Genomic DNA, 230686 nt, shown 5'->3' with positions numbered 1-230686 from the left:
CATTTTTTATTAGTTGGTTTTGGATCTTCACCTTTTTTGAAGGTAGGTGCCTTTTGAGCAATTATCGAACTAGTTATAAGAAGTAAAACTAGCATTGCAAACTGTTTAAAAATATTCATTATTGAATTTTTTATTTCTGAAACAAAAAACTAATTAACTAACTTCCAAGAGCGCACCCAATCGTATTTTGTTGTTCTTTCTTCTTTTGTTTTATTCATTCCTCCATCTGCAGGAACTGGGTTCCAGTCGTATGTTTCAACAACCATTCTTAAATGCATTGGAATACTAAAATCTGCAGGTGGCGTTACTTTTTTCACCAATTTTCCATCTAAAAAGAACAATACTTCATCTTTACTTTTCCACCAAACACCATATACGTGATAATCATCATACACTTTTCCTCCAAGTGCTCCACCACCTTTACTAGTTCCTTTTTTAAAATCGCAACCTTCAGGAATATTTCTACTATGCGTGTTTGAGTTCATTTTTTGATCAAATTCCTTCATCCATTTGGCATCGTTTACAATTTGCCCAACACATTCTTGAATATCTAGTTCAGTTGTTCTTTTATCGCAACCTTGCACTCCTCTACTTTCGTTAATTAACCAAAATGTTGAAGACATAAATGTTTTATTTGCTTTCATTGAACATTCGTAGTATCCATATTTCATACCATTTCTTGAACCAACATAACCTCCACCATGTGTAAATTCTTTTTTATTTTTTACAACAGTTTTATCCATTTTAGTAGTTGTAATTTGTAAACTTCCGTCAGCTACTTTTACATTTTCTGCTAAAAACAATCCTGGAGCTCTACCAATCCAACCCTGCCCAGATGATTGCCATTTTGCTTGATTTAACTTTTTTCCATTAAACTCATCAGACATATTTTTAATTAGTTTCCATTTTTTGTTACTTGGCTTTGGATCTTCACCTTTTAAAAAAGTTGGCGCTTTTTGAGCGAACATTGTACTAGCAATTAATAACATTATTAACACTGAAATTTGTTGAGATATTTTTATTGTTGATTTCATACTGAAAATTATATTTCTATTTATTTAATATTAACTTTCACTAAGTTAAAACCATTATCACTTATATTAAAGAAAAAAACCATTTGTACCTTAAAATCGTTCGAAATTGTTCTAATCCGATGTGTTGTATAGAAAAAGCTTACTGTTTCAGTAAGCTTTTTCTAGAATTTCATATTAAAAAATGGCTTAAATTACTTATTTATATCACGTATTAAAATTGCATCGGCAACACGATGAAACGGATTTACAATATGCTTTCCTTGGTATTGTACCTCTTCGGAAAATTCTCCAGTAAATGTATTAAACCACCTATATGTTCCTTGTGGTAATCCAACGCCTTTATTAGAATATATAGAAAGTTGATAGTTTTCTTTTTCCATATAGTACAAGTAAACACCTTTATCACTTTTTAAGCAATGACCAATCTTTCGTTCATTCCAAACAGGATAAAAATCTTGATAATTATAAGTTGTAAAAAAGTTCTCTAAATATTTATAATACTCAAAATCTGGTTTTATAAAATTTTCATCTTGCTCATATGGATTATAAACCATTACGTTCCAAGCCAAAGCTTGCCAATAATAATTAGTATATACACCTGCAAAATAACATTGATAATTACGTTTTAAACATTCTTCGGAAATAATAAAATCACACGGAAAAACCATATAACTAGCCTCTGAATATCCTGCGTTTTCAATATTCACAACAGGTTTCTTGTGCTTTTCATATTCAGCAATCATTTTGGTATAAAGTGTACTCCAACCACCTTGGTATGATATAAAATCAATTGGCGCTTCTTCTGCCTTTCTAAAATCGTGAATAGTAACCAAACGATTATATGCATCTAACTTTTTAGCTCTTTCTATACGCTCAGACATATACGGAATAGATTGTCTAAATGCTTCTTTTGAAATATTCCAAACCACATTTGGAAATGCTTGATAACGCTTTAACACATAATCAAAAAATCGATCATCTTCTAGTGAGCCGGCTTTTGGCCATTTCACTTTTTTATTCCATACATAAATCATTAAATTAGCAACAATATCTTTATTGTGCATTGAACTAATTACACGATCAAATTTTTTAAAAAACGCTATATTTAATGAAGAATGATCTGGCTTGCTGTTACTTCCTAAAAACGGAAAAATATCTTCTCTTGATCCAAATTCGTGTTCTGGATGTAGTTTTAATTTTTCATCCTTTTCCCATCTCACATCGTAAGAGTACAATGTAGTTACTACTTGATTAAAACCATTTTCTTTTATTAAGCTTAATAAATGTTCTGTTTTAGGAATTGCTTTATCATTATCATAGTCCAAAGCAAATAACCAATCAATCTCAAACGCTTGTAAAAAGTAAGGCGCGCCATCTTCATAAGCGAATTTTTTTGGATTATTTTTATCAATTACAATTGCTCCATGTTTAATTACTTCCGAAGTAGAAATGTTAAACTTTCCTTTTTTATTATCTAGTTCTTTTAAAGAAGAAAATGTAATGTATGTCCATTCTCCAATTTCATTTGCTGAAAAACGCAGTAACCATTCTTTAGCATCATTATAAAAACCTAAAACCTTTAGCTTTTCACCATTTGGTTTGGTAAAAATTGCACCAAAATTAACTTCAAAAGGTTGTTTCACTATTTTTTTAGCAAAAAAGGACACATCTACTACTTGATACTTCTTTAATTGCACACTTTTCCTATTATATATAACCTCTTTCTTTTGTCCAATACTGTTAATTGAAATCAATAAAAAAGTTACTAAAAGCACTATTCTTAGTTGCATAATTTTAATATTTTGAAATTTTAAGAAATTTAATTATTATTTTCCCTCTTTACTAAAGGAGTTGAAGAAAAATATTAAGCTAATTAAATTAACTTTTAAAGTTAATACCTCAATAAACTTTTCATCATTTCTTTTTTCCTTCCCATTCTTTTAGTCCATTTTTAATTAGACACACACCTATACATCAAAAACTTACAGTAACTTTTCTTTTTCTAGGGTTCCCTTAAGTTTTTTATGTTTTTCCCAAAATTTCATTTCAATATTCTCAATAGTTTCATTGTATTTTGGGTGGTTTTGCAATTGCTTAAATAAAGGATCTTCCTTAATAAATAAAAGTACCCAATATTGGAAATCATCTTGTAAACTAAATTTATTATAAGCTTCTATAGCTTTGTCTGGCTCATTTTCATAAAGATAAAGCATTGCTAAAATTGCCTCTTTGTAAATTGATTCATCTTTTTCTAAAAACGCCTTATATTTATTTAAGTATTCCTCAGCTTTACTAGAAAATCCCATTTTATAATAAGTATATGCAATTTTTATATTCTCTGCAGGGTACAAATCTATTTTATTGATAGTAAGTATGTTAATGTATTTTTTATAATAAAACAATGCATTCTCAAAATCTTCTTGAAAATAATACATCTTCGCTAATTCTTGTGTAATATCAGTTCGTGTAGTGTCTTTTTTCCACTCCAGAAGCATTTTATTTGTTAAAGATTTTAAATCTCTGTCATTAGCATAATCTATAAAGTTTTTTAAATAAGAAGCGTAAGGATTACTAGGATTATATTTTAAAGATTCTTCAATGTATTCAGAGGCTTTTTTTGCAAATCCGTTTTGCACTAAGGCATTGCTCAGGTGCAAATAGGTAAAACTCTTAGATACAGAATCATTAGCTTCAATATTCAATTTAATTCCTTTTAATGCATAAGTAAGGTATTTACTTGTATCTGGAACAATTCGAGCATATAAATCGGATAAAATTAATACCGCAGATGAAGCATTGGGATTGTATTCTAGTGCTTTTTCCAAGTAAGGTATTGCTAACTTAAACTCGTTTACATTTATATAATAAAGTGCTTTTGCTATCAGAGGTAATTCAGAAGTAGCATCATACAACAGAGAATTGTCGGCATATTCATTTAACTTATCTAAATATTTCTTTTCAATTTTATTTAGATCTAGATAATAGTAACAAATAGCAATCTGAGCATAAGCGTTAGCGTATTTAGAATCCTCTCCTATTGCTTTTTCAAAATTCAAGATTGCCTTATTTAATCCTGCTTCGCTTTGTTCTTTCTGATTTTCTAATCCTTTTAAATAAAAATCATAAGCAGTGATATTTTCTGTAGGTTGTTTATCAATAAGCTCCAATTCTTTTGGTGTTACATTGGCTTCTATTGCAATTGCAATTTTTTTTGCTATAGTATTTTGAAGCTCAAAAACATTATCGAGTTGATATTTGTATTGTTCAGACCAAATAGGACTATCTTCAATAGCATCTATCAATTGAATGCTTATAAGTACTTCATTTCCTATTTTTTGTCCGCTACCTTCAATCAAATAATTTACTTGTAATTCATCGGCAATTTCAGAAACGGTTTTAGGATTACTTCTATACTTTTCTGTAGAAGTTCTACTAATTACTCGTAAATCTTTAATTTTTTGAAGATTATTAAGTGAAGATTCCATAACTCCATTAATAAAATATAAATTAGAATTATCTTCACTCAAATTTTTAAAAGGTAAAAATGCAACCGACTTTTCTTTAGTAGCTTTAGATTCAAAAGAAGTGAATTGATCCTTAAACAAATAAACAATAGCTATTATTGCAATAGTACTTATCGCTATAATATATTTATTAACGTTTGTTTTTTTTATGATTATTTCTTTTGCTTCGTCTTCATTATTTTCCTCTTCATTTAATTCTTCTTCTTTTTTTGTTTTTGTTTCACTAGGAGGATAACCATAATATTCACGGTAACATTTTGTAAAATAAGACGGATTGCTAAACCCAACTTCAAATGAAATTTCTGAAGCAGTAAGCTCCGTTTCTTGTAACATTTTTGCTGCTTCTTGTAAACGTATTTCACGCATAAACTGACTGGCAGATAAATTGGTTTGCTTTTTAATTTTTCTCAGCAAACTAGATCGGCTCATACTCATTTCATCAGCCAATTCAGAAACCCCAAATTGCTCGTTAGAAATATTATCTAAAAGAACAGATTTAGCTTCTGTTAAAAATGAATTTGAAGTAGAATTTGAAGTCATTCAGTTTTTAATTTAAACGAATATAAGTAAATTTTGAAAACTGACTTTATACAAAGATTTTTTTAACAAAAACATAAAATGCGCCATAATTTATAGCCTTGCGTCATAAATTATAGTCTTGCGTTAAACTTCATAACACTTGAATCATAGCTGTTTACTGTTGCATCACAGTTGATCGCATCTTTGTATCAACAAAATGAAACAATAATTTTTAAAATTTAAAACCATGATAAAATTAATCAAATTTCAAGTAATATGTATAGCAATTGTAAGTGCAATTATAATTTCTCTTACATCATGTTCACAAAAAAAAGAAACTAAAAATACTTCAAACATTTCAAAAAAGGAAATAAACAAACCAAGTATAGATATTCATGGTGCTGTATTAACCGGGAATTTGGAAGCGGTTAAGCAACATATTGAAGCTGGGACAGATATTAATCAAAAAGAAGCTATGTCTGGATCTACACCTTTAATGTCTGCAGTCACATTTAATAAACCAGAAATTGCTAAAGTACTTATTAATGCAAATGCAGATTTATCTGTAAAAAACAATGATGGAGGAACAGCTCTACACACGGCAGCATTTTTTGGTCGTATCGAAATTGTACAATTACTTATAGATGCAAAAACAGATAAAACCATTCGTAATAATTATGGAGCCACAGCGAGGGAAACAGCAATGGTAGATTTTGCACAAATGAAGCCTATTTATGAGATGTTAATTTTACAATTACAACCTATGGGTTTCACCTTAGATCTTAAAGAATTAGAAAAAGCGAGACCTGTTGTAGCTATGATGTTACAATAAATTAAATGCCTATAAATTGGTTATAGGTTATCTGTACAAAGAATTAATACTAAAATAAATCATCTAAAATTCCATATTATGTATATTGAAAGGCGTTACGATATCGATTGGCTACGAGTAATTGCTATAACACTTTTATTAATTTATCACATTTCTATTGTGTTTCAACCTTGGGCAATGTTTATAGCCTTTATAAGAAGTGATGAAATTTCTACTGCAATATGGCAACCAATGACACTATTAAATATATGGAGAATACCAATACTTTTCTATGTGTCTGGTATGGGTGTTTATTTTGCCTTGAGAAAACGTAATAATATAGAATTACTTATAGAACGCTCAAAAAGAATATTACTTCCATTTTTGTTTGGAGTTGTGGCTATAAGTCCTTTACATATGTTTGTTTTTCAAGATTATTATAATTTGGGATTAAATTACTATCCGCAAATGGGACATCTTTGGTTTTTAGGAAATATTTTTATTTATGTACTACTTGGACTTCCTATTTTTTATGGAATAAAAAAAGGTATGTTTTTAAAACTACTATCTTTTTCAACGCGATTATTTAATAATCCACTTGGTTTATTAGCTGTAAATGTATTTTTTGTTGCAGAGGTTTTAATATTTCAACCAAAACCTTTTGCATTGTATGCTCAAACTTGGCATGGTTTTGCAATTGGTTTGTTGGCTTTCTTTTTCGGCTTCCTTTTTATGCAAACAGGAAAAGTATTTTGGAATACCGTAAAACAATGGAAATGGTTATTTTTGGGATTAGCTGCTATTTTATATACCGTAAGATATGTAGTCTTCGCTACTGAAGGTCCATTATACTTAATTTCTATTGAAAGCAATTGTTGGATATTCTCAATATTTGGATTCTGCTACCAATACCTTAACAAACCAAGTAAAGCTTTATCATATTTAAGTAAGGCTGCATATCCAGTATATATCATACATATGGTTGTATTGTATCTAGCTGCGAAATTTATATTGCCTTTTCACTTACCTGCACTTATTGCATTCATTCTAATAATACTTATCACATTTGTTGGATGCTATTTACTGTATGAATTTATAATACGAAGAATTTCAATTTTAAGGCCATTATTTGGTTTAGACTGGAAATTTAAAAATGTAATACAGAAACAACTAAAACGTATATAGAACCAATCCAATAACCAGCGTATCAATTCGATAAACCACTAAATTATGATTAAAATATTTAGAAAAAATAGACGAAAAATACTGGCTAAAAATAAATTTACAAATTATTTTGCTTATGCTGCTGGAGAAATTATTCTTGTTATTGTAGGAATTCTTATCGCATTAACAATTAATGAACATTCAAATAGCAAGAAGAAATTAGAGTTACGAAATTCTTACATTATTCAGTTACATGATGAAGCAGAGCGCAACCTAAAAAAGTTAACTCTTCTTGATGATGAGGCATTGCAAATGCTTAAAGAGTTAGATACAGTATTCAAAATTTTATTATACAAAGATTATGATAACCCAAGGTTATCGACAAAATCATTCTATTTAATCATGTCTAAAAAATTTTATCCAATTATGATAACCTATGAAAATTTAAAATTTTCTGGTGATTTAAAATTATTTGATGATTTAAACTTACGCAATGCTATCTCTGAAACATATGAAACATTCAACCCAATAGAAAAACTTGAATCTTCAGAACAAAAGACAATTGAAGCGTATTACGAAAATTTTTTGATGAGAAACGTAAAATTTAGGAATATGGGAACCTCATCTAAAAATTATGGCAAAGACATCTATTTTGAAAATATGGTTTTAACAAGAATGACTACGATTGCACAAAATCGAGAGGCTTATGGTAATGCCATTGAATCATTACAGAAACTAAAAGTTACCTATACTGAACTTCAGAATAAAAATTAATGGAATTAAAAAACTATCAAATTATGAAACAAAATAAATCAAAAAAGAAATCTCATCCATTTTGGAGCTTTTTTTGGCTAACTTTTCTTGTTGTATCTCTTTGGTATGCTTGGTATTCATTCTATGTACCTACTAACAATGTAGTTTGGAGTAATGATATAGTAGCATCAAAAGAACTAGCAAAAAATTCAAACAAAAATGTACTGATATTCTTTACAGGAAAATGGTGCTCACCTTGTAGAATTATGAAACGTGAAGTTTTTGCTGATACTAAAATTATGAAAGCAATTCAATATAAAGTTATTCCGGTTGAGGTTGATATGGATGACCCAAATTTTGAAAAGCTCATAAAGCAATATAATATTAGCACCACACCAACAACAATTATTATTGACCCAAATGGAAAAGTAATTAATTACGCAGTTGGTAAAGTTGGGAAAACAAAATTCCTAGAAATGGTTTTAAATAAATAACCTTACTACTAATAATTAATAAACATGTATTAAAACACATAATCAATTGACCTTAAAATAGTTAATGAAATTTTAAGCACATAAAAAGTTACATCTTAAGTATAAAAACGTCTTTAAACAAGAAACTAAATTGACTTAAACCTTACGTTTAATAATTGTAAAACTTTTACAATTATTAAGTAATTATTAATACGCATAAGTTAGTTCAAGCCTCTAAATATGAACGTTTAAAACTTAAACTTTTCACCAACTTTATTGTAATAAATAACAATTATGAAAGCAGCAATTTATAAAACATACGGTTCTCCAAAAGTTATTCAGGTTATCGATACTGAAATACCAACACCTAAACCTAATGAGGTTTTAATAAAAATAAAAGCTTCATCTTCAACAAGAGCAGATACTATGATGAGGCAAGGTTCACCAAAATTTAGAAGATTGTTTTTAGGCTTTTTTAAGCCTAAGAATACGTCACTAGGCACAGGATTTTCAGGTGTAATTGAGTTTATAGGTGATGAAGTTTCAAAATTTAATATTGGTGATGCCGTATTTGGTGAAAAACTATTTAGTAATGGTTGTAATGCAGATTATATATGTATTGCTGAAGATATGATAGTTGAACATAAACCAATTACTATTTCACATCAAGAAGCAGCTCCAATTTGCGATGGTTTTTTAACCTCTTATAACTTCTTAAAAGACATTGCAAATATAAAAAAAGGGCAACATATTTTAGTAAATGGAGCTTCTGGTAGTTTGGGAACTGCTGCAGTTCAACTGGCAAAACTTATGGGTGCAAAAGTAACAGGAGTTTGCAGTACTAAAAACGTAAATTTTGTAAAATCTATAGGAGCTGATGAAGTTATTGATTATAAAAATGAAGATTTTACAAATTCTCAAAATAAATATGATATCATTTATGATTCTGTTGGAACTTTAAATTTTAAAGACTGTGAGAATGTTTTAACCAATAAAGGAATTTTTATGACTCCTGTTTTAAGTTTTGGAACACTATGGCATTCAATAATAAATTCTAAAAAAGTAAAATTTGCTGCTACAGGTCTTAAAAAAACAGAGGAATTAAAACAATTATTTAAAGAATTAGTTTCTCTTTTTAAAGACGAAAAACTTCACACCAATATTGATAAAGCCTACAAATTGTCAGAAATAAAGCTAGCCCATGAATATCTTGAAACTGGTCGAAAAGTAGGGAATATAGTTATCATCAATCAATAATAATTAATTAAAAAACGAACAGTATATGTTTTTCAAAACTAAAAAAGGAAAAGAAAAATGGAACGATTAATCAAATTTATAGAAAGGAATATTTCAGGAAAAAAAGTTCTAGGACTTTTTTTCTTGACAAATGTTGTGTACACCTTTATGCTGACTGTTACAATTCCCAAAACAATGGAATTCTCTAACGGAATGAGATTATTGGATATGATGCCTACAGGATATGATTTGGATTATGTAAGTAAATTATTCAATTTACTTGGAGAAAATGGACGTTCGACTTATCTAAACAACCAAATACCTGTGGATATGATTTACCCACTATTATTCGGACTCACTTACTGTTTACTTTTGGGATATTTCTTAAAAAAATTGAACAAATTAAATTCCCCTTATATCTTTCTTAGTCTATTACCAATAATTGCCGGAGTTGCAGATTATTTGGAGAATTTAGGGATTATTACAATGCTTAAAAATTATCCCAAATTGAAAGAGACTACAGTTTATGCAACTAATATATTTTCGGTTATAAAAAGCATTTCAACAAGTATATTTTTTATTGCATTGATAGTAGTATTAATAGCACTTGGAATTAAAGTATTAAAAAGAAAAACAAGTGCTGACAATGTATAAAAACAAAAAGTATTCTTAACACCACTTACAATAATAGCTGCGGAAAAAGATCTTATGTTTCCAGGTAAAAAAAGCAAAACAAATTTTTCCATCATTAAAGGAAATAATCTTATTACAAGATTCAAAACATGTTCCAGACAATAAAAATTTTAAAATAATAGAAGATTTAGTCTTAAAAAATTAATCAATTCAAAAAAAGAACAATTATAAATTCAATTAAAATTAAAACAATCAAAAACAGAACAATTATGAAAACAATTAAAATGAGAACAATCAAAAAGCAAATTTTATTAAGAATGACTTGTGTAGCCTTTGCATTAGTATCTAGTATAACATACGCACAAAACAAAAACTCAGAAACAACACAAAGAGATGGTTTCATCTTTGAATTTGTCGTAGGTGGTGGTATTATCAGTTTAGAAGATAGCGCTAGTATTCAAACTTTCGACGAATCTCAAGGAACATTCGTTTTTCCAGATTTAAAGTTTGGTTATATGTTAAATGAAAAACTTGCCATTACTGTTTCTTTGCCAGGAAATATATACGAGTATCAAGATAATGACAGACACTTTGGAGGTTTTATTCCATCGGTACAATTTTGGGTAAAAGATCGTTGGTGGGTTCATGGTGGAATTGGTTTAGCTATAGATTCACCAGCACTATATGATATTAAAGATGATGTAAATGATGATTGGAACTTTGGTTGTGCTGTTATGGCAAGTACAGGTTATGAATTTTATAAAAAGAATAACTTTGCACTTAACCTACAATCAAAACTTGTACTTGGTCGTGCTTCGTTAGATGAAGATGCACATAGAGATGCAGTAATTTTTAATGTAGGATTAGGATTTAGCTGGTTATAAGCTTTAATAATAAACACCATATATCATCATTTAATAATGAATTTTATTTATTATTAAATGATGATATTAAAAAAGGTTTTAAAAATGAAATATATTCTAGTAATAAGTTTACTATTAACATTAAGTTGCTCTAGTAAAATCAAATCAGAAAAAAAATCGACAACAACTGTTAATCAAGTAAATTTGATTGCTGTTCTAGACACTATTTGGAATGCCGAACAGCGACCAATTACATTAAGAGATTCACTTATGAAAATATATGGTGCTGAATCAGATTTAGTTAAAGAACAACAAGCAATCTACAGGAAAAACCATAGTATTAATGAAAGAAAGGTAAAGAATATTCTAGATAAATATGGTTGGCCTACAAAAGAAATGTCAGGTGAACGTGGTAATTGGACTATTTGTAATGTAATTCAACATTCAGACAATGAAGTTCGAATAGAATATCTTCCAATGATGAGACAAGCCGTAAAAGAGAAAAAATTAGAGCCTCGATTTTTAGTTAGAGCTGAAGATAGAATTGCTACAGAAAGAGGTGATTTACAAATTTATGGTGGACAAATGAAATACTACTCAAAAACTAAAAGTTTTAATTTATGGCCAGTTTTTGACCCTGTAAATATAGACAATAGAAGAACTGAAATTGGGCTTGACTCCATTGCAATATTTCTAAAAAATAGATTCAATTTTGAATGGAATCTCGAAGAACAACTAAAGAGAACAAAAGAATTTGAATTAGCAAAACAAAAAAAGCTGACTAAAAATTCAAATTAATAAAAACCTTATGTTTTATTTGTAAATAACCTAGAATCATTTAGATATATTTACTGAAAAACTCTTGAGGTGAAGAAGTAAGCAACTGCACATTTTCTGTGATTTTAGAAAGCTCCCAATCCCACCATTTTAAATGGAGTAGTTTTTCAATTGTGTTTTCTTCAAAACGCTTTCTAATTGGTTTAGCAGGATTTCCACCAACAATTGTATAAGGTTCAACATTCTTAGTTACAACAGAATTTGAAGCAATTATAGCGCCATCTCCAATAGTTACACCAGGCATAATAGTTGCGTTATGACCAATCCAAACGTCATTGCCTACAATTGTGTCTCCTTTTGTCGGGTAAGTTTTTCCATCCATAGCATTTTTCCAATTTCGTCCAAAAATTGCGAAAGGATATGCTGATGTTGCCTCAGTTAAATGATTACCTCCATTCATAATAAAAGACACACCTGAAGCAATCATACAAAACTTGCCAATGATTAATTTATCACCAATAAAATCGAAATGATATTTTACATTTTTTTCAAAATTATTTACATCTTCAAAATCATCATAATAGGTAAAATCACCAACTACAATATTTGGATTCTTTATAATGTTTTTCAAAAAACATAATTTTTCGTAGCCTTCAATAGGAAACAAATTATCTGGGTTTGGTGCTTGCATTTTCTATTTATTTTGAAGTGAATACGCTTGTGATTTCATTAATCTAAAGGTATAAAAGTTAAACTTATAAAAATTGTATTGGTAAACATATGAATAATTAAAGGATATTGAAAACCAAAAGCTACTCTAGTATAACCAGCTATTGTGGCACTAAATAATTGAGGCAGTGTTATTATTGGAAGCAATACTAAATTTAAAATTGAGAGTTCAAAATTAAATATATGTAACCAAGCAAAAAGTATGCAAGAAGTATAATAAATAAACCTAAAATTACGATTCCAGTAGTTATTTAACCTTTTTTTTATTGAATTGAAATTCAACACTATTAGGCTCAAAACTCCAATGCCAATCGAATACAATATTCTTAAATAAAAACTATCATCTACTAAACTTAAATTTGTTTTAAAAACAGCTTTTGTAAGTATATAATACGTTATTGTTGTTATAGATAAACTTGCATAACAAACGTTAAATTTTAACGAAAGCCTAAAGGTAATTTCTTCAAAAGCAGGTAAAACAAACCCTCCAACTAATACAAAAATTAATGGCGTAAATCTTTCAGCCATTTTAGAATCTGTAATGTTTGTTGGCTCGTAAAACAATCCTAAAACAATAGCAATTGTAATTGTTGCCATCATTTTAATTACAAACAGCCCAATAGTTTCTATAACTTTTGTTTTTACGGTTTTAGTATCATTAATTTCTAATTTAGGTTGTTTGATAAACCCTATTAACTCTCTAAATAGCTGTATATAAAATTTTGGTTTAATTAATTGAAGTTTCATATTACAGTTGACTTTGTATAATTGTTAAAATTTCAGTTATTAAAGCTATTGTATTTCGTGATTCTTCCATTTGGTTTAATGTTCCAGAGATATATGTGTTTAATTTGGGACAATAGAACATAAAAGATCCTGTACTACCTGAATGACCAATAATTTCTAGGTTTGGCCAACCGGTACTTAGCTCATTCAAATTTATTTTTCTTAGCCCAAAACCATATTCCATTCCTAAAGTTTCTGGAATCCATTGTTGCACTTCCTTTAAAGTATTTTTACTAATAATTTCACCTTCAAATAAGGCTTTTTGAAATTTTAATAAATCTGAATTGGTAGAAACTAAGCCTCCTCCTGCCCAATCAGCACTTAAGCTATTAAAACTTGAAACTTCATAAGCACTTGCATAAAAATTTGCCATTTTTTTAGTTTCAGAAATTGGTTTAGACCTTAAATTTAGAAATGTATTGTTCATTTTTAAAGGTTTAAAAATATGCTCTTTGTAAAATTTATGTAATTCTAAACCACTTACTTTTTCAATAATTAAGCCAAGTAAAACATATTCAGTATCTGTGTAATGATAGCCTTTTCCTGGAGGGAAAATTGGCTTCATTTTATCTTTATAAAATTGAATTAATTCAATTGGATTATAAATTTTAGAAGGATTTAGCAACAACTGATCAATTAGTCTTGGAGTTCCATCCATAGTTTTATCTGAAAAATAATCGCTTAAACCAGAAGTATGTTGCAATAAATGAGCTATTGTTATTTCATTAGAATAATCTACATCATCAATTATATGAAGGTTTTTTATAATGTCTTTCGATAAATATTTAGATATTCTATCATTAAATGAAATTTGTCCGTTTTCCTTTAAAATAGCTACAGAAACAGCAGTAAATGTTTTGGCAATACTAGCAAGATAAAATGGCGTATTTTCAGTTATGGAATCTCCTCCAAAAAACTCAACATCTATCTTATTTTTACCAGAATAAACCTTTAAAAAAGCATTGTGAACGTTCTCTTTAGACAATTCTTTATTAAATACTTGCTGAAATTTATTTTCAATAGTCTCTTGTCCAATTAATGAACAAGAAACTATAAATGTTGCTATAAATAATACTTTTTTCATAATTTAAAATGAATAACCTATAGAAAACTCACCATAAAAAGGATCTATAAAATCATATGCTTTTCTATAATCCTTTATCACATCATTCACTTCTACAGTATCTGGATTGCTATCCCAATCTTCGTTAGAAAATCCGTACCCCAAAGCAAAAGTCATTGTAAACCCACTATTCCAAACCCATTTTTTTCCTGCATTAATACCAAAACTTACATCTGGCATATTAAAATCGAATGCAGTTTCGTTTATCATTCCATCTCCATTAAACTCTCTATATCTTGCATAAGCACCAACAAAACAAGAATTCATTTTTTTATCTATATGATATCTGTAATTTAATAAAACAGAACAACCATTGGATTCTATATTCGCATCGGTATATGTTTTTGGAATAGCTTCATAGTCGAACCGTGCTACAAAACCGTGCTTTTGATTGTGTAAGTATTCATAATTAATTGAATAAATACCAAAAGCAACTGCCACAGGGCAAGCACTTATGGAGTGTTTAAATTCTTTTGTTTGATAAGATTTTTCTTTTTGTTCTTGAGCATAAGTTGAAAAACTTAGACTAAGTATAAAAATTGCTATAATTAATTTTAATTGTGTTTTCATTTCTTTAGTTTTTAGTAGTAATTGTTTGATGCAAATATTTATAAAACAGCTACACCAATCGTTTTGAATTATAATTTAGAACTCTTTTCAAAAAAGTTTTTAAGCTTCTGTTTTCCATAACTTGGGGCAATATTATCTTCAGCCATTAAGGTTAAGAAAAACTCAATAGGACCGTATGTTTTAACGCTTGTAAAAGTTCTTAAAAACCAAATTATAAATTTTCTAATCCAATCTGGTAAATGGTATATTTTAATAGGTTTATCTAAAGCTTCTAATGCGAGTTCACTAATATCATCCAAACTTAAAATATCGGGTCCTCCAATACTTATTTCTTCAATATCCTCTGAAATTAAATCAACTATTTTATTTGCTAAATCTTCTCCGTGAATTGGATTTAATAATTGCTTACCACTTCCAAAAAGATATACTTTGCCTAATTTTGCCATATTTAAAAAATCTTTCATATCAGAAAAAAAACCGTTTGGTCTTACCACTGTATAATTTAAACCTGAAGCTTTTAATGCATCTACAAACTTTTCTTTTGCTTCAAAAATTTTAAGGTTTCTATGTTTATCTCCATTAATTGCAGATACATAAATAAACCGCTTTACTTTTTGTTTTTTAGCTTCTTCAAGTAAATTTAAATTTGCCTGATAATCTACATCCATATAGGTTAAACCATCCTTTTGCCTTGTTATTCCAACAGTAGAAATTACCACGTCAATTCCTTTACAAACATCTTTTAATGTTTTTGGCTTTGTTACTTCAGCTTGTTTAATTTCTACATAGTTTTCATTCGTGTTTTTTAATTTATCAGGATTACGAACAATTGCTACAACTTGCTTTTGATTCTTTTCTAATGCTTTTAACAAATAACTACCTAAATATCCTGTAGCACCTGCTAATAATACGTTGGTATGTTTCATTATTTATAATTTAGTTTAATCTTCTTTTAAAAATATATCGTGTAATAAAAATTCCATTGTCATCTTTTACGCCTGCATCACTTTCTACTGCACTTGTTACAAACAATAAATCCCAACCTTCAGAAAGCATCGCAGTTAATTTTGAAGAAATTAAAGCGTCATTTGATGCTATATTTTGAAATCGTATGCCTGCAATATTGTAAAAGTTCAATAATTTGGTTTCCTCAAAACCTTTTGTTCTAATATCTTTTCTTTTAGACTTATTACGAGTATTATTTTCTGCTGTTTGACTAGATGTAAATTGTTTATAATCTATTTCGTTATTTGATGAAATTATACGAGATCTTCCTAATCCGCTAGGAACAATAGATTCTACACTTGTAATAACTTTAATCTCAAACTCTTGTTTTGGTTTTTCCTGAGCAAAAATAGTTGTGACTAATAATGTAAATAAAGTGATTGTAGCTACTAATTTTTTCATTTTCTAAATGTTTTTAATTTGTTTTCTTAGTTAAATTCGTTTGGTAACAATTGCTCAATAATGGTATTTCGTTGCGTTCCTGTATCATCTTGTTGATTACTTAATAATACAATTGTTGCATTGTATTCTGGAATAAAACCAATCATACTCCAATAACCATTAATATCGCCTCCGTGCCAATACATTGTAGTATTACCTTCTTGTGTTGTAAACCATCCTAAACCAAAATCTACATAACCACTTGGAACATTTTGAGCAAAAATTTCATCTTTTTCAGCTTCAGTAAACCAGTTTGTTCTTACTGCGTTTGTCCAAACTTCCATATCTTTTGGAGTACTACTAAAGTCACCTGCTCCAAATGCAATTGGCATTGGATACGTACTATTAATGTTACCGTTATTATAACCTTCAGCGTGCGTATCAGTATTAATTACATTTAAACCTTTACTTGTGTTAGCCATACTTAAAGGTGATAATATTTTTTGCTGAAGATATTCGTGGTAAGACATTTGAGACATTTCCTGAACTAACATTGCTGCAATAAGAAAGTTTGAATTACTATATTGTTTTCCTGAACCTGGTGTAAAATTTAAACCGTCTTCTGACACCATCTCTGTAATTACTTCATAAATACCTTCTTCATCAAAGGTTTCACCTTGTTTGTAAGATTCTTCAACTACAAATTGATAGTCTGGAATACCTGATTGATGCGATAATAAATGTGCAATTGTAATTTGATTTCCATTTGGGAATTCAGCATCAAATTCATCTAAAGTTTGATTAAAACTACTGATGTAGCCATCTCTTTTTAGTTGAACAATTGCCGAAGCTGTTAATGTTTTACTTACTGAACCTATTCTATATTCAAGTTCAAAATCTTGTGCTAATCCTGTGGATTCATTTGCCAATCCAAAACCTTGACGTACTAAATCATTTCCGTTCTTAGTTACAATTGCAAAACCTTGAAAATCAACTTCAGTTAATAAATCTTCAACAGTTGTATAGCTATTGATTGGTGGATTAACATCATTGTCATCGCTTGAGCAAGACGTTAATAATCCTGTTATTAATAATGCTAAGATTACTGAGATTTTACATAGTGTTTTCATAATATTATAATTTGTGTTTTTTTTAGTTATTTATAAAGTTTGCTAATATGTTGTTGAAGTTTATATCTTGAGTTGTTTTTCCTAAAGGAAAACCTACATTAAAAGAATCTGTTCCTGGCCAAGTGTGACCACCATTTTCAATTAGAATTTCAGTTACAGAATCGTAATTTTTAATGGTTACTGAAGTTTCATCTTCAACAGTATTAATAGTTTCAATTTTGGCTTTGTCAGTTGCATTATTTCTTTTTTTCCAATAATCTATACATTCAGAATGTGATACATATGCATTCTCTTTACCATCCATTTTTACAATATAATCTGCAGTTCCGTGAACAAACATTGCTTTAACAGGCTCGTTAGATTGCATTCTGTTTTTAACTTCAACTGGCATTGGAGCTCCAACAGCTACAAAACCTTTTATTTGGTTAGGTAATTCAGCAACCAATCTTTGAATAAAAAAACCTCCTCTTGAAAGTCCTGTTGCATAAATTCTATTTTTATCGATAGAATAATTTTTTACTAACTTTTCAATTAAAACTTTTATAAATTCAACATCTTTTGTTCCTGTATCATAATCTTGTTCAAAACCAACATTCCAATCGTTGTTTATTCCTTGTGGATAGGCCACAACAATTTCAATATCTTCTGCTAGGGTATTTGTATTGGTATAAAACATTTGCTCTAAAGCCGTCATACCTGATCCGTGAAAATTTAATAAAAGTGGTACCTTTTTAGTTGAGTCAATTTTATTGGGTTTATACACCGTAAATTGTCTAATTGTATCATTTACTTTTACAAATCTTGTTTGTGCATTAACGCTTAATGCTAAAATGCATATGGTTAAGCTTAAAATTAATTTTGTCTTCATTTTTTGTTTTTTTAGTTATTATTAATTGTTGAAATCAACACTGCAAATTTGACCAATAGTTTCCTTCAAATCGTTCGAGATTATAATTTCAAACGTTCGGAATATTATTAAAAAATTGATGTGATATTCTAGTTCAAAAAAGTATGATTGAACCTGGTTTTTAGTGTAGTATTGAATTAAATATTATTGATTATTTTCTTCAAATGTTTTTATATCATCTAAAAAAACTATAGCATCATTAACCTGACTTCCATTTCCCATTAATAACCAGTTTAGCCATTTTTTATTTATGTTTTTAGGCTTTAAAGCTCTCAATACTACTAATGAAATAATTTCAAGGACAACTGTACTAATTCCGAAGGAAACCAGCATTTTAAAGTCTAATACTTCCATTAAATCTATATTTAAAATTGCTTTGAATAAAAACAACGCTATAAATGGTCCAAAGGGCAATAAATAGCTTGCAATTCGTAAGTTTTTAACTACTGCTATTTTAATTTTAGATAAGTCTTCCTGAATCGTTAAAATTTCATTTTTGTAGTCTACTAAAAGTATCAATTTCAGTTGTTTGATAGATGAAATCACAAACCAAATTGAAAAAAAGGAAATCATTAATCCTGAAAATACAAAATACCAAAATTCATAATTTAAAACGGTAAAACACAATGCATATGAAGCAACTAAAGTGTTGAATAGTAATGTGCTTATTGGTAAAAAAAGTAAATTCTTTAATGATGATTTTGCTTTGTCAATTTTAACTTCTTTTAGTAGTTCTATATTAAATTTTCTATTTTGTTCAAGAATCATTTCGTTCTGTCTCCAAATATCTTGTATATCTATATGTTCCATACTATTATTTTTTAAACTTTTTTTGTAATTGTTTTTTTATTCTACCTATTTTGGTGCCTACATTACTCACGGAAATTCCAACAACTTTTGAAATTTCGGTATGGCTATTACCATCTAAATACATAATTAAAATTGCTTTGTTTAACGGATCAAATTCTTGAATAAACTGTCTTAACATCTTCACTTTCTCATCCATTTCGTGATTGTAAGTTTCTTCAATAGTTACCACTTTAGATGGCATTTCTGCAAAATATTTTTTACGATTGTTTGTTTTACGGTAATGAGAGATAGCAACATTAAAAGCAATTTTATACATCCAAGTAGTTGTTTTTACTTTATGGTCGAAATTCTGGTAACTATTAATGATTTGAAAAATAATTTCTTGAATTAAATCTTCTTGCTCATTAACATCTGTACAATAACTATTAACCACCTTGTAAATTAATCGCCTATTTTCTTCAATAAGAGTTGCTATTTCTATATTCTTATTTGAATATTTCATTTTTAATTATAATTTCAAATACTTGTTTACTTCATTAATCGTTCTTCAGAAAAAAAATCACACATTTTTTTAATTTTCTTTCAAAATTTTTTCAAACTTATATAAAATGGAATGGTAAATAGTACTGAATTACATTTCAGAACGCTTTTACAATAAGCACTTAACAAACAAAGAGAAGTGTAATTAAAGTTTTAAAGAGACTGATTTTTAACCCACTGACTTGGAGTAATACCTTCTACCTTTTTGAAATATGTATTAAATACACTTTTAGAATTGAAACCACTATCGTACGCCAAACCAAGAATAGTTATATGGCTGTTTTTAGGGTCTATAACAAGTTTTTTAAAATGATTTATTCTAAATGAATTGATATAATCATTAAAATTTTGATGATATGCTGTGTTTAATAACCAAGATAACTTATTTGGGTGTAATTCAATGTTTTCAGCCAAACCTTTAAGTGTTAAATCAGACTTTAAATAATTAGCATCTTCATTTATAGTTTGAGCTATTTTAGTTTTAAAATGTGCAATTTCATCTTCACTCAAAAGCAGTTGCCTTGGCTTCGACTTTTTAACTTCATTTTTAATTGGCAAAACATCGTTATAAAAAACTTTATCTTGTAACGCTTTAAACTTAGGTTCTTTTCTTAGTATTTTTAAAAATGGATCGTTATTGAAATTTACAAATTGTCCAGGTTTTGTATTAATTATGTACTCCAATTTTTGAAAATTTGTTTCTAAATTTTCTTCTTGAATAGCTAAATAGAAATCCCAATCTATTAGTGAGCTTTGTTTAGTTTCAGAATTTGAATTTAATAGCTTATTTAAAGATGCATTTGGAAGCTCTTTTTTATTTATACTACAAAATAATTTATGAAGTACTAATTTTAAATCCTTCAAAACATCATTACTTTCAATAAAATTAACAAATGATTTCCAATTATTTAACCATATAAAACAAGCTAACTTTGTTTGAATTGCCAATGAAAACTCTGAATCTATTTCAATAGCTTTTTCTAAATATTTTAAAGCAGTATTGTAATCTTTATTTAAATAATAAATAACTCCTTTGGTATAAAAATGATTGGGAGATAGCGGATTTAAATCCAATGCTTTATCTACATATTTAATTGCTTCTTTCCAATAACCTATAGCTGTAAAAATTTCTGCTTTGGCTTCAAAAACATCGGAATATCCTGGATTAATCTCAATGCTCTTATTTAAAAATTCGAGTCCTTTTTTATAATTCCAATCTCTCCAAAAACTATTGGTAGATTGGGCAAAATACAGCTTAAACGAATTGGGGTTTAACTCTTTACCTTTATTTAGAAAAAATTCACTTAACGAAAATCCTTCCTCTTGATCCATAAAACCCCAACTAGCCAAAATTCCATAGCACCAACCAATTGCAATATAAGCATCAGAGTAGTTCTCATCAATTTCAATACATTTTTTGTATTGCTTAATAGCTTTGTAAATATCTTCTAAATTCCAATTTAACTGAAGTGCTCTAGCTTTTAAATATGCTTGATAGGCTTCTACATTTTTGGTATCAATTAACACTAAATGTTCATTGATATTTAAATGCCCAAAATTCTCTCTAATTCTATCTGCGATCAACAAACTAATTTCGTCTTGAAGTTGAAAAATATCATCTAATTCTCTGTCAAAATTTTCTGACCAATAATGTAAACCAGTTTCCGATTCTATTAATTGAGCAGTAATCCGAACTCTATTTTGTGATTTTCTTACACTTCCTTCTAAAATAGTTTTTACACTTAACTTTTCTCCTATAGTTCTAATGTCAATATTTTTTCCTTTAAACGAAAAGGATGAAGTTCTGGCAATTACTTTTAAACCTTCTATTTTGGTAAGTGCATTGATAATTTCTTCAGTAATACCATCGCTAAAATACTCATTGTTAACATCATTACTCATATTAACAAAAGGAAGTACTGCTATAGATTTTGAAGAATCTGCCATTTAACAAATATAAAATTTTATACTAAAAATTCTAAAACCTATAACGATTAGAAGCTAAAATTGTAACATCAATTGATTTGCGTTTATTTTTTTAAATAATATAAAACCTAAAATAACATTACTAAGAAAAGAAGTTTATAACCTTTCTTATAAGTATAATTTCCTGTAAAGTTTATACTTTCTCATTATTTTCTAGTTAATCATTTGGATTTACAATATTCTCCCAATTCGTATATAAAACACGTTCTTTTGCATTTCTACCTCCTATAATCGAAGGTGCTGGTGGCGCTAAATCAAGAACTTTTTGAAGACTTTTTTTTGCTTTTTTGGCTGCTTTATTGTTTGAAACCTGCATTAAATTATGCTTCTCATGAATATCATTTGGAACATCATACAACTCACCAGTTTTATACAGCTTATAAGATTGATTTCGAACAAATTGAACTCCTTTAAATTTTCCCCAATACGGTTGATATTGCCAAAACACCCAATCGCGAGGCTTGCCCGTTTTACCTTGTAATTGAGGTAAAAAACTTCTTCCATCAATTGGATCATCAGCAGCATGTTTAATATTAGCAGCATCAGCAATGGTTGTATAGAAATCAGTAAAATCAATTAAATCATTACTTTTTACACCTTGTGGAGTGTGTCCTTTCCAATAAGCTACTAATGGTACGTGAGTTCCCATATCTACAGTTTTACCTTTGGCTCCAGTAATGTTTTTTCCTTTCCACTTAGAGGTAATTGAAGCTGTTCCGTTATCTGAAGTAAACAAAATAATTGTATTATCGAGCTGTCCGATTGATTCAACTTTGTCAACAATTTTACCAACCAATTTATCTAAATAATTAACCATTGCAACATAATTTGCTTTCTTTAAATCTTTGTCTTTTGGTGTTTTATTAGCATCCTGAGTTCTAGGTTTATCACCAATTGTATCAGGTGTTGGAACAAATGGACTATGAACTAAAACAGTTGGATAATACACAAAAAATGGTTCATCTTTATTCTTTTCAATAAAGTCACAAACAAAATCAGACATAATATCTGGTCCATATTTGTCTTTATTATCTTCAACAGTTAAAAATTCTCCATTTTGAAGCAACGGCGGACTCCAAAAACGCTCCCCACCATTTTCACCAGTTTTACGTGTAGTAACTTGCCACAAACACGACTCATCAAAACCAGCTTTTTGAGGTCTTGATTTATCTAAAGAGCCAGGTAAATTATTGTACAATCCGTTCAATTGCCACTTACCTGCAATGGCAGTTTTATAACCTGCATTTTTCATTAAATGTCCGAATGTTTTATCCTTTGGGTTTAGGTAACCAAAATGTGTATAATTCCTAAAATTATATTGACCAGTCATAATTTTTACACGTGATGGTGTACAAATAGGCATAGAATAACAATGATTAAATTGAACTCCCTTTGAAGCCAAAGCATCAATATTTGGCGTTTTATAGTCTTGTGCTCCATAAGTACCAAAACAATTCCAGCTAACATCATCTGCCATTATTAAAATGATGTTTGGTTTTTTCTGCGCTGTTAATTGTATTGCAATTAGTAAAACTACTATTAAAACTATATTTTTTCTATTTAAATCCATCTCACTCTATTCTTTTCAACTTACAAAGTTCTTCAACATTTAGTATTACCCAACATATCTTTGCTTATTTAATGCTTCATTGATTTATATTACGGGCACATAATTAAATAAGCTATATATTAATGATTTCCTAAATAAACATTAGATTTAATAGTTTCTTTATACTTCTTTAACAATGAAGCTACTTTGTCTTGATAAGCAGGGTTATTGATATAATCTTTGGATTGTTCTTCAATTTGGTTATCATTCAAATTAAATAATCCAATAGGAGTTGCGTCTAAATAATCTTTCGTTTTTTTATTGACTTGAAGAATTAATTTCCAACCTTTATCATTTATAATATATTCTTTATCTGCACCACCTTGAACCATTAAAAAATCATGTGTTTTGGCTCCTTTAACATTTTTAAGAACTGGCATTAAGTTATGAGAATCTTGCGCAACAGATTTTCCAATAGTTTGATTTGTAATTCCTGCCAATGTTGCCATAATATCCATACCAATTATTGGCTGACTAGATTGCTGTTGTTTCTTTATATTATGAGGCCATGACACTATAAAAGGCACACGATGTCCGCCTTCATATGGTAAATTTTTAGAGCCTCGATATATGCTACTTGGTTGATGACCTGAAGAATAACTATCTGGAACAATATCTGGTCCCAATCCTCCATTATCAGAAGTGAAAATTATTACCGTATTATCATAAACTCCTTGTTTTTTTAGTTCGTTAATTAACATACCTACTTGTTGATCCAACTCTTTAACCATATCTAAATGTTTTGATGGAGTTGTTCCTTTGATTTTAACACCATTAATTTCAGTTGGTGGAGCGTGTGGTGTATGAACAGCTTGTGAACAGTAATACATAAAAAACGGTGCTGTTTTATTTGCATTTTCAGCAATATAATCAACGGCTTTACTTGCTAAAAGAGGCCCCATTTCGCTTGGATTCCAATTAGAATCTCCCCAACCCGGCTTATTAAAATGATCTACACCTAAACGTTTATAATCTTCTTGATTAATAACTTTTATTGTTGAATTTTCTTTTAGCTTTAACCATTTATGGTTCTCATAAATAGCATACGGCGTGTTTTGTATACCAGCAGGTAATGAAAGACTATAATCAAAACCAAACTGTTTTGGACCATATAATATTTTAGTAATATCTACTGGTACACGTGGATTCTTCTTTTCTTGTCTATTTGAAATAAATAACACTTCGGAATTATCTTTTCTTCCGAAACCAGTACCAATATGCCATTTACCAAAAAATGCAGTGTTATAATTGGCTTGTTTCATTAAACGACCCAAGGTTAATTGTTCCTCTTTAATCACTGGTTTTGAATATCCTCCCCAAACACCCCAACCTTCTGCACTTCGGTAACAGCTATTACCTGTCATAATAGCGTAACGTGATGTTGCACACAAAGCTGCTGGCGAATGTGCGTTTGTAAAAATCATTCCTTCATTAGCAAGTTTATCTAAGTTAGGTGTTTCCAAAACAATTTTATTACTGTGTAATTTTCTATAATATGAAACATCACCTGTTCCTAAATCATCTGCTAATACAACAATAACATTTGGTCTGCTGTTTTTTTGCGCAAACATTTCAACACTAAACACCGTTAGTAAAGTTATAAGTGCAACTACTATTTTTATTTTAAATACTTTCATTTTTGAATTTATTTCCACTTTAATATTTCATTCATTTCTCTCAATAAGAAAATTATATTTTATCTACTCTTATTCATGAGATTTCACTTATTCACTAAATCTTTTCTTAGGTTACTTCAATCAGTAAAAATCCCAAAAATCAACTATAGTGTCCTTATACTTTTTTGTATCACCTAATTCTATTGCTTTTTCTCTCATTTCTTTTTTCATCATTATTTTAGTTTACATCATCAAATACAATCTCTTTACGCTGATCATCATCAAGTAGCGTAAATTTTATATTGTCAGTTTTAAGATTATTAATATGTCGGGCATAAATACCATAAGCTGGAGACACTCCAAAAAAGCTAAACTCAGGATATCGTTTTTCATCCTCTGCAACCACTATTTTTGAGTGTTCTTCATTACCTCCTCCAGGTAGTGTAATTTTTATATTATTTAAACTCACCTTGCCTATTTTATGATTGGAAGTACCTGTTATAAAAATTCCAGATGGTGGTGAAACACGAGATTCCTCAATGCTTCGGGAAATTGCAGAAATATTGCTGATACTTATGTTGTTAATGCTTCCTACCTTTTGTTTAGGAGCATAACGATATGTTCTTAAACGCTCTCCAAGACGAACAAAAATTGGCATATCAACATTTTTCATTGTAAGACTATCTAGAACTATATCACTTATGTTAGCACCATCAACACTTAGCACTTTTATTCCTCCTCCTTTGGTATTATGTAGGTAGCAATTCTTCACCGTAATATTTTTAAAGTCTCCCATACTTTCCGTTCCAAATTTTACGGCTCCCCAATTACTTTTTAAACGACAATTTTCCACTAATATATTTTGAGTAGGAACTGGACTTGTTGTTTTAAAACAAATAGCATCATCGGCTGTGTCTATATTGCAATTTTTAATCACAGCATCAGAACTCGAATCCATATCAATACCATCGGTATTATGATTATTATGGTTATAAATATCAATTCCATCCACATTAATTTTATTGGACTGAAAAAAATGTAAAGCCCAAGCCGCTGCAGAACGAAGATGAACATCTTTAACCGTAATATTTGATGACTTTACGAATCGAACTAAAAAAGGACGGTTTGATTGATACTTTCTAACTTTAGATTTTTCAAACCCAAATTTATCAGCATTCAGCAATAGGTTTTCTCTTAAAAAATGTTTCCCCATTCCATCTATTGTTCCGTTTCCAATAATTCCAATATTAGAAACGTCTTCAGCGCCAACTAAACACTTACCTCTAAGTTGCCCAACGGCATCTGTAAAAGGGTCAATACTTTTATAATCTAATGGATTTTTACTTCCTATTAGTTTTGCTCCTTCATCAATTTTAAGGATAACATTATTCTTCAACAAAATTGTTCCAGTAATATAATTACCTTCTTTCATTATCACCATTCCACCTCCTGCTTCACTACAAGCATCAATGGCATTTTGAATGGCTACTGTATTAATTGTGGTGCTATCAGCAACAGCTCCAAACTCTCTAATATCCCAAGAAGATTTTGATTGGCAAGAACTTATTAAAATGAAGATTCCAACGAAAAAAACAAGTCGGTATTTTTGTATAATTTGCATTTATAATGAATTTATTGTTTTACCATCGTTTACTGCACCGTAGTCACTAATGTTGTATTCCTTAACCTGTAATGATAGGTTTACAAACATGAATACAAAAAAGCAGATAGAATATTTAGTTATATCATTTATTTTCATTGAATTGTTGTATTTGAATGGTTAAACTATTTTGTGGTTCTCAACTTTTATTATTTCCATTTTAATATTTCATTCATTTCTAAGAAAAAGAACAATGCCCAATCTTGGTCATTTGCCCATTCATCGTAAAATTCTGCTTTTACACCGTTCACTTTTTCTGGATAAATATATACTGCTGCTCCAGTACCATTGTCTCTAATATTACAAAGGTTGTTTTCTAAACATATTTTTCCTCTACGTAAGTATTCTTCATTTCCTGTAGCTGCGTAATACTGAATATATGCTCTACCTGTTAATGCAGACCAATAATGCGGCATAGTATCTCCCCACGATTGTCTTTTTCCAAACCAATATCCATCCCAATGACGAATACCTACTTCATTTAAATGATAATCTGGTTGTTGGCCATTAAAAGCTTCCAATATTTTAAGATGTTTTTCACCTTCTTCTAAATAATGTTTGTCTTTGGTAATGTGATATAATTCCAAATAGAAATTAACAGCTGGCGAAACAATAGACTGCTCAAAAACAACTTCGTGACTAGGATAATTAATTCCGTTTTTATCATATTCTTTAGCCACCATTTTATAATCATTCAACAAAATTTCAGCTTCTTTATTAAACCCAGCTTCACGTAAATAATCGATACTTTTTTTAATAGGTACACAAATAGCATAGAAATCGTAACCAAACTCTTTATACCATTTACGCATTGTGTGGTAACAATCTTTAATGTAAACTGGATTTTTAGTTTGTTTGTATAATTCTGCATAAAAAGCAGCAACCCAAGGATAATTATAACCTCTGTGTCGTTTTGTATGATCTACTGTTGAATAAACCTTATACTCTGGCGTTTGTAATTTATAGCGTACAAACTGGTAATATTCTTCTAAAGACTCTTTATATTTCTTTTTTGAATTTGGAAATTGCTGCAACCAATTTGCAATGGCAACACCCATTCCTAAACGTTCTGCACCTTCATCGTGATCTACTTTAAATGGAATGTTTTGATAAATCTCATTTTCTTCATTATCATACACCATATAAGCACCAAAACGTGGATCTGATTTATCTTTCATTTGTTGCTTATCAATAATAAAATCGACCCTTTTTTTCAATAACTTTTTTGTTGGAAGCGAAAAATATAGGTTGATTACCGTTTTTTTACCATTATAATTTAAGGTTACAACTTTATCTCCTATTTTTTTTGCTTTGAATTCTGCTGTTATTACATTACCTGTTTGCTTGAAACTAATTGGAGTTCCTTCCACCGAACAACTCACATTCTCTAATTTTTTGTTCGATTTAAAACGCATTTTAGCAGTTTCACCCAATGGAATAAAATACTTATCAGCCTCTGCAATTACGGTTCCGTTTGCTAATGCTTTTGCATAAAAATCTTCATAACCATTATGCCAAAATACTTTCCACGTTAATCCATAAGTACTATTTGGTTTTATAGTTTTTGGCTCTACTTTTAATGTAATTCCACCACGTAGATTTGAACCTGCTACTTTTCTTGGCATTGTACTCGTGTTTACAAGTTCGTAATGACGAATACTTCCATCAGTTACCACCAAACCTAAATGAGGTGCTTCTGTTCCCATTCTAATAGCATTTAAGTACGATGAATTGTATCCTCCTGCCCAAACATGTACATTACAACGGCTTGTCATACAAACTTCTGCTCCACCAGCATACCAATCTTTTAACGGTGTGTAAATACCCATATCAACAACTTTTAAATCTTTTGAACTGGTGTTTTCAACATTAAAATTCTCAATTAATTCTCCTTCATTGTTGAATGATCTTGTGATATTCATATTAAAATCTGGAAAGTTATACGTGTAAGTTGTTTTTCCATCTTTTACTGAAATATTAGAAATTGAATTCCATTTAAAGGTTTCTTTTTTTCCTGCTTTTTCTATGGTTATAAAACCTAAACCCCAACCAAATTCAGGAGTAAACCATTCTAACTCACTTCCATCTGCAGCAAAAATCCAATTCATATTATGCTTATCATTCTTATGCATAATCTTCTGAATTCCTCCAGTCTGCATATCCGTATGAATAATAAAATCTGTTTCTTGTGATTGCGCGTTTCCTATCCCTATTGAAAATGCAAATAGAAATAATATCTGTTTAATAAGTTGTTTCATCTCTGAATTTTAAATTTTTGATTTTATATTTGTATAACTGTAAACTTTGGGCTTGCCTTTACCTCTAGCTTTTTTAATTTCAATTTTCCAAGCTTGTCTTAATTCTTCAAGAATTGCTTTGTGCTTCGATTCGTTTACTAAATTGTGAACCTCGTTTGGATCTTTCTTTAAATGATATAACTCTTCATAAACAGGTTGTTCTCCGTTTATAGGTCCTTCAACAAAACTTCTATAAACCGCCATTTGACTTGGGTGCACTTCATACAACATTACTCGCAAAGGAATTTTATATTCTTTGGCTAGTTCTACTCTCTTTTGAGCTGAAATATTGTTGTTTTTATAATATCTAATGTATTTCCAATCTTTTGTTTGAACAGCTTCACATCTAGGATTCCCAAAGGTTGTAGACCATAAATTTTCGGTGTATAAATAATCTCTAACTTTTGGTCTTTCTCCATTTATAAAATTGGAAAGATCTTTTCCTTGCATTGAATTTGGAATCTCAGCACCTGCTAATGATAATAATGTTGGAGCAACATCAATAGTTTGTACTAAAGCATCACTTTTAAAACCTTTTTTCTGTTTTGGGTTGTACATAAACATAGGTACGTGTGTTGTTTTTTCATAACACAACGATTTTCCTCCTAAGCCAAATTCTCCCATAAATAATCCGTGATCTGAAGTAAAAATGATAATGGTATTTTTATCTAATTTTAGTTCTTTTAATTTTTCACGAAGTTTACCTACCAACCTATCAACTCCAGTTATACATTGCAATTGACGAATATAACGTTCACGAAATCCTTCAGGAGTATCCACATAATCATAACCTGTTTGTCTATCATCTGCATGATGAATTTCTGCAGGAAGCTTGGGCGTTTTAATATCTGCTCTTGCAATATAGTTTTCTGGCAATGGAATTTCTAAATCTCTGTAAAGCGTTTTGTAAATAGCATCATCCGTTTCTTTTTGACGCATAGAGCTAGTTGTTGCTCCATGTGGAATATTGAAATTTAAATTCAATAAAAAAGGTTGATCTTTAGGTCTGCTATCTAAAAAACTAATGGCTCCTTTTAGTCTTCTTGCATTTGGATCTAAAAACTGTTCTACTCCTTCTTGTAAAATTTCAACCTGCGTATCTGCAATAGCATCTTGAAAAATTTCACGTTTTTCCTTTGGATAAAAATAAACACCTCCATGACTTGCATACCAATAATCAAAGCTTTTCTCTAACAAACCACTTTCATAACCTCCTTTTCCAATTGGTGAATGATTTTTACCAATATAACCTGTATAATAACCAGCTTTACGCATTAAAACTGGATACGATTCTGACCAAGCTTCATTTGAAACAGTTGTAGCTGAATTAAAATTTACCCCGTGTTTACGTTCATACTGTCCTAACAAAATAGAAACCCTACTTGGTGTACAAATAGCACTACTTACGTGTGCATTTGTAAACAAAACACTTTCACCAGCCAACTTATCTAAATTAGGAGTTTGTATAATTTTATTTCCTGTACACCCCATCATTCCATAGGATTGATCGTCGGTTAAAATGAAAATGATATTTGGACGCTTATTATTCTGCGAGTAGCCTGAAATAACATACAACCCTAATATTACAACCAAAACAAGTTGTTTAAAATTTACTTTCTTATACATTTTTAATATTTTATTTAGTTTCAATCCATTCTAATTTATCAATACTCACTCCCATATCTGGGTAAACCACACTAGAAATATACCACTGTCCGTCTTCTCCTTGAAAAATTTCAGGAGCGTGCGCATTTAGTATTGTTATTTCTTTTTCGCTATCTGTTCCGAAATTTGAAATATCATCTGATGCATATACGTGCGCATTATGTGTGTATGCTCCCATTAAGCTAACCCTATCCCATTGTCCTTTTTTCCACGAACACACAAAAAGATAAAAAGTATTGTTATGAAAAATAACCGATGGAGATTCAGGGTCAAACTCATTGGTTGTTAGTACCGTTTTAGCCTCGCTCCATTCAATTAAATCTTTTGAAGTTCTCATACGAACACATTTTTCTGAACAATATGTCATATAATAGATTCCATTATGTAGTATTAAATTTGGATCACGTGCTCCTTTTTCTTCTTCAAACAGTGTACCTCTTGGGGTCCATTTATACAAATCTGGCGAGGTTGCTAAACGTATTGGACTATGACCATACACCATATAATACAAACCACCTTTCTTCACAATATAAGGAGCGTGATTCGCAGGAATTTCTCCTGGACGTTCTTTAGGAGTTAATACTTTTTTTAAATCTTTATAATGATGTTCTTTAACCGTTTTTTTGAAATTTGATTTTGATGAAACAGCATGAAAAGAAGCATATTCACCTTGATGAATATTACCCAATTTAGGATCGGTATATGGGTGTGTAATTCCAAATATATGCCATAAACCATCTTCTGCTTTTACAAAACAATGATCGTTTGGGATCCAGCGGTCGTACCATTCTCCTTCTTTTAATTCCTTAGTATTTGGTCCAAAAAAATAATCTCCTGCTGGTTGATAAATTTCAACATAATTGTTGGCTTGTTTTGGCACTAACACCTTATTTGTTTGCGCATTTACTTGGTTAAACACCAATACAGACAGTACAATAAAAACGATTTTAAGTTTCATATTACATTTATTTAATGCTCAGCTGCTTTAATCTTTTTTTGAATTAGGATACTTATAACGTTTCTGCGCTAAAACTTTTCCTTCGGAAGGAATTTGCCACTTATCCGTTCTAAAACAAGCAACTGGCAATCCATTTCTATCTATTAAATTTGAAACAGGCTTGTTAGACCAAGCGTATCTTACTGCCTCTGGGTTTTTAATTCCAACTGAACTCACCTCAACTTTATTTTTACCAATAATTTTAGCATCTGCCCAAACAAATTTTTGATTTTCTCCAGCAATTGAAAACCCCTTCACAATACTAGAATTAAAGGCATACAAACCTTGATCTATATTATCAAATTGGATAGTTATTTTGTTTCCTTGAATCTCCATTGATTTATATCTAGGACTTCTACCTTCAATTTTAAAATTATAAGTATCGTCTAAAGCTAAACGGGCAAGACGATTACCCATTTCTTGCTTGTTTCTATAATGAATATCATTTCCTTCACCTACATCCATAGAAATTACTTCTCCTGTGTTTGGTAACGATAATGTTTTTGACATTCCTTCACGCAATTCGGCCCAAGAACTATTTTCAGGCTCTAAATCAGGTTCTTTCATACTTGCAATTTGAATCCAATAAAAAGGAAAATCGCCATTTTTCCAACGTTCTCTCCACGAATTAATCATTATTGGAAATAACTCACTGTATTGATCACCTCGTCCAAGATTACTTTCACCTTGACACCAAATTGAACCTCTAATACCATAGCCAATTACTGGGTGAATTACTCCATTATATGCATTTGCAGGTCTATTTTGTCCAATTCTAATATCTCTAGGAGGACGTTTTTTTTGCCCAGGTTTACCTGCCTTTTCCCAAGCTTCATATTTTTTGGTATAATCAATTAACATTTGATCTGTAAATTGATTAATTCTCCAATCCCAATCTTCTAAAAACTCTTTATGCTTGTACTTTTTTTCGATAGCATCTCTTGGAATCCAAGATTCTAAGGAAGATGCTCCCCAAGAAGCATTTATCAATCCTACAGGAACATCTAAAATTTGATGTAGTCTTCTTCCAAAAAAATAACCTGCAGCTGAAAACTTTGGAATTGTTTCTGAACTACAAGCTACCCAATTTGCTTCCTTTATATCTGTTTGAGGTTCTGAGACTCCAACTAAAGGAATACTGATAAGTCGTATTTTAGGATAGTTTGCTGAAAGCATTTCAAGCTCAGCATGATTAGAATTTTCTACACTCCATTGCATATTAGATTGTCCTGTACATATCCACACTTCACCAATAAGAATATCTTCAAAAACAATTTTATTCTCTCCTTCAACAATCATTTTATAAGGTCCACCAGCTTTCATAGCATCTAATTGAATTCGCCATTCTCCTTTGCGATTGGCAACCGTTTTATGCAACTGGCCAGCAATTGACACTGTTATTTTCTCCCCAACATTCGCAGTTCCCCAAATTGGATTTTGTTGATGACGTTGTAACACCATGTGGCTACCAAAAACATTGGCTACCTTAACTTCTGCATGAAGCACAATAGTACTGATACAAAAAAGAAATACGAATATTAATTGTTTTTTCATTACTTAAAATTTTGTTTATTATTATTCGCCTATAAAGTCATTAATGTCTGGCACCCAAGTACGGTTATACTTTTTTACTGTTTTGAATTCAAAATATTCAGCCTTTGAATTAGAATCTAACTTTTTGGCTAATCTGTTAAGCTCTTTAGGCTTTGTATTTGGCCAAACTCCTTTTTCTATTCGTTGCTTCACCGTTTCAATAGCTGCCAGCCATTCCCCAACAGAAAATGTGCAATGTCCCCAACGATTTACATAAGCACTGCGAAAAAGTTTTGAATATCCATTTTTAACCACTAAATCTTCATAACCTTTAACCATTGCTGGATATACTAAACCATCTCCACTAGTACTCAATCGTAAAAATGGAATTTTAGGTTCTCCAATATGTGTACGTCCAGGTTTACTCCACCATTTTTTTGCTGAAGCATCAGCTTTAATCCTAGGAAAGTTATTCACCTTTTTAATATCGCTTTTTAGGCTAATTCCAGCTTTCTTGTATAAATCTTCAACAGTTTTTTTATACAACTCATTACCGTTTTCATAAAATTCTCTATAATCTACATCTGTATTTCCTTTTATTTGTCCTGGTGCAGCAAGTTCAATCATTGTAGTTCCAAAAGTTCCTCTATTTGGTAAAAGACGAACCAAACTTTCATACATGCTATTTTGTAATTCTATAGTATTATTCAAATTTGGGTTAGGAACAGGTGCTTCTCCTTTTCCTCCCCAAGCTTGCCATTGTCCAATTGTTATTGCCAGAGCGATTCTAGCACGACCTTCTGGAGTTTTTTGCGCAGCTTTCACCACGTTTTCCCAATCTTTTGCGATACTTTGCATTTCAGCACCTTTAAGAGGAATTTCTAAAATAGGAAGTTCAGGTGCCAAAAGTGCCTTTAAAACAAATAATGCATCTAAATGCGTATTTGCCATCCAAGGACTTGTTGCTCCACACAATGCAATTGCACCATCTATTCTATCAGGATGAATTTCAGCCATGGCAATAGTAATTGTGCCTCCACCTGAGCAACCTAATTGAATAGTTTTTGAAGGTTTTCCAAAATTGGCTTCAAATATATCTAATACAGAAATTATATCATGTATTTCATGAGCAGGATCGTATGCTTTCATTCTACCTGGGCGCCTTTTTGTTCCTGATAAAGCATATCCCATTTCTAAGAGTTTTACATTGCGTTGAGAATCTGCAGATTTATAATAATCTAAATCACTAAGTAAAATTCCATTCCAATTTTTAGGTACTCGGATTCTATATAAAGTTCCTCGAATTGGAATTGAGTCGGCCAACTCTACAAAAATTCCCTTAGGGTGAGATTTAAACTTTTCAGACAAATCAGGTAGATGCCAATTTTGGTCTTCACCTTGAGCCGAAACTACTGTAAAAAACAGTAAATTACTCACCAATAAAACAAGAAACATTAAACTATTTCCCTTAATTGAATATCTATTATTTAGCTTCATATTTATTTTTTTACAACTTTTACTCTCTTCCCCCATTCAAACCATCTCGCTTTCATTTCTGAAAGTCTTTTTGGATATTTTACTGCTACATCAATTTGTTCTGTTGGGTCTTTTTTTAAATTAAAAAGCTCCCATTTTTTTCCATCTTTATCTTTAGACCAAGCAACTTTCCAGTTTCCTTTTCGGTATGCTTTATTGCTTCCGTGTTCCATAAACCATTCATCTCTATTTAAGTTTTCACCTTTAAATACAGGCATTAGACTTAACCCTTCCATTGGTTGAATTTTATTTCCGTTATATGAAAGTGGATAACTAGTATTTGATATATCAACAATGGTTGGCAATACATCTATAATACTAGCTACATCTTTTTTTAGAACATTCTTTTTTTTAAGCTTTTTAGGCCAATGCATAATAAATGGTGTTGCTACACCACCTTCATGACCTGATTTCTTAAATTTTCGATAAGGTGTATTACTTAAATTAGCCCAAGATTCGCCATAACTCATATACGTAGTAGCTGGTCCAGACATAAGATTTGAGACATTTCCTGGAGTAACTTTTTTTCCTTTTAAAGTAACAGTAACTTCTTTTTCGCTCACCCATTTTTCAACACCTTGTAGTGTTTCAGCACAGCCTCCATTATCCGATAAAAATATAATTAGTGTATTTTCAAACTCGCCTTCCTTTTTTAACTTGTCAATAATTCTTCCAATTCCTTGGTCCATATTATCAATTTGAGCTGCATAAGTTTTCATACGTTGAATTTCCCATTCTTTGTTTTCAACAGAATTCCATTCTGTAGCTCTAAAGTCTCGCTGACTAAGTTTGGTGTTTTTTGGAATAATTCCCATTTTTTTCATTCTTACCAAACGTTCTTCTCTTAAAACATCCCAACCTTTATCAAAAACACCTTCATATTTTGCAATGTCTTTTTCTAAAGCATGCAAAGGCCAATGTGGAGCAGTATAAGCCACATAAAAGAAAAATGGTTTATTTGCTTTTTGTTTAAAATGTTTATCGAGAAAAGTTACTGTAGAATCGGATATAGCATCGGTGTAATAAAATTTATCATCTGGTTTTAGCTTAACATTTTCATTATTATTTGTTAATGTATAAGGATCAAAATAGCTTCCTACACCTTTTATAGTACCGTAAAATTTATCAAAACCACGTTGAATTGGCCAGTTATGAATATCATCGTTAGTATTAGAATCTGCCACATGCCATTTACCTGTCATGTACGTGGCATAGCCATTTGTTTTTAATGCTTCTGCAATTGTTACACATTTATTATTCAAATCTCCATAACCGTGACCAACCATACCGCCAACTCCTACTTGATGTGGATACAAACCAGTTAACAATGCCGCACGCGTTGGGCAACACCTAGCATTATTGTAAAATTGAGTAAACCGGACTCCATTTTCAGCTAGTTTGTCTAAGTTTGGCGTTTTAATTTCACCACCGTAACAACCAATATCTGAAAAACCCATATCATCTGCCATTATTAAAACAATATTGGGTTGTTTCTGAGCAAATAATTGAACTGCTAACAGTAGTAATAAAATATTCAGCTTACGCTTCATAATGTGAGTCTTAAAATTTTACTTTGTTAAAATGTCTTTTTCTAATTCTGCATCAAAACGTTGCATTTTTTTCAACAGTTTTTTTGCTTGTTTAGCATTTAAGTCTATTACATTTTTAGATTCAGACTTGTCTTCTTTTAAATTGAACAGCTTAATTTTAGTATCTTCTTCAGTAAGCTTTCGCCAAGAAGCTTTTCTATAACCTTCAATTAAATATTTCCAATCACTTAAACGAACACCATCAATTTTAGTGGAATTAGAACCATAGAAATACATTTCTTTTCGAGGTGATTTTTTAGATTTCCCTTCTAAATATTTTGAAAGATTATAACCGTCAAAAACTCTATCTTTTGGCATAGAAATTCCTGCATATTTTGCTATTGTTGGAAAAATATCTAACGAAGAAACAATCTCATCACTTACAACGCCAGCTTTTACTTTATTTGGTGCCCAGAAAATTGCAGGTACTCTTTGTCCGCCTTCATAAGTATCAAACTTTCTTCCTTTTAATGGCTTTGCTGAACCGTGACTATTTGGACCATTGTCTGAAGTAAAAATAACGATGGTATTTTCATCCAATCCGTTTTCTTTTAAAGCTTTGAAAACTTCACCAACACTCCAATCAATTTCCTGAACAGCATCGTAAAACGGTGTTGTTCCGCTTGAACCTTTAAACTTATCACCAACAAAAATTGGTACGTGTGGAAATGAATGGGCTACATATAAAAAGAATGGTTTTTCTTTATTTTTATTAATAAATGAAACGGCTTCGTTTGTGTATCGCTCGGTTAACGTAGTTTGATTGGTTGGATATTCAACTATTTCATTTCCTCGCATTAAAGGTGGCTTGTTTTTTAAACTCTTTTTAGCATCTTTGTTTCCAGAAGCATCCACCAATTGCATATCTGAATGCATTTTCTCCAATGTATAACCATCATTTAAAACAATATTTGGAGAAATATCAATACCTGATGCAATTGACATATTATTGCTATAAGGAATCCCAAAATAAGAATCAAACCCTTGATTTAAAGGTGAATACTTCTTATCGTGACCTAAATGCCATTTACCCACCAAAGCTGTAGCATAATTTTTCTCTTTCAACAATTCTGCAATTGTAATTTCTTCTGTTGGTAATCCTTTTTCATTTTTCTTCGGAAATAAAACTCTTGGAATACCAACTCTTTTTGGCATTCTACCAGTTAACAGAGCTGCTCTTGAAGGCGAACAAACTGAAGAAGCTACATAAAAACTTGTCAATTTTACACCTTCATCAGCCATTTTATCAATGTTTGGTGTCTTTAATTTATTTGAGCCAAAACAACTTAAATCTTCATAACCTTGATCATCTGTAAAAATGATGATGAAATTTGGTTGCTTTTGAGCATTTATACGCTTTGACCCTAGAAAACAGCAAAGAATAATAATTATAATTCTAAACTTCATAATAAACTATTTCAGTTTAATTTTATAAACTATAGCAGCATCACCTTCAGCAGGTTTATTTTTTGGTGAAGTAACTACCAATCCTTTTGAAGTTTTTTTCCACTTAATTCTTTCTTTTGAACCTAGAACAGAAATAGATCTAATTTTTAAATCCTTTGCTTTTCCTGCAAAAGTTTTTAGTGTAATTTCTTTTTTAGAACCTGGCCAACCTAATTGAATTGCATATACATTTTTACCATTTTTTGTATAACGAACATCTTGACTATTTAAGCTATTTAAACCTGCTTTAATAGAACCATAAGCATTCCAATTATCATTAGGATTTCTCTTTAATTCCGTTGGCCCTTGTCCAAATTCAACAAAAGGTCTTGTGTTGTATATAGATTCTCCATATAAATTTAACCAAGCACCTATACCTTCCATTGCTTGTGCTTGTTCAATTGGAATTACACCTTCTGCCATTGGAGCTGCGGCTAAAATCATAACTCCATTTTTACTTACAACTTCAGCAAGAATTCTAATTGCTTTTTTAGGATCTAAAGCGGTACGTTTGTCTTTGTTATATCCCCAAGAGCTTCCTAATTGAAAATCCGTTACCCAAACAAATGGTGTAATATCTACCATTGTAGCTCGCTCTACATTAACAACAGCTACATCGGTAGGGAAAAAGTCTCCTTTTGTATTTACTACAACTTCTTTGTTTAATTCTTGTGCTTTATTAAAATAATTAGCCAAAAATTGCTGACGATAATTTTCTTGCACATACCCTTGAGCAAAATCCATCCAAATATAATCTGGACAATATTCTTCTATTACTTCATCTAATTTTCCTAACCAAATATCACATTCTTCTTTATAAGACATTGTTCCATAAAGTGCACGATACTTTGGATCTTGTGGAACTTCAGGGTTTTTATAAACCGCGTTATGCTCACTTAACGGACGAAGTGCACTGTTTTCCTTTTTTGGAAAAAACATCATATGAAAACCGTGATGAAAAGTTGTCATAAATTTTAAATCACGACTTTTTACTTCTTTAGCAATTTGTTTTACAACATCAATTTTAGGCCCTTTATCTTTTGAATTCCAAGGGTTCACTTTACTTTCCCATAATGAAAAACCATCGTGATGTTCGGCAATGGTTCCAATAAATTTGGCTCCCATATTTTCGAACATATCTACCCAACGTTTTGCTGAAAATTTTTCAGCCTTCCATTGCGGAATAAAATCGTGGTAATGCACATCTCTTCCATATGTTTTTGTGTGGTAATCGTAAATGTCTTTTCCCCAAGTTTTTCTACGGTCTTTCTCGTACATAAATCTACCGTACCATTCATTTCCATTTGCTGGAACATTGTAAACTCCCCAGTGAAAATAAACTCCCAATTTAGCATCGGCAAACCACTCTGGTGTTACTTTATGTTTTTTTAAACTCTCCCACTCTGGCTTAAATTTTTCTTGTGCGTTGGTTAAAGTAACTGTAGCAATAATTGCTACTATTAATGTTATTACTCTATTTTTCATATTATAGTCTTAATTTTATATTCTGATTAGTATATTCTTGTTGTTTTTTCTTGATTTTTCTGATAATCAACATCACGTTTTCCAATAGGCAACAAATGTTTTTTATCCAAGCCATTGAAGTAATACGGATAGTTATCCCAAGGTGCTTTACCTTCCATTCTAGGATCTCCCGTTTCTTTTAGGTATTGAAAAAGTTCTGCTTTTAGCTCTTTACATAATTCTGCATATTTTTCATTTGAAGCCAGATTATGTAAGTTATATGGATCTTCTTTTACGTTGTATAATTCTATTTTAGGGCGTTTTGCAAACTGTAAATCGAAATAATATTTAGTTGGCTCACTATCCTTATTTTCAATTAAATGTGTGCGTGAAGGACTAGCATCAACCTCTCCGTAAAATCCTTGATGAGGCGAGAAAAAATCTGGATCACCACCTGGATATCTACTTGGTTCAAAATTTACCATATATAAAAAATCTCCTTTTCGAATGGTACGCACTGGATAAGTCAATCCTTCTGGCCTACAATATGCGTGACGTTCTAAAGCTGTAAAAACTCTATCTCTTTTTTTATCTACTTGTCCGCTTTTTTCAGAAAATAAAACATCTAAAAAGCTTTTCCCTGTTGTTCCTTTAGGAATTTCTAATCCAACTGCTTCTAATAATGTTGGAGCAAAATCTGTAAAACTTATAAAGTCATCTACTGTAGCTCCTCCTTTAATTTTATTTCCCCAACAAATTGCTAATGGCATATGTGTTCCATAATCATAACAACTAGCTTTTGCACGAGGAAATGGCATTCCATTATCTGCAGTTACAATAATTATGGTATTTTCTAGTTCTCCAGCTTCTTCCAAAGTTTTAATCATTCTTCCTAAATGAGAATCAAACCATTCAATTTCATAATAATAATCTGCAATATCACTTCTCACCAAATCATTATCAGGTAAAAACCCAGGTACTTTAATTTTAGAAATGTCCTTCCCTGATTTTACTCCAATTCCAGGATTGTATTTTCTGTGTGCTTCGTGAGATCCATACCAGAAAAAGAAAGGAGCATCTTTGTCTTTTTTAGACAAAAATTCATCAAAATTCCCAGCATAATCTTTATTAGACATAAACTGCGGAACTTTATTTCTTATCTTATTGTACTCAGGAGCCAAAGGTTGTGCTTGATATGGTTCTTTGTGACTTGCCGGCATATAGCCTTTACCACTGTAGCCAGTAGCATAACCTATATTTTTTAATGCCGTTGAAAATGTAGGGTATTCTTTTTTCAGGCCACCAAATAATAAACCTCCTTCTTCTAGCTCCCAAATGTTTTTTCCTGTTAAAATTGAAGCTCTTGATGGCGCACAAGATGAAACATTACAATAGGCATTGTTAAATAAAACACCACTATTTGCAACTCTATCAAAATTTGGTGTACTTAATTCTGCAGTTCCATTTATTGAAGTATGAATAAAACTTACATCATCAGCAATACAAAATAGAAGGTTTGGTTTTTTTTCAACCTTTTTAGATTGACAACTAGTATTTAGTGCTATTACACTTAACAGAAGTAAAATGATTTTACTTTTATACATTTGTTTTAAGTATTATAATTATTACTTAGGATCTACTGGATGCAAATTTTTAACAGCATCTGAAGGAAGATCAATTGGTCTAATAAACGGATTTCTTAATGGTGGCATTTCATTTCTATGCGCTATAAAAGCCCCAAATAAATCTTGCATCGCTTCAGGATTTTCTCGACTTACATTTGTAGTTTCAGATACATCATTTTCTAAATCGAATAAATAATGCTTGTTATCTTCAATGTATAATTTCCATTTTCCACTTCTTACTGCACCCATTCGATTTGCATACCAAAATAAATAATCGTGTGGTTCTTCATTCGCATAACCTCCTTGTAAATAAGGTAAAATATTTACGCCATCTAAATGCGTGTTTTCAGGCAACTTTACATTTGCTGCAGAACATAAAGTTGGATATAAATCTAACGTGCTTACCGTTTTTTCATACGTAGTATTTTGCTGTAAATGCCCTGGCCAACTCATTATATAAGGAATACGGATACCTGCTTCTCTAAAAATTCCTTTGTAGCCTGAAAGTCCACCTCGTTGTCCCATAATATGATATGGTGAATTGTCTGGCCACCAATCAGGTTCTTGAAAATGAATAGGATTCATAGGTCCATTATCACTTAAAAATACTACAATTGTATTTTCACGCAATCCTTCTTTATCTAAATAATCTAAAATTTTCCCAACATTATCATCAATTGCCAACACCATTGCAGCATACAATTTCATTGATTCAGATTTGATATGTTTAACACGTTTTCTATCAACCTTTTTAGCTTGCAGTGGTGTATGTGGTGCGTTAAAAGCTAAATAGAAAAAGAACGGATTCTCTTTATTTTTATTAGCTTCAATAAATTCAATAGTTTGTCTTCCACATCTGTCTGTTATATATTCCTCGCCCTTTCTATCTGGCCCCCATTGTGTCATAGTCCAACCTCCTTTTGGTTTTGGATGACCATCAACTCCTCCATAGTTTCCTGTTTCATCAGGAAAATAGTTACATCCTGCTGAAGTTAAAGAAAACTCGTGATCAAAAGTAGTTTTTGGATAGGTTGGAATACCAATTTTACCAGCCATTGCAGTTACATAACCAGCTTCGGAAAATGCTTGGTTGATATAACGATGCTCACTTGGAATTAATGATTTACGTTTTTTATCTTTTTGACCAGGCAAGCCATATGTATCGTGATTCCATTGTACTCCAAAACGTGTTTGATATGCACCTGTTAATAATCCGTGACGACTTGGTGAACACACCGATGACGATACATAACCATTCGTGAATTTGATTCCTTCTTTTGCAAGACGATCAATGTTTTTGGTTTCAAATAATTTTCCGCCATAACAACTTGGGTCTCCATAACCTAAATCATCAGCATTAATTATAATTATATTTGGACGTTTTGTTACTTTATTTTGAGCTGAAATAAATTCAACCGAAATAACAACCACTAAAACGAATAACTTAAATACTTTAAAATTCATTATATTTTATTTAAAATTAACTCCAATTTTTTCACTTAACTTTTGAATATTTTTCTCTTTTAAATCCATTGGATTGTAATTCAATTCCAATTCCAACGGTAAATAATAAGCTAATGAAGACCATCCAAAAAATGGATTCATACCTAAACCTTCACCAGTCTCAGCATTAAAAAACTCACGTGTACTTTTATTATTTAATACCAGATTATAGGTTTTGTGAGCAATCTCTTTTGCTAAATCTTTATAACCATAATCGGTTAATCCGTGGCAAATCATATAATTTGTAGGTATCCAAGTTGAACCTTTCCAATTACATCCTTTTTGCCCTTGATAATTTTGACGGTAATCTGGTTCTGTTAAGGCATAACCAGGAACAGGAAACTTTGTCCAAAACTCTTTCGGGTTTTTTAAATGTTCCTCAACCATACGTTTTACTTGTTCTTTTGAAGCAACTCCTGCCCATATTGGTGTAAAACACGAAACTGACTTTACATAAGTTGTTTTTCCGTTTTCCTCATTTCTATCATAATAAAAACCTGATTTTTCATCCCAAAGGTGCTCATTAATCAGGTTTTTCAATTTTTCAGCGTGTTCTAAATATCCTTTAACATCTTTCTTCTTCCCTATTTTTTTGGCAATTACAGCCATTGCTTCTAATTCACGAACCAAGTAACAGTTTAAATCTACTCCTTCACTTAAACCTAACGTTCGTGTGTTTTGGTTATCCATTCCACTATGGTCTGCTGCTCCAGACCAACTTCCTTTTTGTTGTCCAGACCAATATGCTAATCCATTTTTATCAGTATCGTATTCAAACCAATGTTTTAAATACAATTGTGTTTTTTCGTAGTATTTTTTTGCCCATTCCCAATTTCCAGTTTGACGAGAACCCAACACAATTATTTGTGCAATAAAAGGCTTAAAATGGTGGTCGGCTCCAAAGTTTTTTGAACCAAATGAACGTTTTATAAAACCATCAGGATGTTGTATTGCAAAAAAGCCTTCTAAATTATCGAAGTTGTATTTTGAAATTCCATAATAAGACATGTAGATATTCTCGAAATATAAATCCCAATCGTAAAATTGCTCGTATCTATATCCAGTTAACAATTTTTTATTTGTAATAACAGTATCTAATAAAATTCCGTAAGATTCAATATCTTTATTTAGTTCCCTTAATCTTGTTTTTAAGATGATAGAATTGGTATCAAATTTTTTGTTAATTGGAATTTCTACTGACTGCTTTTTTTGTGCATTTACATTTCCGAAAAAGAATATTACTGCTAATGCAAAAATTATTGAAAACTTGTATTTCATATTTATTTGGTTTTTGTGCTTCTACAATTTAGGTTCATTTTTTAGTACAAAAAATTAAGTACCCATATGTGGCAAATAATTAATCAAATGTTCTATTTTTCAATCTATCTAGATAAAATTCAACAAGAACAATTCTTATTAAAATATTTAGACTGATTTAAAGGCATTACACCTACTATCTCTAGCTAAATTAACTATATAAGCACAAAAAAACAGGGGTGAAAATTGTATAAAAGGCAGGGGTATTCTATTTTAGACTAGTTTAAAGCCTATAAACGCTATTGAAAACAGAAATTACTGAATAGCTTTCTTTTTATATTCTGAAGGTGAAACTGAGAACTCATTTTTAAAGCAGTTTCTAAAATATTTTAAATCGGTAAAGCCAACTTCGTAGGTTACATCACTTACAGAATATCTTCCTGTTGAAAGTAATTTTGCGGCTCTTTTTAATCGGATGGATCTAATAAAAGCAGCGGAAGTTTTACCTGTTAATGCTTTTAATTTTTTATTTAATACAGTTTGTGTCATTCCACATTCTGAAGCAATAAATTGTACGGTTAATACTTCATCTGTAATTTTAGACTCAACAATTTCAAGAATTTTAGTCAATAACTTATCATCAACTTTTGTTGTAGAAAATTCAGAAGGCTCTATCTCTAAAGTACTTTTAAATTTTTGCTGAAGCAATTCTTTATTTTTAATTAAAGTTTCTATTTGAGCTTTTAAAACTTCTAAATTAAATGGTTTTTCTACATAAGCATTTGCGCCTAAACTATAACCTTTTACTTTATTATCTGAACTTGTTTTTGCTGTTAATAGTATGATAGGAATGTGACTTAAATCTATAGTGGTTTTAATAGTTTTACACATTTCAAAACCATCCATTTTGGGCATCATAACATCACTAATAATTAAATCTGGAAAATGTTTTGTACATTGTTCAATACCTTCTTCTCCATTTTCAGCTTCAAAAATTGTATACCTACTACTTAAGCTATTCACTACAAACTTTCGCAATTCAATATTATCTTCAACAATAAGTAATGTTTGCTTATTAATGTTATTTTCATTTTCTGCTTCACTTATAAAGCTTACTTCTTCTTTTTCAACCTCTACAGGAACATTGAACTGAGAATAATTTTCTTTTACTAATAACTCTTTATCGCTAAAATGCTCTTTCCCTTTTAATAAAGTTACAATAAATTTGGTTCCTTTTCGCTCTTCGCTAATTAACTGAATTGTACCGTGATGCATTTCAACCAAACCTTTGGAATAGGACAAACCAATTCCGGTTCCTTCAACTTTATCATCAATTTTATCTGCTTGAAAAAACCTATTGAATACAAACTCCTGTTTTTCTTTTGAAATACCAATTCCATTATCTTCTACAGAAATAAAAACATTATTTTTTTCTTCTTCAACTTTTAGTGTAATACTTCCGTTTCTGTTTGTAAATTTAAATGCATTGGATAATAAATTCATCAATACTTTTTCAAGTTTATTGGCATCAAACCATAATGGTAAATTATGTGATAGGTGCTTAAATGTAAATTCAATTTCTTTTTGTTCAGCTATAAAATTGAATGAAGTCATAACTTTTTGAATAAACCCAATTAGATTTCCTTCACTTGCTTTTATATTTATTTTACCTTGTTCAAATTTTCTAAAATCCATTAATTGATTTACCAACCTTTGCAAACTAATGGCATTTCTATTAATAATCTCATAATTTTCTTCAACCTTTTCAATGGGCATTGACTCTTTTTCTTTCAGCAATTTAGCTATGGGACCAATAATTAATGTTAATGGCGTTCTAAACTCGTGTGAAATATTTGTAAAAAATTGAAGTTTCATTTGTGAAAGTTTTTGAATTTTTTCTTTCTCAAAACTTTCCATTTCCAATTTACTTTTGCGCTGTACTCCAATTATTGTAAAACGCCTAAAAAACCACAATGCCAGTGCAAATAACAATACATAAATAGCTATTGCAAAACCCGAGAAATACCACGGTGATTTTACAATTATTGTAATTGATTTCGGGTTAGTATTCCAATGTCCATCACTATTTGAAGCAATTACATTTAAGGTATATTTTCCTGAATTTAAATTCGTGTATTTCGCAAATCGAGTATTCGAATTTACCGAAACCCAAGCATCATCAAAACCTTCTAGTTTGTATTTGTATTGATTTTTACTTGGCGAAGCATAATGCAAACCTGAAAAATAAATGGTAAAACTGTTTTCTTGGTACTTGAGTTCTAATTCATCTAAACTATTAATTGATTGGTTTAAAATAACTCTGCCTTTATACTCATCGCCTACACCAATTGGTTGATTTAGAATTTCAAGATCTGTAAAAACAACTTTATTAATAGTTGTATCGAGCGATATTTTATTCGGAAAAAATGTATTGAATCCGTTAACTCCACCAAAAATCATTTCTCCAGATGCACGCTTGTAACAAGCAAAATCTCTAAACTCAAAATCTTGTAAGCCATCGCTTACACCAAAATTTCGAATGCTTTTATTTTCTGGATTAAAGCGGCTGATTCCTTTATTTGTAGAAATCCATAAATTTCCTTTTTCATCTTCTAAAATGCCTTTTATTGCATTGTTTGGTAAACCATTATTTGTTGTTATTGTTTCAAAATAATGAGTTCCATTTTCGCCTTCACATAATTTATTTAAACCACCACCCAAAGTACCAATCCATAAGTCTCCTGTTGAAGTTTCAAATAAGGGTAAAATATAATTATGGCTTATGCTTTTAGGGTTATTAATATCATTTTTATAAACTTCAAAACTGAGTTTATTCTTTAACTTATCTTCAAACTTAATTTTGTTTAAACCTGCTGAAGTTCCAACCCAAATATTACCGTTTTTATCTTCTAAAATACTTCTTACAATATTTGCAGACAATGAATTATTTTTTCCTTCAGCAATAAATCTAGTTTTTAAATAGTTTCCATTTTTGTCCAATTTTAATCGCCACAACCCTTTGCCGTAGGTTCCTATCCAAACAACACCAGTACTATCAATTAATATTGAAAAAACAGCGTTTATTCCATTAAAACTATTCTTAGGTAAAGAAATTTCTTCGCCTGTTTTAGCACTAAATATTTTAATTCCAGCTGGTAAACCTACCCAAACTCTATCATTTTTTTTATCAAGGCTTAACACCGTAACAAAGCTATGGTTGGGTAAAATTGAAATAAAACCTTTATTATAATTATTTTTATGTTCTTTTGGAAGGAAATTCAACCCTCCATTTTCAGTTCCAACCCATAAATTCTGATAATTATCTTCTAAAACCGATCTAACTGTTTTATGAGATAAACTACCTTTATTTTTTGTTGCTGTATAATGTTTAAAAAATTGACCTTTTGGATTGTAAACTTCAACACCTCCACCACTTGTACCTATCCAAATTAATCCTGAATTATCTTTTAATAAGGATGAAACATTATAGTTCATAAAATCATTCTTTCTCGAATTCCATTTTATACTATTTGAACTAGCCGAAATTGTATTTTCTTTAGATAAATTGTAAACAAAAATTCCCTTTTTAAAAGAAGCTACCCACAAATTATTATCATCTACAAAGATTGATTTTCCACCAATAACATTTGGTATTTTATGTGCGCTACTCTCTTTTTCTTTAAATTGATAAACGCCATCATTATTGGAAAAAAATAAGTTATTACCCCATTGTGAAATATAAATTACAGATGTTTCCAACTTAAACTCCTTTTCTAATTCAAATGTTTTTGGGTTCAATTTTAAAAGTCCATTCGAGGTACCAATCCATACAATACCGCTTTTATCTTCAAAAAATGTTTGTGGAGAATTTACAAGGTTTTTATTTTGAATAACACTCTCAATCTTATTGTTTTTAGAATTAATAATTTCAATTCCATTATTGGTTAGCACCCAAATATTCCCTCTACTATCGGCCATCAATTTTAAACTTCCGTTTGAAGCAAAAATTTCGGGATTATTACCCTTATTAATAATGGATGTAAATTTATTTGTTGAAATATTGTATTTACTAACACCGTTATCTAGTGAACCTACCCATAAATTCCCTTGTTTATCTTCAACTATTGAATTTATAATATTACTACGTAATCCTCCTTGTTCTCTAGGCTCTTTTCTAAATACTTTAAAATTATATCCATCATATCTATTCAATCCGTCATTAGTACCAATCCAAATAAAACCTCTACTATCCTGAAAAATATAATTAACATCGTTTTGAGAAAGCCCATCTAAAGTTGTCAATTTATGAAACTCCGTTGCACTCAACCCAAAAGTTAATAGATAAAAAAGAAATATAAAAGCATATTTTTTCATTAGGGTAAATTTCGTGTTTTTTGTTGAATCTAAAGAAAATAAATTTAGAGAAATACCTAATTAAATTTAATAGCTTAACATTATAAAAAAACAAAACCCAACTAAAAATTCAGTTGGGTTAGTATTTATTTAAATTTTTTTCTAATCTTTAATTTACTAAAACAACTTAAACATAAAACTAAACTCATACGTTTCTACTGGAAGTAAATACTGTTTTAATGGCACTGGGCCACAACTAGCGTTACCTAAACCTAAAATTTTAGCATCTAAATTTAAAATCGTTTCCTTTCTGCTTTTTAAAAACGCAGGTCTACTTGCCTTGTCCAAATCGCTTGCATCATAATGTAATGCTGAAAAAACAAATGGTGTATCAGCTTCAATTTTTAAAGCAGATTTCTTATTATTTTTGAAAGCTAACGCTAACCAACGAGCATCTGATCGCGCTCCATTTTCTTGCGGAACTAAATACGGTGTAAATAAATCTGTGGCAGTTGAATTGTAAATTCCAAGATGTGCAGACTCGTTTCTATCAGGGTAATTTTCCTGTGGACCTTTTCCGTACCATTCAACATTTTCTAAGCCTGAAACCAGCCCTAATTTAACACCAACTCTTGGTAAAGTTACCATATCGTCAAAGCCTGTTGGTATTACTTTATTATTCATTTTAACACTTCCGTTTCCTGAAATTTCATAAACACTTTCGTGCTTAAAACTTCCCTTTTCAGATTTATAATCGATAACAACCTCAACGGAAAACAATGAAGAATTTACTTGTTTTGATTTTATTGAAACTAGGTTTTGTTCCAAACTCTTCAACTTTGCTTCAGCCCAACTTTTCTTGAATTTACTATCATTCTCAATCGGTGAACGATACACGTTTAATTTTGGTCCTTTCACTGCTCCGCTTTGAGCAATCAGTTCTTTTTTATTCTTTTGAATTGATGAAATAATCCCTGTATTTTTATCAAAAATCACTTTAAAATTTTTCCCAACAACATCAATTTCATTTACAGTTTCTTTAACTAAAACTTTACCCAAAGCCTTTAATTCTGAAGGTTTCCATTTTTGAAGTATTACTTCTTCTTTCGCTACTTCGTGACCTACTTCAGCCCAAATAGTTGCATTTTTTAAACGATAACTAAATTGAAGTACATACTCTGCATTTTGTTTGAACTGAGGTAGTTTAACTTCAAACTTTCCTGTTTTTTGTGGAGCAATATTTAATTCTGAAATAGTTCCTTCTTTAACTTTTTCTCCATTTTTAAGCAGCGTCCAGCTTCCAACAAAATAATCTAGATTTGTAAAGTAATATTTGTTTTTTATATGAAATACCTGCTTCGAATTTTCGTCTGCAGTTATTTCAATAAATTGTTGTGCTTTTTTAACTTCTAAAATTGTTGGTTTTATAGTTCTATCAGCAAAAATAATTCCTTTGGCACATTCATTTTTTAATTTCAGTACATTAGAAAAATCGCCGTTAACAGGAAGACTATCTATTGGATGATAATCCAATCTATGACTTTCTCTTTTACTTCCATCAGGCATTTTTTCATAATACGTTTGGTTTACCCAATCCCAAATATAACCGCCTACAAACGATTTATTTCTATCTACCACACGCCAATATTCAGCAAAATTCCCTAACGAATTTCCTTGAGCGTGTGCATATTCAATCATTATATATGGTTTTTCGTATTTTGGTTCAGCCCAAAAACTCAATAGTTTCCAATGTTTCTGTTTTTCATCGTCTTCAATAAATGGATACATTGAACTATTCATATCAAAATAATCCTTTTCAGACCAACAATCTGTTTCTCTTCCATCATATGAAATTGGTCTTGTTGGATCAAAACGACGAATATAATCGCTCATCAATGCAAAATTTTGTCCCCAACCGGATTCATTTCCTAAAGACCAAAATATTATTGAAGGATGGTTTTTGGCACGTTCAACCATCGCCACAGTTCGGTCTAAAGCAGTTGCTAACCAACCAATATCACTACCTGGCAAACCATTTCCTCTAATAAAATAATCTGGAGATTCTAAGGCTTCATCCATTACATACAATCCGTATTTATCGCATAAACCATACCATCTAGGATCGTTTGGATGATGGCTAGAACGAACCGCATTTATATTATGTCGCTTCATTAATAAAATATCTTGAATCATTGATTCTTCAGATAAAGTTTTACCAGTTTCAGGATGTGTTTCTCCACGGTTTACCCCTTTAATTTTAATTGGTTGTCCGTTAATACATACTTGTAAATCTTTAATTTTAACTTCTCTAAAACCAAAAGGACTTTGCGTTACCTCAACTGTTTTTCCATCTTTATCAATCAAACTCAATACTACTGTGTACAAGTTAGGAAATTCAGCAGACCACAACTTCGGACTTTCAATTTTGGCTGAATAACTTAAAATAGTCTCTGCTCCTAAATTCCCCATTCGCCAACCCAATGTTGGACTTTTATCTTTAGATTCAGAAATTATTTTTCCATTTTCATCATAAACTGCAATATTTACTTTGTAAGCTTTGGCTACTTCTTCACTATTATTCTGAATTTTAATTTTAGCCTTAAAAACTGCATCTTTATAAGCTTCGTCTAAACTTGAAGTCAAATAAAAATCTTTGATTTGCACCGGAGGTTTACTTTGCAAATAAACATCTCTAAAAATTCCGCTGAATGTCCATGTATCTCCAGATTCTAAATAACTTCCTGTTGTCCAACGGTATACTTGAACAGCCATTGTATTTGTTCCTTCTTTTAAATATGAAGAAATATTAAATACCGAACTTGTCATAGAATCTTCATCATAACCAACCAATTCTCCGTTTATCCATAAGTAAAACGCACTTGAAACTCCATTAAAATGAAGTAATGTTTGACGCTCTTTCCAATTTTCAGGAACTTCAAAAGTGGTTCTGTAACTCCCTACCGGATTTTCATCTGGTACACTTGGAATTTTAATTTTTTCATCTCTTACCAAAGCTCCAAGTCCTCGATGTGAAGGCACACCATAACCTTGACGCTCCCAACAAGAAGGCACAGGAATAGTTTTCCAATTACTATCATCAAATAATGGTTTATAAAAATCTGTTGGTTTATCTGCTGGTTTTGCTACCCAATTAAACTTCCAATCTCCCGATAAATCTTTATAATATGTAGATTCTTTATAATTTCCTTCTAAAGCCGAAGCAACATCTGGAAATACATAATGCGTTGCCGAATGTGGTTCAGTTCCAACGGTATATACTTGTTTATCTTTCCAAAATTCTTGTGCGTTGATAACAATTGTTGGTGTTAGCAAAAACAACAACAAAAATGGTTTCAATAATTTGTTAATCATAATTCTATGGCTATTTACTCGTTAATTCAATGGTTAAAATGATAATGTGCTTACGTGATGCTTATAAAATTCTTTTATTTCTTGAAAATTATTTCGTTCATCAGTCAATGTTTCTAAATATTTTTGGTAATCTAAATTTTTATTAAAAATGTTTGGTATAACTTGTTTATTGTACCGCTCTTTTAATTCTGTAATCTTTTCCCAATATGCAATTGATACATCCAAATGCTGTTTAATTTGTTCTTCTTCAAGATTTTTATCCAATAAAATATGTTCGGCTAACAATAAGGTTGCATTAATTCTTTCTGCAAAAAACTTTTGTAAATAGGCTAATGTTTCCAAATCTGTTAATTCGATTTCTAGCTCTTGATTTGTAGATGCTTTTCTATATTTTTCAAGGTCATTAAGAATTCTTTTAGCATTTTTATTCAAAACATCAACTAATTCCGGCGGAGTTATAATTTCTTCGGAAACAGAATCTTTTCCCAATACATAATCCTGAATATTTATAAATTTTGAAGTATCCAACACCGGACGATTTCCTAACGCTTGCATTGTAATAATGTCAAATTTATTTTTCTTATCAACATTTGAGCCGCGCATAATTGAAGAAAATCCTTCGGAATACAATGCTGCATCCCAAGAACCAATATAAAATGACGAAAATAAATGGTAATAGTCACTTGCTGTTTTCCAAGTTTCTAACAGCTCATTTCCGTATTCAACACCAAACTTTTTATTTAATTGCTGTGCAAATAATTCGTCATCTGTTTGTGTATCATATAGCAATCTACCCCAAATGGAATACCACAACCATTGGCGCTCATACGCATATTTAAATTGATTTTTTGCAGCATTATTTGAAAAATAATCTTTAGCAGGTATATAACATTCGGAACCTATTATGCAACCAGACATATACGATTGTGAGACATTATTTTTAATAAAACGTCTCACAAAATCAGGTTGTGCCCAACGGTGAACAAAAAAGTCTTCGTTTCGAACAGTCCAAAGAACCGAGTAATTTTTTGGTGCAGGGTTCCAATACGTATCTGATAATTTTCCTCCGTGAACTATAAATAATTTGTCTGATGAATGTCCGTGCGACCAATTGTATTTAAAACTTATAATTGTTTCAGAAGGAATACTTAAAGTATCTAACGTTTCGCGAGTTAGTACTTCGGTTATTTTATCGGTGTCACCTGTACTTGCTGTTGAGGCAGATAAAGGAGCTCGATATAGCAGTTTTGCCTTTCGGTTTGCCATTTGCATTCCTTCAATAATGGCTCTGTTTGCCCAATCTCTGCGCTCAGTAGATGTCATTCCTCCCATTCCTTCACCAAGCGTAAGACCAATTCCTGTTAAATCTGGATATTCATTAATTACCTGTTTTATACATTCTCGCGTATAGTCTTCAATTAATTCTGAAGTATAACCTTGCCCCCAATGTTTATCAGTCATTTTATAATCTGAGAGATTATGAGCAGCTACAAATTCATCAGGCAAAAATATATTCCAATTAACAATATATGTTTGAATACCACGCTCTTTGGCCATTTGCAACACTGTTTTCCAGAATTGTTTACGTTCTGCTAGTTCAGAATCACTTAACGAAGAAGCTTCAGGATACTTTTCAGGCTTGATCATATCTGTAAACGGATGCAAATTCCATAACGACAATACATTTAACCTATTTGTAGCCATCATATCTAAAAACGATTTCCAATAAAGCGTATCTCTACAAGTTTCTTCGTGTTGAGAAATTACTTCTCCTTTTCGATATGGACTCCAAGGTAAATTAAATTTTACAAATCGATTTTTCAATGATGGATTAATTGTCTTTTCTTTAAGGTTTTGAAAATTCTTACCAAAAGATAGTTGTTCAGCAACATCAAAAATCCCATACATAGCACCATTGGTATCTTTACCGACTATTTCTAGTTTTCCTTCGGAATTTCTTGTTAAAATGAATCCTTCTGGCTTTAAATTTTCAGCTTCATTTACAGATACAATGATATCGGCTTCCTGCTTTTCAAAAACTCGTTGTAGAATATCAGTATCAAACAACTTTCCTGCGTTAGAAACTGCATATTCGGTTTGAGCATTTTCTGATTCAATAAAAACATTAATATTATGTTGTTTTTTGTTACACGAATTAATTATGATAATTAAAAATAAAAGTTTTATGTATTTCATTTTAGTTGATATTTTAATTCTATGGCTTAATGTTTTCAAAATGCAGCTACTCGTATTCTATACTATTTTGGTAATTTCAACTTAAAATCATGCGAACCTGGAGCAAAATTACTATGAAATACTTTTGTACCGCTTCCCCATTTTTCCCATTCCACTTCAACTCTGTTATCTCCCAAAACAATATTCAGCAATTTTTCTTTCATAGCTTTGGCAATAGATTTGTACTTTTTATCAAACGCTACATTGTTAATTTCTTGTGGATCTTTAGTAATATGATATAAAGCTGGGTCCAAATCTTTATAATTTGCATTTAAAGCCCATTTCATATTTTCGCCGTGTTTAGTGTTAGGACGAGTTTGTATTGAAAACACATATTCGTTAGTACGAATAAATGCACGTGGACCTGTAACTGCATGACTTTCACCAATAACATAATCACGAACTGGTGCTTTCCCTTGTACAATCTTTGCTAAATCTAAACCATCTAAATAACTAAATTCTTCATTTTTTAATTTAGCTCCGGCAGCAGCCAATGCGGTTGGAGCAATATCTACAAACTCTGTAAAATCACTAACAACCTTTCCTGCTGGAAATTTATTTTTATCAGAAGATACCACTACAATTGGGTTATGACTATCAATATCCCACGGAGTAAATTTAGAAATAGCACCATGCTCATTCAATTTCCAACCGTGATCTCCATGAACATAAATAACCATCCATTCTTGTTTTTTCGACTCGCTATATTTTATAAAAGTATCTACAGCATCACCTATTAATTTGTCTCCATAAGCACAAAAAGCAAAATAATCTTGGATCATAGTTTGTTTGTCTTTATCACTATAATTATTAGTGAAATTCCTGTCAACTACTTTTTTCATTTGCTTTGCCATTGCGGTATATTCTTCATCGCTAAGCTCTGGAACTTTATATTTATGTTGTTTAAAACGCTCTCTATAATCGGCAGGTGGAAGCACTGGTGTATGCGGAAAATCATACCCAATATGACAAAATACAGGTTTAGAAGAATTAATTCCATTGTAAGTTAAAGAACCAACTGAAAAAGGTTTGTCTGCATTATTTAAATAATCTTGAAATACAGAAGTATAATAACCATCACGAGTTTTCCCAGCCTTGCGTGCACTTACACCGCCAATAATCATTCCCATATCAAAAGTAGTTTTCTTTTTACCTTTAATTTTACGCAACAAATCGTACTTTTTCACAGTAGCCTCCGCAGTTCCTTTCTTTTGAAAACCCATATCTTCAATTTCAGTAGAAATGTACTCGCGTTCACCATTATCATTAACTATGAAAGAATAATTTTTTGGTTTCTCTAACTTATGTCCATTCACTTCTCTTAGCCAATCACTTCCCCACGCAGTTAAATTTTCTCTTGCTAAAGTTCTAAAGTCTATATCTGTTTGATAAATAGCGTATGGCTTGGTTTTTCCATCTTTTAATGTTTTAATACGTACACCAAGTTTACCTACATGAAAAGTTTGATAACCTAATTTTGCCATTTGCTCTGGCAATGTAGGTTTTGAATGTTCTAATGTATTATTGTGATATTCAAACTCGTAAATTCCAGATCGAAAAGGGTATCGCCCGTAATGCATAGAAGCACGAGATGGCGCACAACCCTGAGCCTGACAATAGGTATTAATAAAAGTAGTTCCCATTTCAGCCAACTTGTCAATTTCCGGAGATTCAACATACCCCAATTCACTCATTTCATTTCCAGTTATCATTTTATTGAATGAACGCACTACATCATAACGATGATCGTCTGTTAAAATATAAAGTACGTTTGGTTGCTGAGCAATAGCTTTTCCTACAAATAGGAAGCTTAGGATTATTAATGTTGTTTTTATTGTTTTCATATATATCTTTAATTTTTTAAAATATTATCATTTACTATTGCAGAATTCTCTAACAATATTACTAGTTATTCTTAACTAAAAGTTGTTCTAATTTTTTAATTGAAGTAATAAATGGTTTATTTCCTTGGCAATGGGTTGCTTCATAATCTACATACAATGTTGGACAACAAGAATTGTTTTTCTTTAAAGCTCTCCACTCGTTCCATTTTTGATCGTAGGTATCTAAAATTAATTTTGCTTCTTCTTTATTGAATGGCTTTCCTTTTTCTAGTTGAGCAAACATAATTTGTGTTCGGAAAATCAATTCTATTAACTCGTATTTTATTCTTCCATAGGTAGTTGAAACTTTTATAAATTGTTCATCTTCTTTATTTGGTAATGAAATACTATTAGCAATGTCTTCCATTTTATACCATTGTTTCAGGTTTTCTTTTTTCTCTTTTAGTACTTTATTTGCAATTCCTTTTTTTACATAAATAGACATATCCTGCGCTGAGAAAAAGTGATCTCTAATCCACCAAGGTTGCATATACTGCATACTTGTTGCCTGACCTTTAAACACTGCATTTACAGATAACAAACACAATTCACGCAGTTTTTTAATGTTTTCTGAAGACATTTTTAAAACCTCTTGAGCATATTCATTAAAAAGTTCTTCTTCTGTTTTTAATGGATTTTTGGCAAATTCTCTGATAATGTATTCATTTAAATCCATCCAGAATTCATTTCCAAAATATGGTCCGTACCAACCGTCTCCCCAAGTCCACGTCCAGATTCCTTTTACCTGCTGATTTTCGTATAAATCACGTAAACCTTTCTTTTCTTTCATTTCCGGCCAACCTTCGGTTACGCCTTTTCCTATGTAATAAGGGTGTGCATTTCTGCCATACATTCCCGCCTGATTGATTGAAACTTCTACAATTTGCTGATGTTTTCCTATGCCAATGGTTTTATTAAACGGAAGGTCTCTCAGAAAATCCCCGTTTACGTGTTTAATGGAGAAATACAAATTTGGATGTGGTTCCACGGCATTTGTAATTTCCAAATACACATCCGGTCTCAAATGAAATTTCTTTTTGATTTTTCCCCAATCCCACGTTCTGTAAAACAACTTTTTGTTTCTTTTTACACAAACTTCTTCTCTTAATAAATTAAGAATTTCTTTATGGTCTTCTGCTCCATAAACCGGTCTGTTTCCGGTATGAAAAGGCGTATCGTGTAAATAGGTTTCTCCAAAACGAATGGTTAATCCACCTAATTCTGGAAATTTTTTAAATATTTCAGCAATTTGAGCCTTTAAAATTTCCTGTGTTCGCGGTTTGTGAATGGACAATCTTCCGTCTTCTTTCATCTCATCACCGTACTTTTCCATTACCGATTTTGGCACTACCAACACATCAGTAAACGGATAAATCGGCATTCCTGTACGTTTGGCATTTTCCAACATTATTCGTACATCGTGAGCTTTTCGCTCAATCCACAATTTTTCAGGTGTATTATCTGGCACTAAATTGGCTTCATAATCATCATAAGTTACCGCACACTGAATTTCAAACTTTGGTACTTGCCCGTTGTAGCCTAACTTTTTAATATATGCCGGTTCGGTATATTTTGTATTGAATCGTGGCTCTCCCGGATTGTGATGCACCATATTCATTAATACTGGATATCGTGGATTGTTTTCCTTTTTTTCTTCGGAATTAGTACAATTTATAAGTGTTAAACTTAAAAGTAATAGAATTAAATATGATGATTTTAATGGTTTCATTTTTTATAATAATTAATTAGTATTAATTAATACAGTTGCTCCTTTTAAACCTTTTGATTTCGCTTTCAGTTTTATGGTTCCGGTTTCACCTTCATTTGAATTTAAAATAGCCAATGCTAAACCGTTAAATACTTTTCGTTTTGAAGCCTGAAAGGATTCTGTTGAAATTTGACTTCCGTTATCAACTCCTACTAACTTTCCTGTTCCTGAAACTTCAAAATACACCTGATTATCGGCTAATGGACAGAAATTTCCGTTTTTATCTAAAATTTCAACGGTTACATATGCTAAATCCTTTCCGTCGGCATCAATTACATTTCTATCTACTGAAAGTTTTATTTGTTTCGGTTTTCCAGCTGTTTTAATTTCCTTATCGTTTATCTTTTTTCCGTTTTTATAGCCTACAACTTTAATTGCTCCAGGTTGATAAGGCACATCCCAACTTAATAAATAAGGTGAATCAAAATGCTTTGGATCGTAACGAAGAAAATCAACTATACGTCTGGTTAAATCTTTTCCTTTTACCTTTTTACCCATTGATTTTCCGTTTACAAACAACTCTGCTTCATCGCAATTGGTGTAACAATAAACAGGAACGGTTTCTCCAATCAGTTCCTTTCCTAAATTCCAGTGTGGCATTAAGTGAATCATTGGTTTGGTGGTCCATTGACTTTGGTATTGGTAAAATCTATCTTTTGGAAATCCCGCTAAATCTACAGCTCCAAAATATGAGCTTCGTGAAGGATAATCTGAATTCCAATGACCATCATTATCTATATTATCCAATCCGCCATAAGGGCTTGTTTCTCCTAAATAATCAAAACCTGTCCAGATAAATTCTCCTAAAATATGCGGATTCTCCTTCTGAAAATGAAATTCAATATCCGGTGGAAATACCCAAACCGGCCCTACAATATCGTAACTTGTAACGTGTAAGGACTTGTGCTTTTTATACTTTTCAACTGGAAAATGATATACGCCTCTACTACTTGCCACACCAGAAGTTTCAGAACCATACAATGCCAATTCAGGGAAATTCTCTTTTAATTCTCCGTATTTTACAGCTTTGTAATTTGCTCCTGCAATATCCACTTGTTGTGCCATATTGTTCATATAAGCCGTTGGATAAGAATTAAATCCTGCTGTTGTAGGGCGTGATGTATCAAAGTTTTTACAAATAGCATTCAATCTTTTCGCTACTTTCCAACCAATAGTTGGTTGCCATTGTTCTTTAATTTCGTTACCAATACTCCACATAATTACAGATGGATGACTTCTATCTCGTAAAATCATATCTTGTAAATCACGCTCTCCCCATTCTTTAAACATTACATTGTAACCGTTTTTAATCTTCGGAATTTCCCAGCAGTCATAAGATTCATCAATTACTAAAATTCCCATTTCATCACAAACCTCTAAAAATTCTCGTGATGGTGGATTATGACTACAACGAATGGCATTTACGCCCATATCTTTCATAATTTCAAGTTTACGTTCATCTGCTCTTTTGTAAACTGCTGCTCCCAAAGCACCATTATCGTGATGTAAGTTTACACCATTAAATTTTACTTGCTTTCTGTTGATAAAGAAACCATCAGAAGTATAGGTAATATTTCTAATTCCGAAGGTGGTATTGTACGTATCCAAGACTTTTTCGCCTTCTGAAATAGTTGTAATTACTGAATATAAATTTGGTTGATACACATTCCACAATTTCGGGTTTAAAATATTGGTAAATGTTCCTGACCACGTTTTTTCTCCTGCTTTTGCAATAATTTCTTCTGAATTTTTGGCAACTTCCTTTCCTTCAGCATTAAAATAAGTATGTAAAACCTTTACTTTTTTATCTTCTGAAGATTTATTTACTATGGTTGTTTCGTGTTGAACTACTCCTTTGGCTTCCGTTGCTGTTGGCGTAGTAATATAGGTTCCCCACATAGCAATATGAACAGGCTCATCAACTCTCAACCAAACCGAACGGTAAATTCCAGCACCCGGATACCAACGCGAAGAATAATCTTCAGGTGTTAAACGAACAGCCACAACATTTTCTGAACCATCATATTTTAAATACTTACTAATATCAAACTCAAAACCAATATATCCATAAGGTCTGTGTCCAACCTTATTTCCGTTTACCCAAACGTGGGTATTGTACATGGCGCCTTCGAACTCTATTCTAACAACTTTTCCTTTTGATGAAGCTGGCATTGCAAAATGTTTACGATACCAACCTGTACCGTGAACAGGTAATGCTCCCATACGACAATCGTATTTACTATCAAAAGGTCCTTCAATTGCCCAATCGTGTGGTAAATTTAGCTTTCGCCAATCAGTATCATTAAACTTTGGTTGTTCTGCTCCTTCAGCAATATCATTATAGAAAAGCCAATTTTTATTAAAGTTTTCTTCAGAAGAATATTGAGAGTATACGCTAAAGGCGAATACTAAAGTGAATATGCTTAAAAATATATGTTTCATATCTTGATTTCTATTTTTAAATGATCTTTGTTTTTTTTCCTACAATTCGGTATTTATTAAGTTCCTAGATAGAAAAAGATGCCTCTATTCTGCTATCTTTGTCTTATTTGTTATTTATATCCCCAATCGTACATTTCTATTGTATAACCTGCTTCTTTCTTTTTTTGAAGGAGAAGCTTATTAAGTCGTTTCTTAATCTCTGCATATTTAGGATTCTCTGCTAGGTTTTTAAATTCACCAGGATCACTTTTTAAATCATACATTTCAAATCCTCCATCTCCATGTTTCCAATGGGTAAATCTCCAGTTATCGGTTCTTATAGTTGCACCTCCAGCATTACATGTGGTAAAAGCAATGTCTTTTTTCCACTTCTTAGATTTAGTGTTTCTTAATAAAGGAACTAGACTTTTACCTTGTAATTCTTTAGGAGCATTAACTTCAGTCAATTCTGTTAGGGTAGGATACAAATCTATAAGCTCAGTAATTTTATGAGTTGATTTCCCTCTTTGAGATTTCATCCATGGAACATGAATCATAAACGGTACACGAATGGCTTCTTCAAATAGGTGTGGTTTTTGAAATTTATGATGTTCACCTAATAAATAACCATGGTCACTACAAAAAACTACAATAGTATTTCTATCAAGATCCAACTTTTCTAATGTATCTAATATTCGTCCTACTTGTGCATCCATATAGGAAATACTTGCGTAATAAGCCTCTAAAAGACCTTTATGACCTTCAGGTGTAACGCCCCATTTTTTATTGGTATTTCTGTTTCGATAAATTTCAGGCAGGTCATCTAAATCATCTTTGGGTACAACAGGTAGAATCATTTCATCACGATTATATAAATCAAAATACTTTTTGGGAGCTACCAACGGAACATGAGGACGTATCATTCCTACTGCTAAGAAAAAAGGACGATTTTTTAATTTATGAAGCATTTCAATAGCTTTATCGGCGGCCATTCCATCAACATGGTCCGAATCATCCCCTTCGGCTATCAAACCATTAAATTTTTGATGTCCATCGTGTTTAGGAGACCAATTTGTTAATTGTCCTTTTGCATTGTGTTCTAGTGCTTTAAAATTATATGTTTCATCCCATGATTTAGGATCGTCCGCTCCTGAAGTTCCTTGTAAAATATCATAAGGAATTCCCATATGAAATATCTTACTAACACGTGCAACATAATATCCATCATTTTTAAAAGCTTGAGAAAGTGTAACAATGTTCGGCTTCTGCTTTCTATTGATACCTGAATTTTTAAGAACTCCTGTAGAATAAGTATAAAGTCCTGACATAATAGAAGCTCTAGAAGGCCCGCAGAGAGGATGTTGACAATGCATATTTTTAAAAACAACACTCCGTTCAGCTAGCTTATCTAGTTGAGGTGTTTTGCATTGTGGGTGTCCATAACCACTCAATGCTGTATTTAAATCATCAGCTATGATAAAAAGCACATTGGATTTCTTTTCATCTTGAGCATTACTAAAAAAGCTAATAAATACTGTAAAAAAAATAAGGATATATGATTTCATTATTTAGTGTTCCTTTTTAAAATTCTAAAATTATTAGGGTTATTATTTTTTCTATAATTAATTATTCCAAAAATATTTTACAATTTTTAGAGTTTCAGGATAGTTTATATCCTTCTGATTTAATTCTATTTTTTAATGGTCCGTATCTTTAAAATCCTTCGGATACAACTCAATTCGATTTGGTTCCTTAGAAGGAATTATATGCCTGTACTCCTTTTGAATTCCAGCAGATTTCATTATTTGTTTGGCTTCAGCAGAAAAATCTCTTCTAATAAACGATTCCGTATTTTCAACAGTACAATTTGTACCGTTGTTTTTAACATTATTATCTTTTACAAAATTGTCTTTGGCAACAATATCGTGGCAAACATCGGTCCACGTATGCAACCAGAAAATTCCTTTTACCCACGGAATTCTGTTATCAACAACATTGCTCTTAATAGTCCAATATGCCGACCCGTCATCTGGGTAAATACAACGCTGACCTCGGTATAAATAATTGCCTTCCATAACACTGTTTGGCTGTTCTCCCAATGCGTATAAAATTCCTCCATCTTTTAACGCTCTATGCGTGTCTCCAGCTTTGTTAAAACTCATTGAATTGTTTTTTGCCGTTTTTGAAGGTGGAATTCCAGAATTTCCCCACCACCAACCCATAGTGATAGCTCCGTAAGGTGTTCCTGCAATATCATTATGGTTAATATTTACATCGGCGACAAAAAAGGCTGTAATTCCTTCTAACTGACGGAAATCCAGACAGGCATTTCGTATGTAATTATTGGTGATATTGATATGCTCGCAAACCCCTTCCTCCCCTGAAGAAAAATAAGACCCCTCGTCAATTACATAGTGTTGCGGATGTCCTACATTAACAGCATTTCCTAATAAATCGTGAAAATAATTACCGTTTACATTGCTGTTTTTTACATCGTTTACCATATTGATTCCTATAGCTGAACTCAACCCTTCAAAACGATTGTTTTTAAACGAAATATTCTCTGCATTTTTTACTTCAATACTTCCACGCGGAACACCAACACAATTATATTCCGTTGGGTGCCAATTACCATCAGCAACAAATTGAATTGCCATTCCTGTACTCTGTATACCAGCAAAAGCGTGAGAACCTTCTAGTTCCATTAGCTGCCAATGATCGTGAGAAAATTTAATGCCTTCAAAGTGAATATTTTTTACTCTTGAACTGGTTGATGAACCTTCAATACGAAGTAAACCATCGGAAATTGGTGCAATTACTTCCCCAGTAGCCATATCTTCTCCTGAACTGAAATAATACAGGGTTTGAGCTTGCTTATCGAAATAAAATTCTCCTGGAGCATCTAAAAATTCATAGGCGTTTCGGATAACAAATTCATCGTTGTATTTAATCTTTCCTGCCCACGCCATACTGGTGGCAATGATACCGTAAGGTTGTTGTAATTTTAAAATAGTGGTATCTGCCACTTGCTGAACATCTCTAATGCATAAAATCTTTTCAGTCCATACATTATTTTGTACCAATTCAACATCTTCGGGATTTTTGTAGTTACGTACATCTTCGGTTTTAAATAAAATTCCATCAATGCCTGTACCTGCGTCAAATGCCCATTTTTCAGTTCCTTTTACTTCGTGTTTACCCCAAGAACCCGCGCCTTTTACCGGAACTTCCGTTCCTGCCATCCGCATTCTTTTTCCGTTTACAAAAAGGGTTCTCAACTTGGTAGTTCTGTTAAGTTTTGCCTTGTAAATATTTCCGCTTACTTTTTCCCATCCGGAAACCTTTACGCCTCCACTAATTAGCGGAGCTTCTTTTTTATAGGCTTTATACGAAATTGTATGTCCGTTGGTTCCTGAATCTTTTTCTCCAAATACAATTGGATTTGCTATTTGATAAGTTCCACCGTGAAGGTAAACAACAATGTCTTCCTTCATATTTTTATTCATTTTCGCCACTTTTTTCTTCGCTGATGCTATTGAATTAAAAGGAGTATTAAGCGATCCATTACCATTTTTCGCAGCATTAGGATCTACGTGAAATTCTACTTGAGCACAAATAGCTACGCTTAGTAATAACAATATTGAGGTTAAAAACTTTTTAATAGTCATAATTATCACATTTTATTTTTTAATCATTCCAATGCTTTTCAACAATAGCCTCAATTTTTGGATAATCCTTATCCGTTTCGTTTAATTCTTTTCGCTGCTTTTTAAGTTCTTCTTTTAATTCAGCAATAATTTTTTGATATGCAGGATCATTATAACGGTTATGCGTTTCTTGAGGGTCATTTTTTAAATCGTAAAATTCCCAAGTATGAGGTGTTTCTTTCTCTTCACCGTGATACGTTTTCGCCCAATAATGTTTTTTGTGTTCTTCTTCAGGCAAATAGTGTTTTCCGTAGAAAAACATTAGTTTATAATCTTTTGAACGAACTCCAAAATGAGCAGGTACATAATGATGCACAATGTGCATCCAATAACGATAATAAGTAGCCGTTCTCCATTTTTTTTCAGTTTTACCTTTAATTGTATTAATAAAACTATGGCCTTGCATATATTTTGGAGTTTTACCACCAGCTAACTCAATTATTGTTGGAGCAAAATCGGTATTGTTAATTAGCAATTCTGAAATAGTTCCAGCTTTAATCATTTTTGGATAATACATTATAAATGGCATTCGCATAGATTCTTCATACATCCAACGTTTATCCTGAAAATCGTGTTCTCCTAACATCATTCCTTGATCGGAAGTGTAAATAATAATGGTATTTTCCAACAAATTTTCTTTTTTCAGAAAATCAATTAAACGTCCAATATTATCGTCAATCCCTTTTACGCAACGTAGATAATCTTTCATATAACGTTGATAACTTAAATGTGCAGATTTTGGACCGTTCAATGAATCATTAAAAAAATGTTTATAATAGTTACTATACTTATGTCTTCCTGAAATAGAAGTTCCTATATAATTTCTTAAAGAATCGTTTTTACCTCTAGTTCCTTCAGAACCCCAATTTGGTTGGTAATACATACTTGCAGGTTCAGGAATTTCGGTGTTTGCTAAATAATTTTCATACCTAGGCGCATATTCAAAATAACCATGAGGCGCTTTAAAATGATGCATTAAAAAGAAAGGCTTCGATTTATCTCTATTTTTAATATATTCAATTGCCGAATTAGTTATTACATCACTTGAATGCCCTGCACTTTTTACAATATTCTTTGGCCAATTACCTTTGCCTTTTTCATTAAACGTTGGGTTAAAATATTTTCCTTGACTTGGTAAGGTTTTGTAATAATCAAAATTTACAGGTTCATTTTTCAAATGCCATTTACCTATAACCGCAGTTTTGTAACCCAATTTTTTAAGTTCTATAGGTAGAAATTGCTTTTCGGTATCTAATTTATGATCTAAATCCAACACATTATTTGTTTGTGGATATTGACCTGTTATAATTGAAGCTCTACTTGGTGTACAAATTGAATTGTTGCAAAAAACATTTTTAAAAAGCATTCCTTCGGAAGCCAATTTATCTAACTTAGGAGTCATGTTTAAATTTTCTAAACGACCTCCATAAGCTCCAATGGCGTGTGATGCGTGATCGTCAGACATTATGTAAATAATATTGGGTTGCTTACTTTGTGCTTTTACACCAATTACTGAAAATATAACAGACAAAAATACAATGACTGTTAACAATTTTTTAATCAAATTAATATTACTCACCATTTAGATATTTCGCCGTTATTAAGTTATTGGAAAGATTAACTACATTTCGTCTCAACACAAATTTAATGGTATAAACAGCATCTATTGACTTCAATTGGTTTAAAAACGGAAAATTAACCGAAAAATTAACGGTTAATTTTGTTGGTATTCTTAAGAAAGAATTTCATATTTTTACAGCTATGAGCAACCATCTTAACACAGATAAGATAAAGGAGTACTTACAGAAAATTTGTTCTTCTCCTGAATTTGTAAAATCTACTCGCTACACCCAATTGTTGAAATTTTTAACCGAACAAGCTCTTAAAAATATTCATGTAAAAGAGCAAACTATTGGAATGGATTTGTTTAAAAAAAATTACAATCCAATTAAAGATGATGGTAAAGTTCGTGTGTACATGTTTAACCTACGTAAGAAATTAAAAACCTATTATTCTGAAATTGGTAAAGAAGACACTATTGTTTTTGTGCTTAAAAAAGGCTCATACGACATTGAATTTACGGACCAAAAAACAAACCTTGAACAAAACCCTAAAACAGATAAAAAAACCTCTGTAATTCAGCAAAAAAGAAATTTTTACAAACCTCTAAGCTTCGCACTAGCTTCAGTTTTGGCATTTATTTTTATAGCTCTTGCTTATCAATTGTTCAACACAAAAGAAATCTATTGCTGGGAACCTTTTGTAGCTAAAAATACAACAAACACTGTTGTACTTGCTGACCAAGTAATTATGAATAAGCCTAAAGAACCAAATGGCAAACTTTATACAAACTTTGAAGTTAACAGCGCTACTGATTTTATTAACTTCAACAAAAAACATCCTGAAGATTCCTTAGCGCTTTCAAATTACACATTTTTCACAAAAGCAATTCCTTATTCTTTAATTGGCTTAACTCAATTCTTTTCTGAATATAACACTTCATTAACACCTCAAAACGAAAGTGAATTAAAATATGATGTTGTTAAAAGAGGAAATATTATTTATTTAGGGCAGCCAAAAACTATGAGTTTATCCAAAGAAATTTTCCTTAAAAACAGTAACATTTTTGAATGTAATCCTAATTATTTTACAAGTTCTAAAAATGGAAAGCTAACAACTTACAAACCTAAATACGGCGATAATATTCGTATGGAATATGCAATGGTATCGTATTTTCAATTAAACAGTGGTCATAAAGCTCTTTATTTCGCTTCTAATCATGACATTGGTGTAATGGCAACAGTTGCACATTTTACAAACCTAGATTTACTTGAAAAATTTTACAAAAAACTCCCTTCAAAAGATTCATATTTTAATGCTTTATTTAAAGTTGAAGGTTTAAACCGTTTAGATACTAATTGTGAATTGGTTGAGCTAGAGATTATTGAATAATCATCTAAACGTATTATTTCTTTTTATCCAATAATACAAATTCCATATCATAAGATTTTCGTTTCCATCCAGTAACTTTAAATAACGCGATAAAATCTTGGTTCTTTTGGATTTGATGACGCTTATAAAATGCTTGTACCGAATCTTTTTGCGTAAAATAATCCAATGCGCTTATAGCTCCACAATCTTGATCAGATAAAAAGAATCGCATTTCATTTCCTGAGGGCATTGCAATTTTTGCAACAATGGTATAATCTATAATTTTCTCATTGTGAGAAACTATATCTCCGTACACCGTTTTTTGTTTTGTTTCAGGGTCAATCCGCTCCAGACGCTGACTCTTAAAGGTATATTGAGGAAACTTTTCAACTAAAATATTTTTTAAAACACCCATAGATTTTGATTGTCCAAAATACACCAAATTATCTTTTTCAAGTTGAGAAACACTCCATTCAGAAACTTGAGTTATATCAAAATCATAATCGTGTTTCCCAAAAAACTCTGAAACAGTTCTACTACAATACGGAGCCATCCAATTGAAATAATGATGTTTACTAGGTGTTAATTTCCCTGATTGCTCAGGATGTTTTTCAATATATTTTTTTAATTCTTCTTCTGAATTGATTTCGTAATCTCTTATAATTCCTTTTTCACTAGTAGAAATTGGGCCTTCAATGGTAAAATAATCACCAAAAATTACAGTGGTTTGAAAACCATTTTTTATTAATGATTTCCAAAAGTTATCAATTGATTTTGTATAAGTTAAAGCTATTATAACAGTAGCAAGTATCAAAAACAAAATGGCAGACAACCGCTTTCTATTAAACTTTTTACCTGAAGTTTCTTTCTTCTGAAATTCTTCAAAGCGAACTTTATACTGACCTTTAGCTATGGTAAAAACAATTTCTTCTGAAGTTGCAATATTTTTATAGTACTCAGCTAATTTCTTCCGAAGATGATAAATATAAACCCGAACTTTATTGTCTGATTTAATCGGGTCGTATTTTTTTCCGAAAAACTCCGTTCCAATAGTGGTTTCTTTAATGTCTTTATCTTCTATAGAAGATTCTACTAAAAACCGCAACAACCTAACATTTATTTTCGATCTTGAAAATAACTTATCTGAAAGAATTTTTTCAAGTTGGACGTGTATTTGGTCTTTTTTAAACTTCATATTACAGGTAAAACATTCAAAAATACTGAACAATTTTCACTTTTCCGAATTAAAACACCCACAAAAACAAAAACCCATAAAACACTACTAAACAATAAGATACACTCACTTTTAAACGGTTAAAAAACGTAATTTCAAACGTTTAAAACCACTAAGCCAATTTCGATTTTATAAATTTGACTTAATACCTGAAAATAAATCATCTTATGAAAAAATTCTCACCAATTTTCCAAATCTTATTTGCTTTAATAACAATTAGTTGTTCTTCTGAAAAAGAAAACAGCTTTACAATGTTTAAAAGCAAAACTGCTGCAACTATTTATGTTGCCAACAATGAAGCTCCTCAAATATTACGTGCGGTAAATGATCTTCAGAATGATATAAAAATGGTAACCGGTGTAAAGCCTGAAATTGTTCATTCTTTAGAAAATTCTGAAGGAAACGTTATTATTGTTGGAACTTCTAAAAATCCTGATATTCAAAAACTTCAGAATGAAGGAAAACTGGAAGAATTTAAAGGAAGTGAAAAATTATCGCAGTCATTTTTACTGAAATCGGTTCAAAATCCAACTTCAACTATAAAAAATGCTTTGATAATTGAAGGAAGTGATGCGTTGGGAACTGTTTACGGAATTTATGAAATTTCTGAAAGAATAGGTGTTTCGCCTTTGTATTGGTGGTGCGATGTGACTCCAAAAAAACAGGATAAAATTGTATTAGACAATGTTTTAACCTTACCTAAAGAACCATCTGTAAAACATCGTGGAATTTTTATTAACGATGAGGAAGCCTTAATTCAGTGGAGTGAAAAAACTACTTCTGACAAACACAATACTCACATAAGTCCGGAGGTTTACGAACGTGTTTTTGAACTTTTACTTCGTTTAAAAGCGAATTCAATCTGGCCCGGAATGATGCAAGCAGGTAGCTACTTTTTTGAAGCTAAGGACGAAAACGGAGTTCCAATTAATCCAAAAAATGCTAAGGAATACGGAATTTATGTAGGTTCATCTCATTGCGAAAATATGGCGCGTAATAATTATGCCGAATGGTACAATTGGGCTGAAGAACATAAAAATATGTACGATGCAAAAGGGGTTCCGGTTTGGGATTATACTGTAAATCCAAAAACTATTGAAGCTTATTGGCAACAGCGTTTAAATGAATCGAAGGATTTTAATATGATTTACACTTTAGGTATTCGCGGTGTACACGATTCTCCGTTTGAATACGCAAATCTTAAAAATCCGACATTAGAAAATAAAGTAAAACTGCTACAAAAAGTTATAGACCGACAGCGTGAAATGATTAAGGAAACTTTCGGCTCTGAAGATGCGGTAACTCAAATTTTTGTTCCGTATGAAGAAACAGGAGAACTTTACAACGGTGAAAGCAAAGATGGAAAAGAGCATTGCGAAGGTTTAAAACTTCCTGAAGATGTGATAATGGTTTGGACGGAAGATAATTTTGGTTATGCACGTCAGCTACCAAGACCTCACGAACAAAAACGTGCCGGAGGAAACGGATTGTATTATCATTTAGCATATCAGGGTGGAGCAACTTATGATTGGTTATATACTACCCCACTTCCTCTAATTCAGGAGGAATTACGAAAAGTGTATGATGAAAATGTACGTGATTTCTGGATTGTAAATGTTGGTGATATTAAACCTGCCGAAATGGGACTTCAATTTTATATGTCTTTGGCGTATGACATTGATTCGTATCCGAAAAATACAACAAAAGATTTTATACAAAAAAGTGCAAAACAGCAATTTGGAGTAAATGATAACGACGCAAAAGAGGTTGCAGATTTACTAACCGATTTCCACAATCTTTACCGTCCTAAAAAACCGGAACACTTATTCCCTTTCTGGGATTGGAAATACGAGAATAATTGGAGATATAGATTCTACAGTATGTTTGATTTTGGCGACGAAACAAGTCGTCAGGTACAAACTGCAAACGAGTTGGAGCAAAAAGCAAAAAAACTTTACGATAAACTGGATGAATCCGCAAAAAATCCTTTCTGGCACTTGGTGTATTATCCGGTTCGCTCAGCGAGATTAATGCTAGAAAAAACACAGTATTATCGTAAAAATGTTGCCTATGCCAAACAGGGTCGCTATGCAAGTTTAAATGCTTATAAAACCTTATCAGAAAAGGCTGAAGAAGCCATTCAGGCAGATTTGGAAATCTACAAAACAATGGAAAACGGTAAGTGGAACGGCATTGTGGATCCTTACGCGCTTTACAATTTTAAAGAACGAATTTTTGATGTAGCAAACATTCCAAACAACCTTGTTTACAATGAAAGTTACCTTGAAGAAGCTGTAAAAGGCATCGGTTCGGTTTGTGAAGGACAAGCTATTGGCAACGAAAAAGTTGAACTTCGCTTTTCTTCTTTTGAAGATAATATTCGATTTATCGATGTCTTCAATAAAGAAGTTGAAGCAAACAACTGGACTATTGAAAGTGATGTGGATTGGATTAATTTCTCTAAAAAATCAGGAAGTGTTTCCATAGAAGAACGCTTGTATGTGAGTATTAATTGGGATAAGACAAAAACAGGAGAAAATAAAGCTACAATTACCGTAAAAGATACTCACGGATTTTCAAAATCTTATACGGTAAAGGCTACAAAATATGATTTAAAACTGAAGGAAAAATCTTACATTGAAGGTAATAATTTCATTGCAATAGAAGCTGAAAATTACACTTCAAAACAAGACGGAAAAGAAGCTAAATGGGAACAATTTGAAAACTTTGGTTATCACGGTTCTTCAATATTTATTAAAGGAGGAAATAAAGTTGAAAAAGAGATTGAAAGTAATTCTGCTCGTTTGGAATATTCTGTTTATTTTGAAAACACAGGTACTTTTTTCGGACAATTATATCGAATACCAACTTTAAACGAAGGAAAAGGAAAAACCTGTGAAATTGCAGTTGGGTTGGATAACGAAAAACCACAAATTCTAACAGGAGTTAGAAAAAAAGGTCAGCGAATGTCTAAAAAACTAACCGGTGGTTCAGAAAATTGGAGCTGGGAAAACAACATTTTATCAGGAATGGAAAAAATACCATTTGAAATAACTGTTGACAAAGCAGGTTACCACACTATCAAAATTTATCAGGTAAATTCAGGAATTGGTATTGACCGTTTGGTAATTTGTACTGATGACCAAGCAAAAATGACTCAAAAAAGAGGATTAATCGGTGCTCCGGAAAGCTATAATAATATCACTGAATATACGCCTTCAAAAAAAACAGCAACACCAATAATTTCAGAAGATATAGCTGAAATAAAAAGTTACCCAAAACCGGAAGCTTTAACCAAAATAAAGTTAAACTTTGCCTTGTATTCAATGATTGACGCTTTGGGTTACACTCCTGTAAATCAGCGCCATATTTTTAATGAAAATAAAAATCAGTTTGGTTGGAGATCTCAAGATGTAGATAATATTTGGTACCATCATAACGAAGCTTCAGAGCATGTGATATTTTGGCAGAGAGACGGACTTACTGGTAAAAAAGAAGCAAAATTTTATGTAAGACTGAAAGAAGGCAAATACAATATAAAATATTATATGGGAGATGCCAGAGTTAAAGCTGAAATGATTTACTTTAAAGGTGCAACATTTGATATGTCCTTTGCCATTAACGGAAAAACTTTAATGAAAAACGAAAAAGTGGTTTCTGGAAAACAAAAAATCGAAACTATTGAAGTGGAAATCGGTAATGATGAATTACTGGAACTTACACTTGATGGTAAGTGGATTATTAATGCTTTGGAGATTAAACCTGTACAATAAAACTAACAATGCTTATTTCTGTAATCATTAGGAGTTTGCCCAACATATTTCTTAAACATTTTACAGAAATAAGCATTACTTTTAAAACCACAAGATGAAGCAATTTCTATACAAGATTTTGTAGTGGTATTTAATAATAACTGAGCCTTTTCGAGGCGTTGTTTATTAATATATTCAATTGGCGTAAATTGTGTTAACTCTTTAAATTTTTTGGAAAAATAACCAGAAGATAAACAAGCTGTTTCCGATAATTTAGAAACTGTTAATTCATTATTTAAATTAGACTGAATATAATTAATTGCAGTTAAAACACTATTTGCCGCCTCTTTTTCAACACTTACTTTAGTTGCTCCAATAAACTTAGAAACTAACAAATATAACAACCCCGAAGAAATTAAACTTTGTTGTGCATCTTCAATAGACACATTCCAGTATTTGCTATTAATTCGCTGATAAATTTTTGGATCTTTTGCGGGTAATTCCTTGTACGGATTTAATTCATTTAACTTCTTGACGTACTCAATAATTTCATCATTGGCTTCAACTTCATACTTAAAATTGAATAACTGATATATATTCAAATCGTTTGGAAGCTGAATAGTAAACGTTGCATAATAATGCGTCATTTCATTATTACAAACATAACTACAATGCGTAAAACTCGGTATTAAATAGAGGTTGCCTTTTTTTAAATGAACCTTTTTATCTCCAATAGATACAAATGCTTCACCTTCTGTAATTAATAATAGTCTTGAAAATGAACTAATAACATCTTTGTAATTCCATTCTGTACCAACCGAACTATATGAAACAGCTGAAAGGTTAAAAGCTAGATTTTTTAAAAGTTCTGTGTTATTCATTTTTAAAGACTGCATTTACGCAATAACGTAAATGTACAACAACTAAACCGTTTTGTTATATATTTATACTCTTTTACAAACTAATTTTGTTTTCAAGTTTAACCACCAACATATATTTAACATATTATGCCTGAAAATACACCTTTATCTGATCACAAAAATATTCCATTATATAATACCGAAACTTGGTTATATGAAGATTTTGAGATAGGTAGAAAAGATAGATCTATTAGCAGAACTATTTCTGAAGGAGAAGCAATGATGTTCAATGGTTTAGTTCTTGATATGCATCCATATGTTGGAGATCAACAATTTGCAGAAACTGAAGGACTTTTTGGAAAAAGGTTAGTTGCCGGAGCAATGGTATTTAGTTTAGGCTTAGGTTTAATGGCAAATAACAATGTAAATACATTTAGTTATGGTTATGATAAACTTCGTTTTATAAAACCTGTTTTTATAGGTGATACCATTTATACTGTTCGTACACATTTAAACAAAACACCAAAATATAACGAAATGGGGTTAATTACCGTAAGTTATGAAGTATACAAACAACCTGGAGAACTAGTTTTATACTGCGAACATTTACAAACTGTAAAATATAGAAACCCAGAAAATTTCAACAATAAATAGTAGTTAACAATATTTAAATAAGAAAAATGAAATCAATAAGAACAGCTCTTTTGCTTTTAGCAATGCTAATTTCAGTTCAGGCTATTTATAGTCAGAAAAAGTATAAACCAACTTGGGAATCGCTTCAAAATTATGAAGTCCCAAAATGGTTTCAAGATGTAAAATTTGGTATATTCATTCACTGGGGGCCAACAACTGTTCCTGCGTATGGTGGTGCTGAATGGTACGGTTTTCATATGTGGAATGAAGGAACTGTAGATGCCTTAGGTAACCCAACAAAAAAAGCTTCAAGTGCTTATAAATACCACGTTGAAAACTTCGGAAAACCTGAAAATTATGGATACACAAAATTTATTCCTCAATTTAAAGCTGAAAACTTTAATGCGAAAGAATGGGTAGATTTATTTGAAGAAGCTGGCGCAAAATATATAGTACCAGTAGGTGAGCATTGTGATGGTTTTGCCATGTACGACTCTAAAATTACACGTTGGAAAGCAACCGAAATGGGACCAAAAAAGAATATTGTAGGTGAAATTTTTAAAGAAGCACGTTCACGTAATATTAAAGTTGGTGTTTCTTCTCACTTTGCCTATGGATGGCATTGGTGGACTTACAAAGACAAGTATGAGACAATGGACCCAAAATTGCGAGATTTTTATTGGGACAAGCACGAACGTTGGGAACCTGCTTCAAAAGAATATATTAAATATTTCTACAAAAGAACAATGGATATGATGACCCAATTAAAACCTGATCTATTTTGGTTTGATTTAGGGTTTACTGAGCCTGCTTATGAAGATACTCGAAAAGAAATTTTTGCAAACTATTATAATCAAGGATTAAAAAACGACCAAGAAGTTGTTTTAAACTATAAAAACATAAGATATTTAGGTGCGCCAGATGGAACTGCGGTATTAGATATTGAAAGTGGAAAGTTAGACCGAATTAGAGAAATGCCTTGGCAAACCGATATGTCTCTTGGAGGTTGGAAATGGGGTTATACCAAAGATTATAAAATGCGTGAAGCTGGTGCTTACATTAACGATTTAATTGATATTGTAAGTAAAAATGGTTGTTTATTATTAAACGTTGCACCAAATAAACACGGAGAAATTCCACAAGATCAGCAAGCAATTTTAAAAGAAATTGGTGCTTGGTTAAAAATTAACGGAGAAGGAATTTACGAATCAAGACCTTTTGATGTTTTTGGACAAGGACCAACCAATGCAAAAATGAAACTACACGGAAACAATCACGATACTGGGTTTACTGCTGATGATTTCCGTTACACAAAAAATGACCAAAATGTTTATGCCTTTTGGTTAAAAAATGACGATAGAAAAACCATTTCTTTAGATGCCTTAGGCTCAGAAGATAGAATTTTAAATGATGCTGTAAAAAACGTTAGTATTCTTGGTCAAAACACTGATATTAAATGGATTCAACAAAAAAATGAATTGGTAATTGAGCTACCAAAAGAATTAAAACTTAAAAATGCTATTTGTTTTAAAATTGAATTAGAAGAAAAACCAAGTGCCATATTAGGAAATCAAAAATCTAAAAAGGATTTTTAATTAAGTTTAGCTTCTAAAAAAGGGTACAAAAGAAACAACAATTCTTTTGTACCCTTTTTTAATTATTTAAGCTTATTTCTATTAAAAATTAAACTGCTAAGAAGTAAATTAAAATTGTTTAGAGAAAACTCTTCTAAAGTTGTCCTCTTACGAAACTACGTTGCGTTTAACCTAAAAAATAATAAGATTAAAAGCATAAATATTCATTAGGGTAAATCTCTTAAAATTTAATAAAATTACTTCTTATAAACTAAAAAGCAATTTTATTGCCATTTTTACATCTCCATTTTTCAAGTTTAGTTTTACCTTTTTATGAATAAGTTCCATCTTTTCATCTTCATCTAAACCAATTAACATTTCAGCTATTTCTGGTAAACTCTTAAATTTTTCAATTTCCTCTTCTGAAGGAACTTTTTCAAAATTCCCTAATCTTCCAATATTGTTTCCAGACAAAATATCGGTTTTAAAAATATGTTTTGGTAAACTATCAACACCAATACCTTTTGTTGAAATTGGCTTCGGTATTTCAAACAAAGATTCTTCCGTAATTCTTGTATACCAACTTCCGCCAAGTCTAGCAACTAAATCCAGCTTTTTAGTATCTAAATTGTTCTCTTCGTCTAAATATTCATTATTTATATGAATGTAAACTACTTTACAAATCACCAAATTCCCTGCTCCTCCTTCATTTCCTAAAGAAATAATATTATCAACCTTACACTCAAACGAAACTGGTGATTCTAGAACTCTTGGCGGTTTCACTTTTACTGAATTCCCTTCTGTTAATCCGGCTTTTTTAAACTCGTTAACGCCTTCTTCATACTCAGTACTTGTTAAAGACATTTGCTCAACAATTGGGTAATTTACAATGTTAATCACAACCTCTTTTACCGCCTCAACATTTTGTAAAGTATGCTTTGTAGTGTTATCTCTAACTCTACGTGCTGGTGAAAAAATTAACGTTGGAGGATTAGAACTAAACACGTTAAAAAAACTAAACGGACTTAAATTTACTTCACCTTTTATATTTATAGTACTTGCAAATGCAATTGGTCTAGGTGCAATTGCCGTTAATAAAATACTGTGTAATTCTTTAGTAGAAATTGAATTTGGATCTATGGAAGTAACTTGTTTCATAATATTTATTTTGAAGGTAATATTTGAGCTTTTACTTCACCAAAACCAACTCTTATTTCATCTTTTTTACAATAGCCACGCATAATTACAGTATCATAATCTTCTATAAATTTACGTTCTTCTCCATTGTTCAATTTTACTGGATTTTTACCTGCCCAAGACAACTCTAACATAGAACCGTAACTATCTTTACTCTTTCCACTTATAGTTCCAGAAGCCAACATATCGCCAACATTAACATTGCAGCCATTACTTGTATGATGCGCTAATTGTTGCGACATATTCCAATACATATATTTAAAATTCGACTTGCTAACAATAGTTTCATCTGTATTATTTGGAGTAATAGACACTTCTAAATTGATATCAAAATTTTTAAAGCCATTGTATTCTAAATGTGGTAAAACTTTTGGGGTTTGCTCTGGACCAGCAATTCTAAAAGGCTCCAAAGCTTCTAGTGTTACCACCCAAGGCGAAATTGAAGAAGCAAAATTCTTTGCTAAAAAAGGTCCTAATGGAACGTATTCCCATTTTTGAATATCTCTTGCAGACCAATCATTAAACAACACTTTTCCAAAAATATAATCTTCTGCTTTTTTTGTTGAAATTGAATCTCCAACTTCAGTTTGCCCACCAATTATAAAACCCATTTCCAATTCAAAATCCACTCTTGTAGATGGTTCAAAAACTGGTAAAGTTTCACTTGGTTTTAAAACTTGCCCTTTTGGCCTGTGAATATTTTTTCCGCTCACCATAATTGACGAAGCTCTACCGTGATAGCCAACAGGAATGTGTTTCCAGTTTGGTAACAAGGCATTTTCAGGATCTCTAAACATCATTCCAACATTTGTGGCGTGCTCTATACTCGAATAAAAATCGGTATAATCACCAACTTGAACTGGCAAATGCATTTCGGCTTCATTTTGAAGAATAAAAGCTTCTTTTGATGTTTTTAAAACAGAATTCTCGTTACATAATTCTTCTTGAATAATTATTCTAACTTTATTGGTAATAGATTTTCCTAATGAAATAAAATCATTTAAAAAATTAGCTTCAAAAACCGATTTTGGAAAATTTAATCTTTTAAAAATTCCTAAATCATAAGCAACTGCTAGATCTAAAATAGACTCACCAATTGCAATTCCAATTCTCTTTTTTGAAGTTGGAGTTGAAAAAATTCCAAATGGAATATTATATATCGTAAAATCTGAATTATCAGATATTTTAAACCACGTTTTCATTGTATTTTTTTCTTTTTAAGACAGCAGATTTATACCATCTTCAATTAATTTCTTGTATTTATTTTCTTGCTTTAACTCTTCTAATTGTTTTAAAACAACTTCTGAAAAACTGCCTTCATTTTTATAAGTTAGCTCGTACATTTCTAAAAACAACAACCATTCATTATTAAAATTAGTTACAACTTCATTAAAAATAATTTCAATTCTAGCTAACTCTATTTTTTCGGTTTCTCTCATTTTTCTTATTTCATTGTAATAAGAATGCAGCTTCAACTCTTTTTCGGAATATGTAATTTTGTGTGTTTTTTCTGAAGGAACTTCGTAAATATCTTCAAAAGATTCACTTGAAGCAGGTCCAGAAAAAGCGGAAACAACATCTTTACCTACCGCCATATCATAAATTCCCCATTCTGGCTTGAAAAGAACTTCATCGCCATAAGTAACCATACAATTTTTAAAAGAAATCAGCATTATTTTTCCTTGTAAATCTCTAACTCCTGTAATTATTTGTCCACACACTTTAACTCCTCCTTCAAAAAATAATTCAGTATTTAAACCTTCGTAAATTCCATACACCTCCAAATCTTTTGGCGACATATCTTCAATTGCCAAGTTAATTCCTTCCAACTTTCCAATAGGACTTCCAAAACCTTCTTTATGATAATTTACACCGTGGCCAATTAGCTCTTTATCTCTAGAAGCTAATGCTGTTTCTCCAGTAGTTTGAATATAAATTGGTTTATTTTCATTACTAATTACATTGGTAAAAACTCCTGAAATTTGTAATCCAGTACTTAACTCAATAGTTCCAATATTTTTTGAAGCAATCAACTTCTGAATTCCTTTTAAACCGCCTTTTCTAACCGCCATTGTGTTTGCAAACTTCTCCAAAACATAACTTAAATGCGCAAAATTTGGAGTTACAAATAATTGAGGTTGTGGTTTAGTAATATCAAAATTTTGTTGCGCAGCTTTCATAGAATATGGAATCTTTTTAACCGCTTCTTTTAAACAAGATTTACTCTCTCCAATTGAAGAAAGCAAACCAGCTCCGTATATTTTTGGATTTTCTAGCTCTCCAATTAATCCATACTCAACTGTCCACCAATGCAAATTTCTAATTTGAGCCATTTCAGACAATTCACCCATATTATTTTGAAGATTATTAACTACTTCAGTAGCTTTTTCAATTTCATTTTCTGAAGTATTTGGATCTTCTTTTATAATTGATAAATGCCTAACAGCCTCGTACATTTCATAATCTTTATCAGACGAAATTGCTTTGCTTCCAATCTCTCCAAAACGTCTTAAATATTCAGCATATTCAGGGTTTGCAATTATTGGTGCGTGCCCAGCCGCTTCGTGAATAATATCTGGTGCCGGCGTATACTCAATATGTTCCAATGTTCTAATATCCGATGCGATTACCAACACATTGTACGCCTGAAATTCCATAAAAGCATTTGGAGGAATAAATCCATCAACCGCAACTGCTGCCCAGCCAATTTCTTTCAAAATTCTGTTCATTCCTTCCATTTTAGGAATGCTATCTATGGAAATTCCTGTTTTTTCAATTCCATCTAAATAATAACTGTGTGCTGTATTTTTTAGGTAATCAATATTCAATCGCATAACATAGCGCCACACAGCTTGATTTTGAGCTGTATATTCCTCATAAGGTTGCTTTACAATGAATTTAAGCAAATGCTTTGGCAACCTTTTTGTTACGCTATTTAATTCTATTTTATTTTTAGAATTCACTACCTATTTTTTAAAGTGTCCCTCTATTTTCTTGTTCTCTTTCAATAGCTTCAAACAATGCTTTAAAGTTTCCTTTTCCAAAAGATTGTGCGCCTTTTCTTTGAATAATTTCAAAAAACATTGTTGGTCTGTCTACCACAGGTTTTGTAAACAATTGCAGTAAATAACCTTCATCGTCTCGGTCTATCAAGATACCGTGTTTTTTTAAAACCTCAATATCCTCATCAATTTCTCCAACACGCTCTAACAAATCATCGTAATAATTTTCAGGAACATATAAAAACTCAACACCTCTATCTCTCATTGCTGAAACTGTTGAAACAATATCATTAGTTGCTACTGCAATATGCTGAACTCCTGGTCCGTTATAAAAATCTATATACTCTTCAATTTGAGATTTCTTCTTCCCTTCTGCAGGTTCATTTATAGGGAATTTAATTCGCCCATTTCCGTTAGACATTACTTTACTCATTAAAGCTGTAAAATCTGTTGAAATATCTTTATCATCAAATGAAATTATTTGCGCAAACCCCATTACTTTTGCATAAAACTCGCACCATTTATTCATTTCATCCCAGCCAACATTACCAACCATATGATCAATAAATTTTAAACCTACTGGCTTTGGATTGTAATGAGATTCCCATTTTTTATAATTTGGTAAAAACACACCTTTATAGTTTTTTCTTTCCACAAAAACGTGAACGGTGTCTCCGTATGTATGAATTCCAGAACGAACTACATAACCATTTTCACCATCGTCTTCTCGTGTAGGTTCCATATATGATTTTGCACCTCTTTTAGTGGTTTCTTCCCAAGATTTTGTTGCATCTTCAACCCAAAGAGCGACTACTTTTACACCATCTCCGTGCTTGTCTATATGCTCATTTATTTCGCCACCTTCTTCTAATGAAGTTGTTAAAACCAAACGAATTTTATCTTGCTTTAACACATACGAAACTCGGTCTTTCATACCAGTTTCTAATCCTGCGTAAGCTTCAGATTGAAAACCAAAAGCTGTTTTATAATAATTTGCCGATTGCTTGGCGTTACCTACGTATAATTCTACATAATCTGTTCCTAATAATGGAAGAAAATCTTCTGCATCAGAGAACAATTTCTTTAGCGAGTATTCTGTATTTTGTAAATCTTTTAAATTTTTAATTTCTGCTGACATTTTTATTTTTTTAGTTTGTTTTCCAAGATTTATAATAATCTTCGACTTGTAGTTTTAATGCTTTTTCAGTAATAGATAATGGTCTAAAAGGATCTATCATTACCGCTAATTCTTCTGTAAATTTCTTACCGACACTTCTTTCAATAGCTCCTGGATGCGGTCCGTGTGGAATTCCACCTGGATGCAATGTTAATTGTCCTTTTTCAATGTTGTTTCTACTCATAAAATCACCATCAACGTAATACAACAATTCATCAGAATCTATGTTTGAATGGTGGTACGGTGCAGGAATAGATTTTGGGTGATAATCGTACATTCTAGGTACAAAACTACACACCACAAAACCTGCCGACTCCCAAGTTTGATGAACTGGTGGCGGTTGATGAATTCTTCCTGTTATTGGTTCAAAATCGTGAATTGAAAATGCAAACGGATAATGAAATCCGTCCCAGCCAACCACATCAAAAGGATGATTTCCATAGGTGTATTCCCACATATTTCCTTGCTTTTTTACCTTCACCTTAAAATCACCTTTTAAATCAAGAGTTTTTAAGTTTTCAGGCAATCTAAAATCGCGCTCACAAAATGGTGAATGTTCTAATAATTGCCCGAAATTATTTCGATATCTTTTTGGTGTAAAAATTGGCTCAAAAGATTCTACATATAAAATTCTATTATCTTCTGAATCAAATTCAATCTGATAAATAATTCCCTTGGGAATAATTACATAATCTCCATATTTAAAAGAAATTGAACCGTGACAAGTATTTAATTTTCCTGAACCTTTATGAATAAATAACATTTCATCGGCATCGGCATTTTTATAAAAATACGTTTTTGAAAAACCTTTGGGAGCAGCCAAACCAATGTGTAAATCGTTATTTACAAACAATGTTTTTCTGCTCTCCAAAAAGTCTTCTTCCGATTGAATTGAAAAACCTTTAAAGCTCAATGCTTTCATATTTTTTTCTATCCCAATTTTTGGTGCAACCGAACCTAAATCTTTAACTTCATTTACAACTGTTGGCGGATAAATATGGTATAAAAGCGATGATATTCCTGAAAAACCAGCAGTACCAAAAAGTTCTTCTTGGTATAAACCTCCTTCAGTTTTTTCAAAGGTAGTATGACGCTTTCTAGGAATGCTCCCTAAAGTGTGATAACGTGCCATTATGTGATTTTTTTAGTTTAGTATTTTCTATAAGCAATTAATTAAGTGAAATTAATTTCAACTTATTTAATGCTTTAATCAAAGCTATATTTGCTTCTCGTATTCCAATTGTAATTCTAACTTTCCCTGTTGCCCCAAAATTATCTACCGGCCTTACTGCTATCCCTTCTTCAGCTAAAAACTGCACAAATTCATTCGATGGAATTGGTGGTGTTATTAAGTAAAAGTTAGCTTGTGTTGGGTAAAATTGAATTCCTAACTTATTAAATTCTTCTTTTAAAAATTTCTTTTCTGAATGAATTGTTTCAACCGTTTTTTGAATAAAAACTTCATCTTTTAATGATGCAATTGCACCTTCTAAAGACAGCTTTGTAATTAAAAAAGGCTTACAAATTTGACGTAAATAAGCTGCTACTTCTTCATTCATATACGCATAGCCAACTCTTACCGAAGCCAAACCATATGTTTTTGAAAAACTATTGATTGCAATTAGGTTTACAAACCTAGAAATATATGATTGTGCCGTAGTGTAATCTTCTGCTTCAGCAAAATGCCAATAAACCTCATCAAAAACAACTACAATATTAGTCGGTAATTGCACCATTAAACTTTCAAAAATTTCTTTAGAAATATATGAGCCCGTTGGATTATTTGGACTTGTTAGAAATACAATTCTCGTTTTTTCGGTAACTACGTTTAATATTCCTTCAATATTTAAGCTATAATTGTTTTCTAATAATGGAACATCAATAACGTTTGCTCCAGACCAGCGTGAAAACATTTTGTAAGGCACAAAACAAGGAGTTGAGACTATTACTTCATCACCTTCTTTTACAAAGGCTCTAATTGTTAAATCTATTATTTCCGAACCACTTGCAGCGCAAATAAATTGGTCTTTAGTTAATTCTCTATTGTAATAAACTTCCAAAGCTTCACGCAAACGAAAATCAGTTGTATCTGGATATAAATGCAAATCTTTTGTTGCTTCTTTAATTGCATTAATTGCTAATGATGATGTGCCCAAAGGATTTTCATTAGAAGATAATTTATATGTTTTTTGACCTTCTTTTTTAATTACTCCTTTTCCTCCTTTGTAACTATCCTTTACAGTTAAATAGGACTTAAAAAGAGATTTTAATGTTTTAGATTCGGTTTTCATTTAGTTTTTTAGTGTAAGTAGCGTAAACCAAATATAACACTACAAGAAGCTAATTTGTTTTTTAAATCTAATCAAACTACCTAATTAAGTGTTTTCCACTACAAAAAAAGTTATTTATAGTGTTTTTAACTATTTAATTTTAATCTTTATATCTTTAGCCAAATAAATATCTTTATGAAAGCAAAACTGGACAAAACAGATTTAAAAATATTAGAAATTTTACAAACAGATTGTAGAATTACCACAAAAAAACTAGCTAAGAAACTAAACTTATCTCCAACTCCTGTTTTTGAACGAATAAAAAAATTAGAAAAAGAAGGTTATATTGATAAGTACGTAGCACTATTAAATGAACGGAAAATAGGCCTTAAACAAACCATTTTTATTGGAGTAAAATTAAAAGGACACACGAGAAGTTATCTTCAAAATTTTTTAAAACAAGTGAATAGTTTTAATGAAGTTACTGAATGCTATCAAGTATCCGGAAATTTTGATTTTCTAGTTAAAATTGTTTTAGAAGATATAGATGCTTATGAAACTTTTGTACAAACTAAATTATCCTTAATTTCTGAAATTGGTAACGTGCATAGTTATATTGCAATCAAAAAAGGTAAAAACACTACAAATTTGGACTTAAGTTCTCTTAAAGAGGACTCTTTATAGAAAATTTAAATATTTTCTTATCGCATTTATTACAATATTATAAAAGTTATGCTATTTCCTTTAATTGAAAAATTATAATGAAAGTCTTTATCTTAGTATTTTCGTATAAATCAAATAATACAACTACTAAAAATCTATTAATATTACTTTAATAACAAAGGATACGTAAAAAAAAAATTAAACCTATAAAATAAAAAGAGTTTGTATTAAATTACTTCAATACAAACTCTTTTTGAATATTTAGAACATTATTTTTATTTCTTATTAATATACTCCAACCTTCTTAATACTAATGGTTCTTCAAGTGTTATTTTATTAATTTTATCTTGTTTAATGTTGAATTTGTACTTGTGAGCTCCATCCTTCATTAATACAATAGAGTTTAACATTAATACAGCCTCAGCACCATCTTTTGTATCATACAATGCTTTTGTCATAACATTAACAGGATTTTGTTTACCTACTAAACCTAAAAACTCTGCTGCTTTAACTTTATTAATTAACACTGAATCTGATTTTGCAATTTCTTTAGCAACACTAACAAACTCATTAGCTTCTTTACCAAAACTACTACAAGTATTTAATGCCCAGTAACGTTTCCAAGCATCATCTGATTTTAAGTTTTCATCGATTTTAACTTTAGCATCTTCAAACTTTAAAATATTTAAATTAGCTACTTCAAGATATGCCTCAATATCTTTTTTGTGTTGCTGACCAAATTCAACCGGATTAGAAAATGCTACTTTCTTTAAATAAAATTCTGGATAGACAGATAAATCTGGCATAGACTTCATTCTATTATTTAAATTAGCTCTTAATTCTTTAACGGTTTCAATATACTCTGGTTTATCTGCTAAATTATTTGTTTCAAATGGATCAGCTTCAACATCATACAATTCTTCAGCATGTTTTGGCTCAAAAAACTGTGATTGAATTTCATTCAATTTACCTGCTTCATACAATTCTAACCACTCTTGGTAAGCTAATTGCTTGTAACGGTAGTTATTCATTAAACCATTAAAATTAAATGGTTGAAAATTTCTAGTATATTTGAATTTACCTTTTCTTACCGCACGAACCATATCGTACTTTTCATCAAAACGATCGGCATAACTAAATGTCTCATCGCGCTTTGCAACTTCTTTTCCAGAAACTCCTTTTCCTAAAAATGGTTTCCCATCTATTCCTTTAGGTAACTCAACGCCTGCTAAATTTAAAACAGTTGCACCAAAATCAATAAAACTTACAAAACCATCAACTTTCGTTCCTGGAGTTTCATCAACTAAATGCTTATACTTTGAAGGAATATGAACTACTAATGGCACATGAACTCCCATTTCATTAATATAACCTTTACTTCCAGGTAACACACCACCGTGATCTCCATAATAAAATATAAATGTACTATCGTACAAGCCGTCTTCTTTTAACTTTGCAATTACCTCACCAACTTCAGTATCCATTTGCTGAATTTTGTCGTGGTAATATGCATTTGTAAATTTAAACAACTCTGTTTGTGGATGATTTGGTTGTACAAAAACAGAATTTACATCCGTTTTTGTTCCTTTTTTCATATCCTCTCTAGTAAAATGCAATCTACTTTCGTGAGTTGTTCCAATATTAAATACGTGATAAAAAGGTTGACCTTCTTTGCGATCTCTCCAAGTAGCTTTTTTTGAAGACATATCCCAAACATTATCTGCTTTGAATAAATTGTAATCTTCTTTCGCATTGTTTGTTGTATGATAACCAGCTCTTTTTAAATAAGCAGGAAACATTTCAACACCTTCAGGCAATGGAACTTGTTCCATTTTTCTATGATAATGAGTTGCTAAACGAGGACCATAAGATGCAGAAATCAAAGTTGACCTTGCAGCACTACATACAGCAGCATTGGAAAATGCATGTGTATACGTTAATCCATCTGCGGCCAAACTTTCAATATTTGGAGCGGTAGCACCATGTTCATCAAACATTTTTAAATAATGTTTTGAATTGTCTTCTGATACAATCCAAACAATATTAGGACGTTCAACCTCAACAGGTTTCGTTTTTTGACTACAAGCTGTAAAAACTTGCAATGCAATTAAACAAATTACTAGTGATAATTTAAATTTCATATTGTTTTATTGATTTTGTGTATAAACTCTATTTAGTCTACATGCGTATCAACATCCCCACCAATATTATTTTCAGTATATCCTTCTAATGTAATTTTATACGCATGTGCATATTGCGAAGGTACAGATTTTGGTGCTTTTATAACCAATCCTCTACTATCTCTTTCCCAAGAAATTTTCTCATTGCTACCTAATAATTCAATATTTAAAATTTTTGAATTTAATACACCAATATCAGTACTTAATGTTTTTAAAATTGTTTCGCCTTTTGGAGCATCCATTACAATGGCATAAAACTCTTTATCAGATTTTTTTGTGTAACGTATATCAGAGTTTTTATACTCAATTTTAAGTTTTTCTATTTTATGCCCTCCTTCTGGTAAACGAGTTGGTCCTTCACCAAAAACTGTCCAAGGTCTTGTTTTAAAAATAGCATCTCCATTTATTTTTAACCAAGCTCCCATTTCTTTTAATAAAGAAGCCATTTCTTCTGGAATTGAACCATCTGGGTTTGGTGGCACATTTAATAACATTGATCCATTTTTAGCAACAATATCAATTAAAATATCAATTAATTCGTTAGGTGTTTTAAACTTAGCTCCCGGACGGTAAAACCATTGACCTGGTGAAGTATCCGTTAACCAAACTTGTTCTTTTGGTTGATTTGGACGCCCTCTTTCGTAATCTTTAATTGCAGTTTCTTCTGGAAAAGTACTTTCTTTATAACATACCACTACATCTTTATTCCACTCAATTCCTTTATTATAATAATATGCTAAAAATTCTTGTCTACATTCATCTGTCATATTTTCTAACCACCAGTCAAACCAAATTACATCTGGCTCATATACATCGATAAACTCTTTCAATTTAGCCCACCATTGATCATAAAAATCTTTATCTGGCGTTTCAGAATCTAAACTATGTGGATTTGTATATAAATCATAATCTTTTGGGTTTACACCTCCATATTTATGAGCTGGTGCAAAATATTGCCAAGTAAATGCATGGTGAAAAGATCCCATAAATTTCATTCCTCTAGCTTCAATTTCTTTTTTCAAAGCTGCTGAAGGGTCAATTCCTCCGTAATTCATAGAATTCCAACGCGTAGATTTTGCATCCCACATTGCAAAATTATCATGGTGCATTGCTACTGGTCCAGCAAACTTAGCTCCTGATGCTTCAAATAATTCTGCCCAAACTTTTGCATCAAAACCAGTTGGTTTAAACTCCTCAATTATTTCAGTATATCCATGTCTTTTAGGATCTCCATACTTCTTTTTATGATGAATATAATTAGTTGTTGGCTTACCATTTTTAGTAGGAACTTTTTTACCATCAACATACATTTTCATTCCGTGCCATCCTGCATACCAAGTATCAGGATCTGCACCAACAAATGCATTTGAGACTGGGCCCCAATGGGCATAAATTCCAAATTTTGCATCTCTAAACCATTCTGGTTGCTCATTAACTTTACTCAATGACTCCCAATTTTTCTTAAATTTTTCTTGAGCTTTAGTATTTGTAACACCTACAATACTAACAACTACTACCATTAAAACAAGTTTCCTAAGAAAACTAAATTGCATATCTTTTATTTTTGAATTTTTCATTTTTATTTACTATTAATAATCAAGCATTTAACTGCTTTTTAACATCTATTTTTCAGACTGCTAAATAATAAAATCTTAAGTGGATATATAACCACTATTGTTGTAAAACAAGTAACAAATGGTTTTTTAACTACTTTTTTGTGATATATAGGTAAAAAGAAGCTAAATCCTCATTTTTATCATTGGTAAAATATGCTTGCATTTGCTGCCTTCCTTTAGATAGAAAAGCTTTAAACTTCACAGATTTTTTAGACATATCAACCTCTTGCTCTTGTAATATTCCTTCTATTTTTAGAGTTGCTTTTTTAAAATTAAGCTGAATTCCCACAGGACGAATATCTGTCCATTTTGTTCTAATTCCTTGCTGAGGAACTGTTGCATTCATAGCTAAGTTGGCTTCTTTTGGCCATCTTCTTAATTCAATTTCATACTCTCCTCGTTGTTGAACATCAATCATCCAATAACCTTGTGGTATTGCTGGTTTTTTCTTGTAATATGGATCACGTATATATGACTGATTCCAAGCAAGTGGAGATTCAGAATGTAAATCGTGATTAGTAAGCGTAGTTTCTTTTATATGAGAAACTCCAATTTTATAGGCTTCATAACGTCCAAAATCTTGCGAAACATACTTCCACCATTTTTCATAAGCTGTTTTCATTTCTTCAAACTTCTTAGGAAACTTTTTTGCAACATTTATTTTTTGACCTACATCATTCTTAATATTATACAATTCTTTTCCATCAATTAAACGCCAATCATCATCCATAACAGCAGATTTATACCATTTTTTTGGGTGTTGTTTTTTATTGCTATCGGTAAATGTATATCTATGTGGCCAAGAATTAACTTCTTTAGTTAGCAATGGTTTTAAGCTTACTCCATCAAATGCAGGCCCATCAATTTTAGACAACGAGCATAAATCTATTAAAGTGGGCAAAACATCATAATTCATAGTAATATTTCGAATATCAACACCTCCATTTACACCTCCATTATTCCAACGAATAAAAAATGGCACTCGATGTCCACCATCGTATTGAGACGCTTTATGACCTCGCATACCGGCATTAAAACCATAAGTTTCACCTTTTATAACAGTATGCCCAGTTGCTGTACCATTATCAGTCATAAAAATTAAAATAGTATCATCTTGAATACCTAATTGCTTTAATTTTTTTTCTAAAATTCCAATATTATCATCAATATTGGTAATCATTCCATAAAATGCTTTTTGAGCATCGGTAATAGATTTTTCATTTTTATATAAATCGTAATAATCTTTAGGAAGATTCAATGGTCCGTGCGGTGCATTTGTAGATATATATGCAAAAAATGGCTGATCCTTTTTCTTTTCAATAAACTTAATTGCTTCTTCAAAAAACACATCCGTACAGTACCCTTTAAATTTTTCGGGTGTTCCATTTCTAAAATAAGTATCATCAAAATAATCGTTTAACCAATAATCTGGCGTTTGCCCAATTCCTCCAGCTCCATGATATACTGTTTCATCAAAACCTCTGTCTTCCGGTAAATAAGGATATGCATCTCCTAAATGCCATTTTCCAAACATACCAGTTGCATACCCGTTTTCTTTAAAAACCTGTGGCATTGCAACAAACTTTTCACGTAAAATACTACAGCCTCCTATAGTATGCCAAACACCTGCCCTGTTTCCATAAGCACCACTCATTAAACCAGAACGACTTGGAGCGCAAGTTGGACCTGTATGGTAATTTGTTAATCGAACTGATTGATTATGAAGGTTGTCTAAATTTGGTGTTTTTATTACTTTATTGCCGTGTGCAGCTATATCTCCGTAACCTTGATCATCAGTAAGAATAAAAATTACATTCGGCTGTTTTGGTCGCTGTTGTGCTTTCAACTTAAAGCAAACTATTGAAACCAAAAGGAAAACTGTATAAATAAATTTATTTTTCATCGTATTTTCTTATTTCTTTTTTTTCTTACTTGCTTTTCTCTTTTCGGCTTGCATAATTTTTTGCAACCTTAATACTTCTTGGTAATCTCCTGTTAGGTATTCTTTTTTATCTGAAGCTTTGGCACTTCTATCAAATAGAATTCCGTATTTCTTATAATCGTTATAATTCAAAGCACTACTTTCTATATGTTGTAATTGCTTATCATATAGCTTTCTCATTCTATTCAGTTGCTTATTATAAGTTGAATTATTAGCGACATTATTCATTTCTAAACGATCATTCCCAATATTAAAAAGTTCTTCAACAGGTTGCATTTTTTCGTTTGCGTATTGCCAATAAATATATTTCCAATCTTTTGAAACTACCGACATTGCTTGAATTTCATCATTACCCCACATATTTGTTAAAGCAACTGTTTCACGGTTGATTCCTTTTGATTTATTAATTAATGGAATCAAGTTTTCACCATCCATATTTTCAGGAATATTAACACCTGCATAGGTTAAAATTGTTGGTGCCATATCTATATTTGCAGTAACAATTTCACGTTTTTGACCTCTTTTATTTTTAGGCACTCTTGGGTCGTAAATAATTAAAGGTGATTTCGAAGCTTCTTCATAAGGCAATACTTTACCTCCAAAATTATGTGCTCCACAGCTATAACCGTTGTCGCTGGTAAAAATTATAATAGTATTTTTATCAACACCTTGTTCTTTTAACGATTTACGAATCATTCCTAACACATAATCAACTCCGTGAATTAACTGATTGTATTTTGAAATTGCTTCTTGATAGTTTTCTTCGGAATCTCGCCAAAAATTATAACTATTGTATTGACGCCCAGATTTTGCTTGTGGTGATAAATGCTGAGCATTTTCTGCACCATAATTAGCTGGTTTTTTGTACTTCTTATTTTCATACACATAATCGAAATACTTATCTGGTGTAAATGGTAAATGAGGTGCTTTAAAGCTAATAGACATACAAAATGGTTTACCAGACTTTTTTGCTTCAGAAATAAAATCATTTGCCCAAGCACCATATGCTCTTGTACTATGCGGATATTCTTTAGCGTACTTTGCTATTGAAGGATTTTTTGCTGTTGCATATTGAGTTTGTCCTGGACCACCACCCCACATATCAAATTCATCTGCAGGAATTACTTTCATATTTTTATCATCCCAACCCTCTTCATCAGAAACTGGAAACCCAAATTTACCCGCAAAACCTGTAAAATAACCTGCTTGCCTTAAAATTACTGGATACGATTTTTGAAATTTCTCTTTACGTAACGATCCGTGCATAAAATTACAACCTGTTTTATACTCATACATACCTGTCATAATACTAGCTCTACTTGCCATGCAAATTGAAGTAGTGTTGTAATGGTTTGCAAATAGAATTCCGTCTGCAGCTAAATTATCCATATTTGGAGTAACTACTTGATCGTTTCCGTAGCAACCAGTAGCTATGCTAGTTTGATCATCAGATAATAAAAAAATGATATTTGGACGCTCATCTTGTTTTTCTTCTTTCTCTTTTTGAGCACAAGAAACCAATGAGATTAAACCTATGGCGATTAAAAACTTTAAATTTTTCATAATTTATTTCAATAATTAATATCCTACACTTTAGTAAAACAAAGTTAGAAATAAGCTTATCACTGAAATAAACATATGATTTTGTTTATAGTAGATATGTTTTTTAAAATTTACTTAAACTATAATTAACTATTTTTTAAGCTTTAGAAAAAAAGATTATAAACCGCTGAAAACCAGAATAAAAAGCATTTACACACTTTAACAAAAACAGTTAAAGTATATAGTTTGTATACTTATAAAGCCATATTTTACTTGTGCTTTTCTATGTCAACTTTTGAAAATACAAACCAAGCAGCTAACACTAATGAAACTAGTATTCCTACTGAATATGACAACGTATAATTTAATTGAAATCCTTCTGGAGCAACCAATATATAAGTGGTTACTACTGCAGTCATAAAAGCTGCAGGAATTAAAATAAACCAGGCTTTTTTACCTTGAGTTTTCATATATACTGCTGCTGCCCAAAGTACAATGGTTGCTAACATTTGATTAGACCATCCAAAATACCTCCAAATAATAGCAAAGTTGATTTGAGTTAATGCTAAACCTATTAAAAATATAGGAATGGTAACCATTAATCTTTTTACTAAACTACCTTGATTGATATTAAAAGAATCTGCAATAGTTAAACGCGCACTTCTAAAAGCTGTATCTCCTGAAGTAATTGGAGCTGCAACCACTCCAAAAATTGCTAAAATTCCGCCTATTTTACCAAGCATTGTGTTACAAATAATGTTTACAGCCCAAGCCGCATTATGACCTTCTTCTGCCATTGTTGCGCCTAACTCTCTAACGCCTCCAAAAAATGCCATTGCAACAGCCGCCCAAATTAAAGCTACAATACCTTCTGTAATCATTGCTCCAAAAAATATTTTTTTACCATGAGCCTCGTTCGAAATACAACGCGCCATTAATGGGGATTGTGTTGCGTGAAACCCAGAAATTGCACCACAAGCAATGGTAATAAACAACATTGGAAATATTGGATATTTATCTGGATTGCTATGCATATTAATTAAATTCTCTGGAGTTAATTCGGGAATTGTATAACCTTGAAACATTACAGCAATAAATAACCCAACTGCCATTATTAATAATGATAATCCAAAAATTGGATATATTTTACCTATCAATTTATCAATAGGTATCATTGTAGCTAATAAATAGTAAACAAAAATAACTGCTACTAAAATGGTTACACTTACCCCTGTTAGTTCTTGTAAAATTGTTGCCGGGCCTTTAACAAAAACCACTCCAACTAAAATAAGTAATACTACTGCAAAAATTCGCATAAAATGTTTAACTCCATTTCCTAAATAGGTACCTACAATTTCTGGAATACTTTCACCATCGTGTCTAATTGACAACATTCCTGAAAAATAATCGTGTACTGAACCTGCAAAAATGCACCCAAAAACAATCCAAATAAAAGCAACTGGTCCCCAAAGTGCTCCAGCTATGGCTCCAAATATTGGTCCTAGCCCTGCAATGTTTAAAAATTGAATTAAAAATATTTTTCGAAGTTTTAATGGCACATAATCTACTCCATCTTCTTTAGTAATTGCTGGAGTTTTTCTGTTTATATCTATTTCAAATTTACGTTCTACATAGGTTCCATATATAAAATAGCCTGCAATTAGCACTCCTATACAAATTAAAAAAGTAATCATAATTCAGTTAGTTTAGTTTATAGTTGATTCTTGTTTTTAGAATAAAACACAGCTAGTTTTTTTTGTTGTTTATCGGATAAATTTTTATCTTTTAAAAACCAATAAACACTTCTGGCAATTAATAAATCTTTGTCTAATAATGGAATGGTATGTTTTATTACTTCTTGAGAATTAGAATTTTTAGCTTTCATTAATCTCAAAAAAATAGAAATTTCTTGGTATGTTTTTAATGATAAAACCTCTTTACTTAAACCATCTAAATATTTTGAAGAAACACTTCTTTTGCTATTTAAAAGAGAATTTAAAGCTATTATTTTTTGTTTTTCATTTCCTTTTAAAAACAGTTTTTCAATAGCCTGAAAGTATTTTTTATCAGAAGCGTTGTTAATATATTTGAAAGTACTTCTTAATAAATTATCATTTTTTGAAGTTTCGTTAATAACCGCATCAACAAGGTTCTTTTTGTAGTTTTTTGTTTCTAACAATTGCTCAATTGCAAACAATTGTTCATTCTCTTTTATTGAAGTTAAATAGTTTTTAAAAACTTGTTTTTTTAATGATTTACCTGTAAAATTTCTAATAATAGTTTCAATATCACCGTGTGCCCAATGCCAAAGTGTAAAACAAGTTAAAGCAGCGCCAGGCACTGTATCTTCTTCATCTAACTCCAATGCTGTGGCACCAGAAACCGCATCAACATCATTATGCGTTTCATCTGCAACAGTTAAAATTTCATCAATTCTTACATTTTTAAATGGCGAATCTAAATTTGAAAGTATGCTATGTAATTTTACATAATCTTGCTTTTCAAAAAGATCAGCTTCGTACTTTTCTAATGTTACACCTTTATCTAACTCATACTTTTGATATTCACCAAGATTGTTCCAAAAAATACGAACAGGCACAACTTTACAAACACTTTTTACACAAATAACAGATTCTACATTCATATAGAATTCAACCGCCATTCCTTTTTTATTTCTAACCTCAACAAGTGTCGATTGCTCCAATCCGTTATCCTCATTTCCTGGATGAGCTACCGTTATTTCGTGTTCTATTTTTTTAAATTCTGAAGAATAACTACTCTCTCCACTTTGGAAAAACACCCAAACTGGAAAGAATAGCACTATAAGAATTTTATTGAAATTCATATATTAATTAGTAACAACGTATTTCAAACATTTTTATACTTTCTGCTCCGTGAGTATCTTTTAATTTAACACGTACTGCGGTAGTTTTAACTTCATTGAAATTAACTTTTACCAATCGTGTTTTATTATAATCTACCTTTCCAACTTCAACCCAATCTCCTTTAACTCTAGCTTCAACACTTAAATTTTTAATTAATTCAGGTGGAATTCCAATAACTTGTCCTTTGTTTTTAGCTGGATTTTTATGCATCATCATTTTACGTTGCAAGTTTGTATCAAACTTCATTTCAACGCTTGTTAATTTTTGAGGCTTATTCCATTCTAATTGTAACTCTTCATTTAAACCTTCAGATTGCCAATGGTGAATTTTCTCAATCTCATCACGCGACACACCATCTAGCAATAATTTAGCATCTCCAGATGCTGTTGAAGAAGCAAAAATAGTTGCTACTTTTTTAGCTTTATCTTTTGGATCATTTGCTGGTCGATTAGGAAAATAAGAATCATCACGCAATAATTGCTCTTGCAATTCATTCATATTATTTTGATATAATCCTCTTGGATTTACACCTTTTTCAGCACACATTGCCGCAGCAGTTCCTGCAGCTTGTCCCATCATAGAGCAAGTACCGATAATTCTTGTTGAAGACAACGCCATATGCGTAACGCTTACATTTCTTCCGGCAAACAATAAATTTGAAATATTTTTAGAATATAAACATCTAAAAGGCACTTGATACACTTCTTTAAATCTTGAATGAAAATAACTTGCTGGTTCTTTTAAGTTTTCAATACCTCCTGGACAATGTTCGTCTAAACTCCAACCTCCAAAGGCAATTGCATCATCAAATTGAGTGTTCCCCAATAAATCACCTTCTTTTAAAATGTAATCCCCCATAAATCTGCGAGATTCTCTACGTCCTGGAATAGAACCAATCCAATCTAACGCAATATTTTCTGCTTCAGGGAAATTACCTGAATTTTTAATATGATCCCAAACTCCATAAAAATGAGCCATTAATCTATGACGAATTTCATCTCTCTCACCAATAATATCAACATCGCTACTTAATTCAACCCACCAAAAACCTTCTTTTACTTGCTTCACTTTTCTGTGTTTGTCTTTAAAAGCGGTTTCAGCATCAAACGGAATGGCATATTCTGGAGGATAAAAAGGTACAGGTTTTCCCATATCTTTGGTTATCATCATAAAACAATCTCCCATTACCCAACCATCTGGTTCGTCTGGAGCATATTTCTCGTTAAATTCGGCTTTTCCTTCACGTCCCATTCTAAATTCAGCTCCTGCTGAAGCAGCCATAAATCCGTCTCCAGAACAATCGCAAAACATAGCTGCGTTTATGGTAAAATCTGTTTCAGTTGTTAATTGTCTACAAACAACAGACTTTATTTTATCATCATTCATTTCAACACTTATTGCCGAAGTGTTTAATAACAATGTTAAATTCTTTTCACGAACCACGTAGTTATACAAAACGTGATCCCAAACTGGATAAGACTCTTGTGGATTGTAATGCCAATTCTCGATTAAAAGTTCTTCAACAATACCTGTTTCACGTTCAACTTTGTGTTTATTACTTAAACTTTGAACACCATTAACCGTAACCCTCATTTCACTAGATGCGTTACCACCTAAAACAGGCCTGTCTTGTACCAAAACAACTTTCGCTCCATTTCTAGCGGCAGAAACAGCTGCAGAAATACCAGACATTCCACCACCAATTACAGCAACATCTACATTTAATGTTTTTCTTCTAACTGGATCTCCTTTAATTCCTTCTACACCTTCATTCCAATTAAATAATCTTTTATCTGAACTACTTGAAGTTTGTGCAGTAATATCTCCCATAATTGGAAATAATCCTGCCGCTAATGCTCCTTTTGCTCCTGTTTTAAAAAAGTTTCTACGTTTCATTTTTAGGTTTATTTTTCGAATGATATAAAAATCATCAATTAAGATATAACAATTGAATGCATAAGTAAATTGATTGTACCTGTCAGTTCAAATATCGATTTTTTAATGAACTAAACCCAGAACAAACACCTTACAAAAACTTAACAAACACGTCTAAACGCCTGCTATAACAACTAATACTAAATTTATAGTTAAATAACAGTCCTTAAAACTAAAACTATTTTTCACAAAAAATTAATGATTTTCATCAAACTCAATTTGCTCTTTTTCTTCTTGTTTTAATTTTAAATCGATTAGTTTTTTTTGAAGTTCTTTATTCTGTTTCATTAAACTTTCAATCGATAATTCTGTTTGTGATTTAATTGTGGTTGTTTTTGTTTTTTCTGAACCAACTTCTGTAAATAAGAATTTGTTTTCTGAAGGAACACTTTCTATAATCAACTCACCAGATAACGGTGTGCTTTTTCCTTCATTCAATAATGAAGCTTTAATTTTAATTTTTCCAGATTTATTAGTTGATCTTACCAATAATGGAGCAGTTCCCCAATCTAATCTTTTTGGATTTGCTGAAATTGATGCATCTCCAATAATTGCACCTTCTCCTTCTACTTCAAATTTCACGGTATTTTCATTCAAATGTTTTACAACACCATCTTGATCTATCATTGAAGCCACAACTAGCACAAAATCTGATCCATTTGCAATTAAAGGCAATCCACTATTCTGCACCTTTAATTGTAATCTTGTTGGTTTTTTAGCAGCTACTTTTCTTTCAGAAACTACAACTTTCCCATCCATTAATCCTTCAACTAAAATACTTGATTTACTTTTCCCTCCGCCTCTATGCAAATACTTTGTATCCATAAAATCGAACACGTTTTCAAATGTTACAATAGGGTGCGGAATCTTTTTGATTGGTTTAATAATTCTTAATTTAGGCTGCCCTCTTTTAATCAGTTTTAATTCTGTTTCTGTTTTATGTGCCTTTTTCTGATATACTGCTAATCCTTGGTGCAAAGTTAGTCGAACTTCATCACAATTTGTATACACGCTAACATCTGCTCCAGAAAACGGAGTCATTTCGTGCGCAACAAAAATAAATGGCTCATTGTTTTCTGAAATATCTCGCTGACTTTTAAACAGTTGATACGAATATTTTGGCTGACGAAAAACATCTGCTAAACCACCATAAAACGGATCGCAATGATACCCTCTTTGATGATCAAAACCAGCCCAAAGCGTACCACCAACATGTTGCGCTGGCATTGCGTGTAAAGATTCTAATGTTGTATGTACATAATCTACATCGGCATAATATTGTGCTTGTACAATTTGTGGCTGTTCTCCCCAAGCTCTCGCTACTCTACTTGGTGAATTTTGAGAGTTAAAATCGTCTACATTATCACCAAATTCACGTGTAAACGTACAACGTTTTTCTGTTAAAAAATCTACATTATAATCGTGAGCATATACTACATCAAAATGTTCTTGTCCGTCTGCTTTTTTATCACAAACTGTATAAGCTCCTTGCATTGGATATTCCTCGTGAACTACATTGTGCGCTTTTTCAGCAAAATAGGATGGATAACGAGATTCGTTTAAAATGGGCTCCCACATTATTACAGAAGCATAATTTCGATCTCTTCGTACCATATTTCGAATATCTTGGTACACTCGTTTTTCAAAAATTGGATTTTCTTCGTTCCAAAATTGCCAACCAGGTGTTGCTTCAATATAAAACAACCCTAATTCATCACAAGCATCCATAAATGCAGGATCTGCCGGATAATGTGCGGCTCTAATTATGTCTGAACCACCTTCTTTAAATATTTTAGCATCTCGCCATTGTCCGTTATTTGGAATCGCATTTCCAACATAACCGTGATCTTGATGGCGGTTTACACCAATTAATTTTCCAGGATATGGTTTATTGTTAAGGTAAAATCCATCCTTACCTTTAAATTCTATTTTTCTAATTCCAATTCTTGAAGCAACTCCATCTAATCTGGTTCCTTTATCATCTTTTAAAATAACTTCTAATCTATAAAGATCTGGAGACCAAGGCGACCATAGTTTAGGGTTTTCAACAGAAAAAGTGTGTTTTATTTTTGTTGATTTATTGGCTTTAATTGTTACTTTTTTTAAAGCTTTTGAAACAACTTCACCTTCAGAATCTATTAAAATTAAATCTGCTTTTATTTTATTGCTTTTCAATCCATCATTTTGAATTTCAATACTTGCAGAAACTACAGATTTATTCTCTGAAATGGATTCAATATGTGTAAAAATCCCACCTCCTGCAACTTTATCAACAGCATTTGGGTTGGTTACATAAACTGTTCCTGTTTCAACCATCCAAACATCACGATAAATTCCTCCAAAATAAGAAAAATCTAATCTTGTTTGTGGTTTTCCTGGTGGATATAATGGATCATCGCTATTATCAGCCATAACAACCACTACATTGTCTTTTTCAAAATTCAGCTTGTTAGTTAAGTCAATTTCAAAAGGTAAATAACCTCCATAATGCTCGCCTAATAATTCACCATTCAACCAAACTTTACATTTTCCCATTACAGCTTCAAAATGAAGCTTAACAATTTTATTTTTTGAAGTTGAAGAAGGTGTAAAATGTTTTCTATACCAAGCAACACCTTGGTAATTTACACTTCCGCTAACTTCACTGGAATTGTATTCCAATCCGTTTGGACAGTTTACAATATCCCAACTTGAATCATCAAAATTTTGCTGAAAAGCTTGTTCATTTTCACCTAAATAAAAACGCCAGCCTAAATTGAAATTGTAAACAGTTCTTCCGCTATTTTCTACTTCCCAAAAACCAGCTTTTGAAAACTCTGGTTCTTCTTGTGAAGAAACTGGTTGAAATGAAACTAATACTACTGCTAGACAACAAAAATATTTAAATAAATTAAAGTTCATTTGACTGGGTTTTATCAATGTTTTTTAGATGCTCTTTTTCTTAATTCTTTTTCTGAAGGAATGGTAATAAATGGTCTTAACACTTTTTCATCTGCCTTACGCATTACATACGGTTCCCATTTTTTACGCGCAACTTCCCAAGCTTCCAAATCTCTTGTTGGAAACCATTTTGGCCAACCAACAACATTAAAATCATAATTTTCAGCATTTGTTTTCACCCACTCATCTACCGTAGTATTTGGGCATTCTTCAGGAAAAACAGTTGCTCCTCTAAACTCGTTAGTAACACCTTTATCTTTAATTACATTTGTTCTCCAATTTTCTAATTCAGCCAATAATTCTTTTTTAACTGAAGCGTATTTTGGGTTATCAGCAACATTATTAATTTCAAAAGGATCTTTTTGCAAATCAAACAATTCAATTTCTGGTTTTGTTGAAGCAAATAAAGCTGCTTGTGCAGGCGTTAGTTTTCCTTTCATATTTAAAATATTCATCTCCGCCAACATTGGATATGCGCCTTCTTTGTATTTATTGTATTGCAAATACGGACGCTCAGGCATTAAATTTAAAATTAATTTATAATCTTTTGATCTAATTGCACGCATTGCATCATGAGTTTCATCCATTTTATCACGCGCTGCAAACACATATTTTCTATTTTTTACAGCATTACTAAACAAACTTTTACCGTGTAAAGCAACTGGTTCTTTAACTCCTGCAGCTTCTAAAATTGTTGCACAAATATCAATAGACATTACCATATTATCGCTTACAGCATTTGGCTTTACCTTTCCTGGCCAACGCATAATCATTGGTATTTGAATTCCGCCATCATACAAAAATTGTTTACCACGTATATGACAACGTCCGTGATCTCCAATAAAAAACACAATGGTATTTTCAGCCAAACCTTCATCTTCTAAACGTTTTAACAAAGCTCCAATTTCACGATCTACCAATTGCATTTGCTCTAAACCATTTGCCCAATCTCTGCGGTTAAACTCCGTATCGGCATAATATGGCGGTAACTCAATGTCTGAAGTTGCAATAGGGTTTTGAGGATCACGATTCCAAGAACGGTGTGTTCCTCCAAAAGTAATTCTTGCAAAAAATGGTTGCCCAGGTTTGCGTTCTTTCCAGTCTTCACCTTCAAACAACTCATTTCTTTTATTAGGAATAAAATTACAGTCCGTTTTCCAACTCATTAAGGCAGTAAAATAACCAGCCTCTTTCATAATATGAGGTATTGGTTTTATGCCATAAGGTAATGGTTGTTTGTTATGTTCTCTATGTTGATTTGCGCCAATATAGTTTTGATAAAACCCAGTCATCATAGCTGAACGTGATGTTGAACAAACTGGCGAAGTAGTAAATGCTTTTTTATATAAAATTCCTTCGGAAGCTAATTTATCAACATTTGGAGTCGAAATTCCTTTGGTTCCGTAACAAGATAAATCTGGTGACCAATCTTCTATTGTTATCCATAAAATATTTGGCCTTTTGTCTTGTGCTTTAGCAGTTACAAAAGCAAATAAACACGCAATTACAATTAGTTTTGAGAACTTATAATGCATCGTTTTTAACGTTTTTTAAATGAAAAACTATTTTTTGAATTCAATTTTAAAAGCAAAAGCAGCCTCACAAGGTTGTTCTCCTTCAACCTTTATTTGAAGCCCTTTTTCCAATTGTTTCCAATCTATTTTATTGTTTCCACTAATAAATTTTATAGAAGCTATTTCTCTAGTTTCATATTCATTCCCTTTAGCTAAAGATTTTATTGTGAAAACGCCATCTTTTGGCCAACCCAAAGAAGTTGCATATAAAATATCTCCTTTTGTGGTGAAACGAATGTCTTCAAAACCAGACTCTTTATTGTTTTTTTCTGAATGATGACCTTTACTCACTTTTGTTGGTCCTTCACCAAATATTTTCCAAGGGCGTGTGTTAAAAATGGCTTCATCATTAACTGTTAACCAACTTCCCATTTCTTCTAAAATGGTTTTTGCTTCATCAGGTATTGTCCCGTCAGCTTTTGGTCCAATATTCAATAATAAACATCCGTTTTTACTAACAATATCGATCAATTCATCTAACAAATAATTAGATGTTTTATATTCTTCATCTTTAATATAACCCCAAGAAATTTTTCCAATTGAAGTATCTGTTTGCCAAGGATATTTATAAATTCCATCCATTCTACCACGTTCAATATCTAACGTAATTAAATCTTCCGGAAAAGATTTACCCTTCATATTTTTATCTTGAAAAACAACACCTTTATCCCAATCTAACCCTTTGTTATAATAGTATGCAAGTATTTTTTTATGCATTGGTTCAAAACCTGGTTTGTCTAAACCGAAATCGAACCATAATAAATCTGGCTCATAATTATCTATAATATCCGTTGTTCTGTTCCACCATAAATCTAAAAACTCTTTAGATGGCAATGAATTTCTTTCAATTTTTTTCCAATATAAATCTTGATATTGAGGATCATTTACATCCCAACTTGGGTCAGCGTGATTGTAATACTGACGGTTTAAAGCAAAATGTGAAGAAACTCCAAATTTCATTCCTTCCGTTTTACAAGCATCTGACAACATTTGCATTACATCTTTTTTAGGCCCCATATTTACAACATTCCAACGTGTTACGTTAGATTTATACATAGCAAACCCATCATGATGTTCAGCAACAGGAACAACATAACGCGCTCCAGATTTTTTAAATAAAGAAGCCCATTCTTTAGCATCAAAATTTTCAGCTTTAAACTTTGGAATTAAATCTTTATACCCAAATACTGAAGGGTCTCCGTGGTGTTCTCTGTGATGCGACCAAGGATTCATTCCTCCTTTATTCCAACTTTTTTGATAAATTCCTTTTGGATATTTTTCACTACTATAGGCAGGTACAGCATATGGACCCCAATGTAAAAATATTCCAAACTTAGCATCTTTAAACCATTCTGGAACTTTGTAGCCACTTCTAATAGATTCCCAATCTTCTTGATACCTAAACGCTGTTTCTACTTCTTTTTTTTGTTCCTTTTTTTCTGCGCAAGAATTAAATCCTACAACAGCAATAATTGCCAATGCTAAAAACTTTTTCATTTTTTATATGTGGTTTACTTTTTTGAAAGCCCTTTGTTCTTTTTAACTACAATACTTGTTGAATTTTCTGACTTCTCAACCTTTAAAGGCCATGAAAAATTGCGAAATTCATTTTTCTGAATTGAAACGTTTTCACAATAATCTAAAGAAACTGTTGGCAATTTTGAACCTGTTGGGTATTTAGTACTTAGTTCAACTTCATTACCTTCAACTTTTAGCCCTATTACGTTAAAAGCGTGGACTAGCAATCCATTATAACTTTTAATTTTATTGTTTGAAAAAGTAATATTATGGTGGTATTTTTCTGCCCCAATATGCTGATTTGGTAAAAATAACGGCGCAGCAAATAATGGGTAATGTTCTCCTGAACCATATCCTATATTATCAAACGTATTGTTTATTATTGTAATATCTCTAACTCCACCAGACTCGTACCAAGCTTTATTATCACCTTCAATTAAAATACCGTGCATTTGTGAAGAAAAGAAATTGTTTTCTATCAATACATTTCCTTTAGTAGTAATTAAAGCTGCTCTAGCTCGGTTATCTCTAATGGTATTATTTCGCATAATTAAATCTGGATTCCAAGTAATATTTTCAAAAGAAAGTGGACCCGTTGGCATTTTAGCAGGCACATCTGAAACTGTAATTAAAACTCGTTTTTCATTTAATATTTTAGCCTTTGTAACAGTAGTTTCATAAATTGGCAATACCGTTTCTCTTGAAGTTAACATTATTTTGTCTCCAGGTTCAGCAAAAACCAATCCCCATTGCTGTTTATGACTTATTTCACATAAAAATGTTTTTTCACCTAAATACTTTTCAACTTTTATATAGGCGCCGTGTACATTAATTCCATCATCCATCATATGTTCTAACAAGCAATTTTCAACTTTAATTAAACCTTTACATCCTAAAAAATGAGTTGCATCTGCTCTTGTTGCAAAGTTTCTATCGCTTCTTGAAGTGACTATAAATTTATTTAACGTAATATTTTCACAACGTTCAGCAATAACACCCATACCTCCTGCTGCAAATACCGTAACATTTTCGATAAAATTATCTTTAGATTGATCTAAATGAATTGCTTGTGCAAATCTGTTTCCACCTGGACTTGGCCCATACGTTGCGAAAACTGTACCTACTGGCGGTGTTACTTTTGTAATATTTGTGAATTTTGCTTTTACATTATCTAGTTTTACAACTTTTGCTTTTCCCTTACCATTTAAGGCATAATTTCTTGTTTGCCAAATTGGAGCTTTTGTTTTTGGGTCAAATGCTATATTTTGCCCTATTACATCTTCCCAATCATAGTGTTGAAATAAAATTTGATTGTTTTCAACTCTAAAATCAAATTTCCCTGAATTTATTTCAGCAACAAAAGAATTTTCTTCAACATTGTTCTCTATAACTTTCATTTCATTTACAAAAGAATGTTCCCAATCTATAGTAAAGTTTTTCAACACCGTATTTGTAGATCCTTTAACAGTAATAGGACAAATTTTACCATGAAACATAAACGTTGATCCATTACCATCTAAGGTGAAATTTTCAAAGTTAAAAATTGGAATTGCCAATCGTTTTAAACTGTTATCGTGGTTTGTAACTGCACGATACATTTCAATAGCATTTTCAGGATAAAACTCATATTGTCCTTTTGGAAAAAACAAGGTTACATCTTTCTTTCCTTTTAAAGATTCTATTAATTGATTCACCTCTAAGGTTACATCTTTTCCTGGCTCAATTCCGTAATCGGCAACATTAATTTTTTGAGCGTTCGAAGTATACACAACGCTTAAAAAAAGGATTACTACAATTTTCAATAATTTCATTTAATTAGTCTTTTAATTTTCTTCTATAATTACACCTGCAATATCGTTATCATATTTTAGGATAATGTATTCCTTAATTCAAAATACGTATGTATGTGTAAAGAATAACGTTGCAAACAGTTAAAATACTAGAACAAATACTCTTTTACTACTTTAACTTGTGGCCATTTAACCGTTGCATCATTTAGATCTGTTGGTTGTTTTTTTCCAGAAGTACTACGACCATCTTTTATAACTTGAGCCAATTTCTTTTTTAATTTTTCAACAATTTCTGGGTATTTTGAAGCTAAATTTACATTTTCAACAGCGTCATTTCCCATATCAAACAATAGTAACTCGGCAGTGTTTTGTATTGGTTCATCTTTTCTAGGATCTCCTCTTTTTGAACCTCCATAATTATCAAACATTAATTTCCATTTTCCATAACGAACAGAAAAGATTCCAACATCTGAATGATGAATTACAGCTCTATCTTTTAAGACTGGAATCGTTTTATCTTTTAAAGCAGGCAAAAAACTTACACTATCTTCACCTTCATTATCATTTAAATTAATATTTAAAACTTCAGCACAAGTAGCCATTAAATCTGTTGTGCAAATTAACTGGTTTGAAACTTGATTTTTTTCAACCTTATTAGGCCAACGCACTACAAAAGGAACTCTATGTCCACCTTCCCAGTTTGTACCTTTCATTCCTCTATAAACCCAACTAGAATGATGCCCTTTTTTTGCCATAACAGGAAAACCTGCTTTAGGCGAAGTTCCATTATCTGCAGTAAATATTACAATAGTATTATCTGCAATTCCTTGTTCATCCAATGTTTTTAGAATTTCTCCAACTGCCCAATCAGTTTCCATACAAAAATCTCCGTGATCGTTTAAACCACTTTTACCTATAAAATCTTTACTAGGAACAATTGGTGAATGTGGTGCATTTAAAGGCATATACACAAAAAATGGTTCGTTTGAGTTCTCTTTGATCCAATCACATGTTTTTTTAGTAAATGTTGACAACACTTCATCTTGCTCAAACTCTTTAGCAGACCAACCTGGTTTTGCTCCAATATAACCTCTGTTTTTTAAGGCTTCTTGATCTTTTAAATATTCAAAAGTTCCTAGTGCTTTATCGTTTTCAATAAACACATGTGGGTTCATATTTAACGATGCAGAAATTCCAAAATAATAATCAAAACCATTTGCATTAGGCCCGTTTTTAATTGGAACATTCATCTCTACATTGTTCGGTTTTACCCTTGACGATGTAGTTGGATTTATCAGTTTCCAATCCATACCTAAGTGCCATTTTCCAACACAAGCAGTTTTATATCCTTGTTTTTTCAACATACTTGCAACGGTTTCTCTTTCAACATTAATTAAATGCTTACTATGCCCGCCTAATACTCCTTTTTTTAACGTTGAAGTTCTCCAAGAATATTGACCTGTTAAAATTCCATAACGAGTAGGTGTACAAACACCAGAACTCGTATGAGCATCCATAAATTTAACACCTTCTTTGGCTAAGCGATCTATATTTGGAGTTGAAATTTTAGAATCTTTATTATACGCCTTTACATCTCCTGGGCCCATATCATCTGCAAGTATGTAAATAATGTTTGGCTTTTTAATGCTTTGTTGAGCATTCATAAAAAATGCAGAGAACATAAAAACTCCTAATAAAATTATATTGTTTTTCATTTGATAAAAATTAAGTTTATTTTAATTTATAAGGATCTCATCAATATAAACACCTGAATTACCAACAGAAACTAACTTTACCGTATTTGCTCCTCTTTTTAATTGAATAGACTGTTTTGCTTTGTTCCATCTACCTCCTTGATTTCTTGTATTTCTTAAAAACAATTTATCATTTACAACCTCATCATTAACAATTACTTTAATGTAAGTTCCTCCTTTACCATCAACTTTGCTGCTATAACGAATGTATAAATCCGCCTCGCCAGCACCACCATCGTTTTCTTGATACCATTCAATAGAAGCTCCTATTTTTTTGTCAAATTTTACAAACCCTTTTCCGTTGAATTTTGCTCCTTTTTTTGAAATTTGAGCATCCATTAATTTTGCATCTTCGGCTTGTTCTCCTGCAATTATATATTCATTCTGAATTTCATTCCAAACAAAACCTTCTATTTTAGCAAACTTTTCTTCTAATTGCTGAACTTCTTTTCCGTTTAAAACAACCAGCGCTTTTACCGTAGTTCCTAATTCAACTGAAAACGATTGACTATATTTTTTTGATTTTATTGTTGGAGTTGAACCATCAACAGTATAAAAAACTTCAATTTTAGTCTTTGGAAGTTTTCCTCTTAAAGCCAGTAATTGTGTATCTATACTAACTTTGTTTGATGTTATTTGTTTCTTTTCACCCAAAATACAACTTGCCAATAAAGTTACCGGCTCATTACCTTCAAAAGATTCAATATAAGCACGAGTTAAACCATAAAAAGCAATTCGGTTTTCAGCTTCAAAATGTTTTTCAACATCAACTGGGCTTCCATTATCTAAGGCTTTAATTTTTCCTGCTCCTAGCACTTTAAAATATGTTCTATTTTCGCCATAAGGATACATTTCTCCATCCTTATCAGTAGTTGTAACTCTAACCTGAACAATATCTTTTCCTTTTGAATTTAAAGGCTCACCATCTACAGTTAATTTTATTTTTGAAGGAGCATTGGCAGTTCTAATTATTTTTTCTGAAACAGCTTTTCCATTTTTATAACCAACAGCTTTTAATTCTCCTGGTTTCCACGGTATCATCCATTGGCATTGCATTTTATCCCAAGCTAAACCTGGTTTTTGTTTCCCTAATGAAGTTCCATTAAAAAATAATTCAACTTTATCGCAATTTGAATATACCCAAACCGGAATATTGGTTCCCAACTCAACTTTTGGATGTGTCCAATGCGGTAAAATATGCACCATTGGTTTTGTTGTCCACTGACTTTGGTATAAATAGAACAAATCTTTTTCAAAATTAGCTATATCTATTGCTCCACCCATAAACGATTTAAATGGCCAACCACCGTGAACATAACTTGCTTCACCAATATAATCGTAACCCGTCCAACGAAAAGAACCTGCATATTTCGGAATGTCTCTTAACTGCTCAATATTTAATCTTGATGAAACTCGGACCATTGCATTATCATAACTAGAATTAAATATTTGCTTAGGATTTTGCCTGTTTAAATTGGTAGTCCAATCGTGTGAAAACACTTCTTTTTCAGTTAAATCTGGCAGTGGATATGGTCTTTGTTTTTTACTTGGAAATCCATCTCTAAACCACGTTTTTGTTCTGTAAAATCCTCGTACTTGCCAAGTATGCGTATTTTCTGTACCAATAAAAAATGGTCCTTTTTCATCCAATTCATCAAAAAAGCCCATTTTTTCACTGTGACCGTTTACTCCATAAACATCCATATATTCCGAGCTTGAATGTCCAGAAGTTACCAAACGCGTATTGTCTAATTTATGACAAGTTTCAACTAAATCCTTCCCAATTTCTCCGTGTGTTTCGTTACCTACACTATAAATTATAATTGAAGGGTGATTTCTATCTCTTTTAATCCAATCGGTAACATCGCGTTTCCACCATTCATTAAAGCTATGTGCTCCATAATCGTTGGCTGCTTTTTTTAACCAGCCATCAAAAATTTCGTCCATTACCATCATACCCAACTCATCGCATAAGTCGTAAAAAATTGGTGTTTGTGGATTGTGAGAAGTTCTTATGGCATTCACCCCCATATCTTTTAATTGCTTTATTCTAAAACGAAGAATTCTATCTGGAACTGCCGCTCCCAAAGCTCCTGCATCTTGATGATTACAAACACCTTGCAACTTTACATTTTTTCCGTTTAGCCACATTCCTGTTTCAACCTTCCACTCAATATCTCGAACTCCAAATTTTGTTTTTTCAGTATGAAGAACCGTTTTTCCAACTTTAACTTCACTTAAAACCATATACAAATCGGGAGCTTCAACAGACCATAATTTAGGATTGTCAATTTCTAATTCTTGCGTTAAAATATCTTTATTTTGAAGTTTTACTTTTTTTGAAGTTTTAGCAACAACTTTACCTTCATTATTTATAATTGAAGTAGCTAATTGTACTTTTTTAGCTTTTGAAAATTTGCTATTCAATTCAGTTTCGATAGTAACTTTATTTCCCTTTGTTTTAATGAAAATTCCATCTTTTGGAATGTGAATATTGTTTTTAACTTCAATCCACGTATGAGCATAAATTCCGCTACCTGTATACCAACGAGCCGCTGGTTGTTTGTTATTATCTACACGAACTGCAAATGTTATTTTGTTTGAATTAGTTACTTCTTCAGTAATATCATAATTAAAAGAAATCCAACCATAAGGTCGCGTTCCTAATTCTCTACCATTAGCCCAAACGGTGCTATTCATAAAAACTCCATCAAACGAAATTTCTACGTGTTTTCCTTTCCATTCTTTTGGAACATCAATGGTTTTACGGTACCAACCAAATCCGGCAGGTAAATAACCACATTGTCCGCCCATTGGGTTTTCTTCACTATACTCTCCTTCAATACTCCAATCGTGTGGCACATCTAACGTTCTCCAAGAACTATCATTCCAATTTACTTGTTCAGCTCCTTTTACATCTTGTTGAATAAATTTCCAATCTTTATCAAAATTTAACCGCTGTTGTGCAGCCAACGACATTGAAAACAGCACTAGAAAAACACTTATTTTAACCTTCATACTACTTTTGCTTTAACTTAAATGGAAACAATTCAGATTCTACGTGAGCAGTTTTCATAATTTGGGCAATTTCAGCTAAAATTTCTGGATGTTTATCAGCTATATTGTTGCTTTCTGAAGGATCTTCAGCCAAATTGTACAATTCAATTTTTGCTTTTTTATTTTTAAGCACATTATAAACAACTCCTTTCCAATCTCCTTTTCTTACTGCTTGTTTTCCACCTTTATGGTTAAACTCCCAATACAAATATTCGTGTTGCTTCTGATCTGGCTTCTGCAATAAACTTGGTAGCAATGAAATTCCATCGGTAGTTGAAGGTTTTTCTACACCAACTATTTCTGCAAATGTTGGCATCATATCCCAAAATGCAGAAACATGATTTGAAACAGTTCCTGCTTTTACCTTTGTTGGCCAAGAAACAATAAAAGGCGCTCTAACACCACCTTCATATAAATCTCTTTTCATTCCTTTTAAACCACCTGCACTATTAAAATATTCTGGATTTGCACCACCAGCAGCGTGCGGACCATTATCACTTGTAAAAATTATAATGGTATTGTCTTCAATACCTAACTCTTTTACTTTATCCATAATTTGACCAACATATACATCGGTTCTATCAATCATAGAAGCAAATACTGCTTTTGGCTCTTTTTGAGTACAATACTTATTTTTTTGAATATCTGGGCCATAATCTGAAGCATAAGGCTGCGTATATGGAACCTCTTTAAATTTACCTTGATACTTTTTTAAAATTGAATCTTGTGGTGAAATTAATTCTGCGTGAGGCAAAACAATTGGTACATAAGCAAAAAATGGTTCGTCTTTATTGTCTTCAATAAATTCTAACGTTGCATCTTGAATTTTATCTGGAGCATAGGTTATTGTGTTTGTCCAATCGTTTCCTTCTAAAATAACTTTTTCATCATTTTTCCATAAGTAAGGTGGATAATATCTATGTGCCATTCGTTGGCAATTGTAGCCATAAAACTCATCAAAACCTTGATTTATAGCATCGCCTTCAGAACCAATAAAACCCAATCCCCATTTACCAAAAGCACCTGTTGTATAACCAGCTTCTTTTAACATTTCAGCAATAGTATAAGAACTCGCCGGCATTGGTGTTTGCCCTTCTCTATTTTTTAACTCTTTGTTTCCTCTAATTGGTGTGTGACCTGTATGTTGACCAGTCATTAACGAAGAACGAGAAGGAGCACAAACAGTAGAGCCACTGTAATGTTGTGTAAATTTCATTCCATTATCAGCTAACTTATCAATGTTTGGGGTTTGAAAATTTACTTGTCCGTAACAACTTAAATCTCCATAGCCTAAATCATCGGCCAAAATGTATATTATGTTTGGTTTAGATTTATTATTTTGACTTTGACCTAAAAAACTTGATACAAGTAACAGTGCAACCGTTAAAAATTGAGCTATTCTTTTATTCTGAAACATTCTTAATTGTTTTTTTGATTTTCTTTTTTATTATCTATTTGTCATTCCTGCGAAGTCAGGAATGACAGTCAATTTCAAATTTCAATTGCCTACGGCAGCATGAGATTCTTCACTTTAGCCTGTCTTAAGCGGCAGTCGAAAGATTCAGAATGACAAAAGACATTTATTTTTTATAAAATTCTGAAATTATTTTTCGTTCTCCTTTGGCATAATCCCATAAGTAATCTCCTGTTTCATCTACACATTTTTGACTTATATGATGTGGTAACACAGAAACCAAAGGATAACCTGTTTTACCTTTATACATCTCTAAATGTTTTAAATAATTCTTTTCGGTTAATGCCTTTTCAGAAGTATCATTCCCTCCTATATGATCTAAATTAATTGCTCTTCCAGGTGAAGATCTAAAAGCAACTTCATAATGGGTTTTTACACGTGCTGGCCAATCATATTTATCATTTAACCAAACATCATTTGTTCTAGTTACATCGGTAAATTTTGTAAAAAATATGTCTGGAACATGAAATTCCATTTCAATTGTTGGATCTATCAATTTAGCTGCTCGGTATAACTCTTTATGAATGTGTAACATATCAGATTTCGTATTGTAAGACATGTCTATTTTGAATTTTCGCACACCAATTGAGTAAAATCTATTAATTACTTCGGAAGCATATTCAAAAATATCTGCTTTAGGATTTAACCAGCGTTCATCTTTTTCTTTATTTATTTTTCCGCTAGCTTTCCAATTACCCAACATATCAGGATATTTTTGAGCAATAGAACTTGCATGGTGAATTTTAGGAAAAGCAATCCACAAACCAGGAGTAAACCCTTTATTTTGAATCATATCCATTGTTTTTCTAAAATTTGGAAACTTTTTAGGATCTACGTGCCAAGTTCCAAATCCAGAATTTATGCTTCCATCAGGAAATTGTCCCCATCCGTGATCTAATGTCATTTTCCCTTTCGGATAACCGTAATCAATTATTTTATCTAAATAAGTCTCAACAAAATCGTGTGTTAATAAATTGAAATGCCCTCTTCTTACTTTAGACTGAATTTTCTGCTCAACCCAAGTACAATACTCAACATCTCCCCAAAATTTTGGAATTGAAGTGTAAGGTTTAAAATTCAATCTCTTCATCATAATTGAATTGTATTGCATCCAAGCTTCGTCTCCGTTTTCTTTTTCATCAATAAATAATTCTTGACCTTCAGAAACAGAAATTGTTAATGTTTCAACACCATCAAAACTAAAGGTTGAATTTTCAAACCCAAAAGAAGTCATAAAACCAACAAACTTACCTTTAGCATCAACAATTACCGGAGAACCCGACATTCCTGAAGCTGGTATTGTAAATGGATTATGTTCAAAAGATTCACTTTTATAATAATGTGCACCACCTCCCTTTTCTGCTACAGTTGATAAACTGTGATAAGGCAAAAACAATGGAGTTGTTACTTTTAATGCAACTTTATCAATAGCTCTATCTCCTTTGACAACGGTTCCAGAAGTATAACCATCCTCAGATTTTTCAACATTTATTGGTGAATTTCCACAACCTATTAAACCAACACCGGCAATTCCTAACCCCGCTTTTTTTATAAAACTTCTTCTATTACTCATAATTATGTTGTTAGTTTAATTTATCTAAGTTTCTTGTTTTTTTAATTGAAGGATCTGCATCAACATCAACATAGTTTTTCATTTTATCGAAATGAATTTTACTTGGTGTTTGACGCTTTTTAGGCACTGATTTTTTTAATTCATCTGCAATAGATCTGTATTTAGCATTTGAAATTAAATTTTCCCATTCCATAGGGTCATTTTCAATATTGTACAATTGTTCTGTTCCGTTTAAACCTAACAAATAATGCCATTTTCCTTTTAACACTGAAGTTCCACTAGCTGTGATAGTAACTCCTGGGTGCTCCCATTTTGAATTTGATTTTTTCAATATTTTAGAAAAATCATGTCCATCTAAGTTATTTTTTTCAGGCAATCCACACAATGAAACTAATGTTGGGTATAAATCAATTAAGCTAACGTTTTGATCAACTACCTCAGCTTTTTTCATTCCAGGAAGTCGCACAAACAACGGAGTTTTAACAGCTTCTAACCATGTAGTATTTTTAAGATAACGTTGTTTTTCACCTAAATGCCAACCGTGATCTCCCCAAATAACAACAATAGTATTGTCTGCATGTCCGCTTTTTTCTAATGCATCCATTACAACACCTAAACAAGCATCTACATATGAAATATTTGCCAAATAAGCTCTTGTTGCTTCTTTTTCTAAACCATGTTTTTTAATCCATTTATATTCACCTGAAGGTTGAAATGCTTTTTGCCCATTTGGTTTTAAAATATCATCCAAATCATTTTCAGGAACAATTGGCGCTTCAATTTTATTAACATCATACATATCAAAAAATTCTTGAGGAACAACCCAAGGTAAGTGTGGTTTTATAAAACCAACTCCCATAAAAAATGGCTTATCAAAATCTTTTTGTAATTGTTTTGTTGCCCATTCGGCAACTTTATAATCTACAGTTTCTTCAAAAGAATCGGTAGTTGGGCCCCAGCTTAATTTACTTTTCTTGCTTTTAAACTCAGGGTTTTTAACTCCATTAATAATTCCTGCTTTAGAAGCTGTGTACTTTTTTTTGTTCACAGGATCTTTTTCATATCTACGAGCACGCGCAAATTCATCCCAAGCCCAATGACCAAAATCGGTTCCAAATTCAGCTCCGTGTTTATGAAAAATTTTCCCGTTAGCCATTGTATGATAACCATTTTTTGAAAAATATTCTGGAAGTGTTGCATTCTTTTTAACCAATTCAGAATAAATCATATTCTGAGCATTTCCGTATACACCGCTTCTATTTGGCATAAAACCAGAAAGAATTGCAGAACGTGATGGTCCACAAATAGGCGCTGCACAAACTGCATTTTTAAACACCATTGCTCCTTCATTGGTAAACTTATCCATATTGGGAGTAATAGCTTGTTTGTTTCCATCTAAAGGTCCAACCCAATCGTTTATATCATCAATGGCTATAAAAACTACATTTGGTTGTTTTTGTGCTGAAACTTGAAATATTCCAAGTGTTAGCATTGCTAAAAGAATTAATTTCTTCATTATTTTTTATTTAGTGCTATTAGTTTATTTGCAAAAGCTGTTCCTAATCGTTTTTGTCCTTCTGTGTTGTAATGTAAATTATCAGAATGTTTAGGAAAATCATTCCATTTTTTTATTAAAGAAAGTTCGGTTTTTACAATTTCAACTTTGTTATCTAACCTTGCTACTTCTTCCATTCCATTTCTTACCAAACCAGGTCCTTTTTTAAACTTTCTTGGTAACGGATTTACTTGACCTATAACAAATGGTAAACTTTCAATTTTTAACTGTTTTCTATAACCATTTATTAATTGCTGAAGATTTTTTTGGTAGCTTGAAGCTGTAATTTCTTTGTTGGTATCGCTTTCGCCCTGCATCCAAGCTAAACCAATTATTTTATAAGTTTTGCCTTCCTTTTTTAACCGTGTTAAATTGGCATTAATATTTTGAAGATGTGCGTTGTACAATTTTAGTTTTTTACGAACACCGCGTTCTGCTAATTCATTTTTTTCGGCAGACCAATCTGTGCTCCACGCTCCATACAATGACGTTCCTCCAACTGCTTTTTTTATTAATAAATATTCTTGCTTTGGATTTGCTTCAGCTAATGTTAAACCAATAAATAATTCAGGCCCAAAATGTTTATTGAAATTATATTTTTCAATTTCAGTTGTATAATATGATAATGGTCTAGGAGCTATTTTCGGATTATCGGAAGTGCTTAACAAAACTCTATCAGCAACTTTTTCTAATCGTTTTTTTAAAGATGCATCTAAGGTTTCGTAATTTCCGTGACCAGCCATATTACTTTGCCCTGCCAACAAAATAATATGTACGTCTTTTTTTTGAGCGCAACTTGTAATACTGAAAAGTAGTGCAATTGCAAAAACTATTTTTTTAAGCATCATTATTTAACCAGTTCTTTCAATTCTTTTCTAAACTTTTTTAGAATCTCTTTATTTTTTGGATCCTTGGCTATATTATTCCATTCCATTGGATCCTTTTTTTCATTGTATAGTTCCTCAAAACCATCGGTATAAACAATGTATCTATAGTTTTCATCTCTTAACGTGTGGTTTCCTAAGCCTTTTGTTGTTAAAGCTGAATGATTCCACTTACCTTTTGGATTTTCAACTAAATGCTCAAAACTGTTCCCATCTAAGTCTTTCTTCTTTGGCAAATCGCATAAATCAATTAATGTTGGGTACACATCTATTAATGAAACTGTTCTTAAACTTACTCCACTTTTACCATTTCTTGGATCGAAAATAATTAATGGTGTTTTTGCAGATTCTTCCCATAATGTTTGCTTAGACCAATGTTCTTTTTCGCCTAAATGCCAACCGTGATCTCCCATTAAAACAACAATTGTATTTTCTTTGTAATTGCTTTTTTCTAAATTATCTAACACATGACCAACACAAGCATCTGCAAAAGCTAAACTTGCCAAATAACCTTTTACGGCTGATTTCCATTTATTGTTTCTTAAAATTTCAGCATGTAATCTTTCTCCTGCCCAATTTTTTCCAACTCTTCCAACATCTTTTAAATCGTTTTCCAACACTTTTGGAAGCTGAATTTCTTCCTCATTAAATAAATCGAAATATTTTTTAGGAGCATATAAAGGTAAATGTGGTCTAAAAATTCCGCAGGCTAAAAAGAATGGCTTATCGTGTTCTTTTTCAAGAAATTTAACAGTATAATCTGCCGTTTTCCAATCGTTTGTTTTTTCATCAGCAACGTTAACTGCTCCCCAATCAAATGATCTTGTTTTACTACCTTTTACACCAGCTCTTTTAAAATCTATTCCGTGCGTAAATCTTTTTTCTGGATATGGAGTTCCTAATCCTACTTTATTTTCTATTTGAAATGAACCCGGATCACTTCCTTCTTTTGGCTCTTTTGCTGTACCTCTTGGGCTATGAAATATTTTTCCTGAAGCCACAGTTTTATAACCGTTTTGTGCAAAGTACTGAGGTAATGTAACAGTATTTTCAAAACCTTCCATTTCTCTAAAAACTTCTTTATTACCATAAACTCCAGTTCTAAATGGCTGATAACCGGTAAGCATACTTGTTCTAGAAGGGTTACATAATGCCGCTGAACAATATGCGTTTTTAAACACTGTACTCTTTTTAGCTAATTTATCCATATTTGGAGTAATTGCTTGTGGATGTCCTCCAAAAGCTCCAACCCAATCATTCATATCATCAACCATAATTAACAATACGTTTGGTTGTTGCTGAGCGTACATAAAAATTCCGTTTAATAAAACTAGCGCAGTTATTATTCTTTTAATCATTTCGAACTATTTTAAGTTTACTTAACAAATATCTACAACTAATATAAAAATGTGTATGAATTGGTAAATGAATTGTAGCTATGTGTATATAAATTGGTTTACCAAGAAATACAAAAAAGAAAAGACCTTGAATAACAACAAACAAGGTCTTTTCACAATCAATCAAAATAAAACTCAATATTTAATTAATGTTTTCTATTCTTTTTTTCTGGGTTATTCACATATATATTAGACTGCACTGTTTTTAAATATTCATGTGATATTTTTATAGCTTTCTGTTTTGCAGCATCATCATAATCCCAATATTCATCAATTACTTTATTAAAAGGAAATTTAGGATTGTCCTCTCCATACTCTTTTCTAAGTTGTTTCAACTGCTTTTTAAAATCTGAAATTACAGTCTTGTAAACCGGATTATCATATATATTATTATCTTCAGAAGGGTCATTTTTTAAATCATAAAACTCCCAACCTGGAGGTGTTTGTGGTTTATCTTCGTTCATTTTAGTTCCATAGAACTGAATTAACTTATATTGTTTAGTTCTAATGGCAATATGCCCTGGATTGTCATGACTTGCCATATGCATCCAATAATGGTAATAAGCTGCTTTTTTTGAATTTTCAGATTCTTTTCCTGTTTCTAAAATTGACTTAAAACTTTTACCATGCATATAGTTAGGTGTTGCAACTCCTGCAAAATCTAGCATTGTAGGTGCATAATCTATATTTTCAACTATTGCATCAATTTCACCTGGTTTAATAGTTTTAGGATAACGAACAATAAATGGCATTTTCATAGACTCTTCATAAGCCCATCTTTTATCCATATAATCATGTTCTCCTAAATAAAATCCTTGATCACCAGTATAAATAATTACTGTATTATCATACAAATCATTTTCTTTTAAATAATCTATCACTCTTTTTAAATTATCATCAACTCCTTTTACACAACGTAAATAAGCTTTCATATAACCTTGGTAAGCATCTCCATGTATTTCAGCATCGCTTTTAGAAAAATCTAACTTTTTAGACCAAGCTCCAGAATTTGTATAGTTTCTTCTAGGGTTTCTTTTTCCAATTGAAGTTCCAATATATTGTTCTAATTCATTATTATAACCTCTTGTTGCAATAGAACCATTCTTTTTTCTATCTCGCATATTTGCAGGTTCTGGAATATCAACATCGGCTAAATAAGTTTCATATCTAGGTGCGTAATCAAATAAATCGTGTGGCGCCTTAAAATGAAGTTTTAAAAAGAAAGGTTCGTTTGGATTTCTTTTTTCTTGAAACCATTCAAGTGCGGAATCTGCAATACAGTCGGAAGAATGTCCTTTCATTCTTGAACCTTTTTCAATGGTATATTTTCTCCATTTAATACTCTCTTTACCATCAATATCATAAAACACAGGATTAAAATATGCTCCTTGTCCAGGCAACACTTTGTAATAATCAAATGTTTCAGGAAGTTCATGTAAATGCCATTTCCCAATAACGGCAGTTTGATAGCCCGCTTTTTTCATTTCTAAGGCTAAATATTGTTTATCCTTTGGAAGGTGTTCTGCTAATGTAGGACAACCATTAACGGCGCTACTTTGCCCTGTCATAATAGAAGCTCTACTTGGTGTACAAATAGCATTTTGGCAAGAAGCATTAGTCATTACAACTCCTTCAGTAGCAAGGGCATCAATAGTTGGAGTTGGGTTTAATTTTGCCAACCTACTTCCATAAGCTCCAATTGCTTGAGATGTATGATCGTCGGACATTACGAACAAAATATTCGGCTTTTTTACAACTTGATTTTTCTCATTTGATTTACAAGAAACTAGACCACAAACGGCACAAATAAATATTAAGAAAAAATTAGAGGTTTTTTTTATGGATAAATTATTTTTCATGATGATATTAATTTTTATTGGTCTTGTTTTTATTTGATTTATTTTTCAACTTTCCACCTCTAGAATTAATCCAATTTAAATCTAATATTACTGGTTCCCATTTTTCAACAGGCTTAAAACTTGAATCATTATAATCTAGCCCCGAATGACTTTTTTCAATACTTTTAAACGTATCTAATAACTCTTTTTCCAGTTGTAGAGCTTTTTTAGGCATTTGAAAAACTAAATTATTTTCTTCGGAATAATCTTTTGATATATTATACAACTCTTTACTTGGTAATAAATATTTTAAATTTCCTTTTACAATTGAAGTTGTTCCTGCACCATAACGAAATACTATAGACTTAGTTCGCTCATTAGTTTCGCCTTTAAGAATTGGCAAAATATCCTGTCCATCAATAGGGCGATTATCAGGCATTTTATAATTCACTATATTTTTAATCGTAGGAAGGTAGTCTAAGGTTGATAAAACTGCATTTGATGTTGTACCTTTTTTGATTACACCTGGCCAAACTGCAAACGCAGGAACTCTAACCCCACCATCGTATAAAGAACGCTTTCTTCCTCTTAATCCATTTGTAGTTCCGGCTACTCTTCCTGATGGTTTTCTTCCTTCTGGTCCATTATCTGAACAGAAAAATATAATTGAATTATTTAGCTGCCCTGTTTTCTTTAAAGTTTCCACAATCCTTCCAACTTGTTCATCTAATTCCGTTATACACCCATAAAAATGCGCAGCTTCTTTATGCTCTTTATACATTTTTAAATATTTTGGACCTGCTTCAATATCTTTATGTGGCGCGTGAAACCAAATAACCGATAAAAATGGATTATTATCATCCACAGCCTTTTCAATAAAAGGTATTACTCTATCTACAACAACTCTAGCTGCTCCTCCCATTAAACTTACATTTCCTTCACCTTTTAAAGCCTCTCCATTTTCATAAAACGGATTGTTTTTTGCTCTAACTCCTATTCCTGGATTCCAGGTTGTAACTGCTGATTCTGTAACAAAAGAAACATCATAATCTCGTAACCAAGGTGGTGCAAAATTTAATGCTGGCTTTCTAGAAGCTCCTTTAGATGATACCGTTTTACTTAAGGTTCCTAAATGCCATTTTCCAAAATGCCCGGTTGTATACCCTTTTGATTTCAATAATTTTGCAATTGTAATTTCTTGTTTTGGTAAATGACCTTTATTGGCTGTGTAAATGCCCATACGATCGTGATGTCTTCCTGTAAGCAGGGTTGCTCTAGTTGGAGAACATACAGAATTACCAGAATAAAAATGAGTTAACAACATTCCCTCACCTGCCAATGCATCTAAATTTGGAGTTTTAATTATTTTATTTCCGTTAAAACCAGTATCTCCATAACCTAAATCATCGGCCATTATTAAGATAAAATTTGGCTTTTTAGATTGAGCATTTATACTATTAAAATTACCAGCTACAAATACTGTAAATACTACTAAACAAAGTTTATTAAAATATTGTTTTTTCATTCTATATTTAATTCTCATTAAATTAGTTTTTAGCTGTTTTTTTCTTTTTTTTAGAACTAAAACTTTTAACTAAATCACGTTTCTCTTCCCAAGAAATATTTGGATTAAATATTGTTGGAAAATTCTCATAACCATTTCCTTTTATAAGCTTATTCTCTAAAAGTTTTAATTCTTTTGAATAATAACTTTTCATTTTATTTAAAGACTCAACATCTTCATTTGCAATATTTTTCATTTCAAAAGGATCTTTCTCTAAATTGAATAACTCTTCAGTCGATTTCATGTTATTATTTCCTGAATTCCAATAAACATATTTCAATTCTGGAGTTACTACAGCCATTGAATGTGCTTCAGATACTCCCCAAAAATTAAATAATGGTAAAAATTCACGAACTTTTGAAGTTGGCTTTTTCAACAATGGAATTAAACTTTTTCCATCCATATTTTTAGAAACTGGTAATCCTGAAATATCAAAAATGGTTGCTGCTATATCAATATTTCCAGTTAAGGCATTACTAACCTTACCTTGGTGTTTTTTAGGTAAGCGTGGGTCGTAAATTATTAAAGGGGATTTTGAACCTTCTTCATATGGCAATACTTTACCTGCAAAACCGTGAGCTCCACAATTGTAACCATTGTCTGAAGTAAAAATAACAATAGTATTTTTATCTAAACCTTCTTCTTTAAGTGTTTCTAATATCATACCAACAGCCGCATCAACTCCTGTAATTAGCGCATAATACTCTCTAATTGATTTGTTATAATCTGTTATCCAATAGCGATATTGGTTAGCTGCCCTAGATGTGTGCGATTGTTTAGATAAGTGCTCTCCATTTTCAACCCCAAAATTAATAGGTTTTGAAAATGTTTTAATAGACTCATATTTTTTCAAATCTATTGGGTCTGGTGAAACCGGTCTATGGGGCGCTTTAAAACTAACACTTAAGCAAAAAGGCTTTCCTGTTTTAGTTGCATTTTTTATAAAATTTTTAGACCAAGCTCCATTTGCTCTTGTTGCATGTGGGTATTTATTAGCATACTTAACTAATTTCTTGTTTTTAGATGTTTCATAAGATGTTTGCCCAGGGCCGCCAGCAAATTCATCAAAATCATTATCAAATTGAATAAAATTTTGTCCTTTAATATTAAAACCCATTTTACCTACAAACCCTGTATAATATCCTGCTTTTTTTAATTTAACTGGGTAGGATTCATCAAATAATTTACGATCTAAATCTCCGTGACCAAAATTTGTTCCGTGTCTATACTCATATAAACCAGTTAGTACACTTACTCTGCTTGCCATACAAATTGAAGTAGTGTTATAATGGTTTGTAAACATTACTCCTTTATTTGCCAATTTATCTAAATTGGGAGTAATAATTTCTTTATTTCCGTATGCTCCTACAGTATTAATGGTTTGATCATCTGAAAAAAGAAAAATGATATTTGGACGTTCTTGCCCAGTTATCAAAGTGAGTTTCAATAAAAAACAAACTACAATTATGATTTCTTTAAATTTCATATCTAACTTATTTAATCAATACTAGCAGGTGTCCATTTAGGTATACCTCTTTCAGCTTTTTGAGTTTCATAAAGCTTTTCAAAAGGCGCTTTAGAATCTGTCCATACATTATTTTGATTAATCATATATGGAATCATTGATTCATACCAATCAAAGTGTTTTTTTGAAAGTTTTGTTACAACTTCTGGATAATCTAACGCAACATCTTTTTGCTCGTACGGATCCTTTTTAATATCATATAGTTCTTTGCCAACCAATCTCCAACGATCAGTTCGAACCGACCACATTTTATTAGCTGATTTTCTTGGGTCTGGTCCTAAATTACCTCTATGAGTATGCAATACGCGAGGATTCCAAGTTGCTTTATTAGAGTTTTCTAGCAACGGAATTAAACTTCTCCCTTCTAATTCTTGTTTTACTTTGGAAGTATCTGCTCCTGTTAGTTCACAAAAAGTTTTATATAAATCTACATGAGCAGTAAGCGCATTAATTTTTACATTTTCTTTCAGTTTCCCCTTCCAATACCAAAATGCAGGTACGTGAACTCCACCTTCATAAGGTGTACCTTTACCTGTTTTATGACCTTGAATAAAATTTGGATCAGAACCTGGAGCTCCATTATCTGAAGTAAATATAACAAGAGTGTTATCTAACATATTCCATTGCTTTAATTTACGCATAAGTACACCAAAATTGTCATCAATATTTTCAATCATAGCTAATCGAGGATACGGTTTTTCAACTCCTCTATCCTTCATTCTCTTTAAATCTTCTGGCTTAGCAATTAATGGTGAATGCGGAGCATTTGTAGAAATGTACGCAAAAAATGGTTTTTCTTTAGTATTCTGTTCTTTTATCCAAGCCAAAGCAGCATTGAAAAAAATATCGGTACAATACCCTTCCGTCTGCACAATAGTATTGTTATGTAATAAAACAGGATTAAAATATTTAGCATTTTTTCTTTCACCTTGATTTGGAGGGAAATCTGCATAACTAGTAATTTTAACACCTCTTTCTCGCTGACCAATTCCTCCAGCTCCGTGCATTAAAACCTCTGAAAAACCTCTATTTTTAGGTAAATGAGCTTCTAAATCTCCAAGATGCCACTTTCCAAAAATACCTGTTTCATATCCTTCTTTTTGAAGTAATTCAGGAAAAGTTGTTAAATCTAAAGCCATACGTTCTTGCTCGTTATGAGTAGCCGTAACTGCTGCTCTAAACTCGTGAACACCACTCATAATGGCTGCACGTGTTGGTGCACAATTTGGACTTACATAAAAGTTTGTAAAGCGTATAGAATTTTCTGCAAACTTATCCAGGTTGGGTGTTTTTACAATGGGATGGCCTATAGATTCTAAAAGCAATCCCTGATCATCAGTCATTACAAAAACAATATTTGGTCTAGAACCTTTTAAATTTTGAGCCTGCAAATTCAATATAGAAAAAGCAATAAAACATAAATTAATAAATACTCTCATGTGTTCAAACATTTAGCTATTAAAATACAGTTGTTTTTCTACTAACTCGTACATTAACATAAGTTTCAAACATCTGCGTTATTCTTTCAGCATATGCAGGCTTGTTTATTAAATTCCCTTTCTCATCTTCAGCCAAGTTTTCATCTAAATTGAATAATGCTATAGGTTTTAAATTTTCTAATACACCTGGTTTTTCACCTTTAATTATCAGTTTCCATTTTCCTTCTCTAATTGCATAAAATGGACCTCCTTTAGACTGATGCATTAAATATTTATGAACTGGCTTACTAGTTTCACCTTTAAATACTGGCAATAAATTGGCAGAATCAAAAACTTTGGTTTTATCTAATTTCTGATTAGACAAAGCTGCAATTGTAGCAACCATATCTTGCCCAACAATTGACACATTTGAAACCGTATTTTGTTTAATTTTATCTGGCCAAACAGCAAAGAAAGGAACTCGATGTCCACCTTCATTAATTGAACCTTTACTACCATTTAATCCATTACTAGTTTCGTGCCCTGCAGCCTTCATATCTTTATCAAAAGAAAGTCCTCCATTATCTGATGTAAATACTAACAACGTATTATCATACAAACCAGCATTCTTTAAAGTTTTTACAATTAAACCAACTTGAATATCGAGTTCATAAATCATATCTCCATGTTTACCAGGTGTAGCTCCTTTTATTTTTTTACCGTTAAATTCAGCAGGTGGTTCATGTGGAATATGTACAGCTTGACTACAGTAATACATATAAAAAGGCTTTTTAGTTTTAGCCTGATTTTTAATATAATCAACTGCTTTACCAACTAAAATTGGTCCTGCTTGTTTTGGATCCCAATTAGAATCTCCAATTCCTCCACGTGTTTTATGTTTTTTTGAAGTTGAATACCCAGTTTGATCAGCATCTAATTCTTTTAAAACAGAATCTTCTTTTAACTTCATCCAAACTTGATTTTCATAAAAAGCGTAAGGCTTATTCTGAATACCTTCTGGTAATTCTACTGCGTAATCGAAACCATACGTTAATGCACCTGCATTTTCCTTCTCCCAATTTACTTTTGTTTTTGGTTTCCAAGAACCTCCTAAACCCCATTTTCCGAAGAAAGCTGTATTATAACCTCCTTTTTTAGCAATTCGTGCAATGGTCATAAAATTATTAGAATCAATTAAAGCATCTGCATTCGGACTCCAAACTCCATAAGGTCGTTGATTTCTGTATGAATAATTGCCTGTTAACATAGAAAAACGAGTTGGCGCACATAAAGAAGCTGGTGAATGCGCATCTGAAAATCGCATTCCTGCTTGTGCTAATTCATCTAAATTAGGTGTAGGCACCACTCCGTTATTTCCTGTTCTTTGCTTGTGATAAAAATTTATATCACCCAAGCCAATATCATCGGCCATTATAACCACAACATTTGGTTGTTCTTGAGCTTGAATTGAAAAAACTAATAAGACAAATAGTATACTTGATATAAGTGCTTTAAAATTATTCATAAAATTATTAATGATATTATTTTAATTTTCACAATCTGTATTTATAAACTCTTCAGGAACAATTGCTTCTTGATATAAAAAACCAGTTGCTTCAATTGGTTCTTGAACATAAACTGTTTGTTCTCCAGCAGTACATGTATAATTTGCATCTGCTAAAATTGCTGCTATAGATGGTCCAATAGTAATAGCATCGTCATATGAACTTTCAGTAGAAGGATCAGCAATTTCTGCTGGGTACCAACCAAAATGCTTAGATTTTAACTCCGCATTTTCTCCATAAGTAGCTTTTACATCTTTTACATAAACAAATTCGAATGTTCCTTGAGTTAAACCTATAGTTTGATCGTATTTGTTTGAAATAAATCCAGATTCAATTCTTACTGCAAATCCAGCACTTATTGCTGTAACACCTTCAATATCTACCACACCATTATGCATTGCGTGCGGAGATACCATTACTGCTGAATTTCCATTAGTACAAGAAATATTTCGACCTACAATTTTATCTAAACCTCCAACTCTTGGTTCACCAACAACTTGTAAATTATTTAACCCTGTAAAACCTGTTTCTAATCTTAACGTTGCACCACCAACACCAGATAAATCTTTAAATAAAATATTAGCTGCCGATTGGGTTTGTACGGTTCCATAACCGTAATGTGCATTTTCAACATGAATGTTTTTTACAATACCGTTTTCAGGAAATTGGTATAAATTATTATAATCATCACCTCCCATAGTTACTACCGAAAACTTTGTGTAAAAATCATCAACCATAATATCTGATATTAAAAAATTGGTAACTTTATTACAATTAACTACTTGTACATTTGGGTTATTAGCTTGTGTAAAATCTACTTTAAACCTGTTTCCGTTTATACTAGTAATTGAAATATTTTCAATTGGTAACTGGTTTTTTATTCCTAAATGAAAAATGGAATAGTTTTTAGTATCATTTCTATCTGTTGGACGAATTACTGTGTTTTCATCAATTTGAATATGAACATTCGATTTTAAGTGAATATCATCAAAAGAAAAATTCCCTTCAGGAATAGTTAAAATTCCTCCACCATTTGCAGAAACATCATCTATGGCCTCTTGTAACTTAACGCTATCATCTGTAGAAAAAACAATATCCGCACCATAGTCTGTAACCAAATTTTTATTGTAATTTGAATTTGAAACAGCTGTATAAAAAAGATTTTCATTATCTAAAAGCCTAGGAATTTCTTCCACTACTTCCTCTTCATCTTCAATCACTTCAACCTCTTCAACCTGCTCTTCTTCATTTAAATTCACATCCTCTGTTTCATTAGATGAACAAGATGCTATTGCAAAAAAGAATGTTAAACTGATTCCTGCAATTCCTCTAATTAATTTACTCATTTTTTTCATTTTTAATAAATCTAATTAATAAGCAACATCAATAAACCTAATTGAACCAGCTGGCACAACAATTTTAGATGTATTATTTTTAATTTCTACAGTTTCATTACTTAAAATATCTATAGCAGATTTTGGTTTTCTATGTTGAAATTTAACAACTACTTCTCTTTTTTGAGGATTTATATAACCAGGATCAACCAAAATTATTCTTGTATGGTTTTTATCAATTTTTATAGCACTCCAAGATGCTCCTTCAACTAAAATTGGCAACTTTTTAGCTCCTTCTTTAACAGTTTTTGTTATTGTTGAACCAAACTGATTTGCTTCAACCTTTTTACCGTTTACAAACCCAACTTTTGCATTTGATACAAAATATGGTTTGTTCTGTTTTGTAACAAGCTTATCGCTTTCAATAGGTGCAACTGGAACCATTCCATAAGGCATTATAGGCATATAATTTAACCAACGATATTCAACTCCTAAAGCAGCATTTGAAAAATCGTGTTCAGGTACACTTGTTCCTGCCCAATGCATTTGTCCTACTGAAAAAACAGCATTATCATCGTCCTTTTTATATTGCTTTAAATTATGATGTGTATCAACCGAGTGAATTAAATGCTCATCAACATTTTTAATTAAATGCCACGAACCAATAGATTGAATATCTTCTTTTTCAACCACTGGTAACACACCAGATTTCATAAGTGCAAAGAGTATATTTAGCCCTGGATCTTCGGTAAAATTATTATTTGCAACAACTCCATAACGCGCTCCATAAGCTGCCATAACTACACCTTGTCTTAAATACGGTGAAATAGAATTTTGCCCTCCTGGAGATAACGGTCTCCAACTTGTAGGATTATCGTCTATTAAACGCATTGTAAAATCATTTACATAACCACCAGAAAACATTCCTACTCTTCCTGCTAGGTTTAAATCTTGAATTCTATTACTGGTATCTTCTGAAGCTGGAGCTAAAATATCGTTATATTTCCCAGAAAAAAACATCTCTTTCCACAATGGTAAATGCGATGTTGCTGCCCAAAACATATTTTTATATCTAAAATATAATTTGGCTCTATTATTTTTTCTAATAGCTTTTGCCAAACGAGGCATATACTCCTTTACAAAATGAATAACTCTTGGATCATCTACTTTATCCATTTCAGCATACACAAAGCCATAACAAGTTTTTGGAGCAACTTCCAATATTTTTTCTAAGGTTTCAATTTGAATATAAAAAGGATCGTTTCCGTGACCTGCCCAAAATGTAAAAGGTTGTCCTTGTGCTTCATAATCTCTTGCCATTTGAACAATTTCCTCTCTAGTACTTTTATAGTTACCTCGTTTATCTTTTTTTAATGCAGATTTTCCAATTTTTGCTACTAAATGCGATCTATCTGTTCCTTCTTTTGGTGCTTTTTGAATAACAAATTTTATATCACCTCCTTTTAACCTTTTAACTTTGCTATCAATTTTTTTTGAAGTAATCATTACCCATTCTTTATCAGATTTTTTCTGATAACTTGGTAATTTAAAGTTCAAGGTTTGCTCATATAATTTATCTAAATTTTCAGCAACCTCTTGCATTCTACCTTGTCTTTTTTGTGCTTTTTTCCACCAATCTTTTTTATTCAAATTGTAAAAATAAACACTATTTCCACCGTCAACTTCGCCAGCAGCAATTAACTGATTTGATTTAGGTTCTAACACAAAATCGCTATAAACCATTTTGCCATATCTTTCTCCTGACTTACCTATTAATTCACCTTTAGAATTTAACACAAATAAAATTCCGCCATATTGCAACATTATTTCGTGTTTTTTGGCTAAAAATGTTCCTTGAGCATGTGCATAACGTTGCACTTCTTTTCTTGACCCTTTAAACTTTGTAATAACATTAAAATCTCCATCAACAGCTAAAACCAATGGTACCCATGATACATCCCCAAAAAATAAAACGTCATCTTTATTATCTCCATTTATATCTGCAATTGAAACATCAGTAACCATTGCTTTTCTTAGTTCGTTTAATCTTTTATCATTAATAGTAACACTTTTAATTACCTCTTTAGTTTCGGAATTTAAAAAGCCCATAAATTCCCAACGAAATTTATCGTGATTATACGTATACAAAAACAACGATTGTTTGTTTACATCCATAAAGTTTCCTGCTTCAATTTTACGTACAACTCCTTTTATTGGTGTTGTTGAAACAAGTTTTCCTTTACTATCTAATTCATACAATTTATAATTGTTTCCTCCTACAAAAATTTGAAGTTTACCATTGTTAACAACAGCAACTTCTGAAAATCGTACTTTTACATCTGGAGTAAATTTCCATAATAATTTACCGTTACTTCCATAACAATATATAGTTCCATTTGCACTAGCTGCAATTACATCTTCATTAGCATCATTATCTACATCAACTGCAATTATTTCGAATAATACAGCTTTTTTTTCTGAAGGAACACTCCATAATTTTTCTCCTGAAATAGTATATGATGAAATGACTCCGTCTAATTCTGAAAGATATATTACCTGTTTTCCATTAACATTGGCAATTACACTATTTCTAATACCGTTCCCATCTGTTGAAAAATTTTGAGCTGCACAACTAATTGAAAACAATACAATTACTAAAATTATTAATTTGTTTCTCATTTTATATTTGGTTTCATATTCAAGTTTAAAATTCTAACTTTTACAAATATTAACTATATATGTGCGTACATAAAATGTTGTTACAAGTATATTTTTATCATTTACTAAAAGATACATTTATTTAAAACATACGTTTTTACTGGGATACAGCAATAAAAAAAGGAGAAACCAAATTGGCTTCTCCTTTTTTATTAAATATTATTTGCTAAATACTACTTTTTAAACTGATCGTATTCAGGGTTTATTTTAGCATTTTTAAAACGTGGACGATCTTTCCACATATCATAAGTTGCTTTTAATTGTGCAGAAGCTTCTGGATATTGACCTTTATCATCTGTTTCTTTCATCCAGTTTTCTAAATACGCTTTATGAGCATTAAAAGCATCAGCATATTTTGGATTATTTGCCAAATTATTCATTTGATGTGGATCAGCTTTTAAATCGTAGAATTCTTCAGTAGGTCTAATTCCAAACCAATGCTTATCTTGATAAGGAGTTAATTTTCCTTCTTTATGCAGTTTCTTTAAATCTGTTACTATAGGTTTTAAATCTCTATAACCAGCTTGCATCATTGGTCTTTCTGGAAAAAAATTTCTTATGTATCTGTAATCTTTTGAAACAACTGTTCTAATTCTATCAATGGTATAATCACAACGATCTCTTGCTCCAACCACATACTTTGGTTCTTTATAATCTTCAGCAAATAAATCTTGCCCATCTAAATATTCAGGCATTTTTGCTCCACCCATTGCTAATGTTGTTGCAGAAATATCTAATAAAGAAACTAGTTCGTTTCTTACGGTTCCAGCTTTTAAAGCTTTTCCTTTTATCATTAAAGGCACTAGCATTCCACCTTCATAACAAAATTGTTTATGACGTAAAGATGATGGGCTTCCGTGATCTGAAAAGAAAAATATAATGGTGTTTTCCAATTCTCCATCCGCTTCTAATTGAGTTAAAATGTGCTCAAAAGTAACATCAGAACCTCTGTTTGCATTGTAATGCTCTGTCCAAGCTTTACGTTGCGATGGAATATTTGGAAAATATGGTGGTAACGGAACATCGTTAACTGCTAATTTTTCTCCTTTACGTACATATTTAGCATCTTTTTTACCACCCATAATTTGAACTTGCCCAAACCAAGGTTGATTTTTATCTGGCCTCGAATTCCAAACATAATCTTTAACCGTCATATAATCAATAGCCATATTACCTTGCCAGCCATTCATACCTGCAACATAATCCTCTTTTGTACCTACATCGTATAACGCCCTTCTGTCATAATTAAAGTTATAATCATCTTTACCACTATTAAAGGTAAAATAACCCGCTTCTTTCATTAATTCAGGAATAGTTTTCATTCCTTTAGGTAAATTAATATTTAATTCATCAGGAACAATTTCTCCATCAGTAAACCTATTAGATCTATGGTTATGAGTACCTGTTGTTGTTTGCATTTTACCAGTAATAAATGCTGATCTTGCAGCTGAACAAACAGGAGCTGTTGCATAGGCTCTTTTAAAAAGTACACCTTCGCTCGCAAATTTATCAAAAACAGGAGTGTGACCTGTATTAATTGGATCTCCATAACATCCCATAAAAGGTGAAAGATCTTCAGCAATTACCCATAAAATATTTGGTTTTTTTTCAACAGTTTCTTTTTTTGCATTACTACTTCCACACGACAGCAGTAAACAACTTACAATAACAATATAGAATTTTTTATACATCTTGAATTTTTTATTATACTAACAAAATTACCACTCCTAAAACTCGTTTTGTTGTTCTACGTAAAAAACATGTCACTATTAGTTTAATGGAGTATTTAATCTGCAATTTATAACAGCTTTTTAGATTTTACTACCACATTTTATTCTAATACCTGTAAAATTAATTCTTAATTGATAACTTTTAAATAAAAGAAGAACATCACCTATACGATGATGCTCTTCTAGACTAAACTCAATTATTAATCTTTTTTATTTAAGAATATATGGTTTCGACATTTTTAAACCTGGCTCTTCAAATTTCTTCATTTGAGCAAATAATTCTTTTTGCATTTTTGAAGCAATTTCTTTGTATTCTGAATTGTTATAAAAGTTAATTAACTCATTTGGATCTTTTTCTAAATCGAATAAATAAGGTTTTTCTTTTTTATCTAACACTAATTTATATCTATCACTTACAGCAGAAACCCACCATCCACCATTTTTAGCAAAATAAGTGATTCTATCACCAGTAATTTCTTTTTTAGCATTTAAAAAATCTGCGGAAGTATCTAAACCGTGAAACTTAGCCGAATAATTTACACCCATCATGTTTAAAATAGTTGGTGCAAAATCTACATTGGTATATGCAGTATTTATAACCTTTCCTGCTTTAATTTTTTCAGGGTAACGAATTACAAATGGAATTTTTGCTGAAGCCTCATAAGGCACACCTTTATTTCTACGATTGTGTTCAAAAAACATATCTCCGTGATCGGCTGTAAAAATAATAATGGTGTTTTCAACCAAATTATTATCTTCTAAAAACTTTAAAATTCGCCCAACACTATCATCAATATGTTTAACCATACCAAAATATTGTTTTAAAGCAGTTTTATTAAATTTCTTTCCTTCATTTTTATCCTTTTCATTTCCTTTTGCCCAACTTGGCTTAATTGCTGTGTATTTTGCAGCCATTGTTTCTGGAGCTTTCACATCCATATCATTATACATAGTATTGTATGGAGGTTTAGCATAATCTGGGGTATGAGGATCAGGAATTGAAAGCATTAATGCAAACGGTTTGTTTTTATCACGCTCTAAAATTTCTAAGGTTTTATCTGTAAAATAATCTGTTAAATGGATTACTTCATTTTCTGGTAATTTTGCAGCAAATTTTTCGTTAATCCCTTTAATTTTTCCGTTTTTAATATGAAAATAAGGCGCGTGTCCACCACGCATCATATAACGGTTATCTTCAAAACCAGCTTTATATTTAATTCCAAATGTATATTTTTCATGACCTGCTAAATGCCATTTACCAACATATGAAGTTGCATAACCTTGGTCTCTCAAAATAGTTGCAAATGTTGGAATATCTTCACGAATATGCATTCCGTTTTTAGGTGCTCCTGTTACCTGCGGATGCAAACCTGTTACCAAAGATGCTCTTGATGGTGTACACACCGGAGAAGACGCATAATAACTTGTGCAAATAGCTCCTTCCATTGCAATTTTATCAATATTTGGTGTATCCACATTATTACCTTTACCCCAAACAAATGCTTGGTCTTCACTCATTATTTTTTGATAACAACTTAAGGTTCTAAAGTTATGCTCATCTGTATGAATAATAACCAAATTAGGTTTTTCAGTTGATTTTTTTGATTTTTTTTGAGCTTTACAACTCGAGTTTACAATTAAGAAACCCACTGTAATTAGGTATAATATTTTTGTTTTCATCTTTTTGAATTAATAATGTTTTACGAAGGAAGCAAACTTTAAACGTTATTGTGTCTTTTATGGTTTATCGATTGTCTTTTTTAATTAAAACTATGTCTCTATGAGTAAAGCAAGCTACTTAAAGCGCTTCTTTCAATTCAATATCTAAAAACACAAACAAACCACAAGGCACAGCAATTTTTGCATTACCCTTATTGAATTTCACCTCTTCATTTGTTAATAAATTAGTGATTTTTTTCACTTTAGCTGTATGAAAATTAATTGTTGCAATTCTATCATTTGGGTTTACATAACCACCGTCAACCAAAGTTAATCGTAAGTGTTTTGGAGCCGTTTGGGCAGTAACCCAAGCAACACGACCTTCAACAGTTAAAGGTAATTTTTCAGCACCTTCTTCAATGGCTTTTTTAACGGTTGTATAGTAAGTATCTGCGCTGTAAGTTGTAGTTTTATTTTTATCTGAATAGTAATTTTTACCATCCATAAAAATTTCTTTGGTAATGTTTTTATAAATTGGATTTAAATGACTTTCTAATGTTCCTCTCAATGAATTTTTATCAACTGGAGGCGTAGTTAACACCAATCCGTTTGGATAAGTTGGTAAAAATTCTAACCTACGCTCTTTAACTCCTGCTGCATATTTAGAAAAATCCCATTCTGTAACTGGTCCACCAGCATTAACACCTTGTGTACGTCCAACAATCATAGGGTTTTCTTTTTCAAACTTTTCATCATAAAGCGTTACATCTTTTACTTGTTCACCTTTAATAAATAAAGGGTGTGGATCTAACATACTTAAATGAACAGGATTAATACTTACAATTTCGTTTCTTGTTGGCACATATAAAATACCTGTAGAAATCATATCCCATAAAACTTTTTGATACTCTATATTAACTGTTGTGTGGTGCACAACAGAAGCACCACTCGCAATTTGATGCACAAGCATTCTTAATGCATGATTTGGTACTTTTTGATATGATAATTGGCGTAACCTATCGTAACACGGATTATCTCTTGTAAAACGAGTTCCCCATTGATTCATAGAACCTGCAGCCCAAAGCCCTATTCTACCGGAAATACTCATATCCATTACCTTGCTATTAGATTCTTCCATAGATGAAACAAAAGAATCTGCAAATTCACCAGAAACAAGTCGTTTCCACATTGGTGTATATACCACAGATTGCCAAAACGTAAATTTATTTCTTACTGAAATAAAACTATTGGTTCCTTTCATATGTGTTGCCAATGGATAAATAAAATCTTCAGCCATCCACTCTGCATCTTTATCATGAGCACCTAATTCTGCCAAAATTGGAATTACAATTTTATCGCCTGCTGCATCAATTACTTTTTTAGCTGTAGGTAAAGAATAAAAATAAACATCTCTACCATGCCCTTGCCAATATTGAATTCCTGAAGGTGCAACTTCTAATCCTTTTTTAAATTTAGCCAAAGCCTCACTACTGGTTAAATCATATTTTTTACGATGATCGCGCGTTTCTCTTGAAACTTTATTTTCCATACCTGAACGATCCCAATTTTCAACATGTGGGTATAACTTTTTTACACCATCTATATTAATTAAGTTTTTTACGTTTTTACCAGGCAAAGCTGCAGCCTCTTGACTACTTATTCCAGACGACAATACTTTTACGGCAACTTTATGGTTTTCCCATTTAGGAATTTTAAACTTTTTTAATTTTTTACTGAAGTCTTTAGTGTTTGCTAAAATCTTAGCCATTTTTCCAGAAGGCTCCAATTTTTGAAACTCCTTTTTCCAAGAGTTATTTGTATAATCAATTATATGAATACAACTTCCTCCACTTTGTACACTTCCTAAAATTAATTTTCCATTTTCTCCATCTTTACACATATCATTAAAAGCATAATTACTTTCAACAATTTCTGTTGGGTCTCCATTTTTTTCAGGAGAAACTAAATGCATTCTATTTCCAAATAATACATAATATTTAAAACTACTTTTATAAGGAATCGCTTCAGCAGATGCCAACCTGTATCCTACTTTTCCAATATCTTTTCTTGCATTTTTAAATTTGAATTGAATTTTTTCAGCGGTACATTGCTCAGCAGAACCTACGGATACCTGTAAAGCATTCAATCCGTTTCCACCCAATAATATTTCTGTATTTCTGGGTATAATATCATTAATAGCCATAGTTCCTGGACAAGAACCTCCTCCTCCTTTACCTTTCATTTTTGAAGATTGGTAAGGCTTGTCTTCAAACGGATTGAAATAATAAAGAACACCTTGATCGTAATTTGTATTAAACGCACTTAAAACTACTAAAACATCTTTTCCTTTTTGTTCAATTTTTCGTAGATAGTTTATTGCATGATTTTTATGTTTTTTTTCAATACTATAAGAAGCAGACGGAATAGATTTTAACAACGCTCCCTTTGTAGATAAATAATGAATGTTTTTATCGTAACCACCACAAACAACATAGTTGGTTTTACCTTTGCTTACCATTGTTGCAGTTAATATTGGAGCAGAATTTTTCTTGAATTTCCATAACAATTCACCATTATCATCTAAACAATATAAAGTTCCATCGGCATTTGGAGCCAATACTTCATCTTTACCATCATTATCAATATCTGCACAATAAATATCATTGTTCATAAAACCCGAAAGTTCATTTTTCCATTGTAATTTTCCTGAATAATCGTAACAAACTACAGTACCTTCATAACTAGTTCCAATAATTTTTGTGTTGTTATTATACTTCATGACTCTAACTTTCATAATAGTATAATCTGTTTCAATACTTTGAATTCCACCTGATGCTAGTATACTTTGTAAACTAAAAAGCAGTACAAAAAAACATGCTATTTTTCTCATTTGTTTAATTTTTATTTCCTTCTGGGTTACTTCTTAACTCCATTAATTGTTGATCTTTACCAACCAACTGCAGCTTTAACATTTTAACTTCTTCTTGAAGTTTTTTAATATTTGTAGGTAATTTCTCTTCTTTAACTTGCTCAATTGTTACTTTATCTTTATCTACTTTTTTAGAATTTGCAACATAATTTTCATCAAAAAGCATTTTCTGTTTTAAAGGTTTTGATTCTAAAATAATTTCATCTGATTTTAGTCCTTTTACATAAGCGCGAACCTTAATAACTCCAGGTTTATTAGTAGCTCTTATTAAAGCTGTTGCAATACCAAAAGAAGATTTAGCAGGATTACCCATATTTTGAATTCCTCCAATAACTTCTGCAGGACCTTCAACTTCAAAATAAACATACTCTTCAGCAAGTACTTTTTTTGCTCCATTTAAATCAACAATAGTAGCTCTAACAGGAACAAAATCAGATCCATCTGCCATTAACTTCAACCCTTCATCTGCTATACTTAACTGAAGTTTTTCAGATCTCATAGCATAGGTTTTTACATCTTTTACAACTGATTTTCCTTGTATAAAACCTTCAGAAATCATATATCTAATTGCTCCTTTTTGATCACCTTTTCTATGGCGAATTTTATCTAAGTAAAAAACATTTTTAAACACAAATGGAGGATGCGGTAAACCATCATACTTTGGATCTGTAGATGGTTTCTGAATTCCATAATCTTTCCCCATCCAAGTCAGTTTTATTTCATCGCAATTACTATAAATAATAACATCGCTGCCTGATAATTGTGTTAGTTCATTGGTATTATAAATCATAGCACCAGTTTCAATACCATTCAATTTATAATCTGCCGAATTTTGACTTTTATACAAATAGTATGTATAACGAGGCAATCTCAACACATTTAAATGTCCTCCTAAAAAAGGATCTGGATGGTAACCTCTTTGGTGATCAATTCCTGCCCACATAGCTCCACCAATACGAACTTTATCTGTTTTAAATCTTTGCGATAATTGATGTGCTTGTCTTAAAGATTGATCGAGCATTGCTTTTTCTCCCCATTCACGTTTTACACGTACTATTGAATTTTGCGAATACCAATCGTCTACTTCATTACCATCTCCAAATTCTCTGTTAAACGAATTTACAGTTTTTGAATGTCCATGATAATAAACATCCAATCCCCCTTTTTCAGCTTCTTCACAATCGGTTACGGTGTACATTCCCGGGAAAGGATATTCAGAATGTGCAGCCTTATGCATATTATTCATTGCGTGATCTGGCTGCGAAGGTGTTTCGTTAATAGCGGTTTCCCACAATAAAATTGAAGGCCTGTTTCTATCTTTTCGAACTAAATTATGTGAATCTTCATATAAGCGTTCTTCAAATATTTTTTCTTTAAAATTAAAAAAGTGCCAACCCGGATTTGCTGTTGTTGTTAACATTCCTAATTCATCACAAGCATCATAAAAAGCATCGTCTTGAGGGTAATGACCAACTCTAATAATATGACTACCGCCTTCGCGCAATAGTTTTACATCTCTATAATGACTTGAATTTGGAACAGCGTTACCAACATACGCATAATCTTGATGGCGATTTACACCAACTAATTTTTTGCCTATATATTTATTGTTTACAAACAATCCTTCTGCTCCTTTCATTTCAAACAATCGAATTCCAAAACGAGTTCTTGTTTGATCTACAACTTTTCCGTTTACAATAACATCTGTTCTAATAAAATGCAAATATGGATCATCTGGATGCCATAAATGAACATTTTCTACCTTTAAATCTTTTGATAATTGTTTTGATTTTCCTGCTTGCAATCTAATCGATTGTTGCGTTGATTTAATTTCTTTAAATTCTAAATTTTCTAAAACAGATTTAACTATTATAGTTTGTGTTTTATTCGAATTATTAGCAATCTCTGTTCTAATTCCTATTTTAACGTTGTTGCCATTTATTTCTTTAGTTCCAACAAAAACACCACCGCCAGCAACGGTTTTACTAAGCTCAGTAAGTGTAATATATATTGGCTTTGTTTGAATTAAATAAGTATCTCTGTAAATTCCGCCTAAATAACTAAAATCTAATCCGCCCTGATGTTTACCTGGAGGATACATTTTACTATCACTATTATCTGCCATTACTGCTACAATATTCTTACCTTTTTTTAATATTGTTGAAACATCGGCAGCAAAAGGTAAATAACCTCCATAATGTTCGGCTACTAATTCTCCATTTACCCACACTTTAGCAGCGCCCATTACAGCTTCAAAATATAAAAATGTTTTTGAAGAAGTTGAATTTTCATTAACGGTAAATTCTTTTCTATACCAAGCCTTACCTTGATAATTTCTACCACCACTTGCATTTTCAGGCAAAATTTCTAATCCGTGAGGTAAATTTGCAGCTTCCCAATTCGAATCGTTAAAATCTACTGTTTCTGCACCCTTAACATCACCTTTGTAAAAACGCCATCCAATATTAAAATTAAAAACCTTTCGTGGACTGTTTTCTACTTCGTAAAAACCTGCTGTTGAAAATTTTTGTTGGGCAATTGACGTACCGCAAATAAAAATTAATACCCAAAAGTATTTTTTAATTCGTTTCATCTAATTTATTTTTTTTATAAAGTCTTGGTGTATTTCTTTAACTAGAAATCTCAATTATGGTAATCTAGCATAACCGAAAATAACCTCACCTTGTTTTGTTTTACCTAATAACTTTAATTTATAATCCTTCTCAGTTATTCCTATTTTTTTCCCATCAAAAACCACTATCAAATCTTCCCCCATTATTCTTGAAAATATTACATTAGAGCCTCTTCCTCTATTTACTTCAAAAGAAGACCCTAGTTTTAAAGAGTTTAAATTGAGATCTGTAATTGCATTGAATCCTTTTTCAGAAATAATTTTCAGTACAATTTTTTCTGTTGAATCATCAATTTTTTCTTTATTTAAAATTGATACTCTTTTTTGAATTTTTAATGGAAGTACTATGTTTTTAGAACTATGATTATCATTAGCTAAATCGTTATTTTTTAAAGTATCAATAGCTGCAAAATTTATATGTGTTGCCCTTCCGTATTTATCTTTTCTAATTTTAGGGCGTTCTAATTTCCACCAATTTCCAAGAGAACCACCTACATGTTTTAAAATGTCTGGATTGTAAGCAATTCCTTCTTCAAAAGTCCAATTATGAATACCATCTTTTGAAGTTAAATGATATGCCTTTCTACCAAAAGCATCATTCATAATTAAATTGTATTGTACTTCATCTTTCCAAATAACAGGGTCTTCTTCATGCGTTTCTTTTTTTCTCTTAAATGCTGGAACTGCATCTAGTTCTACAAAATGTTCATTAGCATTTTCGCTCACAAACAAATACCCCTCTTTATTCATCATTAAAACACTACCATCTTTTCTAACTACATACGTTCTATTTGTAGGGTTTTGCTTTTTATCCAAGAAATTAAATATAGTTTCAATCTGTGTCCAAGGCCCATTTAAATTAGGTGCTTTATAAGCCTTATTACCCATAACACCGATTATATAACTTCCGTCATTTAATCTGTAAATCTCAGGATTATGACCTGCACCAATTACGTCAATTACTTTATAACGCCCTAGTGGATTGTTACTTACCGCATGTACAACTTCTGAAGCCCACCATAAATTATGACCGCTTTTTCCATTTGGTCTGGAAATATCCTCTCTCCATCGAGCTACAAATAAGTGTTCTTTTCCATCGTCACCATGTACAATATTACCTCCCCAATAAGAGTATTCAGCATCTTCAATTCCATTGTTAATATCTCTAGGTATCACATTTTTTGCGCCCCAAACATTTGAAACCACATTTTTACTTTCAATAGGTAAAAAACGATCGATAAAAGAGGCTCCATTCACTAAAGAATCATTTTTTCCTGTTTGTGCTTGGCACAAACAAGAAGTTGTAATTAGAATTACAAAAAGCGCCTTAAATTTCATACATCTTAAAAATCTAATACTGAATTTGGTGGTAATGGAACCTTATTCTCTTTTCTCCACTCAACCAATTCTGCTAACATATTTTTTGTGATTTCAGTTTCTACATCGGCAATATTATTACTTTCAGTAGCGTCTGTTTTTAAATTATAAAGTTCTATTTTACCTGTTGAAAGCCATTGAATTAGTTTGTGGTTTCCTTTTCTAATTACTGAACATGTACCGTGTTTCCATTGGCTATTAATTTGCCAAAACAATGGTCGCTCTTGAAACAATTTACTATCTTTTTCAAAAATTTCAGTTACCGAATTACCATCTAAAGTTCCTTTACAATCATTAATACCAGCAACATCCATTAATGTTGGAAAAATATCTAAACAAGTTACAGCTGCATCGCTTCGTCTTGGAGTAATTTTATTTGGCCAGTTAATTAACATTGGCACTTTTATTCCTCCTTCATAAATATAACCTTTTGAACCTCTTAATAAATAGTTGGAGCTTGTGTTACCATTCTGACCATTATCTGAAGTCACAATAATTATAGTATTTTCACGAAGTCCATTTTTATCTAAATAATCAACTACACGCCCAATATTTTCATCTACAGATTCTACCATTGAAGCATAACCTGCCATTTTTTCTTTAATTTTTTGATTTACTCCTATGCCTCCTTGACCTGTAACTGAATCAACAGGTTTTGACAAGTATTTTTGAAGTAATTCTTCGCTTCTAGCTCTAATTGGACGATGAACTGCATAAAAATTTAAATTTATTAAAAACGGATCTTCTTTATGCTCTCCAATAAACTCAATAGCATCATCTGTTAATCTATCAGTTAACCAATTATCAGTTGGTTTTTGCTCTATAAACGGATTGCTAAATGGCGCCCAATAACCTCCACCAACACTTTTATAACCATTTACTTCAAGTGCAGGATCTCCTCTATAAGTTCCTCCTACATTTTTTAAAAATCCTCTTCCTTCTGGATAATATTGCTGTACTTCTGGTGTTTTATGAACCTCAGCCCACTCATAAACTCCAGGATCTGGTTGCGTTAATTTTTGTTTGATTGGGAATTGCATTTTCAATTCTTCTTTTGGATTTGGACCTACAATATGCCATTTACCTAAATGAATAGATTTATACCCAACTTCTGCCATAGGTTCTGAGTAAATTGGATGTTCTTTACCAACTGTCCAACGCGAAAATATGTTTTCTTGGTCTGTACCTTTTTCTAAAACTGGCACTGTATAAACTCCAGTTCTAAAAGATTGTTGCCCTGTAAAAATTGCGGTTCTAGTTGGTGAACACGTTGGGTACATATATGCATTATTTAACACTAAACTTTTTTCAGCCAAAGCATCTAAATTTGGTGTTTCAAAATATTTTGACCCATTAAAACCAACATCGGCCCAACCCAAATCATCTACCAAAACAAAAACAATGTTTGGTTTTTTTACAGTTTCTTTTTTTGCTTCTTCTGAAGTTTTACAAGCTGTAAAAACAATTAGTACTAATACTAAACTTATAAAATTAAATCGATTCATTTTCATATGTATTATAATTGAGTTACTTCAACAAAAAACACCTCGTTTGGTTTTAATGTTGGCGTTGAACTTACTTTTATTCCTTTAATTAAATCTTTACAATTAATAGTTGAACTTCCGTTCAATGTTATTTTTAAACTAGCATTTGATTTTCCAACGTTAACAACTGAAAGCACCTGATTTCCTGATTTATTAGTAACAACTCTCCAAATACAACCTTTTGTTTCCAGCGAGTTAGATTCTTCAACATTTACCTTAGGCAATAAATCTTTATCTTTTAAAATTGAAAGAGCTTCTGCTTTTATTTTTGAAACACTATTTAATTTTATCAATTGTCCTTTACTTTCTTTTAAACCAGCTAATAATTTTCCGTATTCATTTTTCTTTAAACTTATTTCATCAATAATCACTGTTCCTCCAGTATCTAAATAATTTTGTAATGCTTTTAACTCACTACTCGTAACAAATGGAGTTTTATGAACTAAAACAACATTCCATTTATTATTATCTTGTTTTCTAATAATATCTTCGGTTACAAAACCTAATGGAGTACCTTCAAAATTTAAAGATTTATATAAATGAAAAATATCATCCATATGTTTTCCTTTATTTATTGCTGAAGTTTTTGAATAAAAAATTCTCAATGGTTTTCTTTGGCGTTGCATTGCCATAATTTCTTCAGCATATGAATTTAGGTCTATTAATGTTGTAGCAACTTCATTAGTAACTCTAGGTTGTTGGTTATTTGATCCTGCGTAACCTTTATCATTTTTTGCTTTTTTAGAAATAGAACCATCTTCATTTCTTGGCCAATACCATATTTGACTTGCAGTCATACCATAAGAATGAGCCAACCAAAAAGTAGCTCTTGCATACATTGGATCTAAATCTAATTTTCTCGATCTTACAGTTGATAAATAGTGTAATTCTGAATTAAAATTTATTTTGTTAGGACTCACCGATTTCATAAAATCGTACCCCATACACAACTCTCTCCATTCAAAAGCATAATGCTTTTGCCACTCATGTGGTTTTCCCCAAGTATATGTATGGTCGGCTCCAGAATCGTTACCAACAATTCCACTTAAAGCTGTTAATTTTTCTAAATCAATACCATGAACACGTTTATTCTCTGTCCAAAGATTTGGCATAATTTTTAAATGCACTTTAGCTTCAGCATCATGTTTTGTAATTTCAGATTTTAAAAAACTGTACCAGTCTGTTACTCTATCCATATTAAACGAAGCCCAATCAAACCAAATAGGAGTTCCCTTTTTACTAATATCAATTGGAATTTCAATTTGAACAGCTTCAAAACTTGAAAAACTAGTATTCCACACTTTATTCAATTCTGAAATACTTTTATGCTTGTTAGTTAGCCATACTTTAAACTTCTTAATTGTATAATTAGAAACGCCACCAGAAGCCCAAGGAAGTTTTTTTCTCTTGCTATCTTTAAAAGTATAAAAATGAGGCTCGTTACATAACATATATCCAAGTTGACTAAACTTTTTTCCTGCCATTTTAGGAACCACGGCACCTAATAATTTTTCTTGAATTTCTCTAGCTCCTGGATTATCTATATCATAAGCCGTATACGTATCTTCTCGCATACTAAAATTATCGCCATATGCAGCTTTTGCCCATTTAGGCGTATTTTTATGGTTTAAAAAAATGAATCCTAAAGAACCTGTAGTTTTAGCTTCTAATTCATTCATTCTTCTATTATTTATGGTTCCTTTTTCATCAACAACATATGAAGGTGTTAAGAAAAAACCATCTTGATTTCCATGATACTCCGTTAACTTTTTAGTTTTTGGTTTCCAAGTATAATCTGCCAAAAACACAGGACGATTATTAAATATTAGTTGATCATTATCTACAGTAACCTTAGTCCAATCTACTTTTGGACTTGGTTTTCTAAAAGCTTTTTTTGCTATAAGAAGATTTAAATCTTCTATTGCGCTATCTAGCATAAGATTCACATCCTTTCGTTCAAATTCTGCTAAATTATCTGCTAGTTTTGAAGCTTCTTTTTTAAATGATGGAACTAATTCAAAAGCCTTTACATTAGCTTCAACATTTTTTTCATCCCAAGCTGCAAATTCTAAAAATATTTCGGCAGTTCTAACTGTTGTTTTTTCTTTTAAAACATCAATTTTCTTTTTTTCAGCTTTCTTAATCAGTTTTTCAAGCTTTACAATTTTATCTTTTGCTTGCTTTTCTAATGATTGAGATTTTATAGTTGAAACCGATATTAATAAAAGAAAAAGTAAACATCTTTTAATAACTGTTACTATTGAAGTATTCATATTTTTTAAGGTCTTTGAAACAAACTCAAAATAACCTTAAATCATGAAAAAACATGTTTTTTGTAGTTCATTAAATGTATCTATTAGTACATTAAACTACATTGAAACCACTTAAAAGTAAAATTACCGTCAACCTGAACTTGTTTCAGGTTCTCATGTTAATTGACAACCACAATAATGAGATTCTGAAACAAGTTAAGAATGACAAGTTTTAGTGCCTTCAGACAATCTCATTTTAGGATATATTTTCCAGATTTTAATTATAAATTAAAACCCTGCTACCTTTTTTATTTTCTTAGGAAACTTCTTTAAAGGTCTTATAAAAATTTCTTTTGCATAACATTCAGCACCTTCCGATTGTATTTGAATTTGCCCTTTGTTTAATTTTTCTCCTTTATTTGTAATGGCATCTTTTAATGCTAATACCACATGACCGTTTACTACATGAATTGCTACATCATCAACAACATATAAATCAATTCGTGTCCATTTCCCATTTGGGCTTTCAGCATCTACAGATCTTTTTGCTGTTTTTGAAATTCTTTCACCTTTTGGATCCCAATGATTAGTTTTATCGGCTGAAACCTTTGATTTTGTTCCGGCTAAACAATATAAATCTCCCATATCGCCTTCTTGAATTTGTAATTCTAAACAACTTTTCCAAACATTCCAGAAAGCTCCATGTTCGCCATAGCAATGGTATAACAAACCACAATCTCTTTTAGCCTCTAAACGAGGAGCCCATTTTTTTTCACCCCATTTAAATAACATTGTTAAATGATAATTTGCATATTCTTTTTTTGAAGTTAAACCTGCATAAACTTCACCTGAAATATTTAAAATTGGTGTACCATCTTTATCTAAGGAAACCGAAAAAACATTCATTTCATTATTTAAACCAATAGCGTCAACTGGCTTTCCATCTTCAGGAATAACATAACTAGCAGGAAGATTTTTTACTGAAGGGTCAGGAACTCCAGTCCAAATTTCCCATTTAGATAAATTTTTATCTAACAAAGGTTGCCATTTTTTTGAAGCTATTTTTTTTGAAGGACCTTCAATATTTAAACTCTTTTGAGAATAAACTGATAAACTAGCCGTAACACATAGTATAATTACAAGCAATTGTTGGGTAAAATTCTTCATAACTTCTACTTATTTTTTAAGTTCGAATTTTCTACTAATTGATTTTTCGCTAGTTGGAAAATCACTCGGAATGGGCTGAGTTACTTTACCTGTTGCCACCCATTCAACACCTCGATTAAATGAAGTTATAAAACCAACCCCTTCAAAAGAATAATCATCGTGACCTAAAGTTGTATGAAAAATTCGCCCTTTACCATAATTCAGTACCATTAAAATTGGTTCGTGTCTATCCGATTTTACTGATGGATCTTTACCCGTTGCTAAAATTGTCATATTTTCTGCAGGACCACGTAATTTAGCATAACATTCATCTTTTGATGTTAACCAAACTTTGGGCATTCCTTTAGTTATTGGGTGTGACTCTCTAAGCGTTAATGGAAACTCAACTTTCCCACCATGTGAACCACATTTTCCTGGTGAATTATCTCTAACCCTTTTACCTTCCTCAGTATAATAAACATATGGCCCGTGTTCTTCATTTCTATCCCAGCCACCTAAACCAGTCATTTTATTATATTCTTTCCAAGAAGGAAAACAATTATCAGCTGCATGAACTGATACAAAACCTCCTCCATTTTCAATATATTTTTCAAATGCTATTTGTGTTTCTTTTGGCCAATCTGCTGCTCGCCATCCAAAATTTGAAACTACAACAGCATATTTTTCAAAATCTGGTTTAAAATTAGGGTCTGTTTTTGCCTTGTTTACAGTTTCTTTTTCTCCAACTCCAGCCAAGGGTAAAAATGCAGCTTCTCTTTTAGATTTCCATAAAAAATTTGAACGTGCAACATCTACAGAAAACATTCCTGTTTCTTCTAAATATTGTTTCATCATAATTGTTGATTTTGGCCAAACATCATGGTTATTTTGTCCATCAACTATTAAAACTTTTATTTTTTCTTTTTTTGAAGTTGTACTTTTAGAGTTGTTGCAACCAAAAAAAACTACTCCCATTACTATAATGATAGTAGTTTTTGTTATTCTATTTATTAATGACATAAAGAATTTGTTTTTTCAAATTGCAAGATAAAACACTTTAGCTTTACTTACTACTTCAAAATACAATTATTCTAAATTTAAAACTATTCTTCCCAATCATCCGATCTAAAAGAAGATGCTGGCAAACCAGCAGTATTATATAATGAACCATCAATCCAGGCGTCCCAACCGTAGCGTACAGCAATTGGATTGGGTACATTTTCACTCCAAACTTCTAATTTTCCTTTTGTTATTTTAACTTCTGCTTTATGAAATATTTTATCAACTCCTGCAACTTTGAAACCAGACATTTCTTTACCAAAATTTGTTACTCCATTTGGCGCATAATCGAACTCAATAGTGACTTTATTTTTATTAACCTTAAATGATTTATAAACTGGACCACTATATTGAATACCTTCAAAACCGAAATCTTTAGCCAATGCCCAAAGTGCCAATCGCTCACCAACTTTTTGTTTTTCGGCCGGATGAATACACTCTAACTCTCCAATATCCAAAGTTACAGCCATTCCGGTATTAGTCATTTTATTCATTGATTTAAGTTGTGATTCACGCAAAAGAGCTTGACTTTCACCTCCCCATTTTAATGGCGCTATTTGAACAAAATAAAATGGAAAATCACCTTGATTCCATTCTTCTCTCCAACTATTAACCATTGCTGGAAATAATTGAGCATATTGTTTAGCTCGTACTTTGTTAGATTCACCTTGATACCATATTGCTCCTTTAATTGAAAAAGGTATTAATGGCGCTATCATACCATTGTACAACCCATTTGGAAATTTTTGTGGCTGTGTTTCATTTTTGTACCAATTATCAAAATTTGGAAATTCTTTATCCGTAATTTTTTTTGGAGTCCAGGATTCTGCAGGAGTTCCTCCCCAACTACTTGCTATTAAACCAATTGGAACCTTTAATTTTTCTTGAAGCATTTTTCCGAAAAAATAAGCTGTAGCGCTAAATTCAGAAGCCGACTTTGGGTTGCAAATTTTCCACTCACCTTCTAAATTATTTTGAAGTGTTTTTGAAATTTTACGAGGAACTTCAAACAATCTAATTTGAGAATTCTCACTATTTAAAATTGCTAAATTACTACCGTTAATTGGCTGCCCCATAAACCCTTTCAGCGGCATTTCCATATTCGATTGCCCAGAACATAACCAAACTTCACCAACTAAAATATTTGAAAGTACAATTTCATTTCTTCCCTTTATAGTTAATTCAAAAGGTCCTCCAGCGTTGGATTCATCTAAAAAAACTTTCCAATATCCATCAATAACTTCAGCAGAATAAGATTTACTTTTAAAAATAACTTCAACTGATTTTTCTTTAACTGCCTTACCGAAAACTGCAATTGGTTGATTACGTTGCAACACCATATTACTTTTAAAAAGTCCGTTTGGAGTAACTTGAGCAATGGCTAATTCAACAATAAACATTGCCAATAAAAGATGATAAATTCTCATAATGATGAATAAATTTTTATTTAGTATTTAACCAACTTAACACTTCGTTAGTAATTTTAGCAGGTGCAATCTTATGCCCACTAGGGTGTGAGAAAAATTTAACTTCACACTTATTCTTTATCAAAGTTTTAGAGTCAATATCCTTCCACTTATTTGCTCCTTTATCTTTTTCTCCATTAACAATTGCTATAGACATTCCAGATTGATATTTTTTACCCTGATAATCTTTACCTCCAAGCCATCCTCCATAGGCAATTACACCTGCATAAGTTTCAGGTCTTCTGGTTGTTAGACTGTAAGCTCTCATAGCTCCTCCAGAAAATCCAGCTAAATAAATTCTGTTTGAATCATGTGGAATATTTTTTAGAATATCATCCATTACTTCATCTTCCATTTTTTGTTCCAATGCTACATCCTTCATTCCATTTTTAAGCTTATCACAACCAACTAATATCAAACCAAATTTCTCAGCACTTTCTTTCATTTGATTTAAAATTCCAGCTCCGTTTCCAGCTGGACTAAATGCAATAATTATAGGTGATAATTTATTTTTCTTATATGATGTAGGTGTATAAACATTGTAAATCATATTTGTTTTACCTAATGTCTTAATTCTTATTGTAGCACCTGCCTTTAATGAATTTAAACCTTTAAATGGCTTCACATCTAACTTCCTTTCTATATCAAAAAAAGAATTTGCAAAGGCAACACCTAATCGTTTTTGACCTTCTGAATTGTAATGCACATTATCTGTATGTTTTGGAAAGTCGCTCCAAGAAGTATCTGTTGAAGTTTTTATTATTGCAGAATAATAATCTTGATACACCGCATTTAGCATACCTTTTCTTACCATTTTAGCGCCACCTTCAACTCCATATCTCGAGTTTATTTGACCTACCACAAATGGCATTTCAGGAGATTTAAACTCACTTCTATATGCCTTAATTAAAGCCTTTAAATTATTTTTATAGCCTTTAGCCGAAGCTTCTAAAATAGCGTCATTTTCACCTTGCATCCAAGCTAAACCTATTATTTCAAAGCTTTTTCCTTTCGCTTCTAATTCTTTTAAGTTTTTACTAATATCTGCAATATGCATTTCATAAAGCTTTAAGTTTTGCTTAAACTCACCTTTCTCAATTGCTTTTGCTTTTTCTGCGTCCCATTTTGGATTCCAAGCGCCATATAAAGCAGTTCCTCCTTGTGATCTTTTTATTAGCAAATATTCTTTTGTTGGATTTTTTTCAGCTAACGTTAAGCCTAAAGATAATTCAGGACCAAAACGCTTTGTGAAATTGTATTTTTCTGAAGGCTTATTGTTGAAATAAGATAATTGTTTAGCTTTTGAGCCATTAAAACTTAAAGAAACCCTGTTAGAAATTTTCTCAATTCTTTTATGAAATTCCTCATCTAATTCATCATAATTTCCAGCTCCAGCCATGTTAGATTGCCCTGCCAACAAAACTACTTGTACTTTATTAGAAGCGTTAGTTGATTCTTGGCCCTCTACTTTGCAACTAACTAAAATTAGTACACTAAAAAGAATAGTAATTTTTAAAAACTTCATTATTTCAGATTTTTAAAACCTTTGTTTCTTTTAATCTTCAAATTTTTAGAAGATTTTTTATCCGCTTTTATTGAATATTCTGTTGGACCTTCATATGTATTCTTTGAAATTTCAACATTATTACAATTAATTAAATCGAATATTGGTGCATCTGGATATAATGCAGCACCTTGACTTTTATCTTGAATGATTTTATTTCCAGTTATTTTCAAACCATCAACTCTATCTGCTATAATAATTCTACTATCAAAAGTTCTAATTGTATTGTTTTCAAAACGGATATTTTTATCATATAATTCCGTAACATCAAATGTTTTTGCCAAACGAGGTGTTACATACATAATTGCATGTTCTGCTCCACTGTATGCTACATAATTAAAATTATTATTTCTAATTAAAACATCTTCTACTGCGCCAGATTCATACCAAAAAAATGTTTCACCACGGAATAAAATTGAAGACATCATTGAAGAAAGTTCATTATTCTCGATTACAATTTTCTTTGGTGTTTTTATAATAATATTTCTAGCCCTATGATTTCTAATGGTATTTCCACGCATTGTAAAAACAGGATTCCATGTTTTGTTTTCTATTATATCTCCTTCTGCTAATTGAGAAGGTATTTTATTTTTGAACGTTAAATCTGTGAATTTATCATTTACATATTTCACTTTAGAAACCTCATTAACACTTGCTCTTTTTGGACTTGGATTGTGAATTAACCAAACCTCATCTTTTTCTCCTGCAAACTCAAAGCCCATTTGTTCAAAATGACCTAAACCTACTCTTACTGTATACTTATCTATTATTTTATTCACCTTCACATAGGTTCCATGTACATTTGTACCGTCATCTAACATATTTTCAAAACGACAATCTTCAATTAAAATATCGCCTTTACAATTTGCAAAATGAGTTGCATCTGCAATTGATGATACCACTCTGTTTGTACCTTCTTTTAGGTAAACTCCGCTATTTAAAATATTAATATCAGAAGTTCTTTCAAACAAAAATCCCATTCCTAGAGCGTGGTGCACGACTACATTCTTAAAATTTGCATTGCTAGAATTTGTTACTTGAAATGCTGGTGCGTATCTATTTTGCTCGTGTGGACCTTTAGAGTGTAAAATTGTTCCAACAGTAGGGTAATGTTTTAGTGGCTCGTGAAATCTTAAAATTCCGTTTGGTCTTTTTTCAACCCAACGCGGTCTACTACCCATATCCCAAGCTCCGTGTGCCACCGCCTTTGTTTCTTTATCAAATGCCAATGTGCTTCCCATTTCTGAAAAGTGAAAGTGATTTATATTTGGAAACGTGATGCGTCCCTTCTTTAAAGACCACGAAAAGCCTTCGGTAAAAGGTTTAATATCTCTCCATCCTTCTTCTTTATTAACAGCCATTACTTCTCCTTGAAAAGAAAAAGGAATATCCCAATCTATTGACAGATTTTTTACTTCAATATTATTACAATTATCAAACTGAAAAGGTGCAACTTGCCCGCTAAAAACAAATTCAGAACCGTTACCATCAATTGCCACTGAATTAAACCCTTCAAACCTAAATATTATTTTTTTTAATCCGTTACCATGGTTGGTAATAAAACAGTATCTATCCATGGCATAATCTAAAAGAAATGTATACGTTCCTTTTTCAAAAACCAGTTGAATATCTTTTTCCTTTGCATTTTCAATAGCTTCTCTAACTATTGAAGTCATATCGCCTTTTGCATGCTTTATTTTTATTACTTCTGTAGCATATGCTTGAAAAGAAATGCTTAAAAATAGTATTGAAATTAATGCAATAAGTTTATTTTTCATTTTAAAAATATTTTAATTTATCTGTTCTTTTTTCTTATTAATTAAAACAATTATGAGATTCTTCACTACCGTTCAGAATGACACTCAGAATTTATCTTACTGAGCCAATACGAAGAATAACAGCGTTTTAATTTTACAAGTTCACTCCTGTTCCTTGCATTGAAGAATCGTGGCTCCACATTATTTGCCAAGGATCTCTTGTGTTTTGCTGAAAAGTTTTCATTTTACTTTTCATTGTTTCTAAAACCTCTTCAAAACTTTTTTCTTCAGCTAAATTATTTAACTCATTTGGATCTTTATCTAAATCGTACAATTCAAATTCTGGTCTAAACATATAGTCTTTTACCTTTTTTGGACCGTAATATTCTATATTATTTCTATAAATACTTTGCCAAGTTGAAGACGCCCATAAATCTGATGCAAATGGATAATCTAAACGCCAAGCAATATTCCAAATTAGTTTATAATTGTTACTTCTAACTACACGCATTGGATAGTACATTGTAATTTCGTGAAACGTATGTGAAGCATAAATTTCATTCCAACCTTTTGGATTTTCTTCGGAAACAATACTTTTAAAAGACTTTCCGTGAAAATCTTTTTCATTGTAACTAACCTTTGCCATATCTAAAATAGTAGGCGTTAAATCTACCCAAGAAATCATAGCATTGTTTGTGCTTACCTTTTTTGAATTTGTTGGGTCTTTAATAATACAAGGCAACTTAATACCTGGCTCACTAACTGTGGTTTTTGCTCCTGGAAATGCCATACCATTATCAGAAATATACATAACAATTGTATTGTCTGCTTTTCCAGTTTCTTGAAGCATTTTCATTAGTTTTCCAAAACCTTGGTCAATTCTTGAAATACTTTGATAATACTGCGCAATTTCTTCTCTACTTTCTTTAGTATCTGGAATAAAACTTGGTACTAAAACATCTTTTGGATCGTACACTACAGTTTCAACACCATCATAACCTTCAACTTTGTTTCCAAAACTATTTGGAGCATTCCAAGGGTCTGGCTCAAATGGATGACCTCTATGCGGATCATCTGTACAGAAATATAAAAAGAAAGGCTTGTCTGAATTTAAAACATCTCCACATTTATCAGCCATTTCAACTGTATTTCTTGGGTCTGCTTCTAACACCGTATTAAAATGATACACAGTTTCTGGAGCTACGTGATATTTACCAATTCTAGCAGTTTCGTAACCATCTTGCTCTAATAAAACCGGCAAAGATTTTACGTTATCAAATGTACTAAAGTGATGATAATCATGAACGTGACCGTAAGAACCTGTTGCATGACCAAATTTACCTGAAAGAATTACCGATCTACTTGCAGCACAACTTGCACTTGTACAATATGCATTTTTAAAAATTGTTCCTTCAGCTGCTAATTGATCTAGATTTGGAGTTTTAATAACTTCATTTCCATAACAACCTAAAGCATCTGTACCGTGATCATCTGCCACAAAAAGAATAATATTTGGTTGGTTTTGCTTTTTAACTACTTGCTCTGGTGCTTTTTTTTCAGCACAACTAGTAAATACTAGTACCGTAACTACTAATAAAGCTTGTATTGTTTTTAACATTTTTATTTATTTTTTTATCAATTCTTATTTCATTCAAAAATAATCAAACACTTTTCTATAGTCTAATAATTAATTCAAATAAATATTTAACAAGGTATAAACTCTCCTAATTATTTACTTTCTCAATTTTAGCTTTAGTAAACTATTTTTTACCTTTTATTTTAATTCATTTTTTAATTCAACATCTATAAATCTAAATCCACCTAAAGGAATATTTATTGTTGTTGAAGCTTTTGTTTGTTGAAATTCTTCGCCACTTAATACATCTTTTATTTTAACTGGCGTTATTGTGTTGAATTTTACGATAGCCTCGCTTTTTTCAGGGTTTACATATCCATTATCTATTAATGTTAAGCGTAAATTATTTGGTGATGTTTGAGCAACTACCCAAGCAACATCTCCACTTACAGTAATTGGTAATTTTTTGGCTGATTGTTTAATGTCATTTTCAATTACTTTGTAATATTCATCGGCTTTATAAGTTTCTTTTCCATCAGCTGAATAATAATTACGTCCATCAGTTATGTATTCCTTCATAATGTTTTTATATAAAGGATGTAAATTGTTCGATAACTTTCCTCTAACCGCATCTTTTTGAGCAAAAACACCTTCTTGTGGTGGCGTTATTAAAACCAATCCATTTTGGTAAGGTGCTAAAAAGTTTAATCTTCTTTCTTTAACTCCAGCAGCATATCTCGAAAAATCCCACTCTGTTACAGCAGCTCCAGGCCAAGTTCCGTTTAATCTGCTCATAACAAAAGGGTTGTTATTTTCAAACTCTTCATTATAAAAAGCGGTCCATTTTACATTGGCACCATCATTTAAAAAATGATGATCTGGATGTTGCATACTTAAATGAACTGGAGAAATACTTAAAATTTCGTTTCGTTTAGGCACATATAAAGCTCCTTTTGCAATTAACTCCCAATAAATACTCATGTATTCCTGATCTACTGCAAAATTATTAATGAATTGTGCTCCGTTTGAAGTATGGAAAATAAGCATTCTTAAAAAGTGATTTGGTAACCTTTGGTATCCTAATTGACGCGCTCTATCATAAGATACATTATCAGGCACTGCTCTAGTTCCCCAACTATTTACTGCTCCGCTCGTCCACATTCCCATTCTACCAGCTAAACTAAGTTCCATAGATTTATCGGTAGTTTCTTCCATTGAAGGCACAAAAACATCGGCAAATTCACCAGACATTAACCTTGACCAAGATTCTAAATAGTTTGAACCTAACCAAAATACATTTTTAGAACGTAAAAATACATTGGCATTTTTTCCTTGTGCGTATTTAGCTAATGGGTACAATAAATCATTCACTAGAAAATCTAAATTTTCTTTTACATGGTCTTCAACTTCAGGATATATTAACACCGTTTTTTTACCCTTTGCATTGTCAATTACTTTTTTAGTAGTGTTAATACTAAACATAAACGGGTCGTTTCCGTGACCTGCCCAATAAGCAACTCCAGGATAATCTGTGTATTGACTTGTTATTTGACCTACAGCTTCTTGACTTGATAACGTATATTTTTTTCTTCTATCTCTTGTTTTTCTGTATTTTGCATTTGCTAAAGAAGATCTATCAAAAGATTCTACATTTCTCATATGAAGTGAATTCAAAAATATAGGGTTCTTATACTTTTTATCAATTTCATTTTTTAACGCCAACTCACTATCAGGAACCTTTTCAGTCATTAAATAAACAGGCTGTGATTTACCTTGAACACTTGCTTTTTTATACTTTTTTAATTGATCTCTAACCGCATTTGTATTGTTAATTATTTGGGCAATTTTCCCTTTTGGCTCTAGATTTTTAAACTCTTTTTTCCAGTTTTTATGCTCGGTATTTATAATATGAATACAACTACCACCACTTTGAGCACTTGCTAAAATTACGTTGCCAGTAATTTCATCCTTAACCATATCGTTATAAGCATACTTACTCATTAATCGCTCAGCTTGTTTTGCTGTTGCATTTGGAGTATATAACCTAATTTGACTTCCTACTCTTGTTAAATAAGTTGTTTTATTGTTTTGTTTTATTATCACATTATGAGTAATATCATATCCAAATTTCACTTTTGAAATTGGTCTAAAACTGAATTTATCATTCGCTAAATCGTAGGTAGTAACTAATAAATCATTAACGTGAGCAGAAGCACCTAAAATAACTTCCTCATTTCCGTCATTATTAATATCTGCAGTTTTAAAATCACCTAAAGGTCTAATTCTTATTTTTCTCTTCAGTTCTTTTGGAGCTTTTATGCTAACTTTTTTAAATGGTACATCTTCTAGTGCGTTAAAGAAATATAATGTTCCAGGAACATTCATATGGTTATTCATTCCTAACAAAACTAGCACTTCGCTTCCATCGGCTTTTTTTACCGATCGAATAAAGTTTGCTGTACAAACATTACTTTCTGGCATTTCCTTTTTGTACTTACTCCAAGGTTTTTCAATAGAAAATGTTTTAGATTTTATTTCTTTTACCAATTCTCCTTTTGAAGATAAATAATAGATACTTTTATCAAACCCACCAGCTACTACAAAACTCTCTTTCCCTTTATTTATAGCATAAACAGCATACATTGGAGCATCGTTCTTTTTAAAACTCCACAAGGTTTTTCCTTTTGAATTTAAACAATAAATTGTACCGTTAGCATTGGCTACTAAAATTTCGTCTTTTCCGTCTCCTGTAATATCTCTACACCAAACATCGTGGTTCATAAAACCAGATAATTTGTTTTTCCATAATACTTTTCCTTTGTATGAAACTCCTATTACTGTACCTTCAAAACTTGATCCTATTAAATATGACTTACCATTATTTTGTGCCGTTCTAACTTTTGAAATTGTTAAACCGGTTTCAATACTAACAATTCCAGGGTTTCCTATTAATTCACTTTTAAAATTAAAAGTATTTGCATTTGACATTGAAGCTAAAAGCATAAATATTACTACGTAAATATTTTTTCTCATAAATTATTTATTAAAGTGTGTTTTCTAATTCTATATCTATAAATCTGAACATTCCACAAGGAATGTTAATGTTTACTTGGTTTGTATTATTTATTTCAAAATTCTTGCCGTTTAAAATATCAACTATTTTTTTAGGCTTAACGGTATTAAAAGTTACGTTTGCTACCCTATTATTTGGATTTAAATAGCCATTATCAATAATGGTTAATCGTAAATGTTTTGGTGAAGTTTGGGCAACAACCCAAGCAACATCACCTTCAACAGTAATAGGTAATAATTTTGCGTTTTCTTTTATACTATTTTCAACTGTTTTATAATAGGTATCTGCAGAAAATTTATTCTTTCCATCTTTTGAAAAATAATCTTTCCCATCTGTTAAATATTCCTTCATTATATTTTTATACATAGGATGCAAATGATCTGTTAACTTACCACGAGGAGTATCAACATCGGCAAAATCACCATTTTGCGGAGGAGTAATTAACACCATTCCATTTTTATATGGTGCTAAAAAGTTCAATCTTCTATCTTTTACACCTGCAGCGTAGTTGGAAAAATCCCATTTGGTTACAGCAGCTCCTGGCCAAGATCCATTTAAACGACTAAAAACAAAAGGATTATTTTCTTCAAATTCTTGATTGTAAAAGGTAGTCCATTTTGTATTGCTACTTTCTTCCATAAAATGTTTATTCGGTGAAAGCATACTTAAATGCACTGGCGAAAAACTAAGAATTTCTTCACGCTTTGGAACATATAAAGCTCCTTTTGCAATCAACTCCCACAAAATACTCATATACTCCTGATCTACTGGGAAGTTATGTAAATACTGCGCACCATATGAAATTTGATACACCATTGTGCGTAGAAAATGGTTTGGTAATTCTTGGTGAGAATGTTGTCTTAACCTATCTAAACTTGGATTGTCTCTTGCGCAACGCGAACCCCAACTGTCTGTTGCTCCACTTGTCCATATTCCTAATCTAGAAGCTAAACTTAACTCCATAGATTTATCAGTAGTTTCTTCCATTGAAGGAACAAAAACACTTGAAAATTCACCTGAAAGCAAACGAGACCACATTGGTAAATACACATTTGCTTGCCAAAATGAATGTTTTGTACGCACATAAATTTGTCCGTTTTTTTTCTTTGCATGTGCTGCTAATGGATAAAAATAATCTTCCATTACATAAGCGAAATTCTCTGAATGATCTTCTAACTCTGGAAAAATTTGAACCGTTTTTTTTCCGTTAGCACCATCTAATATTTTTTTATTTGTACTTAATGAAAACATATAAGGATCGTTTCCGTGTCCACCCCAATAAGAGATTCCTTGTGCATTTTTATACTTTGGAAGTATCTTCGCTAAGATTTCATCTTGGCTTAAAATATATTTCATTCTTCCATCTCGTCTCTTATTATATCTCTCATTTAATATACCTGATCTATCCCATTTTTCTTTATCTGAACCTGCTCCATTTAAAAACACAGGGCTCGAATAATTTGTTTTTATGTCTTTAACCAAACTTTTTACTGTACTTGGTATGTTTTCAGACATTAAATAAACTGGTAAAGGTTTTCGCTCATTATTTGAAGCTTTAAACTTCTTTAAGTTAGTTCGAAGTGATTTTGAGTTCTTTAAAATCTCAGCAATTTTTCCTTTAGGTTCTAGATTACTATAAGCTGTTTTCCAATTTTTATTTTCGGTATTAATTATATGAATACAGCTTCCGCCGCTTTGAGCACTTGCCAACACTATATTTCCAGTTTTTTCATCCTTCCACATATCATTAAACGAGTACTTAGCTGCTAAAACTTCTGTATTATTCAAGTTGAAATCTAAAGGTACCAATAAAATTCTTGCACCAAATAACACAAAATATTTTCGCTCTCCATTGTCTGAAATTACTTCTGGTTGCGCTATACGATATCCAAACTTATCAATTCCATTTTTTATAGCATTAATATCAAATTGGTGTTGTTTTTCATTATCCAAATCCACTTTAAGTAAACTTGCAGTATGAACCATTCCTGTGCTTCCCGCAATTAATTCTTCATTTCCATCGTTATTAGAATCAATTACACGTAATTCACCTAAAGGTCTTTTACCTTCTAATTTTAGAATTTTATATGGTTTATTCTCCAAAGGATTAAATAAATACACCGAGCCTCTGGCCTGCAAAGCCATAGTATGAATAACACCGTGTACTGCTATAATTTCATTACCATTGGCCTTTTTTACTTTTCTAATAAAATTTGGTATATGGCAAGTACTATCTGGTATTGCCTTTGGGTATGGTTGCCAAGGACTTTGAACAGAATAATTATACGATGAAATTTCTTTTATTTGTTTTCCTTTTGAGTTTAAATAGTAGATACTTTTATCATATCCGCCACAAACTACATAATTCTCATTTCCTTTTTTAATAGTACAAACCGAATACATTGGAGCATCATTTTGTTTAAATTTCCAAAGTAATTCTCCCTTATTATTTAAACAATAAATAATTCCGTTGGCGTTTGCTGCTATTATTTCATCATTTCCATCACCTGTAATATCTTCGCACCACAAATCGTGGTTCATAAATCCAGATAATTCATTTTCCCAAAGTTTTTCTCCAGTATAAGAAACCGCAAGTACAGTACCTTCAAAACTAGATGCTATTATATATGATTTACCATTATTTTTAGCAGTTCTAACTTTTGATATTGTATAATCTGTTTTAATGCTCTTTAATGCTATATTGCTTTGGGAATTTACACCTCCAGTTATAACAAACACAACTAAAAACAATAAGTAATTTCTCATTTTATTAAAGTAAATTATTCAAAAACTAAATAACAATTACTTTTACTAGGCTATGTATTTGTGAATTTATTTAGTGTACGTATAGGTAAAATTAATTTTAACTAATTAAAAACGTAGTGTTTATTAAGACAAAAAACTCCTCATAGAATGAAGAGTTTTTTAAAAAAAGTATTTAAAATAATTTTATTGCTTTACAAATCTTTTTGTTGAAACTACATTTGTATCCTGAAATATTTTAGCAATATAACTACCCTTAGAAAGCTTACTTATATCAATATTTCCATTATATTCAGAATTTAACACTTGCTGTCCTAAAATATTATAAACTTCAACTTTAGCAATTTTAACATTCTTTTTTGAAGAAATACTTATTGTGTTTTGAGATGGATTTGGATATAATGAAATACTTACATCATCTTTAAAATCAATTTTTTCAACTCCTAATACAGATGCTGGTTTTTGCGTAATATCATCTATTAAAAACTCATTATCTTGTGTGTTTGTTCCATCACCATCAAATACTACATCAACAGAAGTAAAATAACCTGTAGTTTCTGTAGTATAAAATTCAATTAAATTCCATTCACCAACAGTAACTCCACTATAAGGCACATCTAGTGTTTGATTATTTCCACTAATTCTAATAATTAGTCTAACTGTACCATCAGTTTTACCTGGCGACAAAGACATAAATTTTAATGTAAAATACTGCCCTTCATCTTCTAATTTAGAATTTCCCCAACCAGAAACTCTAGTTCCATGCCATTTTAAAGCTGCAGGTAATTCAGTTATCTTTAAACATTGTGTGTTGGCATTTATTCCTGTAACATCTGGATTTGCAAAATCTTGAACCCATTCAACTGTTACTGGCGTAACTGTATTATTAGCTGCTAGAGTGTAAGTACTAGAATCTTGGAAATCTATTAAATATCCTTCCTCAATAGTTATAGCTACTGGAGTAATACTTAACCAACCAGATCCTGCAGGTTTAAAACTTGCTTGAATTTCATATTGCCCTCCGTCTGCAGTTAACAATTGATTTAAAGGAATAGGAATATTTGCTGTTCTTGTTCCTGAAACTTCTCCAACAGTATCATTAAATCCTTGGTTATATACATTTACAGCGTTTACAACATCGTAAATTTTAATTCCAAGTTTAGTTTCTACTGTACTTGCTCCAGCATCGAAACTCACGGTAATTGAAGCTGTTGCATTTTGGCTAACTGAACTTGGTGCAGAATCAAGCGTTATAGTTTGACCAATAGCAAAGGTAGTTGCAAAAATAGCAACAAAAAATAGTAATGTTTTTTTCATAATGGTATTGTTTTAAGGTTTTTACACAACAAAATAATTATTTAATTGTTCATGTTTTGTATTCATTAATAAATGAAATGTATCTTACAATAAAACATTCAACAACAAAAGCCGCTCAAGGCAGCTTTTGTTAAATCAAAAAAAAACTTAAACTTAATTTATATGTATTCTTTTACTATAAAATTTCCCTTCAGATTCTACTTTAACTATATATAAACCTGTTGCTAAATCTAGAATATTCATATTATACTCTTTTGAAGCATTTTCAACTAATTTTAATTTAGTTCCTAATAAATTATATACTTCAATTTTACTTCCTTCTGGACAATTAATATTTAAAATATTATTTGCAGGATTAGGGTAGATATTTACACCTTTTAATTGTTGATAATCTTCAATACCAGCTACAGGAGGTGTTAATGTTGAAACAATATCATCAACAAAAATCATATTTCCAGTAACAAAATCATTCTGAGCCATTGGCAAACTAATTCTAGTGTGTAATTGGGTAAAACTTTCACCAGCACCTAAAGTATAAGTCCATGTTAATTCTTTCCAATCTGTAGCTTCAGCAGCTAAAACTTCTTTTATTGCACCACCATAACTTGTATTGCCCTCTCCTATAAACGCTACAAACACTTTATAATCAGAAGCTACATTAGTTTTTACTTGGATTGTTGTTGTTACTACTGTTCCTTCAGTATGTGTTTCTCCATAAACCTTTGGTTCAGCATTAATTGCCCACCAACCAGCAGTTCCACCATCAGTAGTTAATTCTATTTTCAATGAATTTGAACCAGTTCTTGTTTCAGTAGTAGAAAGTCCTACAGTACCATAAGGTTTAACTTGAGGAGACCAACTTGTTAGAAATGGAGCATCTTCAAAGCCTGGGTTTACAGTAAACTCAGAGTATGAATTTGAAATAGTAAAAAATTCTAAAGAGTCAATAAGAACTTTAGTATCTGAGGTCAAAGCTCCTGATGTGTCTCTAATTACAACAGAAATATCTGAGCTAGTTCCACTCCATTGTGTTGAACTTAACGGGAATGAATATGTTTTAAACTCAGTATCATTTGCCGTAATTGTAAAATCTTGCTGAACCCATCCTGAACCAGGATTACAACGAATTCTTAATATTGTTCCAGCAGTTTGATTTTTTAATATAATTGTAAATGCATTATAAGCATCAGCATTAATACCTGAACCTCCATTAGCAGCATTAGTTGGAGCATACATAATGGTATTTTGAGTTAACGTAGTTCCTGGAGCTGGCGTATCTGTATCTTCTTTAGGAGCAAGAACAACAAGCCCTGTATTTGCTCCAGAACCTGGATCTGAAGTTATTGAAGTTGCAAATAAATTTGGAGCATTACCTCCTGCAGTCCACCCTTCTTCATCAGAATCAAAGGTGTAAGTTACTTGGGCAAACAATTGTCCACCACAAAAAAAAGCAACAGCAATTAGTAAATTTTTAAGTAATGTTGTTTTCATATAGTTAAGTTTTATTATTTATAATTATCAAATAAACACTATATAAAACTGTTTCCATTCTTGAATTTTAACCATAAACAACACTATTTTACCCCTCAACTAATTCACAATTAACTTATTGATTGAAATTAAGTTTTCAGAAATTACTTTTACAAAATAAACACCTGTAGCATATGAACTCATATTAATTTTTAATTCTAACAGAGAATTTTGATTAGAATTAGAAACTAACAACTCACCAAATGAGTTATACAATTCAACTTTACTTTCTAGAGGAGCTACTATATATACAGTTTCTTTAACAGGATTTGGGTAAATTTTAATAAATTCTTCCTCAAAAAACTGTTTACCAAAACTACCTTCACATTGTTTTAATGTTTTCACCTTTACATTATCTCCTGGCAAAATATCAACTTCAAAATTATTAGATATTGTTTCCAATACATTAGTACCATTTACTGCTACTATAAATGGACCAACACCTTCAATAACTTCAATAGATGCTTTATTTTCATTTAATGAAGTTTTTCCCACTAGCTGAACACTCTCTTCAATAACTACACTAAAACATTGTTTAAATGTTGTGTTGTTAACTGTTATACATAAATCATATATTCCTGGTGAAATATCACTAACTGTTAAATTGTTAGAAAATGGATAATTTACACCATTGAAATTTGCAGTATAATTTTGACTGGAATTAGAAATAATTTTTAATTCTCCATTATTTTGATTTGGGCAAGTTTCACTTACAACCTCAATTTTAAAATTATCAAAATCTTCAAATGGAGCTTTTTTTATTGTAATATCATCTATATAAAAGTTTCCTTCGCCTACTCCAAACACATCATGTTTATACATACTAATTTTAAAACTACCATTTACAACCTTATTTTCAATTTTAATAAATTGTTTTAGTGTTACCCAATTACCTCTCTCAACGTCATTAAAGTTCCAAATTATTGGTGAATTTCCTTCAATCTTAGTTTCAATACCATTTATAAAAGCACCTTGTTCAATCCAAACTTTTAAAGAAACTTCATATGTAGCAGACTCTAAGTTAATTGAAGCCTCTGTAACCGACTCACCACAACTAATTGAATAATTGGTATTGTAAAACTCTTGAGCATAACTGTTTTTTGTTGTTGTTAAAAACAACACTCCAAAAATTAAACTAAGTATTATCTCTTTATTTTTCATTATCACTTAATTTAAAAAGGATTAGTTAATTCAATATCAATAAACCTAAACATACCACAAGGAATTTCAATATTTACCATTGAATTAGACGCTCCATACTCTGTGCCATCAATAACATCAACAATTTTTTTAGGAATTATGTTATTAAAACTCACATAAGCTACTCTATTATTTGGGTTTAAATATCCATTATCAATAATTGTTAATCTAAAATGAGTTGGCGATGTTTGAGCTACAACCCAAGCAACATCTCCTGAAACAGTAACTGGTAATTGCGTTGAACTTGTTTCAATATCAGATTTTATTGTTTGATAATATGAATCGGCTGCATATTGTGTACCTCCTGTAGATGAAGAATAATAATGTTTTCCATCAGTAAAATATTCTTTCATTTTATCTTTATAAAACGGATGCAAATGATCTGTTAATTTACCTCTTGGAGATTCTGCCCCTTCGGGTTCACTTGGTGGAGTTACCAAAACTAATCCATTTTTATAAGTAGGCAAAAAATGTAGCCTTCTATCTTTTACTCCTGAAGCATAACTAGAAAAATCCCATTCAGTTACTGGTGCTCCTGGCCATGTACCATTTAACCTACTAAAAACTCTTGGTGAATTTTGCTCCGTTGTTTCATTAAAATATGAAGTCCATTTAATACTATTGCCATCTAAAGCATAATCATCATCTGGCTCCAACATACTTAAATGAACTGGAGAAATACTTAAAACTTCATTCTTCTCTGGAACATATAAGGCTCCTTTTGCTATTAACACCCATAACAAACTCATATACTCTTGATCTACTGGAAAATTATTTATATAGGTTGCTCCACTTGAAATATTATAAACCATTTGACGTAAAAAATGATTCGGTAATTTTTGATTTGAATACTGTCTTAATCTATCAAAACTAGGGTTATCTGGCACAGCTCTAGCTCCCCAATTATCTACAGCTCCGCTTAACCAAATCCCCATTCTTCCAGCAACACTTAAATCCATTGTTTTTCCTGAAGTTTCTTCCATTGAAGGTACAAACACATCGGAAAACTCGCCAGATGCAAGTCTAGACCATAATGGCATATGAACTGTAGATTGCCAAAATGTATGTTTTGTGCGTATGTATAATTTATTTTTAGAACCTGTTGAATACGTTGCTAAAGGATAAAAATGATCGTTTAAAACCCAGGCAAAATCACTTGAAAACGCTTCTAGCTCAGGGTAAATCATAACGTTATGTTTGTCTTTTGTTTTTGCAGCGTCAATAATTTTTTCTAATGTTGGTTTACTAATCATATAAGGGTCGTTTCCGTGACCACCCCAAAAAGAAATACCCAGATTAACATCTAGCTTTGGTATTAATAAATCTTGTACTTCTTGACTTGTAAGTGTATAATTTTTCCTACCATCTCTTTTATTTTTATAAACCTCGTTCTCCATACTACTCCTATCCCAATTTTCAACATTTTTCATAAAAATAGATTCTAAAAAAACTGGAGATGAATAATTAGATTTTATATCATTTACAATTGAATTTACTTCGGTTGTAATTTTTTCAGACATTAAAATAACTGGCTGAGGGTTTTCCCAAGTAGGTTTTTCAAAATTTTCAAGCTTATTCCATACCGCTTGTGTATTTTCTAATATTGAAGCTATTTTACCAATTGGTTCAATCTCAGTAAAAGCTTGTTTCCAACCTTCAATATTTGTATTTAAAATATGTATTGAGCTCCCTCCAGACTGAGCACTAGCTAAAATTATTTTATTTGTTGAATGTTGAACCCACATATCATTAAACGCATAATTAGCTGTTAAAACCTCAGCGTCATCTAAATCTTTTGTTTCAGGAATAATAACCATACTTGTACCCATTAACACTAAATAGTTATAACTATCATTATTCAATAAAACATCAGCTTGAGCTACTCTATACGGAGTTTTATCTGTTTTATTTCTTAAATCTGCTAATTGAAATTTTGTTTGTTCTTGGTTACTAGTGTTAAACTCAACAAAGCTTGCGTCGTTTAAATGACTACTTGTACCCATAAATAATTCATCTGCACCATCATTATTAATATCTAAAACCCTCATTTCTCCAGTTGGTTTGTTATTTAATAATTTGGTAGAACTCAAAGGAGTGTCTGCTAAAACATCAAACAAATACATAGATCCTTTTACTTGCATACTATTGTTTGTTCCCAAAACAGCCAACATATCTGTACCGTCTGATTTTTTTGCTTTTCGTAAAAAGTTTATTGAATGTATGCCTCCCTCAGGTTTATGATCTCCAAAAGTTGTTTCTATAGAATACGTTGAAGAAGCAATTGTTTTTACTAAATCTCCTGTTGCCGATAAATAATAATAATTTAAATCAAAACCTCCACAAACAACATAAGGAGTATTATTTTTTACTACTACACAAACTGAATACATAGGAGCTATACTTGGCTTAAATTTCCATAACTCTTCTCCTTTACTATTTAAACAGTACAATGTTCCATTAGCATTTGCAGCAAAAATTTCATCAATACCATCACCTGTTATGTCTTCACACCAAATATCATGGTTCATAAAACCTGAAAGTTCATTTTGCCATAATATTTTACCATCAAAACGTACTGCAAGAACAGTACCTTCATAACTACTTGCAACAATAAATTCATTAGTATTACTTTTTGCAATTCTAACTTTTAATATTGTTTTTTTTGTATCGAAACTAATTAATGAATTTACTTCAGTTAATGATGAAAATTTTAAACTATACTCTCCTGAAGCCTTATTTGTAGTACTATATTTCCAATTTTTTGTGTTTTCTGAATTCCAACCTTCTCCTCCTTTTTCAAACCCATAATAATCTGAATTTGTTATTTGCGCCTGTAATGAATTTATGCACAAAAAAACAATAAATATTATTGCTAATAATTGGCTAAACTTTATTTTACTCATGAGTTAATTTATTTAACAACATAAATTAACTTCATTTTTAAATGTACTATGTATTTTAGAATTTATTAATTGTAGTTCTAGATAATTTAATTGTTAAGATTACTTTTCTTTTTTGAAGCATATTTACCTGGTGTAACATTGTACTTCTCTTTAAATAATTTACTAAAATGAGTACGACTCTTAAAACCTGTCATTATATAAACTTCATTAACCGAAAGTTTCTTTTGTACTAAAAACTCTGCCGCCTTTTTAAGTCTATACATTTTTAACAATTCAAATGGTGTTTGATTTGTTAAAGCTTTTACTTTTTGATAAAAATGAGTTCGATTTAAATATAATTTTTTAGCTAAGTCATTAAAATCAATTTCTTGATTATCTAAATTTTCAGCCATTAAATTATAGAGTTTCTCTAAAAACACATTATCTTTAATTGCTTCACTATCTTTTTCAAGTGTTAAAGGAAATTCTATTTGAAAACGCTCTCTTAATTTTTTTCTATTCCTTAACAATGTTTCAACTCTGGTTACTAAATGCTGAACATTAAAAGGCTTTTTAATATACGCATCTGCACCATCACTTAATCCATGAATTTGATCATCTATTGCAGTTAATGCAGTTAATAACACTACAGGAATATGGCTTGTTTTAATATCTGTTTTTATACGCTTACATAATTCAAACCCATTTAATTCAGGCATTTGAACATCACTTAAAACAATATCTGGCCATTCGTTTTCCATAGCATCTAAACATTCTTGACCATTGGTAAATGTTTTTACTTTGAAAAAATTGGACAATACACTCGACACAAACAACCTCATATCTGTATTATCTTCAGCAAAAAATATTTGAGAGTCTGAAAAACGACCATCTACTTTAATACTTTCAATATTTACACTATCAATTAATTGTGGTTCAGGTGCCTCAACTTCATTTTCAGCAGTTAAAATTTTAAGTTCATTTTCTTGTTGGCTATCTTCAGTTTGAGTTGTTATAATTGGTAAACAAACTGTAAATTTTGATCCTTTTTTAACTTCACTATCCACTTTTATATAACCATAATGCATATCTACCAAACGTTTTGAAAATGCCAATCCAATTCCAGAACCTCCTGTAAATGATTCGTGTTTTATATGCGATTGGTAAAAACGTTCAAAAACATGAGGTAAATCATCGCTATCAATACCTTTACCTGTATCGGCAACAACCACAGTTAAATTATTGTTTTTTTGAAAGTAGTTTATTTTAATTAAATCGCCAGTTTTAGTGTACTTAAAGGCATTATTAATTAAGTTGTTTAATATTTTCTCTAACTTATCTTTATCGGCCGAAACATAAACTTGATCGTTATTAGTAACTAATTTCAACGTTTTTTTATCGTTTTTTGCCATAAAGTTGAAATCACTTACTAAATTTTGAAGAAATGAATTAAAACAAAAAGTAGTATAATTCATTTTAAGCAAGTTGGCATCTGCCCGCTGAAAATCGTGAACCTGATCTATTAACTGCGATATTTTTTTAGATTGGCGCTGTACTAATTCTAACTTAGGTTTTACATCGGCATTGTTTTTAAAACGCTCTAACAAAATACTAACAGGCCCTGAAATTAAGGTTATTGGTGTTTTAATTTCGTGAGAAATATTCGAAAAGAAACGAAGTTTAGCTGCATTCATTTCTTTAACATTATTTTTTTCTAATTGTTCAATTTCTAAATTATGATTTAATGATTGAAATCTTAAAATAAAATAACCTACTGTATAAATTAATAGAGCACCCAAAATAAAATACAATATATAAGCCCAAATTGTTCTCCAAAAAGGAGGTTTAATAATAATACTTAATTCGCGCGGCTTTGTCCAATTGTTTAATGAGTTAGAAGCCATTACACTTAGCTTATATTCACCTGGAGGTAACCCATTATATTGTGCATACTGCTGACTTGATGGTACTTCAATCCACTCTTCATTAATAGGTAGTAGTCTATATTTTATAAAGTGATTTTCTGGATTTGAAAAATGAAGTGATGTTAGTTTTACCGAAAAAACATTCTCGTTATGCTTTAGCGTTATTTTATTCAATTCGTTTAATCGTTTATCTAGTAAAACTCTATCGTTAAGGGTATCTTTTGGCGATATTGGTTTATTAAAAATTGAAATTTCTTCAAACTCAATTTTAGGTAAAGTTTCTCTATTACTTATGTCTTTAGTATTAAAATAACATAAACCATCTAGACCTGAAAATAACATATAGCCATTATTTAACCTTGCTGAAGAAAACCAAAAATCTTCAAAAGGTAAACCATCGAACTTACTAAAACGTCTAAAACTATTATCTTTAGTATTAAACTTATTTAACCCAACATTGGTAGATATCCATAAATTATGCTCTTCATCGTATAAAATACTTTTTACTACATTATTGGATAAACCGTGTTTTTCAGAAAAAGGAATAAATTTTGGCTCTGTGTCACTCTCTAAAACTTTACAAATACCACCGCCTTCTGTACCTATCCACAATTCTTCATTGGGAAGCCTTATTATAGATGTTACAAAATTACTTGATATAGAAAATTTGTTATTCTTATCATTAACAAAGTGTTTAACAACTAGTTCATCTAATGGTTTTTTATTGTCTAAACTAATACGAAATAGTCCTGAAGAATCTGCACCAATCCATAAAAATTCGTACGACGGATCTACATAAACATACCTTACTAAATCAAGTTGATTTGTTTTAAATATTGGGTGAGCATTTAGTGATTCTATTTTTGTGACATCTCCTTTTTTGTTTACAGAAATTTTATGCAAACCAGAATACCCTCCTATCCAAATATTACCATATTTATCCTCTGCATAGGATCTAGGTTGAATATGCTTAATTAACGAATTACCTTCAGAAGCTTCTACCCTTTCTACAGTTCTACTTCCTCTTCTAACTCTGCTAATACCTAAGCCATTACCAACTCTTAACCAAGTGTTTTTTTTAGAATCTACAAATGCAGCTCCTGAAACTAAAAAATCCTTTTCTGAAAGGTTAAATGGTAATTCTTTAAATTTTTGATGTGTTGTATTAAATATACCGATACCACCTCTAGAAGCAGATATCATCACTTTACTATTGTCTATAACGGATATATTGTTAATAAAATTAGATTTAACTCCGTTTTCGAGCCCCATTTCTACGGAATACTTCTTGAACGGATTTTCATTTAATTCAAACTTAAATAAACCTTCGTTAAAAGTACCAACCCAGCAACTTTTATTAATTCCAGGAATTATACAACTTGTTCTTAAAGATTTTACTTTATTCTTAAAAACAGCTTGCTTAATTTTTCTATTATTTTTTAATGAATTAACATCATTTACGTGTATTATACCATTATTTAATGTTCCTAGCCACAAATTTCCAACAGAGTCAATTAATGAACTATTTAACTGCTCTGATTTAAATTTAACCTGCTTACTTTTAAAGGTATATTCTTTTTTATTAAACTCAAAATCTACAAAACAAGCTCCTTGTGATTTTGTAACTAATAAGGTATTATTATCAACTCTACTAACAGATTTACTAAATTTAATAGTCTCTTTTAATATTTGTTTAAACTTTTTTGTTTTGTAATTAAATTGAATTAAACCAATTGAAGTGGAATATAAATAATTACCATTTTTAAGTTCAATCCCATGATGAAACAATATTTCTTCTTTCGAAAAACTTCTAGGTGGCACATATTGCTTTAAGAAATTATAATCATCATTAAATACCAGTACTCCGTCTTTTTCTGTTGCACAAACTACAAGACCATTATCGTTGTTTATTATTATACTTCTAACAATTGGACCACTTGCTGTTTTGTTTTTAAACTTACTTGAATAAAGGTTTTTAAATTTTTCTTCGGAATAATTATAAATAGTAATTCCTTCATCAGTCCCAATCCATAAATTACCTTTCTTATCTTGGTTTATTTCTCGAACTCTATTACTTACTAAAATATTTTTATCTATGGTATTCTTAAAGGTTTTTAACTGATAACCATCGTATTTATTTAAACCATCATACGTTCCAATCCATAAATACCCCTTAGAATCTTCAAATAAAGTTGTAATACCGTTATGTGCTAACCCTTCTGAAATTGTTAATTTCAATGAATACTCTAATTTCCTATTTTGAGCAAATAAGCCGCAAATAGAGAACACTATTAAAAAAAATAATTTATAGATGTGTTTCAACATTTAAGTTTTAGAATATTAAATAAAAATAGAATTATTTCAAAAATAACCTTAATAGTTTAATTTATTAAATAGTTTCAATAATTTTTAATCATTTTAGAATTCTTTTTTCAACCTAAAAAAAGTAAATTTGAGTTTAACTTAAATTATTATGGAACTAACCTTTCCTCTTTTTGCTGGAATTATCGCTGCAATTTTACACGTAATTTCTGGCCCAGACCATTTAGCTGCAGTTACTCCTTTTGCTATTGAAAGTAAGAAAAAAGCCTGGAAAGTTGGCTTGTTTTGGGGAGTTGGTCATTTACTTGGAATGCTTTCCATTGGAGTTTTATTTTTACTTTTTAAAGATTTAATTCCTATTGAAAAAATTTCAAAACATAGTGAACAATTTGTTGGAATTGTGTTAATTGGTTTAGGAATTTGGATTTTGTTTAGAATTTTTAAAGAAAATAAAAAACATAAACACGTTCATATTCATACCGAAGAGCATCCTGCAATACATAAACACTCTCATCAACATAATTCTGAACAAAAACACAATCATAAACACCCAAAACTAAAACAAGGAATTATTGCCTCAACTTCAGTTGGTTTTATTCACGGACTGGCTGGAATTGCACATTTTTTATTGTTTTTACCGGTAATTGGTTTCGAATCTAAATTTGATTCAGTAAAATATATTGTTGGTTTTGGAATAGGAACTTTAATTGCAATGATTTCTTTTGCAATGGTAATTGGTCGTATTTCAGATTTCTCAAAAAAAGAGCATAACGATACGTTTTTTAAAGGGCTTCGTTTAGCTGGAGGTTTATTTGCACTTGTTATTGGTGTTTATTGGACGTTGGCGAATTAACCTCCATTTAAACTCTTCTTTTTAGTAATTACATTTATTTTATACCAATTAAAACCATAGGTGTACCTTTTTTTGAGCCACAGCTTACATCCATATAGGCTTCATTTTTATCAATTTCAATAGAGCCCATTTTATCAAAGAGCGTTACATTTCCTTTTTTGTTTAGGGTTACTAATACTTCATTTTCAATAGAAATATCTAGGGCTTTTAAATCATAACCACCTAAGTTAGTCCAGTGAGTTCCATCAAATCGTTCTAATTGTCCGTTACTTATTGCTGCAACTGGGCTAATCCAATCTCCTCCACAGGCTATATCTTCAGCTTTTTTATCTAGTGGTTTCCATAATAAGTCGTCATAATAATTTATAATGCCATTTTGGTCTGTAACCCATACGGTACCAGTTTGAGTAATGTCACAACGCTTTGCTTTTAAGCCTGGTAATTTCAACCAGATTTTACCATCTTTACTTTTATGGGTAATTCGCTTTATACCTGTTGGAAAATCTACCCATTGTAAATGGTGATTCGTATGAATAAAAACACTTCCGTTTAAATCAACATAAACAATACCGCTTGCATTTGCGCCAACATCTTGAGCTTTAATTCCTAAATCAATTTCATTACCATCTTTTATTTCCACTAAAGAGTTATCTGTTTTAATTGCCCAAGAATTATTTTTAGCATCACAAGTTACGGTTGTGTATCCAGAATTAGTTTTGGTTATAGTTTGATTTTTCCACCATTGTGTTAATTCCTCTTTACGATCAAATAGTTTTAGAATTGGAGTTTCATCATAATTTTCAAAATGCTCTGCCTTAATTTTAATTACTAATGCATGTTTAAATTCGATTTTTTCTGGTAACTGAATGTGTAGCCCATTTCCATCAGATTTCCATTTAACTTTTTTATGTTCATTACCTAAAATTGAAATTGAGGTTATTTCTAATGATTTTCCATTTTGTGGAGCAATATATGGTATAGAAATTTTATTGCTTTCAGGAACATTCAATATGCTTAAATACAATAAATCATTTCCTTTTTTAACAATTCTATAATCTCCAACACCACTTGTTAACCAAGGTTTAGTTCCATAAATAGACTCACCATTTATCTTCATCCAGGCTCCAATTTCATTTAAAAGACCAAATGCTTTATTATCTAATTTTCCATTAGCCATAGGACTTACATTCAACAACATGTTTCCATTTTTTGAAACAATATCAATAAGCTCATGAATAATTTCTTTTGTTGAACGGTACTTTCCATTTTTAACGTAAGTCCAATCTCCAATTGAGGTGTCGGTTTGCCAAGGTTTTTTTCTTATTTGTGGAAGCCGAGCACGTTCTAAGTTTAATGTAGCAATTCCATCCCAATAATAACCCCATTCACCTTTAGGAGCTTTTTTATACCAATCTTTTATGCACATCACGGATTGATTTTCTCCATTATGTCTATCCATACTTTGATTGTATAAATATGAAATCATTTCTAATCCTGTTTCACCTTTATCATCTCCGGGGAAGGGAACTCCACCATCTACATAGAAAAAATCAGGGTCATAATTATCAAATAAATCCTTGCAACGCGCCAACCAATTTTTTTTCCAATAATCAGGCGCATTAGATGGCTGTGTTGGTTTTACATCACCATTTGGGTCTGGAGGAAGGTATAATTCCTCATACTTTTTATTATTTCCATCATACGGAATACCTGCATATTTGCCATTTTCATCTGTTCCTTTATTTGTTTGAAACCAACAAGATGCACGTTCAACATGACTGGTTACTCCCCATCTAATTCCTTGATTTTCATATTTTCTAACTGCTTTTTGAAATTCGCCCATGATATCTCGCTTAGGTCCATAGTTTAATGAATTCCAAGAATGGTGTTTTGAATTCCATAAATCAAAATTATCATGATGATTTGCCATTCCTACAATATATTTGGCGCCAACTTCAACAAACAAATCAACTAATTCCTCTGCGTTAAATTCCTCTCCATCCCATTTTTGAATAATATCTTTATAGCCAAACTCTGATGGATGCCCAAAATTTTCAAGATGATATTTGTAATGTGGATGTCCTTCAATATACATGTTTCGAGCATACCAATCTCCTACAGCAGGAACTGTATAAGCATTCCAACATACCCATATTCCAAATTTGGCATCGTTAAACCATTTTGGTGTTTCATACTCTTGAAGTGATGCTACAGTAGGTTTAAATTTTGGTTGGGGTTGAGGCTTAGAACATCCTACCACAAACACTAAAGCAATGGTTATAAAATATAGTATTTTCTTCATTATGTTATTTTTTAAAAGATTATTGTAAGTCATAATAGATTAAATATTGAATTGTACACTTTATTTTATTGAAATGGTTGTGTAATAAAATAAGTATTTGAAATTTAAATTAAATATCTGTTTTTCAGTGTTTCAAAGCTACTAACTATTTTAATTCAACCCTGAAAACAAACTATATTTAAACTTAACTTTTAATGTTTCATATAAAATACAAACTATATTTTTCGGATATTTGAATTGAAAACCAATCGATTCTTAAAACGGTCATGTATCTCATTAAAAAATATTTATTCTTCATTTCTCTGTTCCTGTTATTTATTACAAGTGTAATTGGGCAATCAAAAGAAGATAGTATTTATTCCAAAGAAAATTATTTAAAGAATCGGTTTAAAATGATTCAATTAAATACCAATGATGCTTATGAGTATTTTAAAAAAGGGGCAAAGTATTTTATTGAAAAAGGAGATACTATTAATTATTTGAGGTGTACAACGAACCTATCAGATATTGAAATGCGTCGTGGTAATTTTACAATTGCTTTTGATCTATTGTTTGATGTTCTTCCAATAACCAATCAAATTTCGAATAAAAAATCTTCTATTGAAATTCATAGTCTACTTGGGATTTTATATGGAATTTATGAAAAGGATAGTATAGCCCTTCAACACACAAAAATGGCACACAATCTTTCTGTTCATAATATCAAAACTAAATTAAAAAGTAATGATTCAATAATTTCTAGTTATTTAGATGTTGCAGTTAGATATATTGAAATGAAATCCTATAAAAAAGCATTACAGTATCTTGATTCTTGTTATATAATAAATAATTCTCAAAAGAGATTACATTTTGTTGATGCCCATTATGGTTTTATTTATACTAAGCAAGGAAATTATCCAAAAGCGAAGGAATATTTTACCAATTTAGCACCGTTTTTCGAAAATCGAAAATTGGGTTTTCAGTCTTCCATTTATTATTTTTTGGCTGAATTAAAATCTAAGCTAAAACAAAGTGATAGCGCGATTTACTATTATAAGAAATCTATTAAATCTATTGATTCTTTTCAATCAAATTTAAAACTTAAACCTATTATTCTTGAAAAATTAGCTGATGCATATTTAATAAAAAACAATCATAAACTTGCTTTTTCAAGTCTTAAAGAAGCTAAGGTAATTTCAGATAGTTTGTACAATACTCAAAGTAAACAAAATAAGGTTTTGTTTGAAATTAAGAATAAATACAAGGAAGATTTAATAGAAAAAGAGATTCAAATTGTTGCGCAAAACAATCTAATTGCTTCAAATAATAAAGCTAAGTTTCGGTTAAAATTAATAATTGGAATTTTAATACTTCTCGTAATAATTGGTTTTATTGCTTTTAGACTTATATATAGAATGAAGAGGTTAAAACATCAAAGAAACCTTGAAAAACAAAAAAATGAATCTATTTTAGAAATTAAAAATAAGGAGTTAACTACAAATGCTTTACAACTTATTGAAAAAGAACATGCTGTTATTGAGTTGTTAGATACTTTAAAAATAAATGATCCTGAAAAGTTTAAAGTTTTAAACAGTAAATACAAACATAGTAATAAGAAAATTTGGAATGATTTTCATTTGCGTTTTACGCAAACAAACTCAACATTTTACAAACTCTTAAATGAATTGTATCCTGAATTAACTTCAACAGATTTAAAGCATTGCGCACTAATAAAGTTGAATTTTGATAGTAAAGAAATGTCTCATTTACTTGGAATTTCACTAAACAGTGTACACGTTGCTAGATCAAGAATTCGCAAAAAAATAGGACTTAAACGTAACGAAAGTTTAAGTAATCATTTAAGTAAACTTTAAATATATAATCTAACAAATTCTAGGTAATTGCTCACCAACTAACGGGCTCACAATTCGTTTTCCACCAATTAAACTTTGCATAACTACTTTGTTTGGATGCTCTAAAGTTATTTCACCAATAATTGCTGCATTTTTTCCTTTGGTATCATTTTGCATCAACGCTAAAACTTCATCTTTTATACTTGCATCCACAACGGTTAAAAACACACCTTCGTTAGCAACATACATTGGGTCCAACCCTAACATTTCACAAGCTGCAGCAACTTGTTTTTCTAACGGAATATCAATTTCTCTTAAATCCACACCAACCGAAACATCATTTGCTAGTTCGTGTAAAACAGTTCCTAAACCTCCACGTGTGGGATCTCTAAACAGTTTAATTTTATCACCAAATTCATCCAATAAATCATTCACCAAATAGTTTAAATTAGTTGAATCACTTTCGATTGTAGATTCAAATTCTAACCCTTCACGCTCACTCATAATTGCCATTCCGTGCTGAGCAATAAAACCATTAACCAAAATTGCATCGCCTTCTTTTATATTTTGAACAGAAATATTTGCTTTAGGGTGCATTGCTCCAAAGCCAGTTGTATTGATGAAAATTTTATCTCCTTTCCCTCTTTCAACAACTTTAGTATCTCCGGTAATTATTAAAACACCACTTTCGTCAGCTGCTTTTTTTATAGACTCTACAACTTTCACAAATTCTGAAACTTGCATTCCTTCTTCAACAATAAAAGCCAGAGATAAATATTTTGGAATTGCTCCACACATTGCCACATCATTAACGGTTCCGTGAACAGCTAATTCGCCAATATTTCCGCCTTTAAAAAAGATTGGAGTAATTACAAAACTATCGGTTGAAATTGCCATTTTTCCATCAATTTGTACAATAGAACCATCGTGCTTTTGATCCAAATACGGGTTGCTAAATGTTTTAAATATAATTTTATCTAACAAATCACGCGTTAATTCTCCTCCACTTCCATGTCCTAAATTAATGGTTTCAAAACCTAAATTTTCTATACTCATACTTTAAATTGTATTATTTGAAAAATGATAATAAGCAGCACACGCTCCTTCTGAAGAAACCATTGGTGCGCCCAACGGATTTGATGGCTTACAAGTTTTACCAAACTCACTGCAATCTATTGGTTTTTTAATTCCTCTTAAGATTTCACCAGCAATACATTTCGAATTTTCAGGGACTTTAATATTTCCAATACCAAACTTGGTTTCAGCGTCGTATTTTTTATATGCTTCTTTAATTACATAACCGCTGTTTGGAATTTCACCAATTCCACGCCATTCTCTTGCTCCAACTTCAAAAACAGTTTGAATCACTTTAATTGCTGAAGCATTTCCTTCTTCTTTAACTGCTCTTGCATATTGATTTTCTAATTCTTGTTTACCTTCTTCCAATTGTTTCACGGCCATATATATCCCTTGAACTAAGTCTAACGGCTCAAAACCTGTTATCACTATTGGAATTTTATACTTTTCAACCAACGGAACATATTCTTGAATTCCCATAATGGCACATACATGTCCAGCTCCCAAAAACGCATCGATAGTACACAATTCATCATCTAAAATAGCTTCCATTGCAGGTGGAACCAATACGTGAGAAACTAAAATTGAATAATTTTCAATTCCTTCTTTTTCTGCGTGTAAAACAGAAAGTGCATTTGCCGGAGCGGTAGTTTCAAATCCTACAGCAAAAAAAACGACTTCTTTATCAGGGTTTTCTTTGGCAATTTTAACTGCCTCAATTGGCGAATACAATACTCGCAAATCTCCACCTTCAGCTTTGGCTTCTAACAAGCTTTTTTTACTCCCTGGCACACGAATCATATCCCCAAACGAACAAACAATTACACCTTGTTCTAATAACTCAACAGCTTTATCAATTAAGTTTAATGGAGTTACACAAACCGGACAGCCGGGACCGTGAATCATTCTCACATTTTCTGGTAATAATTCTAAAATTCCATTCTTAACCAAACCGTGCGTTTGCCCACCACAAATCTCCATAACATTCCAAGGTTTTGTGGTAATTTTATGCAATTCATCTAACAACTTTTTAGTTGCTTCGAGGTTTCTATATTCGCTTAAGTACTTCATTTTTTCTTAATTATTATCGTCATTCTGAACTTGATTCAGAATCTCATCAAACTGCTCACCTATTATTATGTGAACCTGAAACAAGTTCAGGTTGACGAAAACTTTACTTTTTAATTTCATTTTATATTCAAATAATACATTAACTGACCAAATGAAATGTTCTCATCATTAGGTGATAATTCTTTATGAAAATACAATTTTATTTCATCAGGTACTAATTCCAATAACATATCTACTAAAGTTGTATTTTGAAAAACTCCACCACTTAACACAATTTTATCGAATCCTTTTTCTTTTGAAAAAACAATTATTGATTTTACCAATGTAAACAAAAAATTAGCTATTATTTGGTCTTTATTTTCTCCTTCTTCTATGTCTTTATAAATATTTTGAATGATTTCTTTTGCTGAAAATCCTTTTAAATTAACTTCACAATACGATTTACAATTCTCTAGATTATAATCCAAAATTGAATTCTCTAACAAAATGGCTGCTTCACCTTCATATGAATTAAAATCGGTTATATTTAATAATGAAGCAACCGCATCAAACAATCTTCCAACCGAAGAAGTTTTTAGTTTGTTTTGAGATTTTAAATAGGTGTAATTTTTAATTTCTGAAGGTGAAAATTTCTCTTCTAAAATAGGTTTCATTTCTTCTGAAGCTAAAGCAAATAATGAAACTCTTGGCTCTTTAGACATTTTATCACCTAACAGCCAATCAAAATACTCAACTTGTCCAATTCGTTCTAATTTTTTGTTTTCATATTCGAAAAATTCTCCACCCCAAATATTAGTATCATCTCCATAACCTGTTCCATCAAAAACAACTCCTAAAACTCTTTCATTCCACAAATTGTATTCTCCTAAAATTGAAACTAAATGAGCTTTATGATGTTGAATTTCAATCAATTTAGCATTGTATTTATAAGCTAATTCTTTTCCGAATTGCGTGCTTTGATACAACGGATGTTTATCTACCAAAATAACTTCAGGTTTTTGCTCGAACAACTGAATGAAACCTTCTGTTGTTTCAGTAAATCGATTGTAAACATCAAAATTGTCGAGATTTCCTAGATACTGACTCACATATAAATTTTCATTCGGGAAAAATGAAATTGCACTTTTCAAATGCGCTCCCATTGCCAATATTTTCTCTTTAGAATTTACAGAAATATTCAAATAATTTGGAGCAAAACCACGTGATCGTCTGAATAAAACTTCTTGATGAAATTTATTACTAAATTTTAATACCGAATCGTCTTGAGGATGTTCAATTTTTAAATTGTGTTGTAAAAAATAATCAGCTACATCTTTTAGTTTTTCTAGTGCTTCAGTGTTTTCAGAAATAATTGGCGAACCGTGCATATTTCCACTAGTTGCAACAATTGGAAAATCTAATTCATTGGCCAATAATTGCAAAATTCCAGTATAAGGCAACATAACACCAATTTGATTTAAATTTGGCGCAACACTTTGCAAAGCAACTTTACCGCTATAATTTTTTAATAAAATAATATTTATTGGCCTTTCTGCTGAAGTTAAAGACTTTATTTGTTTTGCGTTTAAAACAACTTCATTTTTCAATTGTTCTAACGAAGGATATAAAACGGCAAATGGTTTGTTTGGCCTGTTCTTTTTTGCTCTTAATTTTTGAACAACATTTTTATCTTCAGCATTACAACACAGCAAATAACCACTTGTGTTTTTAATCGCAATAATTTTACCTTCTAAAAGTAAATTTGAAATGGTCTTAAATATATTTTCAAAATAAACTTCTTCGCCTAAATTATCAACTAATTTCAGCTGAATCCCACATTTATTACAAGAATTAGTTTGGGAATGAAATCTTCTATTAGCAGGATTTGTATATTCTTCTAAACAATCCTCACACATTGGAAAGTTATCAATACTAGTATTGATTCTTTCAAAAGGAAAAGTTTGTGTAATTGACCAACGCGGGCCACAATTAACACAAGTTGTAAATGCGTAGTCAACTCTTCGGTTTGAAGCGTCCTTTATTTCTTCTACACAATCTTCACATATTGCAAAATCTGGAGTTAGCGGTAAATTTAATTTACCTCCTTTTTCTGAAGGAATAATCTTGAAATCATCAAAATTTTGAAATTCAATTTCATCAATTGAGCTATCTTGAATTTTAGAAACGGGAGGCGGAAAATTGATTAGTTTTTGATAAAACTGCTGAATATTTTTCTCTTCCCCAGAAACAAAAACAACAACACCAATTTCATTATTAGAAACAGTTCCTTTTAATTGAAATTCTATTGCTATTGTATAAACATAAGGACGAAAACCTACACCTTGAACTTGACCAGAAACTAAAATTTTGTAGGTTTTAATCATTTAATTATCAGCTTTCAATTTCAACTTAAATTTACAACTTTTTTAAATAAAAACACTTACATATTCAAAACCTTCTTAAAAAGAAAATTCATTTAACTTTTGTGGTTAAATGAATTTTCTATAATCTTTGGGCTGATAAATATTATTCCATTATTTTATTCGAAATAACCATTAAATTTACACATTTAATCAACACAATATCAAGCAAAACTTAATTTATAATTAGTTTAAATAAGATTAAATTATCTTAATATATTTTATATAAACACCACTATAAATTAGCAAAATAAAAGTGTTTATATATTATAAAAATCCGTAACTTTATACAACTAAATTACTGATATGCACGAACTTTCAATTGCAATGGACATTGTTCGTATTACTGAAAACGAAACTACAAAAGCTAACGCTAATAAAGTAACTAAAATTGAATTAGAAGTTGGTGTTCTTTCAGGTGTTGAAGTAGATTCTTTAGAATTTGTTTGGTCTTCAGCTGTAAAAGATTCAATATTGGAAAAAGCAAATTTAAAAATCCTAAAAATTTCAGGAAAAGGGAAATGTAAAGATTGTAATACAGAATTTGAAATGGAAAACATTTTCGATGTTTGCCCAAAGTGTAGTAGTAATTTTAAAAGTATTTTACAAGGAAAAGAATTAAGGGTTAAAACATTAGAAGTCTTTTAAAAACTTAAAATTATGTGTGGAACTTGCGGATGTGGAACCGACGGAAACGGTCCAACAATTTTAAAACCAGGAGAACATACTCATTCTCATAATCACGATCACGACCATCATCACCACGATGATCATCACCATCATCACGATCATAGTCATGACCATTCTCATGACCACGATCACTCACATAGCCACAAACAACGTGTAATTGAAGTTGAAAAAGATGTACTTCAAAACAACGATATTTTGGCTGCTAGAAATCGCGGTTATTTCGAAGCTAAAAATGTGTTTGCATTAAATTTAGTGAGTTCTCCTGGTAGTGGGAAAACTTCGATTCTAGAAAAAACACTTACTGATTTAAAAGAAGAAATTCCGTTTTATGTTATTGAAGGCGATCAACAAACTTTAAATGATGCTAATAGAATTGATGCTTTAAATATTCCTGTGGTTCAAATTAATACCGGAAAAGGCTGTCATTTAGAAAGCGATATGGTTTATGATGCAGTGAAAAAATTAGAGATGAAAAACGATTCAATTTTAATGATTGAAAACGTAGGGAATCTAGTTTGCCCATCTATGTTTGATTTAGGCGAAAACAAACGTGTTGTAATTATTAGTACTACTGAAGGTGAAGATAAGCCTATTAAGTATCCTGATATGTTTCATACAGCTGATATTTGCATAATTAATAAAATAGATTTACTACCTTATGTAAATATTGATATGGATAAATTGAAGAATTATGCTTTACAAGTAAATCCTAATTTAGCGTTTTTTGAAATTTCTGCAACAAATGGTGATGGAATGGATGCGTGGTATAAATGGTTAAAAGACCAAGTATAAATTTTGCGTTAGCGATTGAAGTGACATCCTTTTTTGAAGTGTAACGAAAAAAAAGATATAACGGAAAGCGCGACCTGAAAGGGAACGCCCAAAACAATATTAAGAGTTATGTGTTTATCAATTCCAGGAAAATTAGTTGAAATAACTAGTGAATTAGATGAGGTTTTTAGAACTGGAAAAGTCTCGTTCGACGGAATATTAAAAGAGGTTAGCTTAACCCTAGTTCCTGAAGCATCTATTGGAGATTATGTATTGGTACATGTAGGTGCTGCAATTTCTACTATTGATGAAGAGGAAGCCAAAAAAACTTTTGAACTTCTCAAACAATTGGATGAACTCCACGAGTTGGAAGATGGAGAGGATAAATAACTATTTTGTGTTTTGTTGTCTTTCTGAATGATTGAAATAACGAATCTTTGCGTGAGATTGCCACATTCCGCTTCGCTACATTCGCAATGACAATTTAATTAATAATCGAAATACCAATTAAATAAGTCGGTTTTTAAACCAAAAGTAATCCAAGTAGAGTTTGAATTGCTAAATGCATTTGTTGGCTCAATCGGGCTAAAACTTCTGTAATTTACGCCTCCAAATAGCTTTAGGTTAATTGATGGATTAATTAAGTAACCTACTTGTAAATCGCCTATAAAAATATTGGCTGTATTTCCTTGTCCAATCTCGTTACCATAGTCTGATAATCGGTTATCATTGTCTGCAAATACGTTTCCTCCATAACTAAAGGTATCTGTTCCATTATTAAAATCGAATCCTTTTTTACCAACTAATAATTTAGCATTTGCATACCAACGATCTTTTGTATAACGGGCAATTCCGATAGCTTCTCTAAAATTTCCGCCCCATAAATGTGCTAATGGTTGATTGTAATGACCAAAATTATAATTTTCTTCATCGTGAGAATAGGTATATGGCTTTACCTGATTGTATTCTCCTTGTAAATAAAGATTTTCAACACCAAATGCATTATAATATTTTGCGCCCAATTGAATACCATATTTATTTGCCCACCAACCTTCACTACTAGTTAATTCTGAAGGTTTTAATTCATCTAACAACAACTGACCGTATAATGAAATGTTTTTACTCCACTTATATTTTCCACTTAAACCAATAAGTGAATTACCTGCTCTAGAACCAGTTGAAAACTCTACAGAATTATAAAAAATTAATGGATTTAAATAATTTACATCAAAACCTCTATCGTTTACATTATCCCAAAGCACAGCTTCAAAAAAGCCTAAATTTAACTTTTTAGTTACATTCCAACTTAAATAATGCATTGCCAAATATTTTGTTTTATGTGCTCCATCTACAACTAATTCAGGTCGCACATCTTGTAGAGACATCCAAATATTAGTGTAATTGAATTTCCAAAACTTGGTTGTCATTTTAAAATATGTGTATGGAGAAGCTGCATCTGACAAGAATAATGATCTATAACCATCTCCTATAAAATTTTTACCGTAACCTAAATTAAAATTGAAATGTTTACTTGGCGAATATGAAACATAAGCATCAGAAACTGGATAATCATAAGCATCGGTATAAATATCTTTTGCTGTTCCACGTCCTGGAATTATGGCTGGATTTCCTCCATCTGGCCTAATAGATTCTGCATAATTATTTACATAGTTTGCAAATCGTCCTTGACTTTCGAAAAAGCTTGCTGAAAAGTTTACGTTTTTTGCAATTCCTCCATTTATATGAACCGAACGCGTGTTGTTAAACGTATTAACATCTTCACTATCTCTACCTGCTTGCACATCAATTCCTGCATCTACAGTAAACCAAAAATCGTTTCCTTGCACATTTACCAAATGCTCATTCCATAATTTTCTACCAAACCAAGACTGTTTATCTTTTATAAATTTAGATTTAGCTTCAGTTAAATTATAATACTTATTTATCTCTTCGTAAACATAAGGTTTAACCGAAGTATGTGAGTTATCAGCCTGATCTAAATACCTATCGTAAACAGAGTACTCGGCGTGAGTAAATGGAATAGAAAGTTTACTTGTATGTTCTGGAAACAATAGTTTTTTTGAAGCATCAACCAATTTAACTTCATCTTCTAACTTAATAGATTCTTTTTTCTTTTCAACTGTAACAATTACTTCATCTTTTTCTGAAGCAACAAAAGGCTCAACTTCTGTTAAAGGAATTTTTAACGGAAATACAAATTGCATTTCAACTGGATGGTTATTAAAACTTGCTGGTTTTATGGTTGGAAAATTTTCAAATACTCTTTCAACTTCCTGCTTCAACTCTTTATAAGGAGAATTAACATACAACGATTTGAATTTTCCATTGGCAGTTACCAAAAAAACAATGTTTATTGTATCAGAAAAACCTTCGTCTTTTAATTGTTGTGGAATATTAATTTTGTTTGTAACTAGTTGCTTAACTTGATTATTAAAACAAGCTTCCAAATCAGAAATCTGAACTTCTTCACATTCATTAAAAACGGGATGTTTTTCGACTTGCGCAACTAATGAAATTGAAAACACCAACATTAAAAGCGTAAAAAGACCTTTTTTCATAAACTAGCTAATTTTGGAAACCTGATTGTTTTTTAATTGGTATTTATCTTGGCTTTCTTTGCAAACAGCAATTCCTTCTTTATTAAACTCTAAACGATGCCCAAACTCACTAATCCAACCTATTTGTTTTGACGGATTTCCAACAACTAATGCATACGGTTTAATTTCTTTCGTAACAACAGCTCCAGCACCAATAAAAGCATATTCACCAATATTATTACCACAAACTATAGTTGCATTTGCGCCAATACTCGCGCCTTTTTTTACAACTGTTTGCAAATATTCATCTCTACGAATAACCGCGCTACGCGGATTTATTACATTGGTAAACACCATTGAAGGGCCTAGAAAAACATCGTCCTCGCAAATTACACCTGTATAAATTGATACGTTATTTTGCACTTTTACATTTTTACCCAAAATTACATTTGGAGAAACCACCACATTTTGACCAATATTACATTGTTCGCCAATAGTACAATTAGGCATAATGTGAGAAAAATGCCAAATTTTAGTTCCGTTTCCAATTTCACAACCATCATCTATAACGGCTGTTTCGTGTGCAAAAAAAGTATCCATAATTTAATATTCGCTATCCGAAGTTTTACCGTCTGCAATAACTTTAGCCGATGATGTACCAATACGTGTTACACCCATTTCTACCATTTTTACAGCATCTTCATAACTTCTAACTCCACCTGCAGCTTTTGCAGCTAATGGTTTTGAATTTTCTACAATTAATTCCATCCCTTCAAAAGTAGCTCCATTTGGTTTTCCTTCTTCAGTTTTAAAGAATCCTGTTGAAGATTTTACAAAAACTTTCTCTGCATTTTCTTCTCCAAAATTATCTAAAACAACGTCACGTATTAATTGAGACAATCCAACAATTTCTTCATTTGTTAAAGCTGCAATTTCAATAATCCATTTTACAAGCTTGTTATTATCTAAACCAATTTTAGTTCCTTTAAAAACTTCTGCTTTTACTAAATTGATTTTTCCTTCTTTAAAAGCTTCGTAATTAACAACATAATCTAATTCATCTACATCTCTATCAATTGCAATTTGCGCTTCTTTTAGTTTTTCTTCTGTAGAATATGTTCCTTCATGAAATCCAATTACTGTACCTATAACAACCTCAGAATTGGCTTTTTTAATCATTTCTCTAGCCAATTCAATAAATTCTGAACGAATCATGACCAATTTGAAATTATTTTCAATTGCTTCGTTTATTAAATCTATAACGTTTTGTTTTGTTGCTTCTTCTGAAATATTAGCTTGCTCAGCTTTTTTTAAATATGTTGAATCTAAATATTGACCTATTTCCATTTCGGATTTTCTTTAAAATTTAATAAGCAAATATAAGTTATTCTTATGCATAAACATAAAAAATCCCGCTATTGCGGGATTCTCTATTTAAAATTTAATTTTATTCCACTTTAAACACAATTGGCAATCCATATTTTACACCAACAGCCTTTCCTCGTTGTCTACCAGGAGCCATTGTTGGCAGTAATTTAATTACTCGAACAGCCTCTTCTTTAAGTTTTTTATGTGGTGCTCTTGCCATAATATTTGTAATATTTCCGTTATGGTCTATTTTAAACATTACATATATTCTTTGAATACTTCCACTTTGTAAACCTAGTTCTGTTGCCATATTTACGTTAAATCTTTTTGATACAAATTTTGAAATTCTATCAGAAAAGCAAGCTCTTAATTGTTTATTATTTCCGGTGCATCCAGGAAATACTGGAACATTTTCAATAATAACAAATGGTACATCTTCAACAATTACTTCTTCTTCTTCTACCTCAACAATATTATTAGTAGTTTCTTTTACAATAATAGCATCAGATTCGTCAGTTTCAGTAGATTCTATTATGGTTTCAACAACATCAACCTCATCATCTACCTTTACTATTTTATCAGGAATTACAACTTTCGATTGCTTATTTACTTCAACTTCAACAGGTTTTATATCTACTATTTGCTCATCTTCTTCAAGAGTAACAAAAGTCCCAGTTAATTCTTTCACTGGTTTTTGATACGATTTGTAAGTCATAAACTCGTACACCAAAAAAAGTGATAAAACCAAGCCTAATTGGATCAATATTTTACTATAATTCTCTAAAGTTGCATCTGGATATTTTTTAATTTCCATTTTCAAACGTTTTAAGTTAAACACGAAAACGAATATAAACTACCCGCGTAGCTAATTTTATATAATGTTTGATGCTAGATACAAGATGTATAAAACATCTTACAAGATTAAGTTCCTACTAAAGTTACGAATTAAAGTTATAAAAACCAATGTGTTAATCTATTTTTTATTGAATTTGAAATGTAATTGGAATTGAATATTTCACTCCAACGGCTACTTTACGTTGCATACCTGGTTTCATTTTTGGCAACAACCTAATAACTCTTATAGCTTCTTCTTGAAGTTTTTTATGTGGTGCTCTTGCTTTAATATCTACTATGTTTCCATTTTTATCTATTTTAAACATAGTAAAAATACGCTGTACTCCAGGACTTAAACCTAACTCATTAGCCAATTCTCCATTAAACTTCTTATTGATAAACTTGTTCATTTTTTTATTAAAACAATCTCTTTTTTCTTTATTTGTATTACCTACACAACCAGGAAAAACAGGAACATCTTCAATTAGAGTAAAAGGAACATCTTCAATTATAGGATCTTCTATAATAGGAGTATTTTCAAATACTGGCTCTGTTACAGGAGCATCAATATCTATAATTTTAAAGTCAGTTTCTTCAATAACTTCATCATCTTTCTTTTGGTCTAACTTGGAAAGGTCTACCACAGGTTTTACTTCTTTAGGCTTTGGTGGTTCTTCTAAAATGTAATCGATTTGTTTGGTATCATCCTCTACTATAGTCCTTCCAGTGTCGTTATACGCAACAATATCTTTAGCGTATGTTTTGCTTTGAATTAAGAAGTAAGTAATGGCTAATGATAAAACTAAGCCTAATTGTACGAATAATTTAGAGTAATTCTCTAAATTTGCTTTTGGGTGCTTTTTTAATCTCATAATATTTAAGTTTAATGTATCCATTTTTAAAGAATGCCATGTAATTATTTATTTTGAGTGGAATTGAAATTTAAATTATAGCATATTTAAAAATCGGATATTTGTTAATATTATGTTAATATCAAAGAGCATGCCAAAAAAAAGCTCAACCGTATGGTTGAGCTTTTAATTTATATAAATATGTGTTTTACACTATTCTACTTTAAAGGCAATTGGTAAACTATATTTTACACCAACTGGTCTACCACGTTGTTTACCTGGCTTCATTTTAGGTAATAATTTTACTACTCTAATTGCTTCTGCCTGTAATTTTTTGTGTGGTGCACGAGCTTGAACTCCTGTAATGCTTCCTGTTTTGTCAATTTTAAACATAACAAAAATACGTTTTACACCTGGAGCTAAACCTAAATCAGACGCTAATTCTGAATTAAATTTTCTATTTACGTGCTTTGTAATTTTTTCTTGTAAACACTGCTTCAACTTAGCTTTGCTTCCTTTACAACCTGGATATACAGGAACATCTTCAATAATTGCAAATGGTACATCTTCAATTACTTCTTCTTCTTCCTCTACTTCAATAATTTCTTCAACCTCAACAGCTTCTTCTTCATCTGTTTCAGTAGATTCAATTACAGTCTCCTCAACTTCCTCTTCATCTTCAACAACTTCAATTTTATCTGGAGTTGGTGGTGGTGGAGTTTTTTGCTCTGGAGGTTTTACTTGCTCAATCTCAACAACTTGTTCTTCATCTTCCATATTCAAAACTACAGGACCTAAATCGTCAATTACTCTATCGTAGGTCTTTTTTTCAATTGCTAAGTACACAATTAGTAGTGCTAACACTAAACCTAATTGCATAAACAATTTGCTATAGTTTTCTAGGTTTGCTTTTGGATTCTTCTTGATTTGCATCTCTTTAATTTTTAACGTGTGCTAATTTAATAATTTTAATACAACTTTTACAACTAAATTTATTTTAATTACGTTGATATTTTACAAAAACCTTCATAAAAACAAGAACTGCGGTAATTATTCCTACAGAATTTGCTAAAATATCTAAATAATCTGCTTGTCTATAAGCTGTTAAGGCTCCTTGTAAAGCCTCAATAACTATGCCATAGATTAAAACACTAAAAGCAACAAAAACTACTTTTTTACGTAAATTAGAATGATTTTTAATAACCAACAACCAATTTAATGTTAAAATAGCATAAGCGCCAAAATGAACTAGCTTATCTGAATTAGTAACATTTATTTTTATAGAGCTTTGAATTGAAATTAAACTTCCAACTGTTATTGCTGCTGTTATTAAAATTGCTGTTATTAAAAATAGTTTACGCACCTATTAGTTCTTGATATGCTTCTGCAGATAATAAACCTTCAATTTCTGAAACATTTGAAATAGAAATTTTAATCATCCAACCATCACCGTAAGGATCTGTATTTACTTTTTCTGGCTCATCTTCTAGCACTTCATTTAATTCTGTTACTTCACCAGACAATGGCATAAACAAGTCTGAAACTGTTTTTACAGCTTCTACTGATCCAAACACTTCATCTTTTTCTACTGTTTCATCTACAGTATCAACATCTACATAAACAATATCTCCAAGTTCTTTTTGTGCAAAATCTGTAATACCTACAGTAGCAATTTCGCCTTCAATTTTAATCCACTCGTGATCTTTTGTGTATTTTAATTCAGATGGTATATTCATTTTTCTATTTTTATTTATGTTAATTTAATTTCCTAAAATGTATCTAACACTTAACCCAGAGCTAATTGATTGTCTTGGAAAAGTTGTTGAAATTGCATATTGCGATGAACTTTGATCGAAATAAAATGATGCTGTTAAATTTCTGCTCAAGGCATAATCTGCAAAGAATTTTAATGATAATAATCGTTGACCTCCAGTTACTTGATCATTATCTTCATCAATTGCTCTTATAATGGTTTCATTATCTCTTAAAGATAAATCGGCTCTAAGGTTTAAATCTCCTTTAATTTTAGTCTTTTTACCTCCAAAATTAAAGCTCATAGGTAAATCTTTAATTCTATACCCTAATCCAACAACATACTCGGTTCCTTTAACTTGGGTAATGGTATTATTATTAAAATTTAATGTTAAACCTCTATCTGTATTTATTCTTCCACTAAATGAAACTGAGTTTTTCATTTTTACATCCACCTTAATTAATGGTGAAAATTCTTCAACTAAGTTAACATTGGTAAACAAGGTTTCATTAAAGTAGTTACCTGCAATATCCGTATTATTAATATTGTTAGCATCGAACTCTAAATTATTAGTAAAATTAGTAATAGAATATAACGAGTTATAACTATGAGATATTGAAAAACTTCTAAAGCGTTTTTTAAACCACTTTAGTTTCATAAAACCTTTATAATCTAATTGCCATCCTGGAATTGGAATATTTCTAAACGCATCTAATTTTACACCTGAAGCTTCTTTTCCTGTATAGGCAGCTAAAAACGCAGGTAACATTACTTGTTGGCTAGTTAATCCATAACCTGATATATCTTGATTTTTACTTTGAGCCAGTCGCTGTGCAATAATAGCTCTATTTGCTTTAAACTCTTCAAAATTAGCATCTACATCTTTAAAAGAACTACCCAACATATTGTAGCTAATACTAAAGTTACCATATTCCGAAACAGGCGAATCTTCAATTAAACTATTGTTAACAACATCCATTTGCTGAGATGTGTTTTTTGTGTATGTTTTATTACCTCTAAATTGAATATCGAGGTTTTTAATTGGCTCTACAGTAATATTTACATCAAACTTATTTAAATGTGTTCTGCTATACGTTCTGTTATAATAAGCATCATCTTCAGTTCTAGATAACAACCAACCGTTTTCAATAGCTTTTTGTCTAATATCTACCTGACTACCAAAAACGAATCCTAAACTTGGTGCTAAACTACCATTGTAAGAATCTCTACCTAAAAACCCTATTTCTGGAACATAACCTGGTAAATAAGTACCATTGTTTTCGCTATAATTAAATCTTGCTTTTTTAATTGAAGTTAGCAAGCCATAAAATGTTTGGCCAATTTTACCTCCTAAAGTTTTAGGTTTCTTTTTAACGCTACTCCTTCTCATTGCTGGCAATGCTGTACCTGCTTTAGATGCAACCTTAGATGCTTTAGATTTTTTAGTAAATAATTTATCTAACCCTATATTTTTATAGAACTTATTAAAATCTACATCGGCTCCCCAAGTATGTGTATTTGCATTTTGTATAACATTCCCAACCTGATCTACATATGATTGTGATGCTGCTTGCCAGTCAAAATCTGCTGTATATGCATAATCGGCTTTAATAAAATTAATCAATGGTAATTTATCTAAAGGTAATTTATAAGTACCGTTTAAAGATTGGTGATAATGGTCTGGTCTTCCAATAGAGAAAAATCTTTCAAAAATATCTACTTCTTCTCCTTCGAAGTTATCATATACATAGTTATTACTTGCTCTAAAATTGAATTGTAACGATTTTGTAAGGTTATATCCAATATTATAGTCCCAATCAAATAAATAATTACGCTGCTCTAATGTTGGTAAACTTGGTAAATCTGCCACTAAACTTCTTGATAATTGCTCCGAATAACTTCTATAAATATTTGAATTTACTGAAATTGTAGATGGTAACAAGTTTACATTAAAATCTTTTATAAACTTTAAATACTTTTTATCTAGAATTTTTAAATTTTTAAAAGGTTCAATTGTTTTAGCCTCAAAACTATGATTGTAATTTGCCGAAGCTCTCATATTTTGCTCTAAATCCTTTTGAACATTATAATCTTTGTGGAAGTTCTCATTATAAGCTCCAGAAACAGATAAATTTTCTACAGAATAAAAACGTTGCTTACTTGTACTTTCTGGATTACGTTGCTTTCTAACATTAATTAAGCTAATACTTCTTCTTTTTGTATAATCTCTGGCATTTTTACTATTTGGATTAATATCTTTAGCTTCGTCAAACAAAACATCTTGATATTGTGGATCGTATTTAGGGTCAGCAACTGCTTCAGAAATACTATAATTTAATGGTAGCTCAACACCCCATTTTTTAGGTAATAATTGTCCTAAATTTACATTGGTTACTAAATCGTACGATTTTGTATCTTCTTGGCTACGCTCATTTACACGCTGCTCAATACCTCCAAAACCTTGCGTTTCCATTCTTCCTGTTACAGAAACATCTGCAAAATCGGCAAAATTTGCATCGGCACTAACAACTGCAGCCCAACCACCTTCATTATCAAATTCTGCAACACGCATTTCATTAAACCAAATTTCTGCACTTTGAGGTGTAGCTGAAACATTTTTTACACCTAACATTATTGTTTTAATGTTCGATAAATTAGGACTACCTTTTACTCTAATATCATAACCTTCCAAACCTTCAATTGGAGAAGGCATTCCTTCGGCAGGATATAAAACGTTAGATACTTCACCGTCATTAAAACGTAACAGTTTTAATTTACCTAAATTTTCTAAAAGTACATCTAAATTATTGTCTGTAGGCCATACTTCATCTCTAGCCGTAACACCATAATCAGATATATTTAATAGTTTTTCTAATTGATAGAAGTTATCATCTAAATCACTACCAATTCTAACTATTGCTTTTAATTCACCATCTTGAACTTGAGATTTTGTTTGAATTCCTTCGGCATGTAAAAACAATTTTAAATGTTTATACATGTTTAAATCTACGCTTACATTTTTATAAATTCCTCTAATTTCGTTTTCTTCTAAATCCGAAACTTTTAAAGATAAACTTTGCTCGTTTTGTTGCTGAAGTGTTGTACTTCCTCTTAAAACTTCTCGTTCAATTCCAGGAGGTAAAACGTAATTAATTGGAATTCTATCTTCGTTTTCTTGAATATTAACTACTCCTACTTCAAAATTTTGCAAATCTGCATTTGATAAATCTTGTGATGGATTAATAGCCTCATCTAATGTTTTTGTATAACGTCTCCAATCTCCACGTACTAATTGTAGTTCTCCAAAACGTAATACAACCGGCATTTTAAATTTGGTTAAAAACATACGCATAAAACGTATAGAATTATAACCAGTAATACCATTTATTGTTTCATCTGGTGTTGCAATCTGAATTCTAAATTGTAACCATCTGTATTTTTTTTCACTTCCATCTTCTAACTCAACATCTACATATTTTTCATCAACAATATGATTTTGTCCAACAACTAAATCATTTTTATTCATAGAAACTTTATACTGATAATAACTTTCAACAGAATTCATTGTTTGATCCTTGTTTATATCCTCAGTATCTGGGTATGTTGTTGCAGAAGTTGGGTAACTTTCTGTAGATAAATTATTGGTTGGCGAGTTTCCTTGTGTATTATTGTATTTCTTATATCTTGTTAAAATTGAAGCATCTGTATTATCATATTCTGAACTTCTATAATAACTATAATTATCGTTTGATGGATCTGCTCCAAAACCACTACCAAATTTTGCCAACTCACCTTCATCATCTAAACCATCAAAACCAACATCTTGATTTTTACGTTCGCTATCACTATCGCTAAAAGCATACAATAAAGATTGGTTTGTAGGAATTCTACCCCAAGTTGTATCTTCAAAATTAGTATCTAACGCATCTACTGGCAATCCGTTTTCATACATTTTTCTACCATCTTTCAATACATCTTCAGATATATTACCTAGGTTAAAATATAAATCACCAACTTGGTTTAAAATATTACTTGGATCAACTCCTGCTGGTAAACCTTCTTCATTTGTAATTGAATAATGCTCGTAAGGATCCATTAACCAAAACTGAATATACTCAACATTAGATTGCTCAAAGTTTGTTGTATTTAACGCTCTAGTAATACCTCCCCAACGTTCTTCTGGATCTGTAAATTTACCATCTGCACCAACATTACTTTCATCAAAATTATAACTTCCTCTTTCATTTGGAAAGTAAGCTAAATCAAAAGTTCTAACAATGGTAGATTGTGTTAAATCTAATTCTTGTTCAGGGAACAATTCTTCATATCTTACTCTTCTTACCTCAGCTCTAGATAACTCATCATTATCTATATTATCTGGTTTTGTTGAACTACCACCATAAAATAAAGGATCAATTATATACCACGAAAGCTTTGCTCTTTTATAACCGTATGATAAATCTGTAGCGTTACCATTAAAGTTAAAATTATCTTGGTATTGTGGCGTACTTGCCAAATGCCATTGCTGAATTGACTTTATTTCTAAAGGTATTTGAGAACCTTCAAAATCATCTACATATGAAGTTGCTTCTCCATCCTGTTCAATTCTTTTTGGCGAACCAGGTTTTAAGTATGCAAAATCTCCTCTAATAGAAAAGTTTGAAATTGCATCGGTATCTATATTTGGTAATTTATTAACCAGTTTTGTTAAAAAAGGCACTTCGTTACCATAACTTGCGTTTAAACCAAAAATAGTATTATTAATTGGTTCTTGACCAAAAACAGCTTTTTGAGTTATTGGCTTTTCATTTAAATTTAAAAATGTAGCACCAGCAACAAATTTATCAGAAAACTTATGTTCTATATCAACACCTAAAAAACGTTTTGTTTGAAGATTAAATGCGGCATTATTTTCTACTGAAACTTCAATTGGTGCATTAGAAGCCTCTAAACTAGGGTTTACAATTTGTACTCTACCCATTTGGTAATCTACAACAAAATCTACTCCTTCAACTAGTTCTCGACCTCCTGTAGTAACTCTAACCGAACCTTGAGGCACATTAAAAGCTCCTAGAGGAATTCCGTTTGAACTTTCAGACTTATGGTAACCTTTAATTAAATATTTATCTTTATTTTGATAACTGTTTTTAGCTTCAACTTGGGTAAGATCATATAGCTCGTTAAAAATATATGTTGCATCTTCAGTATTGGTCAGTTTAGTTCCTAGTGCAGCTCCAAAAGGTCGTACTGTTGGAAATATTATATACCCATTTTCTGAATTTACCGTTGAACCTTCAACATAATCAAAATAACCATCACCCTCTGGTGTTTCAAACTGATTTTGGTCTAACCTATCTACATTTAATAAGTTTAATATTGTTTTATCACTAAACCCCGTAGTTTGCGCATTTTGTAAGGTATTAATTGCTACCCCAGTTTCATCGTCTCTATACAACAATTCCAATCTAAAACCATCAGAATTCATTCTATATGTTTGCAGCGAGTATACGTTTTTCATCATTAAATCCCACATTGGAGTTTCTGTACTAATGATTTCACTACGCAATAATTTTACAACAATATTTTCTGGAGCAATAATACCATCACTCGTAAATTCTCCAACTCTATAAACTTGAGATTCTCCATTAACCGTATATTCAAAAGAAACCGCTAACACATCAGAATCTGTTAATCTTCTATTTAAAGATATAAATCCTAATTGCCTGTGAATTGTAAATTCATCTGGGCGCAATTTAATAGCGTTTTCTAGTACAGAATAATCTCTACCTTGCTGCATAGAATAAGGTGCAACTCCATCACTTACTGTAGATATACTTCTTACAGGATTTGTTGTTGTTAAAATATCTGAAATATTATTAGCTGTATTTGAAGGTAAAAGCTCTCCACCTACCGGAATAACATTTGCAGGTCCAATATTAGTTGCATCTGCTTCACCTAAATCGGCAAGTGCTACAATATTTCTAATATCTACAGTTGTTGCATTTCTGTTGGTAACCCAAACTTCAACTTTTGTAATATTTACAGTACTATTAATTAACGGGTACTGTAACATTGCTGTGTTATAATTATCTTTAAAGTATTGAGATAAAAAGAAGTGACGATTTGCATCATAATCCGAAGCTTGCATTTCGAATTCTTGAATTGTAGAACCTCCTTCCGCTGAAACGGAACGAGTTTGTGATTTTTGTTCTGCAAACACTCCTGTAACCGTTGTATTACCAAACTTTAATTGTGTTTTAACACCAAATAAGCTTTGAGCACCTACAATTAAAGAGTTTTTTAGAGGCATACTAACATTACCAACTTCAACTTTCTGTAAAATATCATCTTCAGTTGGCGTAAATTCTAATTTAATTTGATTTTGAAAGTTGAATGTTGATTGCGTATCGTACTGCGCACCAACTTTTAAACGAGTACCAACTTTTGCTTGAATACTTGCACTTATTTCTTGATCAAAATCAAATGTAAAACTACTTCTATTTCTTTCGGAAAGTTGAGGGTTATCTACCTTTTGGTACAAAGCACCCATTTTAACTAATACAGAACCTGAAGGGTTAACTTCAATAGTATTACCACCAAATATAGATTCGAAAAAGTTAGAATTTACATAATACGTAGGTAATAAATCTTTTTGAGCATCCGCTGCTCCTTTCTTTTTACTGTTTGTTGCGCTAATTTTTTTCTTATAATAACCCAACATATCTTTTTTAAGCTTATACTCTTTATAGTCTTCTTGCGACATGTAAATTGGACGCCTAATTGAGTAATCACCAATTTTTTCAACAATTACATATTGTTTTAAATCGGTATCGTATATTATTTCTGATTTTGAAGGGTCTGATAAAAACAAACTTCCAACATCATTCCTTTTAAAAGGGTATTTTAAAGAATCTACTTTTTTTATTACTTCAGTAGAATCAGCTTTTTTACCTGGAGGAGTTCCTGGCGGAGGTGGAGCTTGCGCATTTAGCTGCGAGACAGCTAAACTTAAAAATAACACTAAAAAATATAAATTAACTATCTTTTTCTTTTTCAAACCTTATAAATTTTTAAGAGCCCTTTTTATTAAAAGTTCAACACTCATTGAAAAATCTTCTAATAAAATTTTATCTAAAACTTTTTCGCATTGTTTTTTGTTGAAACCTAAGACTTCTAATGCAATTAACGCTTCATTTTTGTTGGTATTGCTCTCTGTAGTAGAAATTTCGTCTACAGCAAAGCTTTTTAAAATCTTATCTTTTAAATCTATAAGTACTCTTTGAGCCGTTTTAGCCCCAATTCCTTTCACAGATTGAATTACACCAACATTTCCAGATGCGATTGCTTGTTGAATTTCATCGGTTGTCATAGAAGATAACATAGTACGTGCAATACTAGGCCCAACACCTGAAACAGATATTAAAAGCCTGAATATTTCGCGTTCAACACTATCAATAAATCCAAACAATGTATGCGAATCTTCTTTTACAGCAAGATGCGTGTACAAAAACACAGCTTCAGAATCTGGGATTTTAGAATAAGTATTTAATGAAATGTGTAACATATAACCCAGACCTGACGCTGCTTCAACAACAACATAGGTAGGGTTTTTTTCGACTAATTTTCCTTTAATATGAGTGATCATTTTTACCTTGGACTATTAACATCCAAATGTAGTAAAATAATCTTTATTATTTTTCGCATTTTCTTGAGCATCTATAACAGCTACACAAACCATATTTACAATCTCATCTACACTTGAACCCAACTGTAAAATTTGAACAGGTTTTTTTAATCCCATAGCTATTGGACCAATAATATCTGTTTTATTTAAACTTTTAATTAATTTATGGCTAATATTAGATGCGTTTAAGTTTGGAAAAATTAAGCCATTTACTTTTTTACCATGAATTTTTGTAAACGGAAATGTTTCACCACGCATAGTTCTACTCAATGCAAAATCTGCTTGAATTTCTCCATCAATATTAATTTCTGGAAAACATTCATGAATTTTCTTTATTGCTAAGGCTCCTTTGTTCGCCGATTTTGATTTTGCCGAACCAAAGTTAGAATACGAAAGCATGGCTAAAACAGGATCAATTCCAAATAATTTAATTAATCTATGTGTCATTCTTGAAATCATTACTAATTCATCTGCATTTGGATTAATATTAAACGCAGTATCAGCAAAAAACATAGGGCCTCTATCTGTAATTAAAATACTAGTTGCCGCAACACGCTCTACACCTTCTTCCATTCCAATAAGCTCAATAATAGGTTTTGCAACTGTTGGAAAACTTCTAGAATAACCAGAAACTAAAGAATCTGCCTCACCTTCGTTTACCATCATTGCAGCAAAATAGTTACGCTCACGCATCCATTTTTGAGCATCTAATAAAGTAATTCCATTACGGTTATGTTTTTTAAAATAAATTTGAGCAAATTTATTTCGCCTTACTTTTTCTTCATCAGATTTTGGATCAATAATTTGCAAATCAGCTTCAAAATTTAATTCGCTCATTAACTCTTTAATAACCTCCTTATTTCCTAAAAGAATAGGTTTTGCAATACCATCATCATATACAATTTGAGCTGCCTTCAACACATTTAAATGATCAGCTTCGGCAAATATTACAGATTTAGGATTTGCCTTTGCTCTTGAAGTTAACACACGCATTAATTTACTACCTGCACCTAATCTTTCTGCTAATTCTTCTTTATATACATCCCAATCTGTAATTGGCATTTTTGCAACTCCAGATTCCATTGCAGCTTTTGCAACTGCAGGAGGAACTTCAGTAATTAACCGCGTATCAAATGGTTTGGGAATAATATATTCTCTACCGTATTGAATGTTTTTTTCACCATAGGTTATATTTACCTGCTCAGGCACAGACTCTTTCGTTAAATTTGCTAAAGCATGCACCGCAGCCATTTTCATTTCTTCGTTAATTATAGTTGCTCTCACATCTAAAGCTCCTCTAAAAATAAATGGAAAACCAAGTACATTATTCACTTGGTTAGGATGATCTGAGCGACCTGTAGCCATAATTACATCTTTTCTTGTTTTTACTGCTAAGTCGTAACCAATTTCTGGATTTGGATTTGCCATTGCAAATACAATTGGATCGTTTGCCATAGTTAACAACATTTCTGGTGTAAACACATCGGCAATTGAAAGCCCTATAAAAACATCGGCATTATTTACTGCTTCATTTAGTGTATAAATATTTCTATCTGTAGCAAATTGGGCTTTTTGAGGAGATAGATTTTCAATATCTTTTCTAATTACACCTTTACTGTCGCACATAACAACGTTTTCAATTTTAGCACCTAATGCTAAATACAATTTAGTACAAGAAACCGCTGCTGCTCCGGCACCATTTACTACAATTTTTATTTCTGAAATCTTTTTCCCTGCAATTTCTACTGCATTTTTCAATGCTGCTGCAGAAATTATTGCGGTACCATGTTGATCATCGTGCATTACAGGAATATCCAATTCCTCTTTTAATCTTCGCTCAATTTCAAAAGCTTCAGGAGCTTTAATATCTTCTAAATTTATACCTCCAAAAGTTGGTGATATATTTTTTACTGTTTCAATAAATTTATCTACATCTTTAGTGTCAACTTCAATATCAAACACATCAATATCTGCAAATATTTTAAAAAGTAATCCTTTACCTTCCATAACAGGCTTCCCTGCTAAAGCTCCAATATCTCCTAAACCTAAAACAGCAGTACCATTAGAAATAACCGCTACTAAATTACCTTTTGCAGTATATTTGTATGCATCATCTTCATTTTCTTCAATAGCCAAACAAGGCTCTGCTACACCTGGAGAATATGCTAAAGACAAATCTTTTTGAGTTGCATATTTTTTAGTTGGCACTACTTGTATTTTTCCTGGTGTTGGGTATTGATGGTAGCGTAAAGCTTCGCTCTTTTTTTTGGACTTACTCATAATAATATTAGGTTTACACTAACAAATTTATCAATAAATCAATAATACAATGTGTAATTCTACTTTTTTATTACGAAAACGAAATAATAGTTACACAACCTCTAATTAAACACAAAAAACATTACGAGTCTTCTATTTTAAAAATGAAATATTACGCTGTAAACCAACAAATTTAGTTCTTTTTACTGCAGATTTTTTAAATACTTTTTTAAACACATCTTCCGTAATCTCTTCCCAATCATTTTTTGTCATAGATAATAAATCTGGATGTGGTTTAAATTTTTTTTCGGAATGTGGTGTTGAGAATCTATTCCACGGACAAACATCTTGGCAAATATCACAGCCAAACATCCAATTTTCAAATTTCCCTTTTACTGAAGAAGGAATTTCATCTTTTAATTCAATAGTAAAGTATGAAATACATTTAGAACCATCTACGGTATTGTTTGGTAAAATAGCTTCTGTAGGGCAAGCATCTATACATTTTGTGCAATTACCACAATGGTCTGTTTTAAAAGGAGTGTCTGTTTCTAATTCTAGATCTAAAATTAATTCAGCCAAAAAGAAAAAAGACCCTTTATTTTTTTGAATTAATAAGGAATGTTTTCCTATCCAACCTAAACCGCTTTTTTGAGCCCAAGCTCTTTCCATAACTGGAGCCGAATCTACAAATGCTCTTCCGTTTACTTCACCTATTTCATTTTGAATAAAAAAAGCAAGTTCATTTAGTTTCGCTTTAATAATTTGATGATAATCTTCACCATAGGCATATTTAGCAACTTTAAAGGTTTCTTTATTTTGAATTTCTTCAGGAAAATAATTAAACGATAAACTTATTACAGATTTTGCACCTTCTACCAACAGACGTGGATCCAATCGCTTATCGAAATGATTTTCCATGTATTTCATTTCCCCATGAAAACCATTCTTTAACCATTGCTCTAAATTAGAAGCTTCTTCTTCTAAAAACTCAGCTTTAGCTACGCCACAAGATTCAAAGCCCAATCGCTTTGCTTCTTGTTTAATTAATACCGAATATGATTCTTTAGCAGCTTTCAACTCGCTACAAATCTAAAAAAACCTTTTAATTGTTTACCTTTTCTGTACCTCAATTCTAATAATTGTTAACTAAATTGTTACATTCTATCTACATTCAAGATATAAAAATTGTTCTGTAATAGACAAAATAGTATTAAAACTCTTCAGCATAGTAAAGTAATTTTGGAGTATAATCTTTAACCAAAAACATGTATAATTAATGTTAAACAGTAAAAAATTAACCATTAAAGAAAAATTAGGGTATGCTTTGGGCGATACCGCAGCAAACATTGCTTGGAGAACCATTGGTCCTTTTTTACCCATTTTTTATACAGATGTTTTTGGTTTGGGAACTGCAGCTGTAGCTACCTTACTTTTGGTTATTAGACTTGGAGATGGTATTACCGATTTAATTATGGGTACCATTGCAGATAGAACAAAAACTAAATGGGGAAAATTTAGACCTTGGTTATTATGGACAGCCTTGCCTTTTGGAATTGCACTTATTTTACAATTTACAACTCCTAATTTAGGCTTAACAGGTAAAATTATTTGGGCGTACGCAACTTCTATATTTTATATTTTAGTTTACACGGCTAATAATGTTCCTTATTCCGCATTAATGGGTGTTATGACTTCAGATCTAAAAGAACGTACTGAACTTTCTTCATATCGATTTTTTGGAGCCTATTTTGGAGGTATAATTGCTACTGTTGGAGTTATTGCTCTTGTTGATTATTTAGGAAATGGTAATGCAAACATTGGTTACCAATATACTATGTATGTACTTGCATTTATTCTTGCATCGTTTTCATTAATAACATTTTTAACAACTAGAGAAAGAGTACCTGATATTAGCGGGAACACTTCAAACATAAAAGACGATTTAAAGGATTTAATTAAAAATAAAGCTTGGTTAATTCTACTTTTTATTGGTTTTGTATTTGTTACCTATAATATTATAAAACAAAGTTCTGCAATGTATTATTTTACACATTATGTAAATGATACTGATAATACTTTTGGATGGCTATCTTCTTGGGGAGGTAAAAATGGTTTAGCTGGTTTGTACCTACTATCATTGTTAATTATTTCAATGATTTCAACTTTTTTTGCACCAGTTTTAACTCAAATATTTGGTAAACGAACCTTATTTATTTTAGCCTTATTGTTTTCAGCAATTTCTGCTGCAGCAATGTATTGGTTAGATGCAGATGATGTAATTTCAATTTTCTCTTTAGGTATTATTTCTGAATTTGGGGCAGGACTTACACCAATATTGTTTTTTGCAATGCTTGGCGATACAGCTGATTATTCTGAATATAAAAACGGAAGAAGAGCAACTGGATTAATATTTTCTGCTGGAACATTTGCTATGAAATTTGGTAGCGGTGTTGCAGGAGCAATAACACTAGCTGTATTAAACTTCTATAATTACAATGGTCAAGCTGCTATAAAAACTACAGAAATGCTTGAAGGTATAAAACTAAACATGAGTATTGTACCAGCACTTTTTGTACTAATTGGTATTGTTGCCCTGCTATTCTACCCATTAACAACTAAAAAAATGCAAAAGATTGAAGAAGAATTAAAAATACAAAGAAACCAAACAACGTAATAAACCAACTAAGCTACATTAAAATAAACCACTGTTTCTAACCAAAACAGCACTCTTAACATAGCTACAAAACTTAGAATATGAAATACGGTCATTTTGACGATGCTAACAGAGAATATGTAATTACAAACCCAAGAACACCCTACCCTTGGATAAATTACTTAGGAAACGAAGATTTCTTCTCTCTAACATCTAACACTGGTGGTGGATATACTTTTTATAAAGATGCAAAATTTAGACGTTTAACTCGCTACAGATACAATAACGTACCCGTAGATGATGGCGGAAAATATTTTTACATTAAAGATGAAGATACTATTTGGTCTCCAGGGTGGAAACCAGTAAAAACAGAACTAGATAGCTACGAATGTAGACATGGTATGAGCTATACTAATTTCAAAAGTTCAAAAAACGGATTAGAAGCTGAAGTTTTACAATTTATTCCGTTAGGTTTTTGGGGTGAAATTCAAAAAATAAGTTTAAAAAACACGTCATCTAAAGCAAAAACTATAAAACTCTTTTCTTTTATTGAATTTGCGCTATGGAATGCTGAAGATGATATGACAAACTTCCAACGTAATTTTAATACAGGTGAAGTTGAAGTTGAAGACTCGGTTATTTACCACAAAACAGAATTTAAAGAACGTAGAAATCATTATGCTTTTTACTCTGTAAACGAAGCTATTAATGGTTTTGACACCGATAGAGAATCCTTTATTGGACTATATAATGGTTTTGACGCTCCAGATGCTGTAACCGAAGGAACATCAAAAAACTCAATTGCACACGGCTGGTCTCCAATTGCATCACATTATATTGAAATTGAATTACAACCTAACGAAGAAAAAGACTTTGTTTTTATGTTGGGTTATATTGAAGTTGATGAAGATAATAAATGGGAAAGTAAATCTGTAATCAATAAAAAACCTGCAAAGGAAATGATTGCAAAGTTTGATACTGTTGAAAAAGTAGATACAGCTTTTAACGATTTAAAAAGATATTGGGATAATTTACTGGGAAAAATCAACATTCAATCTGGCGATGATAAACTAGACAGAATGGTGAACATATGGAACCAATACCAATGTATGGTTACATTTAATATGTCTAGATCTGCCTCATTTTTTGAATCAGGTATTGGGCGTGGAATGGGCTTTAGAGATTCAAACCAAGATTTAATTGGTTTTGTACATCAAATCCCTGAAAGAGCTCGAGAACGAATTTTTGACATTGCTTCTACACAATTTGAAGATGGATCTTGTTACCACCAATACCAACCATTAACTAAAAAAGGAAATGCAATTTTAGGTGGAGATTTTAACGACGATCCACTATGGCTAATACTTTCAACAACAGAATACATTAAAGAAACTGGAGATTTTTCTTTATTAGATGAACTAGTTCCTTTTGATAATGATATATCAAGAGCAAAGCCTCATTTCGATCATTTAAAAGCCTCGTTTTATCATGTTGTAAACAATTTAGGACCTCACAAACTACCTCTAATTGGTAGAGCAGACTGGAACGATTGTTTAAACTTAAATTGCTTCTCTAACGATCCAAATGAATCTTTTCAAACTACAGGAAACAAAAAAGGAAAAACAGCAGAATCTTTAATGATTGCAGGGCTCTTTGTAGTTTATGGAAAAGAATTTATAAAGCTTTGTAAAACTATTGGCAAAACTGATGAAGCAAAAAAAGCTCAAACTCACGTTGATAATATGATAGAAGCTGTAAAAGAATATGGCTGGGATGGAGATTGGTATTTACGTGCATATGACTATTATGGCAAAAAAGTAGGTTCAAACGAAAACGAAGAAGGTAAAATATTTATTGAGTCTCAAGGTTGGTGCTCTATAGCTGAAATTGGTTTAGAAGACGGCATGGTAAAAAAATCTTTAGATTCAGTAAAAACACATTTAGATTGTGAATTTGGTATTGTTTTAAACAGTCCTGCTTTTACTAAATATTATGAAGAATATGGAGAAATCTCTACATATCCCGCAGGTTATAAAGAAAACGGTGGTATATTTTGCCATAACAATCCTTGGATAATGATTGCTGAAACAATTATAGGAAGAGGCGATCAAGCTTTTGATTATTATTCCAAAATAACACCAAGTTATTTAGAAGAAATTTCAGAATTACACAAAGTAGAACCCTACGTATACTGCCAAATGATTGCAGGAAAAGAAGCTTTTAAACCGGGTGAAGCCAAAAACTCTTGGTTATCCGGTACAGCTTCTTGGAATTTTTATGCAATTACTCAATACATTTTAGGTGTAAAGCCAGATTATAATGGTTTATCTATAAACCCATGTATTCCATCTCATTGGGAAGGATTTAAATTTACAAGAGAATTTAGAGGAGCTACCTACAATATAACTGTAAAAAACCCAAATAAAGTTAGTAAAGGAATTAAAGAAATTATTGTAAATGGTGAAAAGATAGACTCTAACATAATTCCAATACTTTCAAAAAATAAAGAACACGTTATTACCGTAATAATGAGTTAGTATTAATTAAGTTTTAAGTAAAAAAGGAGCTAAACTTTTTTAAAACTAGCTCCTTTTTTTAAAATTATTATTAAACCGAATAAACCTAAAAAATTGCTCAATCTTCAAATTTTAAAATAACTTAACAATTATGCTTTTAAAAAAAATCACCTTCATTCTACTCTGTTTAGCAATATTTGTAAGCTGTTCAAAAAAAAACAATAAAGAAACATCTATGGATACTATTTCTACAAAAGTTGATTCTTTACTAAACATAATGACATTGCAAGAAAAAATTGGTCAAATGAACCAGTACAATGGCTTTTGGGATGTTACTGGACCAACACCAAAAGAAGGAAATGCCGAGGCAAAATATCAGCATTTAAAATCTGGAATGGTTGGCTCTATGCTTAACGTTGTTGGTGCTGAAGAAAATAAAAAAATTCAGCAAATAGTTGTTGAAGAAACACGTTTAGGAATTCCTTTAATAATTGGCTTTGATGTAATCCACGGATATAAAACTTTAAGTCCAATTCCGCTAGCAGAAAGTGCTAGTTGGGATCTAAAAGCTATTGAAAATTCAGCAAAAGTAGCAGCGTCAGAAGCTTCAGCATCTGGTATCAATTGGACATTTGCTCCAATGGTAGATATTTCTAGAGATGCCCGTTGGGGAAGAGTTATGGAAGGCGCTGGTGAAGATCCGTATTTAGGAAGCTTAATTGCAAAGGCAAGAATTAATGGTTTTCAAGGTAAAGACTTATCTGCAAAAAACTCAATTGCAGCTTGTGCAAAACATTTTGCAGGCTATGGTTTTATAGAGTCTGGTAGAGAATATAATGGTGTAGATATGAGTAATTCATTTTTACACAATTTAGTTTTACCTCCATTTAAAGCTGCTGCAGATGCAGATGTTAAAACTTTTATGAATGCTTTTAACGATTTTAACGGAATACCAGCTACCGGAAATAAAATGCTGCAAAGAGATATTTTAAAAGGTAAATGGAACTATAAAGGTTTTGTAATCTCAGACTGGGCATCAATTAAAGAAATGGTTTCGCACGGTTATGCAAAAGATGGTGAGGCCGCTACAAAATATGCTGTAAATGCAGGTTCAGATATGGATATGGAATCTTACTTATACGTAAATCATATTGAAACTCTTGTTAAAAACGGAGAAGTTAAAGAAGAATTAATTGATAATGCCGTTAAACGAATTTTAACTGTAAAATATGAATTAGGTTTATTCGAAGATCCTTATAAATATTGTGATACTGAACGAGAAAAAAGTGTAGTGGGTAGCAAAAAAAATCATGAAGCTGTATTAGATATGGCAAAAAAGTCTATTGTGCTTCTTAAAAACGAAAATCAATTACTTCCCCTAAAAAAACAAGGCTTAAATATTGCTGTTATTGGGCCATTGGCAAATGACAAGCATAGCCCTTTAGGAAGTTGGAGAGGTAAAGCTGAAGATAACTCTGCCGTTTCTTTACTTGAAGGTTTAAATGCGTATACTGGAAATAAAATTACACATTCAAAAGGTGTAAAACTAGTTGAAGGAACACCTAACTTTATTAATGAAGTTAAAATTAATTACACCGATAAAACAGGGTTTTCACAAGCAATTGCTTCAGCAAAAAATAAAGACGTTGTTATAATGGTTTTGGGAGAACATGGTTTTCAATCTGGTGAAGCTCGAAGCAGAACTAACCTAAATTTACCTGGTTTACAACAAGAATTATTAGAAGAAATTTATAAAGTAAATAAAAACATTGTATTGGTTTTAATGAATGGTAGACCATTAACAATTAATTGGGCAGATGAGAATTTACCAGCTATTGTTGAAGCCTGGCATTTAGGTACAGAAAGCGGAAATGCTATTGCTCAAGTTTTATATGGAGATTATAATCCTAGTGGAAAGTTACCAATGACATTTCCTAGAAGTGTTGGTCAAGTTCCAATATACTATAATTATAAAAATACTGGTAGACCTGAACCAGATGGTGATTTGGTTTTTTGGTCTCATTATACAGACGAAGCTAATACACCTCTATACGAATTTGGTTACGGATTAAGTTATACAACTTTTGAATATTCAGATGTAAAATTATCTTCAAAAGAAATAAACTCTTCAAACAATAAAATTGAAGTAACAGTTAAACTAACAAATACTGGTAAATATGAAGGAAAAGAAATTGTACAATTATACATTAGAGATTTGTTTGCAAGCACAACAAGACCTGTTAAAGAGTTAAAAGATTTTAAAATGGTTAATTTAAAACCTAACGAATCTAAATCAGTTAGTTTTACTATTTCAGAAAAAACATTAGAATTCTATTCTGCAAACAAAAAATGGGAAGCCGAACCAGGAGAATTCTCCTTATTTATTGGTGGTAGCTCTAACACAAACCTTAAAGAAAATTTTACACTAAACCGATAAGTATTTTAAAAAAGGTCAATTCTAATTAGAATTGACCTTTTTTTATAAAACTCGTTTTATACCTACAAATTCGTTTTTAAATTCTTTAGGAGTACAACTTTTAGATTTTTTAAACAACCTATTAAAGTTGGCAACACTATTAAAACCACATTTAAAACAAATTTCACCAATACTTAAATCGGTTTCTAATAACCATCTCGAAGCAAAGCTAATTCTGGTTGCGTTTAAATAATGAATAAATGTTTGTCCTGTTCGTTTTTTAATAAATCTATTAAAAGAAACCGGACTCATATTTACCAAACTAGAAATTTCATCTAAAGTTATTGTTCTTGAAAAATTTTGCTGAATATAATCGTATACTTTTTTTATTTTATCACTGTCATGAAAATCTTCTTTCTCTACACTAGACTTAGAAAGTAGCACTTGTCCTTCAGATTCAGCCAAGTCATTTAATATTGAAATAAATTCTAAATAATACTTAATACCCTGTATTCTTGGCAGTACCATTAACCTTGGCATTAAAGCATTGGTAGTTTCTCTAGAAAATAAAATTCCATGTTTAGACCTACTAAACATATCTTTTATAGGTTTAAATATTCTACGTGATAACATTTTATCACCCAATAAATCATTATGAATATGGATTGTTATTTCGTAAATTTCTTTACAAGTACACTCGTTTAATGTCCAACCGTGTACAATACTTGGCCCAACTAAAACTAATTCTAAATCATCAATTACATCGGTATGATCGCCAATAATTCTTTTTACTCCTTTACCTTTGTAAATAAAGTTCAACTCGTAAGCAGGGTGGAAATGAATTGGAAAATCAAAATCATCTTTTATCCTTTCTTCAACCAAGAAACTATCCTCTGGTATTAATCTGGTAATTTCTCTGTGAGCATTAACTATCATAAACATTATTATTAAACTTGAAATAAATATACAAAAAAATGACAAAAATCAATTAACATTCTCTTAACACAACTCTTAAATTTGTGTAGGTTATTAGTATAAATATTTAACAATCAGCTAAATTCATAATATATTATTAATAACAAAACTAAAGTTAACCGTATAAAAAGAACAATTAATTTAAAACATTTTTTATGAAAATTAAATTTTTAAAAGGTATTTCATTACTATTATTTCTTTTGCTGTGCTCAAACATTCAAGCCCAAGAAATAAAAGGTACTGTATCCGATTCTAATGGTCCTTTACCTGGAGCTAACGTTCTAGTTAAAAGTTCTACAAATGGAACCACTACAGATTTTGATGGTAATTTCATTTTAAGCGGAGTTCCGTCAGACGCTGTATTACAAATTAGTTATGTTGGCTATGCTTCAAAAGAAGTTCCACTTAATGGAAAAACAACTATAAACATTATTCTTATTGAAGATGCAAACTCTTTAGAAGAAGTTGTTGTAGTTGGTTACGGAACTAAAAAGAAGAGTTTAGTTACTGGTGCTATTTCCAGTATAAAATCTGCCGATATTCAAAACAATGCTGCAACCAGAGTAGAACAGGCAATGCAAGGTAAAGTTTCTGGTATTTCTGTATTAACAAATTCGGGTTCTCCAGGTGCAGCTTCAAAAATTAGAATTAGAGGTACTGGTTCTAACGGAAATTCTGATCCTATTTATATTGTTGATGGTATGAAAACATATAGTATTGACAATATTGAATCTGGAGATATCGAATCTATTGAAGTATTAAAAGATGCAGCATCGTCTGCAATTTATGGTACTGAAGGTGCAAATGGAGTTGTAATTGTAACTACTAAATCTGGTAGAAATTACGAAAACCCTGTTATATCGTACAACACACAATTTGGTGTTCAAAGTGAGCGCACCAAAATGGAATTAATGAATGAATCTCAATACAGAACTTATTTAAATGAAGCTGGCGTTCAAGATATAGCTTCAAATGGTATTAATACAAATTGGTTAGATGAAGTTTTTGAAGATGCTTGGATGGAAAAACATCATTTAAGTTTTGCTGGTGGAAATGAAAAATCTACCTATTTAGTTTCTGCTTCTTATACAAACCAAGATGGTATTGTTGGCGGAAGTCAAGCCAATTTTAAACGTTACACTGCTCGTTTAAACTCTAAACACCAAATTAAAAAATGGTTAGAAGTTGGAAACAACCTAACATACTCTAACACGGATAGAAGTGTTATTGATGAAGATGATGAATATAGAGGTATTTTAAATAATGCTATTTTAATGGATCCTTTAACTCCTGTTGTATACGACGGTGTTCCAAGTAATGTTACTAATTTAGTTAATGCAGGACAAACTATTTTAACCAATAAAAACGGACAATATTATGGTTTACCAGCATATGTTACTGGTGAAATTGCTAATCCTGTTGCTATGTTATCTATTCAAAATAGAAATACAAAAACAGACAAAATATTAGGTACTTTCTTTGCGAATATTAAACCAATTGAAAAATTAGTAATTACTACAAGATTTGGTTTTGATGTAAATTACGCTACACAAAACAATTGGAACCCGGTTTATTATGTTTCTTCAGAAAGACAAAATTCTTTAGCTACTGTACAAGACGATATTACAAAAAACACATCTTGGCAATGGGAAAATTTTGCTACCTATAAAGATAGTTATGGCAAACATAATTACACTCTGTTAGCTGGTATGTCTGCCGAAAAATATCAATCTCCAAACTGGTATTTATTCTCTGGACCAATGCCTAAAGAAGGTGATAATTATGCGTATCACGATTTTACTCAAAATGATGATTTAGACCAAGTTGGTGGTACTTTTATTGAACGTAAAAAAACTTCATTATTCGGACGTTTCTCTTATGATTTTAATGATAAATATTTGTTAGAAGGTACTTTACGTTACGATAAATCAAGTGCTTTTTCTCCAAAGAACGATGCAGGCTTATTCCCTTCTATTTCTACAGGATGGGTTATTTCAAAGGAAGATTTCTGGAAAAACGAATCTAAAATAGGATACTTAAAATTAAGAGCTTCTTGGGGGCAAGTTGGTAGTGACCAAAACTTATTAGGTAATGAGCATTTACAATTTTTTGTAAGTGAAGGTATAAAAATCCCTGACGGAGATGGTGGCTTCTTACCTGGCTATGAAGCTGGTTCGATTCCAAACCCTGATTTAACATGGGAAACTTCAGAACAATTAGATTTAGGTTTAGACTTAAGAGCTTTTGATGGAAAATTAAAATTCTCTACAGATTATTTCGATAAAAAAACAAAAGATTTAATTGTAAGTGGAAACAGTTTAATTCCTCTTTCAGTTGGTCGTGAATATGGTAATTTTAATGGTGGTACAGTTACCAACAAAGGTTGGGAATTTGAACTTGGTTACAACGACAATGTTGGAGACTTTAGATACAGTGTTAATTTAAACCTTTCTACACTTAAAAACGAAGTAACAGAACTAGCTGTTGACTCTCCAATTGATGGAGTTTCTGTTAGAGGTTTCGACGGAACAACTCGTTTCGAAGAAGGTGAACCAATTTGGTATTTTAGAGGTTATAAAACTAATGGAATAGATACTGCAACTGGTGAAGTAATTGTTGTTGATGTTGATGGAAGTGGAGATATTACACCTAATGATATTACAAACATTGGAGACCCTCACCCAGACTTATTATATGGTGGACAAATTAGTTTAGGGTACAAAAACTTTGATTTCAACATGAATTTCCAAGGTACACACGGAAATGATATCTATATGATGTGGAATAGAACAGATCGTATTTACTCTAACAAACCTACTTTCTTATTTGACAATAGATGGACAGCCCCAGGCGATAACGCAAGTTACCCAAAAGCTGATGTTACTAGCGATGAATTATATAGAAGTGATTTAATGGTTGGTGATGGTTCTTATATGAGAATTAAACAAATTCAATTTGGTTATAACTTCCCTAAAGAATTAACTGAAAAAATGAGACTAGATCGTTTACGCTTTTTTGTATCACTTGAAGATTATTTCACATTTACAAAATATAAAGGTTTAGATCCTGAAGCAGGAAGTACAAATAACTTAAGTCAAGGTATTGACAGAGGAGTTTATCCAATTCCTGGAAAAATAATATTTGGCTTATCAGTAAACTTATAATTTTAAAAAAGTAAACAATGAAAAAATATATTAAAATAATAATACTTGGTGTGCTACTTTCATTCGTGTACACATCTTGTAGTGATGATTTTACCAAAGTTGACCCAATTGGGTTAATTAATGAAGATGATTTTCTAACTACCGATGATGAAGCAGAATCTGTAATTTATGGTATTTATGATATAATGGCTTGGAACTATAACAGACCTTGGCATAGCGCTTACTTTTTAAAGGTTTTACCTGGTGATTGCGCAAACGCAGCAGGAGGAAATTCTGGTGACCAATCTCAATTGCAACAAATAGATGATTTTGAACACGTAGCAGACAACCCATCAATTACAGGTGTTTGGGAAGGTTACTATAAAACAATTGGGTTAGCCAATGTTTTAATTGAAAAATTAGAAGCTTCTGACTTAAGTTCTAAAGATAAATTTATTGCTGAAGCTAAGTTTTTAAGAGCTTATAGTTATTTTGAATTAGTTACGTTATTTGGTGATGTTCCTTTACGTATTACAACACCACAAACAATTGATGAGTTTGGATTAGCTAGATCTCCAAAAAGTGAAGTATATGCTCAAATAGAAAGTGATTTAGATGCTGCAATTAATGGTTTACCAGTAAATGGAGCAAAAAGCCAACCATTCAGAGTTTCTAAAGAAGTAGCGCAAGCCGTTTTAGGAAAAGTTTATTTATTCCAAGAAAAATATGGCGATGCTGCCATAGAATTTGCAAACGTAATATCAAGTAATGCTTTTGATTTAGAACCAAATTTTGCAGATGTTTGGGAAACAAGTACAGAACACGGTATAGAATCTTTATTTGAACTTTCTTTTGTTAGTACAGAGCAATATGACTGGGGTAATTTTCCTTGGGGAGGAAGACCAGAAAGTAATATTCACGCGCAACTTATGGGACCAAGAGGAGATGGAATTTTTGATGTAGCTGCCATTGGTATTGCAAATGGTTGGGGATTTAATTTACCAACTTCAAAAATAGGATTAGCCTATGATGATGAAGGGGATACTGTACGTAAAGGTGCAACTGTTATTTCTGAAGAAGAATTAATTGCAGCTGGTGGATCTGTAACTCCTCCAGATTCTGGAATTCACGATTACGAAGGTTATGTACGTTTAAAATATGTAACAAAAACTCAAGATACTGATGGACCTATTAATGAGTTGAATTACGGTGTAAACTGGAGACTATTACGTTATGCAGATGTTCTTTTAATGGCTGCTGAAGCTTACCACAAAAACAATGAAGATGGAAAAGCTCTAATTGAATTAAACAAAGTTAGAGATAGAGCTGGTTTAGATGATATTACAGCTACAGGTAGTGCTTTATTTGATGCTATTGTTAAAGAAAGACAATTAGAGTTAGCGTTTGAAGGTCAACGTTTTTGGGATTTAGTAAGATGGGGAATGGCAGATGCTGAATTATCTAGCTATGGTTACCAATCTAAACACCAACTTTACCCAATACCTACTAATGAAATTAGTAGAAACAGTTTAATTAGTCCTGAAGATCAAAACCCAGGTTACTAATTATATTTGAATTATTTAAACTAAAAAAGGCAGTACTATGAAAATAGTACTGCCTTCTTATTTTATATATTTTCAATCGATTACTCTACTAATACTTTATTAAAAATGTAACCACCTTTTTCTGCTCCCCAAACTTGTTCTTTAGCATCATTCCAACCTCTATCCCAGCTTATCATCTTGTCTTTTTCAACCTTTACTTCGCTAGTTGCATATGTTGCTTTACCCCAAGAGTTTTTACAAGCTCCTTCTATAGTTTCTCCTTCAAAAAAACCATTTTTATAAACTAGGTTTAATGCACAACCCGGTAATTTTGTTAGTTTTTCTAACGCAAAATCTTTAAACATTGATACATCATTATGACCTCCAATATATTTTTTCGGGTCTTCCATAGAGTATATTGAACTTGAAAACGTAGAATCGTTTAACTTTTCTAAATGATAAAAACGTTGACGGTAAGGTTTACCTGGAGTTTTAGCAGCTGTTTGTTCTACATACAACCAAATTCCATTTGCATTTTTTAATGGAACCTTTTTCATATCTAATGTAATATGAAAGTAGGAAGAATCTTGTTTAGATTGCTTTTCCGAAGAAAAATGACCTTCCATATAGCTTGCTAATGTTTCTACAGTAATTTCTGGTTTTTGCTCACAACTTGTTAATAATGCAAGTACAAAAACACTTATAACAAATAAGTTTTTCATAATTTTTAATTTTTAAGTTACAAATGTAAATTATTTCTAATTCTATTAATTAGAATTATACTTATTTTTGTGAAGAACTTAAAATACAACATGACACATATTCAAGTACTTTTTTTTGGTATTACTACAGATATAGTTGGTGAAAACTCAACAAGCCTAACTGTAGAATCAAATACTTCTATTAAAATTTTAAAAAGTAAATTAATTCAAAAATATCCTTCGTTAAAAAATTTAAATGAATTTGCTATTGCTGTAAACGAAGAATATGCTGAAAATGACTTAATACTAAAAGATAATGACGTGGTAGCAGTTATTCCACCAGTTAGCGGAGGTTAATCTTTCAAATATTTTTGATCTATATAAAAAGTTCCAAAAGGAATTATTGAAGCTAGCAATACTAAACCAAAAGTTTTGGTACTCCATTTTAATTCTTTCTTAAGCATTATAGCCATAACAATGTATACTAAAAATAATATTCCGTGAGGCATTCCTAACATTTTTACATATAATTCATTGCCCCAAAAGTGCTTTATTGGTGTTGCAATAAACAGTAACAAAATAAAAGACACTCCTTCTAAAACACTTACAATTCTAAATATTTTTTTCATTAGTTATATTATTATTTAAGATCGCGCTAAAATACATTTTAGATTTATTAAATTTGACTCAATTTCAATAAAATATGTCAAATAAAACTTCCATTTTTATTACCACCAATAAACTAGACCTGCAAAGTTGTTATGATTTTGTTCAAGGTTCAGCTTGTGGAGGTATTTCTGTTTTTGTTGGCACTGTTAGAAATTCAACAAATAGTAAAGAAGTAAAATTTTTAGACTTTAGTGGTTATGAGCCAATGGCTATTAAAGAAATGAAAAAAATTGCAGACAGAGCAATCGAAGAATTTGACATTCATAAAATTGCAATACACCACGCTTTAGGCAAATTAAATATTGGAGAAATTCCTGTAATAATTACAGTGTCTTCAGCACACAGAAAGGCTGCTTTTGAAGCTTGTCAATTTGCTATTGATACGTTAAAAGAAACTGTTCCTATTTGGAAAAAAGAATATTTTTCGGATGGTGAAGTTTGGGTAAATGCACACCCTTAAAACTAGTTTTTATTTAGCAACAACTTAATTTTATTATAAAAAATTTCTTTATTAATAGGCTTCTCAATATAATCATTACACCCTGCTTTTAATGCTTTTTCTCGATCTCCAGGCATCGTATAAGCAGTTTGAGCCATTATTTTAACATTATTGTTAAATAACCTTATTTGTTTAGTAGCCTCATAACCTCCAATTCCCTTCATTTTTATATCCATAAATATAATATCGATATTATTAAAGGTTTTACATAGTTCAACAGCCTCTTCACCAGATTCTACATGAATAATTTCTGTGCATATTTTATTTAAAATTTGTTTTAAATAAATTGCTGAAATTTCATCGTCTTCTACAATCAATACCTTGCTAATTTTCATATGCTCATTACTTTTACAATCTTTTTTTAATTCTTTGTCTACCAATAAAACCTTCTCTTTTTCCTTTGGTATAGTAAAATAAAATTTAGATCCTTGGTTGTTAATTGACTCCACCCATATTTTTCCTCTAAGCATTGTTACATAAGACTTGGATATGGCTAACCCTAACCCAGAACCCTGAAAGGCTTCTTCATCTTCAATATCAGCTTGTTCAAAACGGTTAAATATTGCTTTTAATCTATTGTTTGGTATTCCTATGCCTGTATCTTCAACAAAAAACTTATAAAATGTAATGCCTTCTTTAGTTATTAACTCATATCCAAAATGGATATTGCCTTTTTTTGTAAACTTAATAGCATTTTTTAATAAGTTTGAAAGTATAGAATCTAGCTTAGATTTATCTACATTTATAAAAGCCAAATCATTAGATATTTGTTTAAAATAAGTTAATTTTAATCCTTTTTTTTCAGCTTCGAGTTGAAAAAAATTGAATAAATTATCTAATCTTTCATTTATATTAATTTTTGAATAACTTAGAGTCATTTGATTTGTTTCTATTTTCGAAATATCAATTAAATCATTAACTGTATTCAACATTCTATTTCCACTTTGTTTAATAACCTCGATAAACTCATGTCTTTGGTCATCGGTAATATTTGTCATTTCTAATAAATTTGTAAAACCTAAAATACCATTCATAGGTGTTCTAATTTCATGACTCATATTTGCTAAAAATGCAGTTTTTAAACGATCACTTTCTTCTGCTCTCTCTTTGGCTTTTAACAATTCAATTTCTTTATTTTTTCTTTCGGTTACATTATGGATTATACCTTGAACGGCAACACCGTTCTGATAATCTAAATAACTAACCGATATTTCTAAATATAATGTAGCTCCATTTTTAGTAACACCTACCACTTCAGCAACAAATGGTTTTTTAGAATTATTAATACCTTCAAATATTTTTGTTTGAATTTGAGATTTACTTTCTTCTGCAAATAAGTCTAAAAAATTAAAACTTTCACTTAAAAATTCTTTATCTGAATACCCAAATAAAGTTTCAAATTTTTTATTGAACAAAACAATTTTGTTGTTAAACCTAATAAAAATAGCATCGTAAGAGTTTTCTATAATACTACTATATTTTAATTCACTCTGTTTAATAGAGTGAGTTTTTTTATAAACCACCCTCTTTAAACTAACTAACCACAACCATAAACCACCTATTAAAAGCACTACAAAACCAATAAAACTAATTAGTACATTTTTTTGAAAATTGGTTAGTTTTCCTGTAGAAGCATATACCCATTTATTATAAATGTCTCTTTTTCTTTCTAAAGATATTTGATTTACAGCTTTATTTATAATTTTAAATAATTGAATACTGTTTTTTGAAACACCAACAGACAATGCATTGTAGTAACCACTTTCTCCAGCAATTTTTAAATTTGTTATACCTTGTTTATCTACTAAGTATGTACCATACATTTGATTAATTACCATAGCATCATACAAACTAGATGAAACTCCTCTCAAACCAATTAAGTTGTTCTCAACTTCAATAGCGTTAATCTCTGGGTAATAATTATCAATATAATTCTTTATCGCATATTTTTTGGTTATACATGTTTTTACATCTTTTAACTTATCAATATTATTTATTTCGGAATCTTTTCTAGTAAAAATTACATATGGAATATTGACTAACGAATTTGTGGTAAAGTTTAAATACGTATCTCTTTCATCAGTTTTTGCCACACCAACTATTATGCAATTATTAGATGTTTTAGAATACTCAATTAAGCTAGCCCAATTATTAAATTTTTTAATTTTAAATTTCACATCTAATTCTAGTTCAATTTCTTTTAAAAAATCGACTAAAAGACCTACATACTCTCCTTTTGAATTGTAAAAAGCATTTGGAGGTGCTTCGTAACCAAATAATACCTCAATTTGATTACTATGCTGTTTAATCCAAAACTTATCGGTGTTACTTACAGAGCTCTCTTTGCTATTAATACAAGAGTACGAGAAAAAGAGTATTGTAAAAATAGAAAGCACGTGTTTTAAAACACGCAAATATTTTATTTTTTTTGTAGGGGCTATCATAACTTTGTAAAGATACAATTTTTATGCAAAAAAAATCTAAAGCAATGATTTATAGAGCTTTTTAAAAACTTCAATATCTATACACTATAAAAACAAGAAAAGCTCGTTTAAATTATTTCCATTTTTTTTAACAAAAAAGAAGCGTTCATATTTTTACAAACACCATTTTTTAGTTGATAATCGAAATTTAATTCATCATTAATTATTTCTGCATCGAAATAATAGTTTTTTATTTGTGGTAATTCTTTTTCAACTTCACACAAACTTAAATCGTGTGTTGCAATAATTCCTGTTGAATTTGAAGCGACTAATTTCTGGACAAACTTTTTAGAACCTTTAGCCTTATCTGTGCTATTTGTTCCTTTTAATATTTCGTCTAAAATTATAAAGTAATTATCCGTTTTAATTTCATCAACAATAAATTTTAACCTTTTTAATTCTGAAAAGAAATACGATTCATCATCAGCCAACGAATCTGATGTTCGCATACTGGTTATTAACTTAATTGGACTGTATTCAAACTTTTTTGCGCAAACTGGCAATCCCATATTTGCCATAATAATTGATAAAGAAACCGTACGTAAAAAAGTACTTTTACCAGCCATATTTGCACCTGTAACAATAAAAAATTGCTGATTTTCAATATTAAAATCGTTATCAATTCTATTCACAGGATTCAACAATGTATGTCCTAATTTTTCAGCTTTAATAACATTGTTTTTAGTGCTAATTTCTGGATATGTAAATTTTGGATGATTAAATGCAAAGTTTGCTAATGAGTTTTGAGCATCAAAAAAAGCAATTACATTAAACCATTTTTCAACATTTCCTTTATAGCTTTCAATCCATTGTTCAATTTTATAAACCTGACTTAAATCTCTTAGAAACAATCCATTTCCAAAAATGGCAATTATAACATTATTTCGCTGATCTAAAGCATCTAACAATCTAGAATACTTTTTAAATATAACGGATGCTTTTTCAGTTTCTGTTTTAATTTCTTGCTGTTTGCTTTTTAATATTTCCGAAGAAAAAGTAGCGTTTTCTATTTCATTTAACAATTTATAATATTGTTTAAAAGTATCTTTAGCGTATCCTGTTTTTTTGTATAGCTCATTTACTTTTTTCAAATAAACTCCAGAAAATACTAAACCAGTAAGAAGCCAAAATAACAATATAACTTCAGGAACAATCTGCAGTATTAATAACACAATTAAACCTAAAGATATGATCGAAAAAACAGTTGGTAAATGCTTCAAAAACTTAGGGAAAACTGCTGTATAATTATGAATCCACTTTGCAATTTCTTTTGCTGAATGCTCTACTTTAACCAAACTTGCAACTGCAGAAAAATGTTGCCTCCATTTTGGTTTCTCACTTAATTCTTTTATCCCTAATTGTTTTTCTTCAACATTAAGTATCTTACTTAAGGTTAGTTGAGAAAACAACTCGTTTTTACCTTCAACCGTTGCAGTTCTATTGCAATATTGAAAAAAAGAACCTCTTCCAAACAAATCAATATCATAGCTATATGGATGGTTTGGATTTACAAACTCACTCCCATCATCTAACGCTAAATAATCTCTCTTTAGAACTTTTATTTCTGTTTTATTAATACTTAGCAACTTGTTTTTCAAGGCGTATTCTTGCTGTATTTCACTTTGTTTTAGCACTAAAAATATAAACAAAACCAACCCTACAACAACAGTTAATACCATTGCCAATCCATTTCCAAAAAACAAATAAACACCTAAAACAATAGCTAAAAAGGTAAAAAAACGAGCCAAACTAAAAACTGATGATTGTTTTTTAAGTGTTGCTGCCGCTTTTTGAAATACGAACTCTTGCGTTTTATAAAACTCTTGTGGATCTTGCATTTAATAATTTTCTATTCCACCAACTAAACTAAAAATCTCCAAATTTGGATGGATTTCTTTCAATTTAGTGGTTACTGTATAACTTGTAATTCCTTTATTACAAACTATTACATATTGTTTTTTAAAATTAGGAGTAAACGAATTTATATCAAACGATATAAAAGGTTTTTTATGATGAACTTCAAAAGGAAGTTGCAGTTCTTTATTATTTATAACGCTAATAATTTCAATAGTAGCATCATTTAATTTCATTTTTAATTCTGAAGCTGAAATTAACAACTCGTTATTTTGAGTCTCACATGAAGCATCAACGTAACTAGAGTTTTTAAATATATTTTCAATATTTATAGTGGTGTTTTTTCTCAATTTCATTTTAAACTGAGAGTTTTCAAGCGCATTATAAATCAATAATTGGTTTGTAATTAATTTACCTGTTTTAGTTATTAACTTTAGTACTTCATTTGCTTGCATTAGGGCAATAATACCTACAATAGGATTCATTGTACCAGCTTCTTCACAATTTGGAATATCAGTCGCTATTTTTGGAAAAGCATCTCTTAAATTACACGAAAAGCCTTCTTCACCTTCAACATTAAAAGTTGCTACATAACCATCAAATTTATACAACGATCCATACACCAACGGCTTTTTAGCAAGCACACAAGCATCGTTTATTAAATACTTTATTTGTAAATTATCTGTGCCATCTACAACAATATCATAATTTGAAATTAGTTCCAAAATATTACTTTTATCAACTGCTTTATTTGTAAATGAGATATTTGTAAAAGGTGTTCTTTTTTTTATTTCTGAAGCTAATATTTCAGCCTTAGATTTACCAACATCCTCCGTTTTATAAAAAACTTGTCTGTGCAAATTAGAAACAGAAACCGTGTCAAAATCTACCAAATGTAAATTTCCAATTCCGCTTGCCGCCAAATAAATAGCAATCGGGCTTCCTAAACCTCCACAACCAACAACCAACACTTTTGCTTTTTGCAAACGTTCTTGCCCAACTTTACCAATTTCTGATAAAGTAGTTTGACGCTGAAAATAATCTTGTTGGGTAAAATTCATGTTACAATTTTGACTTTCCTAAATCGTTTAAATAATAAGTATTATCAGTAATATTTACATACTGATTCATATTTTTAAGGTAATTAACATATTGTAAATCTCCAAAACCATAAACCGTCTCTGTATGTTGCCATATCAATAACTCTCGTACAATTTCTTTTTCTGAAAATGAATTATCAGTTATAATTTGAAGTATTTTGTTTTCAATTTCATTTAATCCGTTTTCAGATGAAAATCTTTTTAAATGTTGGTCTATAGCTAATTGTAAATATTGAAATTTTCCATTTTTAAACTTAAAACTCTGAAGTTTTTCTTTATCATTTTCAACATATAATTTCCAACTTTCATCAGCAAACACTAAATTGGTTTTACTTAAATTCAACTTGTTTTTATACAACTCTACAAACTCTTCCGAAGAAAAATCAGAAAGTGTTTGTAGTTCACTTTCTCCTTTAACCCAACCTACACAAACCAAAGAAAACTTTACGGTTTTTCTAAATTCCTTTAATAATAACGAACAAACTGCAAGTAAATTTACCTGACAAAATAAATCGTATTCAAACCATAATACAATTTCATTATAACAAGAAAGATCTTCTAATTTTAAAACCTCTTTAATTGTTTTATCAAAGTATTCTATTCTACTAACTTTCAGTTCTTTTTCAAAATAAGCATAACGCTTTGTCCAAAACTCATCACTGGCAATTTTGGTATGTAAAGGTCCTTCACACAATAATTCTCTCCAAACAACAATATCACCTTCTAGTCCAGAATCTTTAAATAATTGAACTGAACTATCACCATTTAATACATGAATTATCTTACTCATTAATTTCTTTATATGCAGATTTATATTCTTCTGGAGTATTAATATTTCTTATAAAATCATCATCTACCTCCACAATTTCAACATCCGAATTTATTAAAATTTTTCGAGGACAAGAGTAACCTTGTGCCAAATAATTTAATAATAGCGTATAACTTTTTGGTTCCCAAATAGTAATTAAAGGCTCTGGGAATTTTTTATCTTTTCCTTTAATTGTAGTTGCTACTTTTGAAGAATTTCTATGTTTTAACAACAACTGAATAACCTCATCATTTACAAAAGGAACATCAGTAGCCAACACTAACCAAGCAGAATCTGGATCTTGCTGAAAAGCCGAGCAAATTGCTCCAAATGGCCCCAAACCTATAAACTTATCGGTTATCTTCTTCTCCAATTCTACATCTTGCTCTGCGCGAACAGATAAATATGTTTTTATATTATTTTTCTCTAACAATTCAATAGCAACATCACGTTGGTTTTTGCCGTAAAAATCAAGCTGACCTTTATCGGTTCCCATTCGTTCACTTTTGCCACCTGCCAACACCAATCCTTGAATTTGAGCTATCTTTTTTTTAATTAAATTTTCAATATGTTTTGAAATTTTATCAATTTCTGAAATATGATAACAATGTAAATTCTTAATTTGTGGATTGTGTTCTTCCAAAAAATCAAAATATTCAGCATCTTCAGTTAATTTAACCACAAACTGAATATGATCTAACTGATCCAATCGCTTTAAAACAGAGGCCTCTTTATCTTTATCTAAAATAAGTATTTGCTTTGCTCCTTGATAATGGTTTCCGTTTATAAGCACATAATCAAATTGCGAAAATTGAATTCTTTGATTGAATTTATTTACTTCAAAATTCACATTCGAATTTAAGTTTCCAGATGAATGAAATGTAAACGTTTCTAAATTATTTTTTTGAATATCTTTACTATGCGAAGCATCAAAATAAGCTAATTTATATGTTTTTAAGTTTGCTGAAACTTCATTTACCAAATTAGAAATAACACCACAATTTGTTCCTAAAATTGCTATTTCATTTGGAGCAAAATTATCATTATCTCGTAATTTTAATTTTGCGTGTTTTTGATGTTTACCCATTTTTTATATCGCTTTTACCTCCAGTTTTCTCAATTAATTTCACTTCTTTAATCACCATTTTTTGAGATATCGCTTTACACATATCATACACCGTTAATGCGGCAATATTTGCTCCTGTTAAAGCCTCCATTTCTACACCTGTTTTACCTTCAATAGAAACATCGCATAAAATTTCAATATGTACCTCATCTATAATTTTAATATCTACATTTACTCCATTAATTAATAACGGGTGACACATTGGTATTAATTCTGATGTTTTTTTAACCGCTTGTATTCCTGCAATAATTGCAGTTTGAAAAACAGGTCCTTTTTTGGTAACCAACTCTTTATTATTAAAAAGTGATATTATTTCTTCACCTAAAAACATGGTAGCTTTTGCAACTGCATTTCGCTTGGTTACTTTTTTACCACCAACGTTTACCATTTTGGGTTGGTTATTTTTATTTATATGAGAAAATTTATCTTTCATAACTAAGAGGTTGCTTTGCTTTACTAGCAACGGCGGTTTTTACAAATTGCTTTTGGTGGTTGACCGTGTTTTATTATCTATAATTAATTAGAGGAAAAACCTCTCCTTTGGTAAAATTAGTTCTATCATCTGGTAATTCCAAAAAAGCATCTGCATCTACTAAATTTGCTAAATCTCCTGAACCTTTTCCAGAAATTGGAGTAGCAATTAATTTTCCTTCTTTTTGAGTTATTTTTACTTGTAAAAAGTACGTTAAACTAGGTTTAAACGTAAAATCTTCAGCCAAAATTGCTGTCTGATTATTTGTAAAATTAATTCCCAATGATTTTTTATACCAAGGTGTAAAATATTTTAAACAACTTACAAATGTTGATACCGGATTTCCAGGAAATGCAAAAATAGTTTTTTGTTGTTTTTTACCAAACCAAAACGGTTTACCGGGACGTTGTTTTACTTTATGAAATTGTTTTTCAACGCCTAATTCTTCTAATACTTCTGGAATAAAATCGAATTTACCTTTAGATACTGCTCCGCTAAACAATAACACGTCAAAATTGGTTAAAAAGTCTTCAATTTTAGTTTTTAAAACCTCTTTATCATCTAAAATATGAGCTGTTTCAGCTTTAATTCCTAACTGTTTTAATATAGAAACCAATGTATACACATTACTTCTTCTTATTTGATGCTCTGCAGGAGTTTCAACTACTTCAACCAATTCATTTCCTGTTGAAACAATTATTACTTTTGGTTGTTTAGCTACTTTAACTTTAGATTTTCCAACAGTTGCCAACACACCTATTTCTGCTGAAGTTATTATCTTATTTTTTTTAATTAAAATAGCTCCAGTTTTTCTATCCAATCCTTTTTTATGAATATTTTGAAAATATTTTAGTTCTTCAACATTTAAAGTAGCAATACCATTTTCAATATCTAATAGTTCATATTGAATAACTGCATTTGTATTTTTTGGAAGCATTGCACCCGTCATAGTTTCCATACAGTTTTCAGAATTGTCTAATGTTAGTTGAGGACTTCCAGCTGCTTGAACACCTTCAATTTTAAAAGATCTTTGCCCTTTTTTAAAAGCTTCTATATCAATTGAAATTCCATCCATACTTACTCTGTCAAATGGAGGGAAATCTCTATCGGCAATAATATTTTCTTTTAAAACACGGCCTTCGCTTTCTAAAAAATCTATTTCTTCAACACCAAAATCTACGGTGTTGTTTAATATTATTTCTAATGCTTTTTGTACTGTTGTTAAGTTCATATTATATAGATTCCTGCCTTCGCAGGAATGACAATTAAATTACTTATTGTAGTTCTAACAATTTTAGCCTCCTATGGTTGACATACTTTCTGAAACATCGTTACCTCTATTAGCTTCAGCAATAAATCCATTTTCAGGTTTTTGTTGAACTGTATTTATAAACAGTTCCTTTAAATCATTATCGCTTGCTCCATTTCTTATAAAATCTCGCACGTTAAATACTCCGCCATCAAACAAACAGTTTTTAAACATACCTGTTGCTGTTATTCGTATTCTATTACAATCGTTACAAATAGTTCTTGTAAACGCAGGAATAATACCAAAAGTACCCTTATAATTTGGTACTTTGTAATTAACAGATGTAGATGATTTTTTTGATACTAACGTTTCAATTTCTTGATAATTACCCTTAATATGTTCAATTATTTTATGGTAATTCCATTCTTCTTGCATATTTCGCTGACCTTTACCATTAAAAGGCATTTCTTCTATAAAGCGAACATCAATTTCTTTATTTTTTGAAAGTTCTACAAAATCAATTATCTCATCGGTATTAAAGCCAGATTGTACAACTATATTTAACTTTAGTTTTAAATTACTTTGCTCTAGTAATTCAAAAGTTTTATAAACTTCTGTAAAAACATCTCTTCGAGTTATTTGAGCAAATTTCTCTTTTTTAAGACTATCTATACTTAGGTTAATCGAATTTATTTTTAGTTCTTCTAGTTTGTCTATATAATTAGAAATTAAAGCTCCGTTAGTAGTTATATTTATTTCTTCTAATTTATCATTAAAAGCTAACGATTCTAAAAAGTTAATAAAATCTCGTCTTACAAATGGTTCTCCTCCTGTTAAGCGAACTTTATTAACACCTAATTCCGAAAGAACTCGAGTAATACGGTACATTTCTTTATAAGTAAGTAACTCCTTTCTACTTACAATATCAATACCTTTAGCTGGCATACAGTATTGGCATCGCAAATTACACCTATCTGTAATTGCTAAGCGTAAATAGCTAATTTTTCTACCAAATTTATCTGTTAACTGCATTAATTTAGAATAATTTTATTTCTTCCTAAAGTTAAAATTTCTTCTTTTTCTAGCTTTTTTAATACTCTTGAAATTGATTCTCTAGATACTTTTAAATCTCTAGCAATATCAAAATGTTTTCTATAAATAATATGGTCGTTTTTTACAAAACTAGTTTCTTCAAGATATTTTACCAACCTAAATTCTAAGTCATTAAAAGCAATATCGTTAATTTTTTCTATTAATAGTGAAGTTTGTTTTTCATTTAAATTAAAAAAATAAGCTCTCCAATTATTATATTTTGAAAACCATAAACTTACTACTTTTATAGGTAAAGCAATGTAAGTAACAATATTTTCGGCTTTAATTCTAATTTCACTTTTTTTATGTTGAATTGCTGATGAAATAGCAATAGCGCTCGTTTCTTTTGCCGATAAATAATGAAGAAAAATACCATTTCCCTTACCGTCTCTCCTTTTTACTTTTGCTATACCAGAAACAATTAACGGAATAAATTGAACATCACGTCTAACTTCAACAATAATAGTTTTTGGGTCTACTTTTTTTAATACACCATATTTTATTATTTCTTGAAGTAATTCACTTTCAAAAATTTCTGAAAAGCTTGATTTTACTATTTCATCAATTTTCATGGCAGTAGTTTTAATGTGGAAGCTTATCTTTTGAAACACCGTAGAAGAACGCTCCCAAAGTTGCTCCAAATATTACTACTAATATAGCCAATACACCTTTACCAACCAACACAAACATTGGACCAGGGCAAGCGCCTGCTAAGGCCCAACCTAAACCAAATAAAATTCCGCCAAATAAATTACGGTATAAACCTTTCTTTTTTGGAGAAATTCGTATTTCATTTCCTTCAAAAGATTTTAATGTTTTCTTTTTGAATAAAAACATTACAACAAGTCCAATTGTTACTGCCGAACCTATAATTCCGTACATATGAAACGATTGAAATTTAAACATTTCGTAAATTCTGTACCACGAAATTATTTCTCCTTTACTCATTACTATTCCAAACAGAATACCTATTAAAAAAAACTTTATATGTTTCATTGTTTAAAATATTAAGGGTAAAATTAACCAGGTCATTATTAAACCACCTATAAAAAATCCAATTACAGCAATTAATGATGGTAACTCTAAATTACTTAAACCAACAATTGCGTGCCCTGAGGTACAACCTCCTGCCCAACGTGCTCCAAAACCAACTAAAACACCCGCTACAAGTAACACAATAAAACCTTTTAAAGATAACATAGTTTCTATACTAAATATCTCACTTGGCAAATAAGTGCTACCGGCATTTTGTATACCAATATCTGCTAAATCTTTTACTGTTTGTGGGTTTAACACAACCTCGTTAGTTGGAGTTAACCAATTCGCAGAAATAAAACCACCAACAATTGCCCCCAAAACAAAAATTAAGTTCCAAGAGTTTTGTTTCCAATCTACTTTAAAATAATCTGTAAATTTTCCTGCACCACCAATAGTGCAAAATGTTTCTAAATTAGACGAAACACCAAAGCGTTCTCCAAAATAATACATCAAAAACATAACCAGGGCAATAACAGGCCCGGCAACGAACCAAGCCCAAGGCTGCATAATAAAATCCATAATTTAATTCTCTTAGTTAGTATTAAAAAAATTTAAACTTAATTTAAAGTTAAAATTCTAAAATCTCAATTCTGTTTCTATGCAACTGAATTTTCCCTTCATTTTCAAGCTGCTTTAACAATCTAGAAACCACAACTCTTGACGTATGCAAATCATACGCTATGTCTTGATGTGTAGTATTTAATGTTGTTTCTCTTAAAATTTGAGCCTTATCGGTTAAATACTTATACAAACGCTCATCCATTCTCATAAATGCTAGCGTATCTATTGTTTCCATCATTTCGTTTAGACGAATATTGTAACTATCAATTACAAAATTTCTCCACGATTTATATTTAACTAACCACTCATCTAATTTTTCCTTTGGAAGAAAAATAATTTCCGAATCTTTTTCAGCAATAGCTCTAATTCCACATTTCCCGTTAGAGATTGCACTTGCAAAAGAACTCGCACAAGTATCTCCTCTTTCTAAAAAATAAAGTAAAATTTCTTCCCCTTTTTTATCTTCTCGCACAATTTTAATTGCACCATCTAATAATAAAGGAACTCCTTTCATTTGATCTCCTAAATCTACCAAAAGTTCGTTCTCTCTTAGCTTTTTATAAACACCTATTTGTTCAATTTCGTCTAACAATTCCTTTTCAAACACAAACGAATAAAAGCTCTCTAATTTTTCTCTCATTTTTTAAGATAGTTTAATATTTTTAAGGTAGCTCCAGTTTTAGAAGCTACATAGTTTAATGATTTTTGCCCTACGTTTTTACGCTCTTCATTATCATTATAAAACTTTTTTAAATGTAAGGATAATTTTTCAGAACTGTCAACCACAAAACATCCACCATTATCTACCAGTTCTATTGCTTCATTAAACTTTTGATAATTAGGCCCAATTAACACAGGTACACCATAGCAAGCTGGTTCTAATACATTATGAACTCCAGATTTTGTATAACCACCACCAACATACGCAACATGTGCGTAGCTATAAATTTTTGTAAGTATACCTACTGTATCAATTATAAATACTTGATAATTGTTTAAGTTTTTAGTTTCTTTTTCTGAAAACGATACTACTTTCTTTGTAATTGAGTTTTTTAACTCCTCAATTTCTGTAGGTTTAATATTATGTGGTGCAATTATAAACTTCTCACCTTCTTTAGAATTATTATTAATATACTCAACCAATAAATCTTCATCTTCTTTCCAACTACTACCAGCAACCAAAATGTGGTTATTCGCTGTAAACTCTTCAATAAAATTTAACTTATTGTTTTGTTGTGTAATCTCATAAACCCTATCAAAACGGGTATCTCCACAAAGTGTTACATTGTTAAAACCCACATTTTTCAATAAGCTTTCAGAAACCTTATTTTGCACAAAAAAGTGTGAAAATGCTTTTAATGAGTTCCGCATCCAACTTCCATAACTTTTAAAAAACGCTTGGTTCTCTCTAAAAATTCCCGACACCAATATAGTATTTACCTCTCTTTGCTTAAGTTCTCTTAATAAGTTTGGCCAAAACTCGTACTTAACAAAAATTGCTTTTTCTGGGTGAACGATATCTAAAAACTTTTTAGCATTACTTTTAGAATCTAAAGGCAAATAACAAACTATATCTACTACGTTATAATCCTTTCTTACTTCATAGCCCGATGGCGAAAAAAAAGTGAGTACTATTTTTTTTGAAGGAAATTCTACCTTTAGTTTTTCAATAATTGGTCTTCCTTGTTCAAATTCTCCTAATGAAGCACAATGCACCCAAATTACCTCATCATTTTTAGAAATAGATTCTTTTAACCTATTAAATGTTTGATTTCGACCTTCAACAAATAATTGAATTTTTTTGTTGAATAAAGCTACTATTTTTAGTAAACCAGTAACTATTAAAACTATTATATTATATAAAAAGTACATAGTTAGCAAATGTACAAAATAGCGTATAAAAAAACTCCCAAACTAAAAAAGTTTGGGAGTTTCAAATTTTGTATAAATCTAACTACTAAGCCTCAATAGGATCAATAGAAACATAAGATTTATTATCTTTTTTCTTTATGAATTGAACCACACCGTCAACTCTTGCGTGTAATGTGTGATCTTTACCCATATAAACATTATCACCAGGATGATGTTGAGTTCCTCTTTGACGTACAATAATATTACCTGCTAAAGCAGCTTGTCCACCAAATATTTTTACTCCAAGTCGTTTCGATTCTGATTCTCTACCATTCTTCGAACTACCTACTCCTTTTTTATGTGCCATGATGTTATGGTTTTAAAATGTTAAACAAATTTGGTTATTCAATACCACCTTTAGTGTTATCTTGCCATACTTTTAATTCATCCCATTTTCCTTCAGCAGCCATTTTTGCTTGTTTTGGCCAAGAACCTGGGTTTTTAGAAGCATATCTAGATCCTGCTGCTGCTAAAATTTCTTTTAACGCTTCAACATCTGCTGCTGCTAATTTAGCAAAAGTATCAATACCAGCTGCAACAAAAATCTCAGCGATTTTTGGTCCAATACCTTCAACTTTCTTTAAATCATCTGCTTTAGATGCAGATTTTTTTGCTGCTGCCTTTTTTACTGGAGCTGCTTCTTCTTTTTTAGGTGCTGCTTTTTTAGCTGGCGCTTTTTTCTTTGCTCCAGTAGCTGCAATAGCTTCGATTTGGATTTCAGTTAAAGCCTGGCGATGACCATTCTTTTTCTTGTATCCTTTTCTACGTTTCTTTTTGAAAACGATTACTTTATCACCTTGTAAGTGACCTAAAATTTTAGCCGTTACTTCGGCTCCTTGGATAGCTGGGGCGCCAACTGTTACTGCACCTTCGTTATCTAAAAGAAGAACTTTATCAAAAGAAACTTTTGATCCTTCTTCTCCTTGTAAACGGTGTACGTAAACCTTTTGGTCTTGCGCTACTTTAAACTGCTGCCCTGCTATTTCTACAATTGCATACATAAGTATAATTTTTTATTCATTAATCACCTTCTATTAAGGCGGGTGCAAATATAAGTCTTTTTTCTTTTTACACAAAACTTATTTTAAATATTAAAAAGCTCATTTACAGCACGTAAAATTAAACTTCTTAAAATTTATGTTAAAAAAAATAATAGTGTAGGCCACCATTTAAAAGTTAATTATTTTTGAGAAAATTAGCTATGAAATTCTTCGACTCAAATTTCTATAAATTAAAATGTAACAATTTATTAAATCGGTCGACCTACATTCATTGCCTTTAATATTAATAAATAACAAATAAATTAAAATGAAAAACTTTTATTTAACAGCTCTATTAATGCTATTAAGTGTAACTACATTTGCACAACAAGTAGCTTTTGAAGAGTATGATTTAAATAACGGATTGCACGTTATTTTACATCAAGACAACTCAGCTCCAGTAGTTACAACATCTGTAATGTACCATGTTGGGGCTAAAGACGAAAATCCAGAAAGAACTGGATTTGCCCACTTTTTCGAACACCTTTTATTTGAAGGTACTAAAAACATTGGTAGAGGAGAATGGTTTAAAATTGTTTCTGGAAACGGAGGTACAAATAATGCTAACACAACTCAAGACAGAACTTATTACTATGAGGTATTTCCTTCTAACAACTTAAAATTAGGTTTATGGATGGAGTCTGAAAGAATGTTACATCCAATTATTAATCAAATTGGTGTAGACACACAAAATGAGGTTGTAAAAGAAGAAAAAAGATTAAGAGTTGACAACGCTCCTTACGGCCATTGGAATGCTGAAGTTTTTAAACATTTATTTAAAAAACACCCATACCACTGGACCACAATTGGTTCTATGGACCATTTAGATGCTTCTACTCTTGAAGAATTTCAAGCCTTTAACAAAAAATTCTACGTACCAAACAACGCTGTATTAGTTGTAGCAGGAGATTTTGAAAAAGGAGCTGCTAAAAAACACATCGAAGATTATTTTGGAAGTATTCCAAGAGGTGAAGATATTAAAAGGTCAATTATTAAAGAAGATCCTATTACCTCAGAAATAAAAGCAACTTTTGAAGATCCAAATATTCAAATTCCTGCTGTATTTACTGTATACCGTACACCTGCAATGACAACTAGAGACGCTAGAGTTTTAGATATGATTTCTACAGTTTTAAGTGATGGTAAAAGCTCTAGACTATACAAAAAACTTGTTGACGATAAGAAAAAAGCAATGCAAGTTGCAGCTTTCAACTACTCTTTAGAAGATTATGGTGCTTATATAGTTTTAGCTCTTCCTTTAGGTGAAAACACGCTAGATGATTTAGTTAAAGAAATGGACGAAGAAATTGTTAAAATTCAAACTGAACTTATCTCCGATAAAGATCTTCAAAAATTAAGAAACAAATTCGAAAATCAATTTGTTAATTCTAATTCTAGTGTTGAAGGTATTGCGAACTCTTTAGCTAAATATCATATGCTTTATAAAGATGTAAATTTAATTAATACTGAAATTGAAATTTACAATTCTATTACAAAAGAAGAAATTAGAGAAGTTGCAAAAAAATACCTAAACACAAATCAACGATTAGTTTTAGATTATTTACCTAAAAAAGAAAAAGAATAAACAGATGAAAACAAAATATTTATACATACTAGCAATATTTTTTCTTTCAGTTTCAGTAACCGCTCAAATTGATAGATCTATACAACCTAAACCAGGTCCAGCTCCAAAAATTAATTTAGGTACACCAAAAACTTTTGAACTAAAAAACGGACTTAAAGTTTTAGTAGTAGAAAATCATAAATTACCACGTGTATCAGCAACACTTACCATAGATAACAATCCTATTTCTGAAGGTGACAAAGCAGGTGTTTCTAGTTTATTAGGAAGTCTTTTAGGATCTGGAACAACTAACATAAGTAAAGATGCTTTTAATGAAAAAGTTGATTATTTAGGAGCTTCATTATCTTTTGGCAGTAGCAGCGCAAGACTTAACTCTTTATCTAAATATTTTCCAGAGTTATTTCAACTAATGGCTGATGGTGTTAAAAACCCACTATTTACTCAAGAAGATTTTGATAAAGAAGTAAACATATTATTGGACGGTATTAAAGGTGAAGAAAAAAGTGTTGAGAGCATTTCTCGCCGATTAAAATATCTTTTAGCCTATGGTAAAAACCATCCTTATGGAGAATTTCTTACTAAAGAAAGTATTGAAAACACTACTTTAAACGATGTTCAAAATTTTTACAATACATATTACAAACCAAACAATGCTTATTTAATTATTGTTGGTGATGTAAATTTTAAAGAAATTAAAAAATTAGTTTCAAAAAATTTAAAAAGTTGGAAAAAAGGGGTAATTCCTTCAACTGCTTTACCTGAAGTTAACAATGTAGCAACTACTGAAATTAACTTTATAAATATGCCAAACGCAGTTCAATCTGACGTTACGGTTTTAAGCACAGTAGATTTTAAAATGACCGATGAAGATTACCACGCTTTACTTTTAGCAAATCAAATATTTGGTGGAGATTTTAATAGTCATTTAAATATGAATTTAAGAGAAGCTCACGGGTATACTTACGGAGCAAGATCTAGTTTAAGACCTAACAAAAATACTCGCGCTTTGTTTTCTGCAGGTGCTCAAGTTCGAAACGCCGTAACAGATAGTACTGTTATGGAAACAATGAAAGAACTAAACATTATTAGAACTACAAAAGTAACTGAAGAAGAACTTAAAACTGTTAAAGCAACATACATCGGTAGCTTTGTTAGAAACATAGAAAAACCAGAAACGGTTGCTCGTTACGCGTTAAATTCTAGAACTAATAATTTACCTAGCAATTTCTATAAAACATACCTAGATAAAATTAATGCAGTAACTATTAATGATATTCAAAGAGTTGCTAAAAAGTACTTTAATAAAGATAATGCTAGAATAGTTGTTGTTGGTAAAGCTGTTGATGTTATTCCAAACTTAGATAAACTACCTTACAAAATAAATTATTTCGATACTAAAGGTAATTCAACAGAAAAACCTGAGTTAACTAAAGCAATTCCAGAAGGTGTTACTAAAGAAACTGTTTTTAACAACTATTTAAATGCTATTGGTGGTGTTAACAAAGTGAAAAATATTAAAACTTCTTCAACAAAAGCAGAAGCATCTATGCAAGGAATGGTGTTAACTATGGAGAACAAATCTATGGCACCAAACAAACAATCTGTTGTAGTTTCTGGTATGGGAATGGTTATGTCTAAAATGAAATTTAACGGAGAAACTGGTTATAACGAACAACGCGGAATGAAAAAAGAAATGACTGAAGATGAGATTAAAAAATCTAATTCATCTACAGTTCCTTTTCCTGAAGTTGGTTTTATTACAAACCACAATGTTAAACTTGTAAATATTGAACCTGTAGATGGACAAGATGCTTATGTAGTTTCTAAAGGAGATGACACCACTATTTATTACGCAGTAAAATCTGGCTTAAAACTAAAACAAGTTACAGAAATTGAAGCAATGGGTAAAAAAATGAAACAAGGATTTAGTTTTCATGATTACAAAGAAGTGAACGGAATTAAAATTCCACATACCGTTGAAATGGATATGGGACCTCAAAAAATTAAATTTTTAGTTAAAGAAGCTAAAATTAACGAAGGCGTTACAAATAGCGACTTTGAATAGATTTTTCTAGTTAATTTATGAAAGCGGCTTATGCAATTATGTATAAGTCGCTTTTTTATTTAGCTTTATTAACCATATACACACCTAATAAAATTACAAAACCAGATGCAACTTGTAATAAAGTAATTTTTTCACCATCAAAAAGCCCCCAACAAATTGCTACAATCGGAATTAAATAGGTAACCGAAGATGAGAATATTGGAGTAGAAATTTGAATTAACCTATTAAACATAATTTTAGCCAATCCAGTACCAATTACTGCTAAAACAGCTAAATACATAATTCCTTTTAAATTTTCTTTGGAAGGCACAAAGGTTTCAAAAAAGTTAGAATACCAAAGTACAATCAATGCAGGAAACATCATTAAAACAAAATTACCTACCGTTATACTTAGCGCATCCAAATCATGTAAATACTTCTTTAAAATATTTACATTAAAAGCATAACCTACTGTTGCAAAAAGTATAAAACTAGCGTAAAAATAGTCTTGATTAGGGTTTACTTCTGCTCCCTTCAAAATCAATAAAACAGTACCAATTAAACCAACTAAAACCCCAAATAATTGTCGTTTTTTAAAACCAAAACCAAAAAACAACGCTCCAAAAATTAATGTATTTAAAGGTGTAAAAGAGTTTAAAATAGAAGCTATAGAACTATCTATTTTATCTACAGCATAAGCAAACAAAAATGAAGGAAAAAAGGTACCAACAAAACCATTCAACGTTAAATAATACCAATGCCTTCGTTTTATAGTTATTAACTTTTTAAAACCAATTAGTAATAAAAAAAGCGTTGTTATTAAAATTCTAATTGCTCCAACTTGTATTGGGCTTAAACTTAGCAAAGCATATTTCATTAAAATAAATGAACTTCCCCAAATTATTGCTAGTACAAAAAGAAATACCCAACGTAGTTTTTTATGATCCATGGCGTTAAATAAAATGCAAAAATCGAATTTTTATTCGGAATTGAAGTAATAAGTTTATAATTTCGTTGAAAAATAAAACTATAATAAATGAAAAATCTACTATTAATACTGGTTACTGTTTTAACACTAGTTTCTTGTAACCAAGCTAAAAAACAAAATAACACTCCAACTTCAAAAGAAGTTAAAACTGAAAAGCTTGCTGAGAAATTAGAAAGTGTAGAAGTTGAAATTGAAGGAATGACATGCGAAATTGGTTGCGCCAAACTAATTCAATCTAAACTATATAAATTTGATGGTGTTACTTATGCCAATGTTTCTTTTGAAAACAAAAAAGGCGAAATTACTTATGATGCTAACAAAATAAACAAAGAAGATATTAAAAGTGAAATTGAAAAAATTGCTGGCGGAGATTTATATTCAGTAATAAAAACTACCGACATTGATTTAATCTCTAAAGAATCTAAGTAAAACTTATTAATTATTGGTTTTTTATTGTTTCTTTGTAGGTATATTTAAAATCAATCAAAATATTATGAAATCAATCAAATTGTTAGTAGCGGTTGCACTTGTTAGTGTTTTCGCATTCTCTTGTAAAGAAACAGAGAAAAAAGATCTTAAAGATGCAGTTAAAACAGAAGTTGAAGCTGCAAAAAAAGAAGTTGAAGTTACAAAAACTGAAGTTACAAAAACTGTAGAAGAAGTTAAACAAGATGTTGAAAAAACAGTAGACAGCTTAAAAACTGAAGTTAAAGAAGTTACTACAGATGTAAAAGAAGTTGTTAAAAAAACTGGAGACAACGTGAAAAAAGTTGTTAAAGAGGTAAAAAAAGATGTTAAAGATTTAAAAAACTAACATTAATTTTTATTTCAAAAATTTTAGAAAAGCTTCAATTCATATTGAAGCTTTTTTTATGCTTTAAAAACGCGCATTGAGTAATAAAAAAATAGTAAACTAATAAAATATAGCAACCCTACTAATTGATGTGCAACTCCCAAAAACAAAGGTATTTCTCCCTTTACATTTAAAACTGTTAAAACACCCAACACGGTTTGCAGCAGTACTAAAAACACTGTGTAATTCAACCACATTTTAGAAACTACCTCTACTTTATTTCTAAATTTAAAAAACATATAAATAGTTAATAGCACTAAAATATACGCTAGCAACCTATGTGTAAATTGAATAAGAGCTGGCGCAAATAAGTAACTATCATAATTTATCATATTTGCCCAAGTATAGTTAGCATGCTCTTTTAATACTTCAGGAACCATTTCACCATTCATTGTTGGCCAAGTTGGGTAATATAAACCAGCTTTCATACCTGCCATTAAACCTGCAAATACCATTTGAACTATAGTTACTAACAATGTAAAGCCAACTATTTTTTTTGAAACCAACCTAAAGCTCGAAAAACAATAAACATCGGCAATTGTTTTTACCATTGCCCAAACAACAAAAATTGCCAACACAAAATGTACTGTAAGTTTATATGCGTTTACCCAAGGTCTATTTACCAATCCACTCTGCACCATAATCCAACCAGCAGAAGCTGTTAAAACGGTTAAAAAAACAACTAACAATAATCGCTTTACCAAATAGAAGTCTATCTTTTTCTTCAACAAAAACCATATAAACGGAATTAAGAATATAAACCCTAACGAGCGTACCCATAACCTATGAAAATACTCCCAGAAATAAATAAACTTAAATTGTTCTAGCGTAAAACTTGAATTTATTTTATGAAACTGCGGTGTTTGCTTATACAATTCAAAAGCATCAAGCCATTGCGCAGTATTTAATGGCGGAATAACACCTGTAATAATATCCCAGCGCGTTATAGAAAGTCCAGAACCTGTTAAACGAGTAATTCCACCTAAAATTACTTGGCCAATTAACATTATTAAACCTGTTAACAGCCAAAACCTAACAAGTTGTGAATATTTATAGTTTTTACTTTTCATTATTTCCACTCTAGTGTTTCAACTAAATGTTTTATATCTTTTTCTATATAGTTTATAGCCGGCAGTATAGAATCATAATTTGGCTTTACATAAAAATACAAAGCTCCAGATAATACATGATTTACAC

At 31.0% G+C, this 230686-nt stretch carries 157 protein-coding genes (2 of these 157 cut by a window edge); 29 read left to right on the top strand and 128 right to left on the bottom strand.

What is annotated here, in order from left to right; translation table 11 throughout:
- The 4 genes from BLU40_RS02535 to BLU40_RS02520 form a co-directional block, all read right to left on the bottom strand.
- On the bottom strand, positions 1-119 hold the start of the coding sequence (locus BLU40_RS02535) for a family 16 glycosylhydrolase (protein WP_090119389.1). It extends 757 nt beyond the left edge of the window; the window shows 119 of its 876 coding nt (coding positions 1-119); its start codon is at positions 117-119; its stop codon lies beyond the left edge, outside the window.
- Positions 120-149: 30 nt separating this feature from the next.
- Positions 150-1034 carry a family 16 glycosylhydrolase gene (locus tag BLU40_RS02530; RefSeq protein ID WP_090119387.1) on the bottom strand — a complete coding sequence of 295 codons (885 nt, stop codon included), beginning with the start codon at positions 1032-1034 and terminating at the stop codon, positions 150-152.
- Between the two features lie 191 nt (positions 1035-1225).
- Positions 1226-2824 carry a DUF5060 domain-containing protein gene (locus tag BLU40_RS02525; protein ID WP_090119385.1) on the bottom strand — a complete coding sequence of 533 codons (1599 nt, stop codon included), beginning with the start codon at positions 2822-2824 and terminating at the stop codon, positions 1226-1228.
- A gap of 192 nt (positions 2825-3016) precedes the next feature.
- The gene (locus tag BLU40_RS02520; RefSeq protein ID WP_090119384.1) at positions 3017-5098 is read right to left on the bottom strand and encodes a helix-turn-helix domain-containing protein; all 2082 of its coding nucleotides are present in this window, start codon (positions 5096-5098) and stop codon (positions 3017-3019) included.
- Between the two features lie 226 nt (positions 5099-5324).
- Between BLU40_RS02520 and BLU40_RS02515 the strand changes: the two genes are divergently transcribed.
- From BLU40_RS02515 to BLU40_RS02475, 8 genes are all read left to right on the top strand, one after another.
- Positions 5325-5909: an ankyrin repeat domain-containing protein gene (locus tag BLU40_RS02515; protein ID WP_090119382.1), complete on the top strand. Its 585-nt coding sequence runs from the start codon at positions 5325-5327 to the stop codon at positions 5907-5909.
- Between the two features lie 78 nt (positions 5910-5987).
- Entirely contained in the window at positions 5988-7073 is a 1086-nt protein-coding gene (locus tag BLU40_RS02510; RefSeq protein ID WP_090119380.1) for an acyltransferase family protein, read from the top strand.
- 45 nt (positions 7074-7118) lie between these two features.
- Positions 7119-7826, top strand: a complete 708-nt coding sequence (locus tag BLU40_RS02505) for a hypothetical protein (RefSeq protein ID WP_090119378.1) — start codon at positions 7119-7121, stop codon at positions 7824-7826.
- A gap of 23 nt (positions 7827-7849) precedes the next feature.
- Positions 7850-8299 (top strand): thioredoxin fold domain-containing protein, encoded by a 450-nt coding sequence (locus tag BLU40_RS02500; protein ID WP_245729883.1) that lies wholly within the window; start codon positions 7850-7852, stop codon positions 8297-8299.
- A gap of 273 nt (positions 8300-8572) precedes the next feature.
- Positions 8573-9535, top strand: coding sequence for an NAD(P)-dependent alcohol dehydrogenase (locus BLU40_RS02495; RefSeq protein ID WP_090119373.1), 963 nt, complete (start codon positions 8573-8575; stop codon positions 9533-9535).
- A gap of 57 nt (positions 9536-9592) precedes the next feature.
- Positions 9593-10168, top strand: a complete 576-nt coding sequence (locus tag BLU40_RS02490) for a hypothetical protein (RefSeq protein WP_090119371.1) — start codon at positions 9593-9595, stop codon at positions 10166-10168.
- A gap of 248 nt (positions 10169-10416) precedes the next feature.
- The gene (locus BLU40_RS02480; RefSeq protein WP_245729882.1) at positions 10417-11031 is read left to right on the top strand and encodes a hypothetical protein; all 615 of its coding nucleotides are present in this window, start codon (positions 10417-10419) and stop codon (positions 11029-11031) included.
- A gap of 84 nt (positions 11032-11115) precedes the next feature.
- Complete coding sequence (locus BLU40_RS02475) at positions 11116-11808, top strand: DUF6624 domain-containing protein (protein WP_090120316.1); 693 nt, start codon at positions 11116-11118, stop codon at positions 11806-11808.
- 40 nt (positions 11809-11848) lie between these two features.
- Here BLU40_RS02475 and BLU40_RS02470 read toward each other — a convergent pair whose 3' ends face one another.
- The 34 genes from BLU40_RS02470 to BLU40_RS02305 all read right to left on the bottom strand — a co-directional run bounded on the left by BLU40_RS02470 (position 11849) and on the right by BLU40_RS02305 (position 64821).
- Positions 11849-12478 (bottom strand): CatB-related O-acetyltransferase, encoded by a 630-nt coding sequence (locus BLU40_RS02470; protein ID WP_090119368.1) that lies wholly within the window; start codon positions 12476-12478, stop codon positions 11849-11851.
- Between the two features lie 38 nt (positions 12479-12516).
- Entirely contained in the window at positions 12517-13263 is a 747-nt protein-coding gene (locus tag BLU40_RS02465; protein WP_090119367.1) for a CPBP family glutamic-type intramembrane protease, read from the bottom strand.
- Between the two features lies 1 nt (position 13264).
- Positions 13265-14386 (bottom strand): serine hydrolase domain-containing protein, encoded by a 1122-nt coding sequence (locus BLU40_RS02460; protein WP_245729881.1) that lies wholly within the window; start codon positions 14384-14386, stop codon positions 13265-13267.
- Between the two features lie 3 nt (positions 14387-14389).
- Complete coding sequence (locus BLU40_RS02455) at positions 14390-14995, bottom strand: DUF3575 domain-containing protein (protein ID WP_090119365.1); 606 nt, start codon at positions 14993-14995, stop codon at positions 14390-14392.
- A gap of 68 nt (positions 14996-15063) precedes the next feature.
- Positions 15064-15921, bottom strand: coding sequence for an SDR family oxidoreductase (locus BLU40_RS02450; RefSeq protein ID WP_090119363.1), 858 nt, complete (start codon positions 15919-15921; stop codon positions 15064-15066).
- A gap of 10 nt (positions 15922-15931) precedes the next feature.
- Positions 15932-16402 (bottom strand): hypothetical protein, encoded by a 471-nt coding sequence (locus tag BLU40_RS02445; protein ID WP_245729880.1) that lies wholly within the window; start codon positions 16400-16402, stop codon positions 15932-15934.
- A gap of 26 nt (positions 16403-16428) precedes the next feature.
- On the bottom strand, positions 16429-17511 hold the full coding sequence (locus BLU40_RS02440) for a serine hydrolase domain-containing protein (RefSeq protein ID WP_090119361.1): 1083 nt from the start codon (positions 17509-17511) through the stop codon (positions 16429-16431).
- 22 nt (positions 17512-17533) lie between these two features.
- Positions 17534-18379, bottom strand: a complete 846-nt coding sequence (locus BLU40_RS02435; protein ID WP_090119360.1) for a CE1 family esterase — start codon at positions 18377-18379, stop codon at positions 17534-17536.
- Positions 18380-18562: 183 nt separating this feature from the next.
- Entirely contained in the window at positions 18563-19228 is a 666-nt protein-coding gene (locus tag BLU40_RS02430; RefSeq protein ID WP_090119358.1) for a hypothetical protein, read from the bottom strand.
- Between the two features lie 4 nt (positions 19229-19232).
- Positions 19233-19730 (bottom strand): sigma-70 family RNA polymerase sigma factor, encoded by a 498-nt coding sequence (locus tag BLU40_RS02425; protein ID WP_090119356.1) that lies wholly within the window; start codon positions 19728-19730, stop codon positions 19233-19235.
- Between the two features lie 191 nt (positions 19731-19921).
- Positions 19922-21715 (bottom strand): helix-turn-helix domain-containing protein, encoded by a 1794-nt coding sequence (locus tag BLU40_RS02420; protein ID WP_090119354.1) that lies wholly within the window; start codon positions 21713-21715, stop codon positions 19922-19924.
- A 196-nt stretch (positions 21716-21911) separates the two neighbouring features.
- Positions 21912-23324, bottom strand: coding sequence for a sulfatase family protein (locus tag BLU40_RS02415; protein ID WP_090119352.1), 1413 nt, complete (start codon positions 23322-23324; stop codon positions 21912-21914).
- 119 nt (positions 23325-23443) lie between these two features.
- Positions 23444-25000, bottom strand: coding sequence for a sulfatase family protein (locus BLU40_RS02410; protein ID WP_090120301.1), 1557 nt, complete (start codon positions 24998-25000; stop codon positions 23444-23446).
- A 217-nt stretch (positions 25001-25217) separates the two neighbouring features.
- Positions 25218-26600, bottom strand: a complete 1383-nt coding sequence (locus tag BLU40_RS02405) for a glycoside hydrolase family 28 protein (RefSeq protein WP_090119350.1) — start codon at positions 26598-26600, stop codon at positions 25218-25220.
- 188 nt (positions 26601-26788) lie between these two features.
- Positions 26789-28897 (bottom strand): glycoside hydrolase family 88 protein, encoded by a 2109-nt coding sequence (locus BLU40_RS02400; RefSeq protein ID WP_090119348.1) that lies wholly within the window; start codon positions 28895-28897, stop codon positions 26789-26791.
- A gap of 9 nt (positions 28898-28906) precedes the next feature.
- Entirely contained in the window at positions 28907-30562 is a 1656-nt protein-coding gene (locus BLU40_RS02395; protein WP_090120299.1) for a sulfatase family protein, read from the bottom strand.
- 10 nt (positions 30563-30572) lie between these two features.
- A complete protein-coding gene (locus tag BLU40_RS02390; RefSeq protein ID WP_090119346.1) occupies positions 30573-31559 on the bottom strand; it encodes a family 43 glycosylhydrolase in 987 nt (328 codons plus the stop codon).
- A 27-nt stretch (positions 31560-31586) separates the two neighbouring features.
- Positions 31587-33152 (bottom strand): sialate O-acetylesterase, encoded by a 1566-nt coding sequence (locus BLU40_RS02385; RefSeq protein WP_090119344.1) that lies wholly within the window; start codon positions 33150-33152, stop codon positions 31587-31589.
- 21 nt (positions 33153-33173) lie between these two features.
- On the bottom strand, positions 33174-34628 hold the full coding sequence (locus BLU40_RS02380; protein WP_139170909.1) for an alpha/beta fold hydrolase: 1455 nt from the start codon (positions 34626-34628) through the stop codon (positions 33174-33176).
- A gap of 2 nt (positions 34629-34630) precedes the next feature.
- Complete coding sequence (locus tag BLU40_RS02375) at positions 34631-36217, bottom strand: arylsulfatase (protein ID WP_090119340.1); 1587 nt, start codon at positions 36215-36217, stop codon at positions 34631-34633.
- An 18-nt stretch (positions 36218-36235) separates the two neighbouring features.
- Positions 36236-37663, bottom strand: coding sequence for a sulfatase family protein (locus BLU40_RS02370; RefSeq protein WP_090119338.1), 1428 nt, complete (start codon positions 37661-37663; stop codon positions 36236-36238).
- A gap of 6 nt (positions 37664-37669) precedes the next feature.
- A complete protein-coding gene (locus BLU40_RS02365) occupies positions 37670-39187 on the bottom strand; it encodes an alpha-L-fucosidase (protein ID WP_090119336.1) in 1518 nt (505 codons plus the stop codon).
- Between the two features lie 26 nt (positions 39188-39213).
- Positions 39214-40770 carry a sulfatase family protein gene (locus BLU40_RS02360; protein WP_090119334.1) on the bottom strand — a complete coding sequence of 519 codons (1557 nt, stop codon included), beginning with the start codon at positions 40768-40770 and terminating at the stop codon, positions 39214-39216.
- A 21-nt stretch (positions 40771-40791) separates the two neighbouring features.
- On the bottom strand, positions 40792-42255 hold the full coding sequence (locus BLU40_RS02355) for a sulfatase family protein (RefSeq protein ID WP_090119332.1): 1464 nt from the start codon (positions 42253-42255) through the stop codon (positions 40792-40794).
- 6 nt (positions 42256-42261) lie between these two features.
- Positions 42262-43572 carry an MGH1-like glycoside hydrolase domain-containing protein gene (locus tag BLU40_RS02350; RefSeq protein ID WP_090119330.1) on the bottom strand — a complete coding sequence of 437 codons (1311 nt, stop codon included), beginning with the start codon at positions 43570-43572 and terminating at the stop codon, positions 42262-42264.
- 294 nt (positions 43573-43866) lie between these two features.
- On the bottom strand, positions 43867-47925 hold the full coding sequence (locus BLU40_RS02345; RefSeq protein ID WP_090119328.1) for a hybrid sensor histidine kinase/response regulator transcription factor: 4059 nt from the start codon (positions 47923-47925) through the stop codon (positions 43867-43869).
- A gap of 156 nt (positions 47926-48081) precedes the next feature.
- Positions 48082-51276: a glycoside hydrolase family 2 TIM barrel-domain containing protein gene (locus tag BLU40_RS02340; RefSeq protein ID WP_090119326.1), complete on the bottom strand. Its 3195-nt coding sequence runs from the start codon at positions 51274-51276 to the stop codon at positions 48082-48084.
- 33 nt (positions 51277-51309) lie between these two features.
- Positions 51310-53472, bottom strand: a complete 2163-nt coding sequence (locus BLU40_RS02335) for a hypothetical protein (RefSeq protein WP_090119325.1) — start codon at positions 53470-53472, stop codon at positions 51310-51312.
- A 62-nt stretch (positions 53473-53534) separates the two neighbouring features.
- Positions 53535-55355 carry a sulfatase-like hydrolase/transferase gene (locus tag BLU40_RS02330; protein ID WP_090119323.1) on the bottom strand — a complete coding sequence of 607 codons (1821 nt, stop codon included), beginning with the start codon at positions 55353-55355 and terminating at the stop codon, positions 53535-53537.
- A 61-nt stretch (positions 55356-55416) separates the two neighbouring features.
- Positions 55417-57123: a hypothetical protein gene (locus BLU40_RS02325; protein ID WP_245729879.1), complete on the bottom strand. Its 1707-nt coding sequence runs from the start codon at positions 57121-57123 to the stop codon at positions 55417-55419.
- Between the two features lie 12 nt (positions 57124-57135).
- A complete protein-coding gene (locus BLU40_RS02320) occupies positions 57136-59604 on the bottom strand; it encodes a glycoside hydrolase family 2 TIM barrel-domain containing protein (RefSeq protein WP_090119321.1) in 2469 nt (822 codons plus the stop codon).
- A 110-nt stretch (positions 59605-59714) separates the two neighbouring features.
- Positions 59715-61148 carry a sulfatase gene (locus tag BLU40_RS02315; protein ID WP_090119319.1) on the bottom strand — a complete coding sequence of 478 codons (1434 nt, stop codon included), beginning with the start codon at positions 61146-61148 and terminating at the stop codon, positions 59715-59717.
- Positions 61149-61280: 132 nt separating this feature from the next.
- Positions 61281-63251: a right-handed parallel beta-helix repeat-containing protein gene (locus BLU40_RS02310; protein ID WP_090119317.1), complete on the bottom strand. Its 1971-nt coding sequence runs from the start codon at positions 63249-63251 to the stop codon at positions 61281-61283.
- A gap of 19 nt (positions 63252-63270) precedes the next feature.
- A complete protein-coding gene (locus BLU40_RS02305; RefSeq protein WP_245729878.1) occupies positions 63271-64821 on the bottom strand; it encodes a sulfatase family protein in 1551 nt (516 codons plus the stop codon).
- Between the two features lie 230 nt (positions 64822-65051).
- Here BLU40_RS02305 and BLU40_RS02300 point away from each other — a divergent pair, with 230 nt between their 5' ends.
- A complete protein-coding gene (locus BLU40_RS02300) occupies positions 65052-66242 on the top strand; it encodes a hypothetical protein (protein ID WP_139170908.1) in 1191 nt (396 codons plus the stop codon).
- A 13-nt stretch (positions 66243-66255) separates the two neighbouring features.
- On the opposite strand, the gene BLU40_RS02295 is transcribed toward BLU40_RS02300, so the two are convergent.
- Entirely contained in the window at positions 66256-67416 is a 1161-nt protein-coding gene (locus tag BLU40_RS02295) for a hypothetical protein (RefSeq protein ID WP_090119310.1), read from the bottom strand.
- Positions 67417-67622: 206 nt separating this feature from the next.
- Between BLU40_RS02295 and BLU40_RS02290 the strand changes: the two genes are divergently transcribed.
- Positions 67623-71228 (top strand): glycosyl hydrolase 115 family protein, encoded by a 3606-nt coding sequence (locus BLU40_RS02290; RefSeq protein ID WP_090119308.1) that lies wholly within the window; start codon positions 67623-67625, stop codon positions 71226-71228.
- A 2-nt stretch (positions 71229-71230) separates the two neighbouring features.
- Here BLU40_RS02290 and BLU40_RS02285 read toward each other — a convergent pair whose 3' ends face one another.
- Positions 71231-72088, bottom strand: coding sequence for an AraC family transcriptional regulator (locus tag BLU40_RS02285; RefSeq protein ID WP_175454730.1), 858 nt, complete (start codon positions 72086-72088; stop codon positions 71231-71233).
- A 126-nt stretch (positions 72089-72214) separates the two neighbouring features.
- Here BLU40_RS02285 and BLU40_RS02280 point away from each other — a divergent pair, with 126 nt between their 5' ends.
- Complete coding sequence (locus tag BLU40_RS02280; protein ID WP_090119304.1) at positions 72215-72721, top strand: MaoC/PaaZ C-terminal domain-containing protein; 507 nt, start codon at positions 72215-72217, stop codon at positions 72719-72721.
- Between the two features lie 26 nt (positions 72722-72747).
- On the top strand, positions 72748-74295 hold the full coding sequence (locus tag BLU40_RS02275) for an alpha-L-fucosidase (protein ID WP_090119302.1): 1548 nt from the start codon (positions 72748-72750) through the stop codon (positions 74293-74295).
- 243 nt (positions 74296-74538) lie between these two features.
- Here BLU40_RS02275 and BLU40_RS02270 read toward each other — a convergent pair whose 3' ends face one another.
- From BLU40_RS02270 to hisC, 6 genes are read right to left on the bottom strand one after another with little or no spacing between them, the layout of a single operon-like run.
- Positions 74539-75432 carry a flavin reductase family protein gene (locus BLU40_RS02270; protein ID WP_090119301.1) on the bottom strand — a complete coding sequence of 298 codons (894 nt, stop codon included), beginning with the start codon at positions 75430-75432 and terminating at the stop codon, positions 74539-74541.
- A gap of 5 nt (positions 75433-75437) precedes the next feature.
- A complete protein-coding gene (fahA, locus tag BLU40_RS02265; protein ID WP_090119299.1) occupies positions 75438-76673 on the bottom strand; it encodes a fumarylacetoacetase in 1236 nt (411 codons plus the stop codon).
- 15 nt (positions 76674-76688) lie between these two features.
- Positions 76689-78434 carry an aromatic amino acid hydroxylase gene (locus tag BLU40_RS02260; protein ID WP_090119297.1) on the bottom strand — a complete coding sequence of 582 codons (1746 nt, stop codon included), beginning with the start codon at positions 78432-78434 and terminating at the stop codon, positions 76689-76691.
- A gap of 10 nt (positions 78435-78444) precedes the next feature.
- The gene (gene hppD / locus BLU40_RS02255) at positions 78445-79611 is read right to left on the bottom strand and encodes a 4-hydroxyphenylpyruvate dioxygenase (RefSeq protein WP_090119295.1); all 1167 of its coding nucleotides are present in this window, start codon (positions 79609-79611) and stop codon (positions 78445-78447) included.
- Positions 79612-79621: 10 nt separating this feature from the next.
- Positions 79622-80782 (bottom strand): homogentisate 1,2-dioxygenase, encoded by a 1161-nt coding sequence (locus BLU40_RS02250; protein WP_090119293.1) that lies wholly within the window; start codon positions 80780-80782, stop codon positions 79622-79624.
- Between the two features lie 37 nt (positions 80783-80819).
- Positions 80820-81941, bottom strand: a complete 1122-nt coding sequence (hisC, locus tag BLU40_RS02245; RefSeq protein WP_090119291.1) for a histidinol-phosphate transaminase — start codon at positions 81939-81941, stop codon at positions 80820-80822.
- A 174-nt stretch (positions 81942-82115) separates the two neighbouring features.
- Between hisC and BLU40_RS02240 the strand changes: the two genes are divergently transcribed.
- Entirely contained in the window at positions 82116-82604 is a 489-nt protein-coding gene (locus tag BLU40_RS02240; protein WP_090119289.1) for an Lrp/AsnC family transcriptional regulator, read from the top strand.
- Between the two features lie 254 nt (positions 82605-82858).
- Here the strand turns inward: BLU40_RS02240 and BLU40_RS02235 are convergent, their stop codons facing one another.
- The 45 genes from BLU40_RS02235 to BLU40_RS02015 form a co-directional block, all read right to left on the bottom strand.
- On the bottom strand, positions 82859-84724 hold the full coding sequence (locus BLU40_RS02235; protein ID WP_090119287.1) for a sulfatase family protein: 1866 nt from the start codon (positions 84722-84724) through the stop codon (positions 82859-82861).
- A 32-nt stretch (positions 84725-84756) separates the two neighbouring features.
- A complete protein-coding gene (locus tag BLU40_RS02230) occupies positions 84757-86340 on the bottom strand; it encodes an alpha-L-fucosidase (protein WP_245729877.1) in 1584 nt (527 codons plus the stop codon).
- A gap of 130 nt (positions 86341-86470) precedes the next feature.
- On the bottom strand, positions 86471-88282 hold the full coding sequence (locus tag BLU40_RS02225) for an arylsulfatase (RefSeq protein WP_090119285.1): 1812 nt from the start codon (positions 88280-88282) through the stop codon (positions 86471-86473).
- 9 nt (positions 88283-88291) lie between these two features.
- The gene (locus tag BLU40_RS02220; protein ID WP_090119283.1) at positions 88292-89884 is read right to left on the bottom strand and encodes a sulfatase family protein; all 1593 of its coding nucleotides are present in this window, start codon (positions 89882-89884) and stop codon (positions 88292-88294) included.
- Positions 89885-90132: 248 nt separating this feature from the next.
- Positions 90133-91557, bottom strand: coding sequence for a carbon starvation CstA family protein (locus BLU40_RS02215; protein WP_090119281.1), 1425 nt, complete (start codon positions 91555-91557; stop codon positions 90133-90135).
- 17 nt (positions 91558-91574) lie between these two features.
- Positions 91575-92708, bottom strand: a complete 1134-nt coding sequence (locus tag BLU40_RS02210; RefSeq protein ID WP_090119279.1) for a hypothetical protein — start codon at positions 92706-92708, stop codon at positions 91575-91577.
- A gap of 7 nt (positions 92709-92715) precedes the next feature.
- Complete coding sequence (locus tag BLU40_RS02205; RefSeq protein ID WP_090119277.1) at positions 92716-94644, bottom strand: FAD-dependent oxidoreductase; 1929 nt, start codon at positions 94642-94644, stop codon at positions 92716-92718.
- Positions 94645-94878: 234 nt separating this feature from the next.
- On the bottom strand, positions 94879-97584 hold the full coding sequence (locus tag BLU40_RS02200) for a glycoside hydrolase family 2 protein (RefSeq protein ID WP_090119275.1): 2706 nt from the start codon (positions 97582-97584) through the stop codon (positions 94879-94881).
- Between the two features lie 14 nt (positions 97585-97598).
- Positions 97599-99158: a sulfatase family protein gene (locus BLU40_RS02195; RefSeq protein ID WP_090119273.1), complete on the bottom strand. Its 1560-nt coding sequence runs from the start codon at positions 99156-99158 to the stop codon at positions 97599-97601.
- 27 nt (positions 99159-99185) lie between these two features.
- Complete coding sequence (locus tag BLU40_RS02190) at positions 99186-100694, bottom strand: alpha-L-fucosidase (RefSeq protein ID WP_090119271.1); 1509 nt, start codon at positions 100692-100694, stop codon at positions 99186-99188.
- 14 nt (positions 100695-100708) lie between these two features.
- Positions 100709-102526 carry a right-handed parallel beta-helix repeat-containing protein gene (locus tag BLU40_RS02185; RefSeq protein WP_090119269.1) on the bottom strand — a complete coding sequence of 606 codons (1818 nt, stop codon included), beginning with the start codon at positions 102524-102526 and terminating at the stop codon, positions 100709-100711.
- Positions 102527-102654: 128 nt separating this feature from the next.
- A complete protein-coding gene (locus BLU40_RS02180) occupies positions 102655-104220 on the bottom strand; it encodes a sulfatase family protein (RefSeq protein ID WP_090119266.1) in 1566 nt (521 codons plus the stop codon).
- Positions 104221-104241: 21 nt separating this feature from the next.
- On the bottom strand, positions 104242-107277 hold the full coding sequence (locus BLU40_RS02175; protein ID WP_090119265.1) for a glycoside hydrolase family 2 TIM barrel-domain containing protein: 3036 nt from the start codon (positions 107275-107277) through the stop codon (positions 104242-104244).
- 1 nt (position 107278) lies between these two features.
- Positions 107279-108733: an arylsulfatase gene (locus BLU40_RS02170; protein WP_090119263.1), complete on the bottom strand. Its 1455-nt coding sequence runs from the start codon at positions 108731-108733 to the stop codon at positions 107279-107281.
- Between the two features lie 163 nt (positions 108734-108896).
- Positions 108897-110363: an alpha-galactosidase gene (locus BLU40_RS02165; RefSeq protein WP_090119262.1), complete on the bottom strand. Its 1467-nt coding sequence runs from the start codon at positions 110361-110363 to the stop codon at positions 108897-108899.
- Positions 110364-110373: 10 nt separating this feature from the next.
- A complete protein-coding gene (locus BLU40_RS02160; protein WP_090119260.1) occupies positions 110374-111879 on the bottom strand; it encodes a sulfatase in 1506 nt (501 codons plus the stop codon).
- Positions 111879-112766, bottom strand: coding sequence for a sialate O-acetylesterase (locus BLU40_RS02155; protein WP_090119257.1), 888 nt, complete (start codon positions 112764-112766; stop codon positions 111879-111881). Before BLU40_RS02155 ends, BLU40_RS02160 begins: the two co-directional genes overlap by 1 nt.
- The gene (locus BLU40_RS02150; RefSeq protein WP_090119255.1) at positions 112766-114160 is read right to left on the bottom strand and encodes a sulfatase; all 1395 of its coding nucleotides are present in this window, start codon (positions 114158-114160) and stop codon (positions 112766-112768) included. Before BLU40_RS02150 ends, BLU40_RS02155 begins: the two co-directional genes overlap by 1 nt.
- A gap of 185 nt (positions 114161-114345) precedes the next feature.
- Positions 114346-116058, bottom strand: coding sequence for a sulfatase family protein (locus tag BLU40_RS02145; protein WP_090119253.1), 1713 nt, complete (start codon positions 116056-116058; stop codon positions 114346-114348).
- A 7-nt stretch (positions 116059-116065) separates the two neighbouring features.
- Positions 116066-117580 (bottom strand): sulfatase family protein, encoded by a 1515-nt coding sequence (locus BLU40_RS02140; RefSeq protein WP_217633377.1) that lies wholly within the window; start codon positions 117578-117580, stop codon positions 116066-116068.
- A gap of 4 nt (positions 117581-117584) precedes the next feature.
- Positions 117585-119087 carry a sulfatase family protein gene (locus BLU40_RS02135; protein WP_090119249.1) on the bottom strand — a complete coding sequence of 501 codons (1503 nt, stop codon included), beginning with the start codon at positions 119085-119087 and terminating at the stop codon, positions 117585-117587.
- Between the two features lie 11 nt (positions 119088-119098).
- Entirely contained in the window at positions 119099-120565 is a 1467-nt protein-coding gene (locus BLU40_RS02130; protein ID WP_217633376.1) for an arylsulfatase, read from the bottom strand.
- 19 nt (positions 120566-120584) lie between these two features.
- Positions 120585-122069, bottom strand: coding sequence for a sulfatase family protein (locus BLU40_RS02125; RefSeq protein WP_090119247.1), 1485 nt, complete (start codon positions 122067-122069; stop codon positions 120585-120587).
- 21 nt (positions 122070-122090) lie between these two features.
- Positions 122091-123455, bottom strand: coding sequence for a glycoside hydrolase family protein (locus tag BLU40_RS02120; protein WP_139170907.1), 1365 nt, complete (start codon positions 123453-123455; stop codon positions 122091-122093).
- Positions 123456-123479: 24 nt separating this feature from the next.
- On the bottom strand, positions 123480-126122 hold the full coding sequence (locus BLU40_RS02115) for a PQQ-binding-like beta-propeller repeat protein (protein ID WP_090119244.1): 2643 nt from the start codon (positions 126120-126122) through the stop codon (positions 123480-123482).
- Positions 126123-126334: 212 nt separating this feature from the next.
- A complete protein-coding gene (locus BLU40_RS02110) occupies positions 126335-127852 on the bottom strand; it encodes a sulfatase family protein (RefSeq protein ID WP_090119242.1) in 1518 nt (505 codons plus the stop codon).
- A 249-nt stretch (positions 127853-128101) separates the two neighbouring features.
- Positions 128102-129571, bottom strand: coding sequence for a sulfatase family protein (locus tag BLU40_RS02105; RefSeq protein WP_090119240.1), 1470 nt, complete (start codon positions 129569-129571; stop codon positions 128102-128104).
- Between the two features lie 118 nt (positions 129572-129689).
- Positions 129690-132440, bottom strand: a complete 2751-nt coding sequence (locus tag BLU40_RS02100; protein WP_090119238.1) for an outer membrane protein assembly factor BamB family protein — start codon at positions 132438-132440, stop codon at positions 129690-129692.
- 4 nt (positions 132441-132444) lie between these two features.
- The gene (locus tag BLU40_RS02095; RefSeq protein WP_090119236.1) at positions 132445-135072 is read right to left on the bottom strand and encodes a glycoside hydrolase family 2 protein; all 2628 of its coding nucleotides are present in this window, start codon (positions 135070-135072) and stop codon (positions 132445-132447) included.
- A 54-nt stretch (positions 135073-135126) separates the two neighbouring features.
- Positions 135127-136449, bottom strand: coding sequence for a glycoside hydrolase family protein (locus tag BLU40_RS02090; RefSeq protein WP_217633375.1), 1323 nt, complete (start codon positions 136447-136449; stop codon positions 135127-135129).
- 5 nt (positions 136450-136454) lie between these two features.
- A complete protein-coding gene (locus tag BLU40_RS02085) occupies positions 136455-137993 on the bottom strand; it encodes a sulfatase (RefSeq protein WP_217633374.1) in 1539 nt (512 codons plus the stop codon).
- An 11-nt stretch (positions 137994-138004) separates the two neighbouring features.
- Entirely contained in the window at positions 138005-140305 is a 2301-nt protein-coding gene (locus BLU40_RS02080) for a beta-galactosidase (protein WP_090119232.1), read from the bottom strand.
- 267 nt (positions 140306-140572) lie between these two features.
- Positions 140573-141451, bottom strand: coding sequence for a 3-keto-disaccharide hydrolase (locus tag BLU40_RS02075; protein ID WP_090119230.1), 879 nt, complete (start codon positions 141449-141451; stop codon positions 140573-140575).
- Between the two features lie 9 nt (positions 141452-141460).
- Positions 141461-142450 (bottom strand): ThuA domain-containing protein, encoded by a 990-nt coding sequence (locus BLU40_RS02070; RefSeq protein ID WP_217633373.1) that lies wholly within the window; start codon positions 142448-142450, stop codon positions 141461-141463.
- Positions 142451-142533: 83 nt separating this feature from the next.
- Positions 142534-143916, bottom strand: a complete 1383-nt coding sequence (locus tag BLU40_RS02065) for a sialate O-acetylesterase (protein ID WP_090119228.1) — start codon at positions 143914-143916, stop codon at positions 142534-142536.
- 16 nt (positions 143917-143932) lie between these two features.
- Positions 143933-145480: a sialate O-acetylesterase gene (locus BLU40_RS02060; RefSeq protein WP_090119226.1), complete on the bottom strand. Its 1548-nt coding sequence runs from the start codon at positions 145478-145480 to the stop codon at positions 143933-143935.
- The gene (locus BLU40_RS02055; RefSeq protein ID WP_090119224.1) at positions 145480-147297 is read right to left on the bottom strand and encodes a right-handed parallel beta-helix repeat-containing protein; all 1818 of its coding nucleotides are present in this window, start codon (positions 147295-147297) and stop codon (positions 145480-145482) included. The genes BLU40_RS02060 and BLU40_RS02055 overlap by 1 nt, the downstream gene beginning before the upstream one ends.
- 133 nt (positions 147298-147430) lie before the next feature.
- On the bottom strand, positions 147431-148894 hold the full coding sequence (locus tag BLU40_RS02050; protein ID WP_090119223.1) for a sulfatase family protein: 1464 nt from the start codon (positions 148892-148894) through the stop codon (positions 147431-147433).
- A 156-nt stretch (positions 148895-149050) separates the two neighbouring features.
- Positions 149051-151885, bottom strand: a complete 2835-nt coding sequence (locus BLU40_RS02045; protein WP_090119221.1) for a PQQ-binding-like beta-propeller repeat protein — start codon at positions 151883-151885, stop codon at positions 149051-149053.
- A gap of 10 nt (positions 151886-151895) precedes the next feature.
- Complete coding sequence (locus BLU40_RS02040; protein WP_090119220.1) at positions 151896-154691, bottom strand: PQQ-binding-like beta-propeller repeat protein; 2796 nt, start codon at positions 154689-154691, stop codon at positions 151896-151898.
- A 183-nt stretch (positions 154692-154874) separates the two neighbouring features.
- Positions 154875-156005 carry a T9SS type A sorting domain-containing protein gene (locus tag BLU40_RS02035; protein WP_090119218.1) on the bottom strand — a complete coding sequence of 377 codons (1131 nt, stop codon included), beginning with the start codon at positions 156003-156005 and terminating at the stop codon, positions 154875-154877.
- Positions 156006-156158: 153 nt separating this feature from the next.
- The gene (locus BLU40_RS02030) at positions 156159-157496 is read right to left on the bottom strand and encodes a T9SS type A sorting domain-containing protein (protein WP_090119216.1); all 1338 of its coding nucleotides are present in this window, start codon (positions 157494-157496) and stop codon (positions 156159-156161) included.
- A gap of 99 nt (positions 157497-157595) precedes the next feature.
- Positions 157596-158696 carry a T9SS type A sorting domain-containing protein gene (locus BLU40_RS02025; RefSeq protein WP_090119214.1) on the bottom strand — a complete coding sequence of 367 codons (1101 nt, stop codon included), beginning with the start codon at positions 158694-158696 and terminating at the stop codon, positions 157596-157598.
- Between the two features lie 11 nt (positions 158697-158707).
- Positions 158708-161638, bottom strand: coding sequence for a hypothetical protein (locus BLU40_RS02020; protein ID WP_090119212.1), 2931 nt, complete (start codon positions 161636-161638; stop codon positions 158708-158710).
- An 86-nt stretch (positions 161639-161724) separates the two neighbouring features.
- Entirely contained in the window at positions 161725-165780 is a 4056-nt protein-coding gene (locus BLU40_RS02015; protein ID WP_175454729.1) for a hybrid sensor histidine kinase/response regulator transcription factor, read from the bottom strand.
- A 235-nt stretch (positions 165781-166015) separates the two neighbouring features.
- Here BLU40_RS02015 and BLU40_RS02010 point away from each other — a divergent pair, with 235 nt between their 5' ends.
- Complete coding sequence (locus BLU40_RS02010) at positions 166016-166717, top strand: urease accessory protein UreH domain-containing protein (protein ID WP_090119208.1); 702 nt, start codon at positions 166016-166018, stop codon at positions 166715-166717.
- A gap of 34 nt (positions 166718-166751) precedes the next feature.
- On the opposite strand, the gene BLU40_RS02005 is transcribed toward BLU40_RS02010, so the two are convergent.
- Complete coding sequence (locus BLU40_RS02005; RefSeq protein WP_175454728.1) at positions 166752-169019, bottom strand: alpha-L-fucosidase; 2268 nt, start codon at positions 169017-169019, stop codon at positions 166752-166754.
- A 392-nt stretch (positions 169020-169411) separates the two neighbouring features.
- On the opposite strand from BLU40_RS02005, the gene BLU40_RS02000 reads away from it, so the two are divergent.
- The gene (locus tag BLU40_RS02000) at positions 169412-170872 is read left to right on the top strand and encodes a hypothetical protein (protein ID WP_090119204.1); all 1461 of its coding nucleotides are present in this window, start codon (positions 169412-169414) and stop codon (positions 170870-170872) included.
- 9 nt (positions 170873-170881) lie between these two features.
- On the opposite strand, the gene hypE is transcribed toward BLU40_RS02000, so the two are convergent.
- From hypE to hypF, 3 genes are all read right to left on the bottom strand, one after another.
- Entirely contained in the window at positions 170882-171907 is a 1026-nt protein-coding gene (gene hypE / locus BLU40_RS01995) for a hydrogenase expression/formation protein HypE (RefSeq protein WP_090119202.1), read from the bottom strand.
- Between the two features lie 3 nt (positions 171908-171910).
- A complete protein-coding gene (gene hypD / locus BLU40_RS01990; protein ID WP_090119200.1) occupies positions 171911-172999 on the bottom strand; it encodes a hydrogenase formation protein HypD in 1089 nt (362 codons plus the stop codon).
- Between the two features lie 116 nt (positions 173000-173115).
- The gene (gene hypF, locus BLU40_RS01985; RefSeq protein WP_090119197.1) at positions 173116-175362 is read right to left on the bottom strand and encodes a carbamoyltransferase HypF; all 2247 of its coding nucleotides are present in this window, start codon (positions 175360-175362) and stop codon (positions 173116-173118) included.
- 342 nt (positions 175363-175704) lie between these two features.
- Between hypF and hypA the strand changes: the two genes are divergently transcribed.
- From hypA to BLU40_RS01970, 3 genes are all read left to right on the top strand, one after another.
- Positions 175705-176046 carry a hydrogenase maturation nickel metallochaperone HypA gene (hypA, locus tag BLU40_RS01980; protein ID WP_090119195.1) on the top strand — a complete coding sequence of 114 codons (342 nt, stop codon included), beginning with the start codon at positions 175705-175707 and terminating at the stop codon, positions 176044-176046.
- A 12-nt stretch (positions 176047-176058) separates the two neighbouring features.
- The gene (gene hypB / locus BLU40_RS01975) at positions 176059-176880 is read left to right on the top strand and encodes a hydrogenase nickel incorporation protein HypB (protein WP_090119193.1); all 822 of its coding nucleotides are present in this window, start codon (positions 176059-176061) and stop codon (positions 176878-176880) included.
- A 108-nt stretch (positions 176881-176988) separates the two neighbouring features.
- Positions 176989-177249, top strand: a complete 261-nt coding sequence (locus tag BLU40_RS01970) for a HypC/HybG/HupF family hydrogenase formation chaperone (RefSeq protein ID WP_090119191.1) — start codon at positions 176989-176991, stop codon at positions 177247-177249.
- Positions 177250-177347: 98 nt separating this feature from the next.
- Here BLU40_RS01970 and BLU40_RS01965 read toward each other — a convergent pair whose 3' ends face one another.
- The 12 genes from BLU40_RS01965 to queG all read right to left on the bottom strand — a co-directional run bounded on the left by BLU40_RS01965 (position 177348) and on the right by queG (position 195246).
- On the bottom strand, positions 177348-179438 hold the full coding sequence (locus BLU40_RS01965; protein WP_090119189.1) for a gliding motility protein RemB: 2091 nt from the start codon (positions 179436-179438) through the stop codon (positions 177348-177350).
- Positions 179439-179441: 3 nt separating this feature from the next.
- A complete protein-coding gene (locus tag BLU40_RS01960; RefSeq protein ID WP_090119187.1) occupies positions 179442-180017 on the bottom strand; it encodes an acyltransferase in 576 nt (191 codons plus the stop codon).
- A gap of 3 nt (positions 180018-180020) precedes the next feature.
- Positions 180021-180764, bottom strand: a complete 744-nt coding sequence (gene deoC, locus BLU40_RS01955; protein WP_090119185.1) for a deoxyribose-phosphate aldolase — start codon at positions 180762-180764, stop codon at positions 180021-180023.
- A 100-nt stretch (positions 180765-180864) separates the two neighbouring features.
- Positions 180865-181599, bottom strand: coding sequence for an energy transducer TonB (locus tag BLU40_RS01950; protein WP_090119183.1), 735 nt, complete (start codon positions 181597-181599; stop codon positions 180865-180867).
- 166 nt (positions 181600-181765) lie between these two features.
- Positions 181766-182515: an energy transducer TonB gene (locus BLU40_RS01945; RefSeq protein WP_245729875.1), complete on the bottom strand. Its 750-nt coding sequence runs from the start codon at positions 182513-182515 to the stop codon at positions 181766-181768.
- Positions 182516-182683: 168 nt separating this feature from the next.
- Positions 182684-183403, bottom strand: coding sequence for an energy transducer TonB (locus BLU40_RS01940; protein ID WP_090119181.1), 720 nt, complete (start codon positions 183401-183403; stop codon positions 182684-182686).
- Between the two features lie 64 nt (positions 183404-183467).
- Positions 183468-183833 carry a VanZ family protein gene (locus BLU40_RS01935; protein ID WP_090119179.1) on the bottom strand — a complete coding sequence of 122 codons (366 nt, stop codon included), beginning with the start codon at positions 183831-183833 and terminating at the stop codon, positions 183468-183470.
- On the bottom strand, positions 183826-184206 hold the full coding sequence (gcvH, locus tag BLU40_RS01930; RefSeq protein WP_090119177.1) for a glycine cleavage system protein GcvH: 381 nt from the start codon (positions 184204-184206) through the stop codon (positions 183826-183828). The genes BLU40_RS01935 and gcvH overlap by 8 nt, the downstream gene beginning before the upstream one ends.
- A gap of 24 nt (positions 184207-184230) precedes the next feature.
- Positions 184231-191280: a T9SS outer membrane translocon Sov/SprA gene (gene sov / locus BLU40_RS01925; protein ID WP_245729874.1), complete on the bottom strand. Its 7050-nt coding sequence runs from the start codon at positions 191278-191280 to the stop codon at positions 184231-184233.
- Positions 191281-191283: 3 nt separating this feature from the next.
- Positions 191284-191868, bottom strand: a complete 585-nt coding sequence (ruvA, locus tag BLU40_RS01920) for a Holliday junction branch migration protein RuvA (protein ID WP_090119175.1) — start codon at positions 191866-191868, stop codon at positions 191284-191286.
- 15 nt (positions 191869-191883) lie between these two features.
- Positions 191884-194187 carry an NADP-dependent malic enzyme gene (locus tag BLU40_RS01915; protein WP_090119173.1) on the bottom strand — a complete coding sequence of 768 codons (2304 nt, stop codon included), beginning with the start codon at positions 194185-194187 and terminating at the stop codon, positions 191884-191886.
- Positions 194188-194319: 132 nt separating this feature from the next.
- Positions 194320-195246, bottom strand: a complete 927-nt coding sequence (queG, locus tag BLU40_RS01910) for a tRNA epoxyqueuosine(34) reductase QueG (protein ID WP_090119171.1) — start codon at positions 195244-195246, stop codon at positions 194320-194322.
- Between the two features lie 199 nt (positions 195247-195445).
- Between queG and BLU40_RS01905 the strand changes: the two genes are divergently transcribed.
- From BLU40_RS01905 to bglX, 3 genes are all read left to right on the top strand, one after another.
- Entirely contained in the window at positions 195446-196843 is a 1398-nt protein-coding gene (locus BLU40_RS01905) for an MFS transporter (RefSeq protein WP_090119169.1), read from the top strand.
- An 80-nt stretch (positions 196844-196923) separates the two neighbouring features.
- On the top strand, positions 196924-199359 hold the full coding sequence (locus BLU40_RS01900) for a glycoside hydrolase family 94 protein (RefSeq protein ID WP_090119167.1): 2436 nt from the start codon (positions 196924-196926) through the stop codon (positions 199357-199359).
- 130 nt (positions 199360-199489) lie between these two features.
- Positions 199490-201775 (top strand): beta-glucosidase BglX, encoded by a 2286-nt coding sequence (gene bglX / locus BLU40_RS01895; protein ID WP_090119165.1) that lies wholly within the window; start codon positions 199490-199492, stop codon positions 201773-201775.
- Between the two features lie 42 nt (positions 201776-201817).
- Here bglX and BLU40_RS01890 read toward each other — a convergent pair whose 3' ends face one another.
- The gene (locus BLU40_RS01890) at positions 201818-202690 is read right to left on the bottom strand and encodes a helix-turn-helix domain-containing protein (RefSeq protein WP_090119163.1); all 873 of its coding nucleotides are present in this window, start codon (positions 202688-202690) and stop codon (positions 201818-201820) included.
- Positions 202691-202884: 194 nt separating this feature from the next.
- Here BLU40_RS01890 and BLU40_RS01885 point away from each other — a divergent pair, with 194 nt between their 5' ends.
- Together BLU40_RS01885 and BLU40_RS01880 are read left to right on the top strand one after the other, a co-directional pair.
- The gene (locus BLU40_RS01885; protein WP_090119161.1) at positions 202885-205893 is read left to right on the top strand and encodes a SusC/RagA family TonB-linked outer membrane protein; all 3009 of its coding nucleotides are present in this window, start codon (positions 202885-202887) and stop codon (positions 205891-205893) included.
- Between the two features lie 17 nt (positions 205894-205910).
- A complete protein-coding gene (locus tag BLU40_RS01880; protein ID WP_090119159.1) occupies positions 205911-207437 on the top strand; it encodes a RagB/SusD family nutrient uptake outer membrane protein in 1527 nt (508 codons plus the stop codon).
- Positions 207438-207517: 80 nt separating this feature from the next.
- Here BLU40_RS01880 and BLU40_RS01875 read toward each other — a convergent pair whose 3' ends face one another.
- Entirely contained in the window at positions 207518-208138 is a 621-nt protein-coding gene (locus BLU40_RS01875; protein ID WP_090119157.1) for a chromophore lyase CpcT/CpeT, read from the bottom strand.
- Positions 208139-208228: 90 nt separating this feature from the next.
- Here BLU40_RS01875 and BLU40_RS01870 point away from each other — a divergent pair, with 90 nt between their 5' ends.
- Entirely contained in the window at positions 208229-208474 is a 246-nt protein-coding gene (locus BLU40_RS01870) for a MoaD/ThiS family protein (RefSeq protein WP_090119155.1), read from the top strand.
- On the opposite strand, the gene BLU40_RS01865 is transcribed toward BLU40_RS01870, so the two are convergent.
- Positions 208471-208746: a DUF3817 domain-containing protein gene (locus BLU40_RS01865; RefSeq protein WP_090119153.1), complete on the bottom strand. Its 276-nt coding sequence runs from the start codon at positions 208744-208746 to the stop codon at positions 208471-208473. The genes BLU40_RS01870 and BLU40_RS01865 overlap by 4 nt on opposite strands.
- A gap of 74 nt (positions 208747-208820) precedes the next feature.
- Here BLU40_RS01865 and BLU40_RS01860 point away from each other — a divergent pair, with 74 nt between their 5' ends.
- Complete coding sequence (locus BLU40_RS01860) at positions 208821-209246, top strand: molybdenum cofactor biosynthesis protein MoaE (RefSeq protein WP_090119151.1); 426 nt, start codon at positions 208821-208823, stop codon at positions 209244-209246.
- A gap of 2 nt (positions 209247-209248) precedes the next feature.
- On the opposite strand, the gene BLU40_RS01855 is transcribed toward BLU40_RS01860, so the two are convergent.
- The 15 genes from BLU40_RS01855 to rplU form a co-directional block, all read right to left on the bottom strand.
- On the bottom strand, positions 209249-211729 hold the full coding sequence (locus BLU40_RS01855; protein WP_090119149.1) for a hybrid sensor histidine kinase/response regulator: 2481 nt from the start codon (positions 211727-211729) through the stop codon (positions 209249-209251).
- A 107-nt stretch (positions 211730-211836) separates the two neighbouring features.
- Positions 211837-213606: a MutS-related protein gene (locus BLU40_RS01850; RefSeq protein WP_090119147.1), complete on the bottom strand. Its 1770-nt coding sequence runs from the start codon at positions 213604-213606 to the stop codon at positions 211837-211839.
- Complete coding sequence (locus BLU40_RS01845) at positions 213607-214683, bottom strand: HesA/MoeB/ThiF family protein (RefSeq protein ID WP_090119145.1); 1077 nt, start codon at positions 214681-214683, stop codon at positions 213607-213609.
- 1 nt (position 214684) lies between these two features.
- Positions 214685-215512 carry a DUF1835 domain-containing protein gene (locus tag BLU40_RS01840; protein ID WP_090119143.1) on the bottom strand — a complete coding sequence of 276 codons (828 nt, stop codon included), beginning with the start codon at positions 215510-215512 and terminating at the stop codon, positions 214685-214687.
- Positions 215505-216617, bottom strand: a complete 1113-nt coding sequence (locus tag BLU40_RS01835) for an NTP transferase domain-containing protein (RefSeq protein WP_090119141.1) — start codon at positions 216615-216617, stop codon at positions 215505-215507. Before BLU40_RS01835 ends, BLU40_RS01840 begins: the two co-directional genes overlap by 8 nt.
- Positions 216610-217089, bottom strand: coding sequence for a cyclic pyranopterin monophosphate synthase MoaC (moaC, locus tag BLU40_RS01830; protein WP_090119139.1), 480 nt, complete (start codon positions 217087-217089; stop codon positions 216610-216612). The genes BLU40_RS01835 and moaC overlap by 8 nt, the downstream gene beginning before the upstream one ends.
- 73 nt (positions 217090-217162) lie before the next feature.
- A complete protein-coding gene (locus BLU40_RS01825) occupies positions 217163-218359 on the bottom strand; it encodes a molybdopterin molybdotransferase MoeA (RefSeq protein WP_090119136.1) in 1197 nt (398 codons plus the stop codon).
- A gap of 63 nt (positions 218360-218422) precedes the next feature.
- Positions 218423-219409 carry a GTP 3',8-cyclase MoaA gene (moaA, locus tag BLU40_RS01820; protein WP_090119134.1) on the bottom strand — a complete coding sequence of 329 codons (987 nt, stop codon included), beginning with the start codon at positions 219407-219409 and terminating at the stop codon, positions 218423-218425.
- Complete coding sequence (locus BLU40_RS01815) at positions 219409-220041, bottom strand: Crp/Fnr family transcriptional regulator (protein WP_090119131.1); 633 nt, start codon at positions 220039-220041, stop codon at positions 219409-219411. Before BLU40_RS01815 ends, moaA begins: the two co-directional genes overlap by 1 nt.
- A 10-nt stretch (positions 220042-220051) precedes the next feature.
- Positions 220052-220465 carry a DUF6691 family protein gene (locus BLU40_RS01810; protein WP_090119129.1) on the bottom strand — a complete coding sequence of 138 codons (414 nt, stop codon included), beginning with the start codon at positions 220463-220465 and terminating at the stop codon, positions 220052-220054.
- 3 nt (positions 220466-220468) lie between these two features.
- Complete coding sequence (locus BLU40_RS01805; RefSeq protein ID WP_090119127.1) at positions 220469-221026, bottom strand: YeeE/YedE family protein; 558 nt, start codon at positions 221024-221026, stop codon at positions 220469-220471.
- 49 nt (positions 221027-221075) lie between these two features.
- The gene (locus tag BLU40_RS01800) at positions 221076-221708 is read right to left on the bottom strand and encodes a Crp/Fnr family transcriptional regulator (protein WP_090119125.1); all 633 of its coding nucleotides are present in this window, start codon (positions 221706-221708) and stop codon (positions 221076-221078) included.
- Positions 221705-222940 carry a 3-deoxy-D-manno-octulosonic acid transferase gene (locus BLU40_RS01795; RefSeq protein WP_090119123.1) on the bottom strand — a complete coding sequence of 412 codons (1236 nt, stop codon included), beginning with the start codon at positions 222938-222940 and terminating at the stop codon, positions 221705-221707. The genes BLU40_RS01800 and BLU40_RS01795 overlap by 4 nt, the downstream gene beginning before the upstream one ends.
- An 85-nt stretch (positions 222941-223025) precedes the next feature.
- Positions 223026-223286 (bottom strand): 50S ribosomal protein L27, encoded by a 261-nt coding sequence (gene rpmA / locus BLU40_RS01790; protein ID WP_090119121.1) that lies wholly within the window; start codon positions 223284-223286, stop codon positions 223026-223028.
- A gap of 34 nt (positions 223287-223320) precedes the next feature.
- A complete protein-coding gene (gene rplU / locus BLU40_RS01785; RefSeq protein WP_090119119.1) occupies positions 223321-223980 on the bottom strand; it encodes a 50S ribosomal protein L21 in 660 nt (219 codons plus the stop codon).
- A gap of 307 nt (positions 223981-224287) precedes the next feature.
- Here rplU and BLU40_RS01780 point away from each other — a divergent pair, with 307 nt between their 5' ends.
- Complete coding sequence (locus tag BLU40_RS01780; protein ID WP_090119118.1) at positions 224288-225604, top strand: M16 family metallopeptidase; 1317 nt, start codon at positions 224288-224290, stop codon at positions 225602-225604.
- A gap of 4 nt (positions 225605-225608) precedes the next feature.
- A complete protein-coding gene (locus BLU40_RS01775) occupies positions 225609-227669 on the top strand; it encodes an insulinase family protein (RefSeq protein ID WP_090119115.1) in 2061 nt (686 codons plus the stop codon).
- A gap of 55 nt (positions 227670-227724) precedes the next feature.
- Here the strand turns inward: BLU40_RS01775 and BLU40_RS01770 are convergent, their stop codons facing one another.
- Positions 227725-228597 carry a DMT family transporter gene (locus BLU40_RS01770; protein WP_090119113.1) on the bottom strand — a complete coding sequence of 291 codons (873 nt, stop codon included), beginning with the start codon at positions 228595-228597 and terminating at the stop codon, positions 227725-227727.
- Positions 228598-228684: 87 nt separating this feature from the next.
- Here BLU40_RS01770 and BLU40_RS01765 point away from each other — a divergent pair, with 87 nt between their 5' ends.
- Together BLU40_RS01765 and BLU40_RS01760 are read left to right on the top strand one after the other, a co-directional pair.
- Complete coding sequence (locus BLU40_RS01765) at positions 228685-229065, top strand: heavy-metal-associated domain-containing protein (protein ID WP_090119110.1); 381 nt, start codon at positions 228685-228687, stop codon at positions 229063-229065.
- 64 nt (positions 229066-229129) lie between these two features.
- Complete coding sequence (locus BLU40_RS01760; protein WP_090119109.1) at positions 229130-229450, top strand: hypothetical protein; 321 nt, start codon at positions 229130-229132, stop codon at positions 229448-229450.
- A 56-nt stretch (positions 229451-229506) separates the two neighbouring features.
- Here BLU40_RS01760 and BLU40_RS01755 read toward each other — a convergent pair whose 3' ends face one another.
- Together BLU40_RS01755 and gldD are read right to left on the bottom strand one after the other, a co-directional pair.
- Complete coding sequence (locus BLU40_RS01755) at positions 229507-230559, bottom strand: COX15/CtaA family protein (RefSeq protein WP_090119107.1); 1053 nt, start codon at positions 230557-230559, stop codon at positions 229507-229509.
- On the bottom strand, positions 230559-230686 hold the 3' portion of the coding sequence (gldD, locus tag BLU40_RS01750) for a gliding motility lipoprotein GldD (protein WP_090120278.1). 424 nt of this gene lie beyond the right edge of the window; the window shows 128 of its 552 coding nt (coding positions 425-552); its start codon lies off the right edge, out of view; it ends in the stop codon at positions 230559-230561. The genes BLU40_RS01755 and gldD overlap by 1 nt, the downstream gene beginning before the upstream one ends.

Origin of the sequence: Lutibacter oricola, from assembly GCF_900106565.1 — a bacterium.
In the GTDB taxonomy this organism is placed as follows: domain Bacteria; phylum Bacteroidota; class Bacteroidia; order Flavobacteriales; family Flavobacteriaceae; genus Lutibacter; species Lutibacter oricola.
The sequence above is the reverse complement of the archived record's forward strand: the minus strand, read 5'-3'. Positions and strand labels throughout refer to the sequence as shown.

Bases quoted from the DNA above. Each gene is read 5' to 3' on its own strand.
- BLU40_RS02530 (WP_090119387.1), bottom strand. From the start codon at position 1,034: ATGAAATCAACAATAAAAATATCTCAACAAATTTCAGTGTTAATAATG.
- BLU40_RS02525 (WP_090119385.1), bottom strand. From the start codon at position 2,824: ATGCAACTAAGAATAGTGCTTTTAGTAACTTTTTTATTGATTTCAATT.
- BLU40_RS02520 (WP_090119384.1), bottom strand. From the start codon at position 5,098: ATGACTTCAAATTCTACTTCAAATTCATTTTTAACAGAAGCTAAATCT.
- BLU40_RS02515 (WP_090119382.1), top strand. From the start codon at position 5,325: ATGATAAAATTAATCAAATTTCAAGTAATATGTATAGCAATTGTAAGT.
- BLU40_RS02510 (WP_090119380.1), top strand. From the start codon at position 5,988: ATGTATATTGAAAGGCGTTACGATATCGATTGGCTACGAGTAATTGCT.
- BLU40_RS02505 (WP_090119378.1), top strand. From the start codon at position 7,119: ATGATTAAAATATTTAGAAAAAATAGACGAAAAATACTGGCTAAAAAT.
- BLU40_RS02500 (WP_245729883.1), top strand. From the start codon at position 7,850: ATGAAACAAAATAAATCAAAAAAGAAATCTCATCCATTTTGGAGCTTT.
- BLU40_RS02495 (WP_090119373.1), top strand. From the start codon at position 8,573: ATGAAAGCAGCAATTTATAAAACATACGGTTCTCCAAAAGTTATTCAG.
- BLU40_RS02490 (WP_090119371.1), top strand. From the start codon at position 9,593: ATGGAACGATTAATCAAATTTATAGAAAGGAATATTTCAGGAAAAAAA.
- BLU40_RS02480 (WP_245729882.1), top strand. From the start codon at position 10,417: ATGAAAACAATTAAAATGAGAACAATCAAAAAGCAAATTTTATTAAGA.
- BLU40_RS02475 (WP_090120316.1), top strand. From the start codon at position 11,116: ATGAAATATATTCTAGTAATAAGTTTACTATTAACATTAAGTTGCTCT.
- BLU40_RS02470 (WP_090119368.1), bottom strand. From the start codon at position 12,478: ATGCAAGCACCAAACCCAGATAATTTGTTTCCTATTGAAGGCTACGAA.
- BLU40_RS02465 (WP_090119367.1), bottom strand. From the start codon at position 13,263: ATGAAACTTCAATTAATTAAACCAAAATTTTATATACAGCTATTTAGA.
- BLU40_RS02460 (WP_245729881.1), bottom strand. From the start codon at position 14,386: ATGAAAAAAGTATTATTTATAGCAACATTTATAGTTTCTTGTTCATTA.
- BLU40_RS02455 (WP_090119365.1), bottom strand. From the start codon at position 14,995: ATGAAAACACAATTAAAATTAATTATAGCAATTTTTATACTTAGTCTA.
- BLU40_RS02450 (WP_090119363.1), bottom strand. From the start codon at position 15,921: ATGAAACATACCAACGTATTATTAGCAGGTGCTACAGGATATTTAGGT.
- BLU40_RS02445 (WP_245729880.1), bottom strand. From the start codon at position 16,402: ATGAAAAAATTAGTAGCTACAATCACTTTATTTACATTATTAGTCACA.
- BLU40_RS02440 (WP_090119361.1), bottom strand. From the start codon at position 17,511: ATGAAAACACTATGTAAAATCTCAGTAATCTTAGCATTATTAATAACA.
- BLU40_RS02435 (WP_090119360.1), bottom strand. From the start codon at position 18,379: ATGAAGACAAAATTAATTTTAAGCTTAACCATATGCATTTTAGCATTA.
- BLU40_RS02430 (WP_090119358.1), bottom strand. From the start codon at position 19,228: ATGGAACATATAGATATACAAGATATTTGGAGACAGAACGAAATGATT.
- BLU40_RS02425 (WP_090119356.1), bottom strand. From the start codon at position 19,730: ATGAAATATTCAAATAAGAATATAGAAATAGCAACTCTTATTGAAGAA.
- BLU40_RS02420 (WP_090119354.1), bottom strand. From the start codon at position 21,715: ATGGCAGATTCTTCAAAATCTATAGCAGTACTTCCTTTTGTTAATATG.
- BLU40_RS02415 (WP_090119352.1), bottom strand. From the start codon at position 23,324: ATGGATTTAAATAGAAAAAATATAGTTTTAATAGTAGTTTTACTAATT.
- BLU40_RS02410 (WP_090120301.1), bottom strand. From the start codon at position 25,000: ATGAAAGTATTTAAAATAAAAATAGTAGTTGCACTTATAACTTTACTA.
- BLU40_RS02405 (WP_090119350.1), bottom strand. From the start codon at position 26,600: ATGCAAATTATACAAAAATACCGACTTGTTTTTTTCGTTGGAATCTTC.
- BLU40_RS02400 (WP_090119348.1), bottom strand. From the start codon at position 28,897: ATGAAACAACTTATTAAACAGATATTATTTCTATTTGCATTTTCAATA.
- BLU40_RS02395 (WP_090120299.1), bottom strand. From the start codon at position 30,562: ATGTATAAGAAAGTAAATTTTAAACAACTTGTTTTGGTTGTAATATTA.
- BLU40_RS02390 (WP_090119346.1), bottom strand. From the start codon at position 31,559: ATGAAACTTAAAATCGTTTTTATTGTACTGTCTGTATTGGTGTTTAAC.
- BLU40_RS02385 (WP_090119344.1), bottom strand. From the start codon at position 33,152: ATGAAAAAACAATTAATATTCGTATTTCTTTTTTGTATCAGTACTATT.
- BLU40_RS02380 (WP_139170909.1), bottom strand. From the start codon at position 34,628: ATGAAGCTAAATAATAGATATTCAATTAAGGGAAATAGTTTAATGTTT.
- BLU40_RS02375 (WP_090119340.1), bottom strand. From the start codon at position 36,217: ATGAAGCGTAAGCTGAATATTTTATTACTACTGTTAGCAGTTCAATTA.
- BLU40_RS02370 (WP_090119338.1), bottom strand. From the start codon at position 37,663: ATGAAGTTTAGAATTATAATTATTATTCTTTGCTGTTTTCTAGGGTCA.
- BLU40_RS02365 (WP_090119336.1), bottom strand. From the start codon at position 39,187: ATGAAAAATAGAGTAATAACATTAATAGTAGCAATTATTGCTACAGTT.
- BLU40_RS02360 (WP_090119334.1), bottom strand. From the start codon at position 40,770: ATGTATAAAAGTAAAATCATTTTACTTCTGTTAAGTGTAATAGCACTA.
- BLU40_RS02355 (WP_090119332.1), bottom strand. From the start codon at position 42,255: ATGAATTTTAAAGTATTTAAGTTATTCGTTTTAGTGGTTGTTATTTCG.
- BLU40_RS02350 (WP_090119330.1), bottom strand. From the start codon at position 43,572: ATGAAATACAAGTTTTCAATAATTTTTGCATTAGCAGTAATATTCTTT.
- BLU40_RS02345 (WP_090119328.1), bottom strand. From the start codon at position 47,925: ATGAAAAAATATGCTTTTATATTTCTTTTTTATCTATTAACTTTTGGG.
- BLU40_RS02340 (WP_090119326.1), bottom strand. From the start codon at position 51,276: ATGATTAACAAATTATTGAAACCATTTTTGTTGTTGTTTTTGCTAACA.
- BLU40_RS02335 (WP_090119325.1), bottom strand. From the start codon at position 53,472: ATGAAATACATAAAACTTTTATTTTTAATTATCATAATTAATTCGTGT.
- BLU40_RS02330 (WP_090119323.1), bottom strand. From the start codon at position 55,355: ATGAAAACAATAAAAACAACATTAATAATCCTAAGCTTCCTATTTGTA.
- BLU40_RS02325 (WP_245729879.1), bottom strand. From the start codon at position 57,123: ATGAAACCATTAAAATCATCATATTTAATTCTATTACTTTTAAGTTTA.
- BLU40_RS02320 (WP_090119321.1), bottom strand. From the start codon at position 59,604: ATGAAACATATATTTTTAAGCATATTCACTTTAGTATTCGCCTTTAGC.
- BLU40_RS02315 (WP_090119319.1), bottom strand. From the start codon at position 61,148: ATGAAATCATATATCCTTATTTTTTTTACAGTATTTATTAGCTTTTTT.
- BLU40_RS02310 (WP_090119317.1), bottom strand. From the start codon at position 63,251: ATGACTATTAAAAAGTTTTTAACCTCAATATTGTTATTACTAAGCGTA.
- BLU40_RS02300 (WP_139170908.1), top strand. From the start codon at position 65,052: ATGAGCAACCATCTTAACACAGATAAGATAAAGGAGTACTTACAGAAA.
- BLU40_RS02295 (WP_090119310.1), bottom strand. From the start codon at position 67,416: ATGAAGTTTAAAAAAGACCAAATACACGTCCAACTTGAAAAAATTCTT.
- BLU40_RS02290 (WP_090119308.1), top strand. From the start codon at position 67,623: ATGAAAAAATTCTCACCAATTTTCCAAATCTTATTTGCTTTAATAACA.
- BLU40_RS02285 (WP_175454730.1), bottom strand. From the start codon at position 72,088: ATGAATAACACAGAACTTTTAAAAAATCTAGCTTTTAACCTTTCAGCT.
- BLU40_RS02280 (WP_090119304.1), top strand. From the start codon at position 72,215: ATGCCTGAAAATACACCTTTATCTGATCACAAAAATATTCCATTATAT.
- BLU40_RS02275 (WP_090119302.1), top strand. From the start codon at position 72,748: ATGAAATCAATAAGAACAGCTCTTTTGCTTTTAGCAATGCTAATTTCA.
- BLU40_RS02270 (WP_090119301.1), bottom strand. From the start codon at position 75,432: ATGAAACAAGTTACTTCCATAGATCCAAATTCAATTTCTACTAAAGAA.
- fahA (WP_090119299.1), bottom strand. From the start codon at position 76,673: ATGAAAACGTGGTTTAAAATATCTGATAATTCAGATTTTACGATATAT.
- hppD (WP_090119295.1), bottom strand. From the start codon at position 79,611: ATGTCAGCAGAAATTAAAAATTTAAAAGATTTACAAAATACAGAATAC.
- BLU40_RS02250 (WP_090119293.1), bottom strand. From the start codon at position 80,782: ATGGCACGTTATCACACTTTAGGGAGCATTCCTAGAAAGCGTCATACT.
- hisC (WP_090119291.1), bottom strand. From the start codon at position 81,941: ATGAAAACCGAATCTAAAACATTAAAATCTCTTTTTAAGTCCTATTTA.
- BLU40_RS02240 (WP_090119289.1), top strand. From the start codon at position 82,116: ATGAAAGCAAAACTGGACAAAACAGATTTAAAAATATTAGAAATTTTA.
- BLU40_RS02235 (WP_090119287.1), bottom strand. From the start codon at position 84,724: ATGAAATTTAAATTATCACTAGTAATTTGTTTAATTGCATTGCAAGTT.
- BLU40_RS02230 (WP_245729877.1), bottom strand. From the start codon at position 86,340: ATGAAAAATTCAAAAATAAAAGATATGCAATTTAGTTTTCTTAGGAAA.
- BLU40_RS02225 (WP_090119285.1), bottom strand. From the start codon at position 88,282: ATGAAAAATAAATTTATTTATACAGTTTTCCTTTTGGTTTCAATAGTT.
- BLU40_RS02220 (WP_090119283.1), bottom strand. From the start codon at position 89,884: ATGAAAAATTTAAAGTTTTTAATCGCCATAGGTTTAATCTCATTGGTT.
- BLU40_RS02215 (WP_090119281.1), bottom strand. From the start codon at position 91,557: ATGATTACTTTTTTAATTTGTATAGGAGTGCTAATTGCAGGCTATTTT.
- BLU40_RS02210 (WP_090119279.1), bottom strand. From the start codon at position 92,708: ATGAATTTCAATAAAATTCTTATAGTGCTATTCTTTCCAGTTTGGGTG.
- BLU40_RS02205 (WP_090119277.1), bottom strand. From the start codon at position 94,644: ATGAAACGTAGAAACTTTTTTAAAACAGGAGCAAAAGGAGCATTAGCG.
- BLU40_RS02200 (WP_090119275.1), bottom strand. From the start codon at position 97,584: ATGAACTTTAATTTATTTAAATATTTTTGTTGTCTAGCAGTAGTATTA.
- BLU40_RS02195 (WP_090119273.1), bottom strand. From the start codon at position 99,158: ATGCATTATAAGTTCTCAAAACTAATTGTAATTGCGTGTTTATTTGCT.
- BLU40_RS02190 (WP_090119271.1), bottom strand. From the start codon at position 100,694: ATGAAAAAGTTTTTAGCATTGGCAATTATTGCTGTTGTAGGATTTAAT.
- BLU40_RS02185 (WP_090119269.1), bottom strand. From the start codon at position 102,526: ATGAAATTATTGAAAATTGTAGTAATCCTTTTTTTAAGCGTTGTGTAT.
- BLU40_RS02180 (WP_090119266.1), bottom strand. From the start codon at position 104,220: ATGAAAAACAATATAATTTTATTAGGAGTTTTTATGTTCTCTGCATTT.
- BLU40_RS02175 (WP_090119265.1), bottom strand. From the start codon at position 107,277: ATGAAGGTTAAAATAAGTGTTTTTCTAGTGCTGTTTTCAATGTCGTTG.
- BLU40_RS02170 (WP_090119263.1), bottom strand. From the start codon at position 108,733: ATGTTTCAGAATAAAAGAATAGCTCAATTTTTAACGGTTGCACTGTTA.
- BLU40_RS02165 (WP_090119262.1), bottom strand. From the start codon at position 110,363: ATGAGTAATAGAAGAAGTTTTATAAAAAAAGCGGGGTTAGGAATTGCC.
- BLU40_RS02160 (WP_090119260.1), bottom strand. From the start codon at position 111,879: ATGAAGAAATTAATTCTTTTAGCAATGCTAACACTTGGAATATTTCAA.
- BLU40_RS02155 (WP_090119257.1), bottom strand. From the start codon at position 112,766: ATGATGCTTAAAAAAATAGTTTTTGCAATTGCACTACTTTTCAGTATT.
- BLU40_RS02150 (WP_090119255.1), bottom strand. From the start codon at position 114,160: ATGATTAAAAGAATAATAACTGCGCTAGTTTTATTAAACGGAATTTTT.
- BLU40_RS02145 (WP_090119253.1), bottom strand. From the start codon at position 116,058: ATGAAAAATAATTTATCCATAAAAAAAACCTCTAATTTTTTCTTAATA.
- BLU40_RS02140 (WP_217633377.1), bottom strand. From the start codon at position 117,580: ATGAGAATTAAATATAGAATGAAAAAACAATATTTTAATAAACTTTGT.
- BLU40_RS02135 (WP_090119249.1), bottom strand. From the start codon at position 119,087: ATGAAATTTAAAGAAATCATAATTGTAGTTTGTTTTTTATTGAAACTC.
- BLU40_RS02130 (WP_217633376.1), bottom strand. From the start codon at position 120,565: ATGAGAGTATTTATTAATTTATGTTTTATTGCTTTTTCTATATTGAAT.
- BLU40_RS02125 (WP_090119247.1), bottom strand. From the start codon at position 122,069: ATGAATAATTTTAAAGCACTTATATCAAGTATACTATTTGTCTTATTA.
- BLU40_RS02120 (WP_139170907.1), bottom strand. From the start codon at position 123,455: ATGAGTAAATTAATTAGAGGAATTGCAGGAATCAGTTTAACATTCTTT.
- BLU40_RS02115 (WP_090119244.1), bottom strand. From the start codon at position 126,122: ATGAGAAACAAATTAATAATTTTAGTAATTGTATTGTTTTCAATTAGT.
- BLU40_RS02110 (WP_090119242.1), bottom strand. From the start codon at position 127,852: ATGTATAAAAAATTCTATATTGTTATTGTAAGTTGTTTACTGCTGTCG.
- BLU40_RS02105 (WP_090119240.1), bottom strand. From the start codon at position 129,571: ATGAAAACAAAAATATTATACCTAATTACAGTGGGTTTCTTAATTGTA.
- BLU40_RS02100 (WP_090119238.1), bottom strand. From the start codon at position 132,440: ATGAGAAAAATAGCATGTTTTTTTGTACTGCTTTTTAGTTTACAAAGT.
- BLU40_RS02095 (WP_090119236.1), bottom strand. From the start codon at position 135,072: ATGAAACGAATTAAAAAATACTTTTGGGTATTAATTTTTATTTGCGGT.
- BLU40_RS02090 (WP_217633375.1), bottom strand. From the start codon at position 136,449: ATGAAATTTAAGGCGCTTTTTGTAATTCTAATTACAACTTCTTGTTTG.
- BLU40_RS02085 (WP_217633374.1), bottom strand. From the start codon at position 137,993: ATGAATCGATTTAATTTTATAAGTTTAGTATTAGTACTAATTGTTTTT.
- BLU40_RS02080 (WP_090119232.1), bottom strand. From the start codon at position 140,305: ATGAATACTTCAATAGTAACAGTTATTAAAAGATGTTTACTTTTTCTT.
- BLU40_RS02075 (WP_090119230.1), bottom strand. From the start codon at position 141,451: ATGAAGAATTTTACCCAACAATTGCTTGTAATTATACTATGTGTTACG.
- BLU40_RS02070 (WP_217633373.1), bottom strand. From the start codon at position 142,450: ATGTCATTAATAAATAGAATAACAAAAACTACTATCATTATAGTAATG.
- BLU40_RS02065 (WP_090119228.1), bottom strand. From the start codon at position 143,916: ATGAGAATTTATCATCTTTTATTGGCAATGTTTATTGTTGAATTAGCC.
- BLU40_RS02060 (WP_090119226.1), bottom strand. From the start codon at position 145,480: ATGAAGTTTTTAAAAATTACTATTCTTTTTAGTGTACTAATTTTAGTT.
- BLU40_RS02055 (WP_090119224.1), bottom strand. From the start codon at position 147,297: ATGAAAAATAAACTTATTGCATTAATTTCAATACTATTTTTAAGCATT.
- BLU40_RS02050 (WP_090119223.1), bottom strand. From the start codon at position 148,894: ATGTTAAAAACAATACAAGCTTTATTAGTAGTTACGGTACTAGTATTT.
- BLU40_RS02045 (WP_090119221.1), bottom strand. From the start codon at position 151,885: ATGAGAAAAAATATTTACGTAGTAATATTTATGCTTTTAGCTTCAATG.
- BLU40_RS02040 (WP_090119220.1), bottom strand. From the start codon at position 154,691: ATGAGAAATTACTTATTGTTTTTAGTTGTGTTTGTTATAACTGGAGGT.
- BLU40_RS02035 (WP_090119218.1), bottom strand. From the start codon at position 156,005: ATGAAAAAAACATTACTATTTTTTGTTGCTATTTTTGCAACTACCTTT.
- BLU40_RS02030 (WP_090119216.1), bottom strand. From the start codon at position 157,496: ATGAAAACAACATTACTTAAAAATTTACTAATTGCTGTTGCTTTTTTT.
- BLU40_RS02025 (WP_090119214.1), bottom strand. From the start codon at position 158,696: ATGAAAAATAAAGAGATAATACTTAGTTTAATTTTTGGAGTGTTGTTT.
- BLU40_RS02020 (WP_090119212.1), bottom strand. From the start codon at position 161,638: ATGAGTAAAATAAAGTTTAGCCAATTATTAGCAATAATATTTATTGTT.
- BLU40_RS02010 (WP_090119208.1), top strand. From the start codon at position 166,016: ATGGAACTAACCTTTCCTCTTTTTGCTGGAATTATCGCTGCAATTTTA.
- BLU40_RS02005 (WP_175454728.1), bottom strand. From the start codon at position 169,019: ATGAAGAAAATACTATATTTTATAACCATTGCTTTAGTGTTTGTGGTA.
- BLU40_RS02000 (WP_090119204.1), top strand. From the start codon at position 169,412: ATGATTCAATTAAATACCAATGATGCTTATGAGTATTTTAAAAAAGGG.
- hypE (WP_090119202.1), bottom strand. From the start codon at position 171,907: ATGAGTATAGAAAATTTAGGTTTTGAAACCATTAATTTAGGACATGGA.
- hypD (WP_090119200.1), bottom strand. From the start codon at position 172,999: ATGAAGTACTTAAGCGAATATAGAAACCTCGAAGCAACTAAAAAGTTG.
- hypF (WP_090119197.1), bottom strand. From the start codon at position 175,362: ATGATTAAAACCTACAAAATTTTAGTTTCTGGTCAAGTTCAAGGTGTA.
- hypA (WP_090119195.1), top strand. From the start codon at position 175,705: ATGCACGAACTTTCAATTGCAATGGACATTGTTCGTATTACTGAAAAC.
- hypB (WP_090119193.1), top strand. From the start codon at position 176,059: ATGTGTGGAACTTGCGGATGTGGAACCGACGGAAACGGTCCAACAATT.
- BLU40_RS01970 (WP_090119191.1), top strand. From the start codon at position 176,989: ATGTGTTTATCAATTCCAGGAAAATTAGTTGAAATAACTAGTGAATTA.
- BLU40_RS01965 (WP_090119189.1), bottom strand. From the start codon at position 179,438: ATGAAAAAAGGTCTTTTTACGCTTTTAATGTTGGTGTTTTCAATTTCA.
- BLU40_RS01960 (WP_090119187.1), bottom strand. From the start codon at position 180,017: ATGGATACTTTTTTTGCACACGAAACAGCCGTTATAGATGATGGTTGT.
- deoC (WP_090119185.1), bottom strand. From the start codon at position 180,764: ATGGAAATAGGTCAATATTTAGATTCAACATATTTAAAAAAAGCTGAG.
- BLU40_RS01950 (WP_090119183.1), bottom strand. From the start codon at position 181,599: ATGGAAATTAAAAAATATCCAGATGCAACTTTAGAGAATTATAGTAAA.
- BLU40_RS01945 (WP_245729875.1), bottom strand. From the start codon at position 182,515: ATGGATACATTAAACTTAAATATTATGAGATTAAAAAAGCACCCAAAA.
- BLU40_RS01940 (WP_090119181.1), bottom strand. From the start codon at position 183,403: ATGCAAATCAAGAAGAATCCAAAAGCAAACCTAGAAAACTATAGCAAA.
- gcvH (WP_090119177.1), bottom strand. From the start codon at position 184,206: ATGAATATACCATCTGAATTAAAATACACAAAAGATCACGAGTGGATT.
- ruvA (WP_090119175.1), bottom strand. From the start codon at position 191,868: ATGATCACTCATATTAAAGGAAAATTAGTCGAAAAAAACCCTACCTAT.
- BLU40_RS01915 (WP_090119173.1), bottom strand. From the start codon at position 194,187: ATGAGTAAGTCCAAAAAAAAGAGCGAAGCTTTACGCTACCATCAATAC.
- BLU40_RS01905 (WP_090119169.1), top strand. From the start codon at position 195,446: ATGTTAAACAGTAAAAAATTAACCATTAAAGAAAAATTAGGGTATGCT.
- BLU40_RS01900 (WP_090119167.1), top strand. From the start codon at position 196,924: ATGAAATACGGTCATTTTGACGATGCTAACAGAGAATATGTAATTACA.
- bglX (WP_090119165.1), top strand. From the start codon at position 199,490: ATGCTTTTAAAAAAAATCACCTTCATTCTACTCTGTTTAGCAATATTT.
- BLU40_RS01890 (WP_090119163.1), bottom strand. From the start codon at position 202,690: ATGATAGTTAATGCTCACAGAGAAATTACCAGATTAATACCAGAGGAT.
- BLU40_RS01885 (WP_090119161.1), top strand. From the start codon at position 202,885: ATGAAAATTAAATTTTTAAAAGGTATTTCATTACTATTATTTCTTTTG.
- BLU40_RS01880 (WP_090119159.1), top strand. From the start codon at position 205,911: ATGAAAAAATATATTAAAATAATAATACTTGGTGTGCTACTTTCATTC.
- BLU40_RS01875 (WP_090119157.1), bottom strand. From the start codon at position 208,138: ATGAAAAACTTATTTGTTATAAGTGTTTTTGTACTTGCATTATTAACA.
- BLU40_RS01870 (WP_090119155.1), top strand. From the start codon at position 208,229: ATGACACATATTCAAGTACTTTTTTTTGGTATTACTACAGATATAGTT.
- BLU40_RS01865 (WP_090119153.1), bottom strand. From the start codon at position 208,746: ATGAAAAAAATATTTAGAATTGTAAGTGTTTTAGAAGGAGTGTCTTTT.
- BLU40_RS01860 (WP_090119151.1), top strand. From the start codon at position 208,821: ATGTCAAATAAAACTTCCATTTTTATTACCACCAATAAACTAGACCTG.
- BLU40_RS01855 (WP_090119149.1), bottom strand. From the start codon at position 211,729: ATGATAGCCCCTACAAAAAAAATAAAATATTTGCGTGTTTTAAAACAC.
- BLU40_RS01850 (WP_090119147.1), bottom strand. From the start codon at position 213,606: ATGCAAGATCCACAAGAGTTTTATAAAACGCAAGAGTTCGTATTTCAA.
- BLU40_RS01845 (WP_090119145.1), bottom strand. From the start codon at position 214,683: ATGAATTTTACCCAACAAGATTATTTTCAGCGTCAAACTACTTTATCA.
- BLU40_RS01840 (WP_090119143.1), bottom strand. From the start codon at position 215,512: ATGAGTAAGATAATTCATGTATTAAATGGTGATAGTTCAGTTCAATTA.
- BLU40_RS01835 (WP_090119141.1), bottom strand. From the start codon at position 216,617: ATGGGTAAACATCAAAAACACGCAAAATTAAAATTACGAGATAATGAT.
- moaC (WP_090119139.1), bottom strand. From the start codon at position 217,089: ATGAAAGATAAATTTTCTCATATAAATAAAAATAACCAACCCAAAATG.
- BLU40_RS01825 (WP_090119136.1), bottom strand. From the start codon at position 218,359: ATGAACTTAACAACAGTACAAAAAGCATTAGAAATAATATTAAACAAC.
- moaA (WP_090119134.1), bottom strand. From the start codon at position 219,409: ATGCAGTTAACAGATAAATTTGGTAGAAAAATTAGCTATTTACGCTTA.
- BLU40_RS01815 (WP_090119131.1), bottom strand. From the start codon at position 220,041: ATGAAAATTGATGAAATAGTAAAATCAAGCTTTTCAGAAATTTTTGAA.
- BLU40_RS01810 (WP_090119129.1), bottom strand. From the start codon at position 220,465: ATGAAACATATAAAGTTTTTTTTAATAGGTATTCTGTTTGGAATAGTA.
- BLU40_RS01805 (WP_090119127.1), bottom strand. From the start codon at position 221,026: ATGGATTTTATTATGCAGCCTTGGGCTTGGTTCGTTGCCGGGCCTGTT.
- BLU40_RS01800 (WP_090119125.1), bottom strand. From the start codon at position 221,708: ATGAGAGAAAAATTAGAGAGCTTTTATTCGTTTGTGTTTGAAAAGGAA.
- BLU40_RS01795 (WP_090119123.1), bottom strand. From the start codon at position 222,940: ATGTACTTTTTATATAATATAATAGTTTTAATAGTTACTGGTTTACTA.
- rpmA (WP_090119121.1), bottom strand. From the start codon at position 223,286: ATGGCACATAAAAAAGGAGTAGGTAGTTCGAAGAATGGTAGAGAATCA.
- rplU (WP_090119119.1), bottom strand. From the start codon at position 223,980: ATGTATGCAATTGTAGAAATAGCAGGGCAGCAGTTTAAAGTAGCGCAA.
- BLU40_RS01780 (WP_090119118.1), top strand. From the start codon at position 224,288: ATGAAAAACTTTTATTTAACAGCTCTATTAATGCTATTAAGTGTAACT.
- BLU40_RS01775 (WP_090119115.1), top strand. From the start codon at position 225,609: ATGAAAACAAAATATTTATACATACTAGCAATATTTTTTCTTTCAGTT.
- BLU40_RS01770 (WP_090119113.1), bottom strand. From the start codon at position 228,597: ATGGATCATAAAAAACTACGTTGGGTATTTCTTTTTGTACTAGCAATA.
- BLU40_RS01765 (WP_090119110.1), top strand. From the start codon at position 228,685: ATGAAAAATCTACTATTAATACTGGTTACTGTTTTAACACTAGTTTCT.
- BLU40_RS01760 (WP_090119109.1), top strand. From the start codon at position 229,130: ATGAAATCAATCAAATTGTTAGTAGCGGTTGCACTTGTTAGTGTTTTC.
- BLU40_RS01755 (WP_090119107.1), bottom strand. From the start codon at position 230,559: ATGAAAAGTAAAAACTATAAATATTCACAACTTGTTAGGTTTTGGCTG.